Annotated in this window: 218 protein-coding genes, 1 tRNA gene and 10 pseudogenes (2 of these 229 only partly in view); 84 read left to right on the top strand and 145 right to left on the bottom strand. The window is 69.9% G+C overall.

The genetic code is table 11. The features are described from left to right. Both phoP and phoR read right to left on the bottom strand, forming a co-directional pair. Nucleotides 1-96: the 5' portion of a two-component system response regulator PhoP gene (phoP, locus tag ACZ5XS_RS10535; RefSeq protein ID WP_383866577.1), read on the bottom strand. The gene continues 585 nt to the left of window position 1, outside the view; only the first 96 of its 681 coding nucleotides appear in the window; the start codon lies at nt 94-96; its stop codon lies beyond the left edge, outside the window. Next, nucleotides 93-1367 (bottom strand): two-component system sensor histidine kinase PhoR, encoded by a 1275-nt coding sequence (gene phoR / locus ACZ5XS_RS10540; protein WP_468649776.1) that lies wholly within the window; start codon nt 1365-1367, stop codon nt 93-95. The genes phoP and phoR overlap by 4 nt, the downstream gene beginning before the upstream one ends. Before the next feature lie 237 nt (nt 1368-1604). Between phoR and phoU the strand changes: the two genes are divergently transcribed. Both phoU and ACZ5XS_RS10550 read left to right on the top strand, forming a co-directional pair. After that, the gene (gene phoU, locus ACZ5XS_RS10545; protein WP_468649778.1) at nt 1605-2294 is read left to right on the top strand and encodes a phosphate signaling complex protein PhoU; all 690 of its coding nucleotides are present in this window, start codon (nt 1605-1607) and stop codon (nt 2292-2294) included. Between the two features lie 481 nt (nt 2295-2775). Then, nucleotides 2776-2984, top strand: a pseudogene (locus ACZ5XS_RS10550) (nickel-binding protein). A gap of 111 nt (nt 2985-3095) precedes the next feature. Here the strand turns inward: ACZ5XS_RS10550 and ACZ5XS_RS10555 are convergent. The 3 genes from ACZ5XS_RS10555 to ACZ5XS_RS10565 all read right to left on the bottom strand — a co-directional run bounded on the left by ACZ5XS_RS10555 (nt 3096) and on the right by ACZ5XS_RS10565 (nt 6169). After that, nucleotides 3096-3503, bottom strand: coding sequence for an NUDIX hydrolase (locus ACZ5XS_RS10555; protein ID WP_468649785.1), 408 nt, complete (start codon nt 3501-3503; stop codon nt 3096-3098). 327 nt (nt 3504-3830) lie between these two features. After that, nucleotides 3831-4592 carry a phosphoglyceromutase gene (locus ACZ5XS_RS10560; protein ID WP_468649788.1) on the bottom strand — a complete coding sequence of 254 codons (762 nt, stop codon included), beginning with the start codon at nt 4590-4592 and terminating at the stop codon, nt 3831-3833. A gap of 260 nt (nt 4593-4852) precedes the next feature. Beyond that, nucleotides 4853-6169: an RNA-guided endonuclease InsQ/TnpB family protein gene (locus ACZ5XS_RS10565; RefSeq protein ID WP_468649790.1), complete on the bottom strand. Its 1317-nt coding sequence runs from the start codon at nt 6167-6169 to the stop codon at nt 4853-4855. A gap of 17 nt (nt 6170-6186) precedes the next feature. Between ACZ5XS_RS10565 and ACZ5XS_RS10570 the strand changes: the two genes are divergently transcribed. Both ACZ5XS_RS10570 and ACZ5XS_RS10575 read left to right on the top strand, forming a co-directional pair. Continuing rightward, nucleotides 6187-6336: an Arc family DNA-binding protein gene (locus ACZ5XS_RS10570; RefSeq protein ID WP_468649792.1), complete on the top strand. Its 150-nt coding sequence runs from the start codon at nt 6187-6189 to the stop codon at nt 6334-6336. Between the two features lie 89 nt (nt 6337-6425). Further along, nucleotides 6426-7613, top strand: a pseudogene (locus tag ACZ5XS_RS10575) (MDR family MFS transporter); the annotation flags it as partial. A 63-nt stretch (nt 7614-7676) separates the two neighbouring features. Here ACZ5XS_RS10575 and ACZ5XS_RS10580 read toward each other — a convergent pair. Then, on the bottom strand, nt 7677-8102 hold the full coding sequence (locus tag ACZ5XS_RS10580) for a DUF2000 family protein (RefSeq protein ID WP_468649794.1): 426 nt from the start codon (nt 8100-8102) through the stop codon (nt 7677-7679). 49 nt (nt 8103-8151) lie between these two features. Between ACZ5XS_RS10580 and ACZ5XS_RS10585 the strand changes: the two genes are divergently transcribed. Then, the gene (locus ACZ5XS_RS10585) at nt 8152-8979 is read left to right on the top strand and encodes a helix-turn-helix domain-containing protein (protein WP_468649796.1); all 828 of its coding nucleotides are present in this window, start codon (nt 8152-8154) and stop codon (nt 8977-8979) included. On the opposite strand, the gene ACZ5XS_RS10590 is transcribed toward ACZ5XS_RS10585, so the two are convergent. Further along, nucleotides 8972-9196: a hypothetical protein gene (locus ACZ5XS_RS10590; RefSeq protein ID WP_468649798.1), complete on the bottom strand. Its 225-nt coding sequence runs from the start codon at nt 9194-9196 to the stop codon at nt 8972-8974. The two genes, ACZ5XS_RS10585 and ACZ5XS_RS10590, sit on opposite strands and share 8 nt — an antisense overlap. Here ACZ5XS_RS10590 and ACZ5XS_RS10595 point away from each other — a divergent pair. Then, nucleotides 9195-9755, top strand: coding sequence for a hypothetical protein (locus ACZ5XS_RS10595; RefSeq protein WP_468649800.1), 561 nt, complete (start codon nt 9195-9197; stop codon nt 9753-9755). The two genes, ACZ5XS_RS10590 and ACZ5XS_RS10595, sit on opposite strands and share 2 nt — an antisense overlap. Nucleotides 9756-9786: 31 nt before the next feature. Here ACZ5XS_RS10595 and ACZ5XS_RS10600 read toward each other — a convergent pair whose 3' ends face one another. Together ACZ5XS_RS10600 and mshA are read right to left on the bottom strand one after the other, a co-directional pair. Continuing rightward, on the bottom strand, nt 9787-10296 hold the full coding sequence (locus ACZ5XS_RS10600) for a type III secretion system chaperone family protein (protein WP_468649802.1): 510 nt from the start codon (nt 10294-10296) through the stop codon (nt 9787-9789). Further along, complete coding sequence (gene mshA, locus ACZ5XS_RS10605) at nt 10289-11626, bottom strand: D-inositol-3-phosphate glycosyltransferase (RefSeq protein ID WP_468649804.1); 1338 nt, start codon at nt 11624-11626, stop codon at nt 10289-10291. The genes ACZ5XS_RS10600 and mshA overlap by 8 nt, the downstream gene beginning before the upstream one ends. Nucleotides 11627-11839: 213 nt before the next feature. Between mshA and ACZ5XS_RS10610 the strand changes: the two genes are divergently transcribed. From ACZ5XS_RS10610 to ACZ5XS_RS10620, 3 genes are all read left to right on the top strand, one after another. Next, nucleotides 11840-12652 (top strand): class I SAM-dependent methyltransferase, encoded by an 813-nt coding sequence (locus ACZ5XS_RS10610; protein ID WP_468649806.1) that lies wholly within the window; start codon nt 11840-11842, stop codon nt 12650-12652. A 292-nt stretch (nt 12653-12944) separates the two neighbouring features. Continuing rightward, a complete protein-coding gene (locus tag ACZ5XS_RS10615) occupies nt 12945-14018 on the top strand; it encodes a C40 family peptidase (protein ID WP_468649808.1) in 1074 nt (357 codons plus the stop codon). Between the two features lie 389 nt (nt 14019-14407). Continuing rightward, complete coding sequence (locus tag ACZ5XS_RS10620; protein ID WP_468649810.1) at nt 14408-15796, top strand: PP2C family protein-serine/threonine phosphatase; 1389 nt, start codon at nt 14408-14410, stop codon at nt 15794-15796. A gap of 43 nt (nt 15797-15839) precedes the next feature. On the opposite strand, the gene ACZ5XS_RS10625 is transcribed toward ACZ5XS_RS10620, so the two are convergent. From ACZ5XS_RS10625 to rox, 4 genes are all read right to left on the bottom strand, one after another. Then, on the bottom strand, nt 15840-16175 hold the full coding sequence (locus tag ACZ5XS_RS10625; protein WP_217237078.1) for a DUF2516 family protein: 336 nt from the start codon (nt 16173-16175) through the stop codon (nt 15840-15842). Nucleotides 16176-16303: 128 nt separating this feature from the next. After that, a complete protein-coding gene (locus tag ACZ5XS_RS10630) occupies nt 16304-16951 on the bottom strand; it encodes a hypothetical protein (RefSeq protein ID WP_217237007.1) in 648 nt (215 codons plus the stop codon). Between the two features lie 77 nt (nt 16952-17028). Then, nucleotides 17029-17583 (bottom strand): helix-turn-helix domain-containing protein, encoded by a 555-nt coding sequence (locus ACZ5XS_RS10635; protein WP_468649812.1) that lies wholly within the window; start codon nt 17581-17583, stop codon nt 17029-17031. Between the two features lie 122 nt (nt 17584-17705). Further along, entirely contained in the window at nt 17706-19133 is a 1428-nt protein-coding gene (gene rox, locus ACZ5XS_RS10640; RefSeq protein ID WP_468649814.1) for a rifampin monooxygenase, read from the bottom strand. Between the two features lie 214 nt (nt 19134-19347). On the opposite strand from rox, the gene ACZ5XS_RS10645 reads away from it, so the two are divergent. The 3 genes from ACZ5XS_RS10645 (at nt 19348) to ACZ5XS_RS10655 (ending at nt 22717) form a co-directional block, all read left to right on the top strand. Continuing rightward, complete coding sequence (locus ACZ5XS_RS10645) at nt 19348-19812, top strand: helix-turn-helix transcriptional regulator (protein ID WP_468650178.1); 465 nt, start codon at nt 19348-19350, stop codon at nt 19810-19812. Nucleotides 19813-19821: 9 nt separating this feature from the next. Next, complete coding sequence (locus tag ACZ5XS_RS10650; RefSeq protein WP_468649816.1) at nt 19822-20238, top strand: VOC family protein; 417 nt, start codon at nt 19822-19824, stop codon at nt 20236-20238. 82 nt (nt 20239-20320) lie between these two features. Next, complete coding sequence (locus ACZ5XS_RS10655) at nt 20321-22717, top strand: excinuclease ABC subunit UvrA (RefSeq protein WP_468649818.1); 2397 nt, start codon at nt 20321-20323, stop codon at nt 22715-22717. Nucleotides 22718-22879: 162 nt separating this feature from the next. On the opposite strand, the gene ACZ5XS_RS10660 is transcribed toward ACZ5XS_RS10655, so the two are convergent. Continuing rightward, a complete protein-coding gene (locus ACZ5XS_RS10660) occupies nt 22880-23233 on the bottom strand; it encodes a winged helix-turn-helix transcriptional regulator (protein ID WP_468649820.1) in 354 nt (117 codons plus the stop codon). A gap of 59 nt (nt 23234-23292) precedes the next feature. Between ACZ5XS_RS10660 and ACZ5XS_RS10665 the strand changes: the two genes are divergently transcribed. Both ACZ5XS_RS10665 and ACZ5XS_RS10670 read left to right on the top strand, forming a co-directional pair. After that, nucleotides 23293-24180 carry an NAD(P)-dependent oxidoreductase gene (locus ACZ5XS_RS10665; RefSeq protein ID WP_468649822.1) on the top strand — a complete coding sequence of 296 codons (888 nt, stop codon included), beginning with the start codon at nt 23293-23295 and terminating at the stop codon, nt 24178-24180. Nucleotides 24181-24385: 205 nt separating this feature from the next. After that, nucleotides 24386-25231, top strand: coding sequence for a nitroreductase/quinone reductase family protein (locus ACZ5XS_RS10670; RefSeq protein WP_468649824.1), 846 nt, complete (start codon nt 24386-24388; stop codon nt 25229-25231). Nucleotides 25232-25250: 19 nt separating this feature from the next. On the opposite strand, the gene ACZ5XS_RS10675 is transcribed toward ACZ5XS_RS10670, so the two are convergent. From ACZ5XS_RS10675 to ACZ5XS_RS10690, 4 genes are all read right to left on the bottom strand, one after another. After that, nucleotides 25251-27284, bottom strand: coding sequence for a HelD family protein (locus tag ACZ5XS_RS10675; protein ID WP_468649826.1), 2034 nt, complete (start codon nt 27282-27284; stop codon nt 25251-25253). A gap of 55 nt (nt 27285-27339) precedes the next feature. Beyond that, nucleotides 27340-27978: a TetR family transcriptional regulator gene (locus tag ACZ5XS_RS10680; protein WP_468649828.1), complete on the bottom strand. Its 639-nt coding sequence runs from the start codon at nt 27976-27978 to the stop codon at nt 27340-27342. Between the two features lie 47 nt (nt 27979-28025). Further along, complete coding sequence (locus tag ACZ5XS_RS10685; protein WP_468649830.1) at nt 28026-30212, bottom strand: phosphotransferase; 2187 nt, start codon at nt 30210-30212, stop codon at nt 28026-28028. 250 nt (nt 30213-30462) lie between these two features. Further along, a complete protein-coding gene (locus ACZ5XS_RS10690; protein WP_468649832.1) occupies nt 30463-31335 on the bottom strand; it encodes a winged helix-turn-helix domain-containing protein in 873 nt (290 codons plus the stop codon). Between the two features lie 170 nt (nt 31336-31505). Between ACZ5XS_RS10690 and ACZ5XS_RS10695 the strand changes: the two genes are divergently transcribed. Next, on the top strand, nt 31506-31694 hold the full coding sequence (locus tag ACZ5XS_RS10695) for a hypothetical protein (protein ID WP_468649834.1): 189 nt from the start codon (nt 31506-31508) through the stop codon (nt 31692-31694). Here ACZ5XS_RS10695 and ACZ5XS_RS10700 read toward each other — a convergent pair. Both ACZ5XS_RS10700 and ACZ5XS_RS10705 read right to left on the bottom strand, forming a co-directional pair. After that, the gene (locus ACZ5XS_RS10700) at nt 31685-32434 is read right to left on the bottom strand and encodes an HAD family hydrolase (protein ID WP_468649836.1); all 750 of its coding nucleotides are present in this window, start codon (nt 32432-32434) and stop codon (nt 31685-31687) included. The two genes, ACZ5XS_RS10695 and ACZ5XS_RS10700, sit on opposite strands and share 10 nt — an antisense overlap. Beyond that, nucleotides 32434-33312, bottom strand: coding sequence for a GntR family transcriptional regulator (locus ACZ5XS_RS10705; RefSeq protein ID WP_468649838.1), 879 nt, complete (start codon nt 33310-33312; stop codon nt 32434-32436). Before ACZ5XS_RS10705 ends, ACZ5XS_RS10700 begins: the two co-directional genes overlap by 1 nt. 168 nt (nt 33313-33480) lie before the next feature. Here ACZ5XS_RS10705 and ACZ5XS_RS10710 point away from each other — a divergent pair, with 168 nt between their 5' ends. Beyond that, the gene (locus ACZ5XS_RS10710) at nt 33481-33669 is read left to right on the top strand and encodes a hypothetical protein (protein ID WP_217237021.1); all 189 of its coding nucleotides are present in this window, start codon (nt 33481-33483) and stop codon (nt 33667-33669) included. A gap of 57 nt (nt 33670-33726) precedes the next feature. On the opposite strand, the gene ACZ5XS_RS10715 is transcribed toward ACZ5XS_RS10710, so the two are convergent. Continuing rightward, a complete protein-coding gene (locus ACZ5XS_RS10715; RefSeq protein ID WP_468649840.1) occupies nt 33727-34644 on the bottom strand; it encodes a winged helix-turn-helix domain-containing protein in 918 nt (305 codons plus the stop codon). A 157-nt stretch (nt 34645-34801) separates the two neighbouring features. Here ACZ5XS_RS10715 and ACZ5XS_RS10720 point away from each other — a divergent pair, with 157 nt between their 5' ends. Further along, nucleotides 34802-34987, top strand: a complete 186-nt coding sequence (locus ACZ5XS_RS10720) for a hypothetical protein (protein WP_217237023.1) — start codon at nt 34802-34804, stop codon at nt 34985-34987. 198 nt (nt 34988-35185) lie between these two features. Here ACZ5XS_RS10720 and ACZ5XS_RS10725 read toward each other — a convergent pair whose 3' ends face one another. The 3 genes from ACZ5XS_RS10725 to ACZ5XS_RS10735 form a co-directional block, all read right to left on the bottom strand. Then, on the bottom strand, nt 35186-36451 hold the full coding sequence (locus tag ACZ5XS_RS10725) for a GNAT family N-acetyltransferase (RefSeq protein WP_468649842.1): 1266 nt from the start codon (nt 36449-36451) through the stop codon (nt 35186-35188). A gap of 575 nt (nt 36452-37026) precedes the next feature. Then, a complete protein-coding gene (locus ACZ5XS_RS10730) occupies nt 37027-37998 on the bottom strand; it encodes an asparaginase (RefSeq protein WP_468649844.1) in 972 nt (323 codons plus the stop codon). 72 nt (nt 37999-38070) lie between these two features. Next, complete coding sequence (locus tag ACZ5XS_RS10735) at nt 38071-38640, bottom strand: RsiG family protein (protein ID WP_468649846.1); 570 nt, start codon at nt 38638-38640, stop codon at nt 38071-38073. Between the two features lie 155 nt (nt 38641-38795). Here ACZ5XS_RS10735 and dtd point away from each other — a divergent pair, with 155 nt between their 5' ends. Further along, nucleotides 38796-39200, top strand: a complete 405-nt coding sequence (dtd, locus tag ACZ5XS_RS10740; RefSeq protein ID WP_468649847.1) for a D-aminoacyl-tRNA deacylase — start codon at nt 38796-38798, stop codon at nt 39198-39200. Between the two features lie 13 nt (nt 39201-39213). On the opposite strand, the gene ygfZ is transcribed toward dtd, so the two are convergent. The 6 genes from ygfZ to ACZ5XS_RS10770 all read right to left on the bottom strand — a co-directional run bounded on the left by ygfZ (nt 39214) and on the right by ACZ5XS_RS10770 (nt 44068). Continuing rightward, nucleotides 39214-40179, bottom strand: coding sequence for a CAF17-like 4Fe-4S cluster assembly/insertion protein YgfZ (ygfZ, locus tag ACZ5XS_RS10745; RefSeq protein WP_468649849.1), 966 nt, complete (start codon nt 40177-40179; stop codon nt 39214-39216). Between the two features lie 9 nt (nt 40180-40188). Beyond that, a complete protein-coding gene (locus ACZ5XS_RS10750; protein ID WP_217237029.1) occupies nt 40189-40650 on the bottom strand; it encodes a Fur family transcriptional regulator in 462 nt (153 codons plus the stop codon). Nucleotides 40651-40666: 16 nt separating this feature from the next. After that, nucleotides 40667-41242: a heme-binding beta-barrel domain-containing protein gene (locus ACZ5XS_RS10755; RefSeq protein ID WP_468649851.1), complete on the bottom strand. Its 576-nt coding sequence runs from the start codon at nt 41240-41242 to the stop codon at nt 40667-40669. Between the two features lie 245 nt (nt 41243-41487). Beyond that, nucleotides 41488-42459: a hypothetical protein gene (locus ACZ5XS_RS10760; protein ID WP_468649853.1), complete on the bottom strand. Its 972-nt coding sequence runs from the start codon at nt 42457-42459 to the stop codon at nt 41488-41490. Further along, complete coding sequence (locus tag ACZ5XS_RS10765) at nt 42456-43352, bottom strand: hypothetical protein (RefSeq protein WP_468649855.1); 897 nt, start codon at nt 43350-43352, stop codon at nt 42456-42458. The genes ACZ5XS_RS10760 and ACZ5XS_RS10765 overlap by 4 nt, the downstream gene beginning before the upstream one ends. Further along, the gene (locus tag ACZ5XS_RS10770) at nt 43349-44068 is read right to left on the bottom strand and encodes a hypothetical protein (RefSeq protein ID WP_468649856.1); all 720 of its coding nucleotides are present in this window, start codon (nt 44066-44068) and stop codon (nt 43349-43351) included. Before ACZ5XS_RS10770 ends, ACZ5XS_RS10765 begins: the two co-directional genes overlap by 4 nt. A gap of 171 nt (nt 44069-44239) precedes the next feature. On the opposite strand from ACZ5XS_RS10770, the gene ACZ5XS_RS10775 reads away from it, so the two are divergent. After that, nucleotides 44240-44602, top strand: a complete 363-nt coding sequence (locus ACZ5XS_RS10775; RefSeq protein ID WP_468649858.1) for a DsrE family protein — start codon at nt 44240-44242, stop codon at nt 44600-44602. Here ACZ5XS_RS10775 and ACZ5XS_RS10780 read toward each other — a convergent pair. From ACZ5XS_RS10780 to ACZ5XS_RS10820, 9 genes are all read right to left on the bottom strand, one after another. Further along, on the bottom strand, nt 44596-44982 hold the full coding sequence (locus ACZ5XS_RS10780; protein WP_468649860.1) for a VOC family protein: 387 nt from the start codon (nt 44980-44982) through the stop codon (nt 44596-44598). The two genes, ACZ5XS_RS10775 and ACZ5XS_RS10780, sit on opposite strands and share 7 nt — an antisense overlap. Before the next feature lie 9 nt (nt 44983-44991). After that, complete coding sequence (locus ACZ5XS_RS10785; protein WP_468649862.1) at nt 44992-45252, bottom strand: DUF3099 domain-containing protein; 261 nt, start codon at nt 45250-45252, stop codon at nt 44992-44994. 96 nt (nt 45253-45348) lie between these two features. Next, a complete protein-coding gene (locus tag ACZ5XS_RS10790) occupies nt 45349-45636 on the bottom strand; it encodes a DUF1416 domain-containing protein (RefSeq protein ID WP_004986406.1) in 288 nt (95 codons plus the stop codon). 29 nt (nt 45637-45665) lie between these two features. Next, entirely contained in the window at nt 45666-46505 is an 840-nt protein-coding gene (locus ACZ5XS_RS10795; protein WP_217237035.1) for a sulfurtransferase, read from the bottom strand. Nucleotides 46506-46632: 127 nt separating this feature from the next. Further along, nucleotides 46633-46713, bottom strand: a complete 81-nt coding sequence (locus ACZ5XS_RS10800) for a putative leader peptide (protein WP_373464534.1) — start codon at nt 46711-46713, stop codon at nt 46633-46635. Nucleotides 46714-46914: 201 nt separating this feature from the next. Beyond that, nucleotides 46915-47652 carry an LmeA family phospholipid-binding protein gene (locus ACZ5XS_RS10805; protein ID WP_468649864.1) on the bottom strand — a complete coding sequence of 246 codons (738 nt, stop codon included), beginning with the start codon at nt 47650-47652 and terminating at the stop codon, nt 46915-46917. A 185-nt stretch (nt 47653-47837) separates the two neighbouring features. Beyond that, a complete protein-coding gene (locus ACZ5XS_RS10810) occupies nt 47838-48965 on the bottom strand; it encodes a hypothetical protein (protein ID WP_468649866.1) in 1128 nt (375 codons plus the stop codon). 2 nt (nt 48966-48967) lie between these two features. Beyond that, the gene (locus tag ACZ5XS_RS10815) at nt 48968-49222 is read right to left on the bottom strand and encodes a MoaD/ThiS family protein (protein WP_468649868.1); all 255 of its coding nucleotides are present in this window, start codon (nt 49220-49222) and stop codon (nt 48968-48970) included. Nucleotides 49223-49258: 36 nt separating this feature from the next. After that, nucleotides 49259-50131, bottom strand: coding sequence for an alpha/beta hydrolase (locus tag ACZ5XS_RS10820; protein ID WP_468649870.1), 873 nt, complete (start codon nt 50129-50131; stop codon nt 49259-49261). Nucleotides 50132-50303: 172 nt separating this feature from the next. Here ACZ5XS_RS10820 and ACZ5XS_RS10825 point away from each other — a divergent pair, with 172 nt between their 5' ends. The 8 genes and pseudogenes from ACZ5XS_RS10825 to ACZ5XS_RS10860 all read left to right on the top strand — a co-directional run bounded on the left by ACZ5XS_RS10825 (nt 50304) and on the right by ACZ5XS_RS10860 (nt 57972). Beyond that, the gene (locus ACZ5XS_RS10825; RefSeq protein ID WP_217237040.1) at nt 50304-51083 is read left to right on the top strand and encodes a winged helix-turn-helix transcriptional regulator; all 780 of its coding nucleotides are present in this window, start codon (nt 50304-50306) and stop codon (nt 51081-51083) included. Between the two features lie 94 nt (nt 51084-51177). Then, complete coding sequence (locus tag ACZ5XS_RS10830) at nt 51178-52200, top strand: LacI family DNA-binding transcriptional regulator (protein WP_468649872.1); 1023 nt, start codon at nt 51178-51180, stop codon at nt 52198-52200. Nucleotides 52201-52342: 142 nt separating this feature from the next. After that, the gene (locus ACZ5XS_RS10835; protein ID WP_468649874.1) at nt 52343-53500 is read left to right on the top strand and encodes a S1C family serine protease; all 1158 of its coding nucleotides are present in this window, start codon (nt 52343-52345) and stop codon (nt 53498-53500) included. A gap of 33 nt (nt 53501-53533) precedes the next feature. After that, a complete protein-coding gene (locus ACZ5XS_RS10840; RefSeq protein ID WP_468649876.1) occupies nt 53534-53716 on the top strand; it encodes a hypothetical protein in 183 nt (60 codons plus the stop codon). 108 nt (nt 53717-53824) lie between these two features. Then, the gene (locus ACZ5XS_RS10845) at nt 53825-54562 is read left to right on the top strand and encodes a response regulator transcription factor (RefSeq protein ID WP_468649878.1); all 738 of its coding nucleotides are present in this window, start codon (nt 53825-53827) and stop codon (nt 54560-54562) included. Next, nucleotides 54559-56022 (top strand): HAMP domain-containing sensor histidine kinase, encoded by a 1464-nt coding sequence (locus ACZ5XS_RS10850; protein ID WP_468649880.1) that lies wholly within the window; start codon nt 54559-54561, stop codon nt 56020-56022. The genes ACZ5XS_RS10845 and ACZ5XS_RS10850 overlap by 4 nt, the downstream gene beginning before the upstream one ends. A 9-nt stretch (nt 56023-56031) precedes the next feature. After that, nucleotides 56032-56688: pseudogene (locus tag ACZ5XS_RS10855) on the top strand (aminoglycoside phosphotransferase family protein); the annotation flags it as partial. 261 nt (nt 56689-56949) lie between these two features. After that, nucleotides 56950-57972 (top strand): GNAT family N-acetyltransferase, encoded by a 1023-nt coding sequence (locus ACZ5XS_RS10860; RefSeq protein ID WP_468650181.1) that lies wholly within the window; start codon nt 56950-56952, stop codon nt 57970-57972. Nucleotides 57973-58056: 84 nt separating this feature from the next. Here the strand turns inward: ACZ5XS_RS10860 and ACZ5XS_RS10865 are convergent, their stop codons facing one another. The 4 genes from ACZ5XS_RS10865 to ACZ5XS_RS10880 are packed head-to-tail and all read right to left on the bottom strand — an operon-like array spanning nt 58057 to nt 62892. Then, a complete protein-coding gene (locus ACZ5XS_RS10865) occupies nt 58057-58488 on the bottom strand; it encodes a hypothetical protein (protein ID WP_468649882.1) in 432 nt (143 codons plus the stop codon). Next, a complete protein-coding gene (locus ACZ5XS_RS10870) occupies nt 58485-60638 on the bottom strand; it encodes a hypothetical protein (RefSeq protein WP_468649884.1) in 2154 nt (717 codons plus the stop codon). Before ACZ5XS_RS10870 ends, ACZ5XS_RS10865 begins: the two co-directional genes overlap by 4 nt. Next, on the bottom strand, nt 60635-62485 hold the full coding sequence (locus tag ACZ5XS_RS10875; protein ID WP_468649886.1) for a hypothetical protein: 1851 nt from the start codon (nt 62483-62485) through the stop codon (nt 60635-60637). The genes ACZ5XS_RS10870 and ACZ5XS_RS10875 overlap by 4 nt, the downstream gene beginning before the upstream one ends. 56 nt (nt 62486-62541) lie before the next feature. After that, nucleotides 62542-62892: a hypothetical protein gene (locus ACZ5XS_RS10880; RefSeq protein ID WP_468649888.1), complete on the bottom strand. Its 351-nt coding sequence runs from the start codon at nt 62890-62892 to the stop codon at nt 62542-62544. Nucleotides 62893-63078: 186 nt separating this feature from the next. Here ACZ5XS_RS10880 and ACZ5XS_RS10885 point away from each other — a divergent pair, with 186 nt between their 5' ends. Beyond that, on the top strand, nt 63079-63855 hold the full coding sequence (locus tag ACZ5XS_RS10885) for an NAD-dependent epimerase/dehydratase family protein (protein ID WP_468649890.1): 777 nt from the start codon (nt 63079-63081) through the stop codon (nt 63853-63855). A 31-nt stretch (nt 63856-63886) separates the two neighbouring features. Here ACZ5XS_RS10885 and ACZ5XS_RS10890 read toward each other — a convergent pair whose 3' ends face one another. The 5 genes from ACZ5XS_RS10890 to ACZ5XS_RS10910 all read right to left on the bottom strand — a co-directional run bounded on the left by ACZ5XS_RS10890 (nt 63887) and on the right by ACZ5XS_RS10910 (nt 70996). Continuing rightward, nucleotides 63887-64348, bottom strand: a complete 462-nt coding sequence (locus ACZ5XS_RS10890; RefSeq protein WP_468649892.1) for a hypothetical protein — start codon at nt 64346-64348, stop codon at nt 63887-63889. Continuing rightward, nucleotides 64345-66546, bottom strand: a complete 2202-nt coding sequence (locus ACZ5XS_RS10895; protein ID WP_468649894.1) for a site-specific integrase — start codon at nt 66544-66546, stop codon at nt 64345-64347. The genes ACZ5XS_RS10890 and ACZ5XS_RS10895 overlap by 4 nt, the downstream gene beginning before the upstream one ends. Then, nucleotides 66543-68249 carry a hypothetical protein gene (locus tag ACZ5XS_RS10900; protein ID WP_468649896.1) on the bottom strand — a complete coding sequence of 569 codons (1707 nt, stop codon included), beginning with the start codon at nt 68247-68249 and terminating at the stop codon, nt 66543-66545. The genes ACZ5XS_RS10895 and ACZ5XS_RS10900 overlap by 4 nt, the downstream gene beginning before the upstream one ends. An 8-nt stretch (nt 68250-68257) precedes the next feature. Then, nucleotides 68258-69730: a site-specific integrase gene (locus tag ACZ5XS_RS10905; RefSeq protein WP_468649898.1), complete on the bottom strand. Its 1473-nt coding sequence runs from the start codon at nt 69728-69730 to the stop codon at nt 68258-68260. 90 nt (nt 69731-69820) lie between these two features. Next, complete coding sequence (locus ACZ5XS_RS10910; RefSeq protein WP_468649900.1) at nt 69821-70996, bottom strand: site-specific integrase; 1176 nt, start codon at nt 70994-70996, stop codon at nt 69821-69823. Nucleotides 70997-71030: 34 nt separating this feature from the next. Between ACZ5XS_RS10910 and ACZ5XS_RS10915 the strand changes: the two are divergent. From ACZ5XS_RS10915 to ACZ5XS_RS10930, 4 genes and pseudogenes are all read left to right on the top strand, one after another. Next, a pseudogene (locus ACZ5XS_RS10915) lies at nt 71031-71327 on the top strand (aminoglycoside phosphotransferase family protein); the annotation flags it as partial. A 157-nt stretch (nt 71328-71484) separates the two neighbouring features. Beyond that, on the top strand, nt 71485-72354 hold the full coding sequence (locus ACZ5XS_RS10920) for a hypothetical protein (RefSeq protein WP_468649901.1): 870 nt from the start codon (nt 71485-71487) through the stop codon (nt 72352-72354). Between the two features lie 122 nt (nt 72355-72476). Continuing rightward, nucleotides 72477-74558, top strand: coding sequence for a pectinesterase family protein (locus ACZ5XS_RS10925; RefSeq protein WP_468649903.1), 2082 nt, complete (start codon nt 72477-72479; stop codon nt 74556-74558). 354 nt (nt 74559-74912) lie between these two features. Continuing rightward, on the top strand, nt 74913-75260 hold the full coding sequence (locus ACZ5XS_RS10930; protein WP_468650183.1) for a hypothetical protein: 348 nt from the start codon (nt 74913-74915) through the stop codon (nt 75258-75260). Nucleotides 75261-75339: 79 nt separating this feature from the next. Here ACZ5XS_RS10930 and ACZ5XS_RS10935 read toward each other — a convergent pair whose 3' ends face one another. After that, nucleotides 75340-75942 carry a CGNR zinc finger domain-containing protein gene (locus ACZ5XS_RS10935; RefSeq protein ID WP_468649905.1) on the bottom strand — a complete coding sequence of 201 codons (603 nt, stop codon included), beginning with the start codon at nt 75940-75942 and terminating at the stop codon, nt 75340-75342. 91 nt (nt 75943-76033) lie between these two features. On the opposite strand from ACZ5XS_RS10935, the gene ACZ5XS_RS10940 reads away from it, so the two are divergent. Together ACZ5XS_RS10940 and ACZ5XS_RS10945 are read left to right on the top strand one after the other, a co-directional pair. Continuing rightward, complete coding sequence (locus tag ACZ5XS_RS10940) at nt 76034-76828, top strand: MBL fold metallo-hydrolase (RefSeq protein WP_468649907.1); 795 nt, start codon at nt 76034-76036, stop codon at nt 76826-76828. Between the two features lie 562 nt (nt 76829-77390). Next, entirely contained in the window at nt 77391-81353 is a 3963-nt protein-coding gene (locus ACZ5XS_RS10945; protein WP_468649909.1) for a WD40 repeat domain-containing protein, read from the top strand. Nucleotides 81354-81534: 181 nt separating this feature from the next. Here the strand turns inward: ACZ5XS_RS10945 and ACZ5XS_RS10950 are convergent, their stop codons facing one another. Beyond that, nucleotides 81535-82848, bottom strand: coding sequence for an amidohydrolase family protein (locus ACZ5XS_RS10950; protein ID WP_468649911.1), 1314 nt, complete (start codon nt 82846-82848; stop codon nt 81535-81537). A 214-nt stretch (nt 82849-83062) separates the two neighbouring features. Here ACZ5XS_RS10950 and ACZ5XS_RS10955 point away from each other — a divergent pair, with 214 nt between their 5' ends. After that, complete coding sequence (locus tag ACZ5XS_RS10955; protein ID WP_468649913.1) at nt 83063-84475, top strand: serine/threonine-protein kinase; 1413 nt, start codon at nt 83063-83065, stop codon at nt 84473-84475. A 19-nt stretch (nt 84476-84494) separates the two neighbouring features. Here the strand turns inward: ACZ5XS_RS10955 and ACZ5XS_RS10960 are convergent, their stop codons facing one another. Together ACZ5XS_RS10960 and ACZ5XS_RS10965 are read right to left on the bottom strand one after the other, a co-directional pair. Continuing rightward, nucleotides 84495-85292, bottom strand: coding sequence for a TIGR03943 family putative permease subunit (locus ACZ5XS_RS10960; RefSeq protein WP_468649915.1), 798 nt, complete (start codon nt 85290-85292; stop codon nt 84495-84497). Next, the gene (locus tag ACZ5XS_RS10965) at nt 85289-86308 is read right to left on the bottom strand and encodes a permease (protein ID WP_468649917.1); all 1020 of its coding nucleotides are present in this window, start codon (nt 86306-86308) and stop codon (nt 85289-85291) included. Before ACZ5XS_RS10965 ends, ACZ5XS_RS10960 begins: the two co-directional genes overlap by 4 nt. Nucleotides 86309-86508: 200 nt before the next feature. Here ACZ5XS_RS10965 and ACZ5XS_RS10970 point away from each other — a divergent pair, with 200 nt between their 5' ends. Next, on the top strand, nt 86509-88449 hold the full coding sequence (locus ACZ5XS_RS10970; RefSeq protein WP_468650185.1) for an NAD-binding protein: 1941 nt from the start codon (nt 86509-86511) through the stop codon (nt 88447-88449). A gap of 137 nt (nt 88450-88586) precedes the next feature. Here ACZ5XS_RS10970 and ACZ5XS_RS10975 read toward each other — a convergent pair whose 3' ends face one another. Then, nucleotides 88587-90404: a S9 family peptidase gene (locus tag ACZ5XS_RS10975; protein WP_468649919.1), complete on the bottom strand. Its 1818-nt coding sequence runs from the start codon at nt 90402-90404 to the stop codon at nt 88587-88589. A 153-nt stretch (nt 90405-90557) separates the two neighbouring features. Here ACZ5XS_RS10975 and ACZ5XS_RS10980 point away from each other — a divergent pair, with 153 nt between their 5' ends. Both ACZ5XS_RS10980 and ACZ5XS_RS10985 read left to right on the top strand, forming a co-directional pair. Continuing rightward, nucleotides 90558-90932: a nuclear transport factor 2 family protein gene (locus tag ACZ5XS_RS10980; protein WP_468649921.1), complete on the top strand. Its 375-nt coding sequence runs from the start codon at nt 90558-90560 to the stop codon at nt 90930-90932. Between the two features lie 44 nt (nt 90933-90976). Continuing rightward, nucleotides 90977-91774, top strand: coding sequence for an SURF1 family protein (locus tag ACZ5XS_RS10985; RefSeq protein WP_468649923.1), 798 nt, complete (start codon nt 90977-90979; stop codon nt 91772-91774). 24 nt (nt 91775-91798) lie between these two features. Here ACZ5XS_RS10985 and ACZ5XS_RS10990 read toward each other — a convergent pair whose 3' ends face one another. From ACZ5XS_RS10990 to ACZ5XS_RS11005, 4 genes are all read right to left on the bottom strand, one after another. Beyond that, the gene (locus ACZ5XS_RS10990; protein ID WP_468650187.1) at nt 91799-92845 is read right to left on the bottom strand and encodes a hypothetical protein; all 1047 of its coding nucleotides are present in this window, start codon (nt 92843-92845) and stop codon (nt 91799-91801) included. A gap of 119 nt (nt 92846-92964) precedes the next feature. After that, on the bottom strand, nt 92965-93540 hold the full coding sequence (locus ACZ5XS_RS10995; protein WP_217237059.1) for a SigE family RNA polymerase sigma factor: 576 nt from the start codon (nt 93538-93540) through the stop codon (nt 92965-92967). A gap of 522 nt (nt 93541-94062) precedes the next feature. After that, complete coding sequence (locus ACZ5XS_RS11000; protein ID WP_468649925.1) at nt 94063-95133, bottom strand: aspartate-semialdehyde dehydrogenase; 1071 nt, start codon at nt 95131-95133, stop codon at nt 94063-94065. Beyond that, nucleotides 95133-96413 (bottom strand): aspartate kinase, encoded by a 1281-nt coding sequence (locus ACZ5XS_RS11005; protein ID WP_217237061.1) that lies wholly within the window; start codon nt 96411-96413, stop codon nt 95133-95135. Before ACZ5XS_RS11005 ends, ACZ5XS_RS11000 begins: the two co-directional genes overlap by 1 nt. A gap of 213 nt (nt 96414-96626) precedes the next feature. Between ACZ5XS_RS11005 and ACZ5XS_RS11010 the strand changes: the two genes are divergently transcribed. Further along, nucleotides 96627-97340, top strand: a complete 714-nt coding sequence (locus ACZ5XS_RS11010) for a response regulator transcription factor (protein WP_468649927.1) — start codon at nt 96627-96629, stop codon at nt 97338-97340. Beyond that, entirely contained in the window at nt 97337-98686 is a 1350-nt protein-coding gene (locus ACZ5XS_RS11015; RefSeq protein WP_468649929.1) for a sensor histidine kinase, read from the top strand. Before ACZ5XS_RS11010 ends, ACZ5XS_RS11015 begins: the two co-directional genes overlap by 4 nt. Before the next feature lie 73 nt (nt 98687-98759). Here the strand turns inward: ACZ5XS_RS11015 and ACZ5XS_RS11020 are convergent, their stop codons facing one another. From ACZ5XS_RS11020 to ACZ5XS_RS11045, 6 genes are all read right to left on the bottom strand, one after another. Continuing rightward, complete coding sequence (locus ACZ5XS_RS11020) at nt 98760-99260, bottom strand: SgcJ/EcaC family oxidoreductase (RefSeq protein ID WP_468649931.1); 501 nt, start codon at nt 99258-99260, stop codon at nt 98760-98762. Nucleotides 99261-99420: 160 nt separating this feature from the next. Then, nucleotides 99421-99606, bottom strand: a complete 186-nt coding sequence (locus ACZ5XS_RS11025; protein ID WP_468649933.1) for a hypothetical protein — start codon at nt 99604-99606, stop codon at nt 99421-99423. Between the two features lie 1170 nt (nt 99607-100776). Next, nucleotides 100777-101031, bottom strand: coding sequence for a hypothetical protein (locus ACZ5XS_RS11030; RefSeq protein ID WP_468649934.1), 255 nt, complete (start codon nt 101029-101031; stop codon nt 100777-100779). A gap of 82 nt (nt 101032-101113) precedes the next feature. After that, entirely contained in the window at nt 101114-101779 is a 666-nt protein-coding gene (locus ACZ5XS_RS11035; protein WP_468649936.1) for a DUF5063 domain-containing protein, read from the bottom strand. Further along, nucleotides 101772-102371, bottom strand: a complete 600-nt coding sequence (recR, locus tag ACZ5XS_RS11040) for a recombination mediator RecR (protein WP_007383602.1) — start codon at nt 102369-102371, stop codon at nt 101772-101774. The genes ACZ5XS_RS11035 and recR overlap by 8 nt, the downstream gene beginning before the upstream one ends. Nucleotides 102372-102474: 103 nt before the next feature. Next, on the bottom strand, nt 102475-102819 hold the full coding sequence (locus ACZ5XS_RS11045; RefSeq protein ID WP_217237067.1) for a YbaB/EbfC family nucleoid-associated protein: 345 nt from the start codon (nt 102817-102819) through the stop codon (nt 102475-102477). Between the two features lie 244 nt (nt 102820-103063). Here ACZ5XS_RS11045 and ACZ5XS_RS11050 point away from each other — a divergent pair, with 244 nt between their 5' ends. Beyond that, nucleotides 103064-103810, top strand: a complete 747-nt coding sequence (locus tag ACZ5XS_RS11050; protein WP_468649939.1) for an SLATT domain-containing protein — start codon at nt 103064-103066, stop codon at nt 103808-103810. A 138-nt stretch (nt 103811-103948) separates the two neighbouring features. On the opposite strand, the gene ACZ5XS_RS11055 is transcribed toward ACZ5XS_RS11050, so the two are convergent. The 3 genes from ACZ5XS_RS11055 to ACZ5XS_RS11065 all read right to left on the bottom strand — a co-directional run bounded on the left by ACZ5XS_RS11055 (nt 103949) and on the right by ACZ5XS_RS11065 (nt 106991). Next, on the bottom strand, nt 103949-105841 hold the full coding sequence (locus tag ACZ5XS_RS11055) for a serine/threonine-protein kinase (protein WP_468649941.1): 1893 nt from the start codon (nt 105839-105841) through the stop codon (nt 103949-103951). Nucleotides 105842-105924: 83 nt separating this feature from the next. After that, the gene (locus ACZ5XS_RS11060; protein WP_468649943.1) at nt 105925-106386 is read right to left on the bottom strand and encodes a MarR family winged helix-turn-helix transcriptional regulator; all 462 of its coding nucleotides are present in this window, start codon (nt 106384-106386) and stop codon (nt 105925-105927) included. After that, nucleotides 106383-106991 (bottom strand): type 1 glutamine amidotransferase family protein, encoded by a 609-nt coding sequence (locus tag ACZ5XS_RS11065; RefSeq protein WP_468649944.1) that lies wholly within the window; start codon nt 106989-106991, stop codon nt 106383-106385. The genes ACZ5XS_RS11060 and ACZ5XS_RS11065 overlap by 4 nt, the downstream gene beginning before the upstream one ends. 189 nt (nt 106992-107180) lie before the next feature. Here ACZ5XS_RS11065 and ACZ5XS_RS11070 point away from each other — a divergent pair, with 189 nt between their 5' ends. From ACZ5XS_RS11070 to ACZ5XS_RS11080, 3 genes are all read left to right on the top strand, one after another. After that, a complete protein-coding gene (locus ACZ5XS_RS11070) occupies nt 107181-108536 on the top strand; it encodes an aminotransferase class III-fold pyridoxal phosphate-dependent enzyme (protein WP_468649946.1) in 1356 nt (451 codons plus the stop codon). 101 nt (nt 108537-108637) lie between these two features. Beyond that, a complete protein-coding gene (locus ACZ5XS_RS11075) occupies nt 108638-109339 on the top strand; it encodes a GntR family transcriptional regulator (RefSeq protein WP_468649948.1) in 702 nt (233 codons plus the stop codon). A gap of 131 nt (nt 109340-109470) precedes the next feature. After that, nucleotides 109471-110121 (top strand): hypothetical protein, encoded by a 651-nt coding sequence (locus tag ACZ5XS_RS11080; protein WP_217242805.1) that lies wholly within the window; start codon nt 109471-109473, stop codon nt 110119-110121. 3 nt (nt 110122-110124) lie between these two features. On the opposite strand, the gene ACZ5XS_RS11085 is transcribed toward ACZ5XS_RS11080, so the two are convergent. Beyond that, complete coding sequence (locus tag ACZ5XS_RS11085; RefSeq protein WP_468649950.1) at nt 110125-110418, bottom strand: hypothetical protein; 294 nt, start codon at nt 110416-110418, stop codon at nt 110125-110127. A gap of 217 nt (nt 110419-110635) precedes the next feature. Next, complete coding sequence (locus ACZ5XS_RS11090; RefSeq protein ID WP_468649952.1) at nt 110636-111919, bottom strand: adenylosuccinate synthase; 1284 nt, start codon at nt 111917-111919, stop codon at nt 110636-110638. A gap of 201 nt (nt 111920-112120) precedes the next feature. Between ACZ5XS_RS11090 and ACZ5XS_RS11095 the strand changes: the two genes are divergently transcribed. Together ACZ5XS_RS11095 and ACZ5XS_RS11100 are read left to right on the top strand one after the other, a co-directional pair. Next, on the top strand, nt 112121-113014 hold the full coding sequence (locus ACZ5XS_RS11095; protein ID WP_468649954.1) for a diacylglycerol kinase family protein: 894 nt from the start codon (nt 112121-112123) through the stop codon (nt 113012-113014). A gap of 71 nt (nt 113015-113085) precedes the next feature. Beyond that, nucleotides 113086-113679 (top strand): Uma2 family endonuclease, encoded by a 594-nt coding sequence (locus tag ACZ5XS_RS11100; RefSeq protein ID WP_468649956.1) that lies wholly within the window; start codon nt 113086-113088, stop codon nt 113677-113679. Here ACZ5XS_RS11100 and eutC read toward each other — a convergent pair. Both eutC and ACZ5XS_RS11110 read right to left on the bottom strand, forming a co-directional pair. Then, nucleotides 113667-114440: an ethanolamine ammonia-lyase subunit EutC gene (gene eutC, locus ACZ5XS_RS11105; RefSeq protein WP_468649958.1), complete on the bottom strand. Its 774-nt coding sequence runs from the start codon at nt 114438-114440 to the stop codon at nt 113667-113669. The two genes, ACZ5XS_RS11100 and eutC, sit on opposite strands and share 13 nt — an antisense overlap. Beyond that, complete coding sequence (locus tag ACZ5XS_RS11110) at nt 114437-115825, bottom strand: ethanolamine ammonia-lyase subunit EutB (protein ID WP_468649960.1); 1389 nt, start codon at nt 115823-115825, stop codon at nt 114437-114439. Before ACZ5XS_RS11110 ends, eutC begins: the two co-directional genes overlap by 4 nt. Nucleotides 115826-116017: 192 nt before the next feature. Here ACZ5XS_RS11110 and ACZ5XS_RS11115 point away from each other — a divergent pair, with 192 nt between their 5' ends. Beyond that, nucleotides 116018-117529 (top strand): APC family permease, encoded by a 1512-nt coding sequence (locus ACZ5XS_RS11115; protein ID WP_468649961.1) that lies wholly within the window; start codon nt 116018-116020, stop codon nt 117527-117529. 63 nt (nt 117530-117592) lie between these two features. Here ACZ5XS_RS11115 and ACZ5XS_RS11120 read toward each other — a convergent pair whose 3' ends face one another. Further along, the gene (locus ACZ5XS_RS11120) at nt 117593-118678 is read right to left on the bottom strand and encodes a hypothetical protein (RefSeq protein ID WP_468649962.1); all 1086 of its coding nucleotides are present in this window, start codon (nt 118676-118678) and stop codon (nt 117593-117595) included. Nucleotides 118679-118765: 87 nt separating this feature from the next. Next, nucleotides 118766-119263: a GbsR/MarR family transcriptional regulator gene (locus ACZ5XS_RS11125; RefSeq protein WP_468649963.1), complete on the bottom strand. Its 498-nt coding sequence runs from the start codon at nt 119261-119263 to the stop codon at nt 118766-118768. A 74-nt stretch (nt 119264-119337) separates the two neighbouring features. Between ACZ5XS_RS11125 and ACZ5XS_RS11130 the strand changes: the two genes are divergently transcribed. Then, nucleotides 119338-120246, top strand: a complete 909-nt coding sequence (locus tag ACZ5XS_RS11130; protein WP_468649964.1) for an ABC transporter ATP-binding protein — start codon at nt 119338-119340, stop codon at nt 120244-120246. Next, nucleotides 120243-121844 carry an ABC transporter permease gene (locus ACZ5XS_RS11135; RefSeq protein ID WP_468649965.1) on the top strand — a complete coding sequence of 534 codons (1602 nt, stop codon included), beginning with the start codon at nt 120243-120245 and terminating at the stop codon, nt 121842-121844. The genes ACZ5XS_RS11130 and ACZ5XS_RS11135 overlap by 4 nt, the downstream gene beginning before the upstream one ends. Before the next feature lie 217 nt (nt 121845-122061). Here the strand turns inward: ACZ5XS_RS11135 and ACZ5XS_RS11140 are convergent, their stop codons facing one another. The 4 genes from ACZ5XS_RS11140 to ACZ5XS_RS11155 are packed head-to-tail and all read right to left on the bottom strand — an operon-like array spanning nt 122062 to nt 124783. After that, a complete protein-coding gene (locus ACZ5XS_RS11140) occupies nt 122062-123264 on the bottom strand; it encodes a cytochrome P450 (RefSeq protein WP_468649966.1) in 1203 nt (400 codons plus the stop codon). Nucleotides 123265-123318: 54 nt separating this feature from the next. Beyond that, nucleotides 123319-123756, bottom strand: coding sequence for a VOC family protein (locus ACZ5XS_RS11145; RefSeq protein ID WP_468649967.1), 438 nt, complete (start codon nt 123754-123756; stop codon nt 123319-123321). After that, nucleotides 123735-123932 (bottom strand): DUF397 domain-containing protein, encoded by a 198-nt coding sequence (locus ACZ5XS_RS11150; protein WP_468649968.1) that lies wholly within the window; start codon nt 123930-123932, stop codon nt 123735-123737. Before ACZ5XS_RS11150 ends, ACZ5XS_RS11145 begins: the two co-directional genes overlap by 22 nt. Further along, nucleotides 123932-124783 (bottom strand): helix-turn-helix domain-containing protein, encoded by an 852-nt coding sequence (locus ACZ5XS_RS11155; protein WP_468649969.1) that lies wholly within the window; start codon nt 124781-124783, stop codon nt 123932-123934. The genes ACZ5XS_RS11150 and ACZ5XS_RS11155 overlap by 1 nt, the downstream gene beginning before the upstream one ends. 232 nt (nt 124784-125015) lie before the next feature. On the opposite strand from ACZ5XS_RS11155, the gene ACZ5XS_RS11160 reads away from it, so the two are divergent. Both ACZ5XS_RS11160 and ACZ5XS_RS11165 read left to right on the top strand, forming a co-directional pair. Beyond that, nucleotides 125016-125423 carry an ATP-binding protein gene (locus ACZ5XS_RS11160; RefSeq protein ID WP_468649971.1) on the top strand — a complete coding sequence of 136 codons (408 nt, stop codon included), beginning with the start codon at nt 125016-125018 and terminating at the stop codon, nt 125421-125423. Nucleotides 125424-125524: 101 nt separating this feature from the next. After that, on the top strand, nt 125525-125815 hold the full coding sequence (locus tag ACZ5XS_RS11165) for a hypothetical protein (RefSeq protein ID WP_468649973.1): 291 nt from the start codon (nt 125525-125527) through the stop codon (nt 125813-125815). A gap of 104 nt (nt 125816-125919) precedes the next feature. Here ACZ5XS_RS11165 and ACZ5XS_RS11170 read toward each other — a convergent pair whose 3' ends face one another. From ACZ5XS_RS11170 to ACZ5XS_RS11180, 3 genes are all read right to left on the bottom strand, one after another. After that, entirely contained in the window at nt 125920-126618 is a 699-nt protein-coding gene (locus tag ACZ5XS_RS11170) for a response regulator (RefSeq protein ID WP_468649975.1), read from the bottom strand. Next, a complete protein-coding gene (locus tag ACZ5XS_RS11175) occupies nt 126615-127952 on the bottom strand; it encodes a sensor histidine kinase (RefSeq protein ID WP_468649976.1) in 1338 nt (445 codons plus the stop codon). The genes ACZ5XS_RS11170 and ACZ5XS_RS11175 overlap by 4 nt, the downstream gene beginning before the upstream one ends. A gap of 427 nt (nt 127953-128379) precedes the next feature. Continuing rightward, entirely contained in the window at nt 128380-129330 is a 951-nt protein-coding gene (locus ACZ5XS_RS11180; RefSeq protein WP_468649978.1) for an alpha/beta hydrolase, read from the bottom strand. Nucleotides 129331-129579: 249 nt separating this feature from the next. Here ACZ5XS_RS11180 and ACZ5XS_RS11185 point away from each other — a divergent pair, with 249 nt between their 5' ends. Then, on the top strand, nt 129580-130188 hold the full coding sequence (locus ACZ5XS_RS11185; RefSeq protein WP_468649980.1) for a TetR/AcrR family transcriptional regulator: 609 nt from the start codon (nt 129580-129582) through the stop codon (nt 130186-130188). Between the two features lie 94 nt (nt 130189-130282). Here the strand turns inward: ACZ5XS_RS11185 and kynU are convergent, their stop codons facing one another. The 11 genes from kynU to ACZ5XS_RS11240 form a co-directional block, all read right to left on the bottom strand. Continuing rightward, the gene (gene kynU / locus ACZ5XS_RS11190; protein WP_468649982.1) at nt 130283-131512 is read right to left on the bottom strand and encodes a kynureninase; all 1230 of its coding nucleotides are present in this window, start codon (nt 131510-131512) and stop codon (nt 130283-130285) included. Next, nucleotides 131505-132344: a tryptophan 2,3-dioxygenase family protein gene (locus tag ACZ5XS_RS11195; RefSeq protein WP_468649983.1), complete on the bottom strand. Its 840-nt coding sequence runs from the start codon at nt 132342-132344 to the stop codon at nt 131505-131507. The genes kynU and ACZ5XS_RS11195 overlap by 8 nt, the downstream gene beginning before the upstream one ends. 150 nt (nt 132345-132494) lie before the next feature. Further along, nucleotides 132495-132908 carry a DUF3151 domain-containing protein gene (locus tag ACZ5XS_RS11200; protein WP_217242820.1) on the bottom strand — a complete coding sequence of 138 codons (414 nt, stop codon included), beginning with the start codon at nt 132906-132908 and terminating at the stop codon, nt 132495-132497. Nucleotides 132909-132985: 77 nt separating this feature from the next. Further along, nucleotides 132986-134452 (bottom strand): MFS transporter, encoded by a 1467-nt coding sequence (locus tag ACZ5XS_RS11205; RefSeq protein ID WP_468649985.1) that lies wholly within the window; start codon nt 134450-134452, stop codon nt 132986-132988. 67 nt (nt 134453-134519) lie between these two features. Then, nucleotides 134520-135551: a class II fructose-bisphosphate aldolase gene (fbaA, locus tag ACZ5XS_RS11210; RefSeq protein WP_468649987.1), complete on the bottom strand. Its 1032-nt coding sequence runs from the start codon at nt 135549-135551 to the stop codon at nt 134520-134522. 192 nt (nt 135552-135743) lie between these two features. Beyond that, nucleotides 135744-136292 (bottom strand): orotate phosphoribosyltransferase, encoded by a 549-nt coding sequence (gene pyrE, locus ACZ5XS_RS11215; RefSeq protein ID WP_468649988.1) that lies wholly within the window; start codon nt 136290-136292, stop codon nt 135744-135746. Nucleotides 136293-136302: 10 nt separating this feature from the next. Further along, nucleotides 136303-137091 carry an aldose epimerase family protein gene (locus tag ACZ5XS_RS11220; RefSeq protein ID WP_468649990.1) on the bottom strand — a complete coding sequence of 263 codons (789 nt, stop codon included), beginning with the start codon at nt 137089-137091 and terminating at the stop codon, nt 136303-136305. An 84-nt stretch (nt 137092-137175) separates the two neighbouring features. After that, nucleotides 137176-138018: an SRPBCC family protein gene (locus ACZ5XS_RS11225; RefSeq protein WP_468649992.1), complete on the bottom strand. Its 843-nt coding sequence runs from the start codon at nt 138016-138018 to the stop codon at nt 137176-137178. 141 nt (nt 138019-138159) lie between these two features. Further along, on the bottom strand, nt 138160-139797 hold the full coding sequence (locus ACZ5XS_RS11230) for a polyamine aminopropyltransferase (protein ID WP_468649994.1): 1638 nt from the start codon (nt 139795-139797) through the stop codon (nt 138160-138162). 60 nt (nt 139798-139857) lie between these two features. Then, a complete protein-coding gene (locus tag ACZ5XS_RS11235) occupies nt 139858-140487 on the bottom strand; it encodes a DUF2617 family protein (protein WP_468649996.1) in 630 nt (209 codons plus the stop codon). 405 nt (nt 140488-140892) lie between these two features. After that, on the bottom strand, nt 140893-141240 hold the full coding sequence (locus ACZ5XS_RS11240) for a hypothetical protein (RefSeq protein WP_468649998.1): 348 nt from the start codon (nt 141238-141240) through the stop codon (nt 140893-140895). A 194-nt stretch (nt 141241-141434) separates the two neighbouring features. On the opposite strand from ACZ5XS_RS11240, the pseudogene ACZ5XS_RS11245 reads away from it, so the two are divergent. Then, nucleotides 141435-141554: pseudogene (locus ACZ5XS_RS11245) on the top strand (GntR family transcriptional regulator); the annotation flags it as partial. Further along, nucleotides 141551-142225 (top strand): YdcF family protein, encoded by a 675-nt coding sequence (locus ACZ5XS_RS11250; RefSeq protein WP_468650000.1) that lies wholly within the window; start codon nt 141551-141553, stop codon nt 142223-142225. The pseudogene ACZ5XS_RS11245 and the gene ACZ5XS_RS11250, both read left to right, overlap by 4 nt. 1804 nt (nt 142226-144029) lie before the next feature. Here ACZ5XS_RS11250 and ACZ5XS_RS11255 read toward each other — a convergent pair. The 3 genes from ACZ5XS_RS11255 to ACZ5XS_RS11265 all read right to left on the bottom strand — a co-directional run bounded on the left by ACZ5XS_RS11255 (nt 144030) and on the right by ACZ5XS_RS11265 (nt 146834). Further along, entirely contained in the window at nt 144030-144497 is a 468-nt protein-coding gene (locus ACZ5XS_RS11255) for an Ig-like domain-containing protein (RefSeq protein ID WP_468650002.1), read from the bottom strand. A 331-nt stretch (nt 144498-144828) separates the two neighbouring features. After that, nucleotides 144829-145884: an IPT/TIG domain-containing protein gene (locus ACZ5XS_RS11260; protein ID WP_468650004.1), complete on the bottom strand. Its 1056-nt coding sequence runs from the start codon at nt 145882-145884 to the stop codon at nt 144829-144831. A 206-nt stretch (nt 145885-146090) separates the two neighbouring features. Next, nucleotides 146091-146834 carry an IPT/TIG domain-containing protein gene (locus ACZ5XS_RS11265; RefSeq protein WP_468650006.1) on the bottom strand — a complete coding sequence of 248 codons (744 nt, stop codon included), beginning with the start codon at nt 146832-146834 and terminating at the stop codon, nt 146091-146093. 673 nt (nt 146835-147507) lie between these two features. Here ACZ5XS_RS11265 and ACZ5XS_RS11270 point away from each other — a divergent pair. Both ACZ5XS_RS11270 and ACZ5XS_RS11275 read left to right on the top strand, forming a co-directional pair. Then, nucleotides 147508-148824: an ice-binding family protein gene (locus ACZ5XS_RS11270; protein ID WP_468650008.1), complete on the top strand. Its 1317-nt coding sequence runs from the start codon at nt 147508-147510 to the stop codon at nt 148822-148824. Nucleotides 148825-149396: 572 nt separating this feature from the next. After that, the gene (locus ACZ5XS_RS11275; RefSeq protein ID WP_468650010.1) at nt 149397-150599 is read left to right on the top strand and encodes a pyridoxal phosphate-dependent aminotransferase; all 1203 of its coding nucleotides are present in this window, start codon (nt 149397-149399) and stop codon (nt 150597-150599) included. Nucleotides 150600-150616: 17 nt separating this feature from the next. Here ACZ5XS_RS11275 and ACZ5XS_RS11280 read toward each other — a convergent pair whose 3' ends face one another. Then, nucleotides 150617-150967, bottom strand: a complete 351-nt coding sequence (locus tag ACZ5XS_RS11280; RefSeq protein WP_468650012.1) for a hypothetical protein — start codon at nt 150965-150967, stop codon at nt 150617-150619. Beyond that, nucleotides 150964-151449, bottom strand: a complete 486-nt coding sequence (locus ACZ5XS_RS11285; protein WP_468650014.1) for a prevent-host-death family protein — start codon at nt 151447-151449, stop codon at nt 150964-150966. Before ACZ5XS_RS11285 ends, ACZ5XS_RS11280 begins: the two co-directional genes overlap by 4 nt. 81 nt (nt 151450-151530) lie before the next feature. Between ACZ5XS_RS11285 and ACZ5XS_RS11290 the strand changes: the two are divergent. The 3 genes and pseudogenes from ACZ5XS_RS11290 to ACZ5XS_RS11300 form a co-directional block, all read left to right on the top strand. Further along, a pseudogene (locus tag ACZ5XS_RS11290) lies at nt 151531-151969 on the top strand (aminotransferase class I/II-fold pyridoxal phosphate-dependent enzyme); the annotation flags it as partial. A gap of 185 nt (nt 151970-152154) precedes the next feature. Continuing rightward, nucleotides 152155-152412, top strand: coding sequence for a hypothetical protein (locus ACZ5XS_RS11295; RefSeq protein ID WP_468650016.1), 258 nt, complete (start codon nt 152155-152157; stop codon nt 152410-152412). Nucleotides 152413-152447: 35 nt separating this feature from the next. After that, entirely contained in the window at nt 152448-152789 is a 342-nt protein-coding gene (locus tag ACZ5XS_RS11300; protein ID WP_468650189.1) for a PIN domain-containing protein, read from the top strand. 34 nt (nt 152790-152823) lie between these two features. Here ACZ5XS_RS11300 and ACZ5XS_RS11305 read toward each other — a convergent pair whose 3' ends face one another. Together ACZ5XS_RS11305 and ACZ5XS_RS11310 are read right to left on the bottom strand one after the other, a co-directional pair. Further along, the gene (locus ACZ5XS_RS11305) at nt 152824-153711 is read right to left on the bottom strand and encodes a hypothetical protein (protein WP_468650018.1); all 888 of its coding nucleotides are present in this window, start codon (nt 153709-153711) and stop codon (nt 152824-152826) included. 618 nt (nt 153712-154329) lie between these two features. Beyond that, nucleotides 154330-154857 (bottom strand): YbjN domain-containing protein, encoded by a 528-nt coding sequence (locus ACZ5XS_RS11310; protein WP_217242834.1) that lies wholly within the window; start codon nt 154855-154857, stop codon nt 154330-154332. Between the two features lie 165 nt (nt 154858-155022). Between ACZ5XS_RS11310 and ACZ5XS_RS11315 the strand changes: the two genes are divergently transcribed. Beyond that, nucleotides 155023-155514: a hypothetical protein gene (locus ACZ5XS_RS11315; protein ID WP_468650020.1), complete on the top strand. Its 492-nt coding sequence runs from the start codon at nt 155023-155025 to the stop codon at nt 155512-155514. Nucleotides 155515-155631: 117 nt separating this feature from the next. Here the strand turns inward: ACZ5XS_RS11315 and clpB are convergent, their stop codons facing one another. Next, nucleotides 155632-158229 (bottom strand): ATP-dependent chaperone ClpB, encoded by a 2598-nt coding sequence (clpB, locus tag ACZ5XS_RS11320; RefSeq protein WP_468650022.1) that lies wholly within the window; start codon nt 158227-158229, stop codon nt 155632-155634. A 131-nt stretch (nt 158230-158360) separates the two neighbouring features. On the opposite strand from clpB, the gene ACZ5XS_RS11325 reads away from it, so the two are divergent. After that, nucleotides 158361-158774, top strand: a complete 414-nt coding sequence (locus ACZ5XS_RS11325) for a pyridoxamine 5'-phosphate oxidase family protein (protein WP_468650024.1) — start codon at nt 158361-158363, stop codon at nt 158772-158774. 243 nt (nt 158775-159017) lie between these two features. Here the strand turns inward: ACZ5XS_RS11325 and ACZ5XS_RS11330 are convergent, their stop codons facing one another. Then, entirely contained in the window at nt 159018-159353 is a 336-nt protein-coding gene (locus ACZ5XS_RS11330) for a Rieske (2Fe-2S) protein (protein ID WP_217242838.1), read from the bottom strand. A gap of 402 nt (nt 159354-159755) precedes the next feature. Here ACZ5XS_RS11330 and ACZ5XS_RS11335 point away from each other — a divergent pair, with 402 nt between their 5' ends. Both ACZ5XS_RS11335 and ACZ5XS_RS11340 read left to right on the top strand, forming a co-directional pair. Beyond that, the gene (locus tag ACZ5XS_RS11335) at nt 159756-160700 is read left to right on the top strand and encodes a helix-turn-helix transcriptional regulator (RefSeq protein ID WP_468650190.1); all 945 of its coding nucleotides are present in this window, start codon (nt 159756-159758) and stop codon (nt 160698-160700) included. Nucleotides 160701-160726: 26 nt separating this feature from the next. Beyond that, complete coding sequence (locus ACZ5XS_RS11340) at nt 160727-161704, top strand: helix-turn-helix transcriptional regulator (RefSeq protein WP_468650026.1); 978 nt, start codon at nt 160727-160729, stop codon at nt 161702-161704. Here ACZ5XS_RS11340 and ACZ5XS_RS11345 read toward each other — a convergent pair. Then, entirely contained in the window at nt 161667-162710 is a 1044-nt protein-coding gene (locus tag ACZ5XS_RS11345; RefSeq protein ID WP_468650192.1) for a helix-turn-helix transcriptional regulator, read from the bottom strand. The genes ACZ5XS_RS11340 and ACZ5XS_RS11345 overlap by 38 nt on opposite strands. 347 nt (nt 162711-163057) lie before the next feature. Here ACZ5XS_RS11345 and ACZ5XS_RS11350 point away from each other — a divergent pair, with 347 nt between their 5' ends. The 3 genes from ACZ5XS_RS11350 to ACZ5XS_RS11360 are packed head-to-tail and all read left to right on the top strand — an operon-like array spanning nt 163058 to nt 166375. Continuing rightward, nucleotides 163058-164602, top strand: coding sequence for a circularly permuted type 2 ATP-grasp protein (locus ACZ5XS_RS11350; RefSeq protein WP_468650028.1), 1545 nt, complete (start codon nt 163058-163060; stop codon nt 164600-164602). After that, nucleotides 164599-165531 carry an alpha-E domain-containing protein gene (locus tag ACZ5XS_RS11355; RefSeq protein ID WP_468650030.1) on the top strand — a complete coding sequence of 311 codons (933 nt, stop codon included), beginning with the start codon at nt 164599-164601 and terminating at the stop codon, nt 165529-165531. Before ACZ5XS_RS11350 ends, ACZ5XS_RS11355 begins: the two co-directional genes overlap by 4 nt. Before the next feature lies 1 nt (nt 165532). After that, entirely contained in the window at nt 165533-166375 is an 843-nt protein-coding gene (locus ACZ5XS_RS11360) for a transglutaminase family protein (RefSeq protein ID WP_468650031.1), read from the top strand. Nucleotides 166376-166407: 32 nt separating this feature from the next. Here the strand turns inward: ACZ5XS_RS11360 and ACZ5XS_RS11365 are convergent, their stop codons facing one another. The 3 genes and pseudogenes from ACZ5XS_RS11365 to ACZ5XS_RS11375 form a co-directional block, all read right to left on the bottom strand. After that, nucleotides 166408-166845, bottom strand: a complete 438-nt coding sequence (locus tag ACZ5XS_RS11365; RefSeq protein ID WP_468650032.1) for a helix-turn-helix domain-containing protein — start codon at nt 166843-166845, stop codon at nt 166408-166410. Nucleotides 166846-166890: 45 nt separating this feature from the next. Beyond that, nucleotides 166891-167616 carry a hypothetical protein gene (locus ACZ5XS_RS11370; protein WP_468650034.1) on the bottom strand — a complete coding sequence of 242 codons (726 nt, stop codon included), beginning with the start codon at nt 167614-167616 and terminating at the stop codon, nt 166891-166893. Nucleotides 167617-167856: 240 nt separating this feature from the next. Then, nucleotides 167857-168149: pseudogene (locus ACZ5XS_RS11375) on the bottom strand (transposase); the annotation flags it as partial. A 166-nt stretch (nt 168150-168315) separates the two neighbouring features. Here ACZ5XS_RS11375 and ACZ5XS_RS11380 point away from each other — a divergent pair. Further along, nucleotides 168316-168648, top strand: coding sequence for a type II toxin-antitoxin system PemK/MazF family toxin (locus tag ACZ5XS_RS11380; RefSeq protein ID WP_468650036.1), 333 nt, complete (start codon nt 168316-168318; stop codon nt 168646-168648). A 39-nt stretch (nt 168649-168687) separates the two neighbouring features. Here ACZ5XS_RS11380 and ACZ5XS_RS11385 read toward each other — a convergent pair whose 3' ends face one another. From ACZ5XS_RS11385 to ACZ5XS_RS11400, 4 genes are all read right to left on the bottom strand, one after another. Further along, nucleotides 168688-169458 (bottom strand): transposase, encoded by a 771-nt coding sequence (locus ACZ5XS_RS11385; RefSeq protein ID WP_468650038.1) that lies wholly within the window; start codon nt 169456-169458, stop codon nt 168688-168690. 29 nt (nt 169459-169487) lie between these two features. Further along, the gene (locus ACZ5XS_RS11390) at nt 169488-169976 is read right to left on the bottom strand and encodes a hypothetical protein (protein WP_468650040.1); all 489 of its coding nucleotides are present in this window, start codon (nt 169974-169976) and stop codon (nt 169488-169490) included. A gap of 515 nt (nt 169977-170491) precedes the next feature. Then, nucleotides 170492-171118, bottom strand: a complete 627-nt coding sequence (locus ACZ5XS_RS11395; protein WP_468650042.1) for a Uma2 family endonuclease — start codon at nt 171116-171118, stop codon at nt 170492-170494. Nucleotides 171119-171254: 136 nt separating this feature from the next. Next, entirely contained in the window at nt 171255-171713 is a 459-nt protein-coding gene (locus ACZ5XS_RS11400; protein ID WP_468650043.1) for an ATP-binding protein, read from the bottom strand. A 220-nt stretch (nt 171714-171933) separates the two neighbouring features. Between ACZ5XS_RS11400 and ACZ5XS_RS11405 the strand changes: the two genes are divergently transcribed. Continuing rightward, nucleotides 171934-172815, top strand: a complete 882-nt coding sequence (locus tag ACZ5XS_RS11405; RefSeq protein WP_468650045.1) for a helix-turn-helix domain-containing protein — start codon at nt 171934-171936, stop codon at nt 172813-172815. Between the two features lie 10 nt (nt 172816-172825). Next, nucleotides 172826-173008: a DUF397 domain-containing protein gene (locus ACZ5XS_RS11410; protein ID WP_468650047.1), complete on the top strand. Its 183-nt coding sequence runs from the start codon at nt 172826-172828 to the stop codon at nt 173006-173008. Between the two features lie 22 nt (nt 173009-173030). On the opposite strand, the gene ACZ5XS_RS11415 is transcribed toward ACZ5XS_RS11410, so the two are convergent. Next, nucleotides 173031-174137, bottom strand: a complete 1107-nt coding sequence (locus ACZ5XS_RS11415; protein ID WP_468650049.1) for a sugar ABC transporter substrate-binding protein — start codon at nt 174135-174137, stop codon at nt 173031-173033. 295 nt (nt 174138-174432) lie between these two features. On the opposite strand from ACZ5XS_RS11415, the gene ACZ5XS_RS11420 reads away from it, so the two are divergent. Continuing rightward, the gene (locus tag ACZ5XS_RS11420; RefSeq protein WP_468650051.1) at nt 174433-176100 is read left to right on the top strand and encodes a PA14 domain-containing protein; all 1668 of its coding nucleotides are present in this window, start codon (nt 174433-174435) and stop codon (nt 176098-176100) included. 53 nt (nt 176101-176153) lie between these two features. On the opposite strand, the gene ACZ5XS_RS11425 is transcribed toward ACZ5XS_RS11420, so the two are convergent. The 5 genes from ACZ5XS_RS11425 to ACZ5XS_RS11445 form a co-directional block, all read right to left on the bottom strand. Further along, nucleotides 176154-176600: a heat shock protein transcriptional repressor HspR gene (locus tag ACZ5XS_RS11425; protein WP_217242850.1), complete on the bottom strand. Its 447-nt coding sequence runs from the start codon at nt 176598-176600 to the stop codon at nt 176154-176156. A gap of 5 nt (nt 176601-176605) precedes the next feature. Next, nucleotides 176606-177796, bottom strand: a complete 1191-nt coding sequence (gene dnaJ / locus ACZ5XS_RS11430) for a molecular chaperone DnaJ (RefSeq protein ID WP_468650053.1) — start codon at nt 177794-177796, stop codon at nt 176606-176608. Between the two features lie 33 nt (nt 177797-177829). Continuing rightward, on the bottom strand, nt 177830-178555 hold the full coding sequence (gene grpE / locus ACZ5XS_RS11435; RefSeq protein WP_468650055.1) for a nucleotide exchange factor GrpE: 726 nt from the start codon (nt 178553-178555) through the stop codon (nt 177830-177832). Then, nucleotides 178552-180393, bottom strand: a complete 1842-nt coding sequence (dnaK, locus tag ACZ5XS_RS11440; protein WP_217242853.1) for a molecular chaperone DnaK — start codon at nt 180391-180393, stop codon at nt 178552-178554. The genes grpE and dnaK overlap by 4 nt, the downstream gene beginning before the upstream one ends. A 96-nt stretch (nt 180394-180489) precedes the next feature. Beyond that, nucleotides 180490-181518 carry an MraY family glycosyltransferase gene (locus tag ACZ5XS_RS11445; RefSeq protein ID WP_468650058.1) on the bottom strand — a complete coding sequence of 343 codons (1029 nt, stop codon included), beginning with the start codon at nt 181516-181518 and terminating at the stop codon, nt 180490-180492. Between the two features lie 228 nt (nt 181519-181746). Here ACZ5XS_RS11445 and ACZ5XS_RS11450 point away from each other — a divergent pair, with 228 nt between their 5' ends. The 3 genes from ACZ5XS_RS11450 (at nt 181747) to ACZ5XS_RS11460 (ending at nt 186766) form a co-directional block, all read left to right on the top strand. Further along, nucleotides 181747-184038, top strand: coding sequence for a (Fe-S)-binding protein (locus ACZ5XS_RS11450; protein WP_468650060.1), 2292 nt, complete (start codon nt 181747-181749; stop codon nt 184036-184038). A gap of 231 nt (nt 184039-184269) precedes the next feature. Next, a complete protein-coding gene (locus ACZ5XS_RS11455) occupies nt 184270-185718 on the top strand; it encodes an FG-GAP-like repeat-containing protein (RefSeq protein ID WP_468650062.1) in 1449 nt (482 codons plus the stop codon). Nucleotides 185719-185779: 61 nt separating this feature from the next. Further along, nucleotides 185780-186766, top strand: coding sequence for a Yip1 family protein (locus ACZ5XS_RS11460; RefSeq protein ID WP_468650064.1), 987 nt, complete (start codon nt 185780-185782; stop codon nt 186764-186766). 97 nt (nt 186767-186863) lie between these two features. Here ACZ5XS_RS11460 and ACZ5XS_RS11465 read toward each other — a convergent pair whose 3' ends face one another. The 3 genes from ACZ5XS_RS11465 to dcd form a co-directional block, all read right to left on the bottom strand. Beyond that, the gene (locus ACZ5XS_RS11465) at nt 186864-187010 is read right to left on the bottom strand and encodes a winged helix-turn-helix transcriptional regulator (protein WP_468650194.1); all 147 of its coding nucleotides are present in this window, start codon (nt 187008-187010) and stop codon (nt 186864-186866) included. Between the two features lie 90 nt (nt 187011-187100). Continuing rightward, nucleotides 187101-187610, bottom strand: a complete 510-nt coding sequence (locus ACZ5XS_RS11470; protein WP_468650066.1) for a phosphoribosyltransferase — start codon at nt 187608-187610, stop codon at nt 187101-187103. A gap of 41 nt (nt 187611-187651) precedes the next feature. Beyond that, nucleotides 187652-188227 (bottom strand): dCTP deaminase, encoded by a 576-nt coding sequence (gene dcd, locus ACZ5XS_RS11475; protein WP_468650068.1) that lies wholly within the window; start codon nt 188225-188227, stop codon nt 187652-187654. A 556-nt stretch (nt 188228-188783) separates the two neighbouring features. Between dcd and ACZ5XS_RS11480 the strand changes: the two genes are divergently transcribed. Beyond that, a tRNA-Gly gene (locus ACZ5XS_RS11480) sits at nt 188784-188857 on the top strand. 49 nt (nt 188858-188906) lie between these two features. On the opposite strand, the gene ACZ5XS_RS11485 is transcribed toward ACZ5XS_RS11480, so the two are convergent. The 10 genes from ACZ5XS_RS11485 to ACZ5XS_RS11530 all read right to left on the bottom strand — a co-directional run bounded on the left by ACZ5XS_RS11485 (nt 188907) and on the right by ACZ5XS_RS11530 (nt 194978). Continuing rightward, nucleotides 188907-190100, bottom strand: a complete 1194-nt coding sequence (locus ACZ5XS_RS11485) for a tyrosine-type recombinase/integrase (RefSeq protein ID WP_468650070.1) — start codon at nt 190098-190100, stop codon at nt 188907-188909. Further along, nucleotides 190100-190312 (bottom strand): excisionase family DNA-binding protein, encoded by a 213-nt coding sequence (locus ACZ5XS_RS11490; protein ID WP_468650072.1) that lies wholly within the window; start codon nt 190310-190312, stop codon nt 190100-190102. Before ACZ5XS_RS11490 ends, ACZ5XS_RS11485 begins: the two co-directional genes overlap by 1 nt. Then, a complete protein-coding gene (locus ACZ5XS_RS11495) occupies nt 190309-191613 on the bottom strand; it encodes a replication initiator (RefSeq protein WP_468650074.1) in 1305 nt (434 codons plus the stop codon). Before ACZ5XS_RS11495 ends, ACZ5XS_RS11490 begins: the two co-directional genes overlap by 4 nt. Nucleotides 191614-191742: 129 nt before the next feature. Continuing rightward, on the bottom strand, nt 191743-191994 hold the full coding sequence (locus ACZ5XS_RS11500) for a SpdD protein (RefSeq protein ID WP_468650076.1): 252 nt from the start codon (nt 191992-191994) through the stop codon (nt 191743-191745). A gap of 13 nt (nt 191995-192007) precedes the next feature. After that, complete coding sequence (locus ACZ5XS_RS11505; protein ID WP_468650078.1) at nt 192008-192202, bottom strand: hypothetical protein; 195 nt, start codon at nt 192200-192202, stop codon at nt 192008-192010. 9 nt (nt 192203-192211) lie between these two features. Next, on the bottom strand, nt 192212-192403 hold the full coding sequence (locus tag ACZ5XS_RS11510) for a mobile element transfer protein (protein WP_411150439.1): 192 nt from the start codon (nt 192401-192403) through the stop codon (nt 192212-192214). Next, nucleotides 192403-192594 carry a hypothetical protein gene (locus ACZ5XS_RS11515; protein ID WP_468650080.1) on the bottom strand — a complete coding sequence of 64 codons (192 nt, stop codon included), beginning with the start codon at nt 192592-192594 and terminating at the stop codon, nt 192403-192405. The genes ACZ5XS_RS11510 and ACZ5XS_RS11515 overlap by 1 nt, the downstream gene beginning before the upstream one ends. An 18-nt stretch (nt 192595-192612) precedes the next feature. Beyond that, a complete protein-coding gene (locus tag ACZ5XS_RS11520) occupies nt 192613-193233 on the bottom strand; it encodes a DUF2637 domain-containing protein (protein WP_468650082.1) in 621 nt (206 codons plus the stop codon). A 3-nt stretch (nt 193234-193236) separates the two neighbouring features. Beyond that, nucleotides 193237-194622, bottom strand: a complete 1386-nt coding sequence (locus ACZ5XS_RS11525) for an FtsK/SpoIIIE domain-containing protein (protein ID WP_468650084.1) — start codon at nt 194620-194622, stop codon at nt 193237-193239. 5 nt (nt 194623-194627) lie between these two features. Beyond that, nucleotides 194628-194978 (bottom strand): SCO3933 family regulatory protein, encoded by a 351-nt coding sequence (locus tag ACZ5XS_RS11530; RefSeq protein WP_329338708.1) that lies wholly within the window; start codon nt 194976-194978, stop codon nt 194628-194630. Nucleotides 194979-195147: 169 nt separating this feature from the next. On the opposite strand from ACZ5XS_RS11530, the gene ACZ5XS_RS11535 reads away from it, so the two are divergent. Beyond that, entirely contained in the window at nt 195148-195558 is a 411-nt protein-coding gene (locus tag ACZ5XS_RS11535; RefSeq protein WP_329338710.1) for a hypothetical protein, read from the top strand. A gap of 47 nt (nt 195559-195605) precedes the next feature. On the opposite strand, the gene ACZ5XS_RS11540 is transcribed toward ACZ5XS_RS11535, so the two are convergent. From ACZ5XS_RS11540 to ACZ5XS_RS11550, 3 genes are all read right to left on the bottom strand, one after another. After that, nucleotides 195606-196334 (bottom strand): GntR family transcriptional regulator, encoded by a 729-nt coding sequence (locus tag ACZ5XS_RS11540; protein WP_468650087.1) that lies wholly within the window; start codon nt 196332-196334, stop codon nt 195606-195608. A gap of 89 nt (nt 196335-196423) precedes the next feature. Continuing rightward, nucleotides 196424-196861 (bottom strand): ATP-binding protein, encoded by a 438-nt coding sequence (locus ACZ5XS_RS11545; RefSeq protein WP_468650089.1) that lies wholly within the window; start codon nt 196859-196861, stop codon nt 196424-196426. Nucleotides 196862-197136: 275 nt separating this feature from the next. Then, nucleotides 197137-197877 (bottom strand): GntR family transcriptional regulator, encoded by a 741-nt coding sequence (locus tag ACZ5XS_RS11550; protein ID WP_468650091.1) that lies wholly within the window; start codon nt 197875-197877, stop codon nt 197137-197139. Nucleotides 197878-197958: 81 nt separating this feature from the next. Between ACZ5XS_RS11550 and ACZ5XS_RS11555 the strand changes: the two genes are divergently transcribed. Beyond that, nucleotides 197959-199047, top strand: a complete 1089-nt coding sequence (locus ACZ5XS_RS11555) for a DUF1152 domain-containing protein (RefSeq protein ID WP_468650093.1) — start codon at nt 197959-197961, stop codon at nt 199045-199047. A 19-nt stretch (nt 199048-199066) separates the two neighbouring features. On the opposite strand, the gene ACZ5XS_RS11560 is transcribed toward ACZ5XS_RS11555, so the two are convergent. The 3 genes from ACZ5XS_RS11560 to ACZ5XS_RS11570 form a co-directional block, all read right to left on the bottom strand. Continuing rightward, nucleotides 199067-199609, bottom strand: coding sequence for a DUF4760 domain-containing protein (locus ACZ5XS_RS11560; RefSeq protein ID WP_468650196.1), 543 nt, complete (start codon nt 199607-199609; stop codon nt 199067-199069). 828 nt (nt 199610-200437) lie between these two features. Next, nucleotides 200438-200596, bottom strand: a complete 159-nt coding sequence (locus tag ACZ5XS_RS11565) for a hypothetical protein (protein WP_468650095.1) — start codon at nt 200594-200596, stop codon at nt 200438-200440. A 979-nt stretch (nt 200597-201575) separates the two neighbouring features. Beyond that, nucleotides 201576-201746: a hypothetical protein gene (locus ACZ5XS_RS11570; protein WP_468650096.1), complete on the bottom strand. Its 171-nt coding sequence runs from the start codon at nt 201744-201746 to the stop codon at nt 201576-201578. Between the two features lie 735 nt (nt 201747-202481). On the opposite strand from ACZ5XS_RS11570, the gene ACZ5XS_RS11575 reads away from it, so the two are divergent. Further along, nucleotides 202482-203096: a DUF6313 family protein gene (locus tag ACZ5XS_RS11575; protein WP_468650098.1), complete on the top strand. Its 615-nt coding sequence runs from the start codon at nt 202482-202484 to the stop codon at nt 203094-203096. Nucleotides 203097-203582: 486 nt separating this feature from the next. Here the strand turns inward: ACZ5XS_RS11575 and ACZ5XS_RS11580 are convergent, their stop codons facing one another. Then, complete coding sequence (locus ACZ5XS_RS11580; protein ID WP_468650100.1) at nt 203583-203948, bottom strand: hypothetical protein; 366 nt, start codon at nt 203946-203948, stop codon at nt 203583-203585. An 894-nt stretch (nt 203949-204842) separates the two neighbouring features. On the opposite strand from ACZ5XS_RS11580, the gene ACZ5XS_RS11585 reads away from it, so the two are divergent. Beyond that, a complete protein-coding gene (locus tag ACZ5XS_RS11585) occupies nt 204843-206243 on the top strand; it encodes a hypothetical protein (RefSeq protein ID WP_468650102.1) in 1401 nt (466 codons plus the stop codon). 47 nt (nt 206244-206290) lie between these two features. Here the strand turns inward: ACZ5XS_RS11585 and ACZ5XS_RS11590 are convergent, their stop codons facing one another. The 5 genes from ACZ5XS_RS11590 to ACZ5XS_RS11610 all read right to left on the bottom strand — a co-directional run bounded on the left by ACZ5XS_RS11590 (nt 206291) and on the right by ACZ5XS_RS11610 (nt 210081). After that, nucleotides 206291-207445: a helix-turn-helix domain-containing protein gene (locus tag ACZ5XS_RS11590; RefSeq protein ID WP_468650104.1), complete on the bottom strand. Its 1155-nt coding sequence runs from the start codon at nt 207443-207445 to the stop codon at nt 206291-206293. Nucleotides 207446-207479: 34 nt separating this feature from the next. After that, nucleotides 207480-208130, bottom strand: coding sequence for a hypothetical protein (locus ACZ5XS_RS11595; protein WP_468650106.1), 651 nt, complete (start codon nt 208128-208130; stop codon nt 207480-207482). A 201-nt stretch (nt 208131-208331) separates the two neighbouring features. Further along, on the bottom strand, nt 208332-209483 hold the full coding sequence (locus tag ACZ5XS_RS11600) for a tyrosine-type recombinase/integrase (RefSeq protein WP_468650108.1): 1152 nt from the start codon (nt 209481-209483) through the stop codon (nt 208332-208334). Further along, nucleotides 209483-209689, bottom strand: a complete 207-nt coding sequence (locus ACZ5XS_RS11605) for a helix-turn-helix domain-containing protein (RefSeq protein WP_468650109.1) — start codon at nt 209687-209689, stop codon at nt 209483-209485. The genes ACZ5XS_RS11600 and ACZ5XS_RS11605 overlap by 1 nt, the downstream gene beginning before the upstream one ends. A 134-nt stretch (nt 209690-209823) precedes the next feature. Then, nucleotides 209824-210081 carry a helix-turn-helix domain-containing protein gene (locus ACZ5XS_RS11610; protein ID WP_468650111.1) on the bottom strand — a complete coding sequence of 86 codons (258 nt, stop codon included), beginning with the start codon at nt 210079-210081 and terminating at the stop codon, nt 209824-209826. 471 nt (nt 210082-210552) lie between these two features. Between ACZ5XS_RS11610 and ACZ5XS_RS11615 the strand changes: the two genes are divergently transcribed. The 4 genes from ACZ5XS_RS11615 to ACZ5XS_RS11630 all read left to right on the top strand — a co-directional run bounded on the left by ACZ5XS_RS11615 (nt 210553) and on the right by ACZ5XS_RS11630 (nt 214894). Then, complete coding sequence (locus ACZ5XS_RS11615; protein WP_468650113.1) at nt 210553-211395, top strand: helix-turn-helix domain-containing protein; 843 nt, start codon at nt 210553-210555, stop codon at nt 211393-211395. A 7-nt stretch (nt 211396-211402) separates the two neighbouring features. After that, nucleotides 211403-212092, top strand: coding sequence for a zinc finger domain-containing protein (locus ACZ5XS_RS11620; RefSeq protein ID WP_468650115.1), 690 nt, complete (start codon nt 211403-211405; stop codon nt 212090-212092). A 716-nt stretch (nt 212093-212808) separates the two neighbouring features. Continuing rightward, the gene (locus ACZ5XS_RS11625) at nt 212809-213210 is read left to right on the top strand and encodes a plasmid mobilization protein (RefSeq protein ID WP_468650117.1); all 402 of its coding nucleotides are present in this window, start codon (nt 212809-212811) and stop codon (nt 213208-213210) included. 4 nt (nt 213211-213214) lie between these two features. Next, nucleotides 213215-214894: a relaxase/mobilization nuclease domain-containing protein gene (locus ACZ5XS_RS11630; RefSeq protein WP_468650118.1), complete on the top strand. Its 1680-nt coding sequence runs from the start codon at nt 213215-213217 to the stop codon at nt 214892-214894. Here ACZ5XS_RS11630 and ACZ5XS_RS11635 read toward each other — a convergent pair whose 3' ends face one another. Next, a complete protein-coding gene (locus ACZ5XS_RS11635) occupies nt 214895-215449 on the bottom strand; it encodes a flavoprotein (protein WP_468650120.1) in 555 nt (184 codons plus the stop codon). Continuing rightward, nucleotides 215446-216717, bottom strand: coding sequence for a helix-turn-helix domain-containing protein (locus tag ACZ5XS_RS11640; RefSeq protein WP_468650198.1), 1272 nt, complete (start codon nt 216715-216717; stop codon nt 215446-215448). The genes ACZ5XS_RS11635 and ACZ5XS_RS11640 overlap by 4 nt, the downstream gene beginning before the upstream one ends. A gap of 175 nt (nt 216718-216892) precedes the next feature. On the opposite strand from ACZ5XS_RS11640, the gene ACZ5XS_RS11645 reads away from it, so the two are divergent. Then, nucleotides 216893-217330, top strand: coding sequence for an ATP-binding protein (locus tag ACZ5XS_RS11645; protein ID WP_468650122.1), 438 nt, complete (start codon nt 216893-216895; stop codon nt 217328-217330). Nucleotides 217331-217371: 41 nt separating this feature from the next. Next, nucleotides 217372-218391 (top strand): annotated as a pseudogene (locus tag ACZ5XS_RS11650) (UDP-N-acetylglucosamine 1-carboxyvinyltransferase); the annotation flags it as partial. A 1-nt stretch (nt 218392) separates the two neighbouring features. On the opposite strand, the pseudogene ACZ5XS_RS11655 reads toward ACZ5XS_RS11650, so the two are convergent. From ACZ5XS_RS11655 to ACZ5XS_RS11675, 5 genes and pseudogenes are all read right to left on the bottom strand, one after another. Further along, nucleotides 218393-218563 (bottom strand): annotated as a pseudogene (locus ACZ5XS_RS11655) (UDP-N-acetylglucosamine 1-carboxyvinyltransferase); the annotation flags it as partial. Nucleotides 218564-218852: 289 nt separating this feature from the next. Beyond that, complete coding sequence (locus ACZ5XS_RS11660) at nt 218853-219269, bottom strand: YeeE/YedE thiosulfate transporter family protein (RefSeq protein WP_468650124.1); 417 nt, start codon at nt 219267-219269, stop codon at nt 218853-218855. Then, nucleotides 219269-219922 carry a YeeE/YedE family protein gene (locus ACZ5XS_RS11665; RefSeq protein WP_468650126.1) on the bottom strand — a complete coding sequence of 218 codons (654 nt, stop codon included), beginning with the start codon at nt 219920-219922 and terminating at the stop codon, nt 219269-219271. Before ACZ5XS_RS11665 ends, ACZ5XS_RS11660 begins: the two co-directional genes overlap by 1 nt. 516 nt (nt 219923-220438) lie before the next feature. Further along, nucleotides 220439-220537: pseudogene (locus ACZ5XS_RS11670) on the bottom strand (DNA-binding protein); the annotation flags it as partial. Nucleotides 220538-220676: 139 nt separating this feature from the next. Next, nucleotides 220677-221173, bottom strand: the 3' portion of a protein-coding gene (locus tag ACZ5XS_RS11675) for a carbohydrate ABC transporter permease (RefSeq protein ID WP_468650128.1). 259 nt of this gene lie beyond the right edge of the window; 497 of the gene's 756 nt are visible here — the last part of the coding sequence; its start codon lies beyond the right edge, outside the window — the gene reads right to left on this strand; the stop codon is at nt 220677-220679.

The raw sequence follows: 221173 nt of genomic DNA on the forward strand, positions 1-221173 counted from the left end.
GGTCGCGACGGCGACCTCGAAGCCTTCCTTGCGGAGCATGTACGACAGGGCGTCGGAGAAGGACTCCTCGTCCTCGACGACGAGCACTCGGGTCACGGAAGGACCTCCGGGGAGGGGAGCGGTTCACAAGAAGATGGCTGGGGGGACGAAGAGCCGGCCTCGTCGTCGAGGCCGTAGAGACCGCCGTGGCCGGCGTTCCGGTGGGCGCGGTCGCGAGCCGCGCCCGTCTCCGGCAGTCGGAGGGTGAAGGTGGAGCCCTGTCCCTCGGAGCTCCACACCGTGACCTCCCCGCCGTGCGAGGCGGCCACGTGCTTGACGATGGCGAGGCCCAGGCCCGTGCCGCCGGTGGCACGGGAGCGGGCGGGGTCGACGCGGTAGAAGCGCTCGAAGATGCGCTCCTTGTCCTTGTCGGAGATCCCGATTCCCTGGTCGGTGACGGCGACCTCGATCATGTCACCGCCGGGCGAGGTCACCCGGCGGGCGGCTATGCCGACGCGGGTGCGGGCGGGCGAGTAGTTGACCGCGTTCTCGACGAGGTTGCCGAGCGCGGCGGCGAGCTGGCCGCGGTTGCCGTAGACGTGCAGGTCGGCGGTGCCTCCTGAGGCCATGGTTATCTGCTTGGCGCCGGCCTGGTGCCGGCAGCGGTCGACGGCCTCGGCGACGAGTTCGTCGACACGGACCGGTTCGGCGTCCTCGAGGGGATCGTCGTTCTGTACGCGCGACAGGTCGATGAGCTCCTGCACCAGGTTGGTGAGCCGGGTCGCCTCGATCTGCATCCGGCCGGCGAAGCGCTCCACCGCCTCCGGATCCTCGGAGGCGTCCATGACGGCCTCCGACAGGAGGGAGAGCGCGCCGACCGGGGTCTTGAGCTCGTGGCTGACGTTCGCGACGAAATCGCGCCGCACCGCCTCGATGCGCCGGGCCTCGGTGAGGTCCTCTACGAGGAGCAGCACCAGGCGGGAGCCGAGGGGTGCGACGCGAGCGGAGACGGCGAGGGCCTCGCCACGGCCGGTGCCACGTCTGGGGAGGTCCAGTTCCACCTGGCGTATCTCCCCGTCGCGTCGGGTGTCGCGGGCCATCTGGAGCATGGGTTCGATGGAGAGCTTGCCGCCGCGGACCAGTCCGAGGGCGTACGCGGCCGAGCTGGCCTTGACCACGGCGTCCGCCTCGTCCAGTACGACGGCCGAGGACCGGAGCACGGACAGGACGGTGTCCACACCCGGCGGAAGCACCGGGTCCGTATGCAGCGAGGTGCGGGTGGGGCGTTTCTGCTCCCGCTCGCTCCAGCGGAACGCCAGCATGGCGATGACGCCGGTGAGCACACCGGCGATCGCTGCTGCTGCGGCGACCGCCGCGTTCACGTCCATGCACCCAGGTTAGGCATGGGATGGGCTCCGGCCACAGCCGTCCGAGTGCGAGCTCGAACACTCGTCGCCCAGAGTTCACCTTGGAGCCAGTGATGGTTCATTTGGGGGGACGGAAACCGACGCGTACGGGGCGGAACGTGGGAGCGTGGAGTGCGAAGCCGCGGTTTCGCACGCGACAGCCGCGCCGGGCCCCGGCCCCGGTGACCCCCGAAGATCACGTACGAGAGGGAACCCCTGATGCGGGACGCGTACCACGAGGAACTTGATTCGATCGGCGACGGTCTGGTGGAGATGGCCCGGCTGGTCGGGTCGGCGATCGGGCGCGCCACGACGGCGATCCTCGACTCCGACCTGAAGCTTGCCGAGAGTGTCATCGAGGGCGACCAGAAGGTCGACGACCTGCAGCACGAGCTGGAGGCGCGGGCGATAGCCCTGCTGGCCCGCCAGCAGCCGGTGGCGACGGACCTGCGGATCGTCGTCACGTCGCTGAGGATGTCCGCCGACCTGGAGCGCTCGGGCGACCTGGCCCAGCACGTGGCGAAGCTCGCCAGGCTGCGCTTCCCGGCCCGTGCGATTCCGCACGACCTGCACGCGACCATCCTCGAGATGGGCCAGCTCGCGCAGCGCCTGATGGCGAAGGCCGCCGAGGTGATCATCACCAAGGACGTCGACCTCGCACTCCAGCTGGAGCAGGACGACGACGCGATGGACCTCCTCCACCGCACGCTCTTCCAGCACCTGATGGACGACCGCTGGAAGCACGGCATCGAGACGGCCGTGGACGTCACCCTGCTCGGCCGCTACTACGAGCGGTACGCCGACCACGCGGTCGCGGTCGCCAAGCGGGTCGTGTACCTGGTGACGGGCGAGCACGCGGACGAGCTGCAGCAGGAGATGCCGTCGGTGGCGGGGGTGGAGGGGGCCTGACCCTGCGGGGGCGGTGCGGGGGCGGTGCGGGGGTGTCCCGCCCCCGGGCTCCGGGATGTGCGGGGGCCCGTTCGAGGCGTGCGGGAGCCTCTGTGCGCCGTTGATGCGCCCAGCGGAACGGGCATCCAATGGGCACAGGCACAGCCTTGAGGAGGGACCATGACCGAATCCCCCAGCACGCCCGGTACCGCACCCGACCCCACGCGGGAACGCCCGACCGAACAGCCCGCCGAGATCAGGAACCTGACCTTGATAGCCGCGTGCGGCTGCGGGTCGGGGTGCGGATGCGGGTGCCAGTCGGGGAACCCGTGCCAGTGCGGGTGACGGCGGGGTAGGGCACGGAGCGTTCCGTACGGCTTGGTTTCGTACGACGGTGAAGGGTTCCGGCGCGTGTGCCGGGGCCCTTCACCGCTGTCGGACGCCGGACGCCGGATGCACGCCGACGGTCGGCCAGGCCATGAGGGGGCACGGGTAGCCCGGACTGCCACCCGATCAACCGAGGCAGGCGCATGACGCAGACCTCGCCATAGAAAAGGAGGAGGGCGTGCACTTCGAGCGGCCTGGGCCGACCCCGAGTCCGGCACCGTGTACTGCCTCTCCGAGGCCCCCGACGCCGACGCGGTCCAGCGCGTCCACGAGCGGGCGGGCCACAAGGCGGACGAGATTCACCGGCTGCCGCTGTCGATCTGAGGCGCGGCGGGGAGGAGTCTGGTCGGCTGGTCAGTCGGCCATCGTCGGTTGTTTCGCTCGGCTGCCGTCGTGGCGGTTGCTGTACCCCGTCGCTGCGCGGCGGTCACGGGATCAGGAAAGCCGCCCGGCCTCGTGCAGCGCGTCGAAGGCCATCTCGTCGACGGCCGAGACTCGGTCCCGGTCGGCGTAGCGGAACCATGCCTTCTCGGCGATCTCCCTCGCCGGGGTCAGTTCACCGCGGTGATCGGCGGTGTAACAGATCATCCGGAAGGGGCCGTGATCCGGATGTCCCTCGCCGATCTCGAACGTGCCGAAGTGCACCATGGAAGCCGGGTCGATCGCCGCCCGCAGTTCCTCGTCGATCTCCCGGACCAGGGTCTCGCCGTCGGACTCGCCCGGCTCACGATGACCGCCCGGGAAGTAGAAGCGATCTCTGCCGTGACTACGCGTCACCAACACCCGCTCGTCCCGGACCAGGATCCACGCCACCTTCTCCGGCACACCGTTGCCATTCGCCATGGCTCTGGACCGTATCGGAGGGCATCGTCTGCGTCAGCTCCGTAGCTGAGTGACGACGCTCCCGGAGCCAACGAGCCGGCGAACCAGATGCAGGAAGCACGCTCAGCCCTCTCCAGCTCCGGCAGGAAATCGCCGGATCGTAGTGCCCATCGGATCAGTGGGCGGGCCAGAGGGAGATGCCTGCAGTGTGGAGTCCGGCCAGGTGACGCGCCCAGGGGCACCCGATCCGGCGACGGGCGGCACCGCCACGTGCACTACGACAACCGGTGCAGAAACAAGCCCCCTTCCTGCGAGAAAACCGCAGGTAGGGGGCTTCTTCAGCTCGGCTTACTTCTTCTTGCCCTGATTCTTGACCGCCTCGATCGCCGCCGCGGCCGCGTCGGGGTCCAGGTACGTGCCGCCGGGCTTCAGTGGTGTGAAGTCCGCGTCGAGTTCGTAGGACAGCGGGATGCCGGTCGGGATGTTCAGGCCCGCGATGTCGGCGTCGGAGACGCCGTCGAGGTGCTTGACGAGGGCGCGGAGGCTGTTGCCGTGGGCCGCCACCAGGACCGTGCGGCCGGTGAGGAGGTCGGGGACGATGTCGTCGAACCAGTACGGGAGCATGCGGACGACGACGTCCTTGAGGCATTCCGTCCGGGGGCGCAGCTCCGGCGGGAGGGTCGCGTAGCGCGGGTCGTCGAACTGCGAGTACTCGGCGTCGCGGTCCAGCGGCGGCGGAGGCGTGTCGTAGGAGCGGCGCCACAGCATGAACTGCTCCTCGCCGAACTCGGCGAGGGTCTGGGCCTTGTCCTTGCCCTGGAGGGCGCCGTAGTGGCGCTCGTTCAGGCGCCAGGAGCGGTGTACGGGGATCCAGAGGCGGTCCGCGGACTCCAGCGCGAGCTGGGCCGTGCGGATCGCTCGCTTCTGGAGCGAGGTGTGCACCACGTCGGGCAGCAGGCCGGCGTCCTTGAGCAGCTCACCGCCGCGGACTGCCTCCTTCTCGCCCTTCTCGTTGAGGTTGACGTCCACCCAGCCGGTGAACAGGTTCTTCGCGTTCCATTCGCTCTCGCCGTGGCGGAGGAGGATCAGCTTGTACGGTGCGTCGGCCATGCGTATGAGCGTAATCCAAGGGGTCGATGCCTTGTGCGCCCGCTCGGCAGGCGGACGGTTGACGGGATCTGTTAATTGGGTGGCCTGCGACGACAGCGGAATCGTAATGTGTGCTCGCCGTCTGAGCCACTTACAAGTCGCTTGCACCCGTCGCATCCGTGGGGGATCCGCCATGTCCGTCGCCGCCCTGAGACGTGCCACCCGCGAGACCGTTTTTGGCCTCCCCGGCGAGTTCTGGTGGCTTTGACATCCTCCCCCTCTTAAAAGAGGGGGATTCCAACCGATTCAGGCTGAGGTTCACGGACGTTCGACCGCTGTGTGGGCGGCGCCGTCCCTCCGGCACCGGCTGTTCGCCGGGGGCGGGGGATCCCGCCCTGTCCTGCCGCGACGTTGATACTCGCGTTGGTGTCCGCGTTGCAGGCGAAGCCGCAGGAGGAACAGACGAACTCGGCTTGGCTCTTGCGCGAGTTCTTGTCGATCCATCCGCAGGCACTGCACCGCAGGCTCGTGTACGGGGCGGGGACGTCTTCGACCCGGCCGGTGGCCTTGTGCTCGGTGCGCTGGCGCAGCAGGCCCCACCCTTGGGCGAGGATCGCCCGGTTCAGTCCGGCCTTGGCCGCGCGGCCGTTCCTGAGGTACTGGCCGGGCTGGTCGGGGTCGGGCTTGGCCTTTGCCCTGGCGGTCATGTTCTTGATGTTCAACTTCTCGAACCGCACCAGGTCGTAGGTGCGGGCGAGCATGGTGCTGGTCTTCTCGCACCAGTCCTTGCGCCGGTCGGCTTCGCGGGCCTTGAGGCGGGCGACCTTGGCGTACTCGGCGCTCTGGCGGTCGCTGCCCTTGGGTGCGCGAGCGGCGCGGCGTTGGTGCTTGCGGATCTGCGCGCGCTCTTTGGTGGTGAGCTGGGGGCAGTTGAGGGTGCGGCCGTCGGAGAGGGCGGCCGTGATGGTCACGCCCCGGTCGATGCCGATGACCTCGCCCGTGGCGGGCGCGTCGATGGAGTTGGGGATGACAGTGAACGCCGCGTGCCAATGCCCGTTGCGGAAGGTGACTCGGAACGTCTTCGCCACAGGCAGCTCCGGGCGGGTGAGGCGGAAGCGGACCCAGCCGCAGCCGGGCACCTTGACGTGCGCCCATCGCTTGTTGAGCTTCTGTACCACGACGGAGCGGCCCATGACCTGCTTGCCGGTCTTCGCGTTCAGCTTCGGCGTGCCGTCCTCGTTGCACTCGGGTGTGCGGTCGGTGCCGATGACCCGGAAGCCCTCGTGCCGGAACTTCTTGCGCCAGGTCGGCTCGCCGAACCCTGAGGTGAAGCGGGCGTTCTTGGCCTTGGCGAAGTCCTTCAGGGCCTGCTGCTGCACGTCAGCGTTCCCGGCACAGAGCCATTCGTTGTCGCGTCGGGCTTCGGCGAGCTGACGGCACTGCTCGACAAAGCCCGGTGCAGACTTGCGCCACCTGCGCCAGTGCGAGTGCTGCTCGACGGCGAGGTTCCAGACGTACCGGGCGTGCGCAGTGCAAGAGCAGCTGCTCTTCCTGCTCGCGCGTCGGGTACATCCGGAAACGTGACATGCCGCCATCATAGTGGCATGATGGCGGCATGATCAAAGTTACAGTTCGCATCCCCGATGAGCTTCACGCCCGACTGGTCTCGCAAGCAGAGACCGACCGGCGGTCCCTCAACTCCGAGATACTGCATCTGCTTGAGGTCGCCCTCACCGCCGTGGACGGCGACGACCAATCGCCCTGAAGGCGATTGCTCCATCCCATGCCCCGCTAGGCGGAAACGGGCATTCACCCCGGCCCTGAAGGACCGGGCACCCTGCCCGGCAAGATCGGTGGACCAGCACGCTCGTCAACCGGCTCGGTGCGTTCGTGGCCACGTTCATGGCCCTCTATCTCACGCTCGACCGTGGGTACTCCGCCTCGTACGCCGGGCTCGTCGCCTCGCTGCACGGCCTGGGCGGGGTCGTTTCCTCGCTCGTCGGCGGGGTGATGGCGGACCGGATCGGGCGGCGGCCCACGCTTCTCGTCGCCCAGGCGTCCACCGCGGTCTTCGTCGCCCTGCTGGGGTTCGTGCATCATCCCCTCGCGATCGCCGGCGTCGCCTTCCTCGTCGGGATGGCCTCCAACGCCTCGCGGCCGGCCGTGCAGGCGATGATGGCGGACATCGTGCGGCCCGAGGACCGGGTGCGGGCCTTCTCGCTCAACTACTGGGCCATCAACCTCGGGTTCGCCGTCTCCTCCATGGGCGCCGGTTTCATCGCCGAGGTCAGCTACCGCGCGGGCTTCCTCATCGAGGCGGGGATGACGGCCGTCTGCGCGGTCCTGGTGTTCCTGAGGCTTCCGGAGTCGCGGCCCACCGTGCACAAGTCCGAGGAGACCAAGAACGACGAGGTCGGCCTCGGCACCGTCCTGCGCGACGGGCGCTTCATGAGTGTCGTCGGGCTGTCCTTCCTCGTCGCGCTGATCTTCCAGCAGGGCGCGGTCGGCCTTCCGGTGGCCATGGGAGAGGCCGGGTTCACGCCCGCCGACTACGGACTGGCGATCGCGGTCAACGGCGTGCTGATCGTCGTGCTGCAGATCCCCGTCACCCGGTTCATCGAACACCGGGACGCCAAGCGGCTGCTGGTCGTCTCGTCGCTGCTGGCCGGGTACGGCTTCGGGCTGACCGCCTTCGCCGGGTCGATCGGCGTCTTCGCCCTCACGGTGTGCGTGTGGACCCTGAGAGAGATGATCAACGCGCCGACGCAGACGGGACTGGTCGTCCGGTTGTCGCCGGCCCACGGCCGTGGGCGCTACCAGGGCATGTACACCCTGTCCTGGGCCCTCGCGGCCCTGATCGCCCCCGTGATGTCCGGCGTCGTCATCGACCACTTCGGCGCCGATTGGCTGTGGGGGCTGTGCGCGGTCGTCGGGACGGTCGCCGCGGTGGGGTTCGGGACCTTGATGCGGCGGCTGCCGGCGGAGCAGCCGGCCCTCGTCGACGTGCCGGGTGCGGCGAAGCCCGAGGTCAGTTCGGCCTGAGGCCTGCGGGCGCAAGGTGACAAGGCTTCGTCGCCGGGCACGGCGCCGGCACCATGGGCGTCCTCACGGATGCATCCGCGCCCCCTTCACCACCTTGTCGACCGCGTTGCGCGGCCCGTACACGGCCAGTCCGACCAGATCCAGGTCGCCCGTCGGCACCGCCCGTACGGCGGCCCGGTTGTCCCGGTCGTTCCCCGTCGAGAAGAGGTCGGACGTGAACAGGGACCTCGGCAGCGCGCGGGACAGCACGCGCGCGTGGGCCGCTGTCAGCGTCTCCTTCGCGGCCTCGAAGACCATGACCGGCTGGCGGAACATCGGCAGATAGGGCACACCGTCGGCGTCCTCGTACGGCTCGCCGATCACTTCGGGGACCTGTGTGCCCAGGCCGCTGACCAGGAAGGCGGTCACGTTCAGGCGCTGCCAGGGCTCCAGGTCCTCCCGCAGCAGGACGGCGATCTTGGTGTCGAATCGGATGGGTTCAGTGCTCATGCGGCGAGACTGCCGTCCGCCCCACGACACGGTCTTGTACGTTCTTTGCATGCCCGCTCGGCGTGATGTGTCCGCCTGGCGCCCGACCGTCCCGGGCGTCGTGGAGGTCTTCCACGCCCATTTCACGGAGTACGCCTATCCGATGCACGTCCACGACGCGTGGACGCTGCTCATCGTGGACGACGGTGCCGTGCGGTACGACCTCGACCGGCACGAGCACGGGACCCCGCACGACACGGTGTCCCTCTTGCCGCCGCACGTGCCGCACAACGGCTCCCCGGCGACCCCGGAGGGCTTCCGCAAGCGGGTGCTCTACCTGGACGGCACCCATCTCCCCGACGACCTCATCGGTGCCGCCGTCGACGGGCCCGGTCTGCGGGACCCCGTACTGCGGCGGCGGGTCGGGCAGGTGCACGCCGCGCTCGCCCGGCCCGGGGACGAGCTGGAGGCGGAGAGCAGGCTGACGCTGGTCGGCGAACGGCTGCGGACGCGACTGCGGCCGAGTGCCGCCGCGCCCGTGCCGCGCCGCGATCCGCTCGTCGCCCGGCGGCTGCGCGAGCTGCTCGACGAACGGGTCGTCGAGGGGCTCGCGCTCGGCGAGGCCGCGCAGCTCGTCCAGGCTCACCCCGCCCATCTCGTACGGGCGTTCAGTGGCGCGTACGGCATCGCGCCGCACCAGTACCTGAACGCCCGTCGCGTCGACCGGGCCCGCCACCTGCTGCTCGCGGGGCGCGGGCCGGCCGACGTCGCCGCCGTCACCGGGTTTCACGACCAGGCTCATCTCACCCGCCACTTCAAGAAGTTGGTGGGGGTGACGCCGGGGCGCTACCGGAGCAGCGGGGGCCGGGAAGGCCGTACGAGACCCGATGTCACCTGATGTCGACGTAGTCGCCGGCCGCCGTCGCGCCGCCCGTGGTGGAGGTCTCGCCGAAGGTCCAGCGCCAGTAGCCGTCGGTGGCCGCGGTGACCGTGGTCTTCAGGGCGCCGGCGGAGTTCAGGCTGCGGCAGGCTAACAGCGGATGTGCGGAAGTTCGTTCGAGGGATCGGCGGAAGCCGTCCGTCCTGTGGCCGTCGCCGATTAGCGTCACCTCCATGGAAAACCCACAGAACCCACAGAACCCGCGGAACGCCCAGGACGGCCAGGACGCCCAGGACGGCCAGGTCGGCCAGGACGCCCAGGGGCCACGGGACTCGCGCTCTTTGTCCATGCCCCGCGCCTTACGGGCCGGCCGGCTGTCGACCGCCGTCGCGGGAGCCGCGGCCCTGGTCGCCCTCAGCGTCGGCGTCGCCCTCGCGGCGAGTTCGGAGGACGCCCCCACCCCCACCCCGACCTCGGAGTACAGCGACGCGCCGGTCGAGGACACCACGGGAGGCGGCACGATCGGCGGAGGCTCGACGGGAGGCGGCTCGGCCGACGGCGGCACGACCGGCGGTGTCGATCCGGTCCCGAGTACGCCGCAGTCGACCACCTCCCCGCTACCGACGGAGGTGCCCTCCGACCCTCCGGCCACTCCCTCCGCCCCGGCCGACCTGGAAGAACTCAACCGGCGGATCGCGGAACTCGACCAGAAGGTCGATCAGCTGCCCACCAAGCGGGAACTGGCCGACGCGCTGCGGGCCTTCGCCGACCAGCTCGACAAGCCCGAGGACTGACGAGCCCGAGGACCAGGACACCCTCCCGGGGTCAGTCGGCCTGCCGCCGCGTCAGGTGTGCGAACGCGTCCAGGTTGCGGGTCGGCTCGCCCCGGGACACCCGCCACTCGTACTCCTTGCGGATGGCGCTCGCGAAGCCGAGTTCCAGGAGGGTGTTGAAGCTGCCGTCGGCCGCTTCCAACACCTGGCCGAGGATGCGGTCGATCTCGTCGGCGGTGACCGCGGGCAGGGGCAGTTTGCCGGTGACGTAGACGTCGCCGAGGGGGTCGACGGCGTAACTCACGCCGTACAGCTTGAGGTTGCGTTCGAGGAGCCAGCGGTGGACGCCGGACTCGTTCTCGTCGGGGTGACGGATGACGAAGGCGTTCAGTGAGAGGGAGTGCCGGCCCACCAGCAGGGACACCGTCGTCGACAGCTTGCGGGTGCCGGGGAGCTTCACCACGAAGTTGCCGGGTGCGGGGCTCTCCCATTCGAGTTCGGCGTCCTTCAGCACGCCCTCGATGACCTGCGCTGCCTGCGCTGCCTTCTGTGCGTCAGCCATGGTGGGAGCGTACGCGACGCCGATAGGCCACGGCCGCGGCCGTGTAGACGTCCGCCGTCGCGGCGGCCGCGGTGTCCCAGCCGAAGGACTGGGCGTGCCGGGCGGCGGCCTCGCCCATCCGGGGGGTCAGGTGCGGGTCGTCGGCGAAGCCGGCCAGCACGCGCGCGTAGTCGGCGGGGTTGTGACCTCGTACGAGGATCCCCGTCCGTCCGTCGTCCACGGCCACCGGCAGCCCGCCGACCGCGGCGGCGATCACCGGCGTGCCGGCCGCCTGGGCCTCTATGGCGACCAGGCCGAAGGACTCGCTGTAGGACGGCATCACGAGGACGGACGCGGCCCGGAACCAGTCGGCGAGCTGCTCCTGGCCGACGGGCGGGTGGAACCGTACGACGTCGGCGATGCCCAGGCGCGCGGCCAGCTTCTGCAGTCCCTCGGGCTTGGCGAGGCCGCTGCCGCTGAGGCCGCCGACGACGGGCACGAGGAGGCGGGAGCGCAGGTCGGGGCGCTCGTCCAGCAGCACGGCCACCGCACGCAGGAGCACGTCCGGCGCCTTGAGGGGCTGGATGCGGCCCGCGAAGAGGGGGATCAGGGCGTCCTGCGGGAGGTCGAGGCGGGCGCGCGCGGCGGCGCGGCCGTCGGCGGGGCGGAAGCGGTCGAGGTTCACGCCCGGGTGGACGACGGCGACCTTGTCGCGCTCGGCCGCGTAGTGCCGTACGAGCTGCTCGGCCTCCTCGGCCGTGTTCGCGATCAGGCGGTCGGCGGCGGCGACGATCTGGGTCTCGCCGATCACACGGGCGGCGGGTTCGGGGGTGTCGCCGTCGGCCAGGTTGGCGTTCTTGACCTTGGCCATGGTGTGCATGGAGTGCACCAGGGGGGCGCCCCAGCGCTGGGCGGCGAGCCAGCCGACGTGGCCGGAGAGCCAGTAGTGGGAGTGGACGAGGTCGTAGTGGCCGGGGCGGTGACCGGCCCACGCCTGCATCACACCGTGCGTGAAGGCACAGAGCTGGGCGGGGAGCTCCTCCTTGGCGAGGCCCTCGTAGGGGCCGGCGTCGATGTGCCGGACCAGGACGCCCGGAGCGAGCTCGACGGTCGGCGGCAGGGCGGCGGTCGTGGACCGCGTGAAGATCTCCACCTCGATGTTGATCGCGGCGAGGCGCTGCGCGAGTTCCACCATGTACACGTTCATGCCGCCCGCGTCCCCGGTGCCCGGCTGGTGGAGCGGTGAGGTGTGCACGGAGAGCATGGCGACCCGGCGGGGCCTGCGGTGCAGGCGGAGCCGGGAGGGTGCGGCCGACGAGCGCCGCCCGAGCCTGGTGACGTACTGGCTCACGGGGCGTTCCTCCTCGCTGCGGGCATGGCTGGCGGAGGGTGTGGGGCGCCCTCCAAGGTGATGCAACGCCGGAGGAGGCCGCTCCATTTCCGCCGGGCCGGGATTTGCCGAATCATTACCGGAGATCGCTCAACCGTTCGAGGTCGAGCTGCGTGGCGCCGTCCAGGGGTGCTTGCCGTCCACCGCTCCGAGTGCCCGCATACCCTCCTACGTATGACTCCCCGCGCCGCCACCCGCCCCGTGGGCACGGTGACGCGCGGGACGACCAATCCGAACCGGCTGCGGCGCATGGACCGCTGGATCGCCGCGGCGTACGGCGCCGAGCTGCGCAGGGCGGCGGATCCCGTCGCCGTGGACCTCGGTTACGGCGCCGCTCCCTGGACGGCCGTGGAACTGCTGCACCGCCTCCGTACGGTCGCGCCACACGCGCGCGTGGTGGGCGTCGAGATCGAACCGGCGCGGGTCGCGGCGGCGAAGCCGTACGAGCGCGACGGGCTGGTCTTCCGGCACGGCGGCTTCGAGATCCCGCTCCCCGGGCGGCTCCACCTCGTCCGTGCGGCCAACGTCCTGCGGCAGTACGACGAGGCCGAGGTGGCCGCCGTGTGGGAGCGGCTGCGTTCCCGCCTCGCCCCCGCGACCGGCGCCTCCCGCGGCGGGCTGCTCGTCGAGGGGACCTGCGACGAGATCGGACGCCGGCACGTGTGGGTCGCGCTCGGCCCCGAGGGGCCGCGGACGGTCACCTTCGCGACCCGGCTGGGCTCGCTGGAGCGGCCCTCGGACCTCGCCGAGCGGCTGCCGAAGGCGCTCATCCACCGCAATGTGCCGGGCGAGCCGGTACACGCCTTCCTGCGCGACTTCGACCGCGCGTGGGCCGCTGCCGCGCCCTACGCGTCGTACGGCGCCCGCCAGCGGTGGATCCGGGCCGTACGGGACCTCGGCGCCGACTGGCCGGTGACGGACGGGCCGGCGCGGTGGCGACAGGGGGAAGTGACGGTGGCGTGGGGGGCGTTGGCACCGCGGGCGTGAGCCCCCTGGCATCCCTGCACTGCCCGCCGCGCTCCCGGCCCTCCTCCATCCGCCCGCCGCGCTCCCGGCCGCCCTCCACCCGCCCCCCGCAGTCCCGTTGCCGGGAACGATCTCGGTGAGTCGTTCGTCACACCGGTGGGGAGATCGTCATGCCGGGGGTGGAGGGGCGGAAAGGGGGGCAGCACTGACTCTGTCGTCGTCTGCGGCGACCTCTGTCGTTTCGCGCGGGTACGTGGCACGATCCCCCAGGCGTCCGTAAGTTACTGACGGTTAATCAGTTGGGGGCAGGGGTATGGGGACGGGCAAGCGTGGCCTGATCGCGTCGGGGGTGGCCGTGGTCTGCGCGGTCACCGTGCTGGCGGCACCGGGCACGGCGTTCGCGAGCCCGACACCGACACCGGGGGCGAGCGCGTCCTCGACACCCATGCCCACCAAGGACCTTGAGGCCGTACGCGAGAAGCTCGACAAGCTGTACCGCGAGGCGGCCGCCGCCACGGACGCGTACAACGCGGCCGAGGAGAAGGCGCAGAGGCAGTCCGCCGAACTCGTGGAGCTGGCGAAGAAAGTCGTCGAGGGCAAGGAAGAACTCCGCGAGTTGAAGGAGCGGGCCGGCGCCGCGGCCCGGGCCCAGTACCGCAGCGGCGGGCTGCCGGACGAGGCCCACCTGATGCTCAGCGACGACCCGCAGGACTTCCTCGACGGCGCGGGCCGGGTGCTCCGGGGCCAGCACGCCACCAAGGGACTGATCGCGGCGACGGCCCGCGCCCAGCAGGACTTGGAGCAGTACTCCCAGGACGCCTCGGCCCAGTGGAAGAAGCTGGAGGCGGGCCGCAAGGCCAAGGCCTCGGCCAAGAAGAGGATCGAGGAGCGGATCTCGGCGGCCGAGGACCTCGAGTCCCAGCTGGAGGAGAGCGAGAAGAAGCGCCTCGCCGAGCTGGAGAAGCAGGCCGCGCTCAAGGCACAGACCGCCTGGCTCGACTCCGGCGTCCTCGATGAGATCAGCGGCAAGGCGACCGAACAGAGCAAGAAGGCGGTGGAATACGCGACCGCGCAGATCGGCAAACCGTACGAATGGGGCGCCGAGGGCCCGAAGACGTACGACTGCTCCGGCCTGACCTCACAGGCCTGGGCCAGCGCCGGCAGCCCCATCCCGCGCACCTCGCAGCAGCAGTGGCAGCAGCTCACCCGGGTCGACGTCGAGGACATGCGCCCCGGCGACCTGGTCATCTACTTCGGCGACGCCAGCCATGTCGCCCTGTACGTGGGCGACGGCGCCATCGTCCACGCTCCACGACCGGGCCGCACGGTGACGCTCGCGGGGGCGGGGTCGATGCCGATACTCGGGGTGGTGCGGCCGGGGGCCTGAGGTGGGCGGGGCGCGGGACGCCGGGCGGCGTTCTCCGGGACGGGACGAACGGCGGTGTCTGCGGGCCGTGAGAGCCGCAGCCCGGTGGTCCGCGACCCGCAGCCCGGTGGTCCGCGACCCGCAGCCCGGTGGTCCGCGACCCGCACCACGTGACCTGGCCCACCCTCAACAGTCCGCCAAACCCCCCGCGGACGTGACGTTCGTCATCCCCGGTACGGTCCCGGCCTGTCCAACTGCGGTAGGGATCGCGGCATATGACAGCGGCGAGCGGCCACGCGGCGTGTCTCACGCCATTCCGTTGCGGTGCCGACTACCGCTATGGTCCCCGTCGGTAGGTCGAGGCCCCTCGCCCTGCGGTGCCCTCGGGGGGAGGGAAGGAACCCAAGACGATGCCCGTACCCGTACCGCGGCAGAGAGCGATCCCGGCCGTGGAGAGTGGTCAGGCGCAGGCCGCGTCCCCAGGCGGCGGCCCCTCCAAGGCAGAGGCGCCGCGCAAGGCGGAACCGACCGGGAACACGACGGCCGGGGCCACCGGCCGTACCGCTGCCACCCACACGAACGGCATGACCGGCGCAGCCGCCGCAGGCGACTCGCACGGCACCTCCGGCACGCCTCTCACCCTCCTGGTGATCGAGGACGACCCCGGCGGTTCCACCGTCGTGCCCGAGCTGCTGGACTCCGCCGGCAAGCCCATCCGCGTCCGCACGGCCCGCAACCTCACCGAGGCCGCGCGGCTGCTCACCGACGACGTCCACTGCATCCTGCTCGACCTCGCGCTGCCCGCGACCGGCCGCCCCGGCGACGACGACGAGCTCGCCGTGCTCAGGCACGTGCTGGAGATAGCGCCCCGGCACGCCGTCATCGCGCTCACCACGTCCGGCGACGCCGAGCGCGGCACCGAGGCGGTGCGCGTCGGCGCCCAGGACTATCTCTTCCGCGACGAGCTGGACAGCCGGCTGCTGAGCCGGGCGATCCGGTACGCGGTGGAGCGCAAGCGTTCCGACACGGCCGAGCGACGGCTCGCCGAGGGCCGGATGCGCGCGCAGGAGAACCGCCGTCTGGAACGCGGCCTGCTGCCCACCCCCCTGCTGGAGGGCTCCTCGCTCCGCTTCGCCGCCCGCTACCGCCCCGGCCGCTCCCGCGCCCTGCTCGGCGGCGACTTCTACGACACCGTCCGCACCCCGGACGGCACCGTCCACGCCATGATCGGCGACGTCTGCGGCCACGGCCCGGACGAGGCGGCGCTCGGCGTGGAGCTGCGCATCGCCTGGCGCGCCCTGACGCTGGCGGGCCTGTGCGGCGACCAGCTGCTCGGCACGCTCCAGCAGGTCCTGGAGCACGAGCGCTCCGACGAGGAGATCTTCGCGACGCTGTGCACGGTCGACATCGCGCCCGACGGCCGCCGCGCGGGCCTCTGCCTCGCCGGCCACCCGTCCCCGCTCGTCGCCCGCCCGGGCCGGCCGGCCCAACTGCTGCCGTACGACAACAACGGCCCCGCGCTCGGTCTGCTGCCGGGCGCCCGCTGGCCGCGGATGCAGGTGGAGCTGGGCGCCGAGTGGAGCCTGATGCTCTACACCGACGGTCTGATCGAGGGCCGCGTCGGTCAGAGCGGCGAAAGGCTCGGCCAGGGCGGCATGGTGAACATGGTCCGGCGCCAGCTCTCCGAGGGGCTGCGCGGCGAGCAGCTGCTGCGGGCGGCGGTGAACGAGGTCCGCGACCTCAACGGGGGCGAGCTGACGGACGACGTGGCGGTCGTGCTGCTGGACCGGGTGCCGTAGGGCCGCAGGCCACGCGCGGGGGCCGGACGCCGTACGAGGTGGGTCAGCGTCCGCCGTTGTACGGGCCGTAGGGGCCGTCGCTGCTGGAGCCGCCCCGTCGGCTGCGGCCGCCGCCCGGCATACCGCGCAGGGCGGGCCGTACGTCGACCATGTACACGATCGTCGCGATGAGGCCGATGATCGGCAGGAACGACAGGATGTTGAAGATCAGGTTCACCACGAAGGCCAGGGCGAGGACGATCAGCCAGAACGGCTTGGTCTTCTTGTCGGCCGCGCGATAGGCGTCCTCGCGGCGCGTGGCGGCGTCGATCAGCGCGAAGCCGCTGAACACGATCAGCGCCATGCTCAGCAGCCACATGAAGCCTGCGAACCCCTGCATCAGCACTACGTCCACCACCAGACTCGGCTCGTCCTCACGCGGTCACCGTACCGTTCCCGCAAGCGCCCTACCCGCACAACGGGCCGGGCACTCCGAGAGTGCCCGACCCGTGATCCCCGCCGCGACGACTACTTCGCGGGCGGCGTGGTCTTCTTGGCGGTGGTCTTGCGGGTGGCCGGGGCCTTCTTGGCCGCGGTCTTCTTCGCCGGGGCGGTCTCGGCGGGCGTCGGCACGGCCTTGACCTCGACCGGCTCCGGCGCCGGCTCGGCCTGGGGCTCGACGGCGATCGCCAGTTCCTCGATCTCCTCGGCGGCCTCGCCGCGCCAGGTCTTCACGGTCTGCTCGCCGTGCTCGGCGACCTTCTCGTAGGTCTCGCGGGCCTTGACGGCGTACTCGGCGGCGACGCCGACGCTGCGGAGGGCGAAGTCCTGGGCGGTCTCGCCCAGCTTCTTCAGGTCCGCGTCGAGGGTGGTGCCGATCTTCTTCAGGTCACCGTCGAGGGTGCCGATGAACTCGCCGACCTTGGTCTGGATGCTCTCCTGAGCCTCCTTGGCCTTGGCACTCGCCTCCTTGGCGCGCGCCTGGGCCTTCTCCTGCACGGTCTTCGGGTCGGTGTTGCGCACGGCGTCGATCCGCGCGGGCGCCTCGGCGCGCAGCTGCTCCACCAGGCCGGGCACCTTCTTCGCCTGCTGCAGGGCCAGGTCGGCGGTGCCGGCGGCGAAGTAGAGCGGAGTCGGGTCGCTGAAGGTCTTGCGCAGGTCGTCGGTGATGGCCATGGTGATGGTCCTCCCGGATTCGCTTTCGGCTGAGGGTTTTGTGGTCCGCAGTCAGGCGGTCGGTGCCCTGGTCCGGCTCAACTGGCCGTCTGCTGCGGGCCGGCGTCATTGCCGCCGGTCGTGCGGGTGGTGCGGGTACGGCGTGCGGCGGGCTTGCGTCCGCCTTCCGCGCGGGTTTCCCGTACGGCGCTCTCGCCGTCCTGGGCGTCCATGGCACCGTCGGTCCGTGCACCGGTGACGGCCGCGTCGGGCGTCTCCGTCTCGGCACCCGCCGCGTCGATCCCGAACCCGTTCTCCTTGCGGAAGGACTCGTAGATCTGGAGCAGCACCTGCTTCTGCCGCTCGTTCAGCGTGGGATCGGCGAGGATGACGGCACGCGTCTCCACCTCGTCGAGCTCCCGCTCGGCGTCGAGGATCCCGGCCCGCACGTACAGCGTCTCGGCGGAGATCCGCAGGGCCTTGGCGACCTGCTGCAGCACCTCCGCGCTCGGCTTGCGCAGCCCGCGCTCGATCTGGCTCAGATACGGATTGGACACCCCGGCGGCATCGGCGAGCTGCCTGAGGGACAGCTGCGCGTTGCGCCGCTGCTCGCGCAGGTACTCACCGAGATTGCCGACGTTGAGCGTTGCCATGCCTCCACCTTGCCCCACCTCCGCTAACTATTGCAAGCACCCGCTTGCAAAAGTGTGCCGCGCCACTGCCGCCGCACCACCTGCGCCCTCCCCGGCCGCTCGCTCAGCCGGCGGCGGCGTGCTCAGCCGGCGGCGGCGCCGAACCACTTCGGCAGCCGGGCGAGCAGTTCCCGCTGGTCCTCGCCGACCCACGCCACGTGGCCGTCCGGCCGCAGCAGCACCGCGGGCACGTCCAGCTCCTCGGCGGAGTCGACGACGTGGTCGACCCGGTCCGCCCAGCCCGTCACCGAGAGCCGGCCGGTCCGGTCGAGCAGCAGGCCGCGGGCGCCGTGCATCAGCTCGTAGAGGCGCCCCTGCTTCAGCTGCACGTCGCGCAGCCGCCGGCCGAGCAGTTCATGGTCCTCGCCGAAGTCGTAGCGGACCTCGACCCCGGTGATCATGCCGGTCACGTACCGGTTGACCTCCTCGAAGTCCATCAGCGTCGCGAACAGCTCCCGCAGCGCGGTCGCACCCGGGTCGGCGCCGAGGAGCGTCATCTGCGCCCGGGTGTTGTCCAGTACGCGGGCGCCCACCGGGTGCCGTTCGGCGTGGTAGCTGTCCAGCAGGCCCTCCGGGGCCCAGCCGTTGACCGCGGCGGCCAGCTTCCAGCCGAGGTTGAACGCGTCCTGCACGCCGAGGTTGAGCCCCTGTCCGCCGGTCGGCGGGTGGATGTGCGCCGCGTCGCCGGCCAGCAGCACCCGGCCGACCCGGTAGCGCTCGGCCTGCCGGGTGGCGTCGCCGAACCGGGACAACCAGCGCGGCGAGTGCACGCCGAAGTCGGTGTCCGCGACCGCCCGCAGCTGCTTCCGGAAGTCCTCGAGGGTCGGCGCGGTCGCCCGGTCCTCGGCCACACCGTCGGCGGGCACGATGACGCGGTACGCCCCCTCCCCCTGCGGGACGAGGCCGAACCGCAGTTGGGTCCTGCGGACCTCCTCGACGACGGCGGCGATCGTCGCCGGATCCTCGGTCGCCTCCATGTCGCCCAGCAGGGTCTCGACCCTGGCGGGCTCGCCGGGGAAACCGACGCCGATCAGCCTGCGCACCACACTGCGTCCGCCGTCGCAGCCGACGAGGTAGCGCGAGCGCAGACTCCCGCCGTCGGCCAGCTCGACGGTCACCCCGTCCTCGTCCTGGCTCAGCCCGACGACCTCGCAGCCGCGCCGGATGTCGGTGCCCAGTTCGAGGGCGCGCTCGTTGAGCAGCCGCTCCGTGACCGGCTGCGGGGTGGCGAGGCCGTACGGGTGCGCCGTGTCCAGGCGGTCCGGCCACGGCTTGGCGATGCCGCCGAACAGACCGCCGACCTGGAACTTCTCACTGACCGCGAGGAACCGGTCCAGCAGGCCGCGCTGGTCCATGATCTCGACGCTGCGCGCGTGCAGGCCCTGCCCGCGCGACTGCCCGGTCGGCTCGGTCAGCTTCTCCAGTACGACCACCCGTACACCGGCCAGCCTCAGCTCACTGGCCAGCATCAAGCCGGTCGGCCCGCCGCCGACCACGATCACGTCCGTCATGAATGCGCCCCCAGGTGCCGAGAGATACCGCGCCAGGACGCCGTTTCCGCAGGTCCTGGCCTTGGCCGACGATTCTGCGGCACGACCTGGGCCTTGCCGCAAGCCCCCTGGTGCGCTATACGTTGAGCATGGCAAGGAGTGTGCGCACCGGCCGTGCCATGCCGGTCCGGTGACGCTGGCGGACCTGGTCCGGCTCCGCCGGGCCCGCGATCAGATGGACCGCGACTACGCGGAGCCTCTGGACGTCCCGGCGCTGGCACGCGCGGCCCACATGTCGGCCGGCCACTTCTCCCGCAGCTTCCGCGCCGCCTTCGGCGAGAGTCCGTACAGCTACCTGATGACGCGCAGGATCGAGCGCGCCAAAGCACTGCTGCGGCGCGGCGACCTGCCGGTGACGGAGGTCTGTTTCGCCGTCGGCTGCACCTCGCTCGGGTCGTTCAGCTCGCGGTTCACCGAGCTGGTGGGGGAGAGCCCGAGCGCGTACCGGGCGCGCCGGCACGACGAGGGCGCGGCCATCCCCGCCTGCGTCGCCAAGGTCTTCACGCGACCGGTCAGGCACCCCCGGGCGGGCCGGAAAGCGGAGTCGGCGGGCAGCCCGGAAACGGCCGGGAAGGCCGGACCGGCGGGTCCCGCGGAAGCCGTCAGAAACGGAGAAGCGAAGGACGCCGCCCGCCCGTAGCGTGGCCGCATGGACGTCAAACTCTCACAATGCTTCATCGCCGTCGACGACCACGCCAAGGCGCTCGCCTTCTACCGGGACGTGCTCGGACTCGAGGTGCGCAATGACGTCGCGTTCGAGGGGATGCGCTGGGTGACCCTCGGCTCGCCGTCCCAGCCGGACGTGGAGATCGTCCTCGAGCCGCCGCTCGCGGACCCGAACGCCTCGCCGGCCGACAAGCAGGTCATGGCCGAGCTGCTGGCCAAGGGTGTGCTGCGCGGCGTCATCTTCTCGACCGACGACTGCGACGCTACATTCGAGCGCATCCAGGCCTCGGGCGCCGAGGTGCTGCAGGAGCCGTTCGACCAGCCGTACGGGGTTCGCGACTGTGCCTTCCGCGATCCCGCGGGCAACATGCTGCGCTTCAACCAGCGCCCCGCCGCGTGAGCCCGGCCCCGGCCGGCCACCGCACCGGCGACAGCACCCGCCACAGACCGCGAAGGCGCCCCGCCCGACAGATGGAGGACCGATGAGCACGGTCACGAGGACGGACGCGCAGCCGCCGGCGCTGCACGTTGCCGACAGCCACGACCTGATCCGCGTGCAGGGCGCGCGCGTGAACAACCTCAAGGACGTCAGCCTCGAGATCCCGAAGCGCCGGCTGACGGTGTTCACCGGCGTCTCCGGCTCCGGCAAGAGCTCTCTGGTCTTCAGCACGCTCGCCGCGGAGTCGCAGCGGATGATCAACGAGACGTACAGCACCTTCGTGCAGGGCTTCATGCCGACGCTGGCGCGGCCCGAGGTCGACGTGCTCGAAGGGCTGACGACCGCGATCATCGTCGACCAGCAGCGGATGGGCGCCGACCCCCGCTCCACGGTCGGCACCGCCACCGACGTCAACGCGCTGCTGCGCATCCTCTTCAGCCGGCTCGGGAAGCCGCACATCGGCCCCCCCAGCGCGTACTCCTTCAACACCGCCTCGGTCCGGGCGAGCGGCGCCATCACGGTGGAGCGCGGCGCCAAGAAGGCGGTGAAGGCGACGTTCAACCGCACCGGCGGCATGTGCGTACGCTGCGAGGGCCGGGGCACGGTCTCCGACATCGACCTCACCCAGCTCTACGACGACTCCAAGTCGCTCAACGAGGGCGCGCTCACGATCCCCGGCTACAGCATGGACGGCTGGTACGGCCGTATCTTCGCCGGCTGCGGTTTCTTCGACCCGGACAAGCCGATCCGCACGTTCACGAAGCGGCAGCTGCACGACCTCCTCCACAAGGAGCCGACCAAGATCAAGGTCGACGGCATCAACCTGACGTACGAGGGCCTGATCCCGAAGATCCAGAAGTCGATGCTGTCCAAGGACATCGAAGCGCTGCAGCCGCACATCCGCGCGTTCGTGGAGCGGGCGACGACGTTCGCCGTCTGCCCGGAGTGCGACGGCACCCGGCTCAGCGAGGGCGCCCGGTCCTCGAAGATCGGGAAGATCTCCATCGCCGACGCCTGTGCGATGGAGATCAGGGACCTGGCCGCCTGGCTGCGCGATCTCGACGAGCCGTCGGTGGCGCCGCTGATCGCCGCGCTGCAGCACAGCCTCGACTCGTTCGTGGAGATCGGTCTCGGCTATCTCTCGCTGGAGCGGCCGTCGGGCACGCTGTCGGGCGGTGAGGCGCAGCGCGTCAAGATGATCCGCCACCTCGGCTCCTCGCTCACCGACGTCACCTACGTCTTCGACGAACCCACCATCGGACTGCACCCGCATGACATCCAGCGGATGAACAACCTGCTGCTGAGGCTGCGGGACAAGGGCAACACGGTGCTCGTCGTGGAGCACAAGCCGGAGACGATCGCGATCGCCGACCACGTCGTCGACCTCGGTCCCGGCGCCGGTACGGCGGGCGGCACCGTCTGCTTCGAGGGCACCGTCGAGGGGCTGCGGACCAGCGGCACCATCACCGGCCGCCATTTCGACGACCGGGCCTCCCTCAAAGAAGCGGTGCGCAAGCCCACCGGCACGCTGGAGATCCGCGGCGCGACGGCGAACAACCTGCGCGACGTGGACGTCGACATCCCGCTCGGGGTGCTCACGGTCATCACCGGCGTCGCCGGCTCCGGCAAGAGCTCGCTGGTGCACGGGTCGATCCCGGCCGGCAAGGGCGTGGTGTCGATCGACCAGGGCGCGATCCGCGGCTCGCGACGGAGCAACCCGGCGACGTACACCGGACTGCTCGACCCGATCCGCAAGGCGTTCGCGAAGGCCAACGGCGTGAAGCCGGCGCTGTTCAGCGCCAACTCCGAGGGCGCCTGCCCCACCTGCAACGGTGCCGGAGTCATCTACACCGACCTGGCGATGATGGCCGGCGTGGCCACCACCTGCGAGGACTGCGAGGGGAAGCGGTTCGAGGCCTCGGTCCTCGACCACCACCTCGGCGGCCGTGACATCAGCGAGGTGCTCGCGATGTCGGTGACCGAGGCCGAGGAGTTCTTCAGCACCGGCGAGGCGCGTACGCCGGCCGCGCACCGCATCCTCGACCGGCTCGCGGACGTCGGGCTCGGCTACCTCAGCCTCGGCCAGCCGCTGACCACGCTGTCCGGTGGCGAGCGGCAGCGGCTCAAGCTGGCCACCCACATGGCAGAGAAGGGCGGCGACCAGCCCGTCTACGTCCTCGACGAGCCGACCACCGGCCTCCACCTCGCCGACGTCGAGCAGTTGCTCGGCCTGCTCGACCGGCTCGTCGACTCCGGCAAGTCGGTCATCGTCATCGAGCACCACCAGGCGGTCATGGCGCACGCCGACTGGATCATCGACCTCGGCCCCGGCGCCGGCCACGACGGCGGCGAGATCGTCTTCGAGGGCACGCCCGCCGACCTCGTCGCCGCCCGCTCCACCCTCACCGGCGAGCACCTCGCGGCCTACGTCGGCACCTGACCGGCCTCCCGCGCGGGCCGCGCGCGAGCCGCGGCGTTCAGGGCGACCGCGCGTCGACGCCCTCCGCGAGGCCCGGACGTGACTGACACGGTGCGCCAAGTACCCACTTTTTTGTGGGTACTTGGCAGCTCCGGCCGCACGGCGGAGGCTGGTGGTGGCCGGTCAGCCGTCGGCCACCAGCGGGCCCGCCAGCCTCTCCAGGCGACGGTGGCCCCAGTCGGAAAGGGGGGCCAGAGCCTCGGAGAGCTCACGGCCGAACCCGGTCAGGGAGTACTCGGTCCTGAGCGGCAGCACGTCGTGCACCTCCCGGTGCACCAAGCCGTCCTCCTCCATCTCGCGCAGGGCCTGAGTCAGCACCTTCTCGCTGAGCCCGGGCAGCTGCCGCCGCAGTTCACCCGGTCGGTACGGGCCGGACTCCAGCAGCCACAGCAGCGCGGTCTTCCACTTGCCGTCGATCACGGAGATCGCGGCGGTCACTCCGCACACGTTCAGGTCCCGGGCACGCGCACGCGTCATCCTCGCCCCTTTCGTCACGCTCAGTCGTGAATCGTCAGTGCTCTCAAAGGAGTTCAAGCATGTCCAAGTCCACCGACCAGTCTGCCGTCACCGTCCTCGGACTGGGGCCGATGGGCCGCGCCCTCGCCGGCGCGTTGCTGGACGCGGGACTGCGGGTCACGGTCTGGAACCGCACGCCGGGCAAGGAGCGGGAGCTCGTCGGCCGTGGGGCCGTGTCCGCGCGGTCGGCGGCGGAGGCGGTCGCCGCGAGCGCGCTGACCGTCGTCTGCGTGGTGAACTACGACGCGGCCGACGCCGTCCTGCGAGGCGAGGCGGTCACCGACGCCCTCAAGGGCCGCACCGTCGTGAACCTGACCGCCGACACCCCCGACCGCGCCCGGAACACGGCCGGCTGGGCCGCCGACCACGGCATCCGCTATCTCGACGGTGCGATCATGACGCCGACCACGACCATCGGGACGCCCGCGGCGGTGTTCCTGCACAGCGGCCCCGAGGAGCTCTACCAGGAGCACCGGGCCGTGCTGGACGCGCTGGGCGGCACCCACACCCACCTCGGTGAGGAGATCGGCCGGGCCGCCTCCTACGACATCGCCCTGCTCGACGTCTTCTGGACGGCGATGTCGGGTTACGCGCACGCCCTGGCGGTGGCACGGGCGGAGGGCATCAGCGCCCGGGAGTTCACTCCGTTCGCCCAGGGCATCGCCGCGATCCTCCCGGCGCTCTTCGAGGAGTTCGCGCGGGACGTCGACAGCGGTTCCTTCTCCGGGGAACTCAACCCGATCACCTCGGCGGTGTCGACGATGGCGCACATCGTCCATGCCTCCGAGTCCCACGGCATCGACGCGAGCGTGATGCGCGCGACCGAGGGGCTGGCCCGCCGGGTCGTCGGACTGGGCCACGGCACGGACGGGTTCATCCGCGTCACGGAGTTGCTGGGCCGTCGCTGAGGCGTCCCGGAAATCTCGATGGCGGCAGTCGTGCGGGGGCCGCTACCGTGCCTCCCATGACTGCCGGGTCGGCCTCGTGCCGTGAGCGAGTTGGGTGCCCGGCCTCTGAGTGAGGCCGTGGCGGGCCAGGGGCCCGCCTTCTTCTCTGCGTATTTCCGCGTTTTTCCCCAGGACGGAAACAGCGACAGAGAAGGAAGAGAACACCATGCCCAACGACTTCAACCAGCCCGTCATCGACGAGTTCCGCGCCAACAAGGGCCGTGTGGGCGGCTATTTCGAAGGCGCCCGCCTGATCCTGCTCACCACCACCGGCGCCCGTACCGGCAGCCCGCACACCACCCCCGTCGGCTACCTCCCCGACGGCGGTGAGCGCATCCTCGTCATCGCCTCGGCGGGTGGCGCGCCCAGGCATCCGCACTGGTACACCAACCTGCTCGCGCATCGCCGGGCGACCGTGGAGAGCGGCGCGTTCACGTACGAGGCGCGGGCCGTCGTACTGGAGGGCGAGGAGCGGGAGCGGGCCTTCGCGCGGGCCGTCGAGGCGGACCCGGGCTGGGCGGCGTACCAGGAGAAGACGGAGCGGGTGATCCCCGTGGTCGCCCTGTACGAGATCGCGCAGGGCGGCCCGCCGAACATCAACGCCCGGTCCATGGGCGAGGCGATCAAGGTCGTCCACGACGCCTTCCGGAGCGAACTCGTCCAGATCCGGCGGGAGATGAGCGCGAACGGCTCAGGCACGCCCACCCTCGGGGCGCAACTACGCGTCAACTGTCTGACCTTCTGCCACGGCCTGCACAACCACCACACCGGCGAGGACATCGGCATGTTCCCGGTCCTCGCCGGCCGTCACCCCGAGGCCGCTCCCACGCTGGCGCGGCTGAGCGCGGAGCACGAGCGGATCGCCGCCCTCGTCGAGGATCTGCGCCGGGTCGTGACCTCCGAGGACGCGGACCCGGCCGCCGCCCGCGTCGAGGTCGAGCGCCTGACGGCGGAGCTGGAGGCCCATCTGACGTACGAGGAGGAGCAGTTGATCCCGCTTCTCGACGCGTGAGAGGGAGTCCGGCGGGCGTCTAGAAGGGCAGCGGCCGTGCGTGGACCACCTCCAGCCGGGACACCGCCCGCGTGAGCACCACGTACAGCCGGTGCAGCCCCCGCTCCTCCGCCTCCGCGACGGCGGCGGGCTCGACGGCGACGACGTGGTCGTACTCGAGGCCCTTGACGAGGGTCGCGGGGACGACGCTCACGCGGGCGGCCGGTGTGTCCGGGCCCGCGGCCGGGATCCCGGCCGCCTCGAGCGCCCCTCGCACCCGGTCGACGTCCGCGTCCGCCGCGACCACCCCGACGGACCCCTCGTGCGCCGACGCGTCCCGTACGGCGTCCACGACCGCGCCGAGCAGGCCACCGGCCGGAACCGGGCGGATCCGCAGCCGGCCGTCCCCGCGCAGCGACTCCCCCGCCGGAACGTCCACGTCCAGTTTCGCCAGCAGCCGGTTGGCGAGGGCCACGACGGCCTTCGGCACGCGGAAGCCGGTCGTCAGCGGTACGACGGCCGCGTCCGGTTTTCCCAGGTGGTGCAGGGTCGTGGTCCAGGACCGGGCCGCCCAGGGCGTGGTGCCCTGCGCGAGGTCGCCGAGGACCGTGAGCGAGCCGAAGGAGGCCCGGCGGGCGATCGCCCGGCACTCCATCGGGGAGAGGTCCTGCGCCTCGTCGACGACGAGATGGCCGTAGGCCTGCGGATGCTCGACGAGCCCGGCGACCTCGTCGAGCAGTACGAGGTCGGCGGCCGACCAGCGTGCCGACTTCCACGAGCGCGGCGGCCTCGCCCACAGCAGGGCCTTCTGCTCGTCGGCGTCCAGCAGCCCGTCGGCGGCAGCGGCCAACGCCCGGCGGTCGGTGAGGAGTTCGGCCACCACCTCCTCGGGCCGGACCCGCGGCCACACGGCGTCGACGTACTCCCCGACCGCCCGCGACCGCGAGATCCGCTGCACCCAGGCGGCGTTCCGCGGTCCCGCCCGCCGCTCGGCCCTCAGCTGCACATGCCGCACGACCCGGCTGCGCACCCGTTCCCGCCCGACGCCGTACGGCGGCTCCTCCGCCCGGACGCCCTCCAGGATCCGCACGAGTTCGCCGGCGGGCACCCGCCAGCGATACGACCCGTCGGGCACCGCGAGCTCCCCGGCCGCCCCCTTGGCCGACACGCGCGCGTACAGCGCCCTCCGCAGCACCTCCGCCGTCCGGGCGTCCTGTTTGACGACGGCCGTCCGCTCGTCGTCGGCACCGCCGACCGGGTGCCGGGCGATCTCCTCCAGGAGCGTCGACTGCCGCACGCCCGTCTCGCCCAGGGCCGGCAGGACCGCCGCGATGTACGACAGGAAGGTGCGGTTGGGCCCGAGGATCAGCAGGCCGCCGCGCCGGATGCGCTGCGGGTGGGTGTAGAGCAGGTAGGCGGCCCGGTGCAGGCCGACCGCGGTCTTGCCGGTGCCCGGGGCGCCCTGGACGCACACCGACACGGCCAGGTCCCCCCGGACGAGATCGTCCTGCTCGGGCTGGATGGTCGCGGCGATGTCCCGCATGGGCCCCACGCGGGGGCGCTCGATCTCCCGGGCGACGATGTCGCTCGCGCGGCTCTCGCCCCGGCCGAGGTGTTCGTCCTCCAGCCCCGTGAGGTCGGCGGAGTCGCCCCGGCTGCCGGGCGCCCAGCCGAAGCGGCGGCGGACGGCGACGTCCTGCGGTTCGCCGGCGCTCGCCTGGTAGAAGGCGCGGGAGACCGGGGCGCGCCAGTCGACGACGAGGGGCGGGGCGGCGGGGTCCTCGCTGATCCGCAGCCGCCCGAGGTGGTATTCCTGCCCGGCGTGCTCGCCACCCGCGAAGTCCAGCCGCCCGAAGAACAACGGCCCTTCGGGCAGCTCCCGCATCTCCTTGGCGCGGCTGCGCAGCCGGTACCCCAGGACCTCGGCGTCGGCACCGGAGGCGGAGACGTCCTCGCCGGTGACGACGTGTTCCCCGGCCCCGTCGACCATGGCGGTCAGGGCGGCGCGGCAACGGTCGTGGTGGGCGCGTTCGCGGCGGAGGGAGTCCTGGAGGGAAGGGTCGGGTGCCGTCATTCCAGCGAGCGTAGCGGAATAACGTAACCGAGTTAAATTTTTATCTCGGTATCGCTTACTGCTTCGCTCCCGCCAAGTGCGGCAACCCCGCCTCCAGCACCCCGAACGCCCGCTGCGCCGCGGCCACCGCGTCCCCCCGCACGTCCGCCGCCCGCTCCCCCTCCGCGATCCGCCGCCAGTTCTCCAGCGCGAGGATCCGCTGTACGGCCACGATCTGCCCGGCCGCCAGCCGCGCCTCCAGCCCGCCCCCGAGCGCCTCGGCCAGCGCGGCCTCCGACCGCTCCTGGAACCCGTACAGCCGGGCGACCAGCGCGGGCGTCCCGTAGAGCAGCGCGTGGAAGGCGAGCACCTGGGGATGGTCGTTGAGCCCGGTGACGGGGTCGCCCCGCTCCAGCCCGGCGAGAAAGTGCCGCCGCAGCGCCACGAGGGGCGGCGCCTCCTCCCCCGCCACGACCCGCGCGGCCTCCCCCTCGTGATCGGCGAACCGGTGCAGCACCAGGTCCTCCTTCGCCGGGAAGTACCGGAAAAGAGTCGGCTTCGAGATCTCCGCCGCGGCGGCCACCTCGGCGACGGACACCGCGTCGAAGCCCTTCTCCAGGAACAGGCGGATCGCGATCTCCGACACGGTCTCGTACATCCGCTGCTTCTTGCGCTCGCGCAGCCCGACCACGCCCGCCTCGCCGTTCTCAGCCATGCGGTGAGCGTACGCAGGATCCTGCGACCGGCCGGGCCACGGGCTCGCTAGGACAGGGCCCGGGCAAGATGGGGGTTCGCCGTCGGGCGGACCGGAAGGCCGAGGGAACCCGTGGCCACCGCCAGGGTCACGGCGTAGGAGTCGACCGCCCGCTTGACGTTGGGGGCGTCCAGGCTCGCGCCTGTCACGATGCGGTCGAGGTCGATGTACGCGGACCGGACGATCTCGATCCAGCGGTACACACGCCAGTCCTGGCGCCAGTCGCGCGTGTACTCGGGCGGCAGTTTCTTCTCCCAGCGACGGAACATCCGGTCCCGGATCTCCGGTCGCGTCGGGGTGAGGTGCATGTGCCGGACCAGGTCGTAGAGCGGATCGCCGACCAGGGCCATCTCCCAGTCGATGATGGTCAACGCCAGAAGGTCGTCCCGCCGGACCAGGTTCCACGGGTTCAGGTCGCCGTGCAGCAGGGCCGGCTTTCGGTGGCTCACCTCGTGCCGGGACAGGATCGCCTGCAGGCGGTCCGCTTCGGGCAGCCCGAGCAGTCGGGCGAGTTGCTGCGACTCCTTCGGCAACTCACCGACCAGGGTGACAAGTTGACCCCTCAGCCAGTGGTGGAAGTTGCCTTCCCCGGATGTCGGGTCGACCTGCTTGTACTTCACGCGTGTCAGAGCGCAGAGTTGATCGACGAGCGCGTCCGCCTCGTGCGGCAGCAGCCCGTGCTCCGGATGGCGGAGGGGCTTGTCGATGTCCCGCGGTCCGACGTAGGTGTGGATGGCGAAGCGGTCGTTCGGATAGCTCTCGCCCAGGGCCAGGGCCCTCGGCGCCGCCACGGCGATGTCGGCCTGCTCGATGGCCCTCAGCACCGCGTGTTCACTGAGAAAACTGCGCTCCCGGCGGCAGACGTCGGGCAGCTTGCGCCGCACGACCACGGGAAAGTCGATGCTCGGCACCCGGACCACGGTGTTGAGGTGCGCGGTCCCCTTGAACACGCGGCCCGCAGGAGCGGCCCCCTCAGCCACCAGGGCCTCCCGCACGGCGGAGACGGGAAAGTCCGGATGCTCGGGAAGACGCCGGTCCGGCTCCCAGCGGAAGGTCTGTACGAGGCGTCCCTGACCGTCGTAGGAACCACCGCTGCGGGACGTCAGCCACCGGAACAGAGCCCGCTCGATCTCCAGCTCGCCCGGCAGGTTGGTGAGTCGCAACGGCTCCGCGGCCGCTTCGAGGGCGCGGCGCACCTCCGCTGTCGCCTCGTTCAAGCTCTTCTGGGTGCGGGTCTCCTCCAGGAACCGTGCGGCCCGCATCACGTCCGGGTAGACGGACTGCGCCCGCTCGAAGGCGACGTAGTGGCGCAGGTCCCGGGCCAGGCCGTTCACGGCGGCGGGACGAGTACGTTGCATGGCCTCCGCCCACGCCTCGACCACCTCGTCCCACTGGTGCGGCGGGTACTGCATGCGCACCAGATGGGTCGCGAGGTCGTGCAGGGGGTCGCCGTAGGTCGCCAGCTCCCAGTCGACGCAGATGAGCGGCGGAGCACCGCCGTACGACACGATCAGGTTGTCGCGGTGCAGGTCGGCGTGGAGGAGGCTGTACGGTCGCCGGGCCATGGCGGGGACCCGTTCGGCCAGCCGGAGCAGGGCATCCTCGGGAATGCCGAGCGACGCGAACAGCCCTCCGAAGACCGCCCGGTTGGGCCGCCTGATCTGCCGGTCCGCCAGGTGTGCGAGGGTCCGCAGGAACCCCTGGCTGTCGGTGTCGTTGCGCGGCCAGACCGACGGCAGTGCCGGCAGCGCCCCGCGCCGCACCTGGGTCATCTGGGCGAGCAGGCCTGCCAGCGCCTTGATGAGCAGAGTGTCGACCGGCTTTCCGTTCGCACAGACGGCGGAGAGCGGTACCCCTTCCACATGGCTGTGGATCGCGAAGTGTTCCCGCTGGACGAGGCACTCCGGCACGTGCGGCAGGACCCCCTTGATCGCGGCGAGGATCTCCCCCTCGTCCTGCCAGGTCCTGATCACCACGGGGAGCACGTCGCTGCGCCGGATCCGAACGGTGACGGACGTGCCGACCGGACGCCGGAGCGCGCGCGCCATGGGTTCCGTCAGGGGCAGAACGTAGTTCTGGTTGTGGTACCCGCTCGCCGACTGGCCCTCCGCGGCAGCCCATCCCACGAAGGCTTGGTAGGTGTCGTCGAGCGTGGCGCGCTCCCCGACAGGACGGGGATCGAGAAGTGCGCCCACTGGCTGCTCCGGGTACGAGAAGGGGGAAGCTATGGCAAACCGTAAGCTCGCGTCGAGAGTCACGCATGACGGAGCGACGCCGACGTGGCCACAACGGGTGGTTTGCCACTCTTCCGCGCGAGGTCCGTGCCCAGCCGTTCGACGTCGCTCGTGGTTGGCCTGTTGGCCGTTCATACGGACGAAGGCGAGCGTTTGCTCAGTGTGCGGGGCATGCTAGCAAGCCCCCGGACCCATCCTCGACCAGACCCCGCTATTCGGAGAGCAGGTCCCAGACCGAGTCGAACCACTTCTGCATGCTGTCGACGAAGACGGTGCCCGGCGAGTTCGCGTCCCCGTCCTTCTTCACGTGGTGGGTGAGGGTGGCACCGAAGCCCAGAACGTCGAGCGCGGTGACCTCGCCGGAGTCCAGCACGATCTTGCGCTCGATCACTTCGTACGGCCCGTGCAGTGCCTCGACGCCGTTGAACAGGTAGAGCTTGAAGGCCGGGGTCAACGGCGCGTGACGGATCTGTACGTCGACGAACGGCACCAGCCCTTCGGTCTGCAGATCTCTCAGCAACCCCTCGAGTGACTCCGTGTGCAACTCGGTGATCGTGCGCAGACGCTCCCGCAGACGCGGGTCGTTCTTGTCGTTCTTGACGCGCGGGTAGGGCAGCGGCAGCGTCACGTCCGGCAGGAGCATGCGCAGGGCGATGTGCTGGGGCGTGATGGCGCCGCTCCGGATGCGCTCCACCTGGAGCCGGATGTGCGCGTCAAGGGATTCGGACGTCAGCGTATAGACGTCCAGGGTGACTTCGTCCTGTTCGAAGGCCTCACTGATGAGGGGTCCCAGCGTCATACCGTGTCGCGATCTGGTGGCCTTGGCCGCCGAGGACTGTATGCGCTGAGTCTTGACCACCCGGGACCCGCTGCCCCGCCGTGACTCGACCCAGCCCTCGTCGGCCAGTTCCCGCAGCGCCCGCTGCACGGTGTCCCGGGAGACTCCCAGTTCCTCGGCCAGGTCGCGTTGTGACGGCAGAAAGGAACGAAGGGGATACGTCCCGTCCGTCATCCGCGCGCGCAACTCGTCGGCGACCCGCTGGAACTCCCTGCCACCGCCCTCGCCGGTCTGGTGTGCATCCACGTGTGGACCGTACCGCTTCCACTCCACCTCCAAACCAATCACTGTCCAACTGGACGCTCGCATTGGCCTGTTGGTTAAGGGATCAATCGGACGGGGCAGACCAGATTCAAGCAAGGCAGTCCAATTGGACGGCTGGCTGAGGCACTTCATCGGAAGCGGAAGGGAGGTGGATGGACATGCTCGTGTTCCACGTACTCACAGGACTCTGCGAGCTCTCCCTGGGCTTGCTGGCGCAGGCGAAGCTCGGTGCCGTCGGTGTGGTGCTCCTGTTCCTGATCGGCGTGGGCATAAGGGCGCGCCGTGGCGGACTCGCCGTTGGGGCCGCCGTGGTCTTCGCGCTGCTGATGACTCAGGCCTGAGCGCGGATAAGGTCGAGCACGGATTTCAGCGAGTCGACGACCGCCGTCGCGCCCGCGTCCCTCAGAAGCTTTTCCTTGTGCTCATTACGCGCGTAGCCCAGAAACGGAACGCCGGCCTCATTGGCGGCGAGCAGGTCCGAGGGGGTGTCGCCGATCATCAGTGCCGTCGAGGGTGCCGAGCCCATCGCGTTCAGAGCCCGGTTCAGGCAGTGCGGATCCGGCTTGAGGCGGTTGAGTTCCTGGGTGCGGCCGTAGATGTGCGGGGCGAAGCACGAGGTGAGGCCGCGGCCTGCCAGGTAGGTGCGCACCACCCGGGGGGAGTTGTTCGTGGCGATCGCCAGCCGGGAGCCCACCGCCATCCAGGTGCGTATCAGCGGGTCCGCATACGGTGTGGGCATCGCCGAGGGGGTGGCCCGCAGTTCCTCCTGGGTGAGACGTTCCTCCAACTCGTCGACCAGATCGCTGCCGGGGTGTCTGCGGTCGACGGCCCGCAGAACGATATGCGGATCGAGGGACTTGCGTTCGGACTCGCTCAACAGGCCGTGCAGGCCCCGCCCTTCGAGCCACCCCACGAGGTCCACCGCCACCCGATCCGCCGAATGCCCCGCGAACAGGCGGCAGATCGGCCCGTCGAAGTCCCACAGCACGACCCGAGCACCCGTGATCAGTTCACGCAGGTTCTCGGTCTCGTCGTCCGTCTCCGCTGTCGCCTGATCAGTCTGCGTCGTATCAGAAGTCACTAGGAGAGTGTCAGGTCCGTCGTGATGGTTTCCCAGAGGGCGTCGAACCACTTCTGGGATTCCTCCACAAATGCGGCGTCCCGCGGGCCGGCCGCGCTGTCGAAGGAGAAGAGGAGGGATTCGGTGCCCAGGACGTCGTACATGTCGAGGGTTCCGTGGTCCGAGGGCTCCTCGCGGCGCGTGACCATGTAGTACGCCATGAGCGCCTCCGTGCCGTTGAGGAGGTACAGCTTCACCGGCGGGGTGAACGGCAGGGCGCGGAAGGAGATGCGCACGTCGATGCCGTGCGAGGAGCGCAGGGCCCGGAGGTTGTGGCGCAGGACGTGCCCCTGGGCGTTGCGCATGTCCAGCCAGCGCTGGTGGACCGGATCGTCGTCGCCGCCGCCGTCGACCTGGACCGGGAAGGCCAGGGTGATGTCCCGGGACGGCAGGAGGATGCGGGCGTCGATGGTACGGGGGCGGATGCGGCCCTCGTGGATATGGCGGATCGGCTCTCCCAGGGCCAGCATCAGCGACTCGGCCGTGAGGCACGCCGCGTCGATGCGCACCTCGGGCACGGAGAAGGCCGCCGTGAGGCGGGAGGCCAGCCCGACCATGGTCGGCTGGGGCTCCTCGCTGGCCGGGGTGACCTCCGCGATCCGCGGCGGACTCCCCTTGCTCACGTTGCTGAGCAGCCCGTCCTCCTGGAGCACCCGCAGGGCCTGTCGCACGGTGCCCCGCTCCACGCTGAACTCGTCGGCGAGTTCCGCCTGGGTGGGGAGGCGCTGACCCGCCTTGAGGTCACCCACGCGGATGCGTTCGCGCAGGATGTCGGCGATTTCCTGGGGGGAGAGCCTTCTGCTGCCGTTCACTGCCACGTTCTCCTGGGTCACGACCAAACGCTACAACTTCGATCCATCTGTGGGGAGTTGTTTGAAAGTTGTTTATGGATAGCTGCCAAGTGGGGACAACATAACCATAGTTGGTTGCCAACTTCCTTCGAGTTGGCGGAAGTTTTGCCTCCTGATCCGTCCGTCCCGCCCCGGAAGCCCGAAGGGGGAACCACCGTGCCTGTCCTCGCCCTCCTCTGTGCCGTGTTCGTCGTCGGCGTCGAGCAGACCGTCCAGTGGAAGTACGGCATCGCCGGCATCATCGGCCTGCTGCTGCTCACCGTAGGCATCAAGGCCAAGAGCCCGGCCGTCAGCTCCGTCGGGGCGGTCATGCTCGCGTTGCTGGTCACCCGGCCCGCCCTGTGAGCGAACCCGCGTCCTCGCATGAGCGACCGGTACCCCGATCAGCCACTGTGGGAGACATCAGCTCGTGAGCAGCAGCTCCGAACTGATCGTCTCCCACAGTGCGTTGAACCACAGGTGGGACTGTTCCACGAACGTCGTGTCGCGCAGGCCGGCGCCCTGCGCGAAGGCGAACAGCATCGACCGGGTGCCCTCGGCGTCGTACATCTCCAGTTGCTCGTGGTCGAACTCCGCCGCGCGCCGCGTCAGCGTGTAGTACGCGAAGAGGGCCTCCTCTCCGTTGAACAGGTACAGCTTCACGGGCGGAGTGAAGGGCAGCGCGCGGAAGGAGACGTGCACGTCGATGCCGTGGGTGGTGCGCAGGGCCAGCAGGTTGTGCCTCAGCACCTGGCCCTGGGCGTTGCGGTGGGCCAGCCAGCGCTTCTGGACCGGCGGACCGTAGCCGTGGTCCTCGACCGGGACCGGGAAGGCGAGGTCGATGTCCCGGCTCGGCAGCAGCACCCGGACGTCGATCTTGGCCGGTTTCAGCTCCCCGGCGTGGATCTGGCGCAGCGGCTCACCGATGGCGAGCGTGAGGGAGACCGAGGTCAGGCAGAGGGCGTCGATCTCGACGTGCGGCGCCGCGAAGGCGGCCGCGATACGGGGGGCGAGGGCCGCCGTGGTGGGAAGCGGCGGGGCCCCGGGCCCGGTCGGCGCCCCACCCGTGCCCAGGTCGGGAGCCACGGTCGCCGGGCTGCCCTTGGAAACGTTGGTCAGCAGGCGCTCCGACTGCAGGATGTGCAGAGCCTGCCGTACGACCCCCCGCTCGACCCCGAACTCGTCGGCGAGCCTCGCCTGGGTGGGCATGCGCTGGCCCGGCCGCAGTGCCCCGGACCGGATCCGGGCACGCAGCTCGTCGGCCACCTCGCGATGTGTCCTCTGTGGCCGCTGTGACCTCTTCCGCCCATTGACGGCGGGGTGTTTCGGGTCCACGACCAAACACTACAACTTCCCGCCATCTTTGGGCAGTTCAAGGAAAGGTGGTTATGAGTCGCTTCCAAGTGGAGAGAAGTACAGTGAAGTTGGTCGCCAACTTGAGCAACATGGTCAAACTTCCACAAGGTTGGCCACCGTCCCGAAAACAGGGGGGACCGCCATGCCGCTCATCGCCCTCGTCATCGCCGCCCTCGCGGTCGGCTTCGAAGCGCTCGTCCAGTGGAAGCTGGGCGCGATGGGCATCGTCGCCTTCGTCGCTCTCACCGTAGGCGTCAAGACCAAGAGCGCCGCGATCGGCGGCATCGGCGCCGTGATCCTCGTGATGCTGCTCGCCCAGTCCGGCTGATCGGGCTCTCCTCCGGAGGGGAGCCGGGAGCCCGGTCGGTCTGCACAGCCACAACTGAACACCGTCACCACCGAGCACAGCCACAACTGAACATGCTCAGCACAGTCACAACTTCACAGCTCGCTACGGATGCAGAGCAAGCACCACAAGAGCAGGCAGCACGCAGCAATCAGCGCGGTCGTCGGCGGAAGGGAGGTCTCAGAACATGTCCGGGCACCAAGGGCGCCTGGACGTACGCAGCAGGGCGTCGGCCGACCGGCCGGCGCCCGCTCGTCCTTCCCGGACCCGGCCCAGCGCCGCCAGCCGCACCGCGGACTCGTCGCCCAGCCACAGGGCCGCCAGGTCACCGACGTCGAGCGTGAGATCGGCGTTCTGCCGTGTCGGCGTGCAGGAGGCGCCCGCCTCCGACGCGTCCAGCCGGTACCGCCCGCCGGTCAGCCCGTCACCGTCGGCCACCTCGAGCACGAGTGAACCCTCCCCCTCGTACGTCCGCGCCTCCAGCGCCCGTACGACGTCCAGGATCCGCACCCACAGCCAGTCGCCCTGTGTGGTGGCCGTGGCCGCCCTGGGGTTCGGCAGGACGAACGGAAGCAGGTCGTCGGGGGCCCGCCAGCCGCTCTTCACCTTCGTGACCCAGTCGATCGAGCAGAGGTAGCGCCACAGGGCGCGCTCGGCGGCCGGGGTCGCCGCGAGCAGCCACTGCACGGACACCGTGTCGTGCGGCAGCTTGCCGTGCCAGTTGTCGTCGGCCGCGTACGAGACCAGGCCCTCCACCTCGCCGTGCGCCGAGCGGTACACCGCGTAGTGCGGCTCCCGCCAGGACGGCTCGAACCGGACGACACCGGTGTTGACCCGCCACCACATCTCGTTGCGGCTGACGGCGCCGGGCTGGGCGCGGCGTACCCGCTCGTGGAGTTCGGGACCGAGCTTGCGGACGTCCTCGCCGTCCACGAGGTCGATTCGGCCGCCGTCCTCGGGACTGCCGGAGCGGCGGGGGTCCAGGCCGGTGCGCGGGACGTCGACCGTCCACTCGGTCATCCAGGTGGCGGGGCCGAAGCCGTAGCGGCCGTAGATCTGGTACTCGGCGGCGATCAGGGTGGCGACGACGTCACCGCGCTCCTTCGCGGCCGCCAGGTCCTGCGCCATCAGGCGGGTGAGCAGGCCGCGGCGGCGGTGGGTGGCGGTGACCGTGACGCCGGTGACGGCGTTGGCGGGGACGGCCGCGCCACCGACGGCCGTGAGTTCCTGGGTGAAGGACTTGAAGGTGGCGACGCACCGGCCGTTGTCGAAGGCGCCGAGGTAGCGCCCGGCGTCGCCGCTCTCGAACTGGGCCCGACGGGCTTCGAGCTCGGACTCGGAGGGGATGGGCTCGCGCAGGAAGCCGGTGTTCACCGCGCGGATCCAGTCGGGGAACTCGGACTCGGTGATGGGCCGGACGTCGATGGCGGAGTGCGGGCTGCTCATGCAGTCACGGTAGGCGCCCGCCTGTGAGGTGTCTCGGAATTTACTCGCCACCTCGGAGGCCCTCTGGCCGGGAAGCCCCCACCTGGGAAAGCCCCTGGCGCGACTCCTCCCGGAAAGGCCCCGCCGGGGGGCCTCCACGTGCGCCGCCCCCGCCCGCGGAGGCCCCCGCCCGGGAAGACGCGCGGAAGCCCGCCCGGGAGACCCGCCCGCAGACCCGGCCCAGGGGACTCCACCCGCGGACCCCCGCCTTCGGGAGGCCCGCCCAGGAAGACCCAACCCGCCCAGGGAAAACTCGCGGAAGCCCGCCCGGGAGACCGCCCGCCTGTGAACTCGGAGACCCCGCCCGAAAAAACTCGACCCAGGAGACTCCGCACGCCGACAGGGAAGACCCGCGCAAACCCCGGCCGGGGAGGCTACGCCTGGGGCCTGGGAAGCCCCGCAGAACTCGGCCAGGGTAGGCCCGGCCCAGCCACCCGCCTGAGCCCTGCGAAAACTCCCCCAGGAAGCCCCACCCGCAGACCCCCACCCTCAGGAACCCCCCAGGGAAACCCCCCGCGGCGCAACCGTTCCGCCCGTCAGAACGCCGCCCGGATCTCCCCCACCACCCAGCCCCCGCCCTCCAGCGGCGCCCGCCCGATGCGCTCCGCCACCGGCGCGTCCACGCCCATGAGGTGCAGCGCCCGCCCCAGTACCGGCCCCAGGGCTCGGCTGCCGCCGTCCTCCACCTTGAAGGCGAGGGCGCGTCCGTCCGGCAGGGCGACTGCCTGGACCGCCTCCGCGCCCATCTTGGAGAGGGTGCCGGGGACCTCGCGCATCAGCCAGGTGTCGGGGCGGCGGGTGCCGGCGACGTACTCGGGGTGGGTGCGCATGGCGTCCGCGACCCGGCGTTCCGCCGTGCCGGGGTCGGCCAGGACGAAGGTGCGGTAGGCGCGGGCCAGGCCGGTCAGACTGATCGCCATCAGGGGCGCCCCGCAGCCGTCCGTGCCCACCGCGGCCACCTCCTCGCCGGCCGCCTCCTCCACCACTGTGTGGATGATCCGCTGCAGCGGATGACCGGGCTCGAGATACGTCTCCAGCGGCCAGCCGCGCAGCGCGCACACCGCCAGCATCGCCGTGTGCTTGCCGGAGCAGTTCATGGTCACGCGGGAGCGCACGGCGCCCGACGCGAGGTAGGTCTCCCGCTCCTCGGCGTCCAGCGGCAGGTCCGGCGGGCACTGGAGCGAGGCCTCGCTCAGCCCGTGCTCGTCCAGCATCTTCTGGACCAGGTCGCGGTGGAAGGGCTCCCCGGAGTGGCTGGCCGCGGCCAGCGCCAGACGCTCGCCCGCGAGGTCCAGGCCCGCCCGCAGTACGCCCGCCGCCTGCATGGGCTTGTTGGAGGAGCGCGGGAAGACCGGGGACGTCACGTCGCCGAGCGCCAGTTCCACCGACCCGTCCGCGTCCAGCAGGACCAGACTGCCCCGGTGCCGCCCTTCGACGAACCCGGAGCGCACCACCTCGGCGAGGACGGGCGGTATGGCAGGCAGAGCGGCGGAACGGGACTCGGACATCGGCGGTGGCCTCCGGAGATCAGGTGACCCGCCCCGACAGCGGGCCCCGGGATCACCGGTCCGGCCGCCGCCTCAGGTGAGCAGATCGTCGACTTGCGCTTCCCCCACACGGTACCTGCGGGCGATCTCCGCACTGCAGTCGTCGGCCGTGCGCTGCAGCCGCTGCCGGCGCCGGGACACCTGCTGCTCGTACCGCACCAGCCGGCCCATCGCGGTGTTCAGCTCCAGGTCGGTCCGCGCCGCCAGGTCCGACAGCTCGACCTCGGCGAGCATCTCCGCGGCCAGCAGCCGGTACTCCTCGCTGTACGGGGTGCCCAGCGTCACATGGCGGGCGGAGGAGCGGTGCCGGGCGGGCGCGTCGGTGAGGATCTCCGACAGCCGGTCGACGACGGCCGCCGCCCCCGCGGGGGACCGCCGGGCCAGTTCCGCCCGCAGGATGTCGATACGGCCCTGGAGCAGCCGCCGTACGTAACTGAGGTCGGCCTCGTCCCGCTGGGCGTCCCGGCGCAGGGTGCGCAGCTCGGGCAGGCTCAGCAGCAACAGGTGGGGTTCGGTCGGCTCCGGGGGCGGCAGCGGACTGCCCATGCGTTGGACGGGCGGCCGCTGAATTCCCAGCCGCCCCCCGATACTCGGTGTGCTCATGTGCCTCTACCGTCCCCTCGACCGGATGTGGAAGCATCGTGCCACCCCAAGTGGCCGCTATGTGACCGAGTGCCCCCGAACGGCCCCACATGGGCGGTTAAGCATCAAAAAATGGCACGTGCGGAGCACCGCCCGCCGCCCGGCATGATGGTCGTATGCGTGCAGTGGTGCAGAGAGTGGACGGCGAGACGGTCGGGGAGATCGACGGCGAGGGACTGTGCGTCCTGGTCGGCGTGACCCACGAGGACACCAAGGAGAAGGCGGCCCAGCTCGCCCGCAAGCTGTGGTCGATCCGCGTCCTGGCCGACGAGAAGTCGTGCAGCGACCTCGACGCCCCGCTCCTCGTCATCAGCCAGTTCACCCTCTACGGCGACGCCCGCAAGGGCCGCCGCCCCACCTGGAACGCCGCCGCCCCCGGCGACGTCGCCGAACCGCTCGTCGACGAGGTGGTCGCCCAACTGCGTTCCCTGGGCGCGACGGTGGAGACGGGCCGCTTCGGCGCGAAGATGCGGGTGTCGCTGACGAACGACGGCCCGTTCACCGTGCTGATCGAGATCTGAACGAGGGCTTGCGCTAGGGCTCCACGACGACTTCCTGGGCGGCGGCCGTCGTGTCGGCCGTCAGCCGGGCGTCCACCGGCACGTTCCGCTTCACCAGTGCCAGCGCGACCGGCCCCAGCTCGTGGTGGCGCACCGACGTCGTGATGAAGCCGATCTTGCGGCCCTCGGGGCCCTCGTCCGCGAGGCGGATGTCCGTGCCGGCGACCGGGAGATAGACCTCGCTGCCGTCGAGGTGCAGGAAGACGAGCCTCCTCGGCGGCTTCCCGAGGTTCTGCACCCGGGCCACGGTCTCCTGGCCGCGGTAGCAGCCCTTCTGGAGATGGACCGCGGTGCCGATCCAGCCCAGTTCGTGCGGGATGGTGCGGTGGTCGGTCTCGAAGCCGAGGCGGGGGCGGTGCTGCTCGACGCGCAGCGCCTCGTACGCCAGGATCCCGGCCGCGGGGCCGGTCTTCTCGGCGTACGACTCCAGGTCCTCGCGCGGCAGGAACAGATCACGGCCGTACGCCGTCTCGCGGACCACGACGCCCTCGGGCACCTCGGCGATGGAACCGGCCGGCAGGTGGACGACCGCGAAGTCGGCGGTGCGGTCGGCGACCTCGACCCGGTTGAAGAACTTCATCGACTCCAGGTAGGCGACCAGCGCGTCCTGGGTGCCGGGCTCGACGTGCGCCCAGACCGTCACGCCGTCGTCCACCAGGTACAGGGCGTGCTCGATGTGGCCGTGCGCGGACAGGATCAGCGCCTCGGTGGCCTGCCCCGTGGGCAGGTCGCTGACGTGCTGGGTGAGCAGCAGGTGCAGCCAGCTCAGCCGGTCCTCACCGGTGACGGTGACGATCCCGCGGTGCGAGAGATCGACGAATCCGGTGCCGCCGGCGAGGGCGCGCTGTTCGCGGAACAGGTCGCCGTAGTGGGCGGCGACGCCTTCGTCCACACCCTCGGCGGGGACGGCGCCGGACAGGGACAGCAGGGGGCTCTTCATACGACCAGCCTACGACTCGGTAGTTGAACCCTTGAGCGCGGAACTCTGGTCGGCCCTGCGGGAACAGTCCTTGCACCGGCCGAAGATCGCGAAGTGCTTCATGTCGGTCTCGAAGCCGAACTCCTCGCGGAGCTTGGCGGTGAACTCGGCCGCCACCGAGATGTCGGCCTCGATGACGTTCGTGCAGTCGCGGCAGACCAGGTGGATGTGGTGGTGCCGGTCCGCGAGGTGGTACGTCGGCGCACCGTGCCCGAGGTGGGCATGGCTGACCAGCCCGAGCTCCTCCAGGAGCTCCAGCGTCCGGTACACGGTCGAGATGTTGACCCCCGACGCGGTCTTCCTCACCTCGATGAGGATGTCGTCGGGGGTCGCGTGTTCCAGCGTGTCCACGGCTTCGAGCACGAGCTGCCGCTGCGGCGTCAGCCGGTAGCCGCGCTGCCTGAGGTCGCTCTTCCAGTCGGTGCTCACCACACCAGAGAGTCTAGGTCTACTTGAAGAACGCGATGCCGTCGTCCGGCATGTCGTCGGGAAGTGCCTTGGCCCAGCGCTCGACGTCCTCGGGGGTGACGACCTTCTTCAGGTGGGCCGACATGTAGGGGCGCAGCTCGACCTCCGGGGTCTGCTTCTCGCCGACCCACATGAGGTCGCTGTGGACGTAGCCGTACAGCCGCTTGCCGCCGGTGTAGGGGCCGGAGGCGGCCGTACGGGCCACGGCGTCCGTGACCAGGTCGATCTGCGGCTTCTTGGCGGCCAGATCGCCGTACCAGACCTCGACGACACCGTCGTCGCGGACCATGGTGACCTCGACCTTGCGGTCGGCGTCGATCCGCCAGAAGCCGGACTCGGACTCCAGCGGCCTGACCTTGTTGCCGTCGTTGTCGAGCACCCAGGTGTGCGAGTGGTACTCCAGGAAGTCCCGGCCGTCGTGCGTGAAGGTGACCTCCTGTCCGAAGTTGCACTTCTCGGAGCCGGGGAAGTCGTGCACGCCCGCGCCCGCCCAGTTTCCGAGCAGGAAGACGAGGGGGACCAGGTCCTTGTGGAGGTCGGACGGGATCTCGATCATGAGCAGCAGTTCCTAGACGTGGGTCAGCGCTGGCCCTGGTACAGCTTCTTCACCGTCAGTCCGGCGAAGGCGAGCACGCCGACGCAGACCAGGACCAGCAGGGCTTCGAAGAAAACCTCAAGCACGGAGTGCTCCTCGGACGATCGTGGATGGCAGTACACAGTGGGATGGCAGTACACAAAAGCCGGGCCCCAGCTTACGCGGCCGGGGCCCGGCCCTCTCCGTGAGGTGTGCCCTCACCGAGGTCACCCGAGCAGCTGGCTCTGCAGGGTCACCGTCTGCTGGAACGGAACGGCCTTCGCCGTGCCCTTCCGGGACTGGATGATCACGGCGAGGACGTCACCGGCGGCCAGGTACGCCTGCCGGACCTGCTCGGCGCCGTACGGCTTCGTCTCCGTGTACACGGAGCGCTGGACGTCGTCGACGCGGGCCTGCTCCGGGAAGTCCTCGTCGGCGACGGAGTCCTCGGCGCCGCGCACCATGCGGCCGGGTCCGCTGTACGGGCCGATGTCGCCGGAGAACACCTCGTCGACGACGGCCGCGGTGTCGAAGTGCAGGAGGTAGATCCGCGTGTGCGTGCCGTCCTCGGTGGTCCAGCCGCGGGCCGCGATGTGCCGCAGACCGTCGTCGACGAGCTCCTGCCGGAACTCCCCGTGCTCCTGCGGCTCGTACTCCGCCAGGAAGTCCTTCGTCGCCAGCCAGCCGTCCGAGCCTTGCAGCGCCTTGTCCTGCGTGGCCCCCGCGGGGGCCGGCAGCAGCAGGGCACGCAGGTCGGCGTAGTGCGCGCCGGCCTTGTTCGCCTCGGCGAAGGGCTCCGGGCTGCCCGACGGCAGCGGCGGCTTCACCAGCTCCGGGTAGTCCCAGCGCCCGTCCGACTCCGTCGCCAGACCGGGTACGTCCGTCCGCTCCATCCGCGTGATGCCGTACGCGGCCGACGCCCCGACCGCCGCGAAGACCACGACGGCCGCGGTCCAGCGCAGGGCGGCGCGCAGGACTCGGCGGTCCCTGGGGGCGGGGGGTGCGGGGGACACGAGGGGTGCGTGGAGCGGCGGGGGCGGGAGCGGGGGTGAAGGCGCGGGCGGGGTCGGGACTGCCTGCGGTTCCGTTGTCACCGGCTCCGCGATCTCTGTCTCCGTGATCTCTGTCTCCGCGGCCGTCTGCTCCATGGCCGTCTGCTCCATGGCCGTCCGCTCCGTGGTCTGCGGCTGCTCGGTCATACCGCCTCCCCCGGCTCGGCTATCCGGTCGAGCTGCTCGCTCAGCAGCATCGCGACCCCCTTGGTGTCGAGTGGCTTGACGCCGTCCGCGGTGGCGGTGACCAGGACGTCGCCCTGGTAGGCGGAGCAGTACATGGTGTCGAGGTCCGTGTCGTCGTCCTCGGGCGGCAGGAAGCACTCGGCGTTCTTGTGGCCCTTGACCTCGGGGCCCTTGCGGAAGACGTCCAGGGCGTCGAGGAACCGGTTCTGGAACGTGGCCATGTCCCGGACGGCCGCCCGGCTCTCCATCTGCGCCAGCACGATGCTCACCGCGAAGGTGCCCTCGTTCTCGCTGAGGGCACTGGCGTCCGAGCTGAGGTAGCTGCGCATCGCCATGCCCTTGACGCGCTGCCGGTCGATCTCCTTCTCCAGCTTCCTGCGCTGGCTGCGGGGCAGGCCGCTCAGCGACTCCTTGCGCAGGGCGGTCGCCTGGGCGCCACTGAGCTCCGCGTCGGAGCCGAACTCGCCGAGGTCGGGGCCGCGGCTCCAGCCGTCGGTGCCGTACGGCACGAGGACACCGGCGAGGCCCTTGGCGGTGGCCGCCTTGTCGTCCTCGGCCGTGGTCTTCGGGAAAGTCCAGACCGGGGCGCCGGCGTCGCGGTCCGCGTCGTTCACCGTCACGACGGTCTGGCCGACACCGGCGACGACGGCACCGACGAGCACCAGGGATCCGGCCAAGGCGGCGATACGGCCACGCGGGAACGGCTTTCTGACGGGCGGCGGGACGGGAACGCCGTGGGCGTCGAGCGCGGCGGGCGCCGGGGGCTCGACGAACTCGACGAACTCGACCGGCCCGGCCTGACCGACGTCACCGTCCGGCGTGCTCCGGACCGGCTCGTTCTCGTTCTCGGTCACAGCCGCTCCATCTGCCGCTCGGCCAGGCCCATGATCTTCTTCTTGGAGATCGGCTTGGTGTCGTACATCCAGATCTCCATGACGATGTCGCCGCGCCAGGCGTGGGCCTCGGCGCTGTAGAGCGGCAGGTACCCGGCCTCGCGCTCGGGCTCCGTGTGGACGTACGCCATGCCGTTGCCGGTGCCGGGGACGGTCCAGCTCTCGGTGGCGTCCTCGGCGTCCGCCCAGTACTGGCTGTCGTCCGCCGTGTCGGCGGCCGCGGGGGCCTCCTCCTGGCGGAACTGGATCAGCCGGATCTCCAGCGTCGATGTGCCGGACTCCCAGCCGGTGACGGCCGCGCGGCGGAACTCGTCGCCGACGAGGTCGCCGAAGATGTCGTCCGGCGAGTTGTACAGGTCGGCGTAGGCGGCCAGGTCCATCCAGCCGTCGGCGCCGGACAGCCAGTCGGCGTCCTTCGCGCCGCCCGGCTTCTTCAGCAGGAGCTTGCGCAGGTCGCCGTCGGTCCTCACCCGGCGGTCCTGGGCGGCGGACAGCGGCTCGGGGCCCTTGCCCTTCGCCTGTGGCAGCGCCGGCTGGGAGAGCGAGGGCAGTTTCGTCGGCTCACGGTCGGCCTGCACGAGGTAGCCGGCGCAGGTGCCGGCGACCAGGCCGAGGACGGCGGCGCCGGCGATCAGCAGCGCGGTGCGCCCGCGCCGGCGGGGCCGGGGCGCGACCATCGGGTTTACCGGAGCAACCGGGGCGACTGGGGCGACTGGGGCGTCGGCTACTTCTTCGGGTACTTCCAAGACGTCCCCCCACAGAACGTGAAGTGCGCATTCCGTATGCGCGCTCACAGGAGACTCGTGGTCAGAGGACCGGGTTGTAGCGGAGTTGATTACGATTCGGCCATGGCAAAGAAGCTCGTGATCAAGGTGACGGCCGGGTCGGATGCCCCCGAGCGGTGCTCGCAGGCGTTCACGGTGGCGGCGGTGGCCGTGGCCAGCGGCGTCGACGTCTCCCTGTGGCTGACCGGCGAGTCCGCGTGGTTCGCCCTCCCGGGCCGTGCCGCCGAGTTCGACCTCCCGCACGCGGCCCCCCTCCCCGACCTCCTCGACTCGATCCTCACAGCGGGCCGCGTCACCCTGTGCACCCAGTGCGCGGCCCGCCGGGACATCACGGAGAACGACGTCATCAAGGGCGTACGCATCGCGGGAGCCCAGGTGTTCGTCCAGGAGGCACTGGGGGACGAGACGCAGGCGCTCGTCTACTGAGACGCCCGCACCCACAGGCAGAAGGGGTGCCCCGACGGGTCGAGCAGCACCCGTACGTCGTCCTGGGGCTGGTACTCCGCGAGCCGCGCCCCCTCGGCGACGGCCCGCGCGGTCTCGCCCTCCAGGTCGTCGACCTCGATGTCCAGGTGCAGCATCATCTGCTGGTCACCGGGGTTGCGGGTGGGCCAGACGGGCGGGGCGTAGTCGGGTTCGGTCTGGAAGGCGAGCGCCGTGCCCCCGGCGCCGGGCGGCGGGCCGATGAGGACCCAGTCCGGCTCCTCGGCGCGGACCTCGTATCCGAGCAGGCGGAGGTAGAACCCGGCCGGCTCGTGCGCGTCCCGCGCGTCGAGCACCACGGTGGACAGCCTCGCAGGCGACATGCGCCCTTCCTACCGCCGCCGCCACTTCCCGTCCAGCTCGTCCCACCAGTCGTCGGACTTCGGGTCGCCGGAGGGGTCGTCCCACCAGCGGTCGTCGGGGCCTCGGCGGTTGGCGATCATGGCGGCGGCCGGGGGGATGACCATGGCCACCACGCACATGCCCACCGCCACCGGGACCGACCAGAGGCGTACGACTCCCCAGGCCAGGACGAAGAGGCCGATGCAGGTCCCCATCATGGCGAAGTAGACGTGCCGCCGCCGTGCGTACATGGCTCCAGGGTAGATCCGGGGCCCGCCCATGCCGAAGGGCCGCACCCCCCGGTGTCCAACCCGTGGGGTGCGGCCCTTCAGCCGTCGGGTTCTGCCTCAGACCGCGATCGCGACCTCGGCGAGACCGCCCTGCTGCGCGACGACCGTGCGGTCGGCGGTGCCGCCGGGCACGAGGGCGCGGACGGTCCAGGTGCCCTCGGCCGCGTAGAAGCGGAACTGGCCCGTCGCGGACGTCGGGACCTCCGCGGTGAACTCACCGGTCGAGTCCAGCAGACGGACGTAACCGGTCACCGGCTCCCCGTCGCGGGTCACCTGACCCTGAATCGTGGTCTCACCGGGCTTGATCGTCGAGGCGTCCGGGCCGCCGGCCTTCGCTCCACACATGTCTGTCTCCAGAGGTCGTTCAGGTCGGATTACTTGTTGGCGCCGAGCTCGATCGGCACGCCCACGAGGGAGCCGTACTCGGTCCAGGAGCCGTCGTAGTTCTTGACGTTCTCCACACCGAGCAGCTCGTGCAGGACGAACCAGGTCAGCGCGGAGCGCTCACCGATGCGGCAGTACGCGATGGTGTCCTTGGCGAGGTCGACCTGCTCCTCGGCGTAGAGCTCCTTGAGCTCCTCGTCCGACTTGAAGGTGCCGTCGTCGTTGGCGTTCTTCGACCACGGGATGTTGCGGGCGGACGGGACGTGACCCGGGCGCTGCGACTGCTCCTGCGGCAGGTGGGCGGGGGCCAGCAGCTTGCCGGAGAACTCGTCGGGCGAACGGACGTCGACCAGGTTCTGCGAGCCGATCGCGGCGACGACGTCGTCACGGAAGGCACGGATGGCCTTGTTCTGCGGCTTGGCCTTGTAGTCGGTCGTGGGGCGCTCGGGCACGTCCTCGACCAGCTCGCGGGCGTCCAGCTCCCACTTCTTGCGGCCGCCGTCGAGAAGCTTGACGTTCTCGTGGCCGTACAGCTTGAAGTACCAGTAGGCGTACGACGCGAACCAGTTGTTGTTGCCGCCGTAGAGGATCACCAGCGTGTCGTTGGCGATGCCCTTCGCGGAGAGGAGCTTCTCGAAGCCCTCCTGGTCGACGAAGTCGCGGCGGACCGGGTCCTGGAGGTCGTCGGTCCAGTCGATCCGGATCGCGTTGCGGATGTGGTTCTTCTCGTAGGCGGACGTGTCCTCGTCCACCTCGACGATGGCGATGCTGGGGTTGTCGAGGTTGGCCTCGACCCAGTCGGCGTCGACCAGGACGTCGCTGCGGCTCATGCTCTTTCTCCTCCGGGGCAGTTACGGCGGGGCGTGCAAGTGAGAGGCGTGCGCGTGCATGCCGTCGGACGGCGCGTGCACACGGATGCCCTGGGCAGGGCGGGGATGCGGAGGGCTGCGCCTCCGCTCAGAAAGTGCGACAGAGCATGGCGGAGACGCGGCACAGGTCCACTGCCCGCCGCTTCGTGAGATCCGCCTGTCGCTTCATGGCCTCGATCGTAGGGACGGACAGGCGCGCATGTCACCGGTGTGTCGTATTTTGAGACGCGATCGTCCGCGATGTGAGAACACAGGACCGCCCGGGCCGTGACTGCACGGTTCCCGGGCGGAGGTATCCGTCATCACATCTGCGGTACGGACGGCGGCGTCTCGCGTGTCGGACAGCCCCGTCCCCTGAGCTCAGGACTGTTTACCCGGCCAGCCGGACGTTCGAACCCTTCACCGTGATCTCCACACCGTTCTTCGCGGCCTGCACCTTGTCGAGCTGGATGCCGCCGGGCAGTCCGTCGATCTTCTGCTCGAAGTCGGTGACCGTCCGGGCCCGGTTCTCGGCGAGGTCGACGCCGGCGAACGAGGGCAGCGTGTCGGCATGCACCTTCACGACGTCCCCCTCGGCGGTGACCGTGCTGAGGACGTAGACCGGCTCGGGCAGCCGGGTGCCGAGCACCGTCGCCTCGATCGCGACCTTGATCTTGCCCTTGCCGCCGTCGGAGAGGCCGACAACGTTGGCGGTGACGCCGGGAGCGAGCTGGGTGGGCTCGGACTTGGCGGTCTTGAGCAGCTCGTCGTACGTGACGGACGCGGTGCCGGTGGCGCTGTTCGCGGTGGCGGAGCTGTAGTCGCCGGAGAACTCGACGCCCCTCATGTTCGCCTTGAGGTCGTCGATACGGATCGTCTGGTCGCCGTTGCCGGTGTCCGCCTCGTAGTCCTTGATGCCGACCTCGACGTCGTCGAGCTCGCCGCCGACGACCTGGGTGAGGAACGGGAAGCCCTTGATGGAGACGTCGGGGGTGACGGCCAGACCCTCGGTGGTCTTCAGCTTGCCCGCCGCCTCGTCCTCCGCGAAGTTGACCGCGAGGCGGTCGGCGAGGACGAAGAGGCCGCCGAAGACGACGACGAGGATCAGAAGTATTCGCAGTGCGCGCATGCGGTGTTCCCCACGACGGCGGTCGGACGACGGTCGGTTGACGGCCGGGTGGCCATCGAGCGTGAGAGTAACCCCGAGCCGGGCGGGGGCCGGAGAATTGTCGATCAGCTGTGACAGGAGGGGAGAGGCCGGTGCCGCACGGGAACCGAGCCGCAGGAATGGCGCCGGCGCCCGACTGCCCCGGCTTACGCCAAGGCCCGTCCCAGCACGTAGACCGCCGGTGCGGCCGTCGCCAGGGGAAGGGCCACGCCCGCCGTGAAGTGCACGAAGCGCGACGGGTAGTCGTAGCTCGCGACCCGGTGGCCGATCAGCGCGCACACCGCCGCGCCCGCCCCGAGCAGCGCGCCGTCCGGGCCCAGACCCGTCATGGCGCCGACCGCGACGCCCGCGCCCGCCGCGGCGAGCAGGGAGACGATCACGGAGGCCGGCGTCGGCAGGGGCAGCGCGCGGGCGAGGACGGCGACGGCCACCGCGGCCGCGCCGACCGTGACCGCGTCCGGGTCGGCGGCGAGGTGGCCGGCCGCGACGATCGCCAGCGCCGCGGAGGCGACCGTGGCCATCAGGCCGTACATCCGCTCGTCCGGCTCGGCGTGCGAGCGCAGTTGGAGGACGAGGGACAGCAGGACCCAGACGCCCAGCGTGCCGAGGATCGCGGCGGGCCCGTTCTCGCGGCCGGCCGCGAGCAGCACGGCATCCGCGACCAGCGCCCCCAGGAAGGCGAGGGCGATGCCCTGCCGGGCGGGCCACATGCCGTTGAGCCGGAACCAGCCCGCCGCCGTGACCGCCTGGAGGAGGACGAGCGGTACGAGGAGGGCGTACGACCCGATGGCCGCCGTACCGGACAGGAGCAGGCCGAGCAGCGCGGTGAGCGCGGCGGGCTGCATACCGGGCTCGATGATCGGGGAACGCCCCTCCAGGCGGGCCCGCTGCGCGTCGCTGACGCGGGGGTTGCCGGTCACGGTGGCGGGACCGTAGCCGGCGGCCGGTTCCTGGGGTGCGGGCGCATGCGCATGCGTCTGCGGAGCCTGAGGCTGCTGAGGCGGCGGCTGCGGGAGCTGATGGGCCCCGTAGGCGTCGTACGTCGGCTGTACCGGCGCCTGCTGCGGCAGGTACGCCGTCTCCGCGGCCGACACCGGCTGCTGCACCTGCGTCTCCCAGGTCTGCCCCTGCCACTGCTGCGTGTACTGCTGGGCGGCCTGCTGTTCCTCGTAGGCCTGCTGCCAGTAGGGGTCGTACCCCTCTTGTCCCTCGTGTCCGTCGTACCCCTGCTGGGGCCGGTACGGAGTACCGCCCCCATACGGCTGGTCGCTCATCGTCACCCTCCTGCGAACGGCGGCAGCACCTCGACCGTGCCGCCGTCGGCCAGCCGTACCGTCTCATGTGCGCGGGTGCCGACCGGATCACCGTCGACGAGGAACGAGCATCGCTGCAGGACGCGCACCAGTTCGCCGGGGTGTCGCGCGCGTACGGCGTCGAGCGCCTCGGCGAGCGTGGCCGCGTCGAACGGCTCCTCGGCGATCTGGGCCGCGGCCTTCGCGGCGGCCCAGTAGCGCACCGTGACCTTTGGCATCGGTTCCTCAATCAATCGGCGGTGTACACGGCCAGGCTAGCCCGGCCGCGAGACCGCCCAGTCCCCGATCCGGGCCAGCAGCTCGTCGGTGGCCGCGTGCTCCGCGTGCCCCATGCCGGGCTCCAGCCACAGTTCGCCGTGGTCACCGGCGGCGGTGGCCAGCATGCGGGGGTGATCGAGCGGGAAGTAGCCGTCCCTGTCGCCGTGGACGATGAGCAGGGGCCTCGGGGCGATCTGCGGCACCGCCTCCACCGGGGACAGCGGTACCGGGTTCCACTCCCGGTGGTGGATGCGCGTCCGCAGTCCGTAGCGGCCCACCATGCGGCCCTCGGGGCGCGTTACCAGCCAGTGGAGACGGCGCATAGGGGCCGTGCCCCGGTAGTACCAGCGGGCGGGAGCGCTCACCGAAACGACCGCGTCCGTGTGCGCTTCCGTGCGCCCCGCGCGCCCCGACCCCTCCGGCGGGTGCAGCGCCGCGTGCCGCAGCGCCACCGAGCCGCCCATGGAGAAGCCGACGGTGGCCACGCGCGCGTGCCCGAAGGAACGCGCCCACGCCACCGCGGCGGCGAGATCGAGCACCTCGCGGTCACCGACCGTGGAGCGCCCGCCGGAGGCGCCGTGGCCACGGAAGGAGAACGTGACCACGGCCCCGTACTGGGCGAACGCCCGCGCGATCCGGCGTACGTGAGGGCGGTCCACGTCGCCGGTGAAACCGTGCGCGATCACGAACACGAGATCACGGGAAGATGGCCTCCCGGCGTCGTATACGACCGCCCCCGGGTCGTATACGGAATCAATGGAAATGCCGTCGGTCGTGTGCAGAAACGTCCGGATAGGTGCGCGTCTGCTCGTCTCGGAGTGCGGACGAATGGTGGAACGCGCCACATGACCTGCCCGACCAGTGCTCATGTGGGCTATTCTCCTAGGCAGAGGACTCGGGCAGCGTAGCCCCCGGGTCCTTTTGTGCTTTCGGACGCGTTGTATACGAGCGGATAACCGCAGGTGTACGGGGCTCCGGGAATGCAGAGCAGTGCCGCAGTGCCGCAAACGTCCTCGCAGGGACCGAGGAGGAACCAGACGTATGAGTTCTCTGCTGCTCCTGACCAATGCCCTCCAGCCGTCGACGGAGGTGCTTCCCGCCCTCGGCCTGCTCCTGCACAACGTGCGAGTGGCTCCGGCCGAAGGCCCCGCCCTCGTCGACACCCCGGGCGCCGACGTGATTCTCATCGACGGGCGCCGCGACCTCCCGCAGGTCCGCAGCCTGTGCCAGCTGCTGCGGTCCACCGGGCCCGGCTGTCCGCTCATCCTCGTCGTGACCGAGGGCGGCCTCGCCGCCGTCACCGCCGACTGGGGCATCGACGACGTACTCCTCGACACCGCCGGACCGGCCGAGGTCGAGGCGCGTCTGCGGCTGGCCATGGGCCGCCAGCAGATCGTCAACGACGACTCCCCCATGGAGATCCGCAACGGCGACCTGTCGGTCGACGAGGCGACCTACTCCGCCAAGCTCAAGGGCCGTGTCCTCGACCTCACCTTCAAGGAGTTCGAGCTCCTGAAGTACCTCGCCCAGCACCCGGGCCGCGTCTTCACGCGCGCCCAGCTGCTGCAGGAGGTCTGGGGCTACGACTACTTCGGCGGCACCCGCACGGTCGACGTCCACGTACGACGGCTGCGCGCCAAGCTCGGCCCCGAGCACGAGTCGCTGATCGGGACCGTCCGGAACGTCGGTTATCGATTCGTTACTCCGGAGAAGGGCGACCGCGCCACCGACGAGGCGAAGGCCAAGGCGGCCCAGTCAAAGCCGGAGGATGCGGACGAGGCGGCCGCCCTGGACGGCGCGGAGATCCCCGCGGAGGCGTAGCGGACGCCCGGCCGCTCGGGCCGGGCACGGCTTCCGCACAGGGAGCCTGCTCGACGCCCTGCCCAGAGCGGGTCCATCCGCGTAGACTCCGCCCGTGGCCAAGGTAACCAGGGATGACGTAGCACGACTGGCAGGGACGTCCACTGCCGTCGTCAGCTATGTCATCAACAACGGACCCCGGCCGGTTGCCCCGGCCACGCGCGAGCGTGTCCTCGCCGCGATCAAGGAACTGGGGTACCGGCCGGACCGCGTCGCCCAGGCGATGGCGTCCCGTCGCACGGACCTCATAGGCCTGATCGTGCCGGACGCCCGCCAGCCCTTCTTCGGGGAGATGGCGCACGCGGTCGAACAGGCGGCGTCCGAGCGCGGAAAAATGGTGCTCGTCGGCAACTCCGACTACATCGGCGAACGCGAGGTCCACTACCTGCGCGCCTTCCTCGGAATGCGCGTCTCCGGACTCATCCTCGTCAGCCACGCCCTCAACGACAACGCCGCTGCCGAGATCGACGCCTGGGACGCCAGGGTCGTGCTGCTGCACGAGCGGCCCGAGGCCATCGACGACGTCGCCGTCGTCACCGACGACCTGGGCGGCGCCCACCTCGCCGTGACCCACCTGCTGGAACACGGCTACCCGTACGTCGCCTGTATGGGCGGTATAGCCGAGACCCCGTCCGTCGGCGACCCGGTCTCCGACCACGTGGAAGGCTGGCGGCGCGCGATGGCCGAGGCCGGGATCCCCACCGAGGGCCGGCTCTTCGAGGCCCTGTACAACCGCTACGACGCCTACCAGGCCGCCCTCAAGATCCTCGCCGGGCCCAACCGCCCGCCCGCGATCTTCTGCTCCACCGACGACCAGGCGATCGGCCTGCTGCGCGCGGCGCGTGAGCTGCGCATCGACGTCCCCGGCGAGCTGGCGGTGGTCGGCTTCGACGACATCAAGGAAGCGGCCCTCGCCGACCCGCCCCTGACCACGGTCGCATCGGACCGCTCCGCGATGGCGCGGGCCGCCGTGGACCTCGTCCTCGACGACGGGGTGCGCGTGGCGGGCTCCCGCCGGGAGCGGCTGAAGGTGTTTCCCTCGCGGCTGGTGGTCCGGCAGTCCTGCGGCTGCGCGTGAGGTCCGAAGGGCCTTCGTGAAGACTTCCTGAGAGACGTCGCCGAGCTGCGAGAGACGTCTTTATATCGGACGTACGAGGTTCTGCCGGGGTTCTCAGCAAGCGCTCAGGGAGCTCTCATGGTCGGCGGACAAGCTACCTGTCATGACCGAGAGCTTCCGCCGCAGCGGCGAGTACGAGAACCCCCAGGGTCACGGCGACCAGGCCGCGTACCCCCAGCAGCAAGCCTCCCCCGTGAACCCCGAGTGGCCGCCCCCGCCGGCGCACCAGCCCGTGCAGCCGGTCACCGTCGAGCCGGGCACCACCGTGTGGCCGTCCCAGGCCTCGCAGGCGTCCGCACCGGCCGGATTCACGGCCCAGGGTGCCTACGGCGGCGGTGACGGCAACGGCGGCGGTACGGCCGTACCCGCGGCGCCGGCCCCGGCGCCCAGGAAGCGCACCCGCGGTCCGCTCGCCCTGCTCGCCGCCGTGGCGATCGTCGCCGCGGCCATAGGCGGCGGTACCGCGTACGGCATCCAGGAGCTGACCGGCAACGACACGGTCGCCACCAGCAGCACCAGCACCGACGTGATCCCGTCCGCCGCCAAGGGCACGGTCGCCGGGGTCGCCAAGGCGGTCAGCCCGAGCATCGTCGAGATCAACGCCGCCTCCAGCGCCGGCGAGTCCACCGGCTCCGGCGTGATCATCACCGGCGACGGCGAGATCATCACCAACAACCACGTCGTGTCCGGCGCCTCCTCGATCAAGGTCAGCACCAGCGACGGCAAGACGTACACCGCGAAGGTCGTCGGCACCGACAGCAAGAAGGACCTCGCCCTGATCAAGCTGGAGAACGCCTCCGGCCTGACCGTAGCCACCCTCGGCGACTCCAGCGGCGTCCAGGTCGGCGACACGGTCGTGGCGATCGGCTCCCCCGAGGGTCTGACCGGCACCGTCACCAGCGGCATCGTCTCCGCCCTGGACCGTGACGTCACCGTCTCGACCGACGAGAGCCAGGGCCAGGGCGGCGGCAGCGGCCAGTGGCCGTTCGAGTTCGGCGGCCGGCAGTTCAACGGCGACACCGGTTCGTCGACGACCACGTACAAGGCGCTCCAGACCGACGCCTCGCTGAACCCCGGCAACTCCGGCGGCGCGCTCATCGACATGAACGGCAACATCATCGGCATCAACTCCGCGATGTACTCGGCCGCCGACGCCACCAGCTCGTCGAGCGCCGGCAGCGTGGGCCTCGGCTTCGCCATCCCGATCAACACCGTCAAGTCCGACCTGGCCACGCTGCGGGCCGGCGGTTCCGACAGCTGAGCCCGATCCGACCCCGTCCGTAGGGAGTACGTCATGATCAAGCAGGTTTCGCACCCGGCGACCGGCACCGACCCGGCCGGCTTCGCCCTGGCCCTCGAGGTGGCGTACGAACTGCACGCGCCGGTGACGCGGGCGCCGGAGGTGGCCGCCACCGCCCACGGCGCGGGCCGCCGCGCCAGCGCCGCGCGCAGCCGCCGCCGTACCGTACGCGGCTGATCCCACCCAGCTCGTCCTTCAGCGCCGGCCGGGAAGCATGCGAGGCTGAAAGCGTTCAGCACCCCGCAGCCCCCTGTCCTCCCACCGCACCCGAGGAATCCCCAGCCCATGAGCCCCGCCGAAGGCGACCGTGACACCCAGCGCATCCTGATCGTCGACGACGAGCCGGCGGTGCGCGAAGCACTCCAGCGCAGCCTCGCCTTCGAGGGCTACGGCACGGAGGTCGCGGTCGACGGCGCGGACGCCCTGGAGAAGGCGGCCGTCTACCAGCCCGACCTGGTCGTCCTCGACATCCAGATGCCCCGCATGGACGGCCTGACCGCCGCCCGCCGGATCCGCGGCGCGGGCGACACCACCCCCATCCTGATGCTGACGGCCCGCGACACGGTCGGCGACCGGGTGACGGGACTGGACGCGGGGGCGGACGACTACCTGGTCAAGCCCTTCGAGCTCGACGAGCTGTTCGCCCGCGTCCGCGCGCTGCTGCGCCGCAGCTCGTACGCGGCGGCGGCCGGGGCGGGCGCGGTCGAGGCGGACGAGGCGCTGACCTTCGCGGATCTGCGCATGGACCTCGCGACACGGGAAGTCACCCGGGCCGGGCGGCCGGTGGAACTGACCCGTACCGAGTTCACGCTGCTGGAGATGTTCATGGCACACCCGCGCCAGGTGCTGACCCGTGAGCAGATCCTCAAGGCGGTCTGGGGCTTCGACTTCGAGCCGAGCTCCAACTCCCTCGACGTGTACGTCATGTACCTGCGCCGCAAGACCGAGGCGGGCGGCGAGCCGCGCCTCGTGCACACGGTTCGGGGCGTGGGGTATGTGCTGCGGCAGGGCGGGGCGGAGTGAACAAGGTCGTACGCCGGTTCCGGTCGCTGCCGATCCGGTCACGGCTGGCGATGCTGGTGGCCGCCGCGGTGGCGTTCGCGGTGGCGGCGGTCTCGGTCACCTGTTGGTTCATCGTGCAGGGGAAGCTGTACGAGCAGCTGAACAGCGATCTGCAGAGGGGAACGAAAGGGCCGGCGCAGATCCAGCAGGCCGAGTTCGCCCTCGCCAACTGTTCCGCGACCCCGCAGGGCACCGGTTTCTTCCGGAGCAGCTACTCCCAGGTGGTCACGGAGGACGGGAAGATCTGCGTCACCGACGACTCCACGGGCACGATCAAGGTCACGCAGTCCGACAAGGACCAGATCGAGAACGGGGACCTGTCCCGGATCTACTTCCGCAACGGCACCGACGGGGACGGCAACGCGGTCCGCGTGATGACCCGGCCGCTGGGCCCCACCAAGACCGTCACCGGGGAGGCCGGACCCCACGTCGGAATCGTCGTCGCCGTACCGCTGAAGAGCACCCAGTCCACCCTCAACGAACTCGCCCTGATCCTGCTCCTGGTCTCCGGCGTCGGAGTCGTCGGCGCCGGAGCCGCCGGCCTCATGGTCGCCCGGGCCGGACTCCGCCCCGTCGACAAGCTCACCGAGGCCGTCGAACGCGTGGCCCGCACGGAGGACCTGAGCATCCGCATCCCCGTGGACGAGGACAGGGAGGACGAGGTCGCCCGTCTCTCCCGCTCCTTCAACTCGATGACGTCGTCCCTGGCCAACTCCCGCGAGCTCCAGCAGCAGCTCATCGCGGACGCCGGTCACGAACTCCGCACCCCCCTCACCTCCCTGCGCACCAACATCGAGCTCCTCACCCGCAGCGAGGAGACCGGCCGTCCCCTCCCCGAGGCCGACCGCAAGGCTCTGCTCGCCTCCGTCAAGGCGCAGATGACCGAGCTGGCCGCCCTCATAGGCGACCTCCAGGAGCTGTCCCGCTCGCAGGGGCAGCGGGGTGAGCGTCTTCAGGTGGTCGCGCTGGAGGACGCCGTCGAGTCGGCCCTGCGCCGGGCGCGGCTGCGCGGGCCCGAGCTGACCATCACCGCCGACCTGGAGCCCTGGTTCGTCCGCGCGGAACCGGCCGCGCTGGAGCGCGCGGTCGTCAACATCCTGGACAACGCGGTGAAGTTCAGTCCCGAGGGCGGCACCGTCGCGGTGCGGCTCGCCCACGGCGTCCTCACCGTCCGCGACCACGGCCCGGGCATCCCCGCCGAGGAACTTCCGCACGTCTTCGACCGCTTCTGGCGTTCCCCCAGCGCGCGGGCCCTGCCGGGCTCGGGTCTCGGCCTGTCGATCGTCGCCCGCACCGTGGAACAGGCGGGCGGCGAGGTCACCCTGGCCCGCGCGGAGGGCGGCGGCACGGTCGCGACCGTACGGCTCCCGGGGGCGCCGACGCCTCCGCCGGCCGAGCCGGTGGCGGCCCCGCTGCCGTAGGGTGCCCGGATGATTCCGGTACCGGAGACCTTCGTACGGTGCACCGTGGAGCGCGAGGGGGAGGCCGGGGCGGCGTGGATCGCCGGACTGCCCGACCTGATCGACCGGTTGCTCGATCGCTGGCATTGCGTACCGGACGGCGAGGTGCTGCACGGGGGCGTCGGCGTGATCGTCCCCGTGCGGCGCAGACGGGGCGACGGGCCGGCCGCCGTACTGAAGGTGTCGTTCCCGCACCCTGGCAACGTCCATGAGCCGGACGCGTTCGCCGCGTGGGACGGGCAGGGGGCCGTCCTGCTGTACGCACGCGACGACGAGCGGTTCGCGATGCTGCTTGAGCGGGTCGGGACGCGGTCCCTGGGGGAGGTCGAGGACGGGGACGAGGACAGGATCGTGACCGTCGCGGGGCGGCTCAACCGCAGGTTGGCCGTTCCGGCGCCGCCCGGGCTGCCCCGGCTGCGGGAGCAGTCCGACGGCTGGGAGGAAGAGCTGCGCCGGGACGCCGGCGAGCTGGAACACGGCCTGCCGGGCCGCGTGCTGGATGCCGCCGTCGCCACCGTCCGCGAGCTGGGACGCGTCCAGCCGGACACCCTGATCCACGGTGACCTCCACGCCCGGAACATCCTGCGCGCCGACCGTGAGCCGTGGCTGGCCGTCGACCCCAAGGGTAAGCACGCCAGTGTGTTGTCACTCTAGTCTTTGTGGTTGAGAGCATTTCGCCAGGTCAGCAGCCGCAGTCCGGGAGCCCGGCTAGCAACAGAGCTGTTGCCCCTCAAGTGACAGCCGCCCAGTACCGTGACCAGATAGGTTCATCGGTTGCCTCCCGATCGCTCCGAAGAGTCGCCGAGTACGCTCCTTCAGTCCTTGGTCGAGAGGAGATGCTGAGTGGCTCGGTTAGGTGGACCTGTTCTGCGCACCCAGAGGCTTGTGATGGAGCCGATCCGCCGCGGGGACAGCGACGATCTTTTCGAGGCTGTGGTCAGTCAGGACAGCGTCATGCGGTGGCTGGCAACGGGCCAGGCAGGCAGTCGATCTGCGGCCGAGGCCATGTGCGATGACCACGTCGCCCACTGGACCAAGCACGGCTACGGCGACTTCGCGGTCAGGGATGCTGCAACGCACGCGTTTCTCGGCCGGGTGGGACTGCGTAATCGGGCCAAGTACGGGGTCGACCTCGGCTTCGCCTTGCACCCACGGGCCCAAGGCCGTGGGATCGCTGGCGAGGCCGGCCGTGCGTGCCTGAACCTGGCGTTTCGCCGCCTCTCGCTCCCTGCCGTTTTCGCGTTCGTACTGCCCGGCAATACGGCTTCGATCGCGGTACTGCGCCGCCTTGGCGCCCAGGCGGACGGGACCGTCCAGTCCAGTGGCCTGGATTGTCTACGCTATCGGTTTGACCCCACCACCGCGGCCGGTGCGGAGCACGTGGGGAACGACGGTTGGGCGAACCTGCAACTGCTCCATACTTCGGGCCCCGGTTCTCCAGAAGACAAAGCCGCACTCCGCGATGGCATGCCCGACCCCTCCGGGATAAATGGGCTCGGCCTGGTGTGGGCTGACAAGCAACACACCCTCACTGCTGTCTCCAAAGGCCGGCCGGTAGGCTCCGCGGGATGGCTGCTGCGAGACATGGGATTCGACGGATTGCCACGCCGCGCCGCCGGGCTGGGCGGTCTGCTGGTGCACCCCGCCCATCGAGGCCAGGGCATCGCCCGGACGGTGATCAGCGTGGCGGTCGAACACGCACGAGCGGCCGGTGCCGAGACGATGATTCTGCTCTGCCGTCCTGACCTGGTCCCGCTCTACACGCAGCTGGGATGGAGCCCGCTCTCTGTGCCCGTCACCATCCAGCAGCCCGACGGCGCGCGGACCTCGCCACTGGCCACCATGATCTATGACCTGGCAGACCTGCCTCATCCAACGATCAGTGTGGACCTGCGGGGCCTGCCCTTTTGATGCTGGGCAGTCACCGAATGGTCGGAATGCTTCGGGGTGGCTGCGATGGTCGGAGTTGGCCAAGGCGAACTGCCTCCGGAGCACTCACCGTGTGTGCTGCCGCCGACGGGGCAGAGTGCGGACCTTGGCGGCCTCTGCGTCCCGTCCGGTGACTGCGGCATGCTCCAGGGAGAGCAGGTTGAGTGCTGCCGCGTAGGTCTTGAGCCGCTCCTCCAGGAACCGGCAGTGGGCCTGGAGGTCGGTGTACTTCGCCTTCAGCTCCTCATAGGCGTCGGCCGATCGGGCCTGTGTTGCTCTCTTCGCCTCGTCCTTGGCCACGTGCTGTTGGAAGAGATCTTTGAGGTCGGTGTGCTGATGGGTGAGGTTCCAGCGCTTGACATCGGCCTCGATGGCGAGTTGGGAGACGTTGAGGCGGCCGGTGGACCGGTGGGGTGTGCCGGCGAACAGGCGGTTCATCGCGGCGAGGATGGCTCTCCGGGTCGCGTCGGTCTCGTGGTCGAGGGGGAACACAGTCATCGGGTGTCCCTTTCGTGTGCGTCGAGGATCGCTTGCAGCCGGGCCAGTTCGTGCCGTTCGCGTTCATGGCGGATGGGCGGGGCGAGGGAGTCGGAGACGATCTCTTCCAGATCGGCCACCTGGTGCCTGACGTACTCAATGTCGCGGTCGGTGCGCGCGAGGTTGGGGCATCTGGGCCGACAGTCGTCGGTGTCCGGCGTGACCAGAGGGTCGTCGGTGGTGCCTCTCAGCTGGCAGGCGGCCGTGGTCGGGTTCAGGACGCAGGTCATGCCACGGCCGTGGTGAATCTGCAGCAGCGGGTTGCCGACCAGGTCGCGGGCTTGGCGCTCGCTTGTGAGGACGCGGCCGGCGAACTGGCGGCTGGCCTCGGTGACGCGAAGGCGGTAAGTGTCGGCGGCGGGGCCGCTGACGTGTTCTCCTTCGGCGAGTTGCTGCTCGTCCTCGGCCAGGCACTCAAGGCGGTAAAGCCATTCCTCGAAGGCGTATTCGTCAGGGAAGCCGGAGTCGTAGTCGCCGGCGTACCCCTGGAGCATTTGAGTGTGGGCATGGCCGTACTGGATGGAGGCGGCGATCAGCCCACGGGGGCGGCGCCGGATGAACCAGGCGAGGGTGCGGCGGAAGCGGCCGACCGTGAGCCGTCCTCGTTCGTCGTCAGGGATCTGGTCGGTGCGTCCGCGCCGGATGCATTCGGCGTTGACCCAGGCGGTGAACGCGGTCAGGTCCGCGGCAATCCGCTGGTCGTTCCGGGCTTCTCCCAGCCGTTTGCTGCGCTTTGATCGCCGACGAAAAGGTTCGATCTTGGCGGGGAACAGCAGTGGGTGTGGGTGAAGACGTTCGAGGACGGCAATCGCGTGGGCGACTGGTTCGATGATGACCCAGGGGTCGGACCGCACCCGCCCCTCCGGAATCTTGTTGCCGTCCTGGTCCACGGCGCCCTTGAAGTAGAGGCCGGTCATCAACCAGAGGCCGGTGGCTTGATCGTGTTCGACGCACCCACGTCGCAGGTTGAGAACCTCCCCCGCTCTCGCGCCGGACAGGTAGGCGACGACGATGAAGCATGCCGTGCTCAGCAGCCGAGCGAACTGCGGAGCCTCTGAGTAGGTGATCCGGTTCTCGCGCCAAGGGCGTCCCTCCAAGAGACCGACGACGGGGACATCGAGGTAGATGTGCTCGCTGATCGGCAGGCCCGACTCCAGCACCAGGCGGCCGGTCGCGTTCCTCCTGAAGGTGGACGAGCAGCTGAGGACGGCAGACAGGTGCGTCCAGGCGATCTCCAGCTCTCCGTCGTCACGGCGGCGCCCGGGAAGTCCTTCGCCTCGCCGTTCCAGCTCTTTCAAGTAGGCGACCACTCGTGGTTCCAGCTCGCCTGTCCGGTGCCGGTGAGCCTGCAGCCGCTCGCCGGCGTTCTTTCGGTCAGGGAGGCGTCCGTGCACATCGAGATACTCGGCGTGGGCGGAGAGGATGTCCTCAGCGAAGTCCTCAACGAACCGGATGGCCCAGACCAGCAGCATCTGCATCGTGGACTCCCCGATCCGCCGAGTGCGGTTGGCCCGCGACGTGTGGGGGCGATCGAGCAGGTCTCTTGTGTCGGCGCCACCCCAGGGAGGAGAGTCCGGGAGCCGCATTGTGGACGGCAGGAGGTGCCGGTGGGCCCAGAGTCTGCGGATCTCGGTGATCCGCCGGTAGCAGCGTTCCAGAGGAACTTCGTGATCCAGCAGGGCCACGAGGTAGTCGTCCAGCAGAGCGTTCGTGACCTGGCAGAGCTCGGTGACGCCTTGCTGCACGAACCATTCCAGTACGAACTTCATCCCGTTGAGGAACGCGTTCGCGACCGTCCTGACCGCGATGCGGCCGGCACCTGCTCGCCGGAACGCTCTGGCTTCCGTGTGGTTCAGCAGTTGCCAGACATAGAACTTCGCCGCGAGCCGCATCTCGATGGGCAGCAGCGTGAAGTTCACGACCATGGACGGCATGTGGTCTTCGAAGACAGCCGGGTTGAGATCCCAGCAGTCGTCGCCGAACCGGGAGAGCTTGCACAGGTCCGTGCCTGGCCGTAGATCTCTGTTCAGCAGCACGAGCGTGTCCAGCGTCGGTGCCAGAGTGCCGTCTGGGAGATCTCCCCAATCCAGGATCGGTGCGAGGGCGGTCATCGCAGATCAAGCTCCCGGTTCAGGAATCGTTCGACGAGCGCCCGGTCGGCGTCGGTGGCGTCACGGCGAGCATCCGCGACGGCGGCTTCGTCGGCTTCGGCCAGCAGGTCGGCCAGACGGGCGAGCGGTCCTGCGAACCGCTGGGCCCACTGAAGTACGTCCATCTGCTCCCGGCGCTCGGAGAGCCGGTCGTGGACAAGAACCTGGATGGGCAGATGTCTGGGAAGTGCCCGCGCGCATTCGCAGTCGAGGCAGAGCATGAATGAGGCCGGGCAGGGCGTTCCCGACGGCGCATGCGGGCTGTTCTTGTTGTCGGTGCACGAGGTCATGACGGTGTCGAGTTCTCCCGCGATCATCTTCTTCAAGATCACCGGGTCGAGACCGTGTTCGGAGGCAACCGCCTCCGGGTCGGTGCGGGTCCGTTCGACATCGTCGGCGGACATCACCGAGACCGATCCGCGAGCGCGGGCCTTGGCAGCTTCCTCGGTGAGTGCCGCCGCGACGACCTTGCGGTATTCGGTGACGTTGCCTCGGTTGCGGAGCAGGTACTGGGTCGCCGCGGTCTTCTCCGTGTGCGCGACCGGCTTCTGGTGCAGTTCGATGTAGGTCAGTCGCAACAGGCTGAGCGTCAACGTCAGCGGAACAGGCTTGCCGTCGTCGTCCGGCTCGTCCTTCCTCAGTCCCCACGCCGAGGCCCGGTCACCGATCAGGCCGCTGCTGCGGTTGATAGGTCGTAGTCCGCGACCTTGGTCCCGGCCACCCGAAGCGCAGTAGCCGACTAGCAACAGGTTTCCACCGGCCAATGCCCGTGAGCGGGCCGTCAGTTCATGCAGCAGCGTGTAGAGGCCGAACGGGGTGTGCAGTTCGTCCCGGGTTGTCATCTCCTCCGGCTGGTCCGGGACGCTGATCCAGTCCGGGACCTGTGACAGGGCGAGGTTCATGTAGGCCCGGAGGCCTCGGCGGGGTTTGACCAGGTCCACAATGGTCGTACCTGCCCGGCCCGTGTGGCCATCCGCTCTATGGTGGGCCGCCGGTACATTGAAGATGACGTCGGGGTTCTCACCCGTCAGAACCCCGAGCAGGATTGCTCCGGCGGCAAGTTCCTGGGCGGTCAGATGGAGCCACGAGACGACTTCCGGGGCACTGCCATGGCCGTGACGGGAGATCCAGCGCAGCGGAACGTCCGTACCCGCGTCTCGGCCCGATTCCATTCGTCTGCGAGGGACGTCGCCGAACCGGTCCACCCAGTCCAGCAATTCGAGTCGCTCGGCCAGAAACCGGTCGTCGCCAACCTCGATCTCGCCTTGCCGATACCGACGCAGGAGATCACGATTCTCCCGGATGCGCTGAGCTGCGGCTCTCAAGTCGCCTCGGGCTGCGTCAGCGATCCGTCTGAACTCAGTGCGGCTGTAACTCTCCTTCGGCTCGGCCGACGGCTTCGGCGGGAGCGGAGCGGCCAGCCGTCCGGCCATCGCGCTGCTGATGCCTTCCGTGCGGATCAGTAGTTGCTTCAGATCGGAGATCTCGCCTCTCACCGTGGCAACGAGATGCCTGCGGGTCTCGTAGAACCCGTCGATGTGCTCCGGCGTCAGGTGCGAGACCTCACGGGGTGGCCAGGGCAAAGTCCGCAGGTAGCGGTCGAAGTGCACCAGGGACCAGTAGTTCTTCTCTGTGGAGCGCAGCGAGGTCAGACCAGCCCCAGGGGCCGTGCGCTTGACGAAGGCGGCTGTCAGGGCCTCTCGCAGTCCTGGGGCCAACGTCAGGACAGACAGGTCGTAGTCGGCGAACTCGTCGCCGTTCTGGCTGAAGCACCGCACCATGAGCCGACCGTCGCTGCTGGTGAACAAGCCTCGCCGTGTCCTCGGCCGGCCCGTCGGGAGTGTGGCGCGATGCCCGTGGCCGCTCATCCGGCCACCGCCAACGGATCGGTGCGCACGCGGGGGTGGCCGGTGAACACACTCGCCATGAACGCCTCGACCGGGAAGCCGTCCGCGTGCGCCAGCAGCAGTTCGACGTCCAGGCTGCGGAACGGCTCCAGGTAGATCTCCTTGGTCGTCTCGACCGTCCGGTGCCCGAGCATCGTCTGAACCAAGTGCCAGGCGTCTCCGAACTGGGCGCGGAAGTCTGCCCGTTCCTCGGCGCTGAGGTGCCCGAGACGGGCCGCGTGCACCAGCTTGCCGATCGCGTACCACTTGAGTGCGAGCGTGTGCCTTGTGTCCGCAGAGGCCGTGTGCGGATAGGTCCGTGTGGCCATTGAGCGGGGCGATTGCCGCGGCCGGTTTCGCTTTGATGGCGACGGACGGTGTCGCGATTCCCGAAGGGTCGCAGTGAGGCAGATCACGATCCGCCCTTGCTTCGAGTTGCCCGCGGAAGGCTCGCGGAGGTCCGGATGTCGGTGGTGTGCGGCAGGGTGGTCGTCATGGGAAGCAGACTTGAGACTGTGGCGATCACGGGTGCGGCCGGGCGGATCGGATCGGTGGTGCGGGCGGGCTTGCGTGATGAGGTAGCGCGGTTGGTGCTCATCGATCGTGTTGGGCTCACAGCGCAGACGCCGAGGGAGGACGTTCACCAGCTGGATCTGCGTGATGCTGAAGCGGTGACAGCAGTCCTGAAGAACGTGGACGCGGTGGTGCATCTGGGTGGGGTCCCTGATGAGGCGCCATTGCCGGATTTGCTGGACGGGAATGTCCGAGGGACGCACAACGTGCTGGAGGGCGCGCGTCGGCAGGGGGTGCGGCGGGTCGTGCTGGCTAGCAGCAATCGTGTGAGCGGCTTCTATCCGGTCGCGGAGACCGTGACACCCGAGATGCCCGCGCGTCCGGACGGCCTCTATGGGGTCAGCAAGGTTGCAGTGGAAGCGCTCGGGCGCCTGTATGCGGACAAGTTCGGCCTGTCGGTGGTGTGCCTGCGGATCGGGAGCTTCGAGGACGCACCGAGCGAGCGACGGCATCTGTCCACGTGGTTGAGCCCCCGCGACGGCCTCGGCTTCGTCCGGACAGCTCTCACCGCTCCGGCCGTGCGCTTCGAGACCGTCTATGCGGTCTCTGCCAACACCCGCCGTTTCTGGGATACCGATGCCGGGGCGGATTTGGGATACGTGCCCGTGGACGATGCCGAAGCCTTCGCTTCGCGTCTTCCGGCGGGCCAAGATCCGGCCGAGAGCGATCCGCAGGGCGGGGAGTATGCCAGCGCGGAATACACCCTCCGACATATGTGAAGACCGGCTCGGCTGCTGTGGGCCGGGCATGTCAGCTGCAGGATCCGATTGTGGTTGTTCGGGCTGCTGGGAGGCGGGTCACACGGTTGACCGCGGCGGCGGTTTCGCGGAGATGGGCGATCTCTTCGTGCTGTGCGGCGAGTCGGGCGAGGGCCTGGGTGCGGAAGTCGGAGAGTTCATCGACGGTGCTCTCCGACTGGGCGAGCCGTTCCTTGAGCTTGGCGTTCTCCGTTTTGAGGCGTGCGATGTGGGCTTCCCGCGGGTCGGGGATCCCGCCAGCCTGGTGCAGGGTCTGTAGGCGTCGGTCGAACTCGACGCGGAGGTGAGCGTAGGGGCGGGTGCCGTAGAACGCGGTGCGGTCGACCCCTGCCTCACTGGCAAGGGTCTTGATGTCGCACTTGCCGCCAGGCGGGATCTCGCCGCGCAGGAGCCGGTCCATGGCGGCCCGGATGCGGTTCTCGTTCTCGGTCCGCTGGGCTGCGGAGATTCTCATGAGTCTTCGTCCTTGGTGGCGCTGGCGGCGTCGATCTCGGCGACGACCCGGAGGGCTCTGTCGTAGTCGGCCTGGAGGCGGGTTCGTTCGGTCTTGCGGGTCGCGCCGAGTTGGCCGATGAAGATCTTTGTCCTGTCGGCGTGTTCGGCCCAGACGGGTCGGTGACCAGGGTGGTGGGTGGCCTGCGGGCAGCGGGCGGAGTCACACATCCCGATCAGCGGACGGTCCGCGGTGGGGGTGCCCGCGAGTTTGAGGCAGAGTGCCCGGGAAGGGTCGGTGAACCAGCAGTAGTTCGCCGGTCCGAGGTGCAAGACCTTGGCGCGCTTGGTCAGGAGGTTGAGGACGTCGCGGTCGTTGCGCTGGGTTTTCGGGGCCGAGGCCGAGGCTGCATCGAGCTGGGCGTCGATGCTGGCGAAGAGCTCGGTGAGGCTGCGGGCGCCGGGACCGGCGGGCAGAACGCCCTGCTGGTAGTTTCGGAACTCCTCCAGTACCAGCTGGAGGTTGCGCTCGCTCTCGTGCTTGTTGACCTCGGCCAAAAGTTCGGCCTGAGCCCCGCCAGGACGCGAGGCATAGCCCTCCGTTGTGGCCACGGCGATATGTTTCATGTGGATCTTGGTGGCCAGGACGCCGCCGGGCCGGTAGGCCATCTCCAGGGACAAAGTCCGCCGCAGCATCCGCAGGTTGACTGGGCCCTCGGGGATCTGCGCCAGGCCAAGTCGCTTCCCGGCCTCGGAGTTGACCCAGTTCTTGAACCACTTGAAGCGGACGTTGAAGGAGAACCTGCCGATCAGCAAGGCGCCTTCTGCCGGGGCGTCGTGCAGTTGCTCGAGGAGTTCGATCGCTCGATAGACCGGCTCGATGACGACCCACTCGTCGTGGGTGCCGCCCAGCGGCTGCCCTTTGACGATCTTGCTTGCGATCCGGTAGCGGGGCAGGCCGGGGACGGCCTCTTCGGGCGGTCGTCGGCAGCCGATGCGCAATTCCATCAGCTCACTCGCGCGCATGCCTGAGATGGCGGCAGCGGTGATGATCGCGGCGGTGCGGACGATGCCGACCAGGGCGACTGCCTGAGGCCGGGACAGTGGCAGGGTCCAGGGCAGTGCCGATGTTCCGTCGGCCGCGGGGACCGGGTCGGCATCGCGGCCGAACGGTCTCTCGACGCCGACCTGCGCGAGGGCGTCTTCCAGCGCAGGCCGCATGGTGGGCAGCCACGGGTGGCAGAACTGGCTCAGCCCGGCCCGGCGGGCGAGGGTGCCCATGGCCACCGGGAGAAGGGGATCGCCCTCGGCCCAGCCCTGTTCGAGGCGTTTCGAGATGTAATGGTCGTCCAGCATGGGCAGGGCTGTGCACGTTCGCGTGTACTCGGCGAGGATCTCGCTGAGCTCCCGGACCGGGATGCGGTTCTTGGGGCCCACGCGCCGGATTCCTTGGGCTCGCCGTGCCGAGTGAAGGTCGGATTCGCGGACCGTGTGTGCCAGCTCGACAGCGTGCGGGCCCAGGGTGGACATCAGGTAGAGGGCGGCCGCGAGCATCGGCTGCATGATCTCGTCCGCGACCGGTTGGGTCTTGTTCTCCTCTCGGCCGCTGGGCATCTCCGCGACGGCGGAGGCGGTGGCGCCGCCCCAGGGCCGCAGCTCGGCAGGGACGCGGTCGGCGGTGAACAGGTCGCGGTAGTTCACCAGGTCGACGACGACCTGGGCGGCGGATCGCCTGGTCGCGTGGCTGTTCTCGCCGATCACAGCTCCGTCCTCGTCGAGCACGTAGCGGCGGTGAGCCAGGTATGCCTCGCAGTCCCGGGTGGTGATCAGCTGCAGGCTGATGGTCGCCCGCTCTCTCAGCCAGTTGAAGAAGCGGACGAGTTCGTCGAGACGACCGCGGCAACTGGTGACGTGGAGCGGGTTGCGGAAGGCGCGGGGCAAAGGGGCGACCGACTGGTGGCGTGGTGCGAGCATCGCCAGGACCAGTTCCTTGGCCACCAGTCGCCAACGCGAGTCTGTGATCAGGGTGAAGTCGAAGCGCCTGACCGAGGGGCTCAGCTGGGTCGGCAGCCCGATGACGTGGGTGAAGTCCCAGATGTCGTCCTCGAACGCGGGGCGAGCGGCGTTGTCCGGCAGGGTCAGGCCGGCTTCGTCGCAGATATCGGCGTCCGCGAAGACGGCAGAGCGTCCGTCGAAGGCGGGAGCGAGTGCGGTGCTCATGCGGTCATCTCCTCGGGCCGCAGAGGAAGTTCGGTATCCCGGTCGGTGACGTGGGCGGCGGCCGCAGTGACCACGGCCGGATCAAAGCGGTCTAGGACCTGCTGGATGCGGGCGGCGTAGGGGCCGAAGACCGCCATGAAGTGGGCGGCGGGCATCTGCTGCCACTGCCGGGAGAAGAACGCCTTCAGCCGCAGCAGGCTGACCGCATGCCGTGGCGCGAACACCGCCAGGGGACACAGCAGGCAGACCCAGGGGCGGGCCGGGCAGGGCTTGCCCTTCGGGCCGTGCAGTCCGGAGAGTTGATCGCCGCAGGCGGCGATGAACACATCCCGCTGTCCGCCGACGAGTTCGGCGATCACCTCGTCGTCCAGTGCAAGGTCCGCCACGAGCTGCGGATAGCCCTCGGCCAGGGCGGCGGCCTCCTCCTCGGTGAGCACCGTCGGCGGATGCGACCTGCGTAGCAGGTCATGTTGGGCGTCTTCGATCACGGCCTCGACCGCACGTTGCTGAGCGGGTGTCGCGGCCGTCAGATAGTGGTCGCCTTCGACGGCGGGGGTGTGGTTCGGGTCAATGGTGGCCCGGCCGCTGCCGGTCCACGCGCTCTTGTCCCGCATCGCCTCGTGCGTGGTGCGGATCCGGGACCGGTGGATCTTCAAGGGCTGCCCGTCGTCCCCGACCAACTGGTGCCGCAGGACCCACCGCTGGATGGCGACGCGGTCGAACTTCCTCACCCGCCGGTCACCGCCGGCCCGGCTCAGCCCCAACCACAGTTTGCGACCCTCGCCCGACGGCACGAAGCTCCGCAGCAGCGTGGAGTGGGCCAGCCACTGCTCCAGCAGACGCACAGCCCTGCGCGGCAGATTCAGGCTCTCGGCCGCGGTGCGGCCCTTGACGTAGGAGAGCAGGATCGTGGAGTCCCCGGCCCAGTCGACGTCCTGCGTGACCAGGTCCTCGATGCCGTCCGGCACGATGCCGGAGTAGATGCCGAACAACAAGCGGTAGGCGATGAGTACTTCCAGGTGCGGGAACAGGGCCTGCGTCGCGTCGTGGAAACCGCCGCGGCGGTGGACCAGAGCGGCCGAGATGCCGACGTTGCGGCCGAACTCGGAGATGCTCACCGGTCCGACGGTGGCCAGCAGCCAGCGAAGGTTCTGGGGAGTCCATCCGCTCTCGGCGGGATGCTGTCCGTGAGCGACAGCGGTCAGGGCCTGCCGGTGGGCCGCGTACGACTCCTCGACGAGCCGTCGGCAGAGGTCGCCCAGTCGCTGCCACTCGGTCTCCGAGTAGGGAGGCAGGGCGTGGTGATTCGGCTGAACGTTGAAGTTCCGTCCGGCCGCGAGCTCCAGCACGCCGTCCCCCAGCGAGCCGCCGACCTGGCCGAACGCCTCGACCATCGCGCGGGTGCACGCCTCCCGACCGCCCGAGCATCCCATCAAATACTCGGCCAGCCTGGCCCGTCTGATCTGGTCAAGGCCGCGGGTGAAGCCCTGCGCGGCCAGGGTCCGCACCATGCCCCGGATCGCCTGGGCGTAATGGTTGACCGTGCCGGCGGAATCCGCGGTGCCGTGCGGGTGGATCAGATCCACCAGGCCGGTGGCCAGCTGCCGGGCCAGCAACGGGTTCGGCAAGCCGTCCAGCGAGAACGTCGCACGGCTGCCGTCGCTGAACACGCAGGTGATTCCGAGAGGTTGGTCGATCAGCATGGTCGGCATCAGGAAGCCCCGCCCTCGACGTCGTCGGTGAACTCGGCGGCGGCTTCCCGGTCGGCGCCCGCGTCGTCGGTCAGTCCGGCCGCGGCGCCCGCCCCCTCGTATGCCTCTCGGAAGATGCGGGTTGTGTCCAAGCGCCGGAGATACTTTTCCGTGGTGAGGACAGTGGTATGGCCGAGCAAATCGCGGAGCACAAGCAGCGGGTCGGCCTTGCTGAGGTAGAAGACCAGGGCGGCGTCGGCATCGGTGTCCCGTACGAGTTTCGCGGCCTGCCGGTAGTGTCCGGTGACCAGGTACTCCAGGGTTCTCATCGAGAAGGTGTGGCGACATCGATGGGGCCAGACGTGCGGGAACCGCGGCTCAAAGCGGGCCCGGATCCGGTCCGAGGTCCGCTCGAAGACCGTCGCCCACGCGGTGAACGGGCCGCCGCCGTTCTTCACCGCCAGCAGGCACGAACCGCCCTCCGGCGCGACCAGCCGACGGCGTTCTGCCGGGGTCAGCGACGCCCAGGGCCGCCGGATGCCGTTGATCAGCCCACCCCACTCGTCGGGTTCGGTCACCATCAACGGCTCGCCCCACCGTCGCGGCGGCCGCCACCGTGTGCCCTCCGCGGTGGCGGCCCGGTCCAGCTCCACGTAGTCGTGCACCGTGGCGAGGGCCTCGTAGGAGACCCAGGTGGTGCGGAACTTCTTGCCCTTGGTGATCCCGGTCGGCACCGGGAACGGGATCGGCACCGCAGTCGGCTCCGGCGGCAGCGCGGGGATCTCCCACGGCAGCAGGTAGGTGAACTCCTGCAGCCGCAGCCCGGTGGCCAGCGCGAGGTCCCCGACCGCCGCGTTGCGGGCCATCTCCCGGCCGTGAAAGCCGGTGTCCTGCGAGCCGTCGGGAGCCAGTCCCCGCATGCCCTTGCGGAACAGCTCGGTGAAGTCCGGCTCCAGATACTTGATCGTCACGTGCGGCTTCGGGGTGCGGCGGACCGCCAGGTTCACCTTCACCTCCCGGCCGGTGCCCGCGAACAGAGCCCGCGCGGCCCGGTAGGTGAACGGCTCGGCCGTCGCGTACCCCTCATTGATCGCCCACCGGTAGAACAGCGACAGGATGCTCATGTGCTGGCCCCACGTCGTCGCCGCGAACCGGGCCTTCAACGGGCCCGCCGCCCGGTGCTCGGCATACCGGCTCAGCCCAGCCTTCAACCGCTCCCGCGAGTCGAACAACCCAACCCCGTGCTCGGTCAGGAACTCCATCCACTCCTTGACCGCCCGCGCGTAGTTCTCCCATGAACTCGGCGCCGGCGCCCCGCTGGCCGGGAGCTCACGCAGCCACCGGTTCACCACCGCAGCCGGGCGCAGGGCAGCCGGACCGTCCTCGAAGCGCAAGTCGTCGTCGACGAGCACGGGCATCCCCTCGGGGATCAACGGCCGATGCTCGACTTCCCAGGACTCCCAGCCCCGGGACGAGAAGAAACTCAGGATCATGAGCGCCGACAGTAGAAACACCACACGGCTCAGCGCAAAACCCAAACTCCCAGGCCATCGGCCCAGTTGGAGTCAAACGCCACACGGAAACTAAGCAGAGACAAAGTGCCGCAACATATGGGCGGTGCAGCGGAAGGACTCCAACCCCAAGTCCTTGATCCGCTGGTTCGCGGCCTCGAAGGTGTGCTCCCACCCGCGCCCCTGCCGCGGTAGTCCATCCTCGTTCACCCAGAGCGCCACCGGCTCCAGACCGTGGTCGGTACGGCGGAGCAAACGCAGGCGGGTCCGTGGACCGATGTCGTTCCAGGACTTGGTCTCCGTGCCGCCGCGGCGGTCTTCCAACCTCACCGACTCGGTGCCGTCCGTCGACAGCACCAGGCGCCGGTCACCGATCCGCTCGTACCTGCCAGCGGTCTGGGCCCGCCGCACCGCCGCGGCCCGGGCGCCCTCGACGTAGGCGAGCACCCCCTTCATGGCCGACCGCGGTGTCCAGTACTTGTGCCCGTATCCACCCTTGGCGCAGGCGTCCGCCAGCTCGCAGGTGTAGTAACCGCGCCGCCGGTCATAGCGGGGCAGCTCCGGCAACGTCACACTCGCCCACTCCGACACTCGCAGCCCATTGCCGTACAGCCCGTCGCAGAACGCGACGTCACGCTGCTCGTTGCGGCCCTTCCACCACCGGTCAGGGCGCCCGGACAGATCCATCCCCCGCAGGCCCAGGTCACGCCACCGGGCATAGCCGCCCGGGTCCAACCACTTGACGTTCTCCTTCCGGGTGATCCGAGGCGGATCGAAGTCCTCGAACGGGTTGAAGACGCCGTACTGGGCGTTCACCCACTTGTAGAACTTCTTGAGCGCAGCGAGGTCTCGGGAGAACGAGTTCGTTTGGATCGACTGATCGTTCTCAGGATCTGTTACCCGCCAGAACATGAACTCCTGGGCATCCTCCTCAGTGGTCTCCCACCAGCTGATCCCAAGCTTCACCAGGAAGTTCAGCCACACCCCCACCGAGTAGGTGTAGTCCCGCCGCGTGCCTTCGTCGAGGTTCCGCCACTTCGCGGAGGCAAGGCATGCATTGACCCGTAGGTCCGGCCGTCCGTCCGGGCCGATCAAGAACCGCTGTTCGTCGCGGATGCCCAGGCTCTCCGCCCACGACGGCAGGTTCAGGGCACGTTCGGGAAGTACGTCGGCAAGTGCACCGAGGGACCGGCCAAGGTCGAATCGATGGACTTGCCAGCATTGAGGATCTCCTGCAGCGAATGTCACACAGACATCAACGCGTCTGACCAACAACAGTCACTCGATACAGAACAAGGGCTACGCGGGGGACCCGGCCTACGACGGCGGCACCCTGCTGAAGTCGCGTGCCCTCGCCCTGCTGGCGGCCGATGACCTGTCCAAGGCCGCGCACCGCGCTCTGGACGTCTTCGCCGAGGCGGCGGAGCTCGACCGCGAACGGGTCCGGCGGTGGGCCCAGTTCCACGCGGTCCGGACCGCGTTCCACGGACGCCGGCACGGATTCCGGGTCGCTCGTGGAGGGGCCCGGCGGGACTGGTTCGTCCGCTTCGCGGACGCGCTCGCGGAGTTGCTCACTTAAACGGGCAAAGACCGACAGGCAGCCCCGCCTCCCTGTCAATGTCCTGTCATTCCTCACGCACTTCCGACCCTACTCGTGAGTTCTCTGCAATCTTCCTGGGCTGTCAGACAGGTGTCCCACGCACCTGTGCACTGCACTCAGGAATGAGCCACCCCCCATGCGACTCATCCGCACATCACGTGGCAAGGCGCGCAAAGCCCTCAAGAGGAGCGCCCTGATCACCGCCTCCACCGCCCTCGCCCTGACCGGTCTGCTGGCCGGCACCGGCTCCGCGCAGGCGGCGGGCGGCCCGGGCGGAGCGACGGACATCCGGGGCACCGACCCCGGGAACACCGACCTGATGATCGAGCGGCTCTGTGAGCAGGAGGCAAGCCTGACGGGCGTCTACGGCGCCCTCAACGTCGACACCGGCGAGTTCAAGACCCGCGACGAGTACCTGCGGGACGTGGCTCCGCTGTGGATACCCGCCGGGCCGTGGGAGGTCTTCCGCGGCTGGTGCGGTTACGCACAGGCCTCGACCTGGTCCACCAAGGGCGAGCCGGTCCGCGTCTCCCCCTGGATCGGCAACCGGGGCTCGAAGGACGACAAGGAGACCTTCGTCAGCAGCTACAGCACCAAGACGTTCGCGAAGAAGAGCGTCGGTGCCTCGATCAGCCTGTCCCTCGCCAAGAGCATCTTCTCGGGCACCGCGGGCGGCAGCGCCGGCTACGAGTGGGGCTGGGAGAAGACCTCGTCCTTCGAGCGCCGCAGCGAGAAGACGATCCCGCCGTGCACCCAGGTCGCCGTGACCTGGACGCCGTACCAGCGCGTGGTGCGCGTCAACCCGGTCTTCTACGTCGAGGACTACGAGTGGGACAAGGGCAACGGCCACAAGACCGTGCACAGTTGGCGCGACCGGGGCTACAACACGGTCTACTCCTACGGCTACTACATCGACGGCACCTCCGACAAGCTCCTGCCCAACGGGCAGCCCGACGGCCGGGAGGACAAGTGGGAGCAGAAACTGGACCCGAAGACCTGCGCGTGATCGGGGTCCGGAAGACCTGCGCCTGAGCGGAGCCTGAGGCCTTTCGCGGCAACCTTTTGCCCACCAGCTCCGACCAGCAAGTGATGTGATCCCCCTGTCACTTGACTCGATCGGATGCAGTCGTGAGTGAAACCCGCAGCAAGCCCCGCCATCGCAGGAGGAAGACCGCGCTGGCGGTCGGCGTCCCCCTGGCGCTGACCGCCACCGGAACTCTCGCCTACGGAACGGACCTCGGCGTCTTCGGTCAGGACGTTCAGAGGACGGCCTCCGCCGCCCCCGCGGCCCCCGCCTGGGCGACCGCCACCGCCGACGGCTTCGCCTCCGTCGACGCCCTGGGACAGAACGGCACGTACGGCGGCCGGGACGGCAGGACCGTCACCGTGAAGACGCTCGCGGACCTGGAGAAGTACGCGACCGCCGCCGAGCCGTACGTCATCGTCGTGGCCGCCACCATCAACATGAACCCGGTCGGCAAGGAGATCAAGGTCGCCTCCGACAAGACGATCGTCGGCGCCGGGACCTCCGGGCACATCGTCGGCGGCGGGTTCTTCCTCGGCACCGGCGTCCACAACGTGATCATCCGGAACCTCACCATCCGGGACGCGTACCAGGGCGTCTGGAACGACAAGGACCACGACTTCGACGCCATCCAGATGGACGGCGCCCACCACGTCTGGATCGACCACAACGACCTGCGGAACATGGCCGACGGGCTCATCGACGTCCGCAAGGACACCACGAACGTGACCGTGTCCTGGAACAAGCTCAGCCAGGACAACAAGGCCTTCGGCATCGGCTGGACCGAGAACGTCGTCACCGACATCACGATCCACCACAACTGGATCCGCGAGACCGAGCAGCGCAACCCGTCGACCGACAACGCGGCCCACGCGCACCTCTACAACAACTTCCTGGAGGACGTCGCCGGCACCGGCATCAACTCCTCCTACGGCAACTACTCGCGCGGCGCGACCAAGATGGTCCTGGAGAACTCCTACTTCCAGGGCATGAAGAACCCCGTCATCAAGGACAGCACCGCGAGCATCGTCCAGAAGGGCAACACCTTCGTCGGGACCAGTGGACGCAACGAGAGCGGCGGTACGGCCTTCGACCCGAAGACGTACTACGCCTACACGCCGGACAAGACGGCGGACGTGCCCGCGCTGCTGAAGTCGGGGGTGGGCCCGAGGAGTTCGATCGGCACCTCCACGGCTGCCACGACCGCCGGCGCCGCGGCCGCCGCTGCCACCACCCTCACCGTCGCCAAGGACGGCAGCGGGCAGTACGCGACCGTGCAGGCCGCGGTGAACGCCGTACCGGCGAACAACCCGTCGCGGGTCGTGATCTCCGTCAAGCCGGGGACGTACCGCGAACTCGTCAAGGTCCCCGCCAACAAGCCGCACGTCACCATCCAGGGCACGGGCGGCAGCCGCAAGGACACGGTGATCGTCTACAACAACGCGTCCGGGACACCGAAGCCCGACGGCTCGGGCACCTACGGCACCGGGGGCAGCGCCACCGTGGCCGTCGAGGCGGACGACTTCCAGGCCCGCAACCTGACCATCTCCAACGACTTCGACGAGGCCGCCAACCAGTCCCTCTCCGGCCACCAGGCCGTCGCCCTGCGCACCGCGGCCGACAAGGTCTTCCTGGACTCCGTCATCGTCAGCGGTGACCAGGACACCCTGCTGGTGGACACCGCGTCGAAGGACAAACTGGGCCGCGTCTACATGGCGAACTCCTACGTCATCGGCAACGTCGACTTCATCTTCGGCCGGGCGACCGCGGTGATCGACCGCTCGGTCATCACCCTCAAGAAGCGCTGGAACGGCACCTCGGCCGGCTACGTCACCGCCCCGAGCACGGTGGCGGGCCGCAAGGGCATCCTGATCGCCAACTCCACCGTCAACGGCGACGTCTCCGACCGCACCTTCTACCTCGGCCGCCCCTGGCACGCCGGCGGCGACGCCGCCCTCGACCCGCAGACCACGGTCCGCAACACCAACCTCAGCGCCGCGATCCGGACCACCCCCTGGACCGACATGAGCGGCTTCTCCTGGAAGGACGACCGCTTCGCCGAGTACAGGAACACCGGCGCGGGCGCGGGCGCCGCGAGCACCGACCGCCCCCTCCTGACCGACGCGCAGGCCGCGGGCCAGGAGGTCGCGGACTGGCTGGGCGACTGGACACCTTCGGCTTCCTGACGTCCCCTGTCCTCCCCGCCCCCTGCCTCAGCGGGGGCGGGGAGGGTCGCGGTGCCAGTTGACCAACGTGCTCACCAGTCGCGTCCTGGCCGCCCGCTGACCACCGTCCCTGCAAGAAGGTGCCGTCATGGGGGTGGGACGGCGGGGTATGGTCCGAAGGGGAGTCACGGGCTGCCCCTGTGAGGACGGGCGACGTGCTGTGGAGGAGCGGGCCGGGTGGACTCGCTCGGAAACGGGAAGACGGTCCGTGACCGGAACGGGAGACGGTCCGCAGATGCCGGACGTCGACTGGCGGCACGGCTCGCAGCCATGCCGCTCCGGAACATCCGGCACGACGAACAGGAAGCGGCACCGATGATGTACGACCAGACACGCGCCCAGCAGCCCGCGGACCGCACCTCGGGCCGCTCCGAGCGCCGTACCCAGGGCCCTGAACCGCTGGTCCCGTCGGACGAGCGGGACAGGATCGGCGTGCGCCTCGGACACGCCGTCAACGCTTTCGCCGACGCCCCGCGGGATGCGCTGGAGGAGGCCGAGGGCGCCTTCGACGAGGCCACCGCCCAGATCGTCGGCGCTCTCGCCGAACAGCGGCGTCTCCTTCGCGAGGGCTGGGAGGGCCGGGACCCCGAGACGGACTCCACCGAACTCCGTCTCGCGCTGAGGCAGTACCGGGAGATCACCCAGCGGCTGCTGCGCCTCTAGTTGCGCCTCTGGTCGCGTCTCCGGTGGCGCCTCCGGCCGCGACGCCGCCGCGCGTGACGACCTGTTCGAGCAGCGGCGTTCAGTCCGTCGTTCCGCGGCCGGTGCGGCGCGCGTAGGCGCGGGCAGCGCGGGCTCGGTCGCCGCAGCGGGTCGAGCACCAGTGGCGGCGACCGTGTTTGAGCAGGTAGCGGGTGCAGGGTGGGGAGCCGCAGGCGGTGAGGCGTTCGGCGTCGGGGCCGGTGAGCAGGTCTGCCGCGTTGGCGGCGAGGGTCGCCAGGGCGTGGTCGACGATCTGCGTGGTGGGGTGCGGGGCGGCGCGGTAGGGGCCGTTCTTCTCGTCCCAGTGCAGCAGGGCGGCCGTGGGGACCCGGGTCAGCGCGTCGTTGACGGCGGCGAGTGGCGGGGGCAGGGCGGGGAGCCCGGCGACGCGGGACGCGAGCAGCGCCCGGATGTTCTCGCGCAGAGAGCGCAGTTGCGCCGCGCACATCTCCCGCAGTCCGGCGTCCGCCGGGGCGAGGCCGCGTTCGACCAGCCACTGCTGGGCGGCGGCGGGGGTGCCGAGGAGATCGAGGAACTGGCCGCCGGGCAGCGCGATGGCGGTGTTGGCGAAGTCGAGGGCGAGGTACTGCTCCGCGCCCGGCGCGGGCGGCGGTACGGGCTCGGCGGTCACGGTCTCCTGCATGGATCTCATGGTACGGCTTGCGGCCATCCGTGAGACAGGGCTACCGTCTCTCACGGATAGACCCATTCCATCCGTGAGGTGTGCTTCCTTCATGACCGCTGCCCGCACGAACGACCAGCAGACCGACCAGCAGCTCCCCGTCCGCGTCCTCGGCGGCCCCACCGCCCTCTTCGAGTACGGCGGCCTGCGCTTTCTGACCGACCCCACCTTCGACGCGCCCGGCGACTACCCGGAGCCCGGCCGTCCGCTCCTGACCAAGACCGCGCCCTCGGCCGTCGCCCCCGGCGATCTCGGCCGGGTCGACGTGGTCCTGCTCTCGCACGACGAGCACGCCGACAACCTCGACCGCTCCGGCCGGGCCCTGCTCGCCGACGTCCCGCTCACCCTCACCACGCCCGCCGGCGGACAGCGCCTGGGCGGCAGCGCCAAGGGACTTGAGGACTGGGAGTCCGTCGAGCTGGACCGCCCGGACGGTGGCACGGTCACGGTGACCGGCGTGCCCGCGATCCACGGGCCCGGGACGCACGAGGAGGTCGTACCGATCACCGGACAGGTGGTCGGCTTCGTCCTGACCGGCGCGGACCTGCCCACCGTCTACGTCAGCGGCGACAACGCCTCGCTCGAGGCGGTCCGGCGGATCGCCGAGCGCTTCGGTCCGGTCGGCACCGCCGTCCTGTTCGCCGGGGCGCCACGCTTCCCGGTGCTGTTCGACGGCGAACCGCTCGTCCTCGACAGCGCCCAGGCGGCCGAGGCGGCGCGGATCCTCGACGCGCGCCGGGTGGTTCCCGTGCACTGCGACAGCTGGGCCCACTTCACCGAGAGCCGCGAGGACGTCGTGAAGGCGTTCACCACCGCCGGGCTGGCCGACCGCCTCCAGCTGGACTGAGTGAAAGGGCCCTGAGGCGGGAAACAGCCGGCACGCGTCGTCCGGCACCGGTCCCTCCCCTCGTGGGGACCGGTGCCGAACGGTGCGGACGGCGTCGATCCACGCCGTGTCGGCGTGGATCGCGGAAAGGCCGGGCCCGTGGCCGGTGTGCGCGCGGTCCGGATGGGACCGGCTCCACGGGGCTCTGGAGCTCATGGGAGGAGACCGACGCGCCGTGTCGTGATTCCGGCGCAAGTTGACCGAGAACGTACGGCGCCATGATGGGTCTCTCCGAGCGCTGAGCTGGTGGCCTGTCTGGACGACGTCCGCTTGCCGCGCTGTTGCGTCGTGATCCTGCCAGCAGGGGGCCCCGCTGGGGAGGTTCCGGTACCCGCCCGGATCCTTAACCGCAGGTCAGCCATATAAAATGGGTTTTCCGGTCCGGACGGTCCAGTGGCTTGGACGGACCGGTGTCACGGGAGGGTCGGGTGGTTCGAGCGGGCAGAGCGGTCCAGTGGTCCGGACGGGCCGGTGGCTCGAACAGCCCGGTGGTACGGATGTCCCGACGCGAAGGAAGTAAGGGGTGGACGCCTTGAGTTCCGACTCAGGGGCACGGACGGCCTTCGCGGAACGCCTCGCGCTGTTGTACCGGGAGGCCGGCAACCCTCCCCTCAAGAGCGTGTCAGAAGCGGTCGTACGACTGCAGCGGGTCGACGAGCGCGGGCGGGCCGTACGGGTGTCCGCCCAGCGGATCAGCGACTGGCGGCGGGCCAGGAACGTGCCCGCCCAGTTCGCCGCCCTCTCCGCCGTACTGCAGGTCCTGATTCCCCACGCCCGCCGCGAGCGGCCCGCGCCGGTGGCGCCCGGGCTGTACGACCTGGTCCAGTGGCAGCGGCTGTGGGAGCGGGCGGTGGCCGATCCGGCCGGCGAGCGCCCCGCCGCCGCTCCGGAGAAGGAGGAGGAACAGCGGGCCGGCGTCTGCCCCTACCGCGGGCTCGCCTCCTACCGGCAGCAGGACGCCCGGTGGTTCTTCGGCCGGGAACGGAGCACCGGGGCCCTGGTCGCCCAGCTGCGTGCGGCGGAGGAAACGGGCGGCCTGGTGATGCTCGTCGGCGCCTCGGGGGCCGGAAAGTCCTCCCTGCTGAACGCCGGCCTGGTGCCGGCGCTGGAGCGCGGCGCGCTGGGCGACGAGAGCGACGCCCCGGCGCGGGAGGTGCTCCAGCTCGTGCCGGGCGCCGATCCGCTCGCGGAGCTGACCGGACGGATACCCCGACTCGCGGAGGTCACGGCCGCCGCGGAAAATCCCGACGCCGTACGGGACGCCGTGACCGCGTGGGCGACGCGGCGCGGGAACACCGCCGCTCCGGTCGTCATCATCGACCAGTTCGAGGAAACGTTTACCCTCTGCTCCGACGAGGCGGACCGGCGTACGTTCATCCGGTTCCTGCACGCCGCGTGCACGCCCGCCGACCCGGGCGGGCAGGCCCCCGTGCTCGTGGTCCTCGGCATCCGGGCCGACTTCTACGAGCAGTGCCTCGGGTATCCCGAACTGGCCGACGCGCTCCAGCACCGGCACATGGTGCTCGGACCGCTGACCACCGCGGAGCTGCGGGAGGCGGTGACCGGGCCCGCCAAGGCCGTCGGGCTGGAGATGGAGCCGGGCCTGGCGGAGCTGATCGTGCGGGAGGTGAGCGCCGACGGGCCGCGTGGGGCGCACGACGCCGGGGTGCTGCCGCTGCTGTCGCACGCCCTGCTCGCCACCTGGCAGCGCCGGAAGGGGGGCCGCCTGACGCTGGCCGGGTACCGCGCGGCGGGCGGCATGCAGGGGGCGGTGGCGGCGACCGCCGAGCAGGCCTGGTCCGGGCTCGACCCGGCGGCCCGTACGGCCGCGCGACTGCTGCTGCTGCGGCTGGTCCGGCTGGGCGAGGACACCCAGGCGACCCGTCGGCGCGGGACGCGGCGGCAGTTGGCGGAGGAGTCGAGGGACCCGGGCAAGACGGAGGAGTCGCTCGAAGCGCTGGTGCGCGCCCGGCTGGTGACGCTCGACGCGGAGACCGTGGAGATCACCCACGAGGCGCTGCTGACCGCCTGGCCCCGGCTGCGCGACTGGATCGACGAGGGCCGCGGCGACCATCTGCTGCGCCAGCGCCTCGAGGAGGACGGCCGCGCCTGGGAGGGCTCCCACCGCGACACGTCCCTCCTCTACCGGGGTTCGCGGCTGGAGCAGGCCCACAGCTGGGCCAAGTCCGCCGGCGAGACCTTCCTGACCCGCAGCGCGGTGGACTTCCTGGCCGCCTCGGTCAGGTTGCGCAGGCGCACGGTCTGGATCAGCCGCGGCGCGGTGTCGGCGCTGGTCGTGCTGTCCATGGTGGCCGTCGGCGCGGCGGTGATGGCGTGGCAGCAGCGCAACGACGCGGTGTTCGAGCAGGTGGTCGCCGAAGCGGACCGCGTCCTGTACACCGACCCGTCGCTGTCCGCCCAGCTCGACCTGGTGGCCCACGAACTGCGGCCGGGCGACGAGGGGACGAACAACCGGCTGATCTCGATCGTGAACGCGCCGCTCGCCACCCCGCTGCTCGGCCACACCGGCGCCGTCTACCTCACCTCGTTCAGCCCGGACGGGCGCACCCTGGCCACCGCCAGCTACGACCGGACCGTACGCCTGTGGAACGTGCAGGACCCGACGCGCCCGAAACCCCTGGGCAAGCCCCTGACCGGGCACAAGAGCTGGGTGAGCAGCGCGGTCTTCGGCCCGGACGGGCACACGCTGGCCAGCGCCTCCGACGACGGCACGATCCGGCTGTGGGACGTACGGGACCCGAGCCGCCCCAGTCCCCTGGGCAAGCCGTTGACCGGCCATGACGGCACGATCTACCTGGTCGCCTTCAGCCCGGACGGGCAGACCCTGACCTCCGTCGGCGAGGACGGGAGCGTACGGCTGTGGGACGTGGCCGACCCGGACCGGCCGAAGGCACTCGACGTCCTGACCGGCCACTCCGCCGCCGTACGCTCGGTGGCGTTCAGCCCGGACGGGCGGACGCTGGCGACCGGGGCCGACGACGACACGGTCCGGCTGTGGGACATGGCCGACCCCCGGCACACACGCTCGCTCGGCCCGCCGCTCACCGGCCACACCGATCTCGTGCACTCCGTGGCGTTCAGCCCCGACGGCCGCACCCTGGCCAGCGGCAGCGCGGACAGCACCGTACGGCTGTGGAACGTGGCCGATCCACGGCGCGCACAGCCGCTGGGCTCGCCGCTCACCGGCCACACCGGTCCCATCTGGTCGGTGGCCTTCGGCCCCGAGGGCTCCATGCTCGCCGCCGCCAGCGCGGACAGCACGGCGATCCTGTGGAACGTCAGCGATCCGGCCTACCCCTCGCAGGTCGGCGAGCCACTCGCCGGGAGCAGCGGCGAGATGTACGCCCTGGGCTTCAGCCCCGACGGCCGCACCCTGGCCACCGGGAGCGGCGACAGCAAGGTCCGGCTGTGGTCGATACCGACGTCGGACATGGTCGGCCGCAGCGGGGCGTTCCGCCCGGACGGCCGGGTGCTGGCCACGGCCGGGCGCGACGGCCGGGTCCGGCTGTGGAACGTGGAGACTCCGGGCCGGCCGGTGTCGCTGAGCGAACCGTTCCTGGCCGGGGACGGCGGCCAGCGCTCGCTGGCGTTCTCCCCCGACGGCAACAGCCTCGCGGTGCTCACCGGGAACCGGTCGGTGCGCCTGTGGAACGTCACCGACCCGGCCCGGCCCGTCCCCCACGGGCCGCCGGTCACCCTGCGGACCCGGTACATGGGCCCGGACGCGCTGGCGTACAGCCCGGACGGGCGCACCCTGGCCACCCCCTACGACGACCGCACCGTCCAGTTGTGGAACGTCAGCGACCCGTCCCGTGTCGTTCCGCTCGGCAAGCCGCTGACCGGCCACAAGGGCTACGTCCTGTCCCTCGTCTTCAGCCCGGACGGCCGCACCCTCACCAGCGGCAGCGCGGACGGCACCGTCCGGCTCTGGCACGTGACCGCCCCCCGCCGCGCGAAGGCCCTCGGCACACCGCTCACCGGCCACCGCGGACCCGTCAACGTGCTCGCCTTCAGTCCGGACGGCCGGACGCTGGCCAGCGGCAGCGACGACGACTCGGTCCGGCTCTGGAACGTCACCGACCCCTCCGAAGCGACCCCCCAGGGCTCGCCCCTCACGGGCCACACCGAGGCGGTCGTGTCGCTGACCTTCAACCAGGACGGCGACACTCTGGCGAGCGGCGGCAACGACAACACGGTCCGGCTCTGGGACGTCGGCGACCCCGCCCACGCGTCTCCCATCGGCCAGTCGATGAGCCCCAACGCCAAGACCGGCAACTTCCTGTCCTTCAGCCCCAAGAGCCACATGCTCGGCGTGTCCAGCGGCACCGACACCGTCCGGCTGTGGAACCTCGACGTCGACGACGCGATCAGCCACATCTGCTCGGCCACCCGGGGTGTTCTCACGCCGGAGAAGTGGCACGAGTACCTGCCGCGTCTGTCGTACGAGCCCCCGTGCGACCAGTGAGCGCGGCCGCCTCGGACGCTGCTCGGACGCCCGCCCGGCCGCGTGATCCCGCTCACAACTCCTTGCGGGGGTTCAGCAGTCGTCTCCCGCCGGACAGGCAGCCTTGTTACTGTGGGCCATAGCCCGATCGCTGGTGCATCCCCCGTCGCCAGCGGTCGGGCCTTTCCGTTGCGTGCCGGACTCACCGGTCGAAGGGCAGTTCCAGCATCCGGATGGCGTTGCCCCGCATCAGTTTGTACGTGACCTCGTCGGAGAGGCCGGCCACGTGCTCCTCGGCGACCTGCTTGGTGTGCGGCCAGGTGGAGTCGACGTGCGGGTAGTCCGTCTCGAAGGTCGCGTTGTCCACGCCGACGGTGTCGATCGCCTCGATGCCGTGCCGGTCGCGGAAGAAGCAGCAGAAGATCTGCCGGTAGTAGTACGTCGACGGCGGCTCCGGGATCAGGTCCTTGACCCCGCCCCACGCCCGGTGCTCCTCCCAGACGTCGTCGGCGCGCTCCAGGGCGTAAGGGATCCAGCCCATCTGGCCCTCGCTGTACGCCAGTTTCAGTCGCGGGAACCTCACCAGGACGCCGGAGAAGAGGAAGTCCATCATCGACGCCATGGCGTTGTTGAAGCTCAGCGCGGCCTGGACGGCCGGAGGCGCGTCGGGGGACGCCGCCGGCATCTGCGACGAGGACCCGATGTGCATGTTCACCACGGTCCCGGTCTCCTCGCAGGCCGCGAAGAAGGGGTCCCAGTAGCCGGAGTGGATCGACGGCAGCCCCAGATACGTCGGGATCTCGCTGAACGTCACGGCCCGTACGCCCCGTTCGGCGTTGCGCCGGATCTCCGCGACGGCCAGGTCGATGTCCCACAGCGGGATCAGGCACAGCGGGATGAGCCGGCCGCCGCTGTCGCCGCACCACTCCTCGACCATCCAGTCGTTGTACGCCCGCACGCAGGCGAGCCCGACCTCCTTGTCCCTGGCCTCCGCGAAGGTCTGCCCGCAGAACCTCGGGAACGTCGGGAAGCACAGCGAGGCCTCGACATGGTTCATCTCCATGTCCTCCAGCCGGGCCTTCGGGTCCCAGCAGCCCCGCCGCATCTGCTCCCGCGTGATCCCGTCGAGTGTCATCTCGTCCCGTGAGAAGCCGACGGCCGCGATGATGCGCTTGTACGGGAAGAGGGCGCCCTCGTACTCCCACCAGTCGGTGATCTGACCGTCCGGGTCCGTGGTGAACCGGTACTTCCCGCCGACGTACTGGAGATCGCCGATGCCCGCGGTGAGCGGCTTCGGCCCCCTGTCCCGGTACTTCACCGGAAGCCACGTCTCGAACAGATGCGCGGGCTCGATCACGTGATCGTCCACGCTGATGACCTTGGGCAGTTCCCTGGCGTCGCTGTTGTCGACACTGACACTGACCACTGCTTGCCCCCTGCTGCCTGCCGACTCCTCGGCGTTGATCCGGCGCGGTTGTCCGGCGCGGTTGTCCGGCACAGATATCTGACGGTCCATCAGATTCAGCGTAGGGGGAGGCTTCGACGGCAGCAATACACACCGCCGTGATCGTGCGTCCGTGCGAGGGCCGGCGGGCCGTGGGTGAGAAACGGGGCGGCCGTCCCCCGGTAAGCTGGGTCGGCTGCGGCACCCCCCACCAACACCCCCGCCAACGAGGTGTGTTGAGTCCTGCGGCGGTCGAGACGTTCTACGGCATGAGGATGAAACACAGGTGCTGATAGCGGGCCGGTACCGGCTGCACGACCCCATCGGACGCGGTGCGATGGGAGAGGTCTGGCGGGCGTTCGACGAGACGCTCGGCCGGACGGTGGCCGTCAAGCTCCTCCTTCCCCACGACTCCGACCCGACGGCGACCTCGCGCTTCCGCCTGGAGGCCCAGACCGCCGGGCGGCTCAACCACCCGTACGTGGTGGCGGTCTACGACTTCGGCGAGTACGACGGCCGGCTCTTCCTGGTGATGGAACTGGTCGAGGGCGAGAGCCTGGACCGCCGGCTCAGTGCCGCCGGACCGCTCCCCGTCGAGCAGGTGGCCCGGATCGCCGCCCAGGCCGCCGCCGGGCTCGCCGCCGCCCACCAGCAGGGCATCGTGCACCGCGACATCAAGCCCGCCAACCTGCTGCTGGACGCCGACGGCACCCTGAAGATCGGCGACTTCGGCATCGCCCGCTTCGTGGACGACCCGTCCGGCGCGCTCACCACCACCGGCCAGATCGTCGGCACCAGCCTCTACCTCGCCCCCGAGCGCGCCCTGGGACGGGCCGCCGGTCCGGCCGCCGACGTGTACGCGCTCGGGTGTCTGCTCTACCAGCTCCTCACCGGGCGTCCGCCGTTCCAGGCCGACAGCGCGATGGCGATCCTGCACCAGCACCTCGACGCGGCTCCCCCGTCACCCCGGCAGGACCGGCCGGAACTGCCTCCCGCCTTCGAGAACTTCCTCCTCGGACTCCTCGCCAAGCGGCCCGAGGACCGTCCCACCGCGCCGCAGATCGCCGAGTGGTTCGGCGGCGGGGCGTGGCAGGGACGGTCGGCCCCGTTGCCGGAACCGGTTCCCGCACCCGCTCCCGCTCCTGCTCCCGCACCGGCATCCGCCCTCTCCGCGACGACGTACGCACTGCCGTCCGCAGCCGTACGCCCGTCCCGGTCCCGCGGGGCGGGACGCGCGGCCCGGCCGGGTGCCCGCGGCCCGGCCGCCCACCGGCCGAAGGTGGTGGCAACGGCCGCCGGAGTCCTGGTCTTCCTGGCCGCGATGCTCGCCGGCGTGCTCTGGTTCTCACCGGACAACAGCTCGGCGGAGAGCCCCGGAAGCGGTACGCCGACCGGCACCACCGGCACGAGCAGTACGAGCAGCGGCGACGGCGCGAACAGCACAGACGGCAGCGGCGGCAGCGGCGGCAGCGGCGGCTCTGTCACGGCCCCGGCGGCGGCCACGTCCCAGTCGTCCGGAACCAACCCGTCCGACCCGCCCCGGCCTTCCCTCACACCCACCTCGCCCGCCCCCGTCGTCACCTCGACGCCCCCCGCCCTCACTCCCGCCCCCACCGCGTCGGACGACGGGACGAAGGGCCAGGACGGTCAGGGCAAGGGCCAGGACGAGGAGGAAGAGGAGCTGGACGGGGAGGACTGACCACCGCCTCGCCCGACGGTCAGTTGTTCCAGGTCTCGTCGTACGGATCCTTGGGCGCCTTGACCGGAACGGCACCGCTGACCTCGATGAACGGGATCGGCCTGCCGTTGACCGGATCCCGGGTCCGCTTGGCCGTGTACGTGCCGGTGACCTCCAGCCACGTGTCCGGCTGCAGCACCGGCGGGACCCGGCCGGCCAGACCGACCTTGACCGGCTGGGCGTCGGCGGCACAGCAGTTGAGGGCCATCCGGACCAGGTACGGCGTCCCGGTACCGTCCAGCGCCACGAACCCGGTGACCTTGACCTGCCGGTCGCCGAGCGAACGGCCGTGACCGTAGGCCGCCCGGCCCGCGTAGTCGACGAGGTTGAGACGGAGCGGCCCGTCGGCGGGCAGGGCGGCATAGCCGAGCGGCTGCTGCAGGGCCGTCCCGGTGCGCAGGGCGCTGTACGAGCCGAGTGCGGGCGGGGCGACGAGGATCAGGGCGAGGAGGGGAAGGACGAGGAGCCAGGAGACGCGGGGCTCACGGTGTTCCCCGTGCCCGTCGTGAGCGCCGTCCTCCCCGTGCTCCGCGGGCTCACCTTTCGCGTCCTCCCTCTCCCCCCTCTCCTTCCTCTCCTCGGTCCCCTTCTTCTCCTGCTTCGCCCGCCACTCGTACCAGACCGTCGCCACCGCCGCCGCGACCAGGACGACGCCGGAGGCCAGCAGCATCGGACGCAGCCCTGCCTTGACGTACCGCAGGTAGAGGTCGGTGAGGCCGGCGTGCAGCAGGGCCGCGCCGAGCAGGAACAGCACGGCCGCCTGCGCCTGCCGGTTCACAGCAGCACCGCCCCGGTCAGCACCGACACCGCGACGGCGAGGACGAAGGTCGCGGGCGCGAACCGCACGGCGAAGCCCCGCCCGAACGTCCCCGCCTGCATCGCGAACAGCTTCAGGTCGATCATCGGCCCGACGACCAGGAACGCCAGCCGCGCGGTCAGCGAGAACTGCGTCAGCGAGGCCGCCACGAACGCGTCCGCCTCCGAGCAGATCGACAGCAGTACGGCGAGAACCGCCAGCGCCAGCACGGACACGACCGGATGCTCGGCCGCCAGACGCAGCCACTGCTCCGGAACCACCGCCTTGAGCGTCGCGGCGGCCATCGCCCCCACCACCAGGAACCCGCCCGCGTGCATCACGTCGTGCCGGACCGAGCCCCAGAACGCGGCGCCCCTGCCCTGACCCTCGTACGCCTCCCGGGCGGGCGGGCGCAGCCAGTCGGCGCGGCCGAGCCTGAGCCACAGCCAGCCCATCGCGCACGCCACCAGCAGGCTCGCGACGAAGCGGGCGAGCACCATCTCGGGGTCGTTGGGGAACGCGACGGCCGTGGCCGCCAGCACGATCGGGTTGATCGCCGGCGCGGACAGCAGGAACGCCAGCGCCGCGGCCGGCGTGACCCCCCGTCTAACCAGCGCCCCCGCCACGGGCACGGACGCACACTCGCACCCCGGCAGCACCGCCCCCGCCATCCCGGCCACCGGCACCGCCAGAGCGGGCCGTCCGGGCAGCGCCCGCGCGAAGAACGACGCCGGCACGAACACCGCGATCGCCGCCGACAGCAGCACACCCAGCACGAGGAAGGGCAGTGCCTGCACCATCACGGCGACGAAGACGGTCATCCAGCTCTGCATGACGGGTGCCGACAGCGCCCGGCGCGCGGGCCCCTGGGCGAGCACCATCACGACGAGCAGCAGGGTGAGGGCGAGCTGGGAGTTGAGCCGCCACCCGTCTCTGCCGGGCGGCGAAGGGCTCGGGGCGTCGCCCGTCCGCCGCTCAGCGGCTTTGGTGATGGCCACGGGCGAGGTACCTCCGGGCTTCGGGGTCGATCCCTTCACTCCTGTACGAGGATTCTGCCCCCGCTGTTCAACTCCGCGCGGGATCATGTCCCCCTCGGTCCGGACCCGGCCGTGCAACCACCCGTACCAGTGAGGCAGTCTTGCCCCTCGTGGGGAGCGTTCCGAATCAGAGTCCGCCCGGTGGTGCCACCGCCGCGCACATGGTGGTGTGCGGCGACGACGGGCTGGCGCACCGGCTGGCCGCCGAACTGCGCGGGGTGTACGGCGAGCAGGTCACCCTCGTCGTGCCGCCCGCCGAGCGCACCGTACGGCCGCCGGTCGTCGGTCGGGCCCGCACGGCCTCGGCACTGCTGGACCGGGTGGTGAACGCGGCCGTCAACCGGGCCGGGGGCGCCGGCGCTCCGCCCCCGGACTCCCCGGGACTCGATCCGGTGCTCGTGGAGGCCGGCGAGGTGACCGAGGCCGTGCTCGCCGAGGCCGGGGTGGAGCGGGCCGCCGCACTCGCCCTCGTGTACGACGACGACGAGACCAACATCCGCGCCGCCCTCACCGCCCGCCGTCTCCATCCCACCCTGCGGCTCGTCCTGCGGCTGTACAACCGGCGGTTGGGACAGCACATCGAAGAACTCCTCGACCAGGCCGCCACGTTGGCGACCGGCGGCACGACCGGGCCCGCCGCGGTCTTCGACGCCTCCACGACGGTCATGTCCGACGCCGACACGGCCGCGCCCGCGCTGGCCGCGAGCGCCGTCGTCGGCACCAGCAAGGTCGTACAGACCGACGGGCTGATGCTGCGCGCGGTGGAGCGTCCGGTACCGAGGCCCGGCGAGACGGCCGACCCGGGGCTGGCCACGCTCGCGCTGCTGTCCGCGACGCCCAACGACCCGAACAGCGGCCCGGCCGGCGACCCGAACGGTCCCGAGAGCGGCGAGCAGGGGCCGCTGCTGCTGCCCGACGCGGCGACGGTGCGGGCCGCCGCCGGGCGCGGAACCGTCGTACTGGAGCAGGTGTCGTACTCCGGGCCCGCGCTGCCCGCCGGGCGCGGGATCGTGCCGCCGTTCGCCTCACTGTTCTCACGGCGGCTGCGGTGGTCGCTGGCCGGGCTGGTGGGGGCCGTGGTCGCGCTCGCGGTCGCGCTGACCCTGGTCACCGGCGACCATCCGCTGCACGCGACCTACCTGACCCTGCTCGACCTGTTCGCCATCAACGACCCCGCGATCGGCGCGTCCACCGGCCGCCAGGTCCTCCAACTCCTCTCCGGTCTGGTCGGGTTGCTGCTCCTGCCGGTGCTGCTCGCGGCGGTGCTCGAAGCGCTGGGCACCTTCCGGAGCGCGTCCGCGCTGCGCAAACCGCCGCGCGGGCTCGGCGGACACGTCGTGCTGCTCGGCCTCGGCAAGGTCGGTACGCGCGTGCTGACCCGGTTACGCGAACTGCACATCCCCGTGGTGTGCGTCGAGTCCGACCCCGACGCACGCGGACTCGCCACCGCGCGGCGGCTGCGGGTGCCGGTCGTGCTCGGTGACGTCACCCAGGAGGGCGTGCTGGAAGCCGCCAAGATCCACCGCGCGAACGCGCTGCTCGCGGTGACCAGCGCGGACACCACCAACCTGGAGGCCGTGCTGTACGCGCGGTCCGTACGGCCCGACCTGCGGGTCGTCCTGCGGCTGTACGACGACGACTTCGCGACCGCCGTGTACCGCACCCTGCGGGCCGCGCACCCGGGGGCCTCCACGCGGAGCCGGAGTGTGTCGCATCTGGCGGCGCCCGCGTTCGCCGGGGCGATGATGGGGCGGCAGATCCTGGGGGCGATCCCGGTCGAGCGGCGGGTGTTGTTGTTCGCCGCCGTGGAGGTGGGCGGGCATCCGCAGTTGGAGGGCAAGACGGTCGGGGAGGCGTTTCGGGCGGGGGCGTGGCGGGTGCTCGCCCTGGACACGGCGGCCTCCGGCGGTGAACGGGAGGAGCCGGCCGCGGAGGAGGCCTATGAGGACGTGCGGTCGCCTGGGGCGTCGTCCGGGCTGGTGTGGGACCTGCCCGACACGTACGTCCTGCGGGCGTCGGACCGGGTGGTGCTGGCGGCGACCCGTCGAGGGCTGGCGGAGTTGCTGGGCAGGCGGGCACAACGGGAGCGGGCGGGGGCGTAGGCGGCATCCGTCGGTCGGGCTTCGCCCGGGCTGCGCGAGGGTTCGCGCAGCCCGGCGCTACGCGGTGCCGCCCGCGCCCGCCCGTGCCGGCCGGGCGGCACGACCGTCCGCGGGCCCACGGGGCCGGCCGCCCCCGGTCACACGCTCACGTGCCTCGCAGCGAAGTCCAGTTCCAGTTGGACCTGCTTGATGCGTTCGTCGACGACGAGGGAGCCGTGGCCCGCGTCGTAGCGGTAGACCTCGTGGATCGCGCCCCTCGCCTCCAGGCGTTTGACGTAGTTGTCGATCTGGCGGATCGGGCAGCGGGGGTCGTTGACGCCGGCGGAGATGTAGACCGGGGCCTTGACCTGGTCCACGTACGTGAGGGGTGAGGAGGCCTCGAAGCGTTCCGGGACCTCTTCCGGGGTGCCGCCCAGCAGGGTGCGGTCCAGGGCCTTCAGGGCCTCCATCTCGTCGTGGTAGGCCGTGACGTAGTCGGCGACCGGTACCGCCGCGATGCCGAGGGACCACGCGCCGGGCTGGGTGCCGAGGCCGAGGAGGGTGAGATAGCCGCCCCAGGAGCCGCCGGTGAGGACGAGGCGGGAGGGGTCGGCGAGGCCGGAGGCGATCGCCCATTCGCGGACCGCCGCGATGTCCTCCAGCTCGATGAGGCCGACCCGGTGTTTGAGGGCGTCGGTCCAGGCGCGGCCGTAGCCCGTGGAGCCGCGGTAGTTGACGCGGACCACCGCGTACCCGTGGTCCACCCATGCCGCCGGGCCCGCGGCGAAGGAGTCGCTGTCGTGCCAGGTCGGGCCGCCGTGGATGTCGAAGACGGTGGGGAGCGGTCCGGTCGCGCCCGCCGGCTTCTGGACCAGGGCGTGGATGCGGCCGCCCGGACCCTCCACCCACACGTCCTGCACGGGGACGGACCCCGGGGACTTCATGCCGGGCGGGTCGAGGACGACCCTGCCGGTCGTCGAGCGGACGGTCGAGGGCTCGGCGGCCGAGGACCAGAGGTATTCCACGCTGCCGTCGGGGCGGGCCGTCGCCCCGGAGACCGTGCCGGCCGGGGTCGGGATCCTGACCAGGTCGCGGGTCGCCGGGTCGTAGCGGAAGAGTTCGCTGCGGGCCTCGAAGCTGTGCGCGATGAGCAGCCCGGTGCCGTCCGGGTACCACTCGGCGCTCACGTCGCCGGGCAGGTCCAGGGCGAGGTCGTTCTCCACACCGGTCGCCACGTCCCACACCAGGGGCTCCCAGCGGCCCCGCCGCTGATGCCCGATCAGCAGCCGGGTGTCCCCCTCCACCGGTGCGAAGCCGAGCACCTCGAGGCCCAGTTCCTCGCTGCCGCCCTTGGTGTCGTCGAGCTCGGCGACCGGTGTGCCGTCGGGGCGCAGGACGCGCAGGGCCGAGTGCATCGCGTCGCCGTGCTCGGTGTGCTCGATCGCGATCAGCGAGCCGTCGTGGGAGAGGTCGCCGACGCCCGCCGACTCGCGGTGGCGGTAGATCTCCACCGGGGCCTCGCCGGTGCGGGCGACATGGATGGTCGTACCGTCCTCGTCGGTCGACCGGCCCACGACCGCCGTCCGGCCGTCCCGTCCGAGCGCCAGGCCCGCCGGGTACGACGCCTCCAGCCCGGGCGTGGCGAGCTCGTCCTCCCCGCCCTCGAACGGCTGGCGGCGCCAGACGCCGAACTCGTCGCCGTCCTTGTCGTCGAACCACCACACCCAGGTGCCGTCCGGGGAGAGCACACCGTCCGTCGTGCCGTTCGGCCGGTCGGTCACCTGGCGTTGCCCGCCCGTCGCGCGGTCCCAGGCATACAGCTCGTACGTCCCCGTCGCGTTCGACACGAACAGGGAGCGGTCCGGTGCGTCCTCCGCCCAGTCCGGCAGCGACACCCGGGGCGCCCGGAAGCGCTTCTCCCAGTCCGGCATCTCCTCGTTGCGCTCGGCCGCGGCGGACCCGTTGCTCTCAGTCATGGCCCCATACTGCCCGCACCGACCGACAACGCGCCGACCAGGGCCCCCAGCCTGTGGACAACTTTCGCCGCACCGGCCGCCCCTCCGCCCGCCGCACCGGCCGCCCTCGGCGCTCCCGGTCCGTTGTCAGTGGCGGGGTGCAGACTCTCCGGCATGACCGATCTGCGCAGGACAGTCGAGAACTTCTGGACCTCCGCCGAGGCCCGGGACTGGGACACGTTCACGGACACGCTGGCCGAGGACGTGGTGTACACGCTGCCGCAGACGCGCGAGCGGATCAGCGGACGGGAGACGTACGTCCGGTTCAACCGTGAGTATCCGGGCGACTGGCACCTGCGCGTCGAGCGGATCGTCGCCGAGCCGGAACAGGTGGTGACCTGGATCCACTTCACGGTGGGACCGGAGGAGATGCACGGCATCTCGTTCTTCACGGGGGACGAGAGCGGCCGGATATCCGCCGTCACCGACTTCTGGCCGGAGCCCTACGAGCCACCGGCCGGCCGGGAACACCTCGTCGAGCGGTACTGACCCCCGAGGGCCGGCCCCCGCCGGAGCCCCGTACCTTTGATGGCGTGTACCGGTTTCTGCTGACGCCCCGTTGGTGGGGGATCAACGTCTTCGTGCTGCTCGCCATCCCCTTCTGCCTCTTCATGGGGTCGTGGCAGCTGAGCCGCTTCGAGGACCGGATGCAGGACCATCAGGCCGTGAGCCCCGAGGCGGGGCCGGGCGAGCGGGAGAGCGCCCGGCCGCTGGCCGAGCTGCTCCCTGTGGACAAGGCGACCTCCGGGGAGCCGGTCACCGCGACCGGCAGGTACGACCGCCAGCTCCTCGTCCCGGACCGCGAACTGGACGGCAAGGAGGGCTTCTACGTCCTGACGCTGCTGCGCACCGACGGCGGCAAGGCCCTGCCCGTCGTCCGGGGCTGGCTGCCCGGCACCCCCGACCCCGCGAAGGCCCCGGCCGCGCCCACCGGCGAGGTCACCGTGACCGGTGCCCTCCAGGCGTCCGAGTCGCCGGGCAGCAACGGCGTCAGTGCGCAGGGCGGACTGCCGGCCGGGCAGACCGCGGCGATCAGCGCGGCGTCGCTGGTGAACCTCGTGCCGTACGACCTGTACGACGCGTGGGTCACGCTCGCCGAGGCGGACTCGGGCATGACCGCGGTGCCGGCGGCTGCACCGCCGGACACGGGGCTGGACCTGAAGGCGTTCCAGAACCTCGGCTACACCGGTGAGTGGTTCGTGTTCGCCGGGTTCGTGGTGTTCATGTGGTTCCGGCTGCTGCGGCGGGAGGTCGAGTTCCTCAAAGACGCGGAGCTGGGGCTGGTGCCGGACGAGGACCAGGAAGAGGAAGCGGGCCGGGTGACGGTCTGAGACCGGCACCGAAGCGCGGCGCCCTCAGGCCCCCGCCAGCACGCCCGTCCAGTACACGGTCCCCGCGCACGCGTTGGACACCAGCGCCGAGATCGACGGCGCCCCGCCCTCCGCGGTGTTCGTGACGATCACACTGCCGTCGGCCGTGCCGTCCTCGGTGAGGAGCTGGGTCGAGGTACCGGTGTCCCCGCCCGTGGTGGTGCCGGTGCCGCCGTCGGTGGAGGGTTCGTCCGTGGGCGTGGGGTCGGGCGTCGGGTTGCCCGTGTCGCCGCCCGTGGTGCCGCCTGTCGTGGGGCAGGTCTCCGAGGGCACCCAGGCGAACTTGACGTCATAGGCACCGCCCGGCTTCAGCACCAGCGAGGCCACTTCCAGGGCCGGGTCGGGCAGCGAGGCCGCCGCGTCCCCGGCGACATGCCGGGCCGTGGTGATCTTGGCGGCGTCCGCCGCGCCCTGCGGGGTCGGCGTGACCGAGCCGGGTCCGTTGACGGAACAGCTGATGGCGGAGGTGTTGGTGATGCGGAAGGTGCCGTAGACCGCACCGACCGAGTCGGGCGCGTCGACGCTCTGAGTGGTCGAGCCGAGCTCGGCGGCCGTACAGACGGGGACGCCCGCCGCGCTGGTGGCGGAGGGGTCGGCGCCGCCGCCGGCCCCGGTGCTGCTGCCGGTGCTCTTGCCCTTGTCCTCTTCCTTCTGCTCGCCCTTGCCCTTGTCCTCGGTGTTGCCGGCGGAGCCGCCGGAGGTGCTCTCGCCGCCGTCGGGGCCCTTGCCCTCGCCGGCGCCACCCTGCGTCTGGGAGTAGTGCCCTGCCATGGACGGGTCGGCGTCGGCGCCGGCGGAGTTCGAGACGTGCACGAGGGCCGGGATGGCGGTGCCGACGAAGAGGGCGGCGGCCGCCATGCCGACGACGGCCTGCCGCTTGCGCGCCCGCCGGGCGGGTACCGCCTTGCGCAGATGGTCCAGCGTGCCGTCGCTCGGCTCGATCTCCTGCACCGCCTGGTGCAGCAGGCTGCGCAGTGCCAGCTCGTCCGAGTCGAGCCCGGGTGAGCTCTGGTCGTCGGGGCCGTGGTTCACAGTTCCGTTCCCAGCGTGCGATTGCTTCGGCGCCTGCTCGTCCGACGACTGTGTCGGCTCGCGCCATTCATAGGGCTCGTGGGGGACGTGCAGATGACGCCGTCCGTCGTTGTCTCCGGTCATGCCGGGGCCTCCATGGCGACCCGCAGAGCGGCGATGCCGCGCGAGCCGTACGCCTTGACGGAACCCAGCGACACCCCGAGGGTCTCGGCGACCTGTGCCTCGGTCATGTCCGCGAAGTAGCGCAGCACCAGGACCTCGCGCTGGCGGCGCTGCAGGCCCTTCATCGCCTTGATCAGGGAGTCGCGCTCCAGCTGGTCGTACGCACCCTCCTCGGCGCTCGCCATGTCCGGCATCGGCTTGGAGAGCAGCTTGAGGCCGAGGATGCGGCGGCGCAGGGCCGAGCGGGAGAGGTTGACGACCGTCTGACGCAGGTACGCGAGGGTCTTCTCCGGGTCACGGACGCGTTTGCGCGCGGAGTGGACGCGGATGAAGGCCTCCTGGACGACGTCCTCGCAGGAGGCGGTGTCGTCGAGAAGGAGGGCGGCGAGACCCAGCAGCGAGCGGTAGTGCGCCCGGTAGGTCTCGGTGAGATGGTCGACGGTCGTGCCGGCGGCCACGACTTCTTCGGCGCCGTCACGCTGTCCGGGGATGCGGGCGGGCCGCGCTGCGGGCATGGGGGCGATCACCGGCATGCCACCGGGTGTACCGGCCATGCGGGGTCGTAGGGACGGGCGGGGCGGCCGAAGGGCCGTGCCGCGCGTCGCCGCTCTGAAGTCGAGAACCTCTGCCACGCCAGTTGGACACGCTTCCCCCCGTCATGGTTGTACGCGACCGACCGTCTTCTGCCAGGCAGTACAACTGACCGTGCGTCAAACGCGCTCATGCCCAACCCGCTCTTCCCCTGTGTCCTGAATGGCCAGGGCGTCCCCACGCCCCGTCAAGCGTCCCCGCACCCCCAAGGGCGTTCGCAAAGACGCTCCCCGCCCTCCGCGTGGTTGCGGAGGACGGGGAGCCAAATCTTCGGATGCCGAGGCGGCTCGGTTTCAAGTGGTCCGGACCAACGGCCGGCTCACATTTCTCATACAGATCCTACAAATGTACGCGGTTTCTGCGAGGACTTTTCCGGCGGTAACCCCTTGCTTCCACACACGTCACACACGGCATGAAGCGCACGAGGCCGCCGAAACGTCACACCGGCCCCGCGACCTGGGACCTCACCGCAACTCCGCCGCCACCAGCTCGGCGATCTGCGCGGTGTTGAGCGCGGACCCCTTGCGCAGGTTGTCCCCGCAGACGAAGAGTTCGAGCGCCGTCGGGTCGTCCAGCGCCCGCCGCACCCGTCCGACCCAGGTCGGATCGGTGCCCACGACATCGGCAGGCGTGGGGAACTCCCCGGCCTCCGGGTTGTCGAACAGGACGACGCCGGGCGCTGTGGCGAGGATCTCGCGCGCCTTGCGGACGGTGACCTCGTCCTCGAAGCGGGCGTGGACGGTCAGTGAGTGCGTGGTGACGACCGGCACCCGGACACAGGTCACCGCGACGGGCAGCCGGGGCAGTCCGAGGATCTTGCGCGACTCGTCGCGCACCTTCATCTCCTCGGACGACCAGCCGTCCTCGCGCAGGGACCCGGCCCACGGCACGACGTTCAGCGCGACCGGCTCCGGGAACGGCCCGGTGTTGTCGCCGACCGCCCGCCGCACGTCACCGGGGCTGGTCCCCAGTTCCGTGCCGGCGACCAGGGACAGCTGCTGGCGCAGCGTCTCGACACCGGCGCGCCCCGCCCCGCTCACCGCCTGGTAGGAGGAGACGACGAGTTCACGCAGTCCGAACTCGGCGTGCAGCGCGCCCAGCGCCACGATCATGGACAGGGTCGTGCAGTTGGGGTTGGCGATGATGTTCCGCGGCCTGACCCGGGCCGCGTGCGGATTGACCTCGGGGACGACCAGGGGCACGTGCGGGTCCATCCGGAAGGCGCCCGAGTTGTCCACCACCACCGCGCCCTTGGCGGCGGCGACCGGCGCCCACTGGGCGGACACCTCGTCGGGTACGTCGAACATGGCGACGTCGATCCCGTCGAAGGCCTCCTCCGACAGGGCCACCACCTCGACCTGCTCACCGCGCACGGCCAGCTTGCGGCCGGCCGAGCGCGGTGAGGCGATCAGACGGATCTCGCCCCAGATGTCCGCGTGCTGGGACAGGATCTGGAGCATGACCGTGCCGACGGCTCCGGTCGCACCCACGACCGCGAGCGTCGGCCTGCCGGTTCGCCCGGCAACCACGGTCATCAGCGGCCAGTGCCCCCGTAGACGACGGCCTCGTCGCTGTCGGAGTCGAGCCCGAAGGCGGAGTGCACGGCGCGGACGGCCCCGTTCACGTCGTCCTGGCGGGTGACGACGGAGATGCGGATCTCGGAGGTCGAGATCAGCTCGATGTTCACGCCCGCGTCGGACAGCGCCTGGAAGAAGGAGGCGGTGACGCCCGGGTTGGTCTTCATGCCGGCGCCGACGAGCGAGATCTTGCCGATCTGGTCGTCGTAGCGCAGCGACTCGAAGCCGATCGAGCCCTTCGCCTTCTCCAGGGCGTCGATGGCCTTGCGGCCCTCGGTCTTGGGGAGGGTGAAGGAGATGTCCGTCAGACCCGTGGAGGCCGCGGACACGTTCTGCACGATCATGTCGATGTTGATCTCGGCGTCCGCGACGGCGCGGAAGATCACCGCGGCCTCGCCCGGCTTGTCCGGGACGCCGACAACCGTGATCTTGGCTTCGGAGACGTCATGGGCGACTCCGGAGATGATGGCGTGCTCCACCTGCTGGTCCCCTTGCGACTCGGGCTTCTCGTTGCTGACCCAGGTGCCCGGCAGTCCGGAGAAGGACGAGCGGACGTGGATCGGGATGTTGTAACGGCGTGCGTACTCGACGCAGCGGTGCAGCAGCACCTTGGAGCCGGAGGCGGCGAGCTCCAGCATGTCCTCGGAGGAGATCCAGTCGATCTTCTTCGCCTTCTTCACCACCCGCGGGTCGGCGGTGAACACGCCGTCGACGTCGGTGTAGATCTCGCACACCTCGGCGTCGAGGGCGGCGGCGAGCGCCACGGCCGTGGTGTCGGACCCGCCGCGTCCCAGCGTGGTGATGTCCTTCTTGTCCTGGCTGACGCCCTGGAACCCGGCGACGATGGCGATGTTGCCCTCGTCCAGAGCCGTCCGGATCCGGCCGGGCGTGACGTCGATGATCCGCGCTTTGTTGTGGACCGAGTCGGTGATGACGCCCGCCTGGCTGCCGGTGAAGCTCTGCGCCTCGTGGCCCAGGTTTTTGATCGCCATGGCCAGCAGCGCCATGGAGATCCGCTCTCCGGCGGTCAGCAGCATGTCGAACTCACGCCCGGCCGGCATCGGGGATACCTGCTCGGCGAGATCGATCAGCTCGTCCGTCGTGTCGCCCATCGCGGAAACGACCACGACCACCTGGTGGCCGTTCTTCTTCGCTTCCACGATTCGCTTGGCGACGCGCTTGATGCCCTCGGCATCGGCTACGGAGGAGCCTCCGTACTTCTGCACGACAAGGCCCACGTGCGCTCCTCGCTCAGTCAGTCTCTATCCGCACATACGCATATGTACTGCGGTCGGCTCAGTCTATCGAGCGCCCGAAATTCGCCTCTGAGGTATCGCATCGTGAGACTCGGGCGCCCAGGTCAGCGCATGCCCACCAGAGGGCCTCCGGAAAAGTGCCAAGCGTCACAGGTCCTGACGGTCAATGAAGTCTCAAGCACTAGGGTTCGGCCTGTGCACGTACTTCTCGTCGAAGACGATGAACCGGTCGCCCAGTCCCTGCGCCGCGGCCTGACTCGCTACGGCTTCGAGGTCGACTGGGTCACCACGGGCGCCGCCGCCCTGGCCCACCCCGAGCCCTACGACGTCGTACTCCTCGATCTCGGCCTGCCCGACACCGACGGCCTCGACGTCTGCCGGGCCCTCAGAGAGCGCGGTGGCGTGCCGATCATCGTGATCAGCGCACGCAGTGACGAGACGGACCGGGTGGTCGGCCTGGAGCTCGGCGCCGACGACTACGTGTCCAAGCCCTTCGGCGTGCGGGAGGTCATCGCGCGGATAAGAGCGGTCATGCGGCGCGTGCAGCCGCGTGAGGCCGCCGCGGCCGGCCCCGACCGCTACGGCACCCGCCTGACCGTCGACCGCAAGGCCGCCCGCGTCCGCCTGGACGGCGAGGAGGTCGCCCTCGCGCCCAAGGAGTACGACCTGCTGGCCTTCCTCACCGAGGAGCCGGGCGCGCTGATGTCGCGCGAGCAGATCATGGAGGCGGTCTGGGACGCGAACTGGTTCGGCCCGACGAAGACCCTGGACGTGCACGTGGCGGCGTTGCGGCGGAAGCTGAAGGGTGCGATCACGATCGAGGCGGTGCGGGGGGTCGGGTTCCGCCTGGAGATCGTCAAGGACGACGGCGAGAGCGGTGACGGCACGAAGGACAGCGGCGCCTCATGAACCGCCAGCTCATCCGCAGCTACATCCTGCTCGTCGCGGTCGCGATCTTCCTCTTCACCGTGCCGGTCGCCTTCACGCTCACCAAGCAGCTGCGCGACGACACCGCGGTGTCCGTCCTCCGCGAGGCCAAGACCATGGCGCTGCTGCTGGGCAACGGCGACCGGACCTCGTGCGACGCCCTTGAGCAGATGGCCGAGGCGTACCGCGCCGAGACGCCCGGCAAGGTCGAGGCGACCCCCACCAACGGCTGCGTACCGAAGCTGCCCCGGCCCGAGAACGACGCGGCCCTGGCCCGGGCCCTGAAGGGCGAGAAGCCCGAGCCCGACTGGGGCGCCGACTTCATCTGGGGCAAGGAGCTGGTCATCACGGTCCCCGCCCGGTCCTCCGACCAGGGCGGCGCCGTACGGATCGTGTACTCGACCTCGGACATGACCGGCAGGCTCTGGCAGATCTGGGGCTTCAGGGCCGGCCTGGCCGTGCTCGTCCTGGCCGCGGCGGCCGCGATCGGCGCTGTCGCCGCCCGCCGCATCACCGCGCCCCTGCGCGAACTCAACGCCATGGCGAGCAGGTTCAGCGACGGCGACCTGACCGCGCGTTCCGCGGTGACGGGTCCGACCGAGACGCAGACCCTGGCCCGCACGCTGAACCAGGCGGGAGAGCGCCTGGACACCCTGATCGCCTCGCAGCGCATCTTCGTGGCCGACGCCTCCCACCAGCTCCGTACGCCCCTCACGGCGTTGCGGCTGTCGCTGGACAACATCGCCGACGGGGTGGACGACGAGTTCGTACGGGAGGACGTGGAACAGGCCACCGCCGAGGTGGTCCGCATGAGCCGGCTGGTCAACGGACTGCTGGTGCTGGCACGGGCCGAGGCGAAGGTGACGGCCGCGGAGCCGCTGTCCCTGCCGGACATCGTGAACGACCGGCTGGCGGTGTGGAGGCCGGCCGCCGACGAGCGCGGAGTCACCGTCGCGCTCGGGGGGAGTGCCGACGGCCGGCTGCTGGTGCTGACCAGCCCCGGTCACCTGGACCAGGTGCTGGACAACGTGCTCTCGAACGCCCTGGAGGTGTCACCCGACGGCGGCACGATCACCGTACGGATGGAGACACGGGGCGACGAAGTGGTGTTGTCGGTCCTCGACGAGGGTCCCGGCATGTCGGATCCGGAGAAGTCCCGCGCCTTCGACCGCTTCTGGCGCGGCCAGGGCCTGACCGGCCGGTCCGGCTCCGGTCTTGGCCTCGCCGTCGTCAAGCAGCTGGTGACGGACGACGGCGGGACCGTGACGCTCCGGGACGCTCCCGGCGGCGGACTGTGCGTGGAGATCCGCCTGCGTGCGGGCGGCTGACCGGCCGGCGGGTTTTCAGGCGGCACCCCGGGGACTCGTCCTCGGGACCAGCCCTCGGGATCAGCCCTCGGGATCAGCCCTCGGGCATCGCCGAGGAGTGGTGGTTGACGATCAGCCACTCACCGTCGATCTTCTCGAACACGTACGTGTAGCGGGCCTCGACCACGCGCTTCTTGCCGGTGTCGGGGTCGGTCAGCGTGAACTCGTACACGCCGGTGTCGATCGCGGAGTCGGCGTCGAGGACGTTGACGATCGTCTCGGTCTTCTTGCCGACCGGCTTGTTGTCCAGGAAGTGGTCGAAGTAGTCGACGATCTCGGCGCGGTCCGTGCGGACCTGGTTGGAGACGGTGGGCAGGAGGACCGCGTCCCTGGCGTACAGGTCGGCGACCTTCTCCGAGTCACCGGTCTGCAGGGCGGCGTTCCAGGTGTCGAAGAGCGAGGCGATCTGCTTCTTGCTCGCGTTCTTCGGGGAGGCCTGGCCGGCCAGGCTGACACCGGCGGCGACCGTGCCGACGGCGACGACGGCGGTGGCGGTCACGATGGCTGCGCGCTTGGATATGGAACGACGGGTCATCGCTGTCTCCTGCGATCGAGGCGGGTCTTCCTCCCTCCGCGTGCTGTGCGGTGTGGAGTGACTCCAGACTCTCTTTTCGCTGGTTAGGCCCCGTACAGGCGAGATACAGGGCACAGCCAGGAAGCACCCAATTCATGCTCCGTGAGCGCCCGGTGACCGCTCAGGCGGCCGCTGCCTGCCGTCCGCGCAGCAGGCTCACACCGGCGCCCAGGGACACCACACCCATCCCGACGGCGGTCATGACACCCTGCGACCCGTCCACGACGAACGGCGCGGCCACGGCGACGGTGAGGTTGAACAGGAACAGGAACCACAGGGCGGGCTTGGAGGAGAGCAGCGACTTCATGGCGTTTCCCTTGGGGCGTGAGGGCCGTTGCGGGCCGGCTGACCTTGCGCCCTCCACGATTCCGTTCTCCGGCCGCCGCCACGAGGGAGTGCTCTCCCGGACGCGTGGTGGAGCGGGCTACCCCCGGGGCGACCCACGGCGGGACGCCCCTGAGCGGACTCAGGATCGCCCGCGACCGGACCGTGTTCCGGGTGATCCGGCCCCAGGACCCGCGTCCGGTCCTCCAGCACCGGGACGAAGAGCTTCGCCGCACCCTCCGCTGTCGCTCCCCCGCCGACTCGTAGGCGGCGGCGAGGTTGCTGCGGGAGACGAGCGTGTCGGGGTGGTCGTGGCCCAGGACACGCCGGCCAGGACGTTCTGCGTCCACCAACTCCACGGAGTGCCGCGCCTGTTGGTCGGCGCGACAGCAGGAGGCCAGGTGGTGCCAGGCGCGGAGGGTTTCCGGGTGGTCCTCGCCCAGGGTCTCGCGGCAGCGTGCTGGATCTGCTCGCACAGCGGGAACGCCTGCTCCAGGTCGCCCAGGGCCCGGCAGGCGTCGGCGAGGTCGTTGCACGCGCCCAGCGTCACCGGGTGGTCCTGGCCCAGCGCCCGCCGGCGGGCCTGCGGCGCGGCCCGATGGGCCGGGATCGCCTGCCGTGCGGTGCCCCCGCCGCCCGGCAGCGCGATGGCCAGGGCGGCGAGCCCAGGTCCTGCCCGGCCCGCCGATCCGCCCGGTGCGCGGCCGGCGCGGACTTCCCGATGCCGCCGAGCCCGCGCAGCGCCTGGACGGACCACCACACCGCGCGCGGCACTCAACCCCTGGTCGAGACGAGCGAGTTCGTGGGCGACGGCCTACGAAGCCCTGGCGGGCGGGGATGTTGCGGGGGCCGTGCCCAGGGGATCGGGCGGGAAGGCGACCCGGCGGCCGACGTGGGTGCTCTGGTCGACGTGCATCGCGAGGGAGTTGGCGCCGGTCAGGACCTGGTGGATGTCCCTGGGGGGGCGATCGACCGGTCCCCGGACGCCTCCGACGGCGAACTCATCGCCCGTCGCCGGTCGACGCGGAGCCGATGTCACCTCCCGCGGCGATCGACCGATCGCTGGAGGCGGTCACGCTCCCGGCTCGGGGAGCGGGAGGAGCCGGGGCAGGGGGCTCCGCGGGTGGCGCCGGCACCGCGGTACCGTCGCCCGTCACCGCCACGTTGATGCTCCCGCCCGCGGCGACGGACCGCGCACCGCCGGCGGTGGCCGACGAGTGCCGCCACCGCCCGTGAAGAGGGCGTAGATGGTGAGGGCCAGACCCACCAGCCCCGCCGCTCCCCCGGCCACGCTCGCCCACGGATCCGCCGCGTCGACATCCAGCACACCGCCGACGACCAGCCCCGCCGCTCCCGCGGCACAGAGGCCGATCCCCGTCCACATCAACGCCTTCGCCTGCCCCGTCATGGGGCCATCATGACGCTCGTGGCGGCCGCGGCGCAGGGCGTTGGACGGGCGCTTCCGGCCGGTGAGCCGGAGTTGTCCCGGGCTATTTGGCTTCGGCCTGGTGCAGGCCCAGCGGGCCCCCGATCTCCTCCGCCATCACCCGGCCCGCCTCGAACTCCAGGGTCTCGTCGCCGATTTCCTGGTCCGTGTCGAGTCCGTCGAGCTCCTCCAGGGGCTGGTTCAGGCGGACGTGGGCGACCACCGACTGGAGTGCGCGCAGGCTCGCCGACGCTGTGGAGCCCCAGTTGGAGAAGTAGGAGAACTGCCACCACCACAAGGCCTCAGAGGTGCGGCCGGCGCGGTAGTGGGCCATGCCGTGGCGGAGATCGGTGATGACGTCGGCGAGGTCGTCGGAGATACGGGCCGGCACGGGCGCCTTGCGGGGCTCGTAGGGGTCGAAGACCTCGGAGTAGATGTCGATCGGGTCGAGGAGCCGGGCCAGGTTCTCGCGGAGGTCGTCCACGTCGCCCTCGGGGCCCAGGTCGGGCTCGTAGCGCTCGTCGGGGACGATGTCCTCGTGCGCGCCGAGGCGGCCGCCGGCCAGCAGGAGCTGGGAGACCTCCAGGAGGAGGAAGGGGACCGCCGAGTCCGGCTCGTCGCCCCTGGCCACCTCGGTGACGGCCACCAAAAAGCTCTCGATCTGGTCCGCGATCTGGACCGCGAAGTCATCGGGATTCTGGCTGCGTTCGTGCAGCGTGGCGTCAGACATCTAGGAGTCGTCTCCCCTCGAAGGCGCGGCCGAGGGTCACCTCGTCCGCGTATTCCAGGTCGCCGCCCACCGGGAGGCCGCTGGCCAGGCGGGTGACCTTGAGGCCCATGGGCTTGATCATGCGGGCGAGATACGTGGCCGTCGCCTCGCCCTCGAGATTCGGGTCCGTGGCGAGGATGAGCTCCGTGACGGTCCCGTCGGCCAGCCTCGCGAGCAGTTCCCTTATCCGCAGGTCGTCGGGGCCGACACCCTCGATCGGGCTGATCGCCCCGCCGAGCACGTGGTACTTGCCGCGGAACTCGCGCGTGCGCTCGATCGCCACGACGTCCTTCGGTTCCTCGACCACGCAGATGACGGACAGGTCGCGGCGGGGGTCGCGGCAGATGTTGCACAGCTCCTCCTGCGCGACGTTGCCGCAGGTCGCGCAGAAGCGGACCTTCGCCTTGACCTCCATCAGACACTGCGCGAGACGCCGTACGTCGGTCGGTTCCGCCTGGAGGATGTGGAAGGCGATCCGCTGCGCGCTCTTGGGACCGACGCCGGGCAACCGCCCCAGTTCGTCGATGAGGTCCTGGACCACGCCTTCGTACAACGGACTGCCCGTCCTTCCTGGGTTCCTTCTGTACGTACGGTAGTTGCCCGGTGCCCCTCTTAGTAAGGCGGGCCGGGCACTGGGTTGGTGCGAGGTGAGGAGACTAGAACGGCAGGCCCGGGATGCCGCTGCCGCCGCCGAGGCCCTGGGCCAGCGGACCGAGCTTCTGCTGCTGGAGCGTCTGCGCGTTCTCGTTGGCCGCCTGTACGGCCGCCACGATCAGGTCGGCGAGGGTCTCGGTGTCGTCCGGATCCACCGCCTTCGGGTCGATCTTCAGCGCGCGGAGTTCGCCGGCGCCGGTGACGGTGGCCCGCACCAGGCCTCCGCCCGCCTGACCGTCGACCTCGGTCCTGGCCAGTTCCTCCTGTGCGTTCGCCAGGTCCTGCTGCATCTTCTGGGCCTGCTGCAGCAACTGCTGCATGTTGGGCTGCCCACCACCGGGGATCACGATCAGCTCCTTGGTCCGTACGGAGTTCCCGTCAGCACGAGCCTACGTGCTCCGCGCAGGCATCGCCCCAGCACTCTTTCGAGTGAGTGGGCCGCGAATCCTATACCTGATCAAGAGACTCTTCCGGGCGGAAAAGAGACCAAAGCTACGCCTTAGCCACCCATTGGGCGGTAGGAAGGGGGCCGACGCAGCAGCAACAGGCGTCACGCAACGTGATCGGTCGGGATCAGGTAGGGAGTGCCGGGTGGGTCAGCCGGAGATGCAGCCCGAGGGTCCACCTCAGGACGGGCGGGGCGAGGGGGCGGCCGGGCTGCGGCCGGGCGATCTGACGGGGCGGGTGTTTCCGCTCGGGGACTGGGGCGAGCCCGCCGTACGCCTGGACGAGCTGTACCGGTGGGTGGAGCGCGGGGCGCTGGAGACGGCGGCCTGGTATCTCGCGGACCGGGTGTGGAAGCGGCGGGGGGCGCAGGGGCTGCGGGCGGGGGCGGCGGCCGGGGCGGTGGCGGGGGCCGCGCTGCCACTGCTGGACATGACGGGGGTGGTGGCCGGCGTCGCGCCCTGGGGGTATCTCTCGCTGCTGCTGGCGGTCGCGTGCGTCGCCGGGGACCGGTTCTTCGGTGTGACGTCCGGCTGGATAAGGGACGTGGCCACGGCCCAGGCCGTGCAGCGGCGGCTTCAGGTGCTCCAGTTCGACTGGGCCTCGGAGTGCGTGCGGGAGGTGTTGGGGCCGGCGGACGGGACGGCGAGCGAGGCGGCCGAGCGGTGTCTGGGGGTGCTGCGAAGGTTCTCCGAGGACGTGGCGGAGCTGGTGCGTACGGAGACGGCGGACTGGATGGTCGAGTTCCACACCGGCGCGTCGCCGCTGGGGATCCAGTCGGCGGTGGCCGTGGGGCAGCGGGCGGACGCCGGGGCCTTTCCGGGGCGGTTTCTGCCGCCGGGAGCGGGGGCCCGGCCGAACATGCCCCGCCAGCGGCCGCCGGAGCCGCGGTGACCGTGAGGGTGCGGGGTGGTGGGCGCCGGGCTGTTTTCGCCCCCGCCGCCCCTTCCCGTCCCGTCCCCGGGGGCTGCGCCCCCCGGACCCCCATCGGCCCGAAGGGCCTCGTCCTCAAACGCCGGACGGGCTGGGGGGTCACTGCCGGGTGTATGTCAGCTTCTCGTCCGTGCCGGTGTTCGTGCGCTCCAGTGTTCCGTCCGGGAGCAGGGTGATCTCGGTCGGCGCTCCCGGCGTGCAGGAGGAGCGGGGCTCGCCGCTGGTGACCGAGGACGGGCCGACACTCAAGGGACCGTCACCCCTCGGCGCTTCGAGCAGGTCTGCCTGGAAGACGCAGTGGTAGGTGCCGTTCGCGGTGGGGCCGTCGGCGACCAGGGACAGGACCGCGTCGCCCGTCTCACCCTGCTGGATGGTCAGTTGACGGGTGTGCAGTCCGTCGGCGTTGTCGATCGTCGTGGTCCAGGTGCCGAGGTAGCCGGCCGGGATCGCGCCGCCCGACGGCGGGGCGGAGGTCGCCGGCTCCGTGGGTGACGGGTCGTCGGGCGTGCTCTGGCCCGGGGTCGTGGGAGCGGTCGCGGTGGGGGTGGGGCTCCCCCCGCCGCCCGCCTCCTTGTCGCCGTCGCCGCTCATCAGGGCGTAGACCGTGCCGCCGGCACCGAGCGCGACGACCAGGGCGACGAGGACGAGCAGCGCGGTGGAGCGACGGTTCTTCCCGGGGTCCTGGGTCACCGGGCCGTAGGGCGGAGTGGGTGCGGCAGGAGGCGGGCCGTAGGGCGGGGTCCCGCCGAGGCTGCCGTACGGGTTGTACGGCGGCGGCGGACTGCCCGGCTGTTGCGGGAAGCCGTACGCCGAGGGCTGCGGGTGTGGTTGCGGGTAGCCGTACACGGGGTGGGCCGGGGCGGGAGCGGCCGGGCTGCCCGTGGCTGCCGGTGACGGCGTCCGGCCGCCCTGGCCCGCGACGACGGTGGGCAGGTGGTCCAGCCGCGCGCCACTGCCCGGCTGCCCCGGCACGGGCGGACCAGGAGGCGCGGCGTCGGCGACGGCGGCGTGCTCGGGAGACGCCTCGGAGACCCGGGTCGCGCCGGCCTCCGTGCCGTCACCTCCCGCCCCCTCGGGATCCTCCGCGTCCAGCAACTCCACGGCGTGCCGCCCCAGTTGCGCCACCAGCGCGCCCGGCAGCCACGGATCCCGTGACCGCCCCCCGGCCACCGTGTCCTCCGCGCCCGTGCGCTCCAGGATGCGGTCCAGCGTCGGGCGCGCCCCCGGTTCCTTCTTCAGGCAGGCACGGACCAGTTCGGCGATGCCCTCGGGGACGCCCTCCAGGTCCGGCTCCTCCTGGGCTATACGGAACATCAGGGCGTGCACTCCGCTGTTGGCGGTGCCGAAGGGCAGCTTGCCGGTCGCCGCGTACGCCAGCACCGAGCCGAGGCAGAAGACGTCGCACGCGGGGGTGATCCGGTCGCCCCGGACCTGCTCGGGCGCCATGAAGCCCGGCGAGCCGACGAGCGCGCCGGTCCTGGTCAGCCCCCCGTCCGTCACCGTCTCCAGGGCGCGCGCGATGCCGAAGTCGATGACCCGTGGACCGTCGATCGTCACCAGCACGTTGGACGGCTTGAGGTCGCGGTGGATGATCCCGCCGGCGTGGATGTCCTGCAACGCGTTCGCCAGTCCGGCCGCGAGGATGCGCACGGAGCGTTCGGGCAGTGCCCCGTGGTCGTGGCCGACGACCTGCTGGAGGCTGGGGCCGGCGACGTATTTGGTGGCGACCCACGGCACGACCGCCTCGGTGTCCGCGTCCAGCACCGGCGCCGTCCAGTACCCGCCGACCTGCCGTGCGGCCCGCACCTCCTGCCGGAACCGCGCCCGGAACTCGTCCTGCGCGGCCAGCTCCTCCCGCACGAGCTTGACGGCGACCGTGCGCCCCCGGTCCGACCTGGCCAGATACACCTGGCCCATCCCGCCGGCGCCGAGCCGCGCCAACAGCCGGTACGCGCCGATCCGGTGCGGATCCCCAGGCCCCAGTTTCTCCATCGTCGCGCCGCCTTCCCCCGCCCCGCACGTGAGCAACAGCCCGAGGATAGTGCGGCTCCACCCGGCGGTGAGCTGGGCGTTGTCTACGGTTCCGTAACAGGCGGGCCCACCTGTTCGAGCACCTTGGACAGCCGTTCCAGCACCCGTACGGCCTCGGCGAGTTCGGCGTCGCCGCCGTACGCCTGCGCCAGCCGGTCGGCGAACGCCGCGTGGCCGGGGTCGATGCGGGAGACGGCCGCCCGCCCCTCCCGCGTGGGCGCCAGCAGCTTGGCGCGCCGGTGTGCGGGGTTGGGCCGGTATTCGGCCAGCCCCTTCTGCACCAGCAGATCGGCGATGCGCTGCACGCTCTGCCGGGTGATGCCCATCGCGCGGGCGATGCCGGAGACCGGCAGCGGTTCGCCGAGCACCGCGCCGAGCACCTGCCACCAGGCGGCGGTGAGCGCGGCGGGCTTCGCCAGCTCCTCGGCCACGGCGAGGAACTGCCCGTTGAGGCGGAAGACGCCGAGTGCGGTGCGGCTGAACAGGTCCTGCCGCTCCCGGCTCACTGCTGCGCCTGCGCCTTCTCCAGTACGGCGTACGCCTCGGCGTCGGAGTCGTGGAACAGGCGGTACCAGGCGTCCAGCACCTCGCCCTCGTACACCCCGAGGAGCCCGAAGACCTCCCGGGCGAAGGCGACGGGTTCGGTGGGTCCGGCGGTGATCAGGCCGCGGTCGGTGACGGCGTCCGCGTCGACGTACCGCTCGGCGCCGCCGTATCCGGTCGCGGCCAGGTAGAAGGAGACCGCGCTGGTGTGGTCGCGGTCGTCGAGCAGGCCCTCGCGGGCGAGCCCGGCGGTGGCCCCGCAGATCGCGGCGACGGGAACGCCGGCGTCCAGGAAGGCGCGGGCCTTGCGGGCGAAGGGGGCGAGGTCGTCGGACAGGTCCCAGAGGTCGGCGCCGGGGAGGATCAGCAGGGAGCTGTCCTCGGGGCGCAGGTCGTCCAGGGCCAGGTCGGGCCGGATGGTGAGGCCGCCGAGGGAGGTCACGGGCTCACGGGCCGGGCCGACCGTGCGGATCTCGTATCCGGCGCGGGCGAGATACGCCGTCGCGTGCCCCGTCTCCCAGTCGGCGAGGGTGTCGTACACGCCGAGATGCACGGGCTTGCGGGTCATGGCTGCCTCCTCGGGCCGTTCACCGATGTTCTTGATGACAACATCCTGTCATTTCGACAGGAGGCTGTCAAGCAGGCCTCCTCGGCACGCCGCCACCCCGCCCTCTTCGACAACCTGTCGCGGAAAGCCCCCGTCCACAGACAGGACGCCGATACCGCTTCCGCATCGCGGACATTTACTCTCGGGTCCATGACCCCTCAGCCAAACCCCGAGGTCGGCGCCGCCGTGAAGGCCGCGGACCGTGCGCACGTGTTCCACTCCTGGTCCGCGCAGGAGCTCATCGACCCGCTCGCCGTGGCCGGCGCGGAGGGGTCGTACTTCTGGGACTACGACGGCAACCGGTACCTCGACTTCACCAGCGGGCTCGTCTACACCAACATCGGCTACCAGCACCCCAAGGTCGTCGCCGCGATCCAGGAACAGGCCGCGACCCTGACCACCTTCGCGCCCGCCTTCGCGCTGGAGGCCCGGTCGGAGGCGGCGCGGCTGATCGCCGAGCGGACGCCCGGTGACCTGGACAAGATCTTCTTCACCAACGCCGGTGCCGACGCCGTGGAGCACGCCGTGCGCATGGCGCGGCTGCACACGGGCCGGCCGAAGGTGCTGTCGGCGTACCGCTCCTACCACGGCGGCACCCAGCAGGCGATCAACCTCACCGGTGACCCGCGCCGCTGGGCCTCCGACGGTGCCGCGGCCGGTGTCGTGCACTTCTGGGCGCCCTTCCTGTACCGCTCCCGCTTCTACGCCCAGAGCGAGGAGCAGGAGTGCGCGCGGGCCCTGGAGCACCTGGAGACCACGATCGCCTTCGAGGGGCCGGGGACGGTCGCCGCGATCCTCCTGGAGACCATTCCGGGAACGGCCGGGATCATGATCCCGCCGCCGGGCTACCTCGCCGGCGTCCGTGAGATCTGCGACAAGTACGGCATCGTCTTCATCCTGGACGAGGTCATGGCCGGTTTCGGGCGGACCGGCGAGTGGTTCGCGGCGGACCTGTTCGACGTCGTGCCGGACCTGATGACCTTCGCCAAGGGCGTGAACTCCGGGTACGTGCCGCTCGGCGGTGTCGCGATCTCCGGGGCGATCGCGGAGACCTTCGCCAAGCGGCCCTACCCGGGCGGACTGACGTACTCGGGGCATCCGCTGGCGTGTGCGGCGGCCGTCGCGACGATCAACGTGATGGCCGAGGAGGGCGTCGTCGAGAACGCGGCCCGGCTCGGGACGGACGTCGTCGCTCCGGCGCTGCGGGAGCTGGCCGGGCGGCACCCGTCGGTGGGCGAGGTGCGCGGTGTGGGCATGTTCTGGGCGATCGAGCTGGTGAAGAACCAGGAGACGCGCGAGCCGCTGGTGCCGTACAACGCGGCCGGTGAGGCGAACGCGCCGATGGCCGCGTTCGGCGCCGCGGTGAAGGCCGGCGGGGTGTGGCCGTTCATCAACATGAACCGGACGCATGTGGTGCCGCCGTGCAACGCGAGTGAGGCGGAGCTGAAGGAAGGGCTGGCGGCGCTGGACGCGGCACTGACCGTGGCGGACGAATACACGGAGTAGTCACCTGGCCCGATGTCGCGCCGAATCGAACGCGTAAGGTGGCGTGCTCGTAGACATGTACGTGTACGCCACCGATTCGCGACGAGGGAGACGCCCCGACCATGCCCGGCCGTAGCGGCAGCGGCGCCGTGACCCGCAGCACCCTGCGGCAGCAGATCGCCGACGCGCTTCGAGACGAGGTGCTGGCGGGGCGGCTGCAGCCGGGGCAGGAGTTCACGGTGAAGGAGATCGCCGAGCAGTACGGCGTCTCCGCGACACCCGTGCGCGAGGCGCTGGTGGACCTGTCCGCGCAGGGCCTCCTGGAGGCCGACCAGCACCGGGGCTTCAGGGTGCACGAGTACTCGGTCGAGGACTTCCGGGGCATCCTCGAGGCCCGCGCCCTGGTCACCGACGGAATGTTCCAGGCGCTCGACAACGGCCACCTCGGCTACCGCGACCTCGACGACCCCCGTACGGCCGCCGCCGTGGCGGGGATACGCCGCCGCGCCGACGAGGCGCAGCGCGCCGCGGCCGCCGGGGACCTCACCGTCCTGATCGGCTACGACCTGCGCTACTGGCGCGAACTGAGCAGCATGTTCGGCAACCGCTACCTCGCCGACTTCCTGCACCGGCTGCGCGTGCAGTCCTGGGTGTGCCTGGTGCAGCACCTGCGCCGCCTGACCGACCTGCGCGGCCGCCTGTGGCACGGCCACACCGAACTGGTGGACGCCCTGGCCCAGCACGACACCAAGGCCGCCCGCTCGATCGTCGCCGCGTACAACGCGGACTCCCTGGCCCTGATCGAGCGCCTCGCCACGGGGTGAGCCGGGCCGGGCCGGGTATGTGACGTGCACAGGGGCAGCCGACCCGGGGCCGCACCGACTACCCTGCCTTGACCACCGTGTGACGACCACTGTGACGACCGCAGCGCTGCGAGTGACCGAGGAGCTGACTTTTGGCCTGTGACCTGTGGCTGGTGCCGCTCGTAGACGTGTTGTGCCACACCCCGGACAATCCGTTCGCCGAGGAACTCGCGCAATACAACAAGGTGCTCGCCGAGGCCGGGCTCCCGCCGGTTCCGGTGTACCAGTACATGCCGGGGCTGTCCGGCGAGGTCGCGCCGGTGGCCGGCTTCGACTACGACGCGCTGCACTTCCTGCGCCGCGCCTACCTGCTCCAGGTCTGCGGGCTGCCGGTGACGCCGGTGGACGAACTGGGCGGCGACTACGAACAGTTGCTGGAGATGTTCGAGGCGACGGCCCAGCAGTCCCACCTCGTGTGGCACTACGACCACGCGGGCGCGTACGTCCCCGTGGACTTCCCGCACCCGCTGTCCAACGACGAACTCCTCGCGGGCGGCGGCCCCCTCGGCTCGTCGCAGACGCTGCTGCGGGAGCTGGAGTTCGTCGCCCCGTCCCTCGGCATCGACCCGGCCAACCCTCCGGCGCCCCCGGAGGCACCGCCCGGTCCCACGGAGCTGGAGGAGCCGGCCGCACCGGTTCCCTACGACCCCAGCCCCTTCGCCCGCGAACGTCATGTGTGGCTCGGCCTGCACGCCGCGGCGACGCGGAGTCTGGCCCAGGGATCGATGATCATCTTCAGCTGAGGGTCAGCGACCCAGCTGGGAGAGGCCCTTCTGCACGTCCTCGCTGTTCATGACGGGCGTGTAGGTGATCTTGGCGCCCAGGTTGAGGAAGAACGGCTCGCTGAGCACCGGCATCTGCGAGCTGTCCTGCATGTCGAAGACCAGGTAAGCGGTGCGCTGCCCGTTCTCGGTGGTGAAGTACGCCGCTTCGGGCTTGATCTGTTCCATCGATTCCTGGATCAGTTTCCCCAGGGTGCCGTTCCGGATGGCCTCGTTCGCCTTCTCTGTGTCCATGGACGCCTTGAGCAGTACGCGCATCGCGCTCACCTCTCCTGTGGGGAATCACGCAGACACGATTCAGGCTATGCCCGACAAATCCGGTTGGTTCGTACACAAACCGCCCGCCCCTCAGGTGGACTCGGGTGTGCACGCGCGTGTGCCCCCGTCCGGGACCGGACGGGGGCACACGCGGAAGAACAGACATCTCTGCCGCACAGGACCCCTGCTGAACAAGACCCCTGCCGAACTGCCGTGCCTAGATGAACGAGTTGATCTCGATCGTCTCGGTCCGGCCCGGGCCGACGCCGATCGCGGAGATCGGCGCGCCCGACATCTCCTCCAGCGCCTTGACGTAGTCCTGGGCGTTCTTCGGCAGGTCGGAGAAGGACTTCGCCTTGGAGATGTCCTCGGACCAGCCCGGCAGCATCTCGTAGACCGGCTTCGCGTGGTGGAAGTCGGACTGGGAGTACGGGAGTTCCTCGACGCGCTTGCCGTCGATCTCGTACGCCACGCAGACCGGGATCTGCTCCCAGCCGGTGAGGACGTCCAGCTTGGTGAGGAAGAAGTCGGTCAGGCCGTTCACCCGGGTCGCGTACCGCGCGATCACCGCGTCGAACCAGCCGCAGCGACGGTCACGGCCGGTCGTGACACCCTTCTCGCCGCCGATGCGGCGCAGCGCCTCGCCGTCCTCGTCGAAGAGCTCCGTGGGGAACGGGCCCGCGCCGACGCGGGTCGTGTACGCCTTCAGGATGCCGATGACCCGGCTGATCTTCGTCGGGCCGACCCCGGCGCCCGTGCAGGCGCCGCCCGCGGTCGGGTTCGAGGAGGTGACGAAGGGGTACGTGCCGTGGTCGATGTCCAGGAGGGTGCCCTGGCCGCCCTCGAAGAGGACCACCTTGTCGTTCTCCAGGGCCTGGTTGAGGACCAGGACCGTGTCGGCGACGTACGGCGCGAGCCGGTCGGCGTAGGTCAGCAGCTCCTCGACCACCTGGTCGACGGCGATCGCCCGCCGGTTGTAGAGCTTGGTGAGGATCTGGTTCTTGACGTCGAGGGCCGCCTCGACCTTCTGCGTGAGGATCGACTCGTCGTACAGGTCCTGGACGCGGATGCCGACACGGTTGATCTTGTCCGCGTACGTCGGGCCGATGCCGCGCCCGGTGGTACCGATCTTCCGCTTCCCGAGGAAGCGTTCCGTCACCTTGTCGACAGTGACGTTGTACGGCGTGATGATGTGGGCGTTACCACTGATCAGGAGCTTGGACGTGTCGACGCCACGCTCGTTCAGTCCGTTCAGCTCGGAGAACAGGACCGACGGGTCGACGACGACTCCGTTGCCGATGACCGGGGTGCACCCCGGCGAGAGGATTCCGGAAGGGAGGAGGTGGAGGGCGTACTTCTGATCGCCCACGACTACCGTGTGGCCGGCGTTGTTGCCGCCCTGGTAGCGCACCACATAGTCCACCGAGCCACCGAGCAGGTCGGTTGCCTTTCCCTTGCCTTCGTCACCCCACTGAGCACCGAGCAGCACAAGTGCGGGCACGCGCGTACACCCCTTCCGGGCGGGGCATGTCCAAGGTCAGAGGCGTACGCGCCATTGACTGTGCCTCGCACAGCCTGTTTCGTACACCGGCGACCTTCGTTGGCCGCAACCCGTCGGACCGGATGCCCCGGAATAGACGAAGCCCCTGGCGCAATAGCGCAAGGGGCTCTTGCACAAAGATGCTACCCGAGGAAGCGAGGCATGACCGAGGTGGCGACTCACGACCAGCTGCTGGTGGTCATAGACCCGGTCGCCCGCCGTACGGACGGCGAGGCCGTACGGATCGCGAAAGACGTGCTCAGCGCGGGTGCGACCACGAAAGTGTGCCTCCCGGAGGGGCCCGAGGAATTCGCCCGGGCACTCCAGCGAAAAGGTTCCCGCAGGCCCGTCGTGATCGGCGACGACCGGGCTCTGGTGCGGACGGTGTCCCTGCTGCACCGGTGGCGGGAGCTGGCCGGATGTGGGCTGTCGGTGGTGCCGGTGGGGGGCGCCCAGGGCCTGGCCCACTCCCTGGGCATCCCCGCGGGCGCGGTGGCCGCTGCCCGGGCCGTCCTGGACGGCGCCGAGCGGCGCATGGACCTGCTGGTCGACGAGAGCGACGGGGTGGTGCTGGGGGCGTTGCGGATTCCGCCCCTGCCGGGAGCGGCGGAGGACGCCGAGGAGGCCGGCCGGCACGGCGCCGACCTCGACTCCGCGCGCCCCTGGATACGGACCTGCCAGTCCCTCGTACGGACCCTGGTGACGGCCCGCCCCGCCCGCTCCCTCTCCCAGACCTCCGCCCCGGGCCACTCCCGCCTCCGCGTGGAGGTCGACGGAATCACCCTGGTGGACCTGGACCAGCCCCTGGAGGCCCTGTCGGTCACCCCGGGCGACTCGGGCCTGGCCGAGGTCGAGGCCCGGCCGCTGTCGGTGGGCGCGGAGGCGACACCGCTGCTGGCGACGGGCCGGCGGATCACCGTCTCGGGGCCGGACTTCCGGTACCGGGCGGACGCGGTGGTGTCGGGGCCGGTGCGGAGGCGGACGTGGACGGTGTGGGAGGGGGCCTGGGGGCTGACGCTGCCGGTGGCGGCGGCTGGTGATCACTCACTCGGGTGATCACAACCCGGAACGCGCCCGTCCGCGCCGATCGCCGGTAACGCTGGTGTCCGCCTACGAAGGGAGGCACCATGACGGTTATGGCAGAGCGCACGTCGTCTCAGATGTCGGTGGACGTGTTCGAGCGGATCGCCGAATTCGCCGAACGTGAGGACGAGACCGTCAGGTTGGAGTTCATCGACGGACGGATCGGGCTCAGGAAAGCGACGAACGGCAATCACGGCGAGATCGCGATGTGGCTGGTCTTCCAGTGCAGGCAAGCGAGGCCGGAACTCACCCTCTACACGGCTCAGGGCCTGAAGGTGGAGGCCTACCGTAACGGCCGTGCCCTTCCCGACGGCGTACTCGCTCCAGTCGGGCATTTCACCGGCCAGGGCGACTGGGCCGACCCCGACGGCGTCCTGATGACGGTAGAGATCACCTCGTACGACGCGGACACGCACGACCGGGACCGCGTGGAGAAGCCCCGTGGCTACGCCGCAGCCGGAGTCCCCGTCCACCTGCTGATCGACCGCGAGCACGCCTCCGTCGTCGTGCACAGCAAGCCCGACCCGGAGGACGGATACCGGGACATCCACACGGTGAAGATCGGCGACAAGGTCACCCTCCCCGAGCCCGTCGGCATCACGCTCGACACCGACCAGCTCAAGCCCTACCTGGACTGAGCCGGGGCCGCCGCCGGCAACGCGCCCGACTCGTCCTTCAGCCCCACCCCCGTCAGCCCCAGCTCCCGCGCCCTTCCCATCAGCGCCGCCAGCTTCGCCGCCGCCGTCTCGTACGCCAGCCCCAGCGGGGGCCGGATGTTGGACAGGCAGTTGCGGTCGGCGTCGGTCGTCACGCCGGGCCTCGGGCCGTACGTGAGGTACGCGCCCAGGGAGTCCGCCGCCGACATGCCGGGCCGCTCCCCGACCAGGACGACCACCATCGCCGCGCCCATCGCATGCGCGACATCGTCGCCGAGGGCCACGCGGGCCTGCTCGGCCAGGACGACGGGGGCCACCCGCCAGTCGTCCGCCAGGCGCGCCGTCGTCGCCCGCACCATCGCCGCCGCGTGCTCGTGCACCGCCCGGCTGGACAGCCCGTCGGCGACCACGAACACCAGGTCCCACTCCCCCGACGGCAGATGCGCGCGGTCGGTGGCGTCCAGACGGCGGCCCAGGTCGGGTCGCTGGAGGTAGGTGAGCCGGTCGGGGGCGGCGCTGCGGACCCGTACCGTCGGCGTCCCGGTCAGCGCTGCGGCGACCGTGTCCGGGGCGAACGGCGAGTGCACCGCGTCCCGCGCCGCCGCGTGAGCGGCCTGGAGCTCCAGCCGGTGCCGGGTCGGGAGGCCGGAGCCGGCCCGGCCGAGGCCGATACGGGCCTGGGTGTGACGCCGTAGCGTCGACCACAGCGCCGAGTCCTCGGTGTGCGTGACCAGTTCGCTCATGCCGCCAGCTCCCGTCCGATGGCCGTCAGCGGATGTGCCGGGACCTCGCGGATCGCTCCGCGTTCGTCCAGCAGCCCGATCGACGCGAGCCATGCCTCGAACTCCGGCGCCGGGCGCAGCCCGAGCACCTCCCGCAGGTACAACGCGTCGTGGTACGAGGCGGACTGGTAGTTGAGCATGATGTCGTCGCCGCCCGGCGTGCAGATCACGAACGAGGCGCCCGCGACACCGAGCATCGTCAGCATCGTCGCCACGTCGTCGTCATCGGCGTCCGCGTGGTTCGTGTAGCAGATGTCCAGGCCCATCGGCAGGCCGAGCAGCTTGCCGCAGAAGTGGTCCTCCAGGGCGGCGCGCAGGATCTGCCGTCCGTCGTAGAGGTATTCCGGGCCGATGAAGCCGACGACGGTGTTGACCAGCAGGGGGTCGTAGCGCCGCGCGACCGCGTACGCCCGTGCCTCGACCGTCTGCTGGTCGACCCCGTGGTGCGCGTCCGCCGACAGGGCGCTGCCCTGGCCGGTCTCGAAGTACATGACGTTCTTGCCGACGGTCCCCCGGTCCAGCCCGCGCGCCGCCTCGTACGCCTCGTCGAGCAGCCCGAGCGTGACGCCGAAGGACGCGTTCGCCGCCTGCGTGCCCGCGATGGACTGGAAGACGAGGTCGACGGGCGCCCCGCGTTCCATCAGGTCCACGCTGGTCGTCACATGGCACAGCACGCACGACTGGGTGGGGATCGCGTACCGCGTGATGACCCCGTCCAGCAGCTCCAGCAGGTCCCGTACGGCCCTCGGGCTGTCCGTGGCCGGGTTGATGCCGATCACCGCGTCGCCGGAGCCGAGCAGCAGACCGTCGAGCAGGGCCGCGGCCACGCCGGCCGGGTCGTCGGTCGGGTGGTTGGGCTGGAGACGGGTCGCCAGCCGGCCCGGCAGGCCGATCGTCGAGCGGAACGCGGTCACCACCCGCACCTTGCGCGCCACGGCCACCAGGTCCGCGTTCCCCATCAGCTTGGACACGGCCGCGACCATCTCCGGGGTGAGCCCGGGCGACACCGCCGCCAGCGCCCCGGCGTCGGCCGCCTCGGACAGCAGCCACTCCCGCAGCTCCCCGACCGTCATCCCGGCCACCGGCGCGAAGACCACCGGGTCGTGCGTGTCGAGGATCAGCCGGGTCACGTCGTCGGTCTCGTACGGCACCACCGGCTCGGTGAGGAAGGCCGCGAGCGGCACCTCGGCCAGCGCCCAGCGGGCCGCGACCCGCTCCCGGGCGGACGACGCGGCGAGTCCGGCCAGCCGGTCGCCGGAGCGCTCGGGGCTCGCGGCGGCGAGCAGGCGCGCGAGGGAGTCGAAGCGGTGGCGTTCGCCGCCGAGGGTGGACGTGTAGGTGCTCATGCGAAGGACGCTACGAGGCTCGGTCCGGCACAGTCCACGAGCTGCCCGAGAGTTAACCAAGGCGTTCGCCACGCCCGGTTTTTAAAGGTCTAGTTGACATGCATTTAACGCTCGCAGCCCCTTACGTGACTCATTCGCACTTCAGGATTCCGGACCAGTACCCAAGCCGGACGACAGAAGAGGGGCCACCCGATGGCAGTACAAGAGGGCGTCGCCCCCGAGGCGAAGACGGGCGGGGAGGAGACCGTCCACCGGCTCAAGCCCAACGCCATCGGCCTGCTCGGCGTGGTCTTCATGGCCGTGGCGACCGCCGCGCCGATCACCGCGATGACCGGCAACGTGCCCTTCATGGTGTCGTCGGGCAACGGCATCGGCGCCCCGGCGAGCTACCTCGTCGCAATGGTCGTCCTGGCAATCTTTTCCGTCGGCTTCACGTCGATGGCGAAGCACATCACCTCCACCGGCGCCTTCTACGGCTTCATCTCGTACGGCCTCGGCCGCACGGTGGGTCTCGCCTCCGGGCTCCTGGCGACCTTCGCGTACGTCGTCTTCGAGCCGGCCCTCATCGGCATCTTCTCGGTGTTCGCGACCACCACCCTCGAGGACCAGACGGGTCTGAACATCCCGTGGTGGGCGTTCGCGATCCTGATGCTCGCCGTCAACGCGATGGGCACCTGGTTCGGCGTCTCGGTCGCGGAGAAGGTGCTCGTCGTCCTGCTGGCCACCGAGGTGACGATCCTCGCGGCGATGGCGATCTCGGTCGCCCTGCACGGCGGCGGCCCGAACGGCTTCACCTTCGGCCCGGTCAACCCGGTCAACGCCTTCCAGGGCACGTCCGCCGGTCTCGGTCTCTTCTTCGCCTTCTGGTCGTGGGTCGGCTTCGAGTCGACCGCGATGTACGGCGAGGAGTCCCGCGACCCGAAGAAGATCATCCCCAAGGCGACGATGATCTCGGTCCTCGGCGTCGGCGTCTTCTACGTCTTCGTCTCCTGGATGGCCATCATCGGAAACGGCGAGAAGGAGGCCGTGACGGCCGCCTCCTCCGCGAACCCCCTCGCGCTGTTCTTCAACCCCACCGAGCAGTACGTCGGCCACTGGGCGGTCGTCGTCATGCAGTGGCTGATGATCACCGGCTCACTGGCCTGCGGCATGGCCTTCCACAACTGCGCCGCCCGCTACATGTACGCGCTGGGCCGCGAGGGCGTCCTGCCGTCGCTGAAGAAGACCATCGGCCGCACCCACGCCCGGCACGGCTCCCCGCACATCGCGGGCCTCGTCCAGACCCTCGTCAGCGCCGTGCTGATCGCCGCGTTCTGGATCGCGGGCAAGGACCCGTACGCCGGTCTGTACGTCCTGCTCGCCATCCTCGGCACCATGGCGATCCTCGTCGTGCAGGCCGTGTGCTCCTTCGCGGTGCTGGCCTACTTCCGCACGCACCACCCCGAGAGCAGGCACTGGTTCAAGACGTTCGTCGCCCCGCTGGTGGGCGGGGTGGCCATGCTCGCGGTGGTCGTCCTGCTGGTGTCCAACATGGGCGTGGCGGCCGGTACGGAGTCCGGTTCGCTGGTGCTGAAGGCGACGCCGTGGATCGTCGTGCTGATCGCGGCATCGGGCATCGGGTACGCGCAGTACCTCAAGCGGCGCGACCCGTCCCGGTACGCGCTGATCGGGCGGACGGTGCTGGAGGAGACGAAGGAGCGTTAGCGTACGGCTGTTGGGCCCTGGTGGAGAGGTCGGTCTCTTCCAGGGCCCTTGGTCTGTGCGGCTTCACTTGCGCTTGCGCCCCTTGCGGCGGCCCCGCTTCCCACGTGCCTCGCGCTCCTCGTTTTCCTTCCTGATGCGGTCCCGGTCGTGGCGCTCCCGTTGCAGCCCCAGGTTGAGCCACAGGAGGGTCACGCCGTTCGGGACCCGGCCGGCGCGGAAGGTCAGGCCCGGCGAGCCGTCGGTCGTCTCGATCAGCAGTTTGCGGTCGCTGAACCAGACGGTCTTGACCTTCTCCCAGGGCACGGAGACCGAGCCCGCTCTTATGGTGTCCCGGTCCACCGTGATCGGACCGAACGCGGCCTCCCCGCCGGCCCCGATCGTCGCCCGGACACCGTCGACCTGCTCCGCGGCGACGCCGGCGCAGATCGCGCCGCTGAGGTCGTCGTACCCGTAGTCGAGACCGCTCGACCTGAAGCGCAGGTTCCGCCCGCCCCGTACGCGAAGGCGGTGCCAGTGGTGCTCGGCGTGGCGGCGGTAATAGCCCTCGCCGGGGGCGAGGGTGGGAACCTTCCAGCTCGTCGACCACTCCGCGTAGCGGAGGACGGTGACGTCGGCGTAGCGAATCAGCCGCCGTCGGCCGCCCCACGAATTGCCCAGCACCAGGCCCTCGCTGAACGTGTACCAGGGCGCGTACGCCAGGAAGAGAATGTCGAAGCCGATCACGAGGACCGGCACGGCGGCGGTCACGGCGACCACGGTCAGCCGGTCGCCGAACGAGTTGTCCGGCCAGCCGAGGTGCCACTGCCAGGCCAGGTAGCCGCCGAGCAGGGCCGTGTACACCGCGAATCCGCCGAAGTCCCGGGCCGGTGCGCGCTCCGGTACCGCATCGCGGGTGAACAGCGGCGAGAACCGCCAGACCACGACGCCCATCTCCACGACCCCCACCAGCAGCGTCAGCCAGCCCCACGCGCCGTCCGGCCGCCCGGACTTCGCCGCGAAGAGCAGGATCACCACCGGCAGCATCAGAGCCGCCTCGGCGGCCAGCCGCCATGTCGGCGTACGGCGGTCATGCCGGTTCTCGAAATCTCCGAGACCGGCCTTCTCTGCGGCGCGCGCGACGCGCGGGGGTGGCACGGTCTCAGTTGACATCCCGTCATCCTCGATCAGCGGATCACAGCACGGCAAGGGCTGAGTGACACCGATTGCGTGACGAAGGCGCGCCTTTCAGACCGAGCGTCAGCCCCGGCCGAAGGTCTTCTCCCGGTGCTCCCGCCACCGTTCCATCAGCTTGATCAACTCGCCCTCCAGGTACTCGAAGAAGGCGAGCGTCTCGGCGATCCGCTGTCCGCCGGGGCTCGCGGCGCCGAGGCTGTCGACGCCCTCGCGCAGGGTCTGCTCCCAGCGTTTGAGGATGGCGTCCCGGTTGGTCAGCGCCTCGTACCACTGGTCGCTGTGCACCCGGTACCGCTCGCGCCGCGAGCCGGGTTCGCGCTCCCGCGAGACCATGTGCACCTGCGCGAGATATCGCACCGCCCCGGAGACGGCGGCCGGGCTGACCTGGAGCTGTTCGCCGAGTTCGGCGGAGGTCATGGCGCCGGAGTCGGACGCGAGCAGGGCGGCGAACACCCGGGCGGCCATCCGTTGCATACCGCCCTCGACGAGCTGGGCCGCGAATGCCTCCACGAACTTCGACACGGCCTCCGCGTCCCGCCCGGCCCCGGCTGATTCCGTCATGCGGCCCATCCTAACCAGGCTTCATACGCTTCCTTAACTTCACAAATTTCTGAAAGAAGCGTACGTTCTGGAACATGACGAAGGCCATCACCGTGTCCGGACTGCACAAGTCCTTCGGCCGCACCCACGCGCTCGACGGTCTCGACCTGGAGGTGGAGACGGGCGAGGTGCACGGCTTCCTCGGCCCGAACGGCTCCGGCAAGTCCACCACCATCCGCGTCCTCCTCGGCCTGCTGCGCGCCGACTCGGGCGCCGCGCGGGTCCTCGGCCGCGATCCCTGGGCGGACGCGGTCGAGGTGCACCGCAGGATCGCGTACGTCCCCGGCGACGTGACCCTGTGGCGGAACCTGTCGGGCGGCGAGGTCATCGACCTCTTCGGCCGCCTGCGCGGGGGCCTCGACACCGGCCGCCGCGCCGAACTGATCGAACGCTTCGAGCTCGACCCGACGAAGAAGGGACGGACGTACTCGAAGGGCAACCGGCAGAAGGTCGCCCTGGTCGCCGCGTTCGCCTCGGACGTCGACCTGCTGATCCTGGACGAGCCGACCTCTGGCCTGGACCCGCTGATGGAGGCGGTCTTCCGGCGGTGCGTGGAGGAGGAGCGGGACCGAGGACGGACCGTCCTGCTGTCCTCGCACATCCTGAGCGAGGTCGAGGAGCTCTGCGACCGCGTCAGCATCATCCGCAAGGGGCGGACCGTCGAGACCGGCTCGCTCACCGACCTGCGCCACCTGACGCGAACCAGCGTGACCGCCGAACTCGTGGGAGCGCCCAACGGGTTGACCGAGTTGCCGGGCGTCCACGACCTCGACGTGCAGGGACACCGGGTACGGCTCCAGGTGGACACCAGCGAACTCGACGCCGTCCTACGGCAGTTGAGCGAGACCGGCGTGCGGTCGCTGACGTCGACGCCGCCCACGCTGGAGGAGCTGTTCCTGCGGCACTACCAGGAGGACGCACCGGCCAAGGCGGCGGCCCGATGACCGCCGTTTCGACGCTACGGCCCACCGGTCCCCGCCAACTCGCGGGCACCGGCACCCTGGTGCGCTTCGCGCTGCGTCGCGACCGCGCGATGATCCCGGTCTGGATCGGGGTGAACGCGCTGATGGTCCTCTCCATGCCGAACACCCTGAAGGGCCTGTACGGCACCTCCGCCGAACGCGCCGACCTGGTACGGCAGATGGAGACCAACCCCTCCCTGCGCGCGATGGTCGGCCCGGTATTCGACGACTCGCTCGGCGCGCTGACGGCCTGGCGGGTCGGCGTGTACGCGGGCGCGCTGGCCGCCGTGATGAGCCTGATCATCGTCGTCCGGCACACCCGGGACGAGGAGGAGAGCGGGCGGCAGGAACTGGTGGCGTCGGGGATGGTGGGCCGCAGGGCGTCGCTGACGGCGGCACTGCTGACCGCTGCGGTCGCGAACGCCGTACTGGCCCTGCTCCTGACCGCCGGCCTGGCCGGACAGGGCGGGGCGGGCGCGCTCGCCCTCGGGCTCGGGATCGCCGGCGTCGGCATGGTCTTCGCCACGATGGCCGCGATCGTCGCCCAGCTCACGGAGAGCGCACGTCTGGCCCGCGGCCTGACGGCGGGGGTGCTCGGCGCGGCCTTCGTGCTGCGCGCGGCCGGCGACTCGGCGACGGACGACGGTTCGTCGGTCCTGACCTGGCTGTCGCCGATCGGCTGGCTGGAGAACGTACGGCCCTTCGCGGCCGAACGCTGGTGGGTGCTGCTCCTGTTCGCCGCGGCGGTGGCGACGCAGGCGGCCGTCGCCTACGCCCTCGCCGGCCGCCGGGACGTCGGCATGAGCTTCCTGCCGACCCGCCCGGGACCGGCGTCCGGCCGCCTCGGCTCGGCCGCGGCACTGGCCTGGCGGCTGCAACGCGGCAGCCTGCTCGGCTGGAGCATCGGCTTCTTCCTCGCCGGGGTCGTCTACGGCGGCATGACCGACGGCGCGGCCGACCTCGTCGGCGACAACGACAACGCCCGCCGGATCATCGAACGGATGGGCGGCCAGTCGGGGATCACGGACGCCTTCCTGTCGGCGGTGATCGGCATGCTCGGCCTGATCGCCGCGCTGTACGTCGTGGCCTCCGTGCTACGACTGCACGGCGAGGAGACCTCGGGGCGCGCCGAACCCGTGCTGGCGAACGCGGTGGGACGGCTGCGGTGGGCGAGCGGACACCTGCTGATCGCCTTCGGCGGATCTGTACTGATCATGCTGCTCGCCGGGCTGGGCTTCACCGTGGGCTACGGCAAGGAGGCCGGGCCGATCCTGGGGGCGTGCCTGGTGCAGGTGGCCGCGGTCTGGGTGATCGGCGGGCTGGCGGTGCTGCTGCACGGGCTGGCTCCCCGGGCGGCGGTGGCGGCGTGGGGCGTGGCCGGGGCGGTACTGCTGATCGGCTGGGTGGGGCCCGCGCTGGACGTTCCGCAGGCGGTGCTGGACGTGTCCCCGTTCGGTCATCTGCCGAAGCTGCCGGGGGGAGAGATGGAGTGGGGGCCGGTGCTGATCCTGCTGCTGCTCGCGGCCGGCCTTGTCGGGGCGGGGCTGGCCGGGCTGCGGCGGCGGGACATGAGTACGTGAGGTGAGGTGTTTCTCGCCCCCGCCGCCCCTACCCGTCCCGTCCTTCTGGGGCTCCGCCCCAGACCCCGCTCCTCAAACGCCGGAGGGGCTGAATTTCAGCCCGTCCGGCGTTTGAGGACGAGGCCCTTCGGGCCGAAGCAGGGGTCTGGGGGCGCAGCCCCCAGGGACGGGACGGGTAGGGGCGGCGGGGGCGAGAAAAGCCGGCGGCCCGCCGTCGTCACAGGTCGACGGCCAGTCCCTCCAGCCCCCGGATCACGAAGTTCGGCTTCCGCCGCGGCTCCGCCGCCAGGCGCAGCGTCGGGGCCTTCTCCAGCAGGGCCGTCATCGACGCCGCCAGCTCGATACGGGCCAACGGGGCGCCGATGCAGTAGTGGATGCCGGCGCTGAAGGAGATGTGAGGGTTGTCCTTGCGGGCGAGGTCGAGCCGCTCGGGATTCCGGAACACCTCGGGGTCGTGGTTGGCGGAGCCGAAGAGCATCGCGATCTCCGCTCCCCTCGGGATCGTCGTGCCGTCGACCTCGATGTCGTCGAGCACCCAGCGTTCGAAGAGCTGGAGCGGGGTGTCGTAGCGCATGAGCTCTTCGATCGCGGACGGGACCAGCGTGTGGTCCGCACGCAGGGCCGCGAGCTGGTCGGGGTTGCGGAACAGGGCGTACCAGCCGTTGACGGTGGCGTTCACCGTGGCCTCGTGCCCCGCGTTCAGCAGCAGCACACAGGTCGAGATCATCTCCTGCTCGGTCAGCCGGTCGCCCTCGTCGTGCGCCGCGATCAGCCCCGAGATCAGGTCCTCGCCCGGCTCCTTGCGCCGCTCGGCGATCAGCTGGAGGAGGTAGTCGGAGAACTCCACCGACGCCCGCACCGCTCTGGCCGCCACGTCCTCCGACGGGTTCAGCTCGTACATCCCGCAGATGTCCGCCGACCAAGGACGCAGAGGCGCCCGGTCCGACTCCGGGATGCCCAGCATCTCGGCGATCACGGCCACGGGGAGCGGCTCGGCGACATCGGTGAGCAGGTCACCACCGCCCTGCCGCACGAGACCGTCGACCAGTTCACCGGCGAGCTGGGTCACGTAGGGCTTGAGCTGCTCCACCGTGCGCGGCGTGAACGCCTTCGACACCAGACGCCGGATCCGGGTGTGGTCCGGCGGCTCCAGGTCGAGCATCCCGTGGTCGTTGAGCGTGTGGAACGGCTCGTGCTCGGCGGGAGGAGCCGTCCGCCCGAAGTCCTCATGGGTGAACCGGTGCTGATACGTCCGCCCCAGCCTCCGGTCCCGCAGCAGCGCGGACACGTCCGCATGGTGCGACACCAGCCACTGCCCGGTGGGCTCGAAGTACTGCACGCGGCCCCGCTCACGCAGCTCGGCGTAGGCGGGGTACGGGTCGGCGAGGAACGCCGGGTCCCACGGATCGAAGGCTGCCATGCACGGACGTTAGACCGTGGATCCCCTATCTGACCAGGGGGGACACCCCCCGAGCTAGGAGGCCTGGCCGAAGTCGGGGAGCGTGACCGTGCCGTCGTCCGCGAGCGGGAAGCCGGGGTTGTGGGCGACTTCCCAGGCGTGACCGTCAGGGTCGACGAACGCGCCGGAGTAGAAGCCGATCTCGTTGACGGCGGCAGGCTTGGTCACGGTGCCGCCGGCTCGTTCCACGCCGGCGAGCAGTTCGTCGACCTCGGCGTCGGACCGAACATTGTGCGCGAGCACGATGCCGCCGAACCCGTCCGCCTTCCCAGCCTCCAGCCCACAGTCCGCCGCGAGCTTGTCCCGGCCCCAGAGGACCAGGCCCAGGCCTCCCGCCTGGAAGAAGACGGTCTCCTGGACTTCCTGGCCCCGCCAGCCGAGGGCTTCGTAGAAGGCCTTGGACCGGGAGAGGTCGGAGACACCGAGGGTGATCAGAGTGACTCGCTGTTCCATGAGGGGTGGCCCTTCAGATGGTCGAGGAGGGCGGTGAAGGCGGGGATGGGGAAGGAGAGGGTGGCGCGGGCCGGGGCCTTGGAGTCGCGGATGGCTATGCGGGTGGGGAGGGTGGCTATCTCTACGCAGGTGTCGCCCTCGCCGCCGCTGGAGTACGTCGACTTCCGCCAGTTCATCACAGTTCCTTCGCCAGTCGGTGGATGAAGTCCCGCGACGCTGTGGGGTCCAGCGACGCCTCCGCCACCTTATGGAACAGCGTCCGGAGGTGCTTCAACTGCGCTTCTGCATCGCAGAACGCAACGCCGGTGGGCGAGTCGCGCAGCCCGGTGTCCAGCTGGGGAACCGGGCCCCCCAGGTACACCAACGAGGCTCCAGCACCCGCAAAACCTTCCTGGTCAAACGGGATGACTCGCACGCCGACGTACCCCTCTTCGATCTCGTCCAGAATGAAGCGGAGTTGGGAACGCGATGTCCCGCGATCGGCCACATGGCACCGTAGGGCCATCTCGTGGATCACCGTCTCGTACGGCGTCGGGGTGTCGCCCTCGAAGACGGCGCGGCGCCTCATCCGGTGCTCCACGCGCGGCGCCAGCTCGCTCTCGGGCAGCTCCGGGCGCATGTACCTGAAGACCGCGCGGGCATAGTCGGGTGTCTGGAGGAGCCCAGGAACGTACGTGATCACGACCTCCCGTATGAACGTCGCGTAATGCTCCGCCTCGGCCACGTCCATGTTGACCTGGGGCAGGATGCCCCGGTAGTCGTCCCACCAGCCATGTGAGCGCTCGCCCGCGATGACCGCCAGGGCGTCGACGAACTCCTCGTTCCCGCAGCCGTAATGAGCCGCAAGCCGACGGACCCGCTCCGGGCTGACGCCCGAGATGCCTGCCTCCATCTGGCTCATCTGCGCCGAAGTCGAGTTCAGGAACGCCGCCACCTCACGCGCCTTCAGCCCTGCGGCCTCACGCAGCTTGCGCAGCTCGGCCCCCAGCCGCACCTGCCGAGCGGTGGGATTGTTCCTCGGCGCCATACGTTCTCCCGTCCCAACACCCATGCAGACGTGCCACGTTCGGGTGCCAGATTACGGCAACGGGTTGCGTGAGGAGAAATTTCTCCTCTACCGTCGGTGACGCGACGCACACGCTGCGAAACCCCGGGATCACCGGAAGCGCACCGCTCCGCCCTGCCACGGCGGCTGCGGCAATGCCACCGCCCAGCACCCGCAGCCCTCCGAAACCCCACCTCCGAACCGGAGTTGCCGCATGCCCGAAAACGAACCGTGGGAATACTCCCTCCACATCCCCAACGACCCCCGCGCCGTCACCGTCTGCCGCCGCACCCTCCGTCTGATCCTGACCCTGCACGGCCTGATCACCCTCGTCGACACGGCCGAACTCCTTGCCGCAGAGCTGGTCTCCAACGCCGTACTGCACACCAAGGGCCCTGCGGCCCTCCGTGTGCGGTACTCGGCCGGCGTCCTGCGGATCGGCGCGTGGGACGCGGACCCCGGACCACCCGAGCCCCCACGACCGCTGGAGCACCTCACCGACGCCGAGGACGGCCGCGGTCTCGCTCTGATCCGCGCCTGCGCCGACCTGTGGGGGTGGCAGCCGCAGTCCAGAAACGGCAACCGCGGCAAGTACGTGTGGTGCGAACTGGCAGCGGCATGAGCCGCCTGTCGAGATCCACCGTTCCCGCTCCCGGAAGCGTCGGCCGGTCGTGGAATCGTCCGGGTACCGTGAGAGCGACACTGCGAGAGGGAGCCGACGCCATGACCACCCAACCGGCAGAGCCCGGCCAGCCCCACCTCCCCCCCATGCGCACCATCGGGGAGCTCCGTGCCGCCCTCACCATGGGCTACGGCTTCCCCGGCGACGCAGACGACTTCGAGGCCGAGCTGGCCCGTGAGATCAACCATGCCGATCCCGCGGACCTGTCCGGGGTTGTCCGCCTTGTCGAGGAGTTCCGCGGCCGGGTCGTCGCACGCCAGGATCCCGGCTTCGACACGGCCGTCGCCGCGGCCGTCGCCGAAATCCGCACAGCTCGGGGAAACAATCGGTGAGCGACGGTTCGGCAGCGCCCTGAAGGGGCGCGGGGAACTGCGCGATCAGCCACGATGGCGCCGCAGACGACCGACGGCCCGTCGCGGCACTTCCCGCGGATCACTCAGCCCGGCGTCACCAACCGCGCCTCGTACGCGAACACCGCCGCCTGGGTCCGGTCCCGCAGGCCCAGCTTGACCAGGATCCGGCTGACGTGGGTCTTGATCGTCGACTCGGCGACCACCAGCCGCTCCGCGATCTCCGCGTTCGACAGGCCCTGGGCGATCAGGACCAGGACCTCCGTCTCCCGGTCGGTCAGATCGCCGTACGCAGCCTGCGCGGAGGGCATGAGGCGCGGTGCCTCGGAGAGCTTGGAGAACTCGTTGATCATCCGTCTGGTCACCGAGGGGGCGAGCAGGGCCTCCCCTGACGCCACCACCCGCACCCCGTCCGCGAGTTGGCGGGCCGAGGCGTCCTTGAGGAGGAAGCCGGAGGCTCCCGCCCGCAACGCCTGGTACACGTACTCGTCGAGGTCGAAGGTGGTGAGGACCAGCACCTTCGCCGTGCCGTCGGCCGCGACGATCTCGCGGGTCGCCTCGATGCCGTTCAGCTCGGGCATACGGATGTCCATCAGGACGACGTCGGGGGCGAGCTCGCGGACCTGGTCGACCGCCTCCCGGCCGTTGACGGCCTCGCCGACGACCTGGATGTCCGGCATCGCGTTCAGCAGGACCGAGAAGCCCTCGCGCACCATCATCTGGTCGTCCGCGATCAGGACGCGGATCGCGCCCTGCGTCGTGCCCTGGATCGTGTCCCGCGTCATGCGTCGCCCTCGCTCACGACGGGCACCGGCAGGAACACCGCCACCTCGTACCCTCCTTCGCCCGTCGCGCCCGCCGTCATCTCACCGTTCAGCATGGAGACCCGCTCCCGCATGCCGGTGATGCCGTGCCCGGCGCCGGGCGAGGGCTTCACCAGGGCCGGCGCGGGCGGCGGGTCGTTGACTATGCGCAGGCCCAGCCCGCCGAGGACGTAACCGATCTCGACCCGGGCGCTCGCGCCGGGCGCGTGCCGCAGGGTGTTGCTGAGTGCCTCCTGCACGATCCGGTACGCCGACAGCTCGACACCCTGCGGCAGCTCGCGGACGGCTCCGGTCACCGTCTTCTCCACCCCCAGCCCCGCGTCCCGCACATTGGCGAGCAGTACGTCCAGGTCGGCGAGGGTCGGCTGCGGAGCGTCCGGGGCCTCGTAGTCCTCGGCACGGACGACGCCCAGGACCCGGCGCAGTTCGGTGAGGGCCGCCACCGCGTTCTCCCGGATCGTGACGAAGGCGCGCTCCAGCTCCGGCGGCGGGTTCTCCACCCGGTAGGGGGCGGCCTCCGCCTGGATGGCGACGACCGACATGTGGTGGGCGACCACGTCGTGCAGTTCGCGGGCGATCGTCGTGCGCTCCTCCAGGAGCGTGCGCCGGGAACGCTCGTGCGCGGTCACCGTCTGCTGTGCGGTCACCTCCTGCTTGGCCTCGCGGCGTATGTGCCAGACGGAGACGCAGAGCAGGATGAGTGCGGAGAAGACCAGCATGGGCGCGGTGTTGGTGCCGTAGTAGCGGCCCGAGCCGAACAGGGTCTCCGCCACGATGCCGTAGGCCGCGGTCAGCGCCCACATCCACCCGGCCGTGCGCGGCCGGGTGCGCAGCGCCACGATCGTCAGCACCGTCAGGTGGCAGGCGAAGCTGCCGGGCAGCCACGGCCAGTCGCCCCACTGGTCGCCGAACGGGAGGGCGAACGGGGTGGCCGCCATGGACAGCCAGAACGCTCCTATCGGCCGGACCATGGTCAGCAGGATCGGGATCACGGCGAGCAGGCCGAGCAGCAGGCCCAGGCCCTCGTCGATGGTCGCGATGGCCAGCGCCATCAGGGCGGCCGCGCCGATCACCGCGTGCGGGGTCCAGCCCGCGTACTCCCGCAGCCGGCCGGACAGCCGCCGGGTGAGCGGACCGTCCGGGCGCATGCGCGGAAGTGGGCGGTAGGCGAAGGCGTCGTGGAACAGGTCCTGCCGCAGCCCGCGCAGGGCGTCCGCGGCCAGCCGGAACTCCGGGCTGCGCGACTTGGCCCTGTCGCCCGGCGGCGTGGTGTGGATCTGAGTCGTCTCGGTCACGTACAGAACGGTAGGCGGAGGCGCGGGTCGCGGTCGTCACCAGTGAGAGGGGTCCTTCGCGGTCCCTCTCAGGTACTACGAGTCTGCCGGCCGGCGGCTCCGAGGCCGACGGAACGCGTTCGGCGCGCTCAGTATCCGGCGGGCCGCACCAGCCCCGACCCGTACGCGAACACCCCGGCCGTGCGGGACGCCTCCTCGGGGTGGGCGCGGTTCGCCGCGCACGTCTCGTCCAGCGTGGCCGCCGTCACCGGGGCGAGGGTGGCCGGAGCGGGAGCGGGGACCCGCGGTCGGGCGGCGGCGGAGAGGGGAGCGCCGGCCGCGGCCGTGATGAGTGCGGCGAGGGGGCCCCGGCACCATCTCTGCGCACGGCGCCGCCTGCCGGTTCACCAGGGCGAGTACACCAGGACGGGTCACCACGCGGGGCGGCTCACCACGCCAGCTGCGCGATCTCCTCCGCCACCACCGCACACGCGTCCGCCGCCGGGTCGATCAGCGGGAAGTGGCCGACGTCCTCCAGGAGGGTCAGGCCCACCACTTCCCCCGCCTTCGCCGCCGCGTCCGCGTAGGACTCGGCGACCGCCTGCGGCACGACCACGTCGCTACGGCCCTGGACGAGCGTCGTCGCGATACCCGTGGGAAGCAGCAGGGCGGGGTCGGCGTAGGGCTGACGTTCGGTGAACGCGGCCTGTCCGCCGAGGAGTTGGAGTACCGCCCCACCGCACACGTCCAGCTTCTCCGCCACCGCGAAGTCCGCGATCGGAGCGAGGGCGACGACCCCCCGCAGCGGCACCGGGCGGTCCGTGCGCCAGGGGGCGTCGGCCGGCAGCAGATGCCGGGCCGCGGCCCACAGGGCGAGGTGGCCGCCCGCCGAGTGACCGGCGACCAGCATGCGGCGCGGGTCGGCCTGCGGAAGGATCTCGCGGACCAGCGCGGGCAGCGCGTCCAGCGCGGCGGCGACGTCGTCGAAGGTGTCCGGCCAGCGCCCCGCGACCGGCGCGAACGCCCCGGCCCCGACCTCGGCCCCATCCCCGTCCCCATCCCCGTCCCGGTCTTCCGCCCCGGCGCCGCCCTCACTCCCCCGCCGATACTCCACGCTCGCCACCGCGAACCCCCGGCGCGCCAGGAAGTCCGCGAACGGCGAGAGGTGACGGCGGTCGTACGGAGCACGCCACGCGCCCCCGTGCAGCACGACGACCAGCGGGGCAGGAACCCCGGGCACGACCTCGTAGTGCGGGGCATAGAAGTCGATCACCTGGTCGGGGTGATCGCCGTACGCCGCGGTGGCATCGGGGTCGACCGCCTGGTGCGAGAAGGCCGACTCCTCTTCGGCGGCGGCACGGGCAGCTGCGGCGTCGCGCGCTGCGGCGTCGTCCGGCATGCTCCAACCTCTCAACGACGATGGGGGTACCTCCCAGGCTTTCGGCACTGGGGGAGGATTTGACGGACCGGGAGGCAACCCCGGTGGCAGATGCGGCTGTTGGCGGGGACGCTATCAGGCCCATGACGTGCGCGGACACGGGGATGTCACGCTCGGTGAGGGTTAAACGGTTCTACTGTTCCGTTACGCTGACGCCGGGGACCGTGCATCCATCGCCCTGGCCCCCGCACATGGATCAAGGAGGCCGATATGTCCGCCGAGCCCGGCACCGTGCGCCCCGGCGGGCGTACCGCGCGAGTTCGTACGGCCGTACTGCGGGCGGCGGGGGACGTGCTGGCCGAGCAGAGCTTCGACCGGCTCGACCTCGCGGACGTGGCCCGGCGCGCGGAGGTCGGCAAGACGACCGTGTACCGGCGGTGGGGCTCGGTGACCGGTGTGGTGGCCGACCTGCTCGCCGACATGGCCGAGCAGTCGCTGCCGCGTACCCGTACGGGTTCCGTGCGGGGGGACCTGCGCGCGAACGCCTCGCTGGTCCAGCGGACCCTGGCCGACCCCCGGCAGGGCGCGCTGTTCCGCGCGGTCATCGCCGCGGCGGCGTGCGACGCCCGTACGGCCCAGGCGCTGCGGCGCTTCTACGAGGTACGGGTGGCGGAGTGGGCGCCGTGCGTGGCGGAGGGCGTCACCCGGGGGGAGCTGCCGGCGGGCACGGACGCGGCGACCGTCGTCCGGGCGGTCTCGGCGCCCCTCTACTACGGCTTCCTCACCACCGGCGCAGCCCCCGCCCCCGCCGACGCCGAACGCGCGGCGGACGCGGCGGTCGCGGCGGCGGAGGCCGGTGTGTACACCGCCGCGACCTGACCGCACATGAACGTGCCCGCACATGAACATGCCCGCACATGAACGCGCCCGCGCCCGCCCCTGAACCAGCACCAGCACCAGCACAGCCAGTTCGTCAGTCGTCCCCCGCACCGCCCCGCAGCGTCTCCCCCAGTACCCCCGCCGCCCGCTCCACGTCCGCGAACCCGACGTACAGGGGCGTGAAGCCGAAGCGGAGCACGTCAGGGCGCCGGAAGTCTCCGACGACGCCCCGTTCGATGAGCCGTTTCATGACCTCCGCGGCGTCCGCGCACCGCAACGCGACCTGGCTGCCGCGTTCCTCGTGGGCCACCGGTGTCAGCGTCTCCACGCGGCCCGGCGGGACGTACTCGGCGACGCACTCCAGGAAGAAGTCCGTCAGTGCGAGGGACTTGGCCCGGACGGCGTCGATCGAGACGCCGTCCCAGACCTCGAGGGCCGCCTCCAGGGCGAGCATGGAGAGGATGTCGGGCGTGCCGACGCGGCCGCGCAGGGCGCCGGAGGCCGGTTCGTAGTCGGGGCGCATGCCGAAGGGTTCGGCGTGGGAGTTCCAGCCGGGCAATGGGGAGTCGAAGCGGTCCTGTATCTCGCGGCGGACGTAGAGGTACGCCGGTGAACCGGGGCCGCCGTTGAGGTACTTGTAGGTGCAGCCGACGGCCAGGTCGACGCCGTGCTCGTCGAGGCCGACCGGCAGGGCGCCCGCGCTGTGGCACAGGTCCCAGACCGCGACCGCGCCCGCCGCGTGCACGGCGGCCGTCAGACCGGGCAGGTCGTGCAGCCGTCCGGTGCGGTAGTCGACGTGGTTGAGCAGGACCGCGGCGGTACGGTCGCCGAGCACGCCCGGCACCTGCGCCGGCGTCACCGGGCGCAGGGTGCACCCGGTCATCCGGGCCGCCGACTCCGCCATGTACCCGTCCGTCGGGAAGGTCGTCGCGTCGACGACGATCTCGTCGCGCGCGGAACGGGCGGAGTCGCCGAGCCGAGCCAGCCGTACCGCTCCCACGAGTGCCTTGAAGACGTTCACGCTTGTCGAGTCGCCGGCCACGATCTGCCCGGCCGCCGCCCCCACCAGCGGGGCGATCCGGTCGCCGATCCGCTCGGGCGCGGTCCACCAGCCGCTCTCGTCCCAGGACCGGATGCGCAGCTCGCCCCACTGCCGCCGTACGACGTCGTCGACGCGCCCGGGGACTGCCGCCGGCAGCGCGCCGAGCGAGTTCCCGTCGAGGTAGACGACATCGTCGAGCACGAACCGGGAGCGCACCCCGGCGAGCTCGTCACCGTTGTCCAACTCCCGTGCCTTGAAGGCGAGTTCAGTGATGTCAGACATGAGACCGCGCCGTCCACAGCTCGGGGAAGACGTTCTTCTGCGCGCGCTTCTCCAGCCAGGCGACCCCGGCCGAGCCACCGGTCCCGGTCTTGGAACCCATGGCGCGCCGGGTGGCGACGAGGTGGTCGTTGCGCCAGCGCCAGACCAGTTCGGCCACGTCGGTCAGGGCCTCGCCGAGACGGGCGAGGTCGTCGCTCTCGTCACCCGAGTACAGGGCGGTCCACACCGCCTCCACCTCCGGCGACGGCTCGTAGCGGCGCGACACGTCACGGTCCAGGACAGCGGCCGGGATCGCGTGCCCGCGCCGCGCCAGCAGCCGCAGCACCTCGTCGTACAGGCTCGGCTCGTGCAGCGCCTTCTCCAGCTCCCCGTGGACGCGGGGCGCGCCCCGGTGCGGGACCAGCATGGACGCGGACTTGTCGCCGAGCAGGAACTCCATGCGGCGGTACATCGCCGACTGGAAGCCGGAGCCCTCGCCGAGGGCACTGCGGTACGAGTTGAACTGCGCGGGCGTGAGCTGGCCGAGCGGCTTCCAGGAGGCGTTCAGCGCCTCCAGTTCCCGTACGGAACGCTTCAGCGCGGCGACGGCCGTGGGCACGTCGTCGGAGCGCAGGGCGTGTGCCGCGGTCTCCCACTCGTGGACGATGACGGTGAACCACAGCTCCATCACCTGGGTCGTGACCAGGAAGACCATCTCTCCGGGATCGTCGGAGAGGGTGTGCTGGAGGTGGGTGAGCACGTCCGCCTTGACGTAGTCCTCGTACGGCGTCGTGCCTGCGAAGTCGAGATGCGGAGTCTCGGGCTCCTGGGATTCGTGAGCCTCGTGGGACATCGCTGTCTCCTGTTGTGTACTCCGGGTAGCGGTCCGCCCCTGCCGTTACCGACACGGGGGCCCCGGTCCCCGCCGGGCATCTTCTTCGATGGTCCGCCGAAATGGCAAGGCCCGCCTGATCGCGCAGGCGGGCCGTACCGGAAGAACGTCCTAGCCCAGGGTCTGGGCCGCCGTCGGCGAGGAGTCCTTCAGGAACTGCGAGCAGCGCTCGTACTCCTCCTGCTCGCCGATCGCCTGCGCGGCGCGGGCGAGGCCGTGCAGGGCGCGCAGGAAGCCGCGGTTCGGCTCGTGCTCCCACGGGACCGGGCCGTGGCCCTTCCAGCCGTTGCGGCGCAGCGAGTCCAGGCCGCGGTGGTAGCCCGTACGGGCATAGGCGTACGACTCCACGACGCTGCCCCGCTCGAAGGCCTCGTCGGCCAGCTGGGCCCAGGCCAGGGAGGAGGTCGGGTACTTCCCGGCGACGTCCGCCGGCGCGGTGCCGTTCGCAAGCAGCTCCCGCGGCTCCGGGTCGTCGGGGAGGTGGGTCGGGGGCGGTCCCCCGAGAAGGTTTTCGTGAATGGACATGGGCCAAGTCTCCTCCATCCGACGCGCGACAGAGCCACGTGGGACCGAGCGACGTGTGACAGCGCGCGGTCGTGCCGTCACGCCGGCTTCCGCCGCGCCCGCTCCCCCTCCAGCGGCGGCGCCGTGACGAACCCGTGCGTCCGGCACTCGGGCCTGCGGCAGTCCGCGGCCGGCTTGCGCACCGTCGCGAAGGCGACCACCGCCCCCACCACCAGAACCCCCGCGCACACCGTCATGGCCCGCCCGAACGCCTCGTCGAAGGCCCCCGGCGACCGGTACGCCTCCTCGCCCATCCCGGCGATCAGCGGCAGCGCCGCCACCGCGATCAGGCCCGCCGCCCGGGCCGCCGCGTTGTTGATCCCGCTGGCCAGCCCGGCCCGCGCGGTGTCCACCGACGCGAGGACGGTCGCCGTCAGCGGCGCGACCAGGGTCACCATCCCCAGCCCGAGGACGAGCAGCGCGGGCAGCACGTCCACGACGTACGAGGCCCCCGGCCCGACCCGCAGCATCAGCAGCATCCCGGCGGCACACAGCAGCGGCCCGACGGTGAGCGGGATGCGCGGCCCGATGCGGTCGGCCAGGGCGCCCGAGCGGGCGGAGAACAGCAGCATCAGGGCGGTCGTGGGCAGCAGCGCCGTCCCGGCGCCGAGGGCCGAGTAGCCGACGACCACCTGGAGCTGGAGCGCGGCGAGGAAGAAGAAGCCGCCGAAGGCCGCGTACACGCACAGGGTGACCAGGTTGACCGCGGTGAACTGGCGGGACGCGAAGATGTCCGTCGGCATCATCGGATCGGCCCTGCGTCGCTCGACGAGGACGAAGACCACCGCGGCGGCCACCCCGGCGAGGGCCGTGAGCACGACGACCACGGAGCCTTCCCGGGCCTCGATCAACGCGTACGTCACGAGAGCGAGCGCCAGCGCTCCGAGCACCGCCCCCAGCACGTCGAAGCGGGTGTGCGCACGGCCGTCCCCCGACTCGGGAACGTGCCGTACGGCGATCGGCGCGCACAGCAGCGCCAGCGGCACGTTGATCAGGAACACCCACCGCCAGCCGGGCCCGTCCACCAGCCAGCCGCCCACGAACGGCCCGACCGCCGCCCCGACCCCGCCGAACCCGGACCACAGGCCGACGGCCCGGCTTCGGTCGTCGGTATGGAAGGACGCCTGGATGATGGCGAGCGAACCCGGCGTGAGCAGCGCGCCGCCGACCCCTTGCAGCGCCCTGGCGGCGATGAGGAACTCGGCGTTCGGGGCGATCCCGCACAGCAGGGAGGCGGCGGCGAACCAGAGCACGCCGATCACGAAGACCCTGCGGCGCCCGAACCGGTCCCCGAGCGCGCCGCCCAGCAGGATCAGTCCGGCCAGCGTCAGCATGTACGCGTTGACCGTCCACTGCAGCGCGGCGAGATCCGCGTCGAGATCGCGGCCGATGCGCGGCAGGGCGACGTTGACGACGGTCGAGTCCAACAGCGCCATGCTGGAGCCGAGGACGGTGGTGAACAGGATCCATTTGCCTTGCGGCGAGGCCAGCCGGACGTCGGGCATGCCCCCAGGTATACAGCGAGCCCGGTGCCGTGGCACCGGGCTCGCCGCGATCGCTGGTGCGCTGCCGCTACTTGATCTTCGTGCCGCTGGAGCGCAGGTTCCCGCAGGCCTCGACGACGCGCGCGGCCATGCCGGCCTCGGCGAGCTTGCCCCAGGTGCGCGGGTCGTAGGTCTTCTTGGAGCCGACCTCGCCGTCGACCTTCAGGACGCCGTCGTAGTTGCGGAAGACGTGGTCGACGACCGGGCGCGTGAACGCGTACTGCGTGTCGGTGTCGATGTTCATCTTGACGACGCCGTTCTCCAGCGCGGTCGCGATCTCCTCCGCGGAGGAGCCGGAGCCGCCGTGGAAGACGAAGTCGAACGGCTGCGAGCCGGCCGGCTTGCCGTACTTGGCGGCGATCCCCTCGTTGAGGTCCTTCAGCAGGTCGGGACGCAGGACCACGTTGCCCGGCTTGTACACGCCGTGGACGTTGCCGAAGGACGCGGCCAGCAGGTAGCGGCCCTTCTCGCCGAGACCGAGCGCCTCGACGGTACGCACCGCGTCGTCGACCGTCGTGTACAGGGAGTCGTTGATCTCGTGCGAGACGCCGTCCTCCTCGCCGCCGGTCGGGGTGATCTCCACCTCGAGGATGATCTTGGCGGCGCGGGCGCGCTCCAGGAGCTCCTGGGCGATGGACAGGTTGTCGGCCAGGGTCTCCGCGGAGCCGTCCCACATGTGGGACTGGAACAGCGGGTTCTCGCCGCGCGCGACGCGCTCCTCGGAGACGGCCAGCAGCGGGCGTACGTACCCGTCGAGCTTGTCCTTCGGGCAGTGGTCCGTGTGCAGGGCGACCGTGATGTCGTACTTCTGGGCGACGATGTGCGCGAACTCGGCCAGGGCGACCGCGCCGGTCACCATGTCCTTGCTGTGCTGACCGCCCAGGAACTCGGCGCCACCGGTCGAGATCTGGATGATGCCGTCGCTCTCCGCCTCCGCGAAGCCGCGCAGGGCCGCGTGCAGGGTCTGGGAGGAGGTCACGTTGATGGCCGGGTAGGCGAACCTGCCTGCCTTCGCCCGGTCGAGCATCTCGTTGTAGACCTCGGGGGTTGCGATGGGCATCTGTCCGCTCCTTGGTATGTGCGGGTTGGCGTTCTGCGTACTACGGCCCTGACCTAGACCTTGGGGGTGACGTCATCGTCGGCCCCATCTTTCCAGACTTGGCCGGATGGTCCCCCCTCCGTGTCCAGCCTGTGGATAACCGGCCTGACATCGGCCGGACAACGACCGAACAAGGACCGGACAACGGCCGGATCAGTCCAGGCCCAGCTCGTCCTTCGAGTACGCGAAGCGGTACGGCACCCCCGCACCCTCCTCGATCTTCTCGGCGGCACCGGTCGCCCGGTCGACGATCGTCGCGACGGCGACGACCTCCGCGCCGGCCTCGCGCACGGCCTCCACGGCGGCCAGCGGAGAGCCGCCGGTGGTGGACGTGTCCTCGACCACCAGCACCCGGCGGCCCGCGATCTCCGGACCCTCCACGCGCCGCTGCAGCCCGTGCGCCTTCGCGGCCTTCCGGACGACGAAGGCGTCCAGCTTCCTGCCGCGGGCGGCCGCCGCGTGCAGCATCGACGTGGCCACGGGGTCGGCGCCCATGGTCAGCCCGCCCACCGCGTCGAAGTCGAGGTCGGCGGTCAGGTCCAGCAGCACCTGACCCACCAGCGGGGCGGCCTCGCCGTCGAGGGTGATGCGCCGCAGGTCGACGTAGTAGTCGGCCTCCAGACCCGACGACAGGGTCACCTTGCCGTGCACCACGGCCTTGTCCTTGATCTGCTGCAGCAGCACGCCTCGTACGTCAGTCATGCCAGCCAGCTTAGAGGCGGCGCCAGGCCCAGCTGGTCGAGGCCTCCAGCGGCTCCAGCGGCGTGACCAGGCGGGGCAGCGAGTTCAGCCCGTTGGGCGGCCCGGTCTGCGGCTCCACGCACACGGCCGCCTCCTGCTCGTCGTACACGACGACCCACCGCTCGGGACTGGTGACCTTCAGCTCCAGCTGTCCCGGCCAGGTGAGCGTGACGTCCACGCCGTCGGGCATGCCGAAGCAGTCGTCCCAGGGGCCCGGCTTCGGGTCGACCCGGTTGCCGGTGGGCAGGTGGTCCTCGCCGCGCTCCTCCTGCCAGGCGGCCTCGAAGCCGAGCCGCACGTCATCCTGCCCCAGGTTCCGGTTGAACCACGGGTGCCAGCCGATCTGGGCCGGGAAGGAGGATCCGTACGTCTCCACGGACATGGTCAGCGTCAGGGCGTCCTCGGTGAGGGCGACGACCTGGGTGACCCGGCCCGGGTAGGGCCAGGGCTCGACGAGGTCGTACGTGATGACCGCCTCGTCGGCCGTGGTGCGGGCGGTGCGCCACACGCCGTCGCGCACGGTGCCGTGGATGGCGTGCGGCGGGGAGTTGAGGGGCATCTGGTGGACGGTCGCGCCGTCCCGGAACCGGCCGTCCCTTGTCCGGCCGCACCAGGGAACCATCGGGAAGCAGCCGAAACGGTCGCCCTGGCGCAGGAGTTCGACCCCGCCGACGCGGAGCCCTCCCACCCGGCCGCCGTTGCCCGGCTGCACGGTCACTTCCGCGTCGCCCGCGGTCAGCGTGATGTCTTCGTTACTCACGGGACGACCCTACTGGGCTGATCAAGAGGGCGGTCGGGAAGGACCGCGGGGACCGGGGCCGACCCGGCGCCGCGGCGCGCTTCCTCAGCGACGCCTGCGCAGCGCCCTGCCCGCGACGATGGCCGAAGCCAGTACCAGCGCCGCCGCCGGTGCCGCCCACCGCAACGCCGGGTTGGTCCCGGCCGTATGCGGCGCGGGAACCGGCGCGTACCGGCCGCGCGGCGGCGCGTGGTCGACCTCCTCGGCGCTGCGCCCGATCATCGTCCGCCGCGCGTGCGCCGCCTCGGCGGGGGGCTGGACGGGCTCCGTGAAGTCCTCGGAGGCGTCGGAGAGGGCGGGCGGGGGGACCTCGGCGTCGAACTCGGGGGAGGACTCGGAGGAGGACTCGGAGGAGGACTCGGGGTCGGCTTCGGGCCCTTCCTGCGCGTCGGGCGCCACCTGACCTTCCTGCGCGTCCGCGGCATCAGGCGCGTCCACCACCGTCGGCTCCACCACCGTCGGCTCCTCCGCCGCGGCCCCCAGGTTCTCCGCGAACCGGCCGAGGAGCCGCGTGGCCGCCGAGGCCACCGCGTCCGGCGGGAGTTCCGTGAGGCGGCCGTCCGCCGACGCCGTGCCCTCGAAGGTGACCGTGGAGCCGCCGTCCGTGTCCCGGAGGCGGATGGTGAGCGTGAGTTTCACCGCGCCCGTGCCGCGGGCCTCGACGGCGTCGCCCTCGACGGCGTACGAACCGTCCGGCCGCGCGAGCACGCGTGCGGAACCGCGGTAGGTGACGGAGTGGCTGCCGACGCGCACCTTCAGTCGCCCCGCGACGGGCTCGGCACCGGCGTCCTGCTGGAGCCCGGGGACCGCCCGGGCGACCCGCGCGGGGTCGGCCAGCGCCTCCCTGAGCCGATCGACCGGAACCGGAACGAACACCTCATGCTCCATGTCAGCCGAGACTACCCAGTGAGCGCCGTCGTGCACCCCCGTTGGTCGAAAGTGACCGCGCGTCGATACGGGCCTTCGCAGAACCGCACCGTCACCGCGCTGTCACCGCCTCGGCGCCACATCGGTCCGCCTCAATCCGCCTCAGTACCGCGGATGCACCAAGGTGGAAGCCGGCAAGCCCGAGATCCGCGTCCCCGCCGCCGCCGTGCCGTCCGCCCTCAGCGAGGCCTGGGTCATCGTCCGAGGCCGCGGCCCGTCCGGGTCCAGCCGCAGCCCCGGCCGCTCGACCGGTGCCGCGAGCACGAACCCCCAGTCGCGCGGGGCCCTCGACGCGCCTGCCGAGCGGTCGGGGCCCGCGGCGAAACCGGAGTCGCGGCCGCCCACGCGGTAGGGGCTCGTGCGGAGGTCTGCCGCGCGCACGGTCGTCTCCACCGTCCAGAAGACGCGCGGGCGGGAGGTGACCGGGCCGGCGTGGACGACGAGGCGGCCGTCGTCCGTCAGCGCGCGCCGGGCCAGGCCGTAGAACTCCTGGGCGTACAGCTTGGTGCTCGCGGTGATGCCCGGGTCGGGCAGGTCCGCGATCACCACGTCGTACGTCGTCGGCGGCGCCCCGCGCAGCCAGTGGAAGGCGTCCGCGGTCGCCACGTGGACACGCGGATCGCCGTAGACATGGCCGTTGAGCTTCGCGAGGGCGGGGTCGTGGCGGGCGAGCCGGACGACCGCCTCGTCGAGTTCGACCACGTCGACCCGGCGGACGCCGTCGTGGCGCAGTACCTCGCGGGCGGCGAGTCCGTCGCCGCCGCCGAGGATGAGCACGCGCGCGTGCGGGCCGCTCATCGCGGGGTGGACCAGGGCCTCGTGGTAGCGGTGCTCGTCACGGCCGCTGACCCGCAGCCGGCCGTCCAGGAAGAGGGCGAGGGGGCGGCCGTCGGTGCCGCCGGTGAGGACGATCTCCTGGACGTCGCTCTGCAGCGCGACCCGTACGTCCGAGCCGTACACCGCCTGCCGGGCGGCCCGTTCGAAGTCGTCGACGAGTACGGCGGCCGTGGCGAGGACGGCGAACACGGCCGCGTTGCCGAGCAGCAGGAGCCAGCGTGCACGGCGGGTCAGGTCGCGGCGGAACAGGCCGAGGACGAGCGCCCCGCCGGCGATCAGGTTGACCGTGCCGGTGAGCAGCGCGCCGGTCAACTGGCCGAAGAGGGGGAGCAGGAGGAAGGGAAACGCCAGGCCGCCGACGAGTGCGCCGACGTAGTCCGCCGCGAACAGGTCGGCCACCGCGCCCCCGGCGTCCTGGCGCCTGATGCGCTGGATCAGCTCCATCAGCAGCGGCACCTCGGCGCCGATCAGCACGCCGATGGCCAGGGAGAAGGCGACCAGGAGGCAGCGGGGGCCGCTCGTCCACAGGCCGCCCCAGTCGCCGGTCCAGGCGAAGACGGCGTACAGGGCCATCGCGCTGCATCCGCCGACGAGGGCGAGGGTTGCCTCCACCGCGGCGAAGCCGGCCGCCGCCCGCCACCGCAGCCGTTTGGCGGCGAGGGAGCCGAGACCCATCGCGAAGACCATGACGGACAGGACGACGGAGGCCTGGGTGACCGAGTCGCCGATCAGGTAGGTGGCGAGGGCGACGAGTTCGAGCTCGTAGACGAGTCCGCAGGACGCGCAGACGAAGACGCAGGCGAGGACGAGGAACCGGCCGGTGCCGGGGCGGACGGGCAGCCGCGTGGGGCCCGCCCAGGGCGGCGTGGTGCCGGGTGGGGCGGGCGCGTGCGGTTCGATCACGCTGCGACGTTACGTCACGGCAACGGCACGCTTCGTCACCCACACGTGTGGAACTGTCGGTCAGTTGAGCACCCGGGGGTTTGAATCCTGCCGAGACCCCGCCGGCACCCTGCCGGCATCCTGCTGTGCTCCTCGGACGCCGGACGGGCCGGAATGGGCCTGACGTGGCCCGGACTTGGCCGCAGGCGCTCTCATCCCCACCCGCGTCCTGGTCGCCACCAACTGCCCGTCCTGCGGGTACGCATGCCAGGTCCGCCAGTGCACGTGCCCGTCGTGGCGCTGGGCCAGCAGCGCCGTGAAGGCGTGCGGGTTGCCGGGGAAGACGCCCGCGAGGCCGTTCGGATGGTCGGCCACCAGGGCCAGCAACTCCTGGGCGCGGCCCGCGAAGGAACCGGGCGAGAGGACCTCGACCCGGGCCGCGAACTCGTAGTCCCAGTCGCCCACCCGCTTGGCCACGCCCAGCGGGAGCGGTGTGCTGCTGCCCGAGATGCACGCCACCGTCTCCGAACAACTGCCCCGCTCCTCCTCCATGAGCACCTGGTGGGATGCGCCGAGGAGTCGCAACTGAAGCTTGGTGCCCGCCAGTTCGAGGTCGAGCGTGGCCAGGGCGGGGAGCGGTTCGCGCCCCAGGGCCCACGCGAGGTCGGCCGCGCGCGTGTCGGTGTAGGAGGTCTTCAGAGTCGTGAGCATGGGTCGGCTCCGCTAGCACGCAAAGAAAGGGAGGTGTGGGTCCGGCGCACCCCGGTCGGCACCGGGGATTCGGCCCGGTCGGCCCAGTCGGAGTGTGGGGGTCGGGTGTCCGCGGGATGTCCGAGGGCCGGGTTGGCGTTTTAGAGGGAATCATGAACTGTGGTGGCGCCACAGTGTTTTTACCCAACTTCGTGCGGTTTCCATCCCCTAGAGGGCTCCACAGCTCAACTGTTCAACCAGGGCGTGCGCCGGGGCGGTCAGGGCGTGCGCGGGGTTGCTGTGGTATCGGCCGGGAGCCGGACACAGCAGCGGGGGCGTGCAGTCCGATCCAGATACGGACTCCACGCCCCCGCGTCCCCCCGATGCGGATGCGGTACCCCCTTCCGGGAGCTCAGCTGCCCCGTGTCAGCTGCCTCCCCCGCATCCGCCACCACCGCCGCAGGACGACGAGGACCCGCCACCGCAGGACGACGACGACCCGCTGCCGCAGGAGTGGCCGCCGGACGAGCCGCCGTCGTGGCGCGAGTCGCTGTCGGACGATCCCGAGCCGCCGTCACCGGTGGCGACGCCGCCGGCGACCCACCAGCTCGCGTCGCTGCCGCTGCTGCTGTGGTGGTTGGTGCCGCTCGACGACCGGCGACCCCCACCGCGGCCCGCCGGCCGTACCGCGCCGCGTCGGCGACTGTTGCCGACGGCGACGAAGACCCCGACAAGAACGAAGCAGACGATCGCCAGGATGATGCCGATGACCATGGCGCCACCCTCCTTCCGATTCCCCCGAAGCGGCCCCCCGTGGGCGCCTCGCTTGGTGCGTGCCGTGGAGATGCCCCTCCGCCACTCCCACCAAAGCAGAGTTGAGGAAGCTCAGAGGGTTCTCTTCGGGCAGCGGCCCCTGACCCGACCAGAAGGGCAGGTCAGAGGCCGTCCGTACCTCACTGGGCCGTCTGTGGGCCGCTGATGGCACGGTGATTGCGTTCGCGGTGGGCATTCACTCGGCTTCTCGCTTCGCGTGGGAGTACGACTTCAAGGTTCCCGATTCGGCGCAGGACCGGAAGGAGCAGGAATGATCTCGGCACAGGCATGGGCGGACGCTCGACTCCTGTGGGACCACCACTTCATGCACCATGACGCCCGGCCGTGTTCGGTCGCCGTGGGACTGGGCAGTCACGACCTCGGAGTGGCTGACGTGGCAGCGGGGCTGTACCACCAGGGCATGGCGCCGGCCATCGTCTTCACGGGGGCCACCAGTCCCACGACCCGGGCGCGCATGCCGCGCGGCGAGGCTGTCCACTACCGAGAGCGGGCGTTGCAGCTGGGGGTGCCCGATTCCGCGGTACTCCTGGAACCGCGCGCCACCAACACGGGCGAGAACATCGAGTTCACGAAGGCGGTGCTGGCAGAGGCCGGCATCAAGGTCTCGTCCGTCCTGCTCGTGAGCAAGCCGTACGAAGAGCGACGCTCGTACGGCATGATGCGGAAGCTCTGGCCCGAGGTCGAAGTGGTGTGTGCGTCCACGCCGATGGGCTTGGAGGAGTACGCCGACTCCATCGGAGACGCTCGCATGGTGATCGACATGATCGTGGGCGCCCTGCAACGCGTGCTCGTCTTCCCAAGGTTGGGCCTGGCCATCGAGCAGGACGTGCCAGCCACCGTCACAGCCGCCTTCGAGCGGCTGTGCGCCGAAGGCTTCACCAGCCGACTCATGCCGACTGACGTTGATGCCCGCCCCGGCACGTGATGCCAGGGCGGGCAGCAGCCCTCTAACTTCATTCCGCACTTTCCCTGACCGGTTTGCGGTTGCTGGGCCGTGTGTCCCTACGTCGATTCACACGTGCGATGTGGGGGCCAAGGCCTCGCTGACGTGCGATGGCGCGGACCTCATCGTCGGCTACCTCCCCAAGCTGGGTCCCCTCAGTGGGCGACCTTCTGCGGGAGAGTCAACCCGGTGCCCACTTGGCGCGTGCCGCAGGCTCCGAGACTCGTGCTCTGTCAGTGACGTAACCGATGGCCGGTCCCACACGACTGCGGGCGTGTAAAGGGGCAGGTCAATCCCGGACTCGATCGGCGCGACCGACGGCCAGTCCTCCTCGATTGCAGGTGTGGGGAGGGGCAGATCAACCCCGGACTCGAACGGCGCAACCGCCCGGTCCGGGCGGGGGCGGGCAGCGGGCGGGAGCGCCCCAGGGCGATCGTGCGGAGGAGGGGCGGGCTGGCGTGGCGATGGGGGCGTCGCTTCAGATAGTCCTGGAGGTGCGGCTGCCGTGGTGGGTGATGCCTGACGGGGCGTGTTGGTGTCTGCGGAGCGTCGCCGGCCGGTGTCTGCGGGCGGTGCCTGGTGGGGTGTACCGGCGCGTCCGTGACTGGTACCTCCCGGTGGTGCCTGACCGGGGCCTCCCCGGCCAGGGCCCCCACGACCGGCACCTCCCGGCGACGCCTGACCAGGACCTCCCCGGCCAGGGCCCCCACGACCGGCACCTCCCGGCGACGCCTGACCAGGGTCCGCGGGCGGTGCCTGGCGCGGTGAACCGGCACCCCCACGGCCGGTGCCTATATGAACAGACCCACCTTCCTTCGCCTCAAGGACCTTGATCCAGAATTTCGGTCGATAGGCCAAGTGTCCTACCCATGTGCTTTCCCCCCGAGGTAGGACATCGGAGAGGCTGGGAAAGGGGATAGTGACACGCCCACCGGACTGCGCCAACAACTTACGGATTTTGACTAGGGGACGGAAATTCACCTTTTTGATCACATGCATGAAGGGGGGCTCGCTGTTGTTCGCGCTCTGCCCGGCACCGTCGGCGACAGCTACTCGGAGGCCGTGCTGAGGATCGCTCCGCCGGTCGGTGAGTTCTGATGCGGACGAATCGCCGTAGAGAGTCGCGAGTAGACCGCTGATCGCCAGGAAGACTCCCGTGACGCTGGCGACTTTGTCCGCTTGATCGAGACCGACATGGATCAGATAAATAGACAATGCGGCGGTCGCCGAAAGCGCCAGCGCTGCTCCCAGGATGCGGACTACGCGTCGGGTCATATCCGCAGAGTCAGCGAAAGTGCGCTCGAAGGCAAGAGCCCTTGTGGGCGTTGCTTCTTTAGAGGCATGTGAGGGAAAAGCGCCTGGTGGAGCGCCTTAAAGGGCAGGCGCATGCTGGCTTAAACCATCGTGAATGACATTTTCTCTGCGAGAGCTAATCGTGCCCCGTTCATCGGAACTCACCCCTAGCCTCGATCTTTCGTGACGGTCTGCCGACGGAGTTGGCAGACCGTTTCGCGCTCTGTGTCTGATGGTGGACAGGCCGACTGCCCGCCTGTCGCGTCGGGTGGGCGCCGGGTTCGACGACGTCCCGCCGCCCGAGCCGAACGCCGCCGACAGGCCGGCGACGCTCGGGGCGTGACCGCGAGGTTGGCCCTTGCCTGCGGTGACCGTGAGTGGACGTCATGTTGCTGTGCTCGCTGCGGGTGGGAAGGTGTCCGGCGTAGCGTCCTGCGTAGCAGGAGAGAACGCGTGACCGTGCCGGGCCGGTGCCGCTGAGCCGTCAGGGAAGTCAGTGCACTTCGATGTTGTTGTTGATGTCACCGACCGTGAAATTGATCAGGCCGCCGCAGGCGAGTAGGCAGAACCCGTTCGCAGGTGGCGTGGGGGGGACGGGTGCGGGGGCCGCTGAGACCACGACGGCGGTCGTGTTGCTCGAAGCGAAGCAGTTTTCGTTCCCGTTGTATGCGGCCGTGATTGTGTGAGTGCCGGTGGTCGTGAAGGAGGTCGTGTGCTCCGCTTGTCCGTTCGCGCCGACGGGCACGGTGTTCAGGATGTCGCCGCCGTCGAAGAACGTCACGCCGAGACCTCCAGTGGGGTCGGCCGCGCAGGTGACGGTCGCGGTCAGTGTCACGGGTACCCCGACGTTTGCTGCTGGGGGTGACGCTGTGACCGTCGTCGTCGAGTTGACAGCTGCCGCTGCCGGTGAAGCGAGGCCCACTACGGCGGCCAGCGCCAGGATGGTGCCGGTCTTCCACATTCTTCGGCCTTGCCAACGTCTCACGGTTTCGGCTCCTTGATCGATCCGGGCGGAGGTCCGCCATGACTGGTCGGGAGCGTCACGTTACGCCGCAGGTTCTCGCATTCCTGGGAGGCTTGGGCCCAGTCAACCCGCTTGGGCCAGAGGCGTGGCGGGGCGGGGAGCACGGTTTCGCGGATTCACGGACGGTGATGCGCAACGGTCCCTTTGTCTGTCGGCAGACTCGCCCGGCGTCGAAGCATTCGCGCCCGAACCAGAAACGAAAACCGGCGAAGAGCCTCCGGGGTAATGGGTCGGCACCCGTGTCGTCCAAGCGGTCTGGAGTGCCGATCTAGATCGAGGGAGAGGCGACACGTGTGTAGGTGAGGGAGTTGCTGGTGCCGCCGATCGTGGTCACGTTGACGGAAACAGGGCCGGGTGCGCCCGCTGGGGCGGTCGCCGCAACCGTGGTGTCGGACAGCACGTTGAAGGCCGCGGGTGCGGCACCGAAGTGGATGGCGGTCGTGGTGGTCAGACCGCTGCCGGTGAGAGTGACGCCGGCTCCGGCGTCGGTGGGCCCCTGGGCGGGGGTGAGGGAGCCGAGGACCGGTGGAGTCACGTAGGTGTAGATGACGGAGTTGCTGATGCCGCCCGGGCCTGTGACGGTCACGGCTACGGAGCCCGCTCCTGCGGGGGTGACGGCGGTGATCCGGGTGGGTGAGTTGACGGTGTAGCTGGTGGCGGGTGTGCTGCCGAAGGTGACTGCCGTGGCCCCGGTGAGGTCGGCCCCGGTGAGGATGACGGTGGTGGCGCCCGAAGACGGTCCCTGGCTCGGCGACACGGTGGTGACGGTGGGCGCGTTGAGGTAGAAGAAGTAGACGGGACCGGTCGTACCGCCGGGCGTGGTGACGGTGATGGGTACGGCGCTTGTCCCTGCGGGGGTGACGGCGGTGATCTGGGTGGGTGAGTTGACGGTGTAGCTGGTGGCGGGTGTGCTGCCGAAGGTGACTGCCGTGGCCCCGGTGAGGCCGGTCCCGGTGAGGATGACGGTGGTGCCGCCCGAAGACGGACCCTGGCTCGGCGAGGCTGCGGTTAGAGAGGGTTGTGCCGCGTAGGTATAGGGGACCGAGTTGCTGCTTCCGCCGGGCGTTTTGACGGTCACGGCAACGGTGCCGGTTCCGGACGGGGCTACTGCGGTGATCTGCGTGGGAGAGTTGACCGTGTAGCCGAGGGCCGCTTTGGTGCCGAACATGACGGCGGTGATTCCGACGAAGCCGCTGCCGTTCAGGACGACGTTGTTGCTGCCTGCCGCAGGGCCCGTGCTGGGTACGACCGAGGTGAGAACGGGAACGGCGGCGATGACGGCGGTGGGCCGGACCGCTCCCGCCGCGGGGGCGCTGTCTTTCACGGTGTCTCCGTAGAGTGTCGGGCGGGCCCGGGAGGGCCGAGGAGAGAGCTGACGGGCTTGCCCTGCCCCTGCCTCTTGGCGGGCGGGCGGGCCCCCGGCCCGGGTGGGGTTTCCGGGCCGGGGGCTTGGGGGCGGACGGGCCCTGAGGGGCTATGGCGTCCGCTCCGGACGGGCCGGCCGCTGACGGGCCGGCCGCTGAGGGGCGGTCAGATGCCGGGGCCGGCGATGTAGGTGAACGCGTCCGCGAGGATGGCGCTGCCTGCGTCGTTGGTCACGACGACGTCGACGGGACCGCCGGTGCCGGGAGGCGTGACGGCCGACAGCGAGGTGTCGGAGATCACGGTGAAGGGTGCCGGGTTGCCGTCGAAGGTGACCTGGTTGGTGCTGGTGAAGCCGGTGCCGGTCAGGGTAACCGCGGTGCCTCCGGACTCCGGTCCCTGCGTCGGGACGACCGCCGTCACCGTCGGGGCGGCGACATAGGTGTACGAGAGCCCGTTGTTGGTGCCGCCGGCCGTGGTGACGCTGACGCCGACCGACCCGGCCGCGCCGGCCGGTGCGACGACCGTGAGCTGACTGTCGGACACCACCGTCGGCACCGCGGTGTTGGCACCGAAGGAGACGCTGGTGGCACTGGAGAATCCGGTGCCGTTGATGGTGATGGTGTCGCCGCCCGCGGTCGACCCGAAGGCCGGGCTGAGGGACTGCTTGAACGGCGCCCCGACGTAGTAGAACGGGATCGGGTTGCTCGTCCCTCCCGGGGTGGTCACGGTGACGCCGACCGCTCCGGTGCCGGAGGGGGAGACGGCGGTGACCTGGGTGGGCGAGACGTTGGTGACGGAGGTGGCGAGTCGCGTACCGAAGCGCACGGCTGTGGTGCCGGTGAGGTTGCTGCCGGTGATCGTGACGAGTGTGCCGCCGCCGCTGGATCCCTGGTTCGGGCTGATAGGCATGAGTGTTCCTCCTCGCTCGGAATGCGGTACATTGCCGAGCAGTGATGGGGCGTTCAGTCCGCTTACGTCCCGGATGAGGGCGAGCCTGCTCTCGTGTCCACTGGCCAAGTGGCATCTCGATGGCCTTGCGCCGATGCCCGGTCGACGGTCTGCAGCCGTCGGCGCTGCGCGCAGGGCCTTTCGAGAAGTACAGCCCGGCAGGCGTCAGTTGCCGCCTGATCAGGGGGCTTGCCCGTGTCTGTTTGCGGACTCGAATGCCGCTGATACTGACACGAGAATCAACCCAGCAGAGTGACAGGCCGACAAGGCTTTCGTCGCAGAATCAGCCGTTCAGGTGAGCGCCACGGCGTGAAAACGGGGCACATCGGCGGCGTATTGCTGACGATCTGCTTATATGCCAATTCGTTGCAGCATCCGAGATTGTTGCGGTGGCGAAGCCACGGGCCCGGGGAACGTCGCACTCTGCCACGGAAGCAGTCGCCGCGCGGCACGCGGTGTCGGCTGGATACGCGCCTGCGAACACGTACCTCATTCGGGTGACATATGCCCTCAACTCTTGTCAGGTGCGTGGGCCAGTGGGCTACTCCGAAGAGGGGAACCACTGCGGTCATCGGTGCAGGGACCGGCCGACGACGCAGCCCGCCGATCGGCCGACAGACTCAGGGAGCGCCCCATGGCGGTCATACCGAATCAAGGATCCACGGGTGGGGGCGACGCGGTGACGCTCACCGGCCGCCATTTCACCGGCACCACCAGCGTGCTCTACGACTCCCGCCGGGCTGCGAGTTTCACGGTGCTCAGCGACTCCGCCACCGCCACCGTCACCCCCTCCGGCCACGGCGCCGTTCCGGTCTCGGTCACCACCCCCGGCGGAACGGGCGTCGTCGGCAGTTTCTACTATCTGCCGCCACCCTTCTTCCGCCTCCTTCCGCCACCCGCCGGCCCCTTGGCCGGCGGCAACACGGTGACCCCCACAGGCCTCGGCCTCTACACCACGTACGAGGTCCTCTTCGGTGCGCAGGCCGCCGCCTTCACCGTCGACTCCGACGGTCAACTCACCGTCACCGTCCCTGCGGCTGCCTCCGCAGGTCCGGTCACGATCACCGTACGAACCAGGGGCGGAACCGCCGGTGGGGTCGTCTACACCTATCTCGACTCGCCGTCCATCACTGCCATCACCCCGGACAAAGGGCCGGTGGACGGGGGCAATCTCGTCGTCATCACCGGAACCGCCTTCTCCTACACCACTGGCGTCACCTTCGGTGGCACGCCCGCCCTGTCCTGGCGGATCGCCTCCGACACAGAGATCCACGCCCTGCTCCCGGCGGGAGAACTCGGCCCGGTCGACGTCTCCGTCATCACTCTCGGCGGCACCGTGACCGCTTCGGACACCTACACCTATCTGGGACGCTTCGCGGTGCTGGGCGGCGCGTCGGTCACCAACACCGGTCCCTCCGAAGTCACCGGGGATCTCGGGGCGAGCCCGGGAACCTCCGTCACCGGATTCCCGCCCGGTCAGGTTCACGGCACCATCCACATCACTGACGCTGACGCCCTTCAGGCTCACGCCGATCTCATCGCCACCTACGACACTGCCGCCGCCCAGCTCCCGAACGCCGGCCTTTCCGGAGACCTCGGCGGCCTGACGCTGGCTCCCGGCGTCTACAACGCCCCCACGTCCCTCGCTCTTACCGGCACGCTCACCCTGGACGCCCAGGGCGACCGCAACGCCGAATGGGTTCTCCAAATCGGATCCACGTTGACCACGGCAACGGCCAGCCGCGTGCTCCTCATCAACGGCGCCACGGCCAGGAACGTGATCTGGCAAATCGGAAGCTCAGCCACTCTTGGCACCGACACCGCCTTCGCGGGAAGGATCCTGGCCCTGACATCCATCACCGTGAACGCCGGCGTAACCATCCAGGGACAGGCCCTGGCCATCAACGGCTCGGTCACCCTCGACACCAACACCATCACCCGCCCCTGGTAATGACCACGCCTGCCCGGGTGCCCGCCGCAGGCACGTCACTCTCGGGCTGCACCACTGCCCCACTGAGGCTGGAGCAGGCGGATGCTGTGCCAGGAAACACGTCACGGCTTCGCAGTCGGCTGAGCAGCCTGGGCAAACACGCGCGACAGCCGCTCTCGACACTGACAGGCGGGTAGGACCGGCTCCTCTCCTTCACCCGGGAAGTGTCTCTTCCGCTACCACGAACTGGGCCCTCAGCAGGTCCTATCCTTGCAGCTCAGAGGTACTTTACGCTTTCTCGACCACCTGCTGGACGGCAGCCCTCGTGAAAGCCCGAGGCTAGAGGCCGGGGGCTGCACAAGTGATGCTGGCGAGCGGCGATCTCCCGCCCGAGCCGGTCCGCCTGCGCCCGCCGGTTGCGCTTTGCCGGGCTGGCCGTCTGTGGGCCGTCCGAGGGCCGTCCGAGGGCGGCCAACGACGACAGGTGACGACAGTCGATGACAGCCCTCGCCCGCTCAGAGACGGTGCCTCGGCCACCGGCACAGGTCTCACCCCCGAAGGTGAGTTGAGGAACTCCAGAGCTTGGGCGGAGGATGGCCGGCATGACCTCCAGCGCACGCCCCCTCCTCAACCGTCGGCTCGCCGAGTTCGGGACGACCATCTTCGCCGAGATGTCCGCCCTCGCCCTGAAGACCGGGGCGATCAACCTGGGCCAGGGTTTCCCCGACACGGACGGGCCCGAGGAGATCAGGGAGGCGGCCGTACGGGCGCTGCGCGACGGCCGCGGCAACCAGTACCCGCCGGGCCCGGGCGTCCCGGAGCTGCGTACGGCGATCACCGCCCACCAGGAACGCCGGTACGGCCTGTCGTACGACCCCGACACGGAGGTACTGGTCACGGCCGGCGCCACCGAGGCCATCGCCGCCGCGCTGCTCGCGCTGGTCGAGCCCGGTGACGAGGTCGTCGCCCTGGAGCCGTACTACGACTCGTACGCGGCCTGCATCGCGATGGCGGGCGGCACGCGCGTGCCGGTGACGCTGCGCCCGCACGTCGACGAGGAGGGCGCCACCTTCCGCCTCGACCTCGACGAACTGCGCGCCGCCGTCACCGACCGCACCCGGCTGCTGCTGATCAACACCCCGCACAACCCGACCGGTACCGTCCTCACCCGCCAGGAGCTCACCGCGATCGCCGAGCTGGCCGTCGAGCGCGATCTCCTCGTGGTGACGGACGAGGTGTACGAGCACCTGGTCTTCGGCGAGGCCGAGCACGTGCCGCTGGCGACCTTCCCGGGGATGCGCGAGCGGACGGTGTCGATCGGCTCGGCCGGCAAGACGTTCTCGTTCACCGGCTGGAAGGTGGGCTGGATTACGGCGCCCCGGGAACTCGTCTCGGCCGTCCGCTCGGCCAAGCAGTACCTCACGTACGTCGCCTCCGGGCCCTTCCAGTACGCCGTGGCCGAGGCCCTGCGCCTGCCCGATTCGTACTTCGACGAGTTCCGCGCCGACATGCGCGCCAAGCGGGACCTGCTCGCGGGCGGCCTGGAGCGGGCGGGCTTCAAGGTCTTCCGCCCGGCCGGCACGTACTTCATCACCACCGACATCCGCCCCCTCGGCGAGACCGACGGCTTCGCGTTCTGCCGCGCCCTGCCCGAACGCTGCGGAGTGGCGGCGATCCCCAACGCGGTCTTCTATGACCACCGCGAGCAAGGCGCGCCCTTCGTACGATTCGCGTTCTGCAAGCGGGCAAGCGTACTGGAGGAGGCCGCGCGCCGCCTCAAGACACTGGGCGCATAGGGCCCTGGGCCGTTGGGCTATTCAGTGTCCTTCGGGTGTCGCGGGGAGGCGTACACCAGGATCACAGTCGAGGTGTCCGGGCTGACCAGGTAGCGGACCCGGCCGCCGCTGGTGATCTCGTACTCCCACTGCTCCAAGTCGGAGCCCTTCCATTCCCTGGTGGCGTGCCTGCCGCGGAGCTGGTGCTGGCGGTTCCAGTTGGCCCGCGACAGCGGGTCTGTGCGAAGGGCTTCCAGGCAGCGATGCGCGTTCGGCAACGCCACCCGGCACAGCTCCTCCCAACCGGTCGCGGCCTCCGTCGTCCCGTGGATGACGTTCCAGCCACTCAGCGGAGGGACGCTGACCCGATCGCCTTTCTTCGGGCTCACCCGTGCACCTCGACCGTGCCGAGGTCGACGTCACCGAGCGGGCGGAGTGCTTCCCTGAGCTGGTCAGGGTCAGCGTTGATGCGGGCAGTTGCCCGCCACGAGACGATCGCTCGGTGCACAGCCTCCCTGGCACCCAGCTCAGCGGCGTCGGACAGCGCTTCCAGGAGCTCGACGGTGAATTCCCGGACTTCTTCATCGTCCAGGTGACGCACCCACGGGAACACCTCGGGCAGCGCGAGCAGAAGCGACCTGGCGCCACCGTCCTGCTTCATCAGGGCAAGGAACAGCCGGGACGCCGTGGTCAGGTTCTCCTCGCTGCGCTCTGCGTGTATGGCCGTGGTCAGCACCATGTCGGGCGCGTCTCGGTGCGTGACACGCAGACATCCCAGGGCGGCTGCCCTCGCGGCGACCGCCTTCGGGTTCCGGGACAGATCGGTGAACGAGACGGATTCCGATTCGGATACCGAGTGCACGATACTCATACTCAGAGCGTACTCTGACTACACTCTGATTTCTATGCGAGACGGCAGCCAGCCAGGAAGAAATGGGTGCGTGAACACGGAGTGGGCTGGGTGACGGCCGCTCCGGGGCTGGTCAACGCGGTGCGCTCGGCGAAGCAGTACCTGACGTACGTCGCGTCGGGGCCCTTCCAGCACGCCGTCGCCGAGGCGCTGGCGCTTCCCGACAGCTACTTCGCCGCCTTCCGCGACGACATGCTGGTCAAGCGGGACCTGCTGGCCACGGGCCTCACGGAGGCGGGCTTCCAGGTGTTCCGGCCCGCGGGCACCTACTTCATCACCACCCGACATCCGCCCCCTCGGCGAGAAGGACGGCTTCGCCTTCTGCCGCGCGCTGCCCGAACGGGCGGGCGTCGTCGCCATCCCGAACGCCGTCTTCTACGACCACCGGGAGGCGGGCGCGCCCTTCGTCCGCTTCGCGTTCTGCAAGCAGGCGAGTGTGCTTGAGGAGGCGGCGGCCCGGCTCAAGACGCTGGCGGGCTGAGACGGACCGCACAGAAAGCAGGCGCCCGCCCACGGACGCCCGCTCCTGGAAGTGGTTCGCAGAAGCCGCTCATGTCACGGGAGCAGGCTTCCGCGGACGGCCGCATGCCGGTCGGGCTACAGTGATGCTGAAGGGTACGGGTACGTACCCGTACCCGTGACGGTAAGTGCAAGGGAACCCGCATCATGTCTGACGCCAACGTCCGTATCCCCGCCGATGCCCGCGACCGACTTGCCGAGATAGCTGCTGGTGAGGGGCTTTCCCTCCGCTCCTACCTGGCCCGGCTCGCCGAGACCCTGCTCACCCCGGCGGAGCGGGCCGAGCGGGCGGAGAAAGCACGGGCCGTGCTGCGGGAGTGGAACGGCTACGACCCCGACGAGCATGAGCAGGCCGAGCTGGACGCCGAGCTGGACCGCCGTATGGCCGAGGCGGGTGCCTCGTGACCCGTGATGTGCATGTGTTCCTCGACGAGAGCGCGATGGTGGCCGCTGGACGGGGTAACGCCCTGGCCTCCCGACTGATCCATCGCACTCACGCCGAGCCGGGCTGGTTCCTCTACGCCGCCACGTGCGCCCTCGTCGAGGCCGACCGGGCCCGGCCGGGCACCGCGGAGCACATTGCCGCCCTGCCTGGCATCAACATCGTCGACCTGGACCTGCCGGCCGCCCTGTCGGCGGCCCGCGCGACCACGTGGGCCGACGCGCACACTCTCTACGCCGCCCAGCCCAGCCCCGACCGACCGGATGGCGGGGTGATCGCGACAACCAGGCCGCACACGTGGAAGGAACAGCCGGTGCGCACCCTGGACCTCAGCCCCTGAACTCAGGCGGCAAGGCACGCCTCGAGCCACCGGCTCAGCCGGCCGCACGGAGACCGTCCTCGGACCGGCAATCCCGGCAACGGCCGGGTTCCGCCGAGCGGAACCCGCGGTCGCAGCCGTCGCAGTTCCGCATGGGTGCGATCGCCGGACGTACCGCGGGTGCTGCGCCTCTGGCCGGTGCGGGCAGCGGCGTCTCCTTGAGCCGGTAGGCGAGGATGCCGACCGGGCGGACCAGGAGGTCGTCCGGGAGTCTTGCGGTGAGTTGGTCCGTGATCTGTGTGGGCAGGAGGCCCGCCGCGAGCCACCGCGTGACGGCCGGGGCGAGGCGGGCGGCTTCCCGCGCGGACAGGACAAGGCGGGGGTCGACCCTGCGCAGGGCGGTCAGTACGGCGACGGCCTGTGGGTCGGCGTCGGCAAGCTGGATCGGTGTCTCCGCCTCGGCCTGGACGGGCGCGGCCACCATCTCCTCCACCCTCGCGGACGCGGGCGTGACCATTGTGGCGGCGGACTGCTTTCGGCTCCGACGAGGCGCGGGCGGCTCGGGAGGCCCGTCCGGGTCCGGACCCGGGCCACCGCCGGGTACGTCGTAGAAGTACGTTCGGGTACGGACCTGCCCGGCGGGCGTTCGCTCGCGGCGGCGCTCCAGGTATCCGGCCGCTTCCAAGTCCCTGAGCGCCCGCGAGATGAGGATCTCCCCCTCGCTGAAGTGCTCGCACAGGGCGGTGATGGTCACGGAGGAGCCGTCGGGCAGCGAGGAGATGTACGCCGCGACGCCGACCGTGACCGCACTGCCGCGCCGCTGGGCGAGGGCGTTGGAGATCACCGTGAAGTCGGCCGTCAGCCGAGTACGTACGTGGATCACGCCGGAGGTCGGAGCTCCGGCGTCGGCGCGCAGGCGCGCGTTAGACTGCGGGTCAGCCATCGGGAAGTCGTTCTCTTCCTGATCGGTCAGGCCCTCGATCGGGATTGCCGTCCCGGCCGGGGGCCGTATCTGTTTGCGGTTGTCGCGGCGAACGTAACCGCCCGTATCCCGCCCCTGCAAGCCGGTCACTCGGACGGGTGACGCGGGCTTCCTGGCGGGGAGGGTGGGTGGGCGGGTAGTTCTTTCTCCCGGTTCTTTCAGGAGGTCAGTGGCCCGCCGGACCCTCGCGGACAAGGTCCCGGTGAGCCCGGAACGCGGACGGCGACCGGCGCCCGGCCGCCTCAGGGACGGGGGTGCCCGGCCTTCAACTCGTCTGTGAAGGCGGTCCAGGAGGCGGCCTCGAAGCAGAGCCCCGGACCGTGCGGGACCCGATTCACCCGATTCAAGTGACATGAGCGGGGGCGGAGTTGCCGCCTGCAGCCGACCGTAGGCCAGCGCGAACTCCCTGACCCCGTCCGGAAGTTTCGTGCGCGCCCTCCGTGGAGGCGATCTGCACGGCGAGAGCCCGGCCCTGGCACGCGACCGTGGGGGTCGGCGCCCTGGCCGGGCTCTCTTTCGCCGCTACGGCGCTTCGGCGCGGCGCTACGGCGGTGCAGGCCGTTACAGGCCCGGGGGGACCTACTCGTCCTCTTCGGGCTTCTCCGCGTCGTTGACCTCCTGCTCGAGGCCCAGCTGCTCGACGAGCCACTTGTCGAACTCGATGGCGGCCCGCACCCAGCTGACCGTGGAGGACACGAAGTGCTCCAGGCTGACGCCGGTGCCGATGAGCATCTGCGCCTCGCCGATCAGACGGACGGTGCCGTCGTCATGCGTGTGCGTGTAGACCTTGGGCCACAGGGTGCGCCGGTTCCAGTCGTCGATGGACTCCAGCAGCAGGGGCTTCTCGTCGATCTTGTGGGGGCGGTCGTAGAACGTCCGCACCGAGAAGACCTGCTGGTCTCCCTCACCACGGAACATGAAGTACGTGCGGAACTGCTCCCACGGCGCCGCGAGGTCACCCTCGTCGTCGACGACATACTTCAGCTCCATCTGGTCGAGGAGCTGCTTCACGAGGTCCTGATCCGGGACGACGGGGCCCGCCGGAGCTGACGGCTGCGGCTCGGGCTGGCCCCCGAAGTTCGGAATCGAGGACGGGTCGATGGTCACCGTGATTTTCCCTTCGTACGGATCCTGCCATCCTCCCCCATGCGGGGAGGGGGGTGGCAAGCCCAGGCGAGTCTGTGAGCCTCGGGCTGACATGATCCGGTCAGCGGGAAGCAGGGAGCAGGCGCAGCAAGCAGGTACTGACCGGTACCCGACGGAGGGGAATTCATGACGCGGAGCGGCGACGAACCCGTGACGGAGCCGAGGACGCCCGGCAGAACCCGCTGGGGCGTGTTCACGGCGATCATGGCGTTACCGGCCCTGCTGGTGACGGGAGCGCTCGTGCTGCTCGGCCTGTGGCTGTTCACGGACGACACCGTACGAACGGGGATCGAGAAGGCGCCCTGCGCCGAGGCGCTGGCCTTCGGCGGGGCGGAACTGCCCTCCGGCGCGGACGACACCGTCTGCGAGGTGCAGTCCGGCATCGACACCCGCTACGACGCCCGCTTCCGCATGCCCCGCGACGAGGTGCGGGACTGGCTGGCGGCCACGTACCTGGGCGGGCCCGAGCCGCGGACGTCGCAGTGCGACGAGGCCACGGCCGACCTCTGCCTGAACCTGGGCCCCGGGGAGTCCGGCGGCCACGGCGCCGTACAGGTGGACATCACTCACGACGGGCCGTACTGGTCCCGGGTGCGGTTCGTGGCGTTCACGCTGTGACCGTGACCGTGACCGTGACCGCCGTGACCTGACCCGGGCGGGGGCCGTGGATACCGGCGTCCCCGCCCGTGTCGTCCGTCCGCTCACACCGCGACGAAGGGCCGTGACAGTGCCTTGTCAGAGCGTCTTGTCCGTCGACGGCCCGACGATCAGGCCCTCCCCGAACACGTCCACCCGGACCGTGTCGCCGTCCTTGACCTCGCCGGAGAGGATCTCCTTGGCGAGACGGTCGCCGATGGCGGTCTGCACGAGGCGGCGCAGCGGGCGGGCGCCGTAGGCCGGGTCCATGCCCTCGGTCGCGAGCCAGACCAGGGCCTCGTCGCTGACCTCGAGGGTGAGGCGGCGTTCGGCCAGCCGCTGGGTGAGGTGGCCGATCTGGAGGCGGGCGATCCGGCTCAGCTCGTCCTTCGACAGGGCCGAGAAGACGACCAGGTCGTCGAGCCGGTTCAGGAACTCCGGCTTGAAGGAGGACCGGACCACCTCCAGCACCTGCTCCTTCTTCTCCGCCTCGCTCCTGATCGGGTCGACCAGGAACTGGCTGCCCAGGTTGGAGGTGAGGACCAGGATGGTGTTGCGGAAGTCCACCGTCCGGCCCTGGCCGTCCGTCAGGCGGCCGTCGTCCAGCACCTGGAGGAGGATGTCGAAGACCTCCGGGTGTGCCTTCTCGACCTCGTCGAGCAGGACGACGCTGTACGGCCGGCGCCGCACCGCCTCCGTGAGCTGGCCGCCCTCCTCGTAGCCGACGTAGCCGGGGGGCGCGCCGACGAGCCGCGACACGGTGTGCTTCTCGCCGTACTCGCTCATGTCGATGCGGACCATGGCCCGCTCGTCGTCGAAGAGGAAGTCGGCGAGTGCCTTGGCGAGTTCGGTCTTGCCGACGCCGGTGGGGCCGAGGAAGAGGAACGAGCCGGTGGGGCGGTCGGGGTCCGCGATGCCGGCCCGGCTGCGCCGTACGGCGTCCGACACGGCCTGCACGGCCTCCGTCTGGCCGATGAGGCGACGGCCCAGCTCCTCCTCCATGCGCAGGAGTTTCTGTGTCTCGCCCTCCAGGAGGCGCCCGGCGGGGATGCCGGTCCAGGCGGCCACGGTGTCGGCGATGTCGTCGGCGCCGACCTCCTCCTTGACCATGGTGTCCTTGGCGGCCTCCTCCTCGGCCTGCGAGGCGGCTTCCAAGTCCCGTTCCAGGGTGGGGATCTCGCCGTACAGCAGCATGGAGGCGGTGTCGAAGTCGCCGTCGCGCTGGGCTCGTTCGGCCTGTCCGCGCAGTTCGTCGAGCTTCTCCTTCAGCTCACCGACGCGGTTGAGGGACTGCTTCTCCTTCTCCCAGCGGGCGGTCAGGCCGCGCAGTTCCTCCTCCTTGTCGGCGAGATCGCGGCGCAGCCGCTCCAGGCGCTCGCGCGAGGCCGGGTCGGTCTCCTTGACCAGCGCGAGCTCCTCCATCTTCAGCCGGTCGACGGCGCGCTGGAGTTCGTCGATCTCCAGGGGCGAGGAGTCGATCTCCATGCGGAGGCGGGAGGCCGCCTCGTCGACCAGGTCGATGGCCTTGTCGGGCAGGAAGCGGGAGGTGATGTACCGGTCGGAGAGGGTCGCGGCCGCGACCAGCGCGCTGTCCGCGATCACCACCTTGTGGTGGGCCTCGTAGCGCCCCTTGAGGCCGCGCAGGATGGCGATGGTGTCCTCGACGCTCGGCTCGGCGACCAGCACCTGCTGGAAGCGGCGCTCCAGCGCCGGGTCCTTCTCGATGCGCTCGCGGTACTCGTCCAGGGTCGTGGCGCCGACCATGCGCAGCTCACCGCGGGCGAGCATGGGCTTGAGCATGTTCCCGGCGTCCATCGAGGAGTCCCCGCCGGCGCCGGCGCCCACGACGGTGTGCAGTTCGTCGATGAAGGTGATGATCTGCCCGTCGGAGTCCTTGATCTCCGCGAGGACGGTCTTCAGCCGCTCCTCGAACTCGCCGCGGTACTTGGCCCCGGCCACCATGGCGCTGACGTCGAGCGCGACGAGCCGCTTGTTCTTGAGGGACTCGGGCACGTCGCCCTTCACGATCCGCTGGGCGAGCCCCTCGACCACGGCGGTCTTGCCGACGCCGGGCTCGCCGATGAGCACGGGGTTGTTCTTGGTCCGCCGGGACAGCACCTGCACCACCCGGCGGATCTCCTGGTCCCGCCCGATGACGGGATCGAGCTTGCCTTCCCGCGCGGCGGCGGTGAAGTCGGTCCCGAACTTCTCCAGGGCCTTGTACTGGCCCTCGGGATCGGCGGTGGTCACGCGGCGTCCTCCCCTTGCCTTCTGGAAGGCCTCCGACAGCTTCTTCGCGGTGGCCCCCTGCCCGGAGAGTACGTCGCCGGCCGGGCCGCCCTTCGCGGCGATGCCGATGAGCAGGTGCTCGGTGGAGAGGTATTCGTCCCCGAGGTCCCTGGCCCGCTCCTGGGCGTCGGCGATCACGGCGAGCAGCTCGCGGTTGGGCTGCGGGGGCGCGACGGTGGACCCGGTCACGCTGGGCAGCGACGCGATCGCCTTCTCCGCGCCGGCCCGCACGGCGGCCTGGTCGGCGTCGACGGCGGCCAGCAGATCGACGATGTTCTCGTTGTCCTGCCCCTGGAGCAGGGCAAGGAGCAGGTGGGCCGGGGTGAGGTCGGGGTGTCCCTCGGTCACGGCCCGGTTACCGGCCGCGTTGATGGCGTCCCGGCTCCGGTTGGTCAGCTCGGCGTCCACGTTCGCTGTCTCCTCCTCCTGGCGTCCTTGCGTCAGCCGTCCCGTCACACTGACTCAATCAACGTACACAAACTTGAGTCTATTCCACTCAAGGTGGCCACGGGGAGGCTCCGGGCGACTAGGTTCGCCTCATGGCCGCACATCCCCAGGACCCGGGTGCCCCGGACGCGTCATACCTCAGCTTCTGGCGCGAACGGCACCTGTGCACGCTGACGACATCCCGCCCCGACGGCAGCCCGCACGTGGTGCCGGTCGGAGTGACATACGACCCCGAGAGCCGACTCGCTCGGGTGATCGCGGACCGGGCAAGCACGAAAGTGCGCAACGTCCTGGCGGCGGGGCCGGCGGGCGCCCGGGTCGCGGTCTGCCAGGTCGCCGGCCGCCGCTGGGCCACCCTGGAGGGCCGGGCGTTCGTGCGCACGGGTCCGGAAGAGGTCGCGGAGGCGGAGCGCCGCTACGAGGAGCGCTACGGACACCCACCGCGCCCGAACCCGACGCGCGTGGCGATCGAGATCCGGCTGACGCGGGCGATGGGGCGGGGCTGAGAAGGCCGCGAGGCCGAAAAGGACCGGGCCAAGCTGGCTCCGGAGGCCCTGGAGACCCGCCAGGACCCGCGCAGAGTCGCCGGGACCCGCACCGCACGCAATATCGATCAGTTTCAGCCACTCACCGATTCGTCCGATACCCGGAAATGTCCGCAAACTGCAGCGGCGTCACCGTGTTCAGGTCACGGTGACGCCGCTGCGGGGGGAAGCACCTGCGCGATCTGTTACGACGGGGGAATCGCGTCAGGCACTGCGGGGGGTGGCTGAGATGGTTCGTTGGGGCGGAGCGTCCTGCTCCACCAGTCGATGGTCCCGCTGGTCCAGGTTCACAAAGATCATTCCGTACCGGATGGCACACCGCACGGGCTGCGGCGCACCCCGGGGCCGCCGCAGGCACCGATAGGCCCGTACGTCCTCGTCCTCGTCCCGCGTCACGACGACCGGCTCACCGAAGACGGTCACCATCAACGAGTCACCGGCGTGGGGGATCGCGGTGACCAGGTCGATGAAGTGCCATCCCGAGCGGTAGGCGGTGGCCATTTCGCGGCGGAAGGAGCGGTCGTCGGGTGGAGTGGTCATGACTCGGCGGCCCAGGTGCTGTCGTCCATGCCCCATGTGCTGTCGGCCGGGGCGTCGGACGCCACCACCACCCACGTACTGTCGCCGGGCGGGGCGGCAGCCGCGGCACGCGTGCTCCAGGCGCTGTCCGTCGGGACGTCGCTCCTGGTCTCCGCAAGGCCACTCAGCGTCCCGAAAGCCACAACAGCGGAGAAGGCGGCGGCAAGCGCCGAGCGAAGCATTCTCTTATGCATAGTCGGCTTCGTCCTCATTTGAAGGTCACCTCTCCCCCGTCGACTACGACGATGGCGCATTTGGGCACGTCATGGCCACACAATCGATGCATCATGTTCCTGCACGTTCAGGACCCTGGGGGGTGGAGATTTGACAACAAGCGCGACTAAGCGGACACATCCTCACGCGCTGACCGCTCTGTGCGAGGAGGGTCGCCGTCTCTATGAGAACGCTCTCCGCACCGGACGCATCGCCCGTGCGGACGTCGAGCCCGCTCCGTGCTTGATGGAGTTCGCCCTCCTTCATCCCGATCCGGACGACGCGAACTGGCTGCGCCCCGTGCCTCCGTCGATCGCCCTGGCCCAGCGGCTCAACCCGATCGAGCACGAGATCACTCAGCGCCGGCGCGAGTCGATCCAACTCGCCGACGCTTTCGAGCCGTTCATGGCCCTCAGCGCCCAGGCGACGGCGTCCACGCACTCCATCACGGTGCTGGAGGGCATCGACCGGATCAACGCGGCGCTCGACCTGGCCACCGCCCAATGCCACACCGAGATGCTCACGGTCCAGCCGAGCCGCCGCCGGCTCGAGCACACCCTTGCCCAAGGGCTGGAGCGTGACAGGCCGTTGATCGAACGAGGCTGCCGCATCCGGACCCTCTACCAGCACACCGCCCGCCACAGTCCTGAGACGCTGGCCTACGTTGCCCGGTTCTCCGACGGCAAGGTCGAATACCGCACCATCGACGAACTGGTGGAGCGGCTGATCATCTGCGACGAGACCGTGGCCTTCATCCCGACGCGTGACGACGGGCAGGTCGCCCTCGAACTGCGTCACCCCGGGCTCGTCCGCTACCTGATCAAGGTCTTCGAGTTCATGTGGGGCCGCGCGGTTCCGCTGAGCGCCGGCGCACCCTACGAAACCGCCCCCGACGGCATCACGGACATCCAGCACTCCATCGCCAAGCTCCTCATCGAGGGCCATGTCGACGAGGCCATAGCCCGACGCCTGGGGATGAACGTCCGCACGTGCCGCGCTCACATCGCCAAACTCGCCTCGGCCCTCGGCAGCGGGAGCCGCGCCCAACTCGGCTTCCTCATAGCGCAGTCGGGCATTTTGCAGCAGGATGCCTGACTCCCGCCGGAAGAAGAGGGTCACGCGTGACGACATCGGCGCACGGGCACGGTCCGGAGGAACTGTGCCCCGCGGGAACGACGCTGTACGAACGCGCCCTGCGCGAGGGGCACGTCAACTCCTCCGACGCCGAAACCGCTCCCTGCCTGCTCGACTTCGGGCTGCTGCACCCCGACGTCGGCAACCTGGAGCGGCTGGAGCCCGTCGCCCCTGCCGTCGCCCTGCACCGGATGCTGCGGACCTCGGCGGACCGCATCGCCGACGAACGGCAGCGCGAGCAACGCCTGTCCGAGACGTTCCAGCGGCTCATGCGGATCGACGGGCAGCGCACGGCGACGGCGGACCTGCCGGGCATCAGCGTCCTCAGCGGGCTCGACCGCATCAACGAGGCCATTACCACGGCCATGGCGGACGCCTCCCGCGAACTGCTCGCCATTCAGCCCTACGACGGCCGCAATCCCGCCGACCGCCTGGCCCAGAGCCTGGTCCGCGACCAGGCACTGCTCCACCGCGGCGGCCGGCTGCGCACCCTCTACCAGCACACCCAGCGCCACTCACCCGCCGTGATCGCCCGCTACGAGCGGCTGAACGGTGACGCCGAGGCACGCACCCTCGACCAGGTCACCGAGCGCCTTGTCGTGATCGACCACGCCGTCGCCTTCATCCCGGCCAGCAAGGACCGCGCTCTCGCCCTGGAGGTCCGCCACCCCGCGCTCGTCGACTTCTTCGCCACCACCTTCGACCGCCTCTGGCACCTGGCCACGCCGATGTACCCGCAGGCGGTCCAGCCACCCACCCTGAACGGCATCACGCCCCGCCAGCGCGCCATAGCCACCCTCCTCGTGGAGGGCCACACCGACGCCGTCATCGCCGACCGCCTCGGCCTGAACATCCGCACCGCCCGCGAGCACATCGCCAAACTCGCCTCCACCCTCGGCAGCGAGAGCAGGGCGCAGCTCGGTTACCTCATCGGACGGGCCGGGATCCTTGATCAGGAAGGCTGAGCGGCCCCGGCACCACGTCGGCGGGACGGGCGGCGCCGTCCAGACCCACCTGTGCGATACGGACGCCCAGTTGCGTACGGCTGGCCGCGCCCAGCGTCTCCGACAGCCGCGCGATGTGCGCCCGGCACGTACGGACGCTTATCCCCAGCCGCTCCGCGATCACCGCGTCCTGATGCCCCTCCGCGAGCAGCGCCGCGATGGACTGCTCCCGGTGCGAGATGCCCTCGATGCCGGTGTCGGGCAGGGGGGCGGTCAGCGGGATCGCGAGGCGCCAGAGGCGTTCGAAGACCGTGCCCAGGTACTCCACGAGCGCGGGGTGGCGTAGTTCGAGGGCCAGCGTGCGGTCCGCGTTCGCCGGGATGAACGCCACCGTGCGGTCGAAGAGGATCAGGCGGTCGATGACCTCGTCGAGGGTGCGCGCCTGGACCGCGCCGCCCATCAGCTCCAGGTAGTTGAGCAGGCCCTGCCCGTGCCGGGCCACGTGCGTGTACAGATCGCGCATGCGAACGCCCCGGCCGCGCAGTGCCAGCGCCCGGTGCAGACCCTCCGTCAGTTCGTGCTCGGGACGGATGCCGCCGGGCTGGACGGTCAGGACCTCCGTCGTGCAGGCCTCCGTCGCCTCGTCCATCGCCGCCTGGATGCGGGAGAGACCGTCGAGGACGCGGATCGCGCCGCCCTCGGCGGATGCCGACTGCGGTTGTGGGCCGAGGCCCGCATACCACTCGAAGGCCGCCACCGCCGAACCCACCCGCCGCTGGCTCGCGCTGACCTCGTCGTACAGGCCGCGCAGCAGCCGCGTCATGACCTCCTGGGGTGCCGTCGGCACCAGCCAGTCCATGTCGTCGGGGTCCGGGTGCAGCAGGGCCAGCTCCAGCAGACAGGGCACCGGCCCGGCGTCCTCACGCGGCACGCGGCCCCGCCGCACGGCCCGGGAGTACACGCGGTCCCCGGCGTCGCACAGTCGGTCGGCACCGTGTGGATGCTCCTCCGCCCCGTGCCCGGCCATCGCCCGTCCCACCCCCGGTTCCAGCGCCTTTTGCAGCGCAACTATGCGCGGACCGGACCGGCTGCGCAACACGGCTCCTCCCTTCGGGACAGGGAGAAAACACCGGTTTGCCCCACTGACTCCACGCCTCCGCCGCTCGGGTTGCAACAAGCTGACGGGGGTGTCCCGTACCCGCCGGGCGCACGGCGGAACCCGTACCGCCGGCCTCGGGGGCGACCGGGCGGAAGCTGCCCCGCTCGGCGTGCCACACCCGCCCCCGACGCCACGCCGCTCCCGCCCGCACCCGCGAGAGCTGCCGGAAATCACGCAGAGATCAGCGCGTTACCAACCACACTTAACGTCAGGTCATGGCGGACATATTTGACGCATACGCGTTGGCCGACGCGTGGGACGAGATGTTCGAGCGGCCGGGTGAGGTCAGGACCGCCTATGAGCCGGTGCTGGCGGCGCTGCAGCCGATCGAGCCGAGTGAACTGCGTTTCCGGGCCGACCAGATGGCCAGGGCGTTCACGGACCGGGGCGTGACCTACGCCTTCGCGGGCGAGGAGCGGCCCTGGCCGCTGGACCTCGTGCCCAGGATCCTGGACGCCCTGGAGTGGGATCTCATACAACGCGGGGTGAGTCAGAGAGTCAGGGCCCTGGAGGCCTACCTCGGCGACGCCTACGGGCCGGCCCGTGCCTTCGAGGACGGTGTCGTGCCCTGGCGGCTGCTCCTCAGCTCCCCCCACTTCCACCGCGCGGCCCATGGCGTCGAACCGCCCGGCGGTGTCCGCATCCACGTCGCCGGCATCGACCTCGTACGGGACGAGGCGGGCGACTTCCGGGTTCTGGAGGACAACGTCCGGGTTCCCAGCGGGGTCTCGTACGTCATCGAGAACCGGCGCGCCATGACCCGGGTCTTCCCCTCCCTCTTCGCCGAGCAGCACGTCGTGCCCGTCGACGGGTACGCCCAGCGCCTGCTCGCCGCCCTGCGGGCCGCCGCACCCGACGGCACCCCGGATCCGCGGGTGGTCGTCCTGACCCCCGGGCCGAGCAACGCCGCCTACTTCGAACACGCCCTGCTCGCCCGCCTGATGGGCGTCCAGCTGGTCGAGGGGCACGACCTCGTCTGCCGCGGCAACCGGGTGGGGATGCGGACGACCCGCGGCGAGGTACCCGTCCATGTCGTATACCGGCGCCTGGACGACGACTTTCTCGATCCGCTCCACTTCCGCCCCGACTCGGTGATCGGCTGCCCCGGCATCATGGGCGCCGCCCTCGCGGGCAACGTCACCCTCGCCAACGCCGTGGGCAACGGCATCGCGGACGACAAGCTGCTCTACACGTACGTCCCGGACCTGATCCGCTACTACCTCTCCGAAGAACCGATTCTCCCGAACGTGGAGTCCTTCCGGCCGGACGAACCCGGCCAGCTGGACGCCGTCCTCGACCAGATCGACCAGCTGGTCATCAAGCCGGTCGACGGCGCCGGCGGCCAGGGCATCGTCATCGGCCCGAAGGCCGACCGCGAGACCCTCGAACGCACCCGCGCGGCCGTCATCGCCGACCCCCGCGGCTTCATCGCCCAGCGGCCCGTCGCCCTGTCCACCTCCCCCACGCTCGCCGGGGAACGCATGGCGCCACGCCACATAGATCTGCGGCCCTTCGCCGTCAACGACGGCAACGACGTCTGGGTCCTGCCCGGCGGCCTCACCCGGGTCGCCCTCCAGGAGGGCAACCTCATCGTCAACTCCAGCCAGGGCGGCGGCTCCAAGGACACCTGGGTACTGGCCGAGGGACCGGCGGAACAGCCCGCCGCGACCCTCCCCGGCTCGCCGCCCGACGTGGCTCCCCGCCAGCTCGGACCCGACGGCACCCCCGCCGTCGCACAGGAAGGGGCGCAGCAGCAGTGAACGACGTGATCCTGTCCCGGATAGCCGAGTCCCTCACCTGGACCGGACGGTACGTCGAGCGCGCGGACGCCACCGGCCGCATCCTCGACGCCTACCTGCACCGCATGCTGGAGGACCCCTGGCGCGACGAGGACGTGGCCTGCCGGTCGCTGTACGCGATCCTCGGCGTCGACGCGGGCGACCAGCGCGTCGACATGCAGCGGGTCCTGGACCAGCTGGCCTTCGACGCCCGGTCCACCTGCTCCATCGAGGGCGCGCTGGGCGCGGCCCGGCTCAACGCGAGGAGCGCCCGCGAGGCGGTCTCCTCGGAGATGTGGGAGTGCCTCAACTCCACCTGGCACGCGCTCGCCGACATGCGGCTCGCGGCCCGCCGTACCGGCCCCTACGGCTATCTGGAGCTGGTACGGCGCCGGGCCGCCCTCTTCTTCGGCCTGGCCGACTCCACCATGAGCCGCGACGACAGCTGGCGTTTCGTCGTCCTCGGCAGGAGCCTGGAACGGGTGGACATGACCGTACGGCTGCTGTCGGTGCGCGTGCTGGACGCCGCCCATGCCCCCGACTGGCCCACCCTGCTCAGCGCGAGCGGCGCCGACGAGGCGTACGCGCGCGTGCACAGCGGCTTCGGCGACACCCCGCGCGTGGCCGAGTTCCTGCTCCTGGACCGCGACTTCCCGCGCTCCGCCCTGCACGCCCTGACCACCGCCGAGGAGTGCCTGACGGCCCTCGGCCGCCCCCGCCAGGATCCGGCGCGCCGCCCCATCGGCCGGATGCGCACCCGCCTGGAGTACCTCGACTCGCAGGCCATGGAAGACCAACTCCCCGCTCTACTACGGGATTTGCAGCAGTCCTGCATGGCATCCGCCGAGGGAGTGGCCGAGCGGTTCTTCCCCTACCAGGGCCCCGTCGAGTGGGCCCAGGAAGGAGCCTGAGATGGCTCGTCGCCTCCGCATCCGGCACGTCACCCGGGTCTCCTACGCCCAGGCCGCGGTCTCCTCGCACAACGAGGTCCGCATGACCCCGCTGACACTGCCCCACCAGACCACCCTGGACGCCCGGGTCACCGTCAGCCCGACCGCCACCACCTGGTCGTACTGGGACTACTGGGGCACCCAGGTCACCGGCTTCGACCTCATGGACCCGCACGCCGACCTCACCATCACCGCCTCCAGCCTGGTCGAGACCCACGCCCCGGACCCTCTCCCCCAGCCCCCGGCCTGGCCGGAAGTAGCCGCCCACACCGCCCGCTCCCGCCTGCTGGAGTTCGCGGGCGACACCCCCCGTACGACACTCCCCGCCGAGCTGGTGGAGCAGGCACGGGACGCGGCGGCCGGCCTGGACCCGCACGACACCGCCGCCACCGTCTCGTCCCTGGTCGCCGACCGGGTCGCCTACCTCCCCGGCTCCACCGGAGTGACCACCTCCGCCGCCGAGGCCTGGGAACAGGGCGCGGGCGTCTGCCAGGACATCGCCCACGTCACCCTGGCCCTGCTGCGAGGCCTGGGCCTGCCCACCCGCTACGTCTCCGGCTACCTCCACCCCGACCAGGAAGCGGAACTGCACCTGCCGGTCGCCGGCCAGAGCCACGCCTGGGTCGAGTACTGGGCGGGCGACTGGTGCGGCTACGACCCCACCAACCGCAAGAGGGCCGACGAGTCCCACGTGGTGGTGGGCCGGGGCCGCGACTACGACGACGTCACGCCGCACAAGGGCGTGTACCGGGGGGTGGCGGGCGGGTTGCCGGAGGTGACGGTGGAGTTCACGCGGGTGGCGTGAGACGGGGGGCGTCAGGCGGCGTTCTCCTGAATTCACGGCCGTCGCCCGATGCGCCTAAGGGCTCGCAGAGAATTAACTTGTGGGTTCTGCGACTTGACTCCGCAGGTCAGCGCGTCACTCGCCTGCATGTTGTTCTTCTGCGAGCCCTCACCTCGATCGTTCATGATTCCTCGTCGGTGTGCTGACGAGGACTCATGAACGATCGAGGTGAGGTTATTGATGATTCGATCGGCCGCGGACTTCGAAATCCCGAAGAGCGGGGCGAGCTGCCGCAGCGTCAGGTTCGTACGCCAGTGGGCCGTGACCAGCAGCACCCGGTCGTCCAGGTCGAGGCTCCAGGGCCGGCCGCGCCGAGGCGTGTCCACCCCCTCCCGCCGCAGTGCAGTCACCAGCTTGCCGAAGCATCGTGCGCTCAGCCCGCTGAATGGAACTATCCAGGACGGCACCGAAGCCGTGATCACACCTGTCACATGAAGATCATCTCGCGTGGTGGGACCACTCCCGCGTTCGTCGCCCTACTCGGACTGCAATTCGCGAACCCGGGCACGGAACATGCGCCAGCGCCTCTCGTTTTCATGCACAAGCGTCGCCGACTCTGTCATCAGATCGGCCGCCCGGTCGAACAGCTCAGAAGCCGAATAGAGGTATGCGGGGGCCTTTCGCTCGCCTCGCAGGTCGGCCCGAAGCGCCGCCGGAGAGAAGTCGACCCGGGCCAGCAGGTCAAGGCCGCGGCGCAACAGCCGCGCGACCAGAACCTGCAGACCCGCCGACTGCCAGTCATTGGCGATGATCCGGTGCCGCTCCCCCAGCAGGTCGGCAAGCGCCGGATACGCGGCCAGGCTTTCCGCGATCTCCCACGCCTGCTCCATCGCCTGGGCCAGCCACGCGCCGCCCTGCTCGGTGTCATCGGCAAGCAGGTGGACCTCATTCCTCAGCCTCCGGAGTTCGGCAGGCTCCTCCTCCCCTTCCATGAAGAGGATCCCCGACTCCGCCACGAGCCCTGGAGCATTCAGATCCTCCGAGCCCGCGAACGCAATCGCCGACGACTGCTCACCGGCTTCGACGTCGCTCCACCGGTCGGCCAGCGACTTCAGAGCCCGAGACCGAGCCTGGAGCTCTCCCGCCTGCCGCAGTGGTGCCTGGGAGTAGTACTTCTCATGCTCCCGATGGAACCGCGCCAGGTTTTCGATCACCTGCAACAGGGAGTCCGGAGGGGTGTGCTGCTCCTCATCGTCAGGCATGCCAGCAGCATGCAGCACGTCTCACGCGCACGGCACCGGGGCACGCCAGTCAGGGCAAACAGCAACTCGTTCGGCCGGAGCAGGCATTGACATACCTCGCCCCCACTCATCCTGGTCGGCCGGAGGGACCAGCCGAGCCGGTGGACGGCGTCGTGGACGGGTTGGACGACGAGCGTGATGAACAGTCGTTGGATCTCGTTGCAGGTGAGCGGTATGAGGGCGTCGAGTGCGGGGTGGTGGGCCGACCGTGCCGGTGCCCTTCTTCACGTCGCCGGTCTCGTCGACCACCAGAACCGCCTGGTCGTCGTGCAGGTGCTCCACCACGTAGCCGCGTACGTCGTCGCGGACCTGGTCGGCGCCCCACTCGGCCCGCCCGAGCAGGTGTTGCATGCCGTCCGGGGGGTGGCCTCCCCGGCCCACTCGGCGATGGTCCAGCAGTTCTTACGCGGCAGGTCCGACAGCAACCCGAGCACCAACCGTCCGGCCCTGCGCCGGGGTTCGACTCGCGTGAACCGGCCTGCGATCCGGCTCATCAGGCCCTCGAACGCCTCCTGCCAGCGGGCAGGGTCTACGCTGTGACCTGCGGCCACCGCATGATCGTTTGTCTTCACACACCGATGATCAACGGTGGCCGCACCCGTCTCCACAGCGCGTCAGGGTCGTGCAGCGTTCGTCTGCCGTCCTGTGTCAGGAGGACATGTGCAGCGTGGCGAAGTCTGGTGGGTCGAGTTCGACGAGCGGCGGCTGGTCGTGCTGCTGTCGGCAGACGACGCGTCCGGGATCCGGGCGATGCAGGTCGTCGCGCCGGCGGGCGTCGACATCAGCGGTCTGGGCGTCGAAGTGCAAGTAGGCGCCATGGAAGGACTGCCCTTTGAAGGTGTACTGCGGTTCGCATTCCCGCGTCCAGGCTTCACCCCCTGCACGTGGCTGACCACCATGTCCCGGGACGACCTGATCGAGCGGGCAGCCGTCCTGTCCTCCGCGAAGCTCAGCGAGATCGAGGATGCCCTCCGCCTAAGACTTGTCCCGTAAATGATTCTTGACGTGCTGGATGACCTGGCCTTTTCTAGGTCACCCGGCGAGGGTCAGGTTGTGCAGGCGGGCGATGCCGAGCATGGCGTGGTGGACGCCGTTGCCTTTGAGGCGGCAGTCGCGGAGGATCTTCCAGGTCTTCATGCGGGCGAAGGCGTGCTCGACGCGGGCGCGGACTTTGCGGTGGGAGGTGTTGTGTTCCTCCTTCCAGGCCGGGAGTTCACTCTGGCCTGGCTCGCGTCGGTGCGGAATGACCAGGCCGGTGCCGCGGTAGCCGCCGTCCGCGATCACTGTGGTGCTGCCGACGGCGTCCTTGGCGCCGGACAGCTCCCACGCCTTGCAGTCGTTGCGGTTGCCGGGCAGCGGCCGGCCGACGGCGACGACGAGCCGAGTGTCGGCGTCGATGACAACCTGGTGGTTGGTGGAGTACCGGTGGTTTTTCGACTGCTCGGCCACCGTGTGGTCGCGCGTGGGCACCAGGGTGCCGTCGACGATCAGCACCGTGTCCTTCCGGAACCGCCTGCGCTGCTGCAGTGACAATGCTGGCCCGAGGTGGTTGACGATGCGGTCCGCTGCGGACTTCGACACCCCGAACAGCGGGGCCAGTTGGCGCAGGGTCAGGTTGGTTCGCCAGTACGTGGCAACCAACAGCACCCGGTCCTCCAGCGGCAGACTCCAGGGCCGGCCCTTGCGGACCGGGTCCGCGCCCTCGCGCCGCAGCGTGGTGAGCAGCGCGCCGAACTGACGCGAACTCAACCCGGTGAAAGGGGCTATCCAGAACGGCTCCGACGCCGTGATCACACCAGCCACGACAGGATCATTCCACCGGCCGCATCAACTCACCGAGGCGTCACGGAATCACCGACCGCCCGCCGATGGCCAGGCCACATGTCGTCATACGCCGCGTCGAAGAACTGCGCCTGCGGCCCGCGCAGCGCGGACCCGTCGGGTATCCCGTCCCTGGCTGCCTCCGTAAGACGGGCCGCATAACGATAGGCAGCGCCTCGCAATGACTCGCTTCTGGCTGCCAAGTCGATCTCCGCATGCGCCAGCCACAGATCATCGACGAGCTGGTCGAGCTCGGCATCAGCCGCGGTACTGCCACTGCCCGAGCAGGCGAGCGCCGCCTTCTCCACCTGCGACGCAAGGCTCAGGAACTTCAGGGCCGCGTTCTTGAGCTCTGCCCGGTGCGCGGCTGACTCCTGTACTTCAAGCTGCCGAGTGCTCGCACGCGAGACGAGGTACTGGCCAAACAGCGATCCGCCCGCGCCGAGCGCAACACCTGCCAGAGACAACAACGCCGGCCCCAAGGTTCCCCAAGATCCCATAACTGAAGTCTCTCAACACCGGGTTCGTCGCTGGGCGAGGACCCCAGCCACCCGCGGACCGCTCATGCCACGGCGATTGCGGGACAACTCTTAGGCGGACAGGCGAAGGAGTGGACCCCGGCAACAACCGCGAAGCTCAGCGAGATAAAGAACGGCCATGTAACCGGGAGCAAAATTGAGGCCTTGGGGCAACCTGAGTACATCCCTCGTTGCCACGGGACGGGGAGTTGACTCCGCTACTCTGATTGCCGCATTGCGGATTACCGACAGCGAAAAAGCCTCCCTCCCTGAGGGTGTAGGCATCTATTCCGGTCCCGGCTGGGCCAGACTCACCGTTGACGAGCGGCACTCGAAAACCGCCGACGAACAGGCCGCAGAACTCATCAGGCACCACAGTTCAGGAATCCGGGGAAGACGAAGAAGACCCACTTGCCTGGCTCGGCTGAACTACGCCGGCGCGACACAAGACACCGTCGGCCGCCGCCAGCAGGATCTCGCCCTCACCGCGGTGCGTGTCAGCCCCGCTTCGGGCCTGTGATTGTCTCCCCGATCACGAAGCCCTTGGCCGGGCCTTCGGGGACGGTGATGTCGGTGCCGTAGGGGACGCGGTGGATGTCCTCCCAGTCGGCCTTGTCGGGGCGGGGGCCGGTGAAGAGGGTGACGGCGCCCTGGCCGTCGTAGTCGTCGATGAGGATGTACACGGGGATGCCGGCCCGGGCGTATTCGCGGCGCTTGCGGATGCGGTCGCGGTCCTGGTTGCGCTTGCCGGGAGAGACGACTTCGACGACCACCTCGACCGCAGAGGCCTTGATACCGAGGCCATCCTCCGCCTCGGCCAGCTCCGCGTCCCGAGGAGCTACCAACCCGTCCGGAATCCAAGCCTTCAGCGCATGGATCACATTCGTGTCGTTCCAGGCACCGTACTCACTGTCGTGCAGAAAGATACCCAGGGCGTCCCGCAGACGGTTGAGAATCTGGGCGTGCGAAAAGCGTCCGGTGGGCGACACCTCGATGGCTCCCTCAATGATCTCGGCGCGGTAGCCCTCGGGGAGTTCGCTGGCCTTCCATAGCTGCCACAGGACCTCGTCCAGCTCGGGGCCGTTCTCGGCCGGGGAGAAAGACTCGGTCCTGATCTCGGTCATGGTCTCCGACCTTTCGTGCGCAACAGCAGTCACGGTGGCGTCACCTCCTCAAGTGTGGGCTGGGCGTGCTTGGGGCACAAGCAACGCCATCACGGTAGGTACGGCTATACGGCTGACCAGGGACAATCCCCCCAGTTCACCCGTTCGAGCGAGGGCGGAACGAGCCCCCGCCCCCACCCAGCTCGAACCACACTCCCTTGGCGAAGCGCCCCGCCCTCTCAGCGGCGACACCCCACGTGTCCGCCATCTCCGCGACGAGCGCGAGCCCTCTCCCCCAGCAGGCGACGGCCCCCGCGGCGGGGTACGTGACGACGGGCGGGTCGGGGCTCTCGTCGAAGACGCTCACATGGAAGCGGGCCGGGGTGAGGCGGACGCGGAGCATGGCGGTGCCCTTGGTGTGCAGGTGGACGTTGGTGACGAGTTCCGACGTGCACAGGGCGGCGGGCATGACAAGGAGTTCACGGTCGTGGGTGAAGAGGACGGCACGTACGAAGTCACGGCAGACGCGGGGTGCGGTGGCGTCGGCGGGGGCGAACAGGCTGTATTCGTGCGTGAGTTGGGCGGGCCGGTGGGCAGGGTGGCGGGCTGGGTCCATGGAGGCTCCTGGATACATGAGGGCTTGCCCTGCGATGGCGGTGCCCGGGTGCGGGTGCTCTTTCGGCTTATGGGCAGGGGCGGTTGCGCGGTTTCAGTACGTAACTGATTCCACACTCAAGGTAGCGATTAAGGGTTCTCGCGAGCAACCTGATCGCCAGAATCGGTGGACTAACTACCGGCGACGGGGCAGACTTTGGGCCGATCACCAAGGAGAACCCGTGGGACTGCGCACCACCATCAGCGAACGGCAGCGGCGACTCGGCTTCGAACTCAAACAACTGCGCGAACAGGTGGGGTTGACCACCAGTGAAGCCGCCGATCGGATCGGCATGACGCGCGGGCAACTGGGGCACATCGAGGCCGGCCGGACGTCGATCCTCACCGAGCGACTACTCGACCTCTGCCGTGTTTATGGTTGCTCAGAGGAGCCCTACATCGAGACCTTGGTCTGCCTCTCCGAGTCCAGCGGCCAAGGCTGGTGGCGCGCCTACCGGAAGCACATGGGACCGGACTCCCTGAACCTGGCCGAACTCGAATCAGAGGCTGCGGCCATCCGGACGCACGAGCCACTGTTCATCCCGGGCCTCTTCCAGACGGCCGACTACACGCGGGCCATCTTCACCAGCGAGGACCTGGGCTTTGCGAACATCGAGGAGGGGCTGAGGTTCCGTATGGAACGGCAGCACATCCTGACGCGCGAGAACCCCCCGTCCGTGCACGCCGTCATCCACGAGTCCGCGCTGCACATGCGGTTCGGCGGCACGGAGGTCGTACGGAAGCAGTTGCTGCATCTCATCGAGCTGGCGCGCCTGCCGAACGTGACCATCCAGGTCTATCCGTTCACCTCCCAGGCGCACGCGGCTCTCACCGGCAACTTCGCCCATATCGTCCCCGCCAACCCGAAGTTGGGCACCGTCGTGGTCGAACAGCTGCTGGGCTCGCACTACTTGGTGCAGCAGCACCATCTCCGGGAGTACAACTCACTGTTCGACCGGATCGCGAAGAACGCCCTCGCCCCTGTCGACGTATCGTTGGCCCCTGAAACACACTCGGTGAAGGACTCACTCGCCCTCATCCAGCATGTGCTGTACACCCTCTGAGGAGGCAGGGATGCCCGAACTGCACTGGCAGAAGTCGTCGTACAGCGGCGGCCCGGAAGGCAACTGCCTCTACGTCGCCACCGCCCCCGACAAAACGATCCGCCTCCGCGAGAGCGACACCCCGGACGTCGTCCTGAGCACCGCCCCCGCCGGCCTCGCCGCCCTGATCCGGTACGTCGCCGACAGCGACTGACAGGCCCGGCCGCGGAGAGGGGCTACTTCAGCCCGATCTCCTCGCACGCCGCCTTGTAGCCGCTCGTGCAGATGTCGGACACCTTGTAGATGCCGTCCGCGACGACCGTGGACTCGATGTTGGCCTTCGTCAGGGCCACCACCGGCACCAGCTGGGCGGAGATGCCCTTGTGGGTGGGGCTGTCCACCTTGTCGGAGGCGAGGGCGTCGAACTTGATGTCCTTGCCCTGGATCTTCGCCACGGCCATCTCCGCGGCGGCCTCGGCCTCCTGCGCGTACGGCTTGTAGACGCTCATGTACTGCTCACCGGCGACGATCCGCTGCACGGCGGAGAGTTCCGCGTCCTGGCCGGTGATCGGGGGCAGCTGGGAGAGACCCGCGGCTTCCAGGGCCTTGATGATGCCGCCGGCCATGGCGTCGTTGGCGGAGTACACCGCGGCGATGTTGCTCTTGCCGATCTTGTTGAGCGCCTGGGCCATGTTGGACTGGGCCTCCTCCGGACTCCAGCCCTTGGTGTCGAACGACTCGGCGATCGTCACCTTGCCCTCCAGCTCGGAGAGCGCGCCCGCCTTGAACTGCCCGGCGTTCGGGTCGGTGGGCGAACCGTTCATCATGACGATCTTGTCCGAGGTGTCGCCGCGCGGGCCCAGCGCGTCGATGATCGAGCGGCCCTGGACCTCGCCGACCAGCTCGTTGTCGAAGGAGACGTACGCGTCGATCGGGCCCTCGGCCAGGCGGTCGTAGGCGATGACGGGGATGCCCGCCTCCTTCGCCTTCGTCACCATGCCGGCGATGGCGTGCGAGTCGACGGCGTCCAGGAGGATGACGTCGACCTGGTCGTCGATCATCTGCTGCATCTGGCCGGCCTGCTTGTCCGGGTCGGCGTCGCCGTTGGCGTACATCGTCTTGCCCTTGTTCCCGGTGAGGGAGGAGACCTTGGCCTGGATGATGGGGTAGTCGAACTCCTCGTACCGCGTGTTCGTCTTCTCCGGCATCAGCACGCCGACGGTGATGTCGTTCCCCTTGGTCGGGCTCGCCTCGGTGCCCGTCCCGGTCACCCCGAGCGCACCGCAGGCGGCAAGCGAGAGGGTCATCGTGGACGCGGCCACGGATACGGCGATACGACGCATGGGGGAGCTCACTTCTTGGTGCCTTCCGAACGCGGGCGCAGCATTGCGACCCAGGTGTCTGAAAAGACAACGCGTCGGCGTCCCCCAGCGTCAAGCGGAACTACTTAACGAGTGCGCAACGCCACGCTCCGCTTTGCATGTGGAGACATAGCGAAACTTCTCCAAACGCCCGTTACGGACCCTCCATCAAACCCGTCCCCTCGGGACGGCAAAGATCCGTACAACCAAGTTCATTCCTCGCGAGTCGTGATCACAGCGGCTGCCTCTGCCGCTCCGATCACGACCAGAGGACCGAATGAACCCAGCCAGACGCACGACCAGGGCGGCCACGACCGCCGTCGTGCTCGCCACCGCGGGCGGCCTGCTCACCGCTGTCACCGCCCCCGCGTCCGCCGCGACGACCTGCACCTCGCCGGTCTTCAAGCGGCAGTTCTTCGCGAACACCACCTTCTCCGGTACACCGAAGAAAACGGACTGCGACAGCACCATCGACCAGAACTGGGGCACCGGAGCCCCCGCCTCCGGCCTCCCGTCGAACAACTTCGGCGTCCGCTGGACCGTCACCCGCGACTTCGGCTCCGGCGGCCCCTTCGCCCTGCCCGTCTCCGCACAGGACGGCATCCGCGTCTACCTCGACAACGTCCGCAAGGTCGACCTCTGGAAGAACGTGTCCTCGACGGTCAAGAAGACCGTCAACGTCACGATCCCGTCCGGCAGGCACACCCTCCGCGTCGACTTCGTCAACTGGACCGGGACGGCGAACGTCTCCTTCGCCTACACGCCCCGCACCTCGGCCACGGTCGACAAGGTCAAACCGCTCGCCCCCACGGCTGCTTCGGTCACGTACGACCAGGCCACCGGCAAGGCGAAGCTCACCTGGGCGAAGAACAAGGAGATGGACCTCGCCGGATACCGCGTCTACCGGCGCCTGAAGGGCACGGCGTTCGGCAGCACACCCGCGGCGACGACCACGTCCACCTCGTACACCGACACCACCCTGCCGGTGGCCGGCGACACGTACTACTACGAGATCCGCGCCCACGACAAGGCCGGCAACACCTCGACGGGGACGGCCGACCAGGGTGTGACCACCGTCGACCGGACCGGCCCGGTGCGGGTCGCCGCCGTGTCGGCGCTGGGGACCACCGCGGGTAACGCCTTGACGTGGCAGGCCTCTTCGTCGAAGGACGTCGACCACTACGACGTGTGGGGCGCACCCCTTGGTCAGGAGGACCCGGACGGGCCGCAGCCCGTTTGGGGTACGTCCTGGACCGACGTCTCGACGGTTGCGGGAACGTCGTACACCTACAGGGTGCAGGCCGTCGACGCCGCCGGGAACTTCGCACCGGTCTCGGATCCGGTGACCGTCACCCGCCCGGTGGCGTCCGCCGTCCCCGCCCCGGCCGCGGTCCAGGGAACGCCCACCGACGCTTACACCCGTCTCACCTGGACTCCATCCGGTGGGGAGGCCACGGGGTTCCACGTGTACCGCCGCACCGAGCCGCTCGGCGCATGGGTCCTCGCAGGGGACACCGGTGCGTCGGCCACGTCGTTCGACGACACCGGCGCCCCGCGGGGCAGGGCCTACTACTACGTCGTCGCCGTCGACGGAACGGGCGCCGAGTCCGTGCCGTCCCCGCAGACAACCGTCGACCGGCTCTCTCCGGCCACCGCCACCGGGCCCGCCGCACCGCGGCTGACGCTGGTCAGCGCGGGCGGCACGCGGTTCCCCGTCCAGGTGACGGCCGCGCCCGGTGCCGGCGACGAGGGCCGGGTGCTGCAGGGCTATTCCTGGGACATCTCCGGCGCCTGCGGCTCCAGCGGCACTCGGCTGTCGACCAACGGGACCATCGAGTGGATCCCGACGTACAACGGCCCGTGCATGGTCACCGTGTACGCCGTGGACGCCTACGGGCGTACGGGCGAGCAGAGTTCCTCGCAGGAGTTCATGGTCGGCCGCTGACACGCGAAGGGGCCCGGAGGCTGAAACCTCCGGGCCCCTTCCGCATGCGGACGTCAGTCCTGCTGCCGCTTGGGCCGCCACACCACCAGCGCACTCGTCTGCTGGACCTCCTGGTACGGGACCAGGTCGCGGCGGTACGACGCGTGTACCGCCGCCTCCCGCTGGCGCATCGCCGCGGCGGCGCCCTCGAGGGCCGCCTCCATCTCCGCGACGCGGGACTGCAGCGCGGCGACCTGGTTCTCCAGCTCGATGATCCGCTTGATGCCGGCCAGGTTGATGCCCTCGTCCTGAGACAACTGCTGGACGGTGCGCAGCAGTTCGATGTCGCGGGCCGAGTAGCGGCGGCCCCGCCCGGGGGTGCGGTCCGGGGAGACCAGGCCGAGACGGTCGTACTGCCGCAGGGTCTGCGGGTGCAGGCCGGAGAGCTGGGCCGCCACCGAGATGACGTAGACCGGGGTTTCCTCGGTCAGTTCATACGGGTTGCGTCGACGACCGTCCATCTCGATCATGCTCCCTTCGCGGCCTGGAACAGCTCCGCCCGCGGGTCCTCGTCCGCGGTTGCCTCGCGATACGCCTCTAGCGCTTCACGAGCATTCCCCGTCAGGTCCTTCGGAACACTCACCTCGACGGTGACCAACAGGTCGCCGCGGGTGCCGTCCTTGCGGACCGCGCCCTTGCCGCGGGCACGCATGGTGCGGCCGTTGGGCGTGCCCGGGGGCAGCTTCAGGGTGACGGGAGGACCGCCCAGGGTGGGGACCCTGACCTCGCCGCCCAGGGCCGCCTCCGCGAACGTGACCGGGACCGTCACCGTGAGGTTGTCGCCCTTGCGGCCGAAGACCGGGTGGGCGCCCACGTGCACCGTGACGTACAGGTCGCCCGCCGGGCCGCCGCGCTCGCCGGGTGCGCCCTTGCCGCGCAGCCGGATCCGCTGCCCGTCGGTGACACCCGCCGGGATGCGGACCTGCATGGTGCGGGAGGACTTGGCCCGGCCACTGCCCTTGCAGTCGAGGCAGGGGTGCTCGGCGATCAGGCCGCGGCCCTTGCAGTCGGGGCACGGGTCGGTGAGGGAGAAGCCCCCGCCGCTCCCGCGGGCGACCTGACCGGTGCCGACGCAGGTCGGGCACACGCGCGGTGTGCCGTTCTTGTCGCCGGTGCCCGAGCAGGCCTTGCAGGGCTGCTGCGAGGACATCCGCAGCGGGACCGTCGCGCCCTCGATCGCCTCGGTGAAGCTGAGGGTGACCTCGGACTCGATGTCCTGGCCGCGCCGGGGCTGCGTACGCGTGCCCGTGCCGGCGCCGCCGCGGTTGAACAGGCCCCCGAAGACGTCACCGATGCCGCCGCCGAAACCGCCGGCGCCGCCTTGGGAGCCGCCGCCCTGGGCGCCGCCTCCGAAGAGGTCACCCAGGTCGAAGTTGAAGGAGCCGCCGCCCGCGCCCGGCCCCGGGCGGAAGCCGCCGTTGCCGAAGAGGGCGCGGGCCTCGTCGTACTCCTTGCGCTTCTTGGGGTCGCCGAGGATGTCGTTGGCCTCGGAAATCTCCTTGAAGCGCTCCTCGGCCCTGGCGTTGCCCTTGTTGGCGTCCGGGTGGAACTCGCGGGCGAGCTTCCGGTACGCCTTCTTGATCTCGGCCTCGGTGGCGTCCTTGGGGACGCCGAGGACCTTGTAGTAGTCCTTCTCGATGAAGTCCTTGGTGCTCATCCTCGACGTCCCTCCTTCCACGTGGATTCAAGCTCAGCCCTCGTCCGGGCCACCGCTCTCCTTGTCGTCGGCGGCGGAGGCGGCAGAGGCGGCAGAGGCGGCAGAGGCGCCCGAGGCACCCGAGGCACCCGAGGCACCGGATGACGTCTCCGCCTCGTCGCCCTTGACGGTCTGCGCGCCGGGCTGGGGCTCGGCCACGGCCACCCGCGCGGGGCGGATGGTGCGCTCGCCGAACCGGTACCCCGGCTGCAGAATCGCCACGCACGTCGTCTCCGTGACGTCCGGCGCGTACGAGTGCATCAGGGCCTCGTGGATCGTCGGGTCGAAGGGCTCGCCCTCCTTGCCGAACTGCTGCAGGCCCATCTTCGCCGCGACGGTCTCCAGCGACTCCGCGACGGACTTGAAGCCGCCGACGAGTTCGCCGTGGTCCCGCGCGCGGCCGATGTCGTCGAGGACCGGCAGGAGCTCGGTCAGGAGGTTCGCGATGGCGATCTCCTTGACCGCGATCCGGTCCCGCTCGACCCGGCGGCGGTAGTTCTGGAACTCGGCCTGGAGCCGCTGGAGGTCCGCGGTGCGCTCGTCGAGCGCCGTGCGTGCCTGGTCCAGCTGGGCCGTCAGGCCTGCCAACTGTGCTGATGCGTCCCCGGCCGGGGCCGCCCCCTCCCCGGAGGGAGCGGCGGCCTGCGGCTCGGCGTCGTCGGGGGTGGCGCCGGAAGGGACGTCGGGCTTCTCGTCGAAACCCGGGGTCTCCTCCGTCACGCGGCACCGTCCTTGCGCTCGTCGTCCACGATCTCGGCGTCCACGACGTCGTCGTCGGCCTTGGCCTCGGACGCGCCCTCGGCACCGGCGGTGGCCTGGCCCGCCTGGGCATCGGCGTACATCGCCTGGCCCAGCTTCTGCGAGACGGCCGCGACCTTCTCGGTGGCGGTACGGATCTCGGCGGTGTCCTCGCCCTTGAGCGCGGCCTTCAGCTCCTCGATCGAGGCCTCGACCTCGGTCTTGATCTCGCCGGGGACCTTGTCCTCGTTGTCCTTGAGGAACTTCTCCGTCTGGTAGACGAGCTGCTCGCCCTGGTTGCGGGTCTCGGCGGCCTCGCGGCGGGCGTGGTCCTCCTCCGCGTACTTCTCGGCCTCCTGGCGCATGCGGTCGACCTCGTCCTTCGGCAGCGAGGAGCCGCCGGTGACGGTCATCTTCTGCTCCTTGCCGGTGCCGAGGTCCTTGGCCGTGACGTGCATGATGCCGTTGGCGTCGATGTCGAAGGCGACCTCGATCTGCGGGACACCGCGCGGGGCCGGCGGCAGACCGGTCAGCTCGAACATCCCGAGCTTCTTGTTGTACGCCGCGATCTCGCGCTCGCCCTGGTAGACCTGGATCTGGACGGACGGCTGGTTGTCCTCGGCGGTGGTGAAGATCTCGGACCGCTTGGTCGGGATCGTCGTGTTCCGCTCGATCAGCTTGGTCATGATGCCGCCCTTGGTCTCGATACCCAGGGACAGCGGGGTCACGTCGAGGAGCAGGACGTCCTTGACCTCACCCTTGAGGACACCGGCCTGCAGGGCGGCGCCGATGGCGACGACCTCGTCCGGGTTGACGCCCTTGTTGGCGTCCTGGCCGCCGGTGAGCTCCTTGACGAGCTCGGCGACGGCGGGCATCCGGGTGGAGCCACCGACGAGAACGACGTGGTCGATCTCGGAGAGGTTGATGCCGGCGTCCTTGATGACGTTGTGGAACGGCGTCTTGCAGCGCTCCAGCAGGTCGGCCGTCAGCTGCTGGAACTGAGAGCGGGTGAGCTTCTCGTCCAGGTGCAGCGGGCCCTCGGCGGACGCGGTGATGTACGGCAGGTTGATCGAGGTCTCGGTGGACGAGGACAGCTCGATCTTGGCCTTCTCGGCGGCCTCGCGGAGGCGCTGCAGGGCCATCTTGTCCTTGCCGAGGTCCACACCGTGGCCGGACGCGAACTGCTTGACCAGGTAGTCGACGACGCGCTGGTCCCAGTCGTCACCACCGAGGTGGTTGTCGCCGTTGGTGGCCTTCACCTCGACGACGCCGTCGCCGATCTCCAGGAGGGACACGTCGAAGGTGCCGCCACCGAGGTCGAAGACGAGGATCGTCTGGTCGTCCTTGTCGAGGCCGTACGCGAGCGCGGCCGCGGTGGGCTCGTTGACGATGCGCAGGACGTTCAGGCCCGCGATCTCGCCGGCCTCCTTCGTCGCCTGGCGCTCGGAGTCGTTGAAGTACGCCGGGACGGTGATGACCGCGTCGGTCACCTTCTCGCCCAGGTAGGCCTCGGCGTCCCGCTTCAGCTTCTGCAGGATGAACGCGGACATCTGCTGCGGGTTGAAGGGCTTCCCGTCCAGCTCGATCTTCCAGTCGGTGCCCATGTGGCGCTTCACCGAGCGGATGGTCCGGTCCACGTTCGTGACCGCCTGGCGCTTGGCCACCTCGCCGACGAGCACCTCACCGTTCTTGGCGAAGGCGACGACGGACGGCGTGGTCCTGGCGCCCTCGGCGTTGGTGATCACGGTGGGCTCGCCGCCCTCCAGAACGCTGACGACGGAGTTAGTCGTGCCCAGGTCGATGCCGACCGCACGTGCCATGGTTGATTCCTCCAGCGATGACTTGAGTGGAACGGACTCAAGTGTGCACGACGCCTCAGCCCTGGTCAACAGACCTGAGTCGCACGGACTCAACTCTTATCCGTTCCTTACACGCAACTGCCCTGTGACCTGCGGAGATTCCGGGCGCCGAGGACCGCGAGGGGTGTACACCCGGATCCGCAGCAGGGCGAGTACGGCGACCAGAGCGCCCGCCGCCACCCAGAACACCCCGGAGTGCGCGACCCATTCCAGATGCACGAGGACCGCGACGAGTACCCCGCCGGACGCCCCGGCACCGAGCAGAACCGTCACCCCCTGGGGCGTGAGGCCGAGCCGCCGCAGCCGGTGCGCGAGATGGTCCGGCCCGCCGCGCAGCAGAGGCCGCCCGGCGAGGCGCCGGGAGAGCAGGACGAGGGCGGCGTCCGCGCCCGCGAGGGCCGTCAGCGCGAACAGCACGCCCGCGCTGGACGCCGGTTCGTGCCCGGTCCGGGCGGCCACGGCGGCCGAGGCGAGCACGAACCCGGTGAACAGGGACCCGCACGAACCGAGCCCCACGCGCGCGGGCGGCCAGTTGTGCATCAGGAAGCCGGTCAGCGCGGCGGCCAGCACGCTCAGCAGCGCCGCCAGCCCGTCCAGCACCTCGGCCGCCGCGAGCACCCCCGCTCCGAAGGCGGTGACGACCCCCACGGTGCCCGCCAGCGCGTCCGCGTGATCGAGCGCCCGGAAGCCGACGGCGACGAAGACGATCCAGCCGATCGCCGCCAGCCCGCCCGCGATCCCGGTCTCCGCGTACGGCACCACACAGGCCGCCGCGACGGCCGTACCGCCCACCAGGAAGCGCATCTTGACGCGCCGCAGGTCGGCGATCAGACCCAGCGCGGCGACGGCGGTCCCGGCGCAGAGCAGCGTGCCGATGCCGCCCACGAGCGGCGCGAACCCGGTCCACTCCCCGGCCATCGTGACCAGGCAGGTGACGAGCACGACGGCCACTCCGCCGAGCAGCGGGAGCGGGCGCTGCCGGCGCCGGTCGAGGATGGCGAGGCGCAGGGCAGGGACCCGCAGGGCAGCGGTGAGGACGGCGGCGAGGAGGAGGGCGATGACGGCGGCGGCGATCCCGTAGAGCACGGACCCAAGCTAAGCCGAATGTCATGATTTGGTATGAATGGCGGGACCGGACCGGCGCGCCGCGTGACCCGGCCGCCACCGGGTTTACTGAGGTCTGCCTCAGTAGCACAGATCACCGAGCGGCTGACTACATTGCGACACAAGATTGCGGGTACTCTCAGAGGACTGCATAAGTTACCGCTTAGTAATCTCCCGTGAAGACCCCCTCGCAGGCCCGAGGAGCCCGAAATGCAACTCGCCGCGATCATCGTGTCGCTGGTTCTGACCGTGGTCGGCGTCGCGCTGCTCGCACGCGCCATCGGCCAGTTCGTCCGGTACTTCAAACTCGGTCAGCCGCTCCCCGCCGGCGCCCGGACCGACAACCCCTACCAGCGCAGCGTGACGCTGGTGAAGGAGTTCCTCGGTCACACCCGGATGAACCGCTGGGGCATCGTCGGCTTCGCCCACTGGTTCGTGGCGATCGGCTTCCTGACGCTGCCGCCGACCATCATCACCGCCTACGGCCAGCTCTTCGAGGCCGACTGGACGCTCCCGGTGATCGGCGGCTTCCTGCCGTACGAGCTGTACATCGAGTTCATCGCCGCGATGACGACCCTCGGCATCGCCACACTGATGGTCATCCGCCTGCTGAACCTGCCGTCCCGGCCGGGCCGCAAGTCACGGTTCGCGGGCTCGAAGATGGGTCAGGCGTACTTCGTCGAGTACGTCATCCTCACCATCGGTCTGGCCATCTACGTGCTGCGCGGCCTCGAGGGCGCCATCCACCACGTGGAGCACTACGAGGCCGCGTACTTCGCCTCGTACCCGCTGGTCCTCGCCTTCAAGGGGCTGAGCCTCGGCACGCTGCAGAACCTCATCTACCTGACCGCCATGATCAAGCTGGGCACGACCATGATCTGGATGATCACGGTCTCGCTCAACACCAACATGGGCGTGGCCTGGCACCGCTTCCTGGCGTTCCCGAACATCTGGTTCAAGCGCAACGCCACCGGCGGGACCGCCCTGGGCGGACTCCAGCCGATGACCTCCGGCGGCAAGCCGATCGACTTCACCGACCCGGGCGACGACGACGTGTTCGGCGTCTCCCAGGTCGAGCAGTATTCCTGGAAGGGCCTGCTGGACTTCTCCACCTGCACCGAGTGCGGGCGTTGCCAGTCCCAGTGCCCGGCCTGGAACACCGGCAAGCCGCTCTCCCCGAAGCTGCTGATCATGTCGCTGCGGGACCACGCCCACGCCAAGGCGCCCTACCTGCTCGCGGGTGGCGGCAAGACCATGGAGGGCGAGGAGAAGGCGTCAGAGGAGCAGCTGAAGGACGTGCCCGCCGCCGCTCTCGCGGAGGCCGAGCGCCCCCTCGTCGGCACCGCCGAGGAGAACGGCGTCATCGACCCGGACGTCCTGTGGTCCTGCACCACCTGCGGCGCCTGCGTCGAGCAGTGCCCGGTCGACATCGAGCACGTCGACCACATCGTCGACATGCGCCGCTACCAGGTGATGATCGAGTCCAGCTTCCCCTCCGAGGCGGGCACGATGCTCAAGAACCTGGAGAAGAAGGGCAACCCCTGGGGCCTCGCCAAGAAGCAGCGCCTGGAGTGGCTGAAGGAACTCGACTTCGAGGTGCCGGTCGTCGGCAAGGACATCGAGGACCTGACCGAGGTCGAGTACCTGTACTGGGTCGGCTGCGCGGGCGCGCTGGAAGACCGCGCCAAGAAGACCACGAAGGCCTTCGCGGAGCTCCTCCACATGGCGGGCGTCAAGTTCGCGATCATGGGCGGCGACGAGAAGTGCACGGGTGACTCGGCGCGGCGCCTCGGCAACGAGCCGCTGTTCCAGGAGCTCGGCATGGAGAACGTCTCCGCGCTGAACCTGGCGTTCGGCGAGGAGATGGACGACGAGGGCAACTTCACCGAGGAGTCGAAGAAGCCCAAGTCGGCGAAGAAGATCGTCGCCACCTGCCCGCACTGCCTCAACACCCTCGGCAACGAGTACCCGCAGCTCGGCGGCGACTACGAGGTCATCCACCACACCCAGCTGCTCCAGCACCTGATCGACGAGGGCAAGCTGGTCCCGGTGACGCCGGTCGAGGGCCTCATCACCTACCACGACCCCTGCTACCTGGGCCGCCACAACAAGATCTACACGCCCCCGCGCGAGATCATGACGGCCGTCCCGGGCCTGCGCCAGCAGGAGATGCACCGCCACAAGGAGCGCGGCTTCTGCTGCGGCGCCGGTGGCGCGCGGATGTGGATGGAGGAGCGGATCGGCAAGCGCATCAACAACGAGCGCGTCGACGAGGCCCTTTCCCTCAACCCGGACATCGTCTCCACGGCCTGCCCGTTCTGCCTCGTCATGCTGACCGACTCGGTCAACGGCAAGAAGAACGACGGCAAGGCCAAGGAGTCCATCCAGGTCGTCGACGTCGCCCAGCTGCTCCTCGACTCCGTCAGGACGCCGGTGGACGACGAGCCCCCGGCGGGCGACACGGACGCCGAGAGCGAGCCGGAGCCGCAGCCGGTGAAGTAGGCGGTGAAGCAGGCCGTTTCGCAGGTGCGTTGAGACGCCCCCATGTCCTGACCGGACATGGGGGCGTCGTCGTCGCATGAACACCCCGTCCCCCACTCCCAGAGCCCCAGAGCCCGTCCGCCCGACCTCAGCAGACTCAACTACGCACCGAACTCACGTACTTGACCGAACTCACGTACAACCCTCACGCCCCGGTAAAGGTCTCCTGATCGTCGAACAGGAGGACACCACATGCTCCGGCACCACCGCCGCATCGCCCTGGCCGCCCTGGTGGCGGCGGGAGCGGTCACCCCTTTGACCCTCCCGGCGACGGCCACCGCGGCCCCCGCCAAGTACGCGGACGACTTCAACGGCGACGGCTACCGCGACCTCGCCACCGCCGCCCCCTCCGCGACCGTCGCCGGTAAGACGTACGCGGGCGCGGTCGTCGTCAACTACGGCTCCGCGAGCGGCGTCAGCGCCTCTCGCCGTACCGTCGTCACCGAGAACACCGCCAACGTCCCCGGCACCGCCGAGAAGGACGACCAGTTCGGCTCGGCCCTCGCCTCCGGCGACCTCAACCGCGACGGGTACGCCGACCTGGTGATCGGCGCCGAGCGGGAGGACGCCGGCTCCGACGTCGACGGCGGCGCCGTGGTGATCGTCTGGGGCGGCAAGAACGGCCTCTCCGGCGGCACGTCCGTCCCCGACCCGGCCCCCTCGGCCCACGACTTCTACGGCAAGTCACTCGCCGTCGCCGACTTCACCGGGGACGGCCGGGCCGACCTCGCCGTCGGCAGCGCGGGCAAGGGCATCTGGATCCACCGGGGCGGCTTCACCAAGACCTCCGGCGCCGCCTCCCGCTACCAGCTCGTCACCGCCCTCCAGTCCGGCGGCCGCCTCTACGGCGCCCAGTCCCTCGCCGCCGGGGACATCAACGGCGACGGCACCGCCGACCTGGCCGTGAGCGGCAGCTACCACCCCGACGCGAGCACCTACGACGACGGCACCCTGATCTACCTGGGCTCCTCCTCCGGGCTCGCCTTCCAGACCGTACTGAAGAACAAGGCCTGGGAGCTGGCGGTCGTCGGCGACCTCAACCGCGACGGCTACGCCGACGTGATCACCAGTGCCGCGCCCGGTGCCGTCCGGCAGGGCGACGGCGGCTCGGTCAGCGCGTACCTCGGCAGCGCGAACGGCGTCCGCACCCAGCCGCAGGCCACCCTCACCCAGGACAGCCCCGGCGTCCCCGGCGGCGACGAGGAGAGCGACTGGTTCGGCCACGCCCTGTCCGTCGACGACGTCAACGGCGACGGCTACGCGGACGTGGCCGTCGGCGCGATCTTCGAGGACGTCGGCGCCGCCGAGCTCACCGGCAACGTCACCGTCCTGCGCGGTTCGGCGGCCGGCCTGACCGGCACCGGCGCCCAGTCCTTCAACCAGGACACCGCCGGTGTCCCCGGCACCGCCGAGGACACCGACCGCTTCGGCGCGTCCGTACGCCTGGCCGACCTCAACGGCGACCGGCGCGCGGACCTCTCCGTCGGCGCCGACGGGGAGAACGCCGGCGACGGCGCCTACTGGGTCCTGCGGGGCTCGTCCGCCGGCGTGACCACGACGAAGGCGGTGAGCTTCGGACCGTCGTCGGCCGGGATGTCGACGTCGGGGTATCCGCGGCTCGGAGCGACCATGCTGAAGTAGCCGTCCCCCTGCAGACGTCCCCTACGGGCCCCTTAGAGGTCCCTCGGAAGTCCCCTAGGGGATGTCACAGGTCGGCCGCAAAGCCGGGCCCGGAACGCCGGGCCCGGCACGTCACTCTCCGAGACCAGGTACGTTCGAAGACGTGGCTGGATTCAGGATCGGACGCGGCCGGGACAACGGCGCTCCTCACGCGCGACCGCAACAACCTCCGTACGGGCAGCAGCAGGCGCCCCAGGGACCGCCGTACGGCTCGTCCCAGGGACCGTCGTACGGCTACCCGCCGGCGCCGCAGCCCCACCCGGGGCAGCAGTACGGCGGGGGCACCCAGGCGGGCGGTTACGACGAGCCGGAGTACTTCGGCGACGGCGGCGCATACCCGCCGCAGCCAGGGCCCGACCCGTACGCCGCCAACCACCCGGGGCACACCCAGGCGTTCTCGGTCGACGAGGACCCCTACAACCAGGGCGGCACCTACCGCGCCGGCGCGGCCCCCACGGCCCCGGTCGGCCCCCGCCTGCACTGGAAGCAGCTGTTGAGGGGCATCGTCGTGGCCCCCAACCAGACCTTCCTCCAGATGCGGGACTACACGGTGTGGGGCCCCGCCCTCGTCGTGTCCTTCCTCTACGGCCTGCTCGCGGTCTTCGGCTTCGACGGCGCCCGCGAGGACGCGATCAACGCCACCCTGTCGAACGCGGTCCCGATCGTCCTGGTCACCGCCGTCGCGATGGTGCTGAGCTCCTTCGTCCTGGGCGTGGTCACCCACACCCTGGCCCGCCAGCTCGGCGGCGACGGCGCCTGGCAGCCCACCGTCGGCCTCTCCATGCTGATCATGTCCCTCACGGACGCCCCGCGCCTGGTCGTCGCGATGTTCTTCGGCGGCGACGCGAGCTTCGTCCAGATCCTGGGCTGGGCCACCTGGGTCGCGGCCGGCGCCCTGCTGACCGTGATGGTCCGCCGCTCCCACGACCTGCCCTGGCCGAAGGCACTGGGCGCTTCCGCGATCCAGCTGATCGCACTGCTGTCGATCGTGAAGCTGGGCACGTTCTGAGGTTCCGCAGCGTAGGCAAGGGGCTCCCCGCGTGCTGCGGGGAGCCCCTTCTCATGGGCGCTCAGCTACGGGTCGGTCCTCAGCTACGGGTCGGTCCTCAGCTACGGGCGTCGTACCGCTCGCGTGCCGCGAGTACCGCTTCGATGTGCTCCTCGGCCCAACGGCCCGGTGCTTCCAGGGGCATGTGCAGCGTGCGTCCCGGCGCGGTCAGCTCGTACTCGGTTCTCGGCGGCACCATCGAAATCCGGGTGCTGTGGCATGCGTCACACCGGGCACCCCCGCGTGCGCATTCCGCACCCGCACCCGCACCCGCACCCGCATCCGCATCCGCAGGTCAGACCGCTTCCTTGTTCTCCTTGGGTGCCTCTCCCGACCTGTGTACCGGAGGCAGGACACTCCACGGGAAGTTGATCCACTCATCGGTCCGCTTCCACACGTACTCGCACTTGACCAGCGACTGGGTCTTCTCGTAGATGACCGCGCTGCGCACCTCGGCGACCGTGTCGAGACAGAAGTCACGCACCAGCTTGAGCGTCTTGCCGGTGTCGGCGACGTCGTCGGTGATGAGGACCTTCTTGGAGGAGAAGTCGATGACGTTGGGGACGGGCGCGAGCATGACGGGCATGTCGAGGGTGGTGCCGATCCCCGTGTAGAACTCGACGTTCACGAGATGGATGTTCTTGCAGTCGAGGGCGTAGGCGAGCCCGCCGGCGACGAACACCCCGCCACGGGCGATGGAGAGCACTATGTCGGGCTCGTACCCGGAGTCGGCGATGGCCTGCGCGAGCTCGCGCACGGCGGTGCCGAACGCCTCGTAGGTCAGATTCTCCCGAACCCCGCTCACACCACTCGCCCCCTCGCTCATCCCGCCGGTCATCCCCTCGCTCACACCTGTGTCCGATGGAAGTTGAGGAAGGACCGGGAGGCGGTCGGCCCGCGCTGCCCCTGGTACCGGGACCCGTACCGCTCACTCCCGTAGGGGAACTCGGCGGGCGAGCTGAGCCGGAACATGCACAGCTGCCCGATCTTCATGCCTGGCCAGAGCTTGATCGGGAGGGTGGCGAGGTTGGACAGCTCCAACGTCACGTGCCCCGAGAACCCCGGGTCGATGAACCCGGCGGTGGAGTGCGTGACCAGACCCAGCCGTCCCAGGGAACTCTTCCCCTCGAGCCGCGAAGCAAGATCGTCGGGAAACGTGATGACCTCGTACGTACTGGCGAGGACGAACTCCCCGGGATGCAGAATGAACGGCTCATCGCCCTCCGGCTCGACGAGCCGCGTGAGATCCGCCTGCTCGATGGAGGGATCGATGTGGGGGTACCGGTGGTTCTCGAACACCCGGAAGTACCGATCAAGACGTACGTCAATGCTGGACGGCTGCACCATGGATTCGTCGAAGGGATCGATGCGCACCCGCCCGGCGTCGATCTCGGCCCGGATGTCCTTGTCTGAGAGAAGCACGCCCCGAGGATACGCAAGACGCGCGGACCGACCACCATCGGACGGCCCGCGCGCCAGCACTGCTCCTGTACGACTACCGGTACGGATACCGACAGGGCTCCTGCCGTGTCACCTGCTACGCCTGATGCTTCTCCAGGGCCACCGGCACCACACTGCGGAGCCGGGCACACCGAGGACACCGGACGAGCCGTCCGGGACCGAGCCGCTCGGCCTGCTGCATCGGGAACGAAGCGGTGCTGAACACGTGCCCATCGGCACAACGGACGACGGTGCGTTCCATCAAGTCCATGAGTCCCTTCCCCAAGAGCCGCGTCGTCCGGCTGCTACTCGCCGCACGACAAAAGCCACATTACGGGATCAAAGAAGCGACTCTCCAGGGGGCACTCCGACCCACCCGGCCCCTCTCCCACGTCTCCACCGTACGCCCCAACTCCGGCCCCCCGCAGCCCGGTCACCGCCCCCGAAACGCACAGCGGCCCCACGGCTTCAGCACCGGGGGCCGGACATGAGGTAAAGTGACGGTGCGTTCCGACACCGGTTCATTCCGGCGTCTTTCGCGGGTGTAGTTTAGTGGTAGAACATCAGCTTCCCAAGCTGAGAGTGCGAGTTCGATTCTCGTCACCCGCTCCATGAAGAAGGCCCAGGTCATCGACCCGGGCCTTTTTGCTGTCCGTCATGATCAGTCGTCGCGTGCCAGATTCGTGCCAGAACGTTGATCGTCTCGGTCATCGGTGTCTGCATCTGGCACGGCCGCAGCTTCCTGGCGCGCCTTGCGTACGGTCGCGTCGAGTCCGGCAGCAACTTCCTGCTGTCGCTCGTCGTCGGAGTGCTGATAGATCAGTGCCGCTTTCTCCGAGGACTGCCCGGCCCGGACCATCGTGTCCTTGAGGGTGGCACCCGAGCGCGTGGACAGCGTGTGCCCGGTGTGGCGGAGATCGTAGAACCGGAAGCCCTCGGGCATGCCGACGATCTCACGTGCCTTCCTCCACTTCCGGCCGAAGGTGCTACGGCGGAAGGGGGCGCCCTTCTCACCGACGAAGAGCAGCCCATCGGGGCCCGGCTCGGCGTACGACTCCAGGTGCCACCGGAGCTCCCGGCGGAGGAAGGCGGGAAGGATCACACTCCGGGTTCCGGCCTCAGACTTGGTGTCGCCCTGGACACGTCGCCCGTTCATGCGCTCCGGCTCGGCGAGGCGAACGCGAATCCGCAGAGCGTCGAGGTCGACGTCTCGACGACGGAGGCCGGCCAGTTCCTCAGGCCGCATCGGACCGTACGCGCCGAGGTAGACCATGAGCCGCCACCGCATGCCAATGGCTTCGGCGAGCGCGTCGACCTGGGCCACGGTGGCGATGCGCCGCTCAGCAGCCCTCTCCTTGCCAGCACCCTTGATCCGGCACGGGTTGCGCTGGATCAGTTCGTCATCAACGGCGGTCTCCATGATGGCCTTGAGCAGCCGGTACGCCTTGGCGATCATCGTCTTGCCGCCGTTGGCCCGCAGCTGCGCTGTCCGCCACTCACGAACCTGTGGCGCGGTGATCTCGTCCAAGTCGGACTCGGCGAAGCTGCCCATCAGGTACTTGTCGAGGAGATACCGGTAGAGGTCCTGAGTGAGAGGCGCGAGTTCCCGTTCCTCGACCCACTTCTCTGCGTAGACACGGAAGCCCACCGCCCCCGCTTCGGGGTCCCGCCATTCACCACGCCGGATCTCCGTCTGCTTTTCAGCAAGCCAGTCATCGGCATTCGCCGTCGTCTCGAAGGTGATCGGGGCCGGTCGCATCACGCCGTCTGGGCCCGGGTAGCGCGCCTGATAGCGACCGGACGGAAGTTTCCTGATGGCCCCGAAGCGCCGCCGCCTGCCTCTGTTGTTGGCCATCAGGAGGCCCTCCTGTACCGGGTACGGGGCCGCCTCAGCGGCTGCACCATGCGGGACGTGATGAACTCCTCCACCGCGCTTTCCGGGATGCGGACGTGCCGGCCGACCTTCACGTACCGGATGCGCCGCTCCTCGATCAGCCGCCGGGGAAAGCGGGTGGTCGTGCCGAGCAGCTCGGCGACCTGGTCGACGGACAGATAGCGGTCGGTCATGCGGTGGGTTCCCCTTCCGTTCCGGGGGCGGGTTCGAGGGATGCGGATAGCCAGGCTTCGGCGCGGGAAAGGCCGGTTCCGGCGAAGACCCAGTGAGAGAGGACGAGGGTGGTTTCCGTCGGCTCTGTCTCGACGGGCGCAGCGACTTGTGCGCGGCGCCATTCGGCTCGTGCGTCGCGGAGAGCGCCGAGGGTGGTGGAGTAGCGGCGGGACTTGGTGGAGAAGTGGCCGCGGAAGCCGAGCATGTGAGCCCAGGCCCGAAGGCGGAGCTCGGCGAGTTCGGGGCGAGCGCCGAGAGTCCAGGCGACGCGGATCATGCGTTGGGCGTGTTCTGAGATGCGTGCCTGGGCGAGCTCGGCGAGGAACTTGAGCGGGCGGTCGAGGGTGCCGGTCGCCGTCTCGGCGCCTTTGGTGGCGTACTTGGCGATGTAGGCCGCTACGGCTCGTTCGGTCAGCTCCTGGCCATTGTCGAAGTCGGCGGATCGGATCGTACGGACGTCGAGTTGGCGGCCGAAGGCGAAGGTGTGCGCGCGGCCGTCGATGGTCGGGCCGTCGACGCGGGCGGCGGTGGCTGCGGCCTGGATGGCGTCCGTCAAGAGCTCTGCCGTTGCCCAGGCAGGCGGTGAGGTGTCGCCGCCTTCCGGGCCGTCGAGGCGAATGACCGCGTGGAAGTGCACGGCTCCGCGCTTTTGGTACTCGGCGACCTTGGCGAAGGAGATGCGTGCGTGGTCGCGGAAGGTGCGTTGGGTGAGGCCGGCGCGCTTGGCGACTTCCCGGCGGAGATAGATGGAGAAGCGCCGCCAGAGGAGCCCGGCGTGAGCGTTCCAGAGCACGGCCGTTTCGTAGTCGTACCGGTCCGGGTCCAGGGGCGTACCCAGAGCGTTGTCGTCCTCGTCGTGGCGAGCACCGCAGCGGCAGGGGCGTCCGTCGGATCGGCGGTTGTGGACCGGGCCGAAGCCGGGGGCGGTGAAGGTGGCGAAGACGCGGGGGTGTGTGGCGACCTGGTCGGAGGTGCCCTTTCCGCCGCGTAGTCCGGCGGTGATCAGGTGGTAGGTGTCGCGGCGGTAGGTCTCGGCACAGGCCGGGCAGCGGGTTGCTCGGCGGTTGTTGCAGCGGACGAGGAGTTGGCCCGCCGGGAGGGCGGTCGAGTCGAGGTGGTGCATGGCGCGGCCGATCTCGCCGGTTGTCGTGTCGACGGCGTATTCGGTGCGGTGGCCGTCGAGACGGACAGGGTGCGTGCAGCCGCCCAGGCCGGAGAGTTGGCGGGCCAGCTCGGGCATGTTTCCGAGGGAGGCCAGCATGGAGAGTTCCGCCAGCGGGGGCGGAGTCTGCCGGGTGAGAATGGGACTTCCTTTCGGCTGTTCTGCGGTTGGGAGGGACGGCCCCGGGGCGGCGGGATGCTTGGCGGCGTTTGCCGCCCCGGCGGCCGGTCAGCGCCTGTTGGCGTTGTTGAGCAGGGAGCGCAGGACCACGGCGGCGATGGCCACGGAGATGGCCGTGATGGCGACGGCCGCCAGGAGCGCGGTGAGGACGACCCCGCCGACGAGGACGACGGCGACCGGCCCCGCGTAGGGACTGAGCGAGCGGCCGGCGGCGGGAGCCGGGCTGTGCTGGTGGTGCTGCTGCTGAGGGATGAGGGTCGACGGCGGAGTGGGTACGTCGGGCAGCTTGGGGCGGAACATGGCGGAGCTCCTCTCAGCGGTTGTCGCCGTTGACGACGCCGACCCCGGAGCGGCTGCCGGACTCGATGGCGGGGGCGAGGAAGGTGTGGGAGAGCCAGAAGCCGAACAGGGCGATCACGACGGCGACCCACAAGCGGACGCCCAAGAACTTGATCGCAGCCCAGGCGATGACGCCCAGGACGAAAACGAGCGGGAGCGAGACGGTCACGGCATCTCCTCAGCGGACGCTGCAGCGGTGGGTACGGGCGGCGAGCTCGGCGGCGGCACGGGTGTCGTAGTCGTGGGAGAAGCCGCAGCGCGGAGCGGTGCAGACGGCGGTGTGCTTCTCGCGTCCGCGGCTGTCGTAGGCGGTGCCGACCTGGACGGGTCCGATGCGGACGACGTTGCGGAAGCGGCGGTTGGCGGGCATCAGGGGAGCTCCTCAGGGTTCTCGCCGGTGAAGTCGGCGGCGTGGTCGGCAAGCCAGCGCAAGATCTCGTCGCCTTCGTAGCTGTCGGCGGTGAGAATCACCGGTTCGGCGATGAGCACGGCTTCGGTGAGGCGGTTCTGTCGGGTCAGCTCGGAGGCACGCTTGAGCGCGCGGAGCGTGGACGGACGCAAGGTGGAAAGTCCTCCGGGTCAGGTGAGTTGGGCGGCGATGGCTTCGGCGAGCGGAAGCGGGACACCGAGGCGAGCGCGAAGGGTTGGGGTGTCGATGTCCGTTCCGGTCCGTGTCCGGTGGTCGTCGGCGACCTTGCGGGCGAGGGCGACGAGGGCGGGCGGGACGGGAGCGACGGACGGCGGTGCGGTCGGCTGCGGATCGGCTGCGGGCAGCTCAGGGGCGGTCGGATTGACGGGCGACGCAGATGCCTGGTCCTGGTCCGGTTCCGGCACCTGGTCGCGGTCCGGGGCGCCGTGGGCGAGGAGGGTTCCGCCGAGGAAGGCGACGGCGGGCCATCCGGCGACCAGGATGCGCAGCCAGGCCGGAACGTCCCCGAGATCGAGCAGGCCGGCTGTCGCAACGTTCGCGCCCAGCGACGCGACCAGGGCGACGACGAACCAGCACCAGCCAGCGGCTTTCGCCATACCGGAGCGCAGCCGTCGCCAGGCCGCAACAAGGAGCAGGTCAACGCTGATCGGATAGGCCCATGCCTTCCAGCCGTCCTGCCCGGCCGCAGCGGCGAGGTCGTGAAGGTGGGCGAAGGACAGTGCTGCGGCAATGGCCGCCTGGACCAAGACCGGGTCGAGCCGGATGCGCATCGGTCAGTCCTCCGCTGTCTCGGAGGCCAGGCGCGCGGTGGGTACCGGTTCGGGACTGTCGAGGACTACGGGCGGGACGTACGGCCGGAAGGGCGTGAGCGCCGGAACGTCGGGGGCGAGGTGAGCCGTGTCGCGGCACGTGGCCGCAGCATCGGCGAGGGACAGGTGGGGAGTGCGGATGCGGGACCAACCGCCGGAGGTGTCACCGGCCACGGCCAGGCCGGGCAGCTCGGCGGCGATGGCACAGGAGGCGTAGACCGCCTCGGGTGCGATGTCGCCGAGTGCCATCTTGGCGGAGGCTTCATCGTTGACGCGGTGGCAGACGCGGCCGGTGAGCTGGGCCCGCAGCATGGTCGCGCCCTTGCCCAGCTCGGCGCCGAAGCGCTGCCCGCACACCTCCAGATAGACGCCGGCCGCGCGGCCGAGCTGGGCGAGCCGGATGAGGTGAGTGACCATCTCGTCGCGGCGTTCTTCGTCCTTACGCGTGGCGACGAGGAAGAGTTCGGCCACCTCGTCGACGAACAGCACGATGGGGGTGGGCCGTTCGCTCTCAGGCAGGCCCCAGATGTCTGAGGTGATCTCCTCGTCGGGAGTGCCGGGGGCGATGCCCTGCCGCGCCTTGATCAGGTCGTATCGGTCCTCCATTTCCTTGACCAGGACAGGCAGCAGCCCGGCCGCCTCTTCCGGGTCGGTCGCCAGCGCAGCGAAGCGGGAGGCGAAGGGCGCCAGCTCGACGCCCCGCTTGCAGTCGATGCCGACCAGGGCCACGGACTGTCGAGCAAGCCCGGCGATCAAGTTCCGCAAGTACATGGACTTGCCCGACAGCGTGGCGCCGAGGACCAGTTCATGCGGAACGGCGCGGTAGTCACGTAAGAACGCCATGGCGTCCTCCCGCAGCGCCACCGGCACCTTGAGGAACCCGCCCTCGATCCGCCGAGGCATCCGGACCTTGCGCAGGACGTCGAAGCCGATGAGCCGCAGTTCGACGACACCGGGCTTCACGTCCTTCACGTACACGCCATGCACGCCCCACGCATGGCGGAGCCGTTCCGCCGAGGCAGCGACGTCAGCGGGTTCCTGGCCCGGCGCGAGCCGAAGACGGACGCGCAGGCCAGTCGACGTGGGCCGGATGATGCCCCGACGAGGCGGGACGGGGCGGATCTCCCGGCGGCTGGTCGCCTTGATGGCCAGAATCCGCAACCGGGACGGCTCGACGGTCAGGCCGCACGCGTCCATGGTCGAGGAGTACGAGACCAGCAGCCGGGCCACCGAGACCGGCAGCCCGACCGTGGACCAGTACGCCGCCGGGTGGGCGTGCCGGACGTATGCGGCGCCGCCTATCGCAGTGAGCGAGCCGCCCAGCTCGGCCAACGTGATCAGGTCTGCCACGACGATCAGCCCGCCTGAGCGACCGGGAAGGCGCCCGGCGCGATCGCGGTGGCGCGGTAGGCGATGCCGTGCCGCTGCTGGCCGTTGAACACGCTTTCCCACGGCCGGGCGATGAGGCCCGGCAGCGACACCGGAGAACCAACGGCCAGGCCCTCCGTCACACCGCTTTCGGGAACGGTGACCTGGATGAGCGACGAGTCCCCCTCGTCGATGAAGACAACGCCGACGGTCATCAGCGCCTCGCCGCTCACGGCGTCCTTGGCGATCTCACCGGTCTGCCGGTCACGCACCTTCGGCGCCGGAGCTTCGGTCAGCAGGATCGTGGCGGACGAGGCGTCAATGCGGATCACACGCACAGAGATTTCTCCTTCTGGAATCGATCAACCCGTCACCTGACAGGTTGACTTAGCAAGTTCGAAGTTAGAGTTGCCAAGTTGACTTGTCAAGAGGCTTGGTGGCGGTCAACGAGCGCGACCGGTACCGCACGCGCACCATGAAGTCAGGCAGCACAGAGGAGGGCGCGACATGGGCAGACGAAACCGCGCTCAAGAGCCGCAGGCATGGGGTCCGCGGAACTCGACAGGTTCCCCACCACTGCCGGCAGCCTGGTCAGCACCAACGCAAGGCCCCCCGCCAAGCAGCCCTGATCAAGGCGGGACGATACCCCCGCCAAAAAAACGCCGTCGCGTCTTCCTGTGGTTCTTCCTTGCCATCCAGATCCTGTTCCTGATCTGGGTGATCACGGGCGCCACGAGCGGAAGCGGTACATCCGAGGAGTGCCGAGGCCTGACAGGCGACGCCCTGAAGCTGTGCGAGGACGCAGGCGACGTCGGAACCACCATCGGCGTGGGTCTCATCATCGGCCTGTGGGTAGCCGTCGACGTGATCCTTGGCTTTACTTACCTGATCTACCGACTCGCCACCCGACGCACCTGACGTAGACCGTCACAGCCGCTCAGGAAGTAGCCAATGCGTCCACCGACTCAGCTGAGCCGGTATGTGTCTTCGAGTTCCTGTCGATCCGCCGGAAGTAGCACGTCAGAGACTTGCAACGCCTGACCAGATGCATCGCACGCGACGACCAGGACGCTGAGCACGGGTACACCGACCGGCAGTTCCAGAAGCTCGGCCTCACCGCCCTCGGGCAGCCGAGCCGAGACCCGTTCCGTCACGTGGTCGAAGCGGACCTTCTTTCGCGCCTCAAGGTGATCACGGGTGCCGCCACTCAAGGGTGCGGCACTCCCCAACTCAGTGCCCTCGATCAAGCCGGCGGGGAAGTACGACGAGACCAGCTCGGCAGGTTCGCCGTCCTCCACGACGAGGAACCTGCGCACAAGAACCTTGGCACGCTTCGGCAACCCGAGCGCGGAGGCGATGCGCGCCGGAACCGGCACTTGGTCGACTGCAACCAGACGCCCCGGAGTCCGTGACTCGTCGCGCTCCAGTACTTCGCGCCCGCGGCGGTCCTTCTGCTCGATGACGGCCGGTCGCCCGCGCACGATCGTGCCGTACCCCTGCCGGGACTCCAGCCAGCCGTCTCGTTTCAGCAGCTCTAGGGCGCGTACGACAGTCGGGCGGGACATCCCGAAGGATTGGACCAGCTGATTCTCACTGGGGACCCGCGTGCCTGGCGGGTACGTGCCATCCTCGATGCGGCGTTGGATCGTCTGCGCGAGGCGTACGTACTTCGGTGCCTCCACTTCATACGCCATGAACGCCGCCCGTCGGGATTGGCCAAGTCAACTGGTCAACCAGACTAGCGACAAAATCAGTTGCGCAGTACTGCGGCGTCACACACGTCTCAGGCCGGCCAGGCATCGGCCATCACGAAGGAAACAAGGGTTCCGCCGCGCCGACTGGGGCCGGAGTGCCATGACTCGGCGATGGAGTCGACGAGGAGCAGCCCGCGCCCGTGCGCGTCGGCAGCATCGGGGTGCCGCAGCCGTACATTCGCCGGGAATCCCGGGTTGTGCACTTCAACCCGGAGCGAGGTTCCCTCACGGAACCACTCCACCCGGACGAGCCACGGGTCGTCCGACCTGCCGTAGGCGATGGCGTTGGTCACCAACTCCGAGATCATCAACAGGCAGTCGTCGACCGAGCAGGCCGGGTTGTAGGGGGCGATGAACTTCCGGAACCAGCGTCGAGCCCGAGGCACCGACTCCGCTACGGGATGCAAGGTCATCGCACCGAGTCGCGGCGCGTCCTCGGAGGGGTAGCGGTCGAGCGTGTAGGCCATCCGTGCTCACTCCTTGCCGCTGCCGTCGCAGTCGAGGCAGCGCCGTTTCGATGCGGCACGGGCACGGTCGTTGACGGTCGAGAGCGCCAGGGCCGTCCGCGAGCTGACTCGTTTCCAGCCTCGCCCTCGGCATCCCCGGCAAGTTAAGTGCGCGCCCTGTTCCGGCGGCTGACCCGTCACTCCGTGCCCCCTTTCAGTAAGTGGCCTTAGCCACTTACTGGATAGTGGCATTGGCCACTCGTGGGACGCAAGCGGTTCGCCGAAATGACGAACCGTCAGGTGAGCGGGTAGCCCTGCTCGAACGCCCAGCGGTGCGGCGGGTAGGTGGCTTCGGCGAACTCCAACGGCCGGTCTTGGAGGTCGAACACGACGTGGTGCACGATCAAGACCGCAGAACCGACGTCGAGTTGGAGGTCCGCCGCCTCCTCGTCGGTTGCCTGCCGGGCACACATGCGGTCTTCGGCGTAACTCCCCTGCCGTCCCGTCATGTTCTCCACGTACATCAAAGTGCCCTCTTGGATCCGTTCGGGCTCCAGTAGGTTGGGCGCGCGTTGTCCGACGTCTGGTGCGAACCACGAGGTGGACAGGTTGATGGGTCCGTCCTGATTGTTGGTCACCCGCCGGCGGTGCACCGCCCGACGATCCTTCACCAGACCGAGCGCCTCAGCCACGTGATCCGGCGCCTCCAGCCAGCCGGCCGAGGTGATCACCGCGTACTCACCGGGGGTGTAGATCTTCCCGGTCTGCCGCGCGCGCCCGTACAACTCCCTGGCCCGCCGGTTGACTTCAAGGCTCCTCACGTACGTGCCCGAACCCTGCCGCTTCTCGACGAGCCCCTGATGGCTGAGTGCCTCCAACGACCGCGCGGCCGTCGGCCTGGACACCTTCCAGTTAGCCGCCAGTTGTCGCTCCGAAGGGACCTCGTCCCCCGGCCTCAGGTCGCCCCGAAGGATCTGATCGCGGATGTAGTGAGCGATCTGGAGATACTTCGGCTGCGCCTCTTCGATCTGAGGCATGTCCCCTCCTCGTCCAAGTGGCTATGGCCTCTAGCCACTATAGGGTGAGTGGCCAGACGCCGAACCCGTAATGTTGACCACATGACGCGGTTGATCGTCGCAGCAGGAGGAGGGGGCGACGCAGTCGCCGCCGCAATGCTTGACGCCGCCCTTTACGGCGACGAGGACCAGGCGGTGATCCTCACGTACGCGTGGGACCGCCTCTTGGTCGACCCCGTCCCAGGCCCCCGAGGCCCATCCGACTTCACGGGCCTCGAACCCGTCACGCCTTCTGTCTGGTCGGTGCCAGCCGAAGCACGCCCGATCGCCCCCGCAGGATCTACCCTCCCGCGACTCGCGGCGGAGCTCCCGCACACCTTCGCCCTGATCGACCCGTACCACGGAGCCGAGGGCATCACACGCCAACTCGAAGAGCTGGTCGACCACTTGGCGCCGACCTCGATCGACCTCCTGGACGTGGGCGGTGACATCCTCGCGCGAGGCGACGAACCGACACTGAAGAGCCCACTGGCCGACGCCCTCACGCTGGCCGCGTGCTGCCAGGTGACCGCTCCCGTCAGGCTCTTGGTTGCCGGTCCCGGCCTGGATGGTGAACTCCCGATCGACGAGGTGCGCCGCTTGCTCGGGCCCCTCGTCCGCACATTGACCGCGAAGGACGCAGAGTCGGTCAGCTCGGTCCTGGAGTGGCACCCGTCCGAGGCCACCGGGATGCTCGCTGCAACAGCGCGCGGAGTACGAGGCATCTGCAAAGTAAGGGACGCCGGACTCCCCATTCCGCTCACGGACGACGGCCCGAGGGTCCACGAAGTCGACCTGGACGACGCTTTGAACCGCAACGAGCTGGCTCGCGCCATCCTGTCGACCGCCACCCTGGACGAGGTGGAGGCCCACAGCCGCGAAGTCTGCGGCTACTCGGAAATCGACTACGAGCGCAACAAGGCCGCTTGGCTCAAGGACCAGCCAGCGGTGAAACTCGACCGCGACAACGTGCTCTCGCAGCTCGACCGGTTCGAGGACGAGGCCCGAAGCCGCGGAGTCACCCACACGACGTTCCGCCACCTCACGGAGGTCCTGAACCTCAACGGCAGCCAGCGCCAAGACCTACGCCACTTGCTGATCGGCAGCCGTCCTAAGCAGTACTCAGCCCCTCTATGGTCCGTGATCTCGTGACGCATCTCAGGTAGTTGACTCAGTTCCGAGTACGGACAGAGGCGCCCAACGACCACCTCTCAAGCCTGCGACGCATTTCCTCTGGGGGGTTCTGCTTGACCAGGTGATAGAGATTCTCGTAGTAGCCCTGCCACTGGACGTCATCAGGCGACCCTCCATACCTAAAGCTACGGTGAGCAATCACAAGAGGCTTCATGCTCTCCCAGGTAGAGATCACCGAACCGCCCAAGTAACCTGAAACTGGGCCAATATCGACTATCTCGTGAGCTACGAGGGCTCCCAAGTTGTCGTAATACCAAGCAAGGTCGCGTACCAGTTTGCGCTTGTCGGGAGGAAGACTGTTCAGCCCCTCCGAGACGTCGTATCCGGGCAGCTCTTGGTGCACAAAGAAGCGCGCTTCCGCCAGGTAGTCACTTCGATGTTCTCGGAACAGCTCTACTAGGACAGGCAACGTGTTGGCATGCCTAGCGAGCGTCAACTGACGGTACGAAGCCGCTCCTGACACCAGCAGAGCGACAACAGACACAAGCACAGCAGCTATGTTCACAAGCCCCCCAAGCACTGACCGGTGTACCTGAGGCTGCCCGGCTGCGGCATCGGTGATACCTACTCCCGACCTCGCGGGAGTCAGCCCTGTGGTCAACGGCGCAGAAGATACGCACAGTAGGGCAAGGTAGGCGTGTCAGGCATCAGGTGCACCGCATTGTCAACTATCAACCGAGACAGACACCCCGTACTGCCGACTGAGTTACAACTCTCTCTACGGGTTCAAGGCGGCTCGCTCCGCTCCCCGCGCGCGGCCCGGCCCCCGGCCGGGCCTGCGCTCCTGCCTCCGTCCCGCTCCAGCCCGGCCGGCGCCCGTGCCACGCGCATAGCATGCAGGCACCTCTACAGCAGTCGGAGAAATACCTCGACTGTAACGGTCGGCCCTCCCAAGCTCGGGAATTTGCGGCAGTAAAATTCTAGACTTCAAACGATCCCGCAGTTGATAGCGAAAACTCGCCTTTACACCACCTGCAAACGAAATCAAAGAACTCGGGAGTAAACATCGCACGATACTTATCCAATCCGGAGTCGTATACTCCCCTCCGGTGAGCCTTTGCAACGCGCACGAATAGTTCATGGGTGCCGAAGTCCAGGAGACTCTCACCATCCCGGTCTTCCTCAGAACTATTTCTGTCGTCCGCTTCGAACTCCATCCCGAGCATCCAGCCCAAGAGCTGGCATGCGGTGTTGTTTGGATCAGGAGGAAGATGGAAAGAGTAGGTGATAAAACTCTGCCTGCCCTCCATCCATGGCCTTTGTGCAGGAAGCAGCGCACTGACTACTTCGCCTGCAATACGGCCACTTTCCTCATGATTCCACCGAAATCCCGGATAACCAAGCTCATTCAGGACATTTTCAGTTCTTCATCCTCCACTCCACTATATCTGCGGAGAGAAGTCTCCATGGTATTATTCAGCACCTCCAAATGCGCTTCTGGATTGCCTGGCATGCAAGCAGCAACAGCCACCTCGAAGCACAGGTTCTCGAACTCGGCAGACTTCATGAACCGGAGAATGTTTTCCCGGTCTACAGCTGAAACTCCTACTAGCGCTTTGCTAACATCGTCTGCACCGTGAAGTTCTACAGTAGCCGCTCGCTTTCTGATAGCCCGTCGCTCAAGACGCGATCGAGCACCTCCGATTAGAAGCGGGCTTACAGCGCGCCCAGCAGCGGCACCTGCAGTAGATACGAGGCTAGTCGTGATCGGATCAGGCATTGCTCCCCCTTGCTGTGCATCGATGAGCCCAAGGTTAGGGCAACAACACGCTCTGTATGTCGACTTCTCGCTGATTGAGTGCAGTACCGGCCCGGAACTCAACGGTCTCACTACCACCGTGTGGTCGCAGCCCCAGGGCTTCCCAGCTGAGGGCTCCGCCGTCGTCACGGCCCGGCCGTACCACTTGCCCAATCACCGACCGACGCGGGTCGCGAATTGTAGGCCCGATGCTGATCATCTATGGGAGTGAAGGGGTTGCTGTACAGCGGTGGAGTACAGCAACCACCGAAACCGCAGGTGACCGACAAGGTCCCGAGAGTTCGGAGCGAAGAGCTCGTGTCAGAGCCGCGCCAAATCGTGCGGGAACCACGGGGGAAGGGCGGGGACTCAGGTCACCACCAGGTAAGTCCCGTAGCCGGTCTACCGCAGGTCAACGTGGCAACGGGCATACTTCGCGAGCTAAGGGCTCAGGCGCCGTCTTTGTGGGACGGCCATCGTGGCTTGCTCTTGTCGACGGCAGCGGCAGCGTGGCGGAGGCCGGTGGGGGTGCAGCGAGGCACACGCGCGCGTAGTCGGCCGGCGCACCCGCCGTCGTGGCTGGCTGTCGTCGGCTGAGGTTCGTGTCACTGCCGTGCCAGATGCAGGGGGCAGCCACGGTCAACGGAGGTGACGCGAGGTCGAGTTCTCGGCAGCCTGACCAGGTATCGAAGCTCCAGGTCAGCGCCTCTATTCCCCTGCCGCTCTCCCAAGTGGTTGTCTACCCCAGTCAGTGAGTCCTGACCCGCTGGAATTCTTCGGCCGGGATGGCTTCCAGCGGGACCTCTTCAGGGTCGTGCGCCTGGTCTGTCAGGAAGCCGTGCTCGTCCTCCAGGTGCTCCCACCTGTACCGGTGGAGTCGGCCGGCCGGAGTCAGCTCGGCCTGCTTGATGGCGATCAACTCACCGCGGTCGGGTACAGCCTCGAAGTATCACAAGCCGCCCTCCTCGTCGACGTGGCGAAAGTGGTGCCGCAGGGCGGCCCCTCGTCAAGGGATCGGAAGTACGCCACGCTCTCCGCTTTGATGCGCTCCAGGGGAGCATCGTGCCAGCGAGCCCGTGCGGTTGCACCATTCTGACATCCACAGGTGACATCAACGACCCCGGACGCCAGCACTCCTAGGTAGTCCTCAACAACGGGCGGGGTCGGGCGGCTCCCCGGCAGAGCCGAGGAGTGATCGAACTCCCAAAGCGGGTGTCGACCTACGCGGCGTGCTTCATATCGTCTCGCCGTACTGAAGGCTGTGGGCCATGTGTGGGCCAGTACGGGCAGTTGAGCCGCCTGGCCGCGTATCGAGGCAGGTCAGAGGGCCGCGGAGGCTCAGGGCGCGACGCTCTTGAAAGCCGTTGTGGCACAGATGCCCGCTGCGCGAGGTTGCGCGATCATCGACCAGATGCGGGCGACCATCCCACCGTATGGTTGGCGAGGTCCTGATGAGCGTCCGGTACCCCCACCAGCTAGAAGATCTCATGGTTCTTGCAGATACCCATCGGAGGCTGCAACCGCGGACCGCATGAAAGCGTCACTTGCGGTGACCGAGCCCTATCGTCTCCTTGGGGGACCTCCGTTGCCACCACCTCAGCCGCCTCTGCCACCGTCTTTGTTACCGCTGCGTGGGCAGTCCGTGGCTGTGTGGATGCGGCGTACGTTCCGCTCGCGCAAGGCGCTGTCGGGCGTCACGCAGTGGTTCCTCGACTGGGGTGTGCCGATCGCCCTGGTCATCGGGTTCTTCTGGGTATTCGGTGCCAGCCGATCCGAAAAGGGTTGGAGCGGCATCTACAGGGTGTTCACGCTCATCGATCGACCCGTGCACGAATCGTCCTGGGCCGCATCGATACTTGGCTGGCTGCTGGTACCCGCCCTGATCGGTGGAGTGGCAGGTCATGTGATCGCTGCCCGGATGCAGCGGGTCAAAGAAATTGCTACCAACCACCTTTTTCAGCAAAGGGGTCTGGGGCGCCGCCTCAAGCTACCGGGAAAGATCACCTTTCTCGAGTCACTGCATCTGAAGAGCGCAGAGGACCAGGAGTTCCTGGATCGTTACGTAAGGCGGGCGCATCGGGGAGACTGGAAGAAGGCTCAGGACCACTGGGAGATCCTCGTCCGAGATGTGCTCTGCACGGCCGAACTTGCGGAACTGGACCGCAACGAGGCTCTCGACTCTGCCGAGAGCCTTGCCCGTGCGGTGCTGTGGATGACCGGTTACGAGGACAAGTGCCTCGTGTGCGCCGTACGCGCCAACCAACCATGACCCTCTGGAAGGACTGTTCCGATGCAGACACGAAGCGCTGTGGAGATCGCTCGCGCTGCCCTACGCGAGATCTTTCCCGACGCTACCGAGGATGGCCTGGACGAGGGGGCACGTCACCTCGCCCGCTGGGGAGTCGAGGGTCACGGAACTCATCTCGGCAGCTCAACAGCTGCGCTCATGTACGTGGATCTGGCCAGGGCATCCGAAGCGGGCCCCGTGCCGGACGACATCGCTGCGGCCGCCGAAGCTCGTGGTGTTACACGGACCTGGCGTGAGCCATTCCAACGGGGTTGACCATGAACCGTGTGCGTCTGAGCCGAGAGCCCGGAACTGGGCCGCTCGTTGTCCTGGTCTTTGTCCAGTACACCCACAGCCACCACCGTTCACAGCCGTACGCGCACGCTCTCTGACCTGTCCAGCGAACCCCTGCGAATGCCTCTGGACAGTCATGCGGACAGTTGGAAAGCGTGTTGGCGGTGCACGGGTTCAGCAGGTATCTGGTCGTGTCGAGCCTGGTTGGGATTGGCGAACGCCAGTGCACGCCACCCGCGTGCTGCCGTCCGCGTCGAGAAAGAGCATGAAGATCCACGCCCCGTCGGCAGTCCTGATCTGCCCCAGGCGAACCGGTCGGCCGTATAGGTCGAGGCGTTGCACGGCCCGAGCCAAGCCGGAGGTCTGGATGCCCTTCCGAAGGGTGTGACGGAGTCGGCGCCGGTAGACCGTCGCGAGCGACTTGGATGACGTCGTTCCGTCCCAGACGACGTACGAAGCGCCGGCGCGGAGTGCAGCCAGAGCGATCGATGACGTGTCGTCGCCACCGCCCAGCAGCCGTTCGAGCTGTTCGCGTTCCATGTCCACCCCCCGGTCGCGATCCTGCTCTACGGCAATGAGGTACAGCAACCCCAGCAACCGGCAGCGACCAGCACCGGTCGCCGAGCCCCTCCCCGCAGCCTCATGACCCCCAATGGCCCATCTCTGTAGAGCTACGGATCAGAAGGTTGTGAGGGGGGTGGGTACGGAGCCATTCGGCGTCCCGAGACCCAGCGGTCCGGGGACCCCTATCCGGCCATCCCCCTTAGCCGCCGTGTTCTTCGGCGAGAACATCGAACCGGCTCATCTCTGCCACGGAAGCTAACCACCCCCACTGACAACGCCCTTGGAGCAGTGACCAGCACCCACGACAGCCGTGCCAGAACCGTGCCAGGTCGTGCGGGGAACCACGGGGAACACCGGGGAGCTACTCGGCAGTCAGCTCGGATACAGACACCCTCGATCGCAGGTCAGCGCGGGAGACGGGACCAAAGCACACGAGCTTCCCAAGCTGAGAGTGCGAGTTCGATTCTCGTCACCCGCTCCAATACGAACCCCCTGGTCATGAACCCGGGGGTTTTTTGTTGTCTAGACCAATTCAAGGGCTCCGTGCCCTCCACGTGCCCTAAGGCGAGGTCAGACACTCCCTGGCGCCCCCTCCAGGCGACAGTTCAGGCACCACAACGGCAAGGCGTCTCGAATCCTGAGATCGACTTTCGGTGACCTGAGTCACATAGTGCGCAAACAGCGGTCAAGTAGCTCCGGCAAAGCAGCAGTTATCGAGGGCTTGCGCGCGGCCGATGGCAGAGTGTGCAGATGCTTCCTCCACCTGGGGCGAGCGACATCACGATGTCTGCGCCCGATGCTTTCGACGTACCGGTATTCGTCAGACGCAGCTCCCCTTTGAACCCCGCGAAAGGTCCCTCGCGCGCAGAGGTGGAGCTGGCCCGGCAGCCCTGGCCGGCATCGAACAGCATCCCTCCCGACGGGGACTATCTCGTCAGCACCACCTGGCGTGCCCTGCTCGACGCCACCACCACAGTCGGCCGAGACATCACCCCTTGGGTCGCCTCCGTACCCCGACTGGCCCGTCGCGAGATCATGGCACGGCGGTATCCGTTGTCGGCGTATCTCGTGCGCGACAGCGTGGAGACGGATCAAGGGCCACAGCCGGGACGGAAGATCATCCCCAGCGCCGTTTACTCCCACGGAACGGAAAGCTCGACCCGTACGGCGTTCGGCTATCACATCGGCATGACGATGGCCGAATGGGCCTGCCGCACACTCATGGGGCTCGGCCCTACGACGCATGCGGAAAGCGCAGCACCGCCCGGAGCCGCTTCGGGTTGGGAGAAGACCAGCAGTTTGCCCGATCTGTTCGGCACGCATCCAGCAGATTCCGAAGTCTGGCTGGTCGAGGCGAAGGGAGGTCGCTGGCTACGAACGCCGTCCCGCCGAAAAGGGGCGAAGCAGTTGGACGTGGGTGCCCTACTCCCCGCTCCACATCACAAAGTGTTGTGCGGCACAAGCCTTGAACAACGCCTCTTCATGGTGATCGACGTGGAGAGTGAGGACCATGGTGCCGACAACAGCGGAGTCGGTACTGACGACCAGGCTCAGGACAGCGACGAGATGTTGTTGGGCCTCGCGCGTGCCCGCATGATGACGTACTTCACCCTGGCGTCGCTGCCGCCGGCCCTACTGCGAGTCACCCCTGTCGGTAGACCCGAGGCCGGACAGGGTCTGCAGCGCTCGGACACCTTGCGCCTGTTGGAACGCGACGCAGCGACGGATGATCTGCGCCGCCGAGTCGGCGGATACGCCGCTGAGGGAACGATCCGCGACCAGGACGGCCTGGACATGCTGACCGTCAGGCTTCCAGGAACGGACCTCATCCTTGGGATGTCTCGTCGGCTGTATGGCGCGTGCCGCGAAGTCGCTGGTATGGAACGCCACATCGCGGAGGAGGTTCGCCGAACGCGCCCCGAATACACGCCCTACGTAAGCGAATTGCCGCTAGAGCCTGATGTCCGTTCGCTGCCGGTTCCACTTCGTCGAATCGACAACGAGGTAAATCGGCAGGTCAGTGACGCACAATACACACGGCAAGTGGCCAAGGCGCGAAGCCTGGTGCAGCACCTCAGGACCGAGCAGAGGAGCGGATACCTTGCAGCTGTTCGGCGTGGCATTGCCGAAGGGGACCAGCAGACTTGGGAGCAACTCATCGCTGTCAGCCCCGAGCCGGCGATCCCCGCCCGGGACGGATACCTGGAGGCCGCGACGACAGACACATACCTCGCAGTCGAGGAAGCCGCCCTCGATCTGGAAGCGGTATGAAGTGTCACCGCCCCGGGTGTCACCGAGGCTGGCAGCCCAGCGGCCTGTCAGCGGACGACGGATAGCCGCGGCCGACTGTTCATGCTCTGATGCGGTTGCCCGTCGCCGTCCTGCGCAGTGACAACTAGGCCGAAGATCAGGTCGTTGAGATCGGCGGGATGCAGATGTAGCTCTCGGGCCACGTCCGCAGGGCGTGTGCCTTCACTGCGCAGGGCAGTGAACACCTTGCCCAGCACTTGCGAGGTCTCACGGACAACCCCACTTCGGGGCTCCGACTTGCGGTAGCCGAGGCGGCCCAGTTCCACACAGTGGGTCCGGTACTGCCACTCGGTGGTGAGGCCCAGTTCGTGCAATCGGTGGGCAAGAGCCATGGCGGCGACTTTCCAGCGCCGCTTGGCCTGGAGGATCCAGTTGGTGCTCGCTCCCCGTGGTGCGTGAGCAAGCACGTCTGCTCGCGGCATGAGGAACGCGGCCGCAAATCTGTGGGCTTCGGCTTCGGCCTGGGGCCCGTGTGGCATCTGTTCCTCGCCATGCAGGACGAGGTGCCCGAGTTCATGGGCCGCGTCGAAGCGCCCGCGTTCCGCAGTTTTCTCCGTGCTCAGCAGCACGAAAGGGACCCCCCGGTCCCAGAAGGAAAACGCGTCGACCTCCGGGCAGGCCCGGGAGAGCGAGAAGACGCGAACGCCGTGGGCTTCGAGCTGGTGCACCACATTCGGCATCGGGGCATTCCCCAGTCCCCAACGGGCTCGCACCAGCGCGGCGGCTTCCTCCGCAGGCCAGTCTGTGCCTGCCGCCTCTCCTGGGTGCGGGATCTGGTCCTCGTCCGGGCCGAGCCGGCTGAATGAAGTCAGCGACGGAATGTCGGGAGTCGGCAGACGAAAGTGTGCAGCGATCCAGTCCTGCAGCACTCGCGCCAGCCGCCCAGAGCTCAGGGCGATGTCCCGCTGCGATGCGGTCATCTTGCTTAGGGCACGGAAGCTCACCGAGTCGACCGTCAGATCGGCGACCTCTTCGGCGCTGAAGAAGGCAGGAGGGAACTCCAGCGCCGTCGCAATCGCTTCCAGCGACGGCTGGCTGGGTACAGCCCGCCCGCTCTCGTAGTCGGACAACCTGCGCGGGGTCAGGCTGACGAGCTGCGCGAGGCGGGTGACGGTGAGTCCTCGGCGCTTGCGCGCCAGGACGAGCCGAGATGCGGTGGTCATGAGAGGAGCCAATGGGGAGGTTGGGGCGGGCCGGTCAGGCCCGACGTTCGATGGGGATGTCGATGCCGCCCTGGTCGTCGGCGTCGTCGACGAAGGGAGTGAAGCCCTCGAAGTCGATCCAGGGGAGGATGATCCGCTCGTACCAGCTGCTGATCTTGCCACGGTTCCCGGGATCGTTCGGGAAGGACAGCTCCGCGTAGAGCCGGGTCCCCTGGTCAGTCTTCGCGTGGTGGTAGAGCAGGAACCAGGTAGGGACACCGTCGCCGGCATCCTGCTCCTCACGGGGCGCCTCCGGCTCACCGAACAGCAACAGCTGCCGGTTGGTCTCCACTCGCTTCATGACCGCATTGCCCTTGGGGTAGCGGGTGGAGGGAGAAAGAGCAGCGTAGCCAGTCTCGGGACTGCCACTGGAGGCAGTGATCGCGAAGTCGCCCGAAGGCGCGACAAGCAGCGGCACGTTACTGGGACTGGCGCTGGTCCAACCTTGCGGGATGTACGTCTCCCGCAAGAAGCGGATCGTCCGCCCCCAGAAGATGTTGCCAGGCAGCGAGACCGGGTCCAGCGGGGTGCAGAAATTACGCTCGGCCTCGGCTCGCCGCAGCGCGTCTTCGATCCCTTCAACTGACAGCCCAAGCTCGGCGAGTCGGTTACGGGCCCGGAGGTCCTCCGCGTGTACGACAGTCATGTCCAGCCTCCCCAACGAGCTACATCGACTTCCGGAAATCCTCCCTCATTCGAGGTCGAAAATCAAGAAATAACGCTGGTCAGGGAGACATCGCGCCTGGACACGACGAAGGAAGAGGTCTCATGGTCCAAAACGGCAGCTCAGCCCCCTTGGCGTGCCGGCCGCACTGAGCACAATCGACACGCCGGAGGCAGCGGAGCGTTATGCCTTCTGAGCGCTCTGCTGAGCTGACACACCTTCGCGAAGCTGGGCTCGCACCTCGGCATCGATCCCTTGGGCCAGCCTTCTCTGGTGCTTCGCCGTCGAGTGCTGATAGATCAGCTGGGCCCGCTCCGAGGACTGGCCGGCGCGGACCATGAGGTCCTTCAGCTTGGCGCCGGTGTCGGCGGCGAGGGTGTTGCCGGTGTGGCGGAGGTCGTAGAAGCGGAAGTTGCCGGGCATGCCGACCTTCGTGCGGGCCCTGCGCCACTTGCGGCCGAAGGTCGAGCGGCGGAAGGGGGCGCCCTTCTCTCCGACGAAGATCAGGCCGTCCCGCTCCTTCTCGGCGAACCACTGAAGATGGCGACGCAGTTCCGGGAGCATGAAGTCGGGCAAGTAGACGGTGCGCTTACCCGCCCGGGTCTTGGGGTCACCAGTCACGCGCCTGCCGTTGGTCAGCTCCGGCGAAGCCTGGCTGACGCGCAGGGAGCATTCGTCGAGATCGACACTGTGGCGGCGCAGTTCAGCCAGTTCCTCCGGGCGGAGCGAGGCGAAGGCACCGAGGAGGACCATCAGACGCCAGCGCGGGCCCATGGCGTCGGCCAGGGCGAAGACCTGCTCGATGGTGGCCGTGGGGCGTTCATCGGCTTCCTCCTTGCCTGCGCCCTTGATGCGGCACGGGTTGCTGCGGAGGAGGTCGTCATCGACCGCCGTCTGAAGGATGGCCTTCAGCAGGCGGTACGACTTGGCGACCGTGGTGGCGCCGGTCGCCTTCAAGCGTTCGGCTCGCCAGGTGCGGACGGAGGGCGGGGTGATCTCGTCCAGGTCCTTGGCGCCGAACGTCGGCAGGATGTGCAGGCGCAGCAGGCCGTCGTAGCGGTCGAGCGTGGTCGGGGCCAGGCCGCGCTCCTCCATCCAACGCAGCCCGTACTTCTCGAAGTTGACCGCGCCGGCGTCCGGATCACGCCATACGTCGCGCTCGATGTCCGCGCGGAGGAGGTTGAGCCAGTCCTGGGCGTCGGACTTGGTCTCGAATGTCTCCGGCGCCTTGTGCCGCTGGCCGTCCGGTCCGAGATAGCGGGCCTGCCACCGGCCGGAGGCGAGCTTGCGTACCGTGCCGAACTCGCGCCGCCGCTGCGGCTTGCGTGCCGCCATCAGGCCGCCCTCCCGAAACGGGCACGGCGGACCGGCTCGACGGTGCGTGCCTCGACGTACTCGGCGACCACGCTCTCGGGGATGCGGACCGGGCGGCCGAGCTTGACGTAGCGGATGCGGCGTTCGGCTATGAGGCGGCGGACGAAGCGCTCGCCAGTGCCGAGCAGTTCGCCGGCCTCTGCCACGGTCAGGAGGCGGTCAGCCATTCGCGATCACCTCCCGTGCGGTGCAACGTGAGCGGGGAAGGGCAGGGGGTATTGCGGGTCGGCGCAAGGGTGACGGGTCCTTTACTCGGGGGCGGTTCGGGGTGGCAGGCCGGTCCGGTTGGCGGCGCCTGGGGTTACGCGGCGCTGGCCCCGTGGAGGAGGGCCAGAGGCGAGACCCGGAGGGCTTGGGCGAGGGCGACGAGGTCGTCGATGTCGCAGCGGCGTTGGGCGCGTTCGATGCGGGACAGCATCGTGTTGGTCATCGGACGTCCAAAGGCGGTGACGCGGGCGGCGAGCTCGCGCTGGGCGAGGCCGCGTTCGGTGCGGAGGATTTCGATGGTTCGGGCGGTCCGTATTCCGGCCGGTCCGATTTCCAGGGATCGTGCTGCCATGGCTCCATTTGTAGCTTCCATTCACCGGTTTGGTTAACCGGCGATCGTCGGCTATGTTGCCCCGCGCGGACGGGGTTACCTGTGAGATGAGTTCCGGGTGTCCGGTGAGCACTGTCTGCGCCCGCCTCACAGCGGGCTCTGACGTGGGGTGTTGTGTTGTAGCTTGCGCCCCGGCGAAGAGTCAACGGCCTTCCGATGTGATCCTTCTGGCTTCGTCTGACGGTGCATTATTTCGGCAACGGCCGATCCGAGTTTATAATTTTGGTGATGCCTCGCAGCATGCGTTCGCCGTCAGCTGTCTGAATTCCCGGCGGAATGCTGGACTTGTGCGGCATTGATGTGGCTGTCTTGGCTATACGACGCCACCAGCCCTCCTCGTGCCTTCCACTCAGGGCTGCGAGCCACCCCTCCCCGCGCTCGCCCGACAAGGGCCGACCGCACCTCCCCACCTGACCTAGGAGCCGCCGCCCGATGAGCCATGACGCCCGCGAATGGGTGTGGGACCACAGCCGCAGCAAAGGCACCGCCCGCATGGTCCTAGCCCTGATCGCCGACCGGTGCCGTGACCGGCAGTGCGTCGCGTACGCGTCCGTGCCCACCCTCATGAAGCGCGCCAACGCCTCCCGCACCGCCGTGCGCGACGCGCTGACGAACCTGATCGCCAGCGGCGAGCTGGTGCCGCTCGCCGACCGCAAGGGGCCGCGAGGAGAGACGTACTACTGCCTCCCGGTCGCCGCCCGGTTCCTCTCCGAACGGGCGACGGAGGGGGACCGGAATCCGACCCTCCAGGGGGGTCACATTCCGACCCTCGGGGGGTTGGAATCCGACCCAGCCGAGCACTTCGAGGAGGGGCCGGAATCCGACCCTGGGGAACGGAATCCGGTCCCCAGGGGGGTCAGATTCCGACCCGGAGGGGGTACGGATTCCGACCCCCAGAACAGAAGAGAACCGAAGGTGAACGGTAAGAGCAGCAGCTCTGCCCCACTCATCTCCGCCACCGAGTGGCAGATCGACAACGACGCCCGTACGTGGCTCCAGGACCACGGCCACCTCGACCGACTCGGCGAGCACGCCCTGCACGCCGCAGACGAAAAGTGGCGCGCCTACCGAGCCGCATGGGCGCCCCGCAGCGCCGCCGCCTGGGGCGCCGACTGGCGTGCGTGGATCGCCCGGGAGCACACGCCCACGCCCGACCGCCCCAACCTCTACGCCCTGCCCGGTGGCACCCCCACCCCGACCACCGACATGACGCGCTCCGAGGCGCACATGGCCGCCCTGCTCGCCGCCCTCGACGAACCGACAGGAACGGAGTAACCCGCCTTTGGACCGACGCGAAGTCGCCGCTGTCCTCGCCTACACCGGACGTCTCGACCCCCGCACCACCCGCACCGGCACGGGCGACGCCCGTGACCAGATCGCCCAGTGGCAGGAGCTGCTCGACGACGTGCCCTTCGCCACCGACCAGGGCTGGGACGTCCGCGAGGCGATACGGGCCCACGTCCTCGACTCGCCGTACCCGATCCTGCCCGTGGACGTCGCCCGCAGATGGCGTGCCCACCGCCGCGACCGCCTTGACCGGCACACCGACCCCACTCCCGGCGCCGATCCGGACGATCCGGCCGCTTGGCGTGCTGAGCTGCTCCGGTCTCGGAACGCTGTCGCAGTCGGCATGGCCGCCCCTTCGACGTATCGGCGGATCACCAGCGGTGACCGGCCTCGCGATGTCGAGGAGCGCCTGCGCGAGATCGGGTCGTGCATTCCGCCGGCCGTACGTGCCGAGCTGGCCCGCTATCGTCCGACCCGCTCAGCGCGCGAGTCCGCCGTCGCCGAGGGAGTCCCGGATGCGCTCGGTGTCCGGTGCGACTGGTGCCATGCACCCGTGGGCTCCCAGCGCCGTCAACGCAGGGCAAGTCCTGACGGAGCCGCCCGGGGCGATGCCGTACGTGCGACTCCCCACCCGTCGCGCGTCGACCTGGCCACTGCCCGGAGGGACCGACACCGAGCTGTGTGACGCCGTCCGGCTTCCCTCCTCGCTACAGCTGGGTGGGCTGCAACCGTCGGTCCCGAACCAGTCGTACACGGTCCCGAGGAGCACTTCAGGGGAACGGGTCCCGGGGACCGTGCCGACGATTGTCGGGGACCGGTCCCCTCTGAAACCGCAGCTCAGACGGGCTTTCATACCGGTCCCGGAGCGTCCGCAGCAACGGGGACCGTCCCCGCATTCGCCCCCTTCGGTCCTCTCGGGGACCGGGACCGTGCAGTGAAACGGGGAGGGTCCCCGTGACGAGGTGTCAGGGGACCCCGTCCCGACGAGCCTCGCATCCCGGTCCCCAAGCATCTGGGGACCGTGCACCGCACGCTTTGGGGACCGGTCCCGTCGCTCTCCTCGCAACCACGGCCCTACCCCCTGGCAGTGTCTCCCGCAGCTCCCCAGACCCAGTCGAACTGCCCTGGCCACTGGCCACATCTGCCTTCGCTCGGTGCCTCGACGGCTCAGCTCCCTACCGACCACACACCGGAGAACCACATATGCCCGACCGCCACCATGACCACCCCAACCGGCAGCAGACGCCCATCGCTCCAGACGACCGCGCAGCAAGTTGTCGGGTAAGGAGTCCTTACCCGGCCTCCGCCCCTGGGGTGGCGGAGGCGCCCGGCGCAGGGGCGCCGGGGTCACTCGGCCCGGGGGAGCCGACCGGGACTGGGACCAGCGAGCTGTCGTCGAGCGTGCCGCAGCAGTCTGCGCCGCGTCGCCGTCTGCGTGACAAGCAGCTGCGCGAGCGCCGCGTCCATCCCCGTTACAACGACGACGAGTTCGACCTCGTGCAGAAGGCCGCCGCCCTGAGCCGCATGCAGGCCGGCGGCTACGTCGCCGAATGCGCGCTCGCCGCCGCCCGTGCCGACGACCCCACCGCAGCCGTCGCCGACTACCGCGCCATGGTCAAGGCGCTGTTGGCCGCCAACCGGCAGCTCGGCGGCATCGGCAACAACCTCAACCAGCTCACATGGCACCTCCACAAGGACGGCGCCTGGCCCCACCCCGACACCGTCCAACGACTCCTGGACCGCGTCGAGGCATCCATCGCCGAGGTGGACACCGCGGTCTCCCAGATCACAGAGGGCCGGTGAGCCCTTGATCCCGAAGATCATCCTCGGCAAGGGCCCACACGCTACGCGCCGCACGATCGGCTACCTGTTCGGCAAGGGCCGGGCCAACGAGCACGTCGACCCCCACCTGGTGGCTTCCTGGAACGACTTCGCCCCCGACCCCGGCCGCAGCCCTCACCGCGACCCGAAGGATGTGGAAGACCAGCTCGTCACACAGCTCGACCAGCCCGTGCAGATGCTGGGCGACAAGGCGCCCAAGCACACGGTGTGGCACTGCCCCGTCCGTGCGGCACCCGAAGACCCGATACTCACCGACGATCAGTGGGCCGACGTCGCCCGCCGGATCGTCGCCGCCGCCGGCATCGCACCCGAAGGCGATACGGAAGCCTGCCGCTGGGTGGCCGTCCGCCACGCCGACGACCACATCCACATCGCCGCCACGCTCGTACGGCAGGACGGCCGTCGCCCCCAGCGCGACTACGACCAGCGAGCCGTCCAGCGTGAAGCCCGCAAGATCGAGATCGACTACGGGCTGAGGCGGCTAAAGCCCGGCGACGGCACCGCCGCCAAGCGCCCCACCAGCAAGGAGCACTTCAAGGCCAAGCGCCTGGGCCGCGACGCCACCTCCCGCGACATCCTGCGCCTACGGGTCCGCCGTGCCATCGCAGCAGCAGCGGACGAGGCCGAGTTCTTCGCCCTGCTGGAGGCCGCCGGCGTGACTGTGCGCCTCAAGCTCGGCCCGTCCGGCGACGCGCTCGGCTGCAACTTCGCCCTGCCGGGTGACACCAACGACGAAGGCGAACCCGTGTTCCATGCGGGCTCCACCCTCGCCCCCGACCTCTCCCTGCCCAAGATCCGCCAACGCATCTCCACCACCAGCCCGGAACCGGTCACTGCTCGGCCGGGCGATCCGTGGCACCAGGCCACGGCCGCCGCCGAACGGATCCCGCACCACCTCACCCAAGGCGACGACCCCACGGCTCAAGGACAGCTGGTCGCGCTCGGCGCCGCTCTGGACCTCCTGCCAGCCACCGGACCGGCCATGCTCAAGGCCGAACTCGAACAAGCGTCGGCCGTCTTCGAGCGCGCCACCCGCTCCCGTATCGTCGCCGACCTCGGCAGCACGCGCGCTCTGCACCGCAGTGTCCAGGCGATCTGGCGCGACTGTCCCCAGGACGGCGACGGAGCTGGATTCGCGATGTTCCTGGACTCCCTGCTCACCGCTGTGGCGTTCGCGATGCACTGGCACCGCACCCGTCAACACGCACAGCAGGAGGCAGCCGCCCAGCAGGCCCTCCTCCACCTCCAGGTCGCGTACGTACAAGTTGCCGAGCCGGTCCTGGCAGAACTCGCCCGCCGCTCCCCCAGCCTCCAGACCAAGCGCCGATTCGCCCACCACCTTCAGGAGGCTGCGCCGGAACATGCCGAGCGCATCCTCAACGACCCTGCCTGGGACGCACTCGCCGCCGTGCTCGCAGAAGCCGAGGCAGCCGGGCACCACACGGCCACCGTCCTCGATCAGGCGCTCCGCCAGCGCCCCTTGGACGACGCCCGCAGCCCCGCGCGCGCACTGACCTGGCGCGTCCGCCGCCTCGGTGAGCGCCACGCTCCCAGCCCACGAGCCGAAGCAGCGCGGGTGCGCAACTCCACGCAACCACCTGCCTCTCCCGCCCAATCTCCGCCGCACCCGACACGGCGGCGCTGATCAGGCCGGTGCCGACAGCTGAGGAGCGAGCAGCTCCAGCGCTTCCTCCCAGCGGAAGCGGTCTGCCCCGCCCCCGGCCTTCGGCCGGTGAGGCTCGTACGAGCCGATCAGCACACCCATCTCCCGCAGCGCGTCCAGACTGCGGCGGTAGGCGGGATGGGCAGCCTGGGCCGCATTGAGGTACGGCAGGACGGCGGTGGGGATGCCCATGCCGTATGCCTCGCACAGGATGCCCAGGGCGAGCGTGTCGGAGATCCCTGCCGCCCACTTGTTGACCGTATTGAAGGTCGCCGGCACGACCGCGATGGCGTCGGCGGGCGGCAGTGGTCGGGCCTCGCCCGGTGTGCGCCATGCGGAGCGGATCGGATAGCCGGTCTGGGCTTCGATCGTCTCGTTGTCGAGGAAGCCCAGCCCTTGCGGGGTGGCGACGACGCCGACGTCCCAGTGCCGCTCCTGCGCTGCGGTGATCAGTTTGCCCACGTCCCCTGCGATGCCACAGGCGCAGACGACGACGTACAGGAAGGGCTTCTTCTCCGGGGCGTTCGGCTCACTCACGCGGGGACTCCCAGTCGGCGGCTGAAGTGGTGCAGTTCCGGCAGCGTACGGCGGCGGTCTCGGGCGGCCATGTCGGCGACCAGGTCGCGTACGGCGGGTCGGCGAACGTCCTGGGCGGCGCAGGTCTCGGCGATGCGCAGGGCTTGGTAGCCGTCGGCGAGGCGACCCTGCTGGCTGTAGGCGCGGGCCGTCTCCACCCACAGGGCGGCCCGGCGCTCGGGGACGGGGATATGCCGGCGCATGAGGGGGCGAGCCGCCTGGAGTGCGAGGCCGGCGTCGCCGAAGGCCACCAGGGCGCTCAGTTCGTGGAGGGCGACGTTGGTGGGGCTGAAGTTGGCCCAGGCGTCGGGCCGGTCGAGGGACACGTACCGGGCCACCTCCTTGGCCTCGCCAAGGAATTCCTCGGTAGCCGCGCGGTCACCTCCGGCGCTGGCCGCCGTCACGCCGCGCAGCAGCAACAGCCCTACCGCGCCAAGGTGTTTCGGGGAGCGGCGGTCGTAGGCGCCGGTGAGTTGGCCGGCCGTGCGCCGGACGAGGGTGACGGCCTGTGCGGTGTGCTTCTCGCGGGCCAGGACATGGGCCTGAACGCGGACGCTGGAGGCCAGAACCACCGGGTCGCCGGAGCGTTCGGCCTCGGCCATCGCACGGCCCACCGCGAGCCAGGCGTTGCCCTGGTCATGCTGTTTCAGCAGGAGGCTGGTCGAGGTCTGGTACGCCGTGGCCAGCAGCGCGGACAGATCGTCGATGTCGGTCGTGCCGCCGGAAGCCACCCTGAGGTCGGCGATCAGGCCGGGCAGCATGCGTTCCAACTGGGCGTAGTCGCAGGTGTAGAAGAGTCTCCGGACCGTGCCGACCCGTTCACGAAGAGCCGCCGTATCCAGGGCTCCTCCAGTGCTCCCCGGACTCGGGCCGGGCAGCAGAGCCCGGACGAGGTCGTCGTGAGCGGCGGCAGAGGTGGCCGGAGTCGCAAGGGCGGCGATGCTCGCGGCGAGGAAGGTACGGCGGTGCATGTCGTCAGCTTCGGAATCGGTGGCGGAGGCATCGGAAGGAACAGCGAGACCCAACTGCTGCGGCGGGATCTGGAGTTCCTGCAGGACAGCACGCAGGACGCGGAGGTCCTCCGTGCCTCGGCCGCCTTCCAGGCGGCTCACCTTGGACTGGTGATAGCCGAGCGCAGCGGCGACGTCTTTTTGCGAGCGCCGCTGTAAAACCCGTGCCTGACGGATCACTTCACCGATCCGCCTGGCTTCGCTGTGTGCTTCGGCCATCTGCCACGGCCCCTTCCGCCGTCGCCGATCCTGCCCGCTCAACCGAGCGTAGATCAGCCGTACTTCGCCGTGATGCAGCTCCTGCATAACCGATGCACCGCCAGCACCTGGGCTAACCACCCACCGCGACGAGCTGGTTGCGTGAAGTGGCCGCACCAACCTCGGGAGGCCGCTCATGGCAGCGCACCAGCTCACCCTGTCCGTACCCGCCACACCCATCGCAGTCGCGTCCGCACGTCACCAGGCCGTGGACGAGATACAGCGCTGGGATGCGGACTTGGACGACGAGGTGGTGCACACGGCGGAGCTGGTGATCAGCGAACTGGTCACCAACACGGTGCGATACGCCGCCACTGGCCAGGTCCGCCTTGAGGTGCACCTCAGCGAGGCAGTCCTCCGCATCGAGGTCTACGACTCCAGCCCCGTGCTCCCCCAGCCGAGCCTCCCGGACCAGCACAGCGAGAACGGCCGCGGACTGTTCCTCGTCGCCGCCCTCACCGACCGGCACGCCGCCGAACCAACCCCCACCGGCAAACGGTGCTGGGCCGAGATCGCCCTGACCGCCGCCCCAGATCCGAAGGCCGCCTTCTCCCTTCCTTTGCAAAGGAGTTGACCGTGACCACCACCGCCACACCCCCGACACGGGCCGCCGAGGTGATCGCCGTACGCCCTGGCCCTCCGCTGACGGGCACCGTCACCGTGGACGGTTCCAAAAACGCCGCCCTGCCTCTCCTGGCCGTCGCGGCAGCCCTCAGCCGACCGGTGCGACTCGGCAACATCCCGGCGAACACCGACGTCCAGATCATGCTGACCCTGTTGCAGCAGGCGGGGTGGCACATCGCTCAGCCCGTCGGCGAGCAGACCACCGCGGTGATCCTGCCGACGGAGAACCGGACCACGCACCCCGACCTGTCGCAGGCCGCCCGCATCCGCGCCTCGTACTACCTCGTGCCCGCCCTGCTCGCCCGGCACGGCGAGGCCCGACTGCCCTGGCCGGGAGGCTGCCGGATCGGCGCCCGCGGGATGGACCTGCACTTCAAGGTGTACGAGGCGTTCGGCGACCGGAGCGCGCAGGGCGACTCCGGCTACCGCGTCGAGGCCGGCACACCGCGCACCGGCACAGTGTCCCTGGTCCTGCCGTTCCGCTCCCGCGGAGCGACGGTGGCCGCTGTGCTGCGTGCCGTGACGACCGGCCGCCCCTTACGGCTGGGCGAGCCCAATCTCTCGCCGGAAGTCCTGTCCGTGCTCGACGCCCTCCGCTCGATGGGCTGGGAGACCCGGGCCAGTGCACACCTCCTCGTCCTCTCACCGCCGCCCGTCGGCCAGGCGGGCGCCGTGATCTGGCAAGTCCCCGGCGACAAGGTCGAGGCGGGCACGCTGGCGTGCGCGATCGCCGCGACCGGAGGTACGGCCCGTGTCGGTGGCGTGCAGGGCAAGGACGTAACCCCGCTCGTAACTGCTCTTCGCCACCTGGGCATCCCCGCCAGGGCGGAGACCGATGCTCTCGCCGTCCACGCCGATGACGCGCGACCGACGAATCGAGCGCTGCGGGCCATCGCCTCCCTCAGCCCCGGCGGACTGGACGCCGACTTCGAACCGCCCTTGATGGCACTCGCCCTCGGACTGCCAGGCACCCACCTCTTCGCCGACGCGATCAACCCCGGCCGTCACGGCGGCCGCCGACGGTGGTGACGCCTTGGGCGGTGAGGCCGGCGACCATGAGGGCGGAGCCGGTGCGGATGTCGGTGGCCTCCACGCCCGCGCCGGTCAGTCGCTGAGGTCCGGTCAGTCGGCACTCGGTGGGGGAGATCTCCTCGATCTCGGCTCCCAGGCGGGCCAGTTGTGGAGAGTGGAGTGGACGTCGGTGGTGGCCACGAGCTGGCTCAGGGTGCGGGTCATGGGGTGACCTCGCAGATAGGTCGGCACGGCCACCTCACCTGGGGTTTCCTTCGTGAGGGTGGAATAGATCTGCCGATTCCCCCTTGATCCCGGTCGTCGGCCTCGTGCTGGCCATCCGGAGTTCGCCATCCCGAGTCGCTACACCACCCGACGGGACATGACCATGACCACCGTGCGGACGTGCCGCCCGGAGCTGCCCAGATCGGTCATGTCCGGGCGGCGGCTCCGGCCGGGTCTCACAGTTCGCACGAGCCGCTGCCGATGTGAATGTACCGGCTCCTGGCCCAGCGGCACAGCCGGATGCCGACGACGATGCCGACAATCGTGACCAGAGCGGGCAGGTAACCGCCGGCTACCTGGATGATCGGGATCGCCGGGCAGCCACCGGAGATCGCCCAGCCCGTGCCGAACAGTACTGCGCCGGGGATCACTCCGGCGTGTATGCGCCCCGGGGTGCGATGGACCCGCAGCAGAGCGAACACGCACACGATGATCACGATTGCTCCACCGAACGACAGGAGCATCCGCAAGTCCTGGAAAGTGAACATCCTGTTCAGTTCTGTGTAGTCACCGAAGCCGATGCTGCTGACGGTGAAGCCGAGCGCCAGCCCGGTGAGGATGTTGGCCAGCAGGATTCCGCCCCGGGTACGCATCAGATCACCTTCCACAGGAGGAACGACACGGCTACGGCGGTACCGAAGAACGTCGCCGTCGCCACGATGCTGACCGGGTCGCGCCGACCACAGCCGTTGAGCCCGTGGCCGGAGCTGCAGCCACCGGCCAGTCGGGTACCGAAACCGACCAGCACGCCTCCGGTGAACAGCAAGACGACCATGCCGACCGGGTTGGCCGTGACCAGGTTCCGGAAACCCGGTCCCATGTCGAGGCGGAGGTGGAACCGCCCGGAGGCGAGGGAGGCGATCAGCCCGCCGAGGAAAATCGATATCAGCAGGGCAGCCTGGGTGACCAACGGGGCCGGGCGCTGACGCGTGACCGCCGGCTCCTCAGCCTCCAACCGTTCGACGGGCGAGCCCGACGACGGTTCCACATGCGACTGATGCGCTGGAGCAGGTTGGGCAGGGAGGGTGCCGAAATGGTCAGCGCTGGCCTTGACGAGCGCGGCGGTGAGAGCGCGTTCGTCGGCGAACTCCTCCTCCGTCCGCTCGAGTTCGCGTTCGCGGCGCCAGTGCAGCACGCGGTCCCACGCGCCCGAGACGCCGAAGGACCGATCGGTGGCCAGGGTGTAACCGACGGTCAGCACGGCCAGCCCGAGGGCCCCCGCCCACCAGGGCCAGTAGGTACTCATGCGGAGCCTCTCATCCATTTGACGAACCGGCTCCAGTCGCTTTGGGAGCCGGGCCCTCGTGAGCCGGGCCGGCCGGTGGGGTCGGGTGACTGCGTAACGGAGGTGGTGGGGGTGGACGGATCAGAGGGAGACCCCGCGGTATCCGTGAAGTCGATGTAACGCGCCGTTTTCCCGTTGGGCAGCAGGGCAATCGGCACTCGCTCACCGGCGAGCGACATCCGGTAGCGCGCACAGTCGTGCCACTCGTGTTCACTGTCGCAGTAGTAATCGCGCCAGCCCTGCAGACTCGACCTGAGGTAAGGGAAAAGGGGACACGTGGTCGCGTGTAAGCAGCTCACACTCTCTCCGTTCCGACGTGAACCGCCCGTACGCGGGTAGTTGTCGCCGGTGCTAGCTGTTCGTGCCTATCGCACAGTGGCCCGAGCTTGAGAAGTCAAGCACTGGCAAACCGGCACATGCAACGGGCACTCGCATCACGGAAGAGATTCATGTTCGACCGTTTGGGTGAGGATGCCGAATGCGCCGCTCCGCGATCAGCCGCCGGGGAAAGCGGGCCGTCGTGCCGAGCGGCTCGGCGACCTGGTCGACGGACAGATAGTGGTCGGTCTTCGACAGCGGCGGCGAGTACACCGCTGGGACGTCCTGCAGCCGGGCCCGACAGGCGCCAAGCAGACGGTTCGTTTGAGCCCCTGCCAGGGTGTTCGTGAGCTCCTCTGGGGACACTCGCGGCGGCCCCAGCAGCGGGCGGGCGATCTCACTTCTCCAGCGTGCTGAGCAGACCGCCGACGTAGTACTTCTGCAGAAGCAGATAGACGATCACGCAAGGGATGATCGTCACCGTGGTGCCGGCCTGGAGGACTCCCCAGTCGACGCGCCCGAGCGCACCACTGGCGAGCACGCTCAGGCTGACCGGCAAGGTGAATCTCTCCTGGTCGGTGATGAAAATCAGCGCGGCGAAGAACTCGTTCCAGGCGCTGAAGAAGGCGAGCAAGGCGGTGGCGACGACTCCCGGTGCGGTGACCGGCAGCATCACCCGGACCAGTGTCTGAAGGATTCCGCAGCCGTCGATCCGTGCGGCTTCCTCAAGGCTGCGGGGGACCGCCGCGAAGGAATTGCGCATCAGGAACAGCCCGAAAGGGAGCTGGAAAGTGGTGTAGACGAGGGTCAGTCCGAGGAGCGAGTTCAACAGACCCAGATGGTCGAGGAGCAGGTAGAGCGGGGTGATGAGCGCCTGGAAGGGGATCATGAAGG

This window comes from Streptomyces sp. NPDC033131, assembly GCF_055578365.1.

What these genes read in the sequence shown, in the direction of transcription:
- phoR (WP_468649776.1), bottom strand. Translation starts at nt 1,367, where the DNA reads ATGGACGTGAACGCGGCGGTCGCCGCAGCAGCAGCGATCGCCGGTGTG.
- phoU (WP_468649778.1), top strand. Translation starts at nt 1,605, where the DNA reads ATGCGGGACGCGTACCACGAGGAACTTGATTCGATCGGCGACGGTCTG.
- ACZ5XS_RS10555 (WP_468649785.1), bottom strand. Translation starts at nt 3,503, where the DNA reads ATGGCGAATGGCAACGGTGTGCCGGAGAAGGTGGCGTGGATCCTGGTC.
- ACZ5XS_RS10560 (WP_468649788.1), bottom strand. Translation starts at nt 4,592, where the DNA reads ATGGCCGACGCACCGTACAAGCTGATCCTCCTCCGCCACGGCGAGAGC.
- ACZ5XS_RS10565 (WP_468649790.1), bottom strand. Translation starts at nt 6,169, where the DNA reads ATGATGGCGGCATGTCACGTTTCCGGATGTACCCGACGCGCGAGCAGG.
- ACZ5XS_RS10570 (WP_468649792.1), top strand. Translation starts at nt 6,187, where the DNA reads ATGATCAAAGTTACAGTTCGCATCCCCGATGAGCTTCACGCCCGACTG.
- ACZ5XS_RS10580 (WP_468649794.1), bottom strand. Translation starts at nt 8,102, where the DNA reads ATGAGCACTGAACCCATCCGATTCGACACCAAGATCGCCGTCCTGCTG.
- ACZ5XS_RS10585 (WP_468649796.1), top strand. Translation starts at nt 8,152, where the DNA reads ATGCCCGCTCGGCGTGATGTGTCCGCCTGGCGCCCGACCGTCCCGGGC.
- ACZ5XS_RS10595 (WP_468649800.1), top strand. Translation starts at nt 9,195, where the DNA reads ATGGAAAACCCACAGAACCCACAGAACCCGCGGAACGCCCAGGACGGC.
- ACZ5XS_RS10590 (WP_468649798.1), bottom strand. Translation starts at nt 9,196, where the DNA reads ATGGAGGTGACGCTAATCGGCGACGGCCACAGGACGGACGGCTTCCGC.
- ACZ5XS_RS10600 (WP_468649802.1), bottom strand. Translation starts at nt 10,296, where the DNA reads ATGGCTGACGCACAGAAGGCAGCGCAGGCAGCGCAGGTCATCGAGGGC.
- ACZ5XS_RS10610 (WP_468649806.1), top strand. Translation starts at nt 11,840, where the DNA reads ATGACTCCCCGCGCCGCCACCCGCCCCGTGGGCACGGTGACGCGCGGG.
- ACZ5XS_RS10615 (WP_468649808.1), top strand. Translation starts at nt 12,945, where the DNA reads ATGGGGACGGGCAAGCGTGGCCTGATCGCGTCGGGGGTGGCCGTGGTC.
- ACZ5XS_RS10620 (WP_468649810.1), top strand. Translation starts at nt 14,408, where the DNA reads ATGCCCGTACCCGTACCGCGGCAGAGAGCGATCCCGGCCGTGGAGAGT.
- ACZ5XS_RS10625 (WP_217237078.1), bottom strand. Translation starts at nt 16,175, where the DNA reads ATGCAGGGGTTCGCAGGCTTCATGTGGCTGCTGAGCATGGCGCTGATC.
- ACZ5XS_RS10630 (WP_217237007.1), bottom strand. Translation starts at nt 16,951, where the DNA reads ATGGCCATCACCGACGACCTGCGCAAGACCTTCAGCGACCCGACTCCG.
- ACZ5XS_RS10635 (WP_468649812.1), bottom strand. Translation starts at nt 17,583, where the DNA reads ATGGCAACGCTCAACGTCGGCAATCTCGGTGAGTACCTGCGCGAGCAG.
- rox (WP_468649814.1), bottom strand. Translation starts at nt 19,133, where the DNA reads ATGACGGACGTGATCGTGGTCGGCGGCGGGCCGACCGGCTTGATGCTG.
- ACZ5XS_RS10645 (WP_468650178.1), top strand. Translation starts at nt 19,348, where the DNA reads ATGGACCGCGACTACGCGGAGCCTCTGGACGTCCCGGCGCTGGCACGC.
- ACZ5XS_RS10650 (WP_468649816.1), top strand. Translation starts at nt 19,822, where the DNA reads ATGGACGTCAAACTCTCACAATGCTTCATCGCCGTCGACGACCACGCC.
- ACZ5XS_RS10655 (WP_468649818.1), top strand. Translation starts at nt 20,321, where the DNA reads ATGAGCACGGTCACGAGGACGGACGCGCAGCCGCCGGCGCTGCACGTT.
- ACZ5XS_RS10660 (WP_468649820.1), bottom strand. Translation starts at nt 23,233, where the DNA reads ATGACGCGTGCGCGTGCCCGGGACCTGAACGTGTGCGGAGTGACCGCC.
- ACZ5XS_RS10665 (WP_468649822.1), top strand. Translation starts at nt 23,293, where the DNA reads ATGTCCAAGTCCACCGACCAGTCTGCCGTCACCGTCCTCGGACTGGGG.
- ACZ5XS_RS10670 (WP_468649824.1), top strand. Translation starts at nt 24,386, where the DNA reads ATGCCCAACGACTTCAACCAGCCCGTCATCGACGAGTTCCGCGCCAAC.
- ACZ5XS_RS10675 (WP_468649826.1), bottom strand. Translation starts at nt 27,284, where the DNA reads ATGACGGCACCCGACCCTTCCCTCCAGGACTCCCTCCGCCGCGAACGC.
- ACZ5XS_RS10680 (WP_468649828.1), bottom strand. Translation starts at nt 27,978, where the DNA reads ATGGCTGAGAACGGCGAGGCGGGCGTGGTCGGGCTGCGCGAGCGCAAG.
- ACZ5XS_RS10695 (WP_468649834.1), top strand. Translation starts at nt 31,506, where the DNA reads ATGGACATGCTCGTGTTCCACGTACTCACAGGACTCTGCGAGCTCTCC.
- ACZ5XS_RS10720 (WP_217237023.1), top strand. Translation starts at nt 34,802, where the DNA reads ATGCCGCTCATCGCCCTCGTCATCGCCGCCCTCGCGGTCGGCTTCGAA.
- ACZ5XS_RS10725 (WP_468649842.1), bottom strand. Translation starts at nt 36,451, where the DNA reads ATGAGCAGCCCGCACTCCGCCATCGACGTCCGGCCCATCACCGAGTCC.
- ACZ5XS_RS10730 (WP_468649844.1), bottom strand. Translation starts at nt 37,998, where the DNA reads ATGTCCGAGTCCCGTTCCGCCGCTCTGCCTGCCATACCGCCCGTCCTC.
- ACZ5XS_RS10735 (WP_468649846.1), bottom strand. Translation starts at nt 38,640, where the DNA reads ATGAGCACACCGAGTATCGGGGGGCGGCTGGGAATTCAGCGGCCGCCC.
- dtd (WP_468649847.1), top strand. Translation starts at nt 38,796, where the DNA reads ATGCGTGCAGTGGTGCAGAGAGTGGACGGCGAGACGGTCGGGGAGATC.
- ygfZ (WP_468649849.1), bottom strand. Translation starts at nt 40,179, where the DNA reads ATGAAGAGCCCCCTGCTGTCCCTGTCCGGCGCCGTCCCCGCCGAGGGT.
- ACZ5XS_RS10755 (WP_468649851.1), bottom strand. Translation starts at nt 41,242, where the DNA reads ATGATCGAGATCCCGTCCGACCTCCACAAGGACCTGGTCCCCCTCGTC.
- ACZ5XS_RS10760 (WP_468649853.1), bottom strand. Translation starts at nt 42,459, where the DNA reads ATGACCGAGCAGCCGCAGACCACGGAGCGGACGGCCATGGAGCAGACG.
- ACZ5XS_RS10770 (WP_468649856.1), bottom strand. Translation starts at nt 44,068, where the DNA reads ATGGTCGCGCCCCGGCCCCGCCGGCGCGGGCGCACCGCGCTGCTGATC.
- ACZ5XS_RS10775 (WP_468649858.1), top strand. Translation starts at nt 44,240, where the DNA reads ATGGCAAAGAAGCTCGTGATCAAGGTGACGGCCGGGTCGGATGCCCCC.
- ACZ5XS_RS10780 (WP_468649860.1), bottom strand. Translation starts at nt 44,982, where the DNA reads ATGTCGCCTGCGAGGCTGTCCACCGTGGTGCTCGACGCGCGGGACGCG.
- ACZ5XS_RS10785 (WP_468649862.1), bottom strand. Translation starts at nt 45,252, where the DNA reads ATGTACGCACGGCGGCGGCACGTCTACTTCGCCATGATGGGGACCTGC.
- ACZ5XS_RS10790 (WP_004986406.1), bottom strand. Translation starts at nt 45,636, where the DNA reads ATGTGTGGAGCGAAGGCCGGCGGCCCGGACGCCTCGACGATCAAGCCC.
- ACZ5XS_RS10795 (WP_217237035.1), bottom strand. Translation starts at nt 46,505, where the DNA reads ATGAGCCGCAGCGACGTCCTGGTCGACGCCGACTGGGTCGAGGCCAAC.
- ACZ5XS_RS10800 (WP_373464534.1), bottom strand. Translation starts at nt 46,713, where the DNA reads ATGAAGCGACAGGCGGATCTCACGAAGCGGCGGGCAGTGGACCTGTGC.
- ACZ5XS_RS10805 (WP_468649864.1), bottom strand. Translation starts at nt 47,652, where the DNA reads ATGCGCGCACTGCGAATACTTCTGATCCTCGTCGTCGTCTTCGGCGGC.
- ACZ5XS_RS10810 (WP_468649866.1), bottom strand. Translation starts at nt 48,965, where the DNA reads ATGAGCGACCAGCCGTATGGGGGCGGTACTCCGTACCGGCCCCAGCAG.
- ACZ5XS_RS10815 (WP_468649868.1), bottom strand. Translation starts at nt 49,222, where the DNA reads ATGCCAAAGGTCACGGTGCGCTACTGGGCCGCCGCGAAGGCCGCGGCC.
- ACZ5XS_RS10820 (WP_468649870.1), bottom strand. Translation starts at nt 50,131, where the DNA reads ATGAGCACTGGTCGGGCAGGTCATGTGGCGCGTTCCACCATTCGTCCG.
- ACZ5XS_RS10825 (WP_217237040.1), top strand. Translation starts at nt 50,304, where the DNA reads ATGAGTTCTCTGCTGCTCCTGACCAATGCCCTCCAGCCGTCGACGGAG.
- ACZ5XS_RS10835 (WP_468649874.1), top strand. Translation starts at nt 52,343, where the DNA reads ATGACCGAGAGCTTCCGCCGCAGCGGCGAGTACGAGAACCCCCAGGGT.
- ACZ5XS_RS10840 (WP_468649876.1), top strand. Translation starts at nt 53,534, where the DNA reads ATGATCAAGCAGGTTTCGCACCCGGCGACCGGCACCGACCCGGCCGGC.
- ACZ5XS_RS10845 (WP_468649878.1), top strand. Translation starts at nt 53,825, where the DNA reads ATGAGCCCCGCCGAAGGCGACCGTGACACCCAGCGCATCCTGATCGTC.
- ACZ5XS_RS10860 (WP_468650181.1), top strand. Translation starts at nt 56,950, where the DNA reads ATGGAGCCGATCCGCCGCGGGGACAGCGACGATCTTTTCGAGGCTGTG.
- ACZ5XS_RS10865 (WP_468649882.1), bottom strand. Translation starts at nt 58,488, where the DNA reads ATGACTGTGTTCCCCCTCGACCACGAGACCGACGCGACCCGGAGAGCC.
- ACZ5XS_RS10870 (WP_468649884.1), bottom strand. Translation starts at nt 60,638, where the DNA reads ATGACCGCCCTCGCACCGATCCTGGATTGGGGAGATCTCCCAGACGGC.
- ACZ5XS_RS10880 (WP_468649888.1), bottom strand. Translation starts at nt 62,892, where the DNA reads ATGGCCACACGGACCTATCCGCACACGGCCTCTGCGGACACAAGGCAC.
- ACZ5XS_RS10890 (WP_468649892.1), bottom strand. Translation starts at nt 64,348, where the DNA reads ATGAGAATCTCCGCAGCCCAGCGGACCGAGAACGAGAACCGCATCCGG.
- ACZ5XS_RS10895 (WP_468649894.1), bottom strand. Translation starts at nt 66,546, where the DNA reads ATGAGCACCGCACTCGCTCCCGCCTTCGACGGACGCTCTGCCGTCTTC.
- ACZ5XS_RS10900 (WP_468649896.1), bottom strand. Translation starts at nt 68,249, where the DNA reads ATGCTGATCGACCAACCTCTCGGAATCACCTGCGTGTTCAGCGACGGC.
- ACZ5XS_RS10905 (WP_468649898.1), bottom strand. Translation starts at nt 69,730, where the DNA reads ATGATCCTGAGTTTCTTCTCGTCCCGGGGCTGGGAGTCCTGGGAAGTC.
- ACZ5XS_RS10920 (WP_468649901.1), top strand. Translation starts at nt 71,485, where the DNA reads ATGCGACTCATCCGCACATCACGTGGCAAGGCGCGCAAAGCCCTCAAG.
- ACZ5XS_RS10930 (WP_468650183.1), top strand. Translation starts at nt 74,913, where the DNA reads ATGATGTACGACCAGACACGCGCCCAGCAGCCCGCGGACCGCACCTCG.
- ACZ5XS_RS10935 (WP_468649905.1), bottom strand. Translation starts at nt 75,942, where the DNA reads ATGCAGGAGACCGTGACCGCCGAGCCCGTACCGCCGCCCGCGCCGGGC.
- ACZ5XS_RS10940 (WP_468649907.1), top strand. Translation starts at nt 76,034, where the DNA reads ATGACCGCTGCCCGCACGAACGACCAGCAGACCGACCAGCAGCTCCCC.
- ACZ5XS_RS10950 (WP_468649911.1), bottom strand. Translation starts at nt 82,848, where the DNA reads ATGGACCGTCAGATATCTGTGCCGGACAACCGCGCCGGACAACCGCGC.
- ACZ5XS_RS10970 (WP_468650185.1), top strand. Translation starts at nt 86,509, where the DNA reads ATGGTGGTGTGCGGCGACGACGGGCTGGCGCACCGGCTGGCCGCCGAA.
- ACZ5XS_RS10975 (WP_468649919.1), bottom strand. Translation starts at nt 90,404, where the DNA reads ATGACTGAGAGCAACGGGTCCGCCGCGGCCGAGCGCAACGAGGAGATG.
- ACZ5XS_RS10980 (WP_468649921.1), top strand. Translation starts at nt 90,558, where the DNA reads ATGACCGATCTGCGCAGGACAGTCGAGAACTTCTGGACCTCCGCCGAG.
- ACZ5XS_RS10995 (WP_217237059.1), bottom strand. Translation starts at nt 93,540, where the DNA reads ATGCCGGTGATCGCCCCCATGCCCGCAGCGCGGCCCGCCCGCATCCCC.
- ACZ5XS_RS11000 (WP_468649925.1), bottom strand. Translation starts at nt 95,133, where the DNA reads ATGACCGTGGTTGCCGGGCGAACCGGCAGGCCGACGCTCGCGGTCGTG.
- ACZ5XS_RS11015 (WP_468649929.1), top strand. Translation starts at nt 97,337, where the DNA reads ATGAACCGCCAGCTCATCCGCAGCTACATCCTGCTCGTCGCGGTCGCG.
- ACZ5XS_RS11020 (WP_468649931.1), bottom strand. Translation starts at nt 99,260, where the DNA reads ATGACCCGTCGTTCCATATCCAAGCGCGCAGCCATCGTGACCGCCACC.
- ACZ5XS_RS11025 (WP_468649933.1), bottom strand. Translation starts at nt 99,606, where the DNA reads ATGAAGTCGCTGCTCTCCTCCAAGCCCGCCCTGTGGTTCCTGTTCCTG.
- ACZ5XS_RS11030 (WP_468649934.1), bottom strand. Translation starts at nt 101,031, where the DNA reads ATGACGGGGCAGGCGAAGGCGTTGATGTGGACGGGGATCGGCCTCTGT.
- ACZ5XS_RS11035 (WP_468649936.1), bottom strand. Translation starts at nt 101,779, where the DNA reads ATGTCTGACGCCACGCTGCACGAACGCAGCCAGAATCCCGATGACTTC.
- ACZ5XS_RS11055 (WP_468649941.1), bottom strand. Translation starts at nt 105,841, where the DNA reads ATGGAGAAACTGGGGCCTGGGGATCCGCACCGGATCGGCGCGTACCGG.
- ACZ5XS_RS11065 (WP_468649944.1), bottom strand. Translation starts at nt 106,991, where the DNA reads ATGACCCGCAAGCCCGTGCATCTCGGCGTGTACGACACCCTCGCCGAC.
- ACZ5XS_RS11070 (WP_468649946.1), top strand. Translation starts at nt 107,181, where the DNA reads ATGACCCCTCAGCCAAACCCCGAGGTCGGCGCCGCCGTGAAGGCCGCG.
- ACZ5XS_RS11075 (WP_468649948.1), top strand. Translation starts at nt 108,638, where the DNA reads ATGCCCGGCCGTAGCGGCAGCGGCGCCGTGACCCGCAGCACCCTGCGG.
- ACZ5XS_RS11085 (WP_468649950.1), bottom strand. Translation starts at nt 110,418, where the DNA reads ATGCGCGTACTGCTCAAGGCGTCCATGGACACAGAGAAGGCGAACGAG.
- ACZ5XS_RS11095 (WP_468649954.1), top strand. Translation starts at nt 112,121, where the DNA reads ATGACCGAGGTGGCGACTCACGACCAGCTGCTGGTGGTCATAGACCCG.
- ACZ5XS_RS11100 (WP_468649956.1), top strand. Translation starts at nt 113,086, where the DNA reads ATGACGGTTATGGCAGAGCGCACGTCGTCTCAGATGTCGGTGGACGTG.
- eutC (WP_468649958.1), bottom strand. Translation starts at nt 114,440, where the DNA reads ATGAGCGAACTGGTCACGCACACCGAGGACTCGGCGCTGTGGTCGACG.
- ACZ5XS_RS11110 (WP_468649960.1), bottom strand. Translation starts at nt 115,825, where the DNA reads ATGAGCACCTACACGTCCACCCTCGGCGGCGAACGCCACCGCTTCGAC.
- ACZ5XS_RS11115 (WP_468649961.1), top strand. Translation starts at nt 116,018, where the DNA reads ATGGCAGTACAAGAGGGCGTCGCCCCCGAGGCGAAGACGGGCGGGGAG.
- ACZ5XS_RS11120 (WP_468649962.1), bottom strand. Translation starts at nt 118,678, where the DNA reads ATGTCAACTGAGACCGTGCCACCCCCGCGCGTCGCGCGCGCCGCAGAG.
- ACZ5XS_RS11125 (WP_468649963.1), bottom strand. Translation starts at nt 119,263, where the DNA reads ATGACGGAATCAGCCGGGGCCGGGCGGGACGCGGAGGCCGTGTCGAAG.
- ACZ5XS_RS11130 (WP_468649964.1), top strand. Translation starts at nt 119,338, where the DNA reads ATGACGAAGGCCATCACCGTGTCCGGACTGCACAAGTCCTTCGGCCGC.
- ACZ5XS_RS11135 (WP_468649965.1), top strand. Translation starts at nt 120,243, where the DNA reads ATGACCGCCGTTTCGACGCTACGGCCCACCGGTCCCCGCCAACTCGCG.
- ACZ5XS_RS11140 (WP_468649966.1), bottom strand. Translation starts at nt 123,264, where the DNA reads ATGGCAGCCTTCGATCCGTGGGACCCGGCGTTCCTCGCCGACCCGTAC.
- ACZ5XS_RS11145 (WP_468649967.1), bottom strand. Translation starts at nt 123,756, where the DNA reads ATGGAACAGCGAGTCACTCTGATCACCCTCGGTGTCTCCGACCTCTCC.
- ACZ5XS_RS11150 (WP_468649968.1), bottom strand. Translation starts at nt 123,932, where the DNA reads ATGAACTGGCGGAAGTCGACGTACTCCAGCGGCGGCGAGGGCGACACC.
- ACZ5XS_RS11155 (WP_468649969.1), bottom strand. Translation starts at nt 124,783, where the DNA reads ATGGCGCCGAGGAACAATCCCACCGCTCGGCAGGTGCGGCTGGGGGCC.
- ACZ5XS_RS11160 (WP_468649971.1), top strand. Translation starts at nt 125,016, where the DNA reads ATGCCCGAAAACGAACCGTGGGAATACTCCCTCCACATCCCCAACGAC.
- ACZ5XS_RS11165 (WP_468649973.1), top strand. Translation starts at nt 125,525, where the DNA reads ATGACCACCCAACCGGCAGAGCCCGGCCAGCCCCACCTCCCCCCCATG.
- ACZ5XS_RS11170 (WP_468649975.1), bottom strand. Translation starts at nt 126,618, where the DNA reads ATGACGCGGGACACGATCCAGGGCACGACGCAGGGCGCGATCCGCGTC.
- ACZ5XS_RS11180 (WP_468649978.1), bottom strand. Translation starts at nt 129,330, where the DNA reads ATGCCGGACGACGCCGCAGCGCGCGACGCCGCAGCTGCCCGTGCCGCC.
- ACZ5XS_RS11185 (WP_468649980.1), top strand. Translation starts at nt 129,580, where the DNA reads ATGTCCGCCGAGCCCGGCACCGTGCGCCCCGGCGGGCGTACCGCGCGA.
- kynU (WP_468649982.1), bottom strand. Translation starts at nt 131,512, where the DNA reads ATGTCTGACATCACTGAACTCGCCTTCAAGGCACGGGAGTTGGACAAC.
- ACZ5XS_RS11195 (WP_468649983.1), bottom strand. Translation starts at nt 132,344, where the DNA reads ATGTCCCACGAGGCTCACGAATCCCAGGAGCCCGAGACTCCGCATCTC.
- ACZ5XS_RS11200 (WP_217242820.1), bottom strand. Translation starts at nt 132,908, where the DNA reads ATGTCCATTCACGAAAACCTTCTCGGGGGACCGCCCCCGACCCACCTC.
- ACZ5XS_RS11205 (WP_468649985.1), bottom strand. Translation starts at nt 134,452, where the DNA reads ATGCCCGACGTCCGGCTGGCCTCGCCGCAAGGCAAATGGATCCTGTTC.
- fbaA (WP_468649987.1), bottom strand. Translation starts at nt 135,551, where the DNA reads ATGCCCATCGCAACCCCCGAGGTCTACAACGAGATGCTCGACCGGGCG.
- pyrE (WP_468649988.1), bottom strand. Translation starts at nt 136,292, where the DNA reads ATGACTGACGTACGAGGCGTGCTGCTGCAGCAGATCAAGGACAAGGCC.
- ACZ5XS_RS11225 (WP_468649992.1), bottom strand. Translation starts at nt 138,018, where the DNA reads ATGGAGCATGAGGTGTTCGTTCCGGTTCCGGTCGATCGGCTCAGGGAG.
- ACZ5XS_RS11235 (WP_468649996.1), bottom strand. Translation starts at nt 140,487, where the DNA reads ATGCTCACGACTCTGAAGACCTCCTACACCGACACGCGCGCGGCCGAC.
- ACZ5XS_RS11240 (WP_468649998.1), bottom strand. Translation starts at nt 141,240, where the DNA reads ATGGTCATCGGCATCATCCTGGCGATCGTCTGCTTCGTTCTTGTCGGG.
- ACZ5XS_RS11250 (WP_468650000.1), top strand. Translation starts at nt 141,551, where the DNA reads ATGATCTCGGCACAGGCATGGGCGGACGCTCGACTCCTGTGGGACCAC.
- ACZ5XS_RS11255 (WP_468650002.1), bottom strand. Translation starts at nt 144,497, where the DNA reads ATGTGGAAGACCGGCACCATCCTGGCGCTGGCCGCCGTAGTGGGCCTC.
- ACZ5XS_RS11265 (WP_468650006.1), bottom strand. Translation starts at nt 146,834, where the DNA reads ATGCCTATCAGCCCGAACCAGGGATCCAGCGGCGGCGGCACACTCGTC.
- ACZ5XS_RS11270 (WP_468650008.1), top strand. Translation starts at nt 147,508, where the DNA reads ATGGCGGTCATACCGAATCAAGGATCCACGGGTGGGGGCGACGCGGTG.
- ACZ5XS_RS11275 (WP_468650010.1), top strand. Translation starts at nt 149,397, where the DNA reads ATGGCCGGCATGACCTCCAGCGCACGCCCCCTCCTCAACCGTCGGCTC.
- ACZ5XS_RS11285 (WP_468650014.1), bottom strand. Translation starts at nt 151,449, where the DNA reads ATGAGTATCGTGCACTCGGTATCCGAATCGGAATCCGTCTCGTTCACC.
- ACZ5XS_RS11295 (WP_468650016.1), top strand. Translation starts at nt 152,155, where the DNA reads ATGTCTGACGCCAACGTCCGTATCCCCGCCGATGCCCGCGACCGACTT.
- ACZ5XS_RS11300 (WP_468650189.1), top strand. Translation starts at nt 152,448, where the DNA reads ATGGTGGCCGCTGGACGGGGTAACGCCCTGGCCTCCCGACTGATCCAT.
- ACZ5XS_RS11305 (WP_468650018.1), bottom strand. Translation starts at nt 153,711, where the DNA reads ATGGCTGACCCGCAGTCTAACGCGCGCCTGCGCGCCGACGCCGGAGCT.
- ACZ5XS_RS11315 (WP_468650020.1), top strand. Translation starts at nt 155,023, where the DNA reads ATGACGCGGAGCGGCGACGAACCCGTGACGGAGCCGAGGACGCCCGGC.
- ACZ5XS_RS11325 (WP_468650024.1), top strand. Translation starts at nt 158,361, where the DNA reads ATGGCCGCACATCCCCAGGACCCGGGTGCCCCGGACGCGTCATACCTC.
- ACZ5XS_RS11330 (WP_217242838.1), bottom strand. Translation starts at nt 159,353, where the DNA reads ATGACCACTCCACCCGACGACCGCTCCTTCCGCCGCGAAATGGCCACC.
- ACZ5XS_RS11345 (WP_468650192.1), bottom strand. Translation starts at nt 162,710, where the DNA reads ATGGCCGGGCACGGGGCGGAGGAGCATCCACACGGTGCCGACCGACTG.
- ACZ5XS_RS11350 (WP_468650028.1), top strand. Translation starts at nt 163,058, where the DNA reads ATGGCGGACATATTTGACGCATACGCGTTGGCCGACGCGTGGGACGAG.
- ACZ5XS_RS11360 (WP_468650031.1), top strand. Translation starts at nt 165,533, where the DNA reads ATGGCTCGTCGCCTCCGCATCCGGCACGTCACCCGGGTCTCCTACGCC.
- ACZ5XS_RS11370 (WP_468650034.1), bottom strand. Translation starts at nt 167,616, where the DNA reads ATGCCTGACGATGAGGAGCAGCACACCCCTCCGGACTCCCTGTTGCAG.
- ACZ5XS_RS11390 (WP_468650040.1), bottom strand. Translation starts at nt 169,976, where the DNA reads ATGGGATCTTGGGGAACCTTGGGGCCGGCGTTGTTGTCTCTGGCAGGT.
- ACZ5XS_RS11395 (WP_468650042.1), bottom strand. Translation starts at nt 171,118, where the DNA reads ATGACCGAGATCAGGACCGAGTCTTTCTCCCCGGCCGAGAACGGCCCC.
- ACZ5XS_RS11400 (WP_468650043.1), bottom strand. Translation starts at nt 171,713, where the DNA reads ATGGACCCAGCCCGCCACCCTGCCCACCGGCCCGCCCAACTCACGCAC.
- ACZ5XS_RS11410 (WP_468650047.1), top strand. Translation starts at nt 172,826, where the DNA reads ATGCCCGAACTGCACTGGCAGAAGTCGTCGTACAGCGGCGGCCCGGAA.
- ACZ5XS_RS11415 (WP_468650049.1), bottom strand. Translation starts at nt 174,137, where the DNA reads ATGCGTCGTATCGCCGTATCCGTGGCCGCGTCCACGATGACCCTCTCG.
- ACZ5XS_RS11420 (WP_468650051.1), top strand. Translation starts at nt 174,433, where the DNA reads ATGAACCCAGCCAGACGCACGACCAGGGCGGCCACGACCGCCGTCGTG.
- ACZ5XS_RS11425 (WP_217242850.1), bottom strand. Translation starts at nt 176,600, where the DNA reads ATGGACGGTCGTCGACGCAACCCGTATGAACTGACCGAGGAAACCCCG.
- dnaJ (WP_468650053.1), bottom strand. Translation starts at nt 177,796, where the DNA reads ATGAGCACCAAGGACTTCATCGAGAAGGACTACTACAAGGTCCTCGGC.
- dnaK (WP_217242853.1), bottom strand. Translation starts at nt 180,393, where the DNA reads ATGGCACGTGCGGTCGGCATCGACCTGGGCACGACTAACTCCGTCGTC.
- ACZ5XS_RS11450 (WP_468650060.1), top strand. Translation starts at nt 181,747, where the DNA reads ATGCAACTCGCCGCGATCATCGTGTCGCTGGTTCTGACCGTGGTCGGC.
- ACZ5XS_RS11455 (WP_468650062.1), top strand. Translation starts at nt 184,270, where the DNA reads ATGCTCCGGCACCACCGCCGCATCGCCCTGGCCGCCCTGGTGGCGGCG.
- ACZ5XS_RS11460 (WP_468650064.1), top strand. Translation starts at nt 185,780, where the DNA reads ATGTCACAGGTCGGCCGCAAAGCCGGGCCCGGAACGCCGGGCCCGGCA.
- ACZ5XS_RS11485 (WP_468650070.1), bottom strand. Translation starts at nt 190,100, where the DNA reads ATGGCCAACAACAGAGGCAGGCGGCGGCGCTTCGGGGCCATCAGGAAA.
- ACZ5XS_RS11490 (WP_468650072.1), bottom strand. Translation starts at nt 190,312, where the DNA reads ATGACCGACCGCTATCTGTCCGTCGACCAGGTCGCCGAGCTGCTCGGC.
- ACZ5XS_RS11495 (WP_468650074.1), bottom strand. Translation starts at nt 191,613, where the DNA reads ATGCTGGCCTCCCTCGGAAACATGCCCGAGCTGGCCCGCCAACTCTCC.
- ACZ5XS_RS11500 (WP_468650076.1), bottom strand. Translation starts at nt 191,994, where the DNA reads ATGTTCCGCCCCAAGCTGCCCGACGTACCCACTCCGCCGTCGACCCTC.
- ACZ5XS_RS11510 (WP_411150439.1), bottom strand. Translation starts at nt 192,403, where the DNA reads ATGCCCGCCAACCGCCGCTTCCGCAACGTCGTCCGCATCGGACCCGTC.
- ACZ5XS_RS11520 (WP_468650082.1), bottom strand. Translation starts at nt 193,233, where the DNA reads ATGCGCATCCGGCTCGACCCGGTCTTGGTCCAGGCGGCCATTGCCGCA.
- ACZ5XS_RS11535 (WP_329338710.1), top strand. Translation starts at nt 195,148, where the DNA reads ATGGGCAGACGAAACCGCGCTCAAGAGCCGCAGGCATGGGGTCCGCGG.
- ACZ5XS_RS11540 (WP_468650087.1), bottom strand. Translation starts at nt 196,334, where the DNA reads ATGGCGTATGAAGTGGAGGCACCGAAGTACGTACGCCTCGCGCAGACG.
- ACZ5XS_RS11545 (WP_468650089.1), bottom strand. Translation starts at nt 196,861, where the DNA reads ATGGCCTACACGCTCGACCGCTACCCCTCCGAGGACGCGCCGCGACTC.
- ACZ5XS_RS11550 (WP_468650091.1), bottom strand. Translation starts at nt 197,877, where the DNA reads ATGCCTCAGATCGAAGAGGCGCAGCCGAAGTATCTCCAGATCGCTCAC.
- ACZ5XS_RS11555 (WP_468650093.1), top strand. Translation starts at nt 197,959, where the DNA reads ATGACGCGGTTGATCGTCGCAGCAGGAGGAGGGGGCGACGCAGTCGCC.
- ACZ5XS_RS11565 (WP_468650095.1), bottom strand. Translation starts at nt 200,596, where the DNA reads ATGAAGTCTGCCGAGTTCGAGAACCTGTGCTTCGAGGTGGCTGTTGCT.
- ACZ5XS_RS11575 (WP_468650098.1), top strand. Translation starts at nt 202,482, where the DNA reads ATGCGGCGTACGTTCCGCTCGCGCAAGGCGCTGTCGGGCGTCACGCAG.
- ACZ5XS_RS11580 (WP_468650100.1), bottom strand. Translation starts at nt 203,948, where the DNA reads ATGGAACGCGAACAGCTCGAACGGCTGCTGGGCGGTGGCGACGACACG.
- ACZ5XS_RS11590 (WP_468650104.1), bottom strand. Translation starts at nt 207,445, where the DNA reads ATGACCACCGCATCTCGGCTCGTCCTGGCGCGCAAGCGCCGAGGACTC.
- ACZ5XS_RS11595 (WP_468650106.1), bottom strand. Translation starts at nt 208,130, where the DNA reads ATGACTGTCGTACACGCGGAGGACCTCCGGGCCCGTAACCGACTCGCC.
- ACZ5XS_RS11600 (WP_468650108.1), bottom strand. Translation starts at nt 209,483, where the DNA reads ATGGCGGCACGCAAGCCGCAGCGGCGGCGCGAGTTCGGCACGGTACGC.
- ACZ5XS_RS11605 (WP_468650109.1), bottom strand. Translation starts at nt 209,689, where the DNA reads ATGGCTGACCGCCTCCTGACCGTGGCAGAGGCCGGCGAACTGCTCGGC.
- ACZ5XS_RS11610 (WP_468650111.1), bottom strand. Translation starts at nt 210,081, where the DNA reads ATGGCAGCACGATCCCTGGAAATCGGACCGGCCGGAATACGGACCGCC.
- ACZ5XS_RS11615 (WP_468650113.1), top strand. Translation starts at nt 210,553, where the DNA reads ATGAGCCATGACGCCCGCGAATGGGTGTGGGACCACAGCCGCAGCAAA.
- ACZ5XS_RS11640 (WP_468650198.1), bottom strand. Translation starts at nt 216,717, where the DNA reads ATGGCCGAAGCACACAGCGAAGCCAGGCGGATCGGTGAAGTGATCCGT.
- ACZ5XS_RS11645 (WP_468650122.1), top strand. Translation starts at nt 216,893, where the DNA reads ATGGCAGCGCACCAGCTCACCCTGTCCGTACCCGCCACACCCATCGCA.
- ACZ5XS_RS11660 (WP_468650124.1), bottom strand. Translation starts at nt 219,269, where the DNA reads ATGCGTACCCGGGGCGGAATCCTGCTGGCCAACATCCTCACCGGGCTG.
- ACZ5XS_RS11665 (WP_468650126.1), bottom strand. Translation starts at nt 219,922, where the DNA reads ATGAGTACCTACTGGCCCTGGTGGGCGGGGGCCCTCGGGCTGGCCGTG.